The sequence below is a fragment of the Acidovorax sp. M14 genome (assembly GCF_049331375.1).
GTDB lineage: Bacteria > Pseudomonadota > Gammaproteobacteria > Burkholderiales > Burkholderiaceae_C > Acidovorax.
This window is the reverse complement of the sequence record NZ_CP186263.1, coordinates 4,715,740-4,944,771: the sequence shown is the minus strand read 5'-3', so window position 1 is coordinate 4,944,771 and position 229,032 is coordinate 4,715,740. Positions and strand designations below refer to the sequence as shown.

The following is a 229,032-nucleotide window of genomic DNA, read 5'->3' as shown; positions in this document are numbered from 1 at the left end:
AGTGCAATATGCCTGACTGGCTATCAATAGCGTAGCAGATGGGATACCGTCACCGAAGGCACCCGGGCAGGTCGTGATGTGCGTCAAGCCCGTTGTCGCCTGCGTTGTGACGTGTGCTGGCGCTGTTTTCACAATGGCCGCATGGACTTCGCACTCTCCCCCCTGGCCCTTGAACTGCGTGATCGCCTGTTGGCTTTCATGGACCGCTATCTGCTGCCCTACAACGCCGCCTGGCACGCGGCCGTGGCGGCGGGCGACTACCCGCCGCCGTTTGTCGAAGACCTCAAGGCGCTGGCGCGTGAGGAGGGTTTGTGGAACCTGTTCCTGCCCACGCTGCGGGATGATGAGCCTGGCACGCGCCTGTCCAACCTGGACTACGCGCCGCTGGCCGAGGCCATGGGCCGCCTGCCCTGGGCGGCCGAGGTGTTCAACTGCCATGCGCCAGACACCGGCAACATCGAGCTGCTGCATCGCTTTGCCACGCCCGCCCAGCGCACCCGCTGGGTGGTGCCGTTGCTGAACGGCCAGATGCGATCGGCCTTTGCGATGAGCGAGCCCGATGTGGCCTCGTCCGACCCCACCAACCTGCAAACCACGGTGCGGCGCGAGGGCGATGACCTGGTGCTCAGCGGCCGCAAGTGGTTCATCACCGGCGCGGCGCATCCGCACTGCCAACTGCTCATCGTGCTGTGCCGCAATGCGGATGCCGATGGTGCAGACAGCCACCACCGCCACAGCATGGTGCTGGTGCCCGTGGATACGCCGGGTGTGCAGATCGTGCGCAACATCCCCGTGCTGCACCACCATGCGCCCGAGGGCCATTGCGAGATCCTGCTGCAGGGCGTGCGTGTGCCTGCGGACCACCTGCTGGGCGACTGGGGCGCCGGCTTTGCGATGGCGCAGGCGCGCCTGGGGCCCGGCCGCGTGCACCACTGCATGCGCACCATCGGCCAGTGCGAGCTGGCGCTTTCCCTGGCCACCGAACGCGCGCTGGAGCGCACGGCGTTCGGCAAGCCGCTGGCCGAGCAGGCCAATGTGCAGGAATGGCTGGCCGAGTCGCGCATCGAGATCGACCAGGCGCGCCTGCTGGTGCTGCACGCTGCGTGGCTGCTGGACCAAGGCGATGCGGCGGACGCGCGCGCCGTGCGTGCCCAGGTCGCCGCCATCAAGGTGGTGGCCGCGCGCCTGCAGCAGCGCGTGGTGGACCGCGCCATGCAGGTCTTTGGCGCCATGGGCATGTCGCCCGACACGCCGCTGGCCGCTTTCTGGACTTGGGGCCGCGCGCTGCGGCTGATGGACGGACCCGACGAGGTGCACCTGCGCACCGTGGCGCGGCATGAGCTGGCGCAGGCGCGCGCGGGGCTGGGGGCATCGGCAGCCTACTTCACCACCCCCGAGCAGCTGCGCGCGCCGCCGCACCTGAGCGCCTGAGGACGGAGACCCACGGAGACCGCGTGCCCGTGCGCGCGGGCCGCAGCCGCTACCTCCCACAGTCCGCCTTCCACGGGGTACTTGGCAGCAACGGCCGGTGTGTCGATACTGTCGGCTCCGCCGCTGGCACCGAGGCCTGACCACCATGCACACCCCCATCCCCCGCGCTCTCGCCGTTGTCCTCTCCGCCACCGTGCTTGGCCCCGGGCTCTGGGCCACGGCCTATGCCCAGACGCAGAAGCTGCGGCCCGGCCTGTGGGAGAACAGCGTGACCATGAAGAGCCAGAGCGGCCAGCTGGAGGCCGCGATGGCGCAGATGCAGAAGTCCATGGCCAGCCTGACGCCTGCGCAGCGCAAGCAGATGGAGCAGGCCATGGCCCAACAGGGCGTGAGCATGGGCCCCAGCGGCAATACCGTGAAGGTCTGCATCAGCCCCGAGCAGGCCGACCTGGACCGCATTCCGGCGCAGGAAGGCTGCACACAGAACGTGCAACGCACGGGCCCCAATGCGGTGGCCATGACGTTCAGCTGCAAGGGCACCCAAGGCCAGCCGCCCACCACGGGCGAGGGCACGATGACCTTCCAGGGGCCCACGGCCTACACGGGCAATTTCAAGGTCAAGACCACGTCCAACGGCAAGCCCGAGCAGATCGACATGGTGCAGAACGGCAAGTGGCTGGCCGCGGACTGCGGCGCGATCAAGCCCGTGCGCTAGTCCCAGAGGCCACGGGGCGGTGGGTGGCTGGCGCCACCACCACGCGGTTGCGGCCCAGGGCCTTGGCGTGGTACAGCGCCTGGTCGGCGCGTTCCAGCGTGTGCTCCACCGTGTCGCCCGGCAGGTGCTGGGCCAGGCCGATGGACACGGTGAGCTGCAGCGAGCCTGCACTGTGGGCAATCTCCAGCGCCTGCACGGCCTGGCGGATGCGTTCGAGCAGCTCGCGCGCGTGGTCTGTCGAGGTGTCGGTGAGCATCAGCACAAACTCCTCGCCTCCCCAGCGGGCCAGCACGTCGGTGTCGCGCACGCTGGCGCGCACCGTGCCCGCAAAGGCCTGCAGCGCGCGGTCTCCGGCAGCGTGGCCGTGCTGGTCGTTGATGGGCTTGAAGTGGTCGATGTCCAACTGCGCCAGCAGCATCGGGCGGCCACTGCGCAGGCTGCGGCGGTGCTCCAGCGCCATCAGGTCGAGCATGGCGCGGCGGTTGATGAGGCCCGTCAGCTCGTCGCGGGTGGCCAGTTCGCGGTTGACTTCAAGCGCCTGGGCCAGTGCCTCGCGCTGCTGCTGCAGCTTGGCGCGGATGCGCTGGATGCGCAGGTTCAGCGCAATGCAGCCGCTGAGCACGATGAGCACCATCAGCGCGTAGGCTGTGTCCAGGTAGCCCGAGGCATTGGCATTGAAGCGGGAGCTGACGCCGATGGCGCTGGCAAAGGCCAGCAGCGCATACACGCCGATGCCGATCACCTCAGCCACCGTGAGGCCGAAGGTGCCGAAGAACAGGATCATCGCCAGCACGCTGGGCACCAGCCCGCGCGCATCGCCCGCCAGCACATAGGCCACCGCACCGCTGGTGATGGTCCAGACCATTTGGGGGATGGTGAGCGAGGGATCGCGCAGGCGGGCGGTTTCGCCCGAGCGGATAAAGGCCGTCATGACCACCAGGCCGCCCACTGACAGGGCGGCCCACCATTGCACGGCGGTCTGGTCCACGGAGGTGCTGGAATGCGCCACCAGCAGCATCACGCCGGCGCTGCCTGCCATCAGCGTGAGCGCCAGCAAGGCCATGCCCACCAGCGTGCGCCGCCGGGGGTCGGTGGAGAGGATCACATCCTTGAGGCGCTGCCAGCGGACGGGTGGGCGCAAGGTGGGGGGCTCCGGCCAGGAGGGAGGGCCGCGCGGTGCGCGGGCGGGGTGGCCAGTACCCGTGGGATGCGGTGTTACCGGCCAGTCGGCGATTTTACGGTGAGGTAATGCCGGGCGTATAGCCCCAGGGCTCCTCTGCACGAGTCGAGCGGTAAGTGGGCACTGCGGATCGGGATGGGCTGCAAGGCGCAAAACGCAGCAATAGCCGTAGCTATTGCGAGTATTTGCAACGCCGCAGACCGCCCGAGGCCGCAGATGCACACGGCGCGGTGATTCGTGCAGAGGAGCCCTAGGCCTTCGCCATGCCTTGACCGGGCCTTGTCCGGATGTGCAGCTTGCGTGGTGAGTCTGCTCTGCGGCGCGGGGTGCCGCGCTACAGCGTGAGCGCTGCCAGGGCGGCCAGCGGGGCTGTTTCGGCACGCAGCACGCGGGGGCCCAGCGTGACCGGAGCAAAGCCGTGTTGCACCGCCAGGTCTTCTTCCGCAGGGCTCAGGCCACCCTCGGGGCCGGAGAGGAACAGCACGGGGCGTTGCCCAGCCTCGCTGCCCGTGGCGTCGCTCAGCGGCACGGTACCGGGTCGCAGCGACAGCAGCAGGCGCTGGGGACGGTCCTGGTTCTCCGGAGAGGACGACCCCTGCCCTGGTGAACGCAGCCAGCCCGCCAGGTCGATGGCGGGGTGCACCACGGGCACACGGTTGCGGCCGCATTGTTCGCAGGCGGCCACGGCCACGGCCTGCCAGTGGGCGATCTTCTTGTCGGCGCGCTCACCCTTGAGCTTGAGCACGCTGCGCTCGGCCACCAGCGGTGTGATGCTGGCCACGCCCAGTTCGGTGGCTTTTTCGACCAGCCAGTCCATGCGCTCGTTGGCGGTGATGCCGGCCAGCAGGTGCACGGCGCGGGGCGCCTCGCGCTCGATGGCATGGTGTGCCCCCACGAGCACGCGCACATCGCTGCGGCCCATCTTGACGACGGTGGCATCGAACTCGCCGCCGGGGTCGCCCGCGCCCTGGCCGCCGTGGAACAGGGTGATGCCGTCACCGGGCTGCAGGCGCAGCACCTGCACATGGCGTGCGGCGCCCGGGGGGAGGTCCAGCTCGGCGCCGGTGGCCAGGGGAGCCGGGCAATGGAAACGGGGCATTTGCTATCTTTGTAATAGCTGCTAGCGCATGATTTGTCTGCGCTTGAGCCGGTTTTTGCTTGATTCTTTGGGGCGTGCCGTGGATGCAGAGGGCTGTGGCTACATGCGGCCGTACGCAAACCCCACCACGGGCTCGGTGCCTTCGATCTGGTCCAGCATCTTGAGCAGCGGCCCCAGCTGGCGGTAGCGGTTGGCGGTGGCGCGGATGTAGGCGATGAAGCGGGGCGCATCGGCCAGGTACTTGGGCTTGCCGTCGCGCAGCGTCAGGCGCGCAAAAATGCCCGCGACCTTGAGGTGCCGCTGCAGGCCCATCCACTCCACCGCGCGGTAGAACTCGCCAAAGTCATCGCCCCAGCCGCTGGCGCTGTTGGCGCCCAGCAATCCGGCCTTGCGCGCCTTCTCCCAGTAACGCACGGTAATGTCGATGACGAATTCTTCTTCCCAGCTGATGAACGCGTCGCGCAGCAGGCTGGCGATGTCGTAAGTGATGGGGCCGTAGACCGCGTCCTGGAAGTCCAGCACGCCCAGGGGTGCACCTGCTTCCACCGGCGCCATCAGATTGCGGGTCATGAAGTCGCGGTGCACATAGACCTGCGGGGCTGCCAGGTTGTGCGCCACGATGGCATCAAAGGCGCTGCCCAAGGTCGCCTGCTGTTTGTCGTCCAGGGCGATGGCGCGGTGCTTGGCCAGGTACCAGTCGGGGAACAGCGCCAGCTCGCGGCGCAGCAGCGGCTCGTCGTAGGCGGGCAGCACGCCGGGGGTGGAAGCTTTTTGCCACTGCAGCAGCACATCGGTGGCCTGCTGGTACCAGGCGTAGGCGTCCAGGGGTTTTTCGGGGTTCAGCCGCTCGATCACGGTCTGGTGGCCCAGGTCGGACAGCAGCATGAAACCTGTGGGCTCATCAAAAGCCAGGATCTGCGGCACGTTCAGCCCGGCGGCGGCCATCAGGCCCTGCACTTGCACAAAGGGCTTGCAGTTCTCCTTGTCGGGCGGTGCATCCATCACGATGCGGCTGGCGCCTGTGGCCGTGTCAATGCGCAGATAGCGGCGGAAGCTGGCATCGGCCGACGCGGGGCGCAGCGTGGCGGGCAGCAACTGGTGCGGTCCCACCAAGGGGGCCAGCCAGGCGTCAAAGGCCGCACGGCGGGCGGCATCAGGCCAGCTGACGGGGGTGGAGGCGGCGGGCGCAGCAGGTGCGGCCACGGTGGCGCCCAGGGGCTGGCCAGCGGGCGATGGGGGGATGGGGTGGCTCATGGATAATCCGATTTTACAAACCGGTCGTGGCTGGCGCCGTGCGCGCTGGCCAGGGCCGGTCCCTTTGTCCGCTACCGCTCCATCACCCCACGTGCCACGCTGCCAGCCACCCACCGTGCAGAACTTCACCTCCCTTCGCGCCCGGCCCGCCACGGCGAAGTCTGCACGGCTGCGGCCCCCCGTGCCTCGTGTACTGGCTGTGGGCGTTGCGCTGGCCTGGTGTGGCCTGCCGCTGGCGGCCCTGGCCCAGGACGCCGCCGCGCCCAGCGCCTGGGATGCGCCTCCGGCGCTGCGGTCCTCCCCGCTGCTGCAGGAAAAGATTCCCGACGCCGTACGCTCGCAATTGCCCGTGTTTGTGAAGGGCGATCACATCAGCGGCCAGACCGACCTGAATGCACTGATTGAAGGCAATGCAGAACTGCGCCGGGGCGACACGGTCATCCGTGCGGACCGGCTGGACTACAACGTGCCCGAAGACCTGGCCAAAGCCAACGGCAAGGTGCGCATCAACCGCGCCGGCAACGTCTACGAAGGCACGGCGCTGGAACTGCGGGTGGAGGCCTTCGAGGGCTTCTTCAGCGATGCACGCTACCGCTTCCTGGCCACGCAGGCGCACGGAGACGCGACGCGGGTGGACTTTGTGGACCGCTACCGCGCCGTAGTGCACAACGGCACCTACACCACTTGCGAGCGTGGCAACGAAGAGAGCTGGCAGCCCGACTGGGTGCTGCGCGCCGCCACCATCCGCATCGACAACGAGGAAGAGGTGGGCACGGCCGAAGATGCGGTGCTGGAGTTCAAGGGCATCTCGGTGCTGCCCATTCCGTACATCACCTTCCCATTGTCGGAAAAGCGCAAGTCCGGCCTGCTGCCACCCACCATCGGGCTCGACAGCCGCGATGGCGTGACCTACATGCAGCCGTACTACTGGAACATCGCCCCCAACCGCGATGCGACCTTGCGAGCCGCGCTCATGACCAAGCGGGGTGCCAATGTGGGTGGCGAGTTCCGGTATCTGGAGCCGACCTACAAGGGCCAGATCAGCGCCGATGTGATGCCCACCGACCGCCTGCGCGACCGGGTGCGCTGGAGCTTCAGCGGCAAGCACGAGGGCGCGTTCGATACGGCCATTGGCGGGCTGGGGCTGAACCTCAACCTCAACCGCGTGAGTGACGATAACTACTGGCGCGACTTCAGCCGCGCCACCGAGCAGCTGCGCCAGCGCTTGCTGCCCAACGATGCCATCCTGTCCTGGGGGCGCAACGACATGTCGGCCACGGTGCGCACCCTCAAATGGCAGACGCTGCAGGACGTCACCTCACCCATCGTGCCGCCGTATGACCGCATGCCGCAGGTGCAATGGCGCTACAACCCATCGCAGCTGGGCGGTGGATTCGATGCCAGCGTCGAGCTGGACACCACGCGCTTCGAAGCGGCCCGCGCGCTCACCGGTCAGCCCAACGCCGACCGCAGCTACGCCATGGCGCAGATCAGCCGCCCCTTCCTGTCGCCGGGCGGCTTCATCACCCCGCGCCTGCAGCTCCATGCCACGCAGTACCAGTTTGATTCGGCCCTCTCCAACGGCCAGCGCTCGGCCAGCCGCACACTGCCCACCTTCAGCCTGGACAGCGGCCTGGTGTTCGAGCGCGACACCGCCTACTTCGGCCGGGCCTTCCTGCAGACGCTGGAGCCCCGGGCGTTCTACACCTACACGCCCTACCGCGACCAGAGCATGCTGCCGGTGTACGACACTGCGGCCAATGACTTCAACTTTGCGACCATCTACACCGAGAACGCGTTTGGCGGCAACGACCGGCTGGCCGACAACAACCTGCTGACCCTGGGCGTGACCACACGCCTGCTGGACCCCGATACCGGTGCCCAGGCAGCGCGCTTCGGCATTGCGCAGCGGGTGCGGTTCTCGGACCAGAAGGTGACCTTGCCAGGCGGCACGCCGGTGAGCGAGCGCTTGTCGGACCTGCTGCTGGGCGCGGGCATCAACTGGACACCGCAGTGGGGCTTTGACTCCACCGTGCAGTACAACCCCAAGACTGGGCAGTCCATCCGCTCCACCATCGGCGCGCGCTACAGCCCCAGCAACTACCGCACTGTGAGCGCGGCCTACCGGCTGCAGCGTGGCACCAGCGAGCAGATCGACATCGGCTGGCAGTGGCCGCTGAACGACCTGTGGGGCGACAAGGGCAAGGACCTGGGCCCCGGCCGTGGCCAGGGCGGCGGGCGCTGGTACAGCGTGGGCCGCCTGAACTACAGCATGAAGGACCGCAAGCTGGTGGACACCGTGGTGGGCTTCGAGTACGACAGCTGCTGCTGGATCGGCCGCGTGGTGCTGGAGCGCCTGCAAAGCAGCGTGACCAGCTCCAACACGCGCCTGCTGTTCCAGATCGAATTCGTGGGCTTCTCCCGCCTGAGCCTGGGTTCCAGCCCGCTCGACTCCTTCAAGCAAAATGTGCCGCGTTACCAGAACCTGCGCGAGCAGGTCTCCACGCCCAGCCGCTTCAGCAACTACGACTAGACCATGAATCACCGTGTACTCGCACTGGCCTTGACGGCCGCGTTGGCATCCCTCGTGGCGCAAGGCGCTGCGGCCCAGGGCCTGCGTCCTTCGGGGGCCTCGTCTTCGGGCAAGACCGGGTTGTCCTCTTCGCCGTCGTCGCTGACCGCGCGCCCTGCGGCCGTGCCCTCCATCACCTTGCCTGCGCCCTCCGCCAGCACCGCTCCGCGCGCGGCCGATTTCATCGTGGCGGTGGTCAACTCCGAGCCCGTGACCAATTACGAAGTGCGCTCGCGCCTAGCCCGTGCCGAGGCGCAGATCGCCAAGCAGGGCGGCGCCATGCCGCCACGCGATGCGCTGGCGCGTGAAGTTCTCGAACGCATCATTCTGGAAAAGGTGCAGTTGCAGCAGGCGCGCGAATCGGGCATCAAGGTCGATGACTACGCCGTGTCGCAGGCCGAGCAGGGCGTGGCCCGCCAGAACGACATGACGGTGGACGAGCTGTATGCGCGCCTGGCCCGCGACGGCATGAGCAAGGACCGTTTTCGCGAAGAGCTGCGCAACCAGCTGCTGCAGCAGCGCCTGCGCGAACGCGAAGTCGAAGCACGCGTGAAGGTGAGCGACCTGGACGCGGATCAGTTCCTGCGCGAAGAGCAAAAGGGCACGGACGTCGCCGCCATGGAGATCAACCTCGGCCATGTGCTGGTGGTGGTGCCAGAAAACGCCACCCCCGCGCAGGTGGCCGAACGGCAGGCACGCGCACAGCGTGCGGCCGACAAGGTGCGCGCGGGCGAAGACTTTGCGGCGGTGGCCCGCGAGTTCTCCGATGCGCCTGAAGGCCAGCGGGCTGGCGGTTTGCTGGGCCTGCGGCCTGCCGACCGTTATCCGGAACTGTTCGTGAACTCCACCCTGGGCCTGCCGGTGGGCTCCATCGTGGGCCCGGTGCGCTCGCCGGCGGGCTTTCACGTGCTCAAGGTAGTGGAACGTGTGACGGCCGGCATGCCAACCACGGTGGTGCAAAACCACGCGCGCCATATCCTTCTGCGCACGGGCCCCCAGTTGTCCGAGGCCGCCGCCGCCGCTCGACTGGCCGACTACCGCCGTCGCGTGCTGGCCGGGCAGGCCGACTTTGCAGCTTTGGCACGCGAGCATTCGCAGGATGGCAGCTCCAAGGAGGGCGGAGATTTGGGCTGGGCCAACCCCGGCCGGTATGTGCCCGAGTTCGAGCAGGCGCTGGACACTCTCAAGCCTGGTGACATCAGCGAACCCGTGGTCTCGCGTTTTGGCGTGCACCTGATCCAGCTGCTGGAGCGCCGCGAAGCCAAGCTCACCCAGCGCGAGCAGCGCGACATGGCACGCAACGTGGTGCGCGAGAAGAAACTCGACGAGGCCTATGCCACCTGGGCGCAAGAGCTGCGCGGGCGCGCGTATGTCGAATACCGCGAGCCCCCCCAATGAGTGCAGGCCCTAGCTCCCAGCACTCTCAGACACCACAACAGATAAGGTCGCGTTGAAACACATTCCCCGCAAGCGCTTCGGACAACATTTCCTGTCCGACCAGGGCATCATCGACGGCATCGTGCAGGCCATTGCGCCGCTGCCCGGCCAGCCCATGGTCGAGATCGGGCCTGGCCTGGCCGCGCTGACGCAGCCCCTGGTGGAGCGACTGGGGCGCCTTACCGTCATCGAACTGGACCGCGACCTGGCCCTGCGCCTGCGCCTGCATGGGCAGCTCGATGTGATCGAGTCCGACGTGCTGAAGGTGGACTTCACGGCGCTCGCGCAGACTCTGCGCGACAAGGCCGGGCAGCCGGGATTGCGGCTGCGCGTGGTGGGCAACTTGCCCTACAACATCTCCACCCCCATCCTTTTCCACCTGCTGGACCATGTGCAGGTCATCGAAGACCAGCACTTCATGTTGCAAAAGGAAGTGATCGACCGCATGGTGGCCAGCCCCGCCACTGGCGACTACGGGCGCCTGTCGGTCATGCTGCAGTGGCGCTACGCCATGGAAAACGTGCTGTTCGTGCCGCCCGAGAGCTTCGACCCCCCGCCCCGCGTGGACAGCGCCGTCGTGCGCATGGTGCCGTATGCCGAGCCGGCACCGCTATCGATTCCGGTGCTGGAAGAATTGGTCCAGGTGGCTTTCAGCCAGCGCCGCAAGCTCCTGCGCCACACGCTGGGCCGCTGGCTCGAAGCTCGCCAGTTTGGTGGTGAATTCGACACCCAGCGCCGAGCTGAGGAAGTGCCCGTGGCCGAGTACGTGGCACTGGCGCAGAAATGCTCTTGAATTGATAGCTGACAGCGCTTGTTCGATGGGCGCTAGACAGCTTTTTACTCAGTGAAGGTGCGTTGGATGGCGCTGAGCTAGCAGGCGCACTGCAACCAATGCCGTGCCTGCAGCTGCAACGCTGGACCTCGTAACAGCCATGGCAACTGTCGCTGCCCAGACCAAAGACACCGCGCAAGGGCCGCCCCGCCGCGCGGGTGTCGTCCCCCTTCCCGGCGAAGCCGAGAGAAGGGGGAAGCGGCGTAGCCGCTCAGGGGGATGTACCGAATTCAGGCGGCGCTGAGCCAATACCCGGCGTTGAAAGGGCTGCTCATGCGCAGCGCCATGGGCGATACGTCCACAAGTTTGTCCGTGGGCATTTTTTCAGCGGGTTCGCCGTTGATCTCGATGCCTTCGACGGCCTGGGTGTCGCTAGCCTCGTTCGCCCGTTCTGCTTGGCTGGTGGATGCAGAACGGGCTACAGAAAAGAATAGAAACACCGGAAGGGTATCTTGCGATCGCCCCAGTAGTCGGCCGCGTCACGGAAGATATCGAGCAGCTGCTCGCGCGCTTCCTTATCGAACTTGCCCGTGGCTGGGATCTGCTCCAGCACCACAATGAAACCAGGCTGCGGGCCCGATTTGTGCAAAGGGTCTGTCATGCAGTCGTACAACGCATCGAAGTTCTTGCCGAAGTGCGATGGGAACGTGAATTGGGCGGCAATCAGGTCCAGCACATCCTGCTTGGACTGCGCGTGGGCCAGATTGGCGTACAAGAAATGGTGACCCATGGAGGTGGCTGCATCCTGCAGGTCCTGCACGCGGAAGGCGCGAATGGACTGCACGATGTTGGTGCGCACGCCACGCAGTGGCGTTTCCAGGTCTTTACGAAGTGGCGTCTGCATCTCCGCTACTCTTTCTTTATAAAGTCCACAAACTTCTGGCATCTCACAGGCTGCAGGATGCGGCCTGTGAATGGGGAATTCAATGGGGCGCGGCGTACGCTTTCAGGGATGGGCTGGCTGGCGCACACCGCATTGGGGGTTACTCGACGATCTCGCGAAAACTGGCGTAGTGGTCGCTGGTGTAGTAGCAGGCATCCGGCGTCCGGGGCTTGCCGCCACACACGATGCGCCGGGCTCCCCGGTCGCGCGATCCTGGTGTTCTGACGGTGTATTCACGGTAGTAGCCACGCTTTTGGGCGGGCAACAGCCGCTCGCGATTGCCAAAAACCGATCCGTCCTTGTCGTACGGAAAGGGCCCGCCCTCACGGATCAGCGCGTACGTTGTCCGCCCTTGGGGCGGCAACTCGGCCAGTGCGATGGGGGTGGTGGACCCGCTTTCGGACGGGGATTTCCGGGCATGTCCCGCGACCGGAGACAGCACGAAAGCAACACCCAAAACACACAATAACCCTGCCTTGCGCGCCCGGGCGGCTACAGCCTTCAGCATCAACGAACCTTTCAGAAACTACGGGTTAACCCGAAATTTCGAGCCGCTAGTGTCGCTCAACGGTCCCCAAAAAGCAAGCGTCTGCACAAAGATTGGGCAGACGCTGAAGGGCTTTGCAAGGGTTTTAAGTTAGCGCTTGCTACCGGATATTGGCTTATCTCGCCACGTTGGCATCGGCCACGGTGAGGGCTGTCATGTTCACGATACGGCGCACGGTGGCGCTGGGTGTCAGGATATGAACTGGCTTGGCCGCACCCAGCAGCACGGGGCCGATGGCAATGCCGCCACCCGCCGCCGTCTTGAGCAGGTTGTAGGCAATGTTGGCGGCGTCGATGTTGGGGAACACCAGCAGGTTGGCGTCGCCAGTCAGTTCGCTGCTGGGCATGAGTGCCGAACGGGCCTTGCCGTCCAGCGCCACGTCGCCATGCATTTCGCCGTCCACTTCCAGCCAGGGCGCCTGCTGGCGCAGCAGCTCCAGGGTCTGGCGCATCTTCACCGCGCTGGGGCTGTTGCTGGTGCCAAAGTTGGAGTGCGACAGCAGCGCGGCCTTGGGCTTGATGCCAAAGCGCATCATTTCTTCGGCGGCCAGAGCAGTGATCTCTGCCAGCTCCTGCGGCGTGGGGTCGTAGTTGACGTGCGTGTCCACCAGGAACACCTGGCGGCCGGGCAGCATCAGGCCGTTCATGCAAGCGTACACCGGAACGTCCTGTGCGGTGCTGTCGGCGCCGCCCGCGTGCTTGCCGATCACCTGGTCGATGTACATCAGGTGGTTGGCCGTGGTACCCCAGGTGCCGCAGATCAGGCCGTCCACTTCGCCTTTGTGCAGCATCATCGATCCGATAAGTGTGAGGCGGCGGCGCATCTCGATCTTCGCAACCTGTTGGGTGATGCCCTTGCGCTCGGTCATGCGGTGGTAGGTCTGCCAGAAGTCGCGGTAGCGGTGGTCGAAGTCGGTGTTGACCACGTCGTAGTCCACGCCTTCCTTCAGGCGCAGGCCAAACTTTTCGATGCGCTGGGCGATGATGGCGGGGCGCCCGATCAGCGTGGGGCGGGCGACCCGTTCGTCCACCACGATCTGTGCAGCGCGCAGCACACGCTCTTCTTCACCCTCGGCATAGGCCACGCGCTTCTTGGCAGCGTTGCGGGCCGCGTCGAAGATGGGCTTCATTGTCGTGCCCGAGGCATACACAAAGGTCTGCAGACGGTCGCGGTAAGCGTCCATGTCAGCGATGGGGCGCTGCGCCACGCCGCTGTCCATGGCGGCCTGGGCCACGGCCGGCGCGATCTTCATCATCAGCCGGGGGTCGAATGGCTTGGGGATCAGGTATTCGGGGCCGAAGGTCAGCTTCTCGCCCACGTAGGCGGCTGCCACCACCTCGCTCTGCTCGGCCTGGGCCAGCTCGGCAATCGCGTGCACGGCCGCAATTTCCATCTCATCGGTGATGGTGGTGGCGCCGCAGTCCAATGCGCCCCGGAAGATGTAGGGGAAGCACAAGACGTTGTTCACCTGGTTCGGATAGTCCGACCGGCCCGTGGCCATGATGATGTCGTTGCGCACGCTGTGCGCCAGCTCGGGCGTGATCTCGGGGTTGGGGTTCGCCAGGGCGAAGATCACCGGGCGCTCGGCCATGGTGGCCACCATCTCGGGCTTGAGCACGTTGCCGGCCGACAGGCCCAGGAACACGTCGGCGCCGACCATCACCTCGGCCAGCTTGCGCGCATCGGTCTTCTGCATGAACTGGCGCTTGTCGTCGTCCATCAGCTCTTCGCGGCCCTCATAGACCACACCGGCCAGGTCGGTGACGAACACGTTCTTGCGCTGCACGCCCACCTTGAGCAGCAGGTTCAGGCAGGCCAGGGCCGCCGCGCCCGCGCCGCTGGTGACCAGCTTGACGTCTTCAATCTTCTTGCCTGCCACCTTCAGCGCATTCACGATGGCAGCCGCCACCGTGATGGCTGTGCCGTGCTGGTCGTCGTGGAAGACCGGGATCTTCATGCGCTTGCGCAGCTCGCGTTCCACGTAGAAGCAATCGGGGGCCTTGATGTCTTCGAGGTTGACGGCGCCAAAGGTCGGCTCCAGCGCTGCGATCACCTCGACCAGCTTGGCCGGATCCTTTTCGTCGATCTCGATGTCGAACACATCGACACCTGCGAACTTCTTGAACAGGACGGCCTTGCCTTCCATCACCGGCTTGGAGGCCAGCGCGCCAATGTCGCCCAAGCCCAGCACGGCGGTGCCGTTGGAAATCACGGCGACCAGGTTGCCACGCGAGGTGTAGCGGAAGGCGTTGGCAGGGTCCTTGACGATCTCTTCGCAAGGGGCAGCCACGCCGGGCGAGTAGGCCAGCGCGAGATCGTGCTGGTTGATCATCTGTTTGGTCGCGGCAATGGCCAACTTACCCGGCTTGGGAAACTCGTGGTACTCGAGAGCGGCACGGCGCAACTGGGCACGCTTGTCGGAATCGTTGTTGTTGTTCTGGGCCGTGGTGTTCTCGGGCATTCAGTGTCTCCAACTCAGGGGGTGAGGGGCCAAAACCGTACTCCAGCGGGTCTGCAGCAGGCTGTCAGCTTTGTAAGGGTCTGCGATTGTAGGGGGATGTGCGTAAAAACCCTAGTAAGCGAATCTGCTTACCCAGGGGCTGTTTGCCCATTCATTGTGTCGTGTGGACGGGGTTTTGAGACCCCCATATCCATGCACAAAAGCTATGAGGTGTTTTGCTTTTTGAGGGGGAACACCGTGCTTGCCCGAAACGGGTCGCTTCATGGACCCTTCTGGCGTCAAAAGGGTGCATGCCGCGCCAGCCGTGATCATTGGGGTGCCTTGTCTTCAAACGCTATGTCGAGGCATGGAACGAAAAAAGGCCCCGCGTGGGGCCTTTGTCGTTGAAAATTGAACGCTGACGGATGCTTCAGCGGCTGCTCGGAAAGCTGAACACCGCCCCCTCCCGCACGCCCGCCGAGGGCCAGCGCTGCGTGATGGTCTTGCGCTTGGTATAGAAGCGCACGGCATCGGGGCCGTAGGCGTGCAGGTCGCCGAACAGGCTGCGCTTCCAGCCGCCGAACGAGTGGTAGGCCACGGGCACGGGCAGGGGCACGTTCACGCCCACCATGCCGACCTGAATGTGGTCGGTGAAGTAGCGGGCAGCCTCGCCGTCGCGGGTGAAGATGCAGGTGCCGTTGCCGTATTCGTGGTCATTGATGAGCTGCATGGCTTCCTGCAGCGTCTTCACGCGCACCACGCCCAGCACGGGGCCGAAGATCTCTTCCTGGTAGATCTTCATGCCGGGCTTGACGTTGTCGAACAGGCAGGCGCCCAGGAAGTAGCCTTCCTCATGGCCCGCCACCTTCACGCTGCGGCCGTCGACCACCAGCGTGGCGCCCTCGGCCACGCCGCTGTCCACATAGGCCTTCACCTTCTCGAAGTGGGGCTTGGACACCAGTGGGCCCATGTCGTTGCTGTTGTCGGTGCCGGGGCCGACCTTCATCTTGGCGATCTCGGTCTTCAGGCCCGCAATCACGGCGTCACCCACAGCGTCGCCCACGGCGACCAGCAGCGGGATGGCCATGCAGCGCTCGCCGCACGAGCCGTAGGCCGCTCCCATCAGGGCGCTCACGGCGTTGTCCACATCGGCGTCGGGCATGAGCACCGCGTGGTTCTTGGCGCCGCCCAGGGCCTGCACGCGCTTGCCGTGTTTGCAGCCTTCGGCGTAGATGTATTCGGCAATGGGGGTGGAGCCCACAAAGCTCACGGCCTTGACGCGGGGGTCGCGCAGCAGCGTGTCCACGGCCAGCTTGTCGCCGTTGACCACGTTCAGCACGCCGGGCGGCAGGCCCGCTTCCAACGCGAGCTGGGCGATGAACAGCGTGGAGGAGGGATCGCGCTCCGAAGGCTTGAGCACAAAGGTGTTGCCGCAGGCCACGGCCATGGGCCACATCCACAGCGGCACCATGGCCGGGAAGTTGAACGGCGTGATGCCGGCGGTGACGCCCAGCGCCTGGAACTCGCTCCACGAGTCAATCGATGGGCCGACGTTGCGGCTGTGCTCGCCCTTGAGCAGCTCGGGTGCGTAGCTGGCGTACTCCACGTTCTCGATACCGCGCTGCAGCTCGCCGTGCGCGTCGGCCAGCACCTTGCCGTGCTCGGCGGTGATCAGGGCAGCGATCTTGTCGGCGTTTTCTTCGAGCAGCACTTTCAGCTTGCTCATCACGCGGGCGCGCTTCAAAGGCGGCGTGTTGCGCCAGGCGGGGAAGGCGGCTTCGGCGGAGGCAATGGCCGCTTCGACCGTCGCTTTGCTCGCCAGCGCCACGCTGGTGGTCGATTGGCCAGTGGCGGGGTTGAACACCGGCTGCGTACGCTCGGTGTCGGCAACGAGCTTGCCGTCGATCAGGTGGCCGATGGTGGTGGTGACGTTCTTGTCGTGGTTCATGGTGATTTCAGGTCAAAAGTGCCGGTAGCGTTAGTGCAACATGCGCCACAAGCTATCAAATTAATAGTAACTAGGCCGTGACGGCCTGGGACTCCAAGACCGGCAGCACATGCGCCAGCGCGCGGTCGATGTATTCCTGCTTCTCACCCACCGGGGCAAAGTAGTGCAGCACCTCGCGCGCGGCGTCCAGCCCCTTGAGGCGTGCCAGCAGCCACGCCACCAGGTACTGCGACGCCAGGCACCCACCCGCCGTGGCCACGTTGCCACGGGCAGTGAACGCGCGCGGCACCACGTCCACGCCCGACTCCACCACCCAGGGTTTGCTGGTCAGGTCCGTGCAGGCGGGCGTGCCGCTGAGCAGGCCCAGGCGGCTGAGCAAAAAGGTGCCCGAGCACTGCGCGGCCAGCAATTGGCGGTCAGGGTTCAGCGCACGCAGTTGCTCCATCAGCGCCGGGGTGTTGGCCACCTCGCGCGTCTTCATGCCGCTGCCCACCAGCACCGCATCGGCCTGGGCCAACTGGCTCAGGTCCTCGTGCGCGTCGATGGTCAGGCCGTTCATGGACGTGACGCGCGGCGTGGGGCTCGCAATGCGCACCTGCCAGTCCGTGTCGCCCAGCAGCGCGATGCGGCTGAGCATGCCAAACGCCACGAGCGAGTCGAGGTCGTTGAAGGCGTCGAAGGTGAGGATGGAAATGCGCATGGGCCGGTCGGGCTTGTGCCTTAAGCCGTTTCTTGCAGGGCGTCGCCCAGGGCGCTGATCAGGCGGTCGATTTCGGCCTGGGTGCTGATGAAGGGCGGCGCCAGCTGGATGGTGTCGCCACCGTAGCGCACGTAAAAGCCCTTCTTCCAGCAGTTCATCGCAATCTCGTACGGACGACGGGCAGGCTCGCCGGGCAGCGCTGCAATGGTGAAGCCGGCAGCCAGGCCAAAGTTGCGAATGTCGGCCACATGCTTGGCGCCCTTGAGGCTGTGCACCGCCTGCTCAAAGTACGGGGCCAGCGCCTTCACGCGGCCGATCATGTCTTCCTTTTGCAGGATATCGAGCGCCGCAATGCCCGCTGCGCAGGCCACCGGGTGGGCCGAGTAGGTGTAGCCGTGCGGGAATTCGAGCATGTACTCAGGGCCGCCTGCGGCCATGAAGGTGTCGTAGATCTCCTTGGTGGCCACCACGCCGCCCAGCGGCTGCGCGCCGTTGGTAACTTGCTTGGCAAAGTTCAGGATGTCGGGCGTCACGCCGAAGGCTTCGGCACCCGTCCAGGCGCCGCTGCGGCCAAAACCGCTGATCACTTCGTCAAAAATCAGCAAGATGTTGTTTTGTGTGCAGATCTCGCGCAGGCGTTGCAGGTAGCCCACGGGCGGGATCACCACACCGGCCGAGCCCGAGAAGGGCTCGACGATCACGGCGGCGATGTTCGATGCATCGTGCAGCGCAATCACTTCCAGCAAACGGTCGGCCAGCTCCTTGCCTGTGGGCGGCATGCCCTTGTGGAACGAGCCCGCGGGCGGCTGGGTGTGGGGCAGGTGGTCGGCCTCCACGCCTTGGCCAAACAGCTTGCGGTTGGCCACTATGCCGCCCACCGAGATGCCGCCGAAGTTCACGCCGTGGTAGCCCTTTTCGCGACCGATCAGGCGCGTCTTGGTGCCCTGGCCCTTGGCGCGCCAGTAGGCGCGGGCCATCTTGAGGGACGTGTCGGCCGACTCGGAGCCTGAGCCGGTGAAGAACACATAGTCGAGACCCGCAGGCGTCAGCTCTTTGACGCGGTTGGCCAGCTCGAACGACAGCGGGTGGCCAAACTGGAAGGCGGGCGCGTAATCGAGCTTCATCGCCTGCTTGCCAATGGCCTCGGCAATCTCGCGGCGGCCATGGCCCAGGCCCGCGCACCACAGGCCCGAGAGGCCGTCAAAAATCTTGCGGCCTTCGGAGTCGGTGTAGTACGCGCCGCTGCCCTCCACGATCATGCGCGGGTTGGCCTTGAACTGGCGGTTGCCGGTGTAGGGCATCCAGTGCGCGTCCAGCCATTCGGCGTCCATGCGGGGGCCTTCGGCACCGGCGGCGGGTTTTTCGATGTTGACGAAGCTCATGGGGTTCTCCAGTGCAAGGCGGCAAAAAAATGCAGGCAACCCCAGCGGGCTGGGGCTTGACGTAGGGCATTGTTGCGCCGCCTGTTAATCTCTCAAATAATCCAATATCAATGTTTACTTGACGATTTATGCAAGTAAAGAACCCCGCTCCACCCCCACCCATCTCCGCGCCTGCCGGACCTGGAAAACACCGCGCCGTGCTGGGCCAGCTCAGCGACATGGACCTGCGTCTGTTGCAGGTCTTCAAGAGCGTGGTGGAGTGCGGCGGCATGTCGGCCGCCGAGCTGGAGCTGAACATCGGCACCAGCACCGTCAGCCGCCACATCAAGGACCTGGAAGCCCGGCTGGGCCTCACGCTGTGCCGGCGGGGGCGGGCCGGGTTTGCGCTGACGGCCGAGGGGCAGCGGGTGTATGACGAAACCCTGCGCCTGCTGGCCTCGGTGCGCAGCTTTCGCGACAGCGTGGACGACATCCATTCGCGCATGGGCGGGCAGCTGGCCGTGGCGGTGTTCGACAAAACCGCCAGCAACCCGGCCGCCCGCATCGGTGAGGCGATTGCCGCCTTCACCGCCCAGGCGCCCGATGTGCAGCTGCAGCTGCATGTGGGTTCCATCAACGCCATCGAGCGTGGCGTGATCGACGGCAGCTACCAGGTGGGCATCATCCCCGCGCACCGCAGCTCGCAAAGCCTGGCTTACGCCGACCTGTTTGGCGAGACCATGCTGCTGTATTGCGGCGCGGGCCATCCGCTGTTTGGGGCGTCATCGCCCCCAGCCGACTGGCACGCGGTGCGGGGCTACCAGTTCGCGGGGCTGGGTTATCACTCTCCCAACATGGAGTTGAGCCACCAGGCCCGGCTGCAGCGCGCAGCCACGGGGTTTGATCAGGAGTCCATTGCCACGCTCATCTTGTCGGGCCGCTTTCTGGGGTTCTTGCCCGACCACTATGCCGAGGCCTTCGAGCGCCAGGGCCGCATGCAGGCGGTAAACCCTGCGCTGTTCCACTACCACTGCCAGTTTGTGAGCCTGATGCGCCGCTCGCCTGCGCCCGCCCGCGCGGCCCAGGCGTTTGCGCAATGCCTGGAAGACGCGCACCGCCCCGGTCGCTGACAGGGGCATTGCGGGGCTGTGGCTTGCCAGCGAATGCGGCGAGGCGGACAATTCGCCTTCTTTGCAACATTGTGTGACATCGGGAGCAGCGCCCATGGCCAGTATTTCCTCCATCGGCAGTTCAGGCCTTCAGGCCGCCCAGTTGCGACTGGACGCGTCGGCCAACAACGTGGCCAACATGAACACCCCCGGCTACCGCCGCGAGGTGGTTGCACAAGAAGAAGTGGCTGAAAGCGCCGGCGTGCGCGCCACCGTGCAACGCGAGCAGGACGCCAAGGGCGTGGCGCTGGAGCAGGAAGCGGTGGAGCAGATGTCGGCCACCTACGCGTTCAAGGCGAATCTGCAGACCATCAAGACGCAGGACGAAATGATGGGCTCGCTGCTGGATGTGAAGGCCTGAGCGCAGTCCGTTCAGCGTTCATTGGTATTCCCACCCCCATGCCCCGCTGGCCGGGGCATGTTCGTTTCTGGCGCAGGCACAGAGGACTGCCCGTTGTCACGCTTATCAATTGGTACGCGCCAGCCCCGCGAGGCGCTGGACCAACCAGCGCTGAAAGGCCAGGCCCGTGGCGGTGCGGCTGCGCAGTGGAATGGCGTACACAGCGGTGCTCCTTGTCGTGAGTTTGTTCAGACGCCCTGGATGGCTGGACTGCCACTGGGCGATACCGTAGCGCTTTGGCGTGCAGCGCGCCGGCCCGCCCGGTCCCACGCCTTTTCATGGAAGAAGAAGGCCACCGCCTGCACCGTGGGCTCCAGCAGGCTCAGAGTGAGCGAGGCCCACAGGTTGCCGGTGACGGCATAGGCCACCAGGGCGGCCACGCAGATGTGGATCAGGTAGTAGCTGCCCGTTTTCATCAGCATGGTTTGGTTCTGGCGGGCAACGTGGCGGATGAGGGACATGGCGGACTCCTACTTCTTCGGTTCAACAGAGACTGCGGCAGTGCAGCAGGGATGGTTGAATGGTAGTGATTCGCAATATCAAAAGCCAATTGATCATCACTAAAGTGCAGATAGCCGCTATCCCATGGCGCTGTGCGAAGAGCCGCAGCGCCTATCCCAAACAGACTGGTTTTGCGCGTGAACTAGTTCACGTTCCGCCGCTAAAAAAAGCCGATGCGACCAAAGCCCCCGTTGCTATGATGGCCGCTCTTTTCAACCCCCTCTTTTGCTTTGGGAGCACACATGGCCCTCATGGACTTCATCAAGAAACAGTTCATTGACATCATTCAGTGGACCGAAGAGGGGGACGGCACGCTGGCCTGGCGCTTCCCCATGCGCGACATGGAAATCCAGAACGGCGGCACGCTGGTGGTGCGCGAGTCGCAGATGGCCATCTTTGTGAACGAGGGCCAGGTGGCCGACGTGTTCGGCCCCGGCACCTACAAGCTCACCACGCAGACGCTGCCGGTGCTCACGTACCTCAAGAACTGGGACAAGCTCTTTGAGTCCCCCTTCAAGAGCGATGTGTACTTCTTCAGCACGCGCCAGCAGATCGACCAGAAGTGGGGCACGCCCCAGCCCATCACGATCCGCGACAAGGACTTTGGCGCCGTGCGCCTGCGCGCCTTCGGCAACTACGCCTTCCGCATTGCCGACCCCAAGCTGTTCCACACCGAGATCTCGGGTACGCGTGAGTCCTATCCCGTGGCCGACCTCGAAGGCCAGTTGCGCGGCCTGGTGCTGCAGAACATCAGCAACGCCATCGCGGGCAGCGGCCTGCCGTTCCTGGACCTGGCGGCCAACCAGGTCATGTTTGCCGATGCGCTGACCAAGGAGCTGGCGCCCATCTTCGCCAAGCTGGGCATCTTGATCGAGTCCCTCACGGTGCAGAACGTCTCGCTGCCCGAAGAGCTGCAGAAGATCCTCGACCAGAAGATCGGCATGGGCATGGTGGGCAACGACATGGCCAAATTCATGCAGTACCAGACGGCGCAGGCCATCCCCAAATTTGCCGAGGGCGCGGGCAACGGTGGCGGCGTGGCGGGAGACGCCATGGGTCTGGGCGCGGGTGTGGCGCTGGGCCAGGTGCTCGCGCAGAACCTGCAGCAGGGCCTGCAAGGCGGCGGCGCAGCAGCCCAGGCAGCGCCCGCAGCGGCGGCCGCTGCAGTGGGCGTCAAGCCCGAAGACGTGATGGCCACGCTGGAGAAGCTGGGCGAGCTCAAGTCCAAGGGCATCCTCACGCAGGAAGAGTTCGACGCCAAGAAGGCCGAACTGCTCAAGAAACTCGTCTGATCGATCGGATCGATTGCTATCATAAAAATAGCTGTTTGCGCTGGAGGGATAAGCGCTAGAGGCCAATAGGGCTTCAAATCCGTTTAGCGCGGCGCGGGCAGAACACTCCACACGATGGCCACCGACCCCACCCAGCGCTATTACCGCGCGCCCTGCCCCGGCTGTGGCGCGCCGGTGGAGTTCAAGAGCGCGCAGTCCACCCATGCCGTCTGCGGCTACTGCCAGAGCACCGTCGTGCGCAGTGGCGACGTGCTCACGCGCCTGGGCAAGATGGCCGAGCTGTTCGACGACCACAGCCCGCTGCAGCTCATGGCCAGCGGGCGCATTCAGCTCGACGGTAAGGACGTTCCCTTCACCCTCATTGGCCGCCTGCAATACAAGGGCGACGCGGGCGTGTGGACCGAATGGGCGGCCTTCCTGAATGACGGCACGCTGGCCACGCTGGGCGAAGACAACGGTGCCTATGTCTTCACCCGGCCCATCGACCCCGGCCGCGAGATGCCTGCGCCCGAGCGCTTTCGCATCGGCACCACCACGGCCATCAACGGCAAACCCTACAGCGTGGCCTACACCGGCCAGGCACAGCTGATCTCGGCCCAGGGCGAGCTGCCCAAACTACCGCCGCTGGGCCAGCCCTTTGGCATGGTCGAGCTGCGCAGCGCCGACGGCGAGGTGATCAGCATCGACTACGGCCACACCCCGCCCAATGTGGAGCGTGGCAAGGCCGTGCTGCTCGAAGACCTGCAGCTGCAGGGGCTGAAGGACGAATCGGCCAAGGACGAAAAAGGTCGCCAGTTCAACTGCCCGCACTGCGGTGCGCCCGTGCAGGTGCAGCTGTCCACCTCCAAGAGCATCACCTGCGGCTCGTGCGCCAGCATCATCAGCCTGGACAGCGGCGTGGGCGGCGAGCTGCGCTCGGCCGAGCAGGACGAACCCGTGCAGCCCCTCATCCCGCTGGGCAGCAAGGGGCAGCTACAGGGCGTGCACTGGCAGGTGGTGGGCTTTCAGCACCGCATGGGCGTGGAGCCCGGCCATGGCGAGGACAGCGAGCACTTTGGCTGGAGCGAATACCTGCTCTACAACCAGAAGCGCGGTTTTGCGTTCCTGGTCGATTCCGAAGAAGGCTGGAGCATGGTGCGCCCCACCACCGGCGCGCCGCAGATGGCAGCCACGGGTCGCTCCGCCACGTACATGGGCACCAAGTACGACCTCAAGTACACCTACGAGGCCGAGACCACCTATGTGCTGGGCGAGTTCTACTGGCAGGTCACACGCGGACAGAAAACCACCAACCGCGACTTTGCTAGCGCCAAGGGCCTGCTGTCGATGGAGCAGAGTCCGAACGAGATCACCTGGTCTGCAGGGGACAAGCTCTCCAGCGACACGGTGGCCAAGGCGTTCAAGCTGGATGACAAGAAGGATGTCCTGAAGCGCGACGACCCTGGCCCGTTCGTGGCCAAATCTGGCCTGGGTTGCGGCACCATCATCATCATCGCGGTGGTGATCCTGATCCTGCTCATCCTGCTGAGCCGCTGCTCCAGCTGCGATCCCCGGGTCGAAAACTGTTCCTCGTCCTCCAGCTACCGCAGCTCGGGGGGCTCGTACGGCGGATATTCGTCGGGCGGCAGCCACAAGTAGTGCAGCGTCTGCGCTTGCCCACCGTCTACCCGCCACTGTCACTGACCACACGTTTCAAGGAGATCACACCATGATGGGATTCGAATGGCTCAAACCCGCGGCATTTCTCGGGTCCATCCTCTACGCCATCATTGGCGTCATCATCTTCTGGCTGGCCTTTGTCATCGTCGACAAGATCACGCCCTATGACCTGTGGCGCGAGATCGTTGAAAAGCAGAACCAGGCCTTGGGTCTGGTGGTGGCTGCGATGTGCCTGGGCATCAGCATCATCGTGGCGGCTGCCATCCATTGACGCATCGACGCATTGATTGGTTTTCGAGCCCCTACTGCCTGAATGAACGAAGCGGCGCACCCGGCAGGGTGCGCTGACCGCCGCCTTGTCGTCTCCCACCCCGCCTTCCGTCGCGCCCGCGCCTGCGGTGCCGAACCCAACCTCCGGCCCCCGCCCCATCGACATCGCGCTGCTCATCAGCGTGTTCGTTGTGGCGGCCTGCGGCTTGCTGTACGAGCTGGCCGCCGGTGCGCTGGCCTCCTACGTGCTGGGCGACTCGGTGCTGCAGTTCAGCACCATCATTGGCACCTACCTGTTTGCCATGGGCCTGGGCTCGTGGTTGTCGCGCTATTTCGAGCGGCAGTTGCCCGCGCACTTCCTGCGCATCGAGCTGCTGGTGGCGCTGATCGGCGGCGCGCTGCCCGCCACGCTGTTCCTGGCCAATGCGTACGCGCCGGGCGCGTTCCGGTTTCTGCTGTACGGCATGGTGCTGGTGGTGGGCACGCTGGTGGGGTTGGAGATTCCGCTGGTCATGCGCATCCTCAAGCGCAACGTGGTGCTCAAGGACCTGGTCTCGCAGGTGCTCACGTTCGACTACCTGGGTGCGCTGGCGGTGTCGCTGGCGTTTCCGCTGCTGCTGGTGCCGCACTTGGGGCTCATCCGCACCGGGCTGCTGTTCGGGCTGATGAACGCCGCCGTGGCGTTGTGGGCTGTATGGCTGTTCCGGCATGAGCTGCGGCGCCTTCAAGCCCACTTGTTCGCCTGCCTGATGGTGGTGGGACTGTTGCTGGCCGGGCTGGCGGGGGCCGAGCAGATCACGAGTCTGGCCGAGGACAAGTTCTACCAGGACCGCATCATCTTCACCACGGCCACGCCCTACCAGCGCATCGTGGTCACGCAGGGCCGCTATGGCCACCGGCTGTACCTCAACGGCAACCTGCAGTTTTCCGAGTCCGACGAATACCGCTACCACGAGGCCCTGGTGCACCCTGCCATGGCCGCCCACGGGGCGCCCAAACGGGTGGCGGTGCTGGGCGGCGGCGACGGCATGGCCGTGCGCGAAATCCTCAAGTACCCCTCGGTCGAGTCCGTCACCCTGGTCGAGCTGGACCCGGCCATGACGCGCATCTTCAGCGAGAACCCCACGCTGGCAAAGCTCAACGGCAACGCGCTGCAAAACCCCAAGGTGACCATCGTCAACACCGATGCCTTTGGGTGGTTGCAGCAGGGGACGGACCTTTTTGACGTGATCGTGGTGGACTTTCCCGACCCCACCAACTTCTCCATCGGCAAGCTGTACACCAACAGCTTTTATGCCTTGCTGGACAAGCGGCTGGCGGCCAGTGGCTACGCGGTGGTGCAGACCACCTCGCCGCTGGTGGCGCGCCAGAGCTTCTGGACGGTGGTGCAGACCATCGAATCCGTGGGCCTCTCGACAGCGCCGTACCACGCCCACGTGCCCAGCTTTGGCGAATGGGGCTATGTCATCGCCAGCCGCAGGCCCTGGCGCCTGCCCGATGCCTTGCCGCCCGGGCTGCGGTTTTTGAGCCCCCCGTCGCTGCCGCTGCTGTTCGACTTTCCGCTCGATATGGCGCGGGTGCCGGCCGATGTGAACCGCCTGTCCAACCAGGCCCTGGTGCACAGCTACGAGCGCGAATGGGGCAAGGTGGTGGCGCATTGAGCCATCCGTGGTCCGTGCCCCACCAGCATTCGCCGAGCGATTTGCAGGGGTTCTGCCCGCTGCCACCCACTTCACAATCGGCTACAAAGCTGTCAAGACTTGATCGCCGTGGGCTCCCGATGCCGGATTTCTTTTTCCTCTCTAACGCACAGCCCTATCCGCTGCTCTGGGCCCAGCATGATCCTTGGCTGGTGGCGCTGTCTGTAGCGATGGCGGTGCTGGCGTCTGTGCTGGCGCTACAAATGGCGGGCCTGGCCCGGCGTGCAGACACTCGGTTCATGCGCCAGATGGCGCGAGGGTCCGGTGCGATGGCGTTGGGTGGGGGCATCTGGTCGATGCACTTCATCGGCATGCTCGCATTCACAGTGTGTGGGCGCGGGCGTTTTGATCCCTGGATGACAGCGCTGTCTATGCTTCCGAGCGTGGCTGCGTCGTGGGTTGCGCTGGGGCTGCTGATGCGCCGCGAGATCAGCCGTGCAGCCCTGGTCGTCGGCGGCGTGCTCGTCGGCGCTGGCATTGGCGCCATGCATTACATCGGTATGGAGGCGTCCCAGTGGGCTCCATTCATGCGCTTTGATCCTTGGGGCTTTGCGGCCTCCGTCTTGGTGGCCGTGCTGCTGGCCATTGTGGCCCTGTGGGTGCGATTTGGACTGGAGCGGGTGGTTCGCTGGCGGGCCCGCTGGCTGAACCTGGCAGCGGGCGTGGTCATGGGGCTGGCCATTGCGGGCATGCACTACACCGGGATGGCGGCGTTGCGCTTTATCGAGGTGCCAAACGAGTTGGAGCTGTTGGCTGCTGCAGAGGGCACTCCCATGGCCCTGGCGGTGGCTGCCGTGGCCCTGGTTATTGGTGTACTGGTCATCGCCATCAACGCTGGCCTGCGCTACCGGCAAATGTTCCTGCAGATGCGCCAGAGCGAGTCCCGCCTGCGCGCGATTGCCGACACGGCCGTGGATGGCATGGTGATGATTGATGCGCAGGGCCGGGTGCAGTCCTTCAATGCGGCGGCCGAACGCATCCTGGGATGGCGCCCTGAGGATGTGGTGGGCCAGAACGTGTCCATGCTCATGCCCGAGCCTGATCGCTCTCGCCATGACACCTACCTGCAGCGCTACCTGCAGGGCCAGGGCGGTGGCGTGGTCGGCGCCAACAGCCGCGAGGTGCTGGCCTTGCGCCCCGACGGCAATACCGTGCCCATTCGCATTGCCGTTGGACGCGTACCGCTGGATGGCGAACCGGTGTTTGTGGGGTTCATCAGCGACCTGACCCAGCGCCGCGCGATGGAGCAGGAGCTCAAGGCGAGCGAGCAGCGTTTGCGCTCGCTGATAGGGAACATTCCTGGTGTGACTTTTCGCTGCCGCTATGACGCCGACTGGACCATGCTGTTCATCAGTGATGCCGTGACAGCGCTGACGGGGTGGCTGCCGCAAGACTTCCTGCAAGGGCGTGTCAACTTCACACAGTTAACGCTGCCTGAAGAGGTGGACCGTCTTTGGAACGAGGTGTCGGCAGCCATTGAGGAGCACAGGCCTTATCACGTGGAGTTTGGCCTGCGTGACCGCGAGGGCCGCTTGCGTTGGGTGTCCGAAAGCGGGCGCCCCGTGGTGGGGGACGATGGCCAAGTGCAATGGATTGACGGGGTCATCATGGACATGACCGCCTTCAAGGAACGCAACGCAGAGTTCGAAAGCACCGTGCGCGCCATCAACCGCGCGTTGGCGGTAGTGGAGTTCGACATGCAGGGCCGTGTGCTCCATGCCAATGACAACTTCCTCAGTCTGATGGGCTATGGCCTCCAGGAGATCGTGGGCCAGCACCACCGCATGTTCTGCGAGCCCGCCTACGCGCAGACCGAGGCGTATGCGCAGTTCTGGCAGCAGCTCCGATCCGGTCAGCTGGATGGCGGTGAGTACCAGCGACTGGGCAAGGACGGCCGGCGCATCTGGATCCAGGCCACCTACAACCCCATTTTTGACGCGCAGGGCCAGCCCTTCAAGGTCGTCAAGTTTGCGACCGACCTCACCCAGCGCCGCACCATGGAGCAAGAGCTGCGCGCTGCCAAGGAGCGTGCCGAGCAGGCCGCTGCCGCGCGCAGCACCTTCCTGGCCAACATGAGCCACGAGATCCGCACGCCCATGAACGCCATCATCGGCTTCACCGAGGCCCTGCTCGACACCCCCATGGACGCGCAGCAGCGCCGCCACCTGGGCACGGTGCAGCATGCGGCGCGGTCCATGCTGCGCTTGCTCAACGACATCCTGGACACCGCCAAGCTGGAAAAAGGCGCGGTGGAGCTGGAGATTGCCGACTTCTCGCTGCAGGAGGTGTGCGACCAGATCCTCGCCTCGCTGCGCATCCATGCGGGCAAGAAGGGGCTCGCGCTGCAGTGCGTGACGGACGACCGGGTACCGCCCTACCTGCGGGGCGATGCGCTGCGCCTGCAACAGGTGCTGCTCAACCTGCTGGGCAACGCGCTCAAGTTCACCGAGCGCGGCCATGTGCTGCTGCGGCTGGACTACCACGACGGCACGCTGGTGATGGAGGTGGAGGACACCGGCATCGGCATCGCCGCGCAGCACCTGGAGCGCATCTTCGACCCCTTTGCACAGGCCGATGCGTCCACCACGCGGCAGTTCGGCGGCACGGGCCTGGGCACCACCATCTCGCGCCAGCTGGTCGAGCTGATGGGCGGCAGCATCAGTGTGCGCAGCACGTTGGGCGTGGGCACCACGTTCACCGTGTGTGTGCCGCTGCCCGTGGGCCAGGCCACGGCGGCCGTGGCCACCGTGAGACAGGCCGTGCAGCTGCCGCCGCTGCGCATGCTGGTGGTAGACGATGTGCCGGCCAACATCGAGCTGCTGCAGATCCATCTGGACCGGGGGCGCCACCAGGTCACCGTGGCGCGGGACGGCGAAAGCGCGGTCGCCGCCTACGAGGCCGGGCGCTTTGACGTGGTGCTGATGGACCTGCAGATGCCCGGCATGGACGGCCTGGAGGCCACGCGCCGCATCCGCGCGTTCGAGCAGGCGCAACGGCGCAAGCCGGTGCCGGTGATCGCCCTGTCCGCCAGCGTGCTGGAGCAGGACCGGCGCAACGCCCGCGCTGCCGGCATGGACGGCTTTGCCAGCAAGCCGCTGGAGCCCGCCCGCCTGTTCCGCGAGATCGCCCGCGTGCTGCACCTACAGCCCGATGCCTCCTCGTCGGGCTGGAGCAGCCTGCAGACCCTGTCGCGCGGCCCCGACACGCCCCCCGCCCCCCAGGCTGCCGTGCCCGCCGTGGACTGGGAACGCGGCACCCGCCTGTGGGGCCAGCGTGCTTTGCTGCGCGACGCCGTGGCCCGCCTGCTGGCCGACCACGCTGCCACCCCCGCCACCTTGCAGGCCATGGTGGCGCAGCCCGACATGGACGCGGCCCGCGCGCTGGCCCACCGCCTGCGTGGTGCGTCCAGCAACCTGGCACTGGGCCCGCTGCAAACGCTGGCGCAGCGCATCGAGGAGGCCGCCCACAGCCTGGACCGCACAGCGCTGCAGCCGCTCGTGGCCGCCCTGCCCGCCGCGTTGCAGGCCGTGCAGCAGGCCCTCGCCCACGAGGCTGAGGCCGCCGCAGCACCCGCCCCCGGCGTGGGCCAGCACGCACCGCTGACCGCCGACCAGCGCCAGCAGGCCCGGGCTGCCGCTCACGCGCTGCAGCAGGCCCTGGCGCAGTCCGAGCTGGCCCAGCCGCCGCTGGACGTGCTGGTGCAGCTATTGCCTGCGGCCGCCACAGAGCGCCTGCAGGAGGCCATCGACACCTTTGACTTTGACCAGGCCGTGGTGCAGTTGCAGCAGCTGCGCACACACTGGCTGGACGAACCCCTGGAGAACCCCGCATGACCCCGGCCCCTGACCAGCGGCCCCGCCTGTTGCTGGTGGACGATGAGCCCACCAACCTGCAGGTGCTGCGCCACATCCTGCAGGCCGACTACCGCCTGCTGTTTGCCACCGACGGCGAACGCGCGCTGCAGGTGGCGCGCGAGCAGCGGCCCGACCTGGTGCTGCTCGACATCATGATGCCGAACCTGGATGGCTATGCCGTGTGCCGCGCGCTCAAGGCCGATGCCGCCACGGCCTCCATCCCGGTGATCTTCATCACCGCCCTCACCGACAGCCAGGACGAAACCGCCGGGTTTGACGCGGGCGCGGTGGACTACATCACCAAGCCCGTCAGCCCGCCCGTGGTGCGCGCGCGGGTGCGCACCCACCTGTCGCTGGTGCGCATGGACGAGCTGCGTGAAACCCGCCTGCAGATCGTGCAGCGCCTGGGCCGCGCGGCCGAGTACAAGGACAACGAAACCGGCATGCATGTGATCCGCATGAGCCACTTTGCCCAGCTGCTGGCGCTGGCTGCCGGCCACAGCCCGGCCTGGGCCGAAGACCTGCTCAATGCCGCGCCCATGCACGATGTGGGAAAGATCGGCATCCCCGACGCCGTGCTGCGCAAGCCCGGCCCGCTGAACGCCGACGAGTGGGACACCATGCGCCGCCACCCAGAGATTGGCGCCGAGATCATTGGCGAGCACCCGTCCGGCGTGCTGCAGCTGGCCCGCGAGATTGCGCTGGCCCACCACGAAAAGTGGGACGGCAGCGGCTACCCGCGCGGCCTGGCGGGCGAGGCCATTCCGGTGTCGGCGCGCATTGTGGCCGTGGCCGATGTGTTCGATGCGCTTACCACCCGCCGCCCCTACAAAGAACCCTGGCCCGTGCAGGATGCGCTGGACCACATTGCAGCGCAGGCCGGCAAACACTTCGACCCCGCCCTGGTGGCGCTGTTTGCCCCGCTGGTGCCGCAGCTGCTTGAGATTCGCGCCCGCTGGGCCGATTGAGGCGTGACCGCATGACCCCCTGGACCCTGCAGCGCCGCCAGTTCGTGGCGGGCGCCGCCGCCCTGGCCACGGCTGCGCTGGGCGGGTGCGACCACGCCGTGCCGCCGCTGGAAGGCGGCTTCACCGGCATCGACATGGCGCGCGGCCACCAGCTGCGTGAGTGGCTGGCGCGCGGCACCTGGCCCGAGCCCGCCGTGGTGCGCCGCGCGCAGGTCATCATTGCCGGTGGTGGCGTGGCGGGGCTGGCCGCAGCGCGTGCGCTGCGCCTGGCAGGCGTGCAGGACTTTGCGCTGCTGGAGCTGGAAGACACCGCAGGCGGCAACAGCCGGGGCACCGCCGTCAATGGCCTGGCCTGCCCGCAGGGCGCGCACTACCTGCCCGTGCCTGGCGACGACGCGCGCGAGGTGCAAGACCTGCTGGAGGAGCTGGGCCTGCGCCAGCGCGTGGCCGGGCGCTGGCAGTACGACGAACGCCACCTGTGCCACAGCCCGCAGGAGCGCCTGTACTTCGAGGGCGAGTGGCAGGAGGGCCTGCTGCCCGTGCAGGGCGTGGGCGAGGCCACGTTGGCGCAGTACCGCCGCTTTGCGCAGGCGGTGGAGCGTGAGTCGAAGGCCGCGCGGTTTGCCATGCCCGCACTCAAGCTGTGGACCGCCAAGCGCCCGCTGGCGCCCAGCCAGCAGGCGCTGGACGCCATGACGTTTGCCGCCTGGCTGGCGCAGGAAGGGCTGGACGATGCCCACCTGCGCTGGTACCTGGACTACTGCTGCCGCGACGACTACGGCGCCGGGGCCGACCGCGTATCGGCCTGGGCGGGCATCCACTACTTTGCCAGCCGCCACGGTTTTCATGCGCCTGGCGAGGCTGTGGACGAAGCCCGCGAAAGCGTGCTCACCTGGCCCGAGGGCAATGGCTGGATCACCCGGCGCCTGGCCGAGCCGCTGGCCAACACCGCCAACGGCGGCGGCCAGCTGCGCACCGGCACCAGCGTGCTGCGCATCACCGAAGGCCGCCACGGCGTGGAGGTGGATGCGTTCAACCACGCCACCGACAGCGTGGAGCGCTGGCAGGCGCCACGCTGCATCGTGGCGCTGCCCGTCTTCGTGGCGGCGCGCGTGGTGCAGAACCCGCCCGCCTTCCTCACCGGGGCGGCCCAGCGCCTGTTGTGGGCGCCCTGGCTGGTGGCCAACATCCATATCCACAGCCCGCTCACCGACCGCCCGGGCGCCGCGCCGGCCTGGGACAACGTCCTGTACGCCGACCCCACGGCGGGGGGCCTGGGCTATGTCAACGCCGGCCACCAGCGCCTGGACACCCGCGCCACGCTAGCCGGCCCCACCGTGCTCACCTACTACCAGGCGCTGGGCGACCGGGCGGACGGCCGTCAGCAGCTGGCCACCCTGCCCTGGCAGCACTGGGCCGACGCCGCCCTGGCCGCCCTGGCCGTGCCCCACCCCGACCTGCGCCAGCGCGCCACGCGCGTAGACATCACCCGCTACGGGCACGCCATGTCCATCCCCACACCGGGCTTGCTGCAGTTTTTGAGTCAAATCGGCCTGGAGCGCAGGTCTTTCGTGCCCAAGGTGCTATCAAATGGTGAGCGTGCCACCTGGCTGCCCACACCCACCACCGCACGGCTGGCGTTTGCGCATGCCGACTGGTCGGGGTATTCGGTGTTTGAAGAGGCCTTTACGCGCGGGCATGGCGCGGGGCTGGTGGCTGCCGCCGGTTGAGGTCTGCGGCGATTCGTCCAGACCGTTCCTAGCCGCGCTGCCCGTCCCACCACATCCCCAGGCACAACGCAACGCCCACGGCGTACAGCAGCCAGGTGGCCGAGACGACATAGGGATAGAACATCAAGGCCACGCCCCACCAGCGGGTGCGCGGCTGCTGCGCACGCTTGCCGTGCCAGTAGGCCGCCATGCCGATCAGGCCAAACAGGATGGCCCCCACGATGTAGGCCGGGCTGGGCAGCTCCAGGCCGAGGGATTGCAGTGCAGAGAGGGTTTCCATGGCGGGGGCGCAGGCTGTGCGGGTGGGGTGAGGCCGGTGTGATTCCTGCCAGCGGAAAAAGGTCCCTGGCCAGGTCCCTGGTGTGTGCCCGATCCGGCGTTGCCTGGTGGGGGGCGTTGGAGAACGGCCTTTCATGACGGTGTCACAGGGCGGCGGCATCGTCCACGGTTTTGGCTCTTTTCACCTTGACCACCATGTCTCGACTGTCCCTGATTGCCGCCTGCGCAGCGCTGCTGTGCGCCACCCCCGCCATCGCCCAGCAGGCCTTCCCGGTCACCCTGGCCGGCCACGCCGTGCTGCCCGCCCTCACCGTGATTGCCGCGCCCAAAGACGCGCCGCAAGACCTGCAGGTGGCGGGCAAGTTCACCACGCCCCGCCGTGTGGACGCCGTGGGCAGCGTGATGGGCCAGTCGGGCGGCCGCGACACGGGTGTGTCGTTGCCGTTTCAGGGCCAGCCCCTCCAGGGCCACTCGGGCATCAAGCGCATGGCCGACGGATCGTTCTGGATCCTCACCGACAACGGCGCGGGCTCCAAGGCCAACTCGCCCGACTTCATGCTGCACCTGAGCCACTACACCGTGGACTTCAAGTCGGGCCAGTTCAACCGCCTCAAGACCATCTTCCTGCACGACCCCGACAAGAAGATCCCCTTCCGCATCACCCACGAAGGCACCGACAAGCGCTACCTGACCGGCGCCGACTTCGACCCCGAGAGCTTCCAGTTCGCCGGTGGCGCACTGTGGATCGGCGAAGAATTCGGCCCCTTCCTCATCAAGGCCGACCTGAACGGCAAGGTGCTGGCCGTGTTCGAGACGCAGGTGGACGGCAAGGTCGTGCGCTCGCCCGATGCGCCCGGCGTGCTCATGCCCGGCGCACCCGACGCCAAGCCCACGCCGTTCGAGGTCAAGCGCTCCAAGGGCTACGAAGGCATGGCCTCCAGCAAGGACGGCAGCAAGCTCTATGCGCTGCTCGAAGGCGCGCTGTGGAACGACGGCGCCAAGGCGTACGAAAACGTGGGCGGCAAGCAGTACCTGCGGGTGCTCGAATTTGATGTGAAGACCGAGCAATGGACCGGCCGCCACTGGAAGTACGTGCTGGAGGCCAACCACCACGCCATTGGCGACTTCAACATGATCGATGCCACCACGGGCCTCATCATCGAGCGCGACAACGGCGAAGGCACGGCCGACAAGGCCTGCCCTGAAAGCCAGAAGCGCACGGACTGCTTCCATGACCTCGCCAAATTCAAGCGTGTGTACAAGGTGGAGATGAGCGACGCCAACGTGGGCGGCGAGATCCGCAAGGTAGGCTACATCGACCTCATGAACATCCAGGACCCGCAGCGCCTGGCCAGGAAGCCGCTGAACAACGGCGTGTTGACCTTCCCGTTCTTCACCATTGAAAACGTGGACATCGTGGACGGCACGCACATCGTGGTGGGCAACGACAACAACCTGCCTTTCAGCAGCAGCCGCGACCCGAACAAGGCGGATGACAACGAGTTGGTGCTGCTGGACGTGGGCGAGCTCTTGCGGGCGAAGTAACTGCCGAGGTGTCGATTCGATCCCGGTTTGTCTCCCCGCTCAGGGAAGTTTGTAAGTCGGGAGCAGCCCTGCAATATCGGCATTCGTATTTGGGCCTGCTATAACTTCCCCTTTTGAGATTTGAGGGAGTGAGCGGATGTCCAACGAACAACTGCAGCCGTTGCAGGGCGCTACTGCTGCGCCTGAATTCGGCAATCCAACCGCTGTGGGCTGGGTACTGCAGCCACACCATGAGGTGAGCGATGGCAACACGTAAAAGTGGAAAGGCCGCTCAGCACAATCGTCTGAGTCTCCAGCAGGTAGGACCTATCAAGTCTGCTGATGTGGCATTTGGCGACCTCACGGTCATTGTGGGGCCGCAGGCAACAGGGAAGAGCATCTTCCTGCAAACGCTCAAGTTGGCACTTGATCGAGACCATATTCACGATACATTCCGCCGCCATAACGTAGTGTTCAACGGGGACAGTAGCGCTTTTCTAGGTGGGTATTACGGCAAAGGTATGGCTGCAGCGTGGAAGAGCGATTCTTCAAAGCTGAGATGGAACGACAAGCCAGTGACGCTGCCTGAGTTAGCTAAAGTCAGTACAAGCAAACAGCGCAAAGAAAAGCTGTTTTTCATACCGGCCCAACGGGTCATGAGTTTGACGCGCGGTATGACGCAGAATTTTGGACAATTTGACTACGGTGATCCTTACACCCTGCGGTATTTCAGCGATACGGTGCATGATCTTCTGCAGAACGAATTTGGTGCTAAAGGTGAATTGTTTCCGCAGTCCAATCGTCTCAATGACACTTTGCGAAAGCCCATTACCCAGCACTTGTACGGTACGGCGCGGCTGGCGGTGGATTCCAAGGAGTTCACTAAGCGATTGGTTCTGAATGTGCCAGGCCATACAGAGGGGTTGCCGTATACCGCTTGGTCGGCTGGGCAACGCGAATTCACGCCACTTTTACTTGGCTTGTATTGGTTGTGCCCTGGCGGCGCAATTACCCGACGTGATGCGATTGAGTGGGTCGTGGTTGAGGAGCCCGAAATGGGTTTGCATCCCCAAGGCATCGAGGCCGTGCTGCTACTGGTATTGGAGCTGATGAAGCGGGGCTACAAAGTTGTTTTGTCTACTCATTCCCCGGTCGTATTGGATCTGGTCTGGGCCTTGCAGGAGTTCAAACAGTTGGGAGGAACCGCGACAGATGTCCGCAAGTTGCTGAATTTGAGTGCGAGCGGATACGCTAACGAGCTTGGAAGAGCCGTGCTTAAGAAAGACCTGCGGGTGTATTTCTTTAATCGAGATAGCGAAGTAGAAGATATTTCGAGGTTGAGCCCTTTGTCTGAACAGGCTGCAGAGGCCGAATGGGGTGGGTTGGTTGGATTCGCAAGTCGTACAGGTAAAGCGATTGCGGACTTAGTGAATCGGGTGGAGAGTCAAACTCAGCGCAAACGTAGAGCGCAGTCCATCAAGGCTAAGGCGCTATGAGCACGAGGAAATCTGACACTAAGCGGAAAGCTCTTGCTACGCCACCAGCATCAGTGTTCGATAAGGCGGTGACTGCCGCTGGACTGACTGCAGCGCCGGGGAAAACTGCTGTGGACAACCGATATAGGGGACAAATCGACGGCAAGTTGGCGAACACCCGCTTCACTGGCAGTGTGGATATGGATCTTGCATTCAAGCAAGTCGAAGCCCGTTCCAACCGTTGGGATTTTGGTTTGGGTGTGCTTCCAGCGGGAAAGAAGGAGTTTGCGGTTTGGGTAGAGCCGCACTCTGCATCCAGCCTGGGTGAAGTCAAAACCGTTTTGGCAAAACTCGACTGGCTTCAAGCCAAACTCAACCAACCAGCTTTCGTCCAACTCAAGGCGCTAACCGATGCCTGCCGCGAGCAAGGTCATCAGCCTTTTCGCTGGATGGCAACTGCCCACGTAGGTATCCGTCCTGGTAGTAGGGAGGCAAATATGCTTGCAGCACGCGGTATGAGTCCACCCACAGCCCGAGTAGTTATCTGATGGAGATACGTCGGAAACCATTGGCGTTGCGTATTCGAGGTGGTGCGATTGAGCCTCCGACCTGCAAGGGGCTCAAGCGTTGGTGTTGCACAGACGATGCACTGTTCGTTGGGTTCAAGGCAAGGAGGCTGGCAAAATTCAAGCTCTTCCTCCAAGCGCGAAGTCGTCTCTAACCGATCTCCGCGCGACCTGTCACCAAAACTGCGCTTATGTTCACAGGCATCGTCCAAGCCACGGCAGGCATTGCCGCCATCCACGACCGCGCAGGGCTGCGCACCTTCACGCTCGATTTCCCCGAGGGCTTCTGCCAGGACCTGGCCATTGGCGCCAGCGTGGCCACCGATGGCGTGTGCCTCACGGTCACCGAGATCCTGTCGCCCACGCAGGCCAACTTCGACGTGATGCTGCAGAGCCTGAACATCACCACGCTGGGCAGCTACGGCCAGGGCGACCGCGTGAACGTGGAGCGCGCGGCCAAGGACGGTGCCGAGATCGGCGGCCATCCGCTGTCGGGCCATGTGGACTTCACCGGCACGCTCATCGAGCGCCGCGAGTTCGACAACAACCTGGTGTGGCGCGTGGCCGTGCCCGAGGCGTTTCGCCGCTACATCTTTGCCAAGGGCTACATCGCCATCCACGGCGCCAGCCTCACGGTGGCCGAGGTGAACCGGCAAGAGGGCTGGTTCGAGATCTGGATGATCCCCGAGACCCGCCGTGCCACCGTGTTTGAGCACAAGAAGGTGGGCGACCGCCTGAACATCGAGATCGAGCGCAGCACCCAGGTGGTGGTGGACACCGTGCGCGAGGCGGTGCAGGAGAGCCTGGGCCGCCTGCAGCCCGTGCTGGAGGCGCTGCTGAAAGAAAAGGGCTTGTCGCTCGACGACTTTGTGCAGGCGCCCGTGCTGCCGCACTGACCCAGCGAAGCTCTCCCATGTCCGTGGTGGTGCGCCCGCTGGCGCTGAGCGATCTGGCCGACCTGCTGGCCGTGCAACTGGCCTGTTATGGCGAGGGGTTTGTGGAGAGCGGCGAGGTGTTTGCCCGCCGCCTCGCCAGCCCCGCCAATTGCTCGCTGGTGCTGGAGCAAGGCGGCGCGGTGTGTGCCTACCTGGCGGCTTACCGCAGCGTGCGTGGCAAGGTCACACCGCTGCACGGCGACTTTGAAGCCGCCGCCGAGCCCGACACGCTGTACCTGCACGACATGGCCGTGCTGCCCGCCCATGCAGGGCAAGGCCTGGCCCCTGCGTTGCTGCAGCCCCTGTGGGCGCAGGCCCGCGCAGAAGGGCTGCGGCACAGCGCGCTGGTCTCGGTGCAGGGCTCGCAGGCCTACTGGCAGCGGCAGGGCTATGCACTGCACCCCTTGCAGGACGCCACCCAGCAGGTCCGCCTGGCCAGCTACGGCGAAGGCGCCGTGTACATGGCGCGAGCGCTGTAGACCTTGTAGGCGCGCTGTCACCGGCCCTCGTCATAATGCCCGCCATGCCCCACCGCTGGAAACCCAACGTCACCGTGGCCGCCCTCATCGAGCGCGATGGCCGCTTTCTGCTGGTCGAGGAAGAAACCACCGACGGCCTCAAGCTCAACAACCCCGCCGGCCACCTGGACCCGGGCGAGTCGCCCATTCAGGCCTGCGCGCGCGAGGTGCTGGAAGAAACCGCCCACGACTTCGAGCCCACGGCGCTGATCGGCGTGTACCTCAACCGCTTCACCAAGACGCGCACGGGCGACGACACCACCTACCTGCGTTTTGCCTTTGCAGGCACGCTGGGCACCCACCACGACTGGCGCACGCTCGACACCGGCATCGTGCGCACGCTGTGGCTCACGCCCGACGAGATCCGCGCCTGCCCCGAGCGCCACCGCAGCCCGCTGCTGCTGCGCTGCCTGGAGGACTACCTGGCGGGCCAGCGTTTTCCGCTGACGCTGGTGCACACCGATATTTCGGTCACCGAGCCCGCTGCGCAATAGCTCTGCGCGGGCTGGGTGACGCGAGGTCTTGTGACCTCAGTCCGCGGTCAGCTTGCGTTCCTTGATGATGGTGGCCCACTGCGTAGATTCCTTCTTCATGAAGGCTGTCAGCTCGGCGCGTGTGGTGGGCTGCGGCGTGAGGCCGTGCTTGTTCAGTGCCTCCTTCACGCTTGGGTCGTTCAGCACCTTCACGATCTCCTGGTGCCAGCGGTCCAGCAGCGGCGCAGGCGTCTTGCCGGGGGCCACAAAAGCGTACCAGTTGAGCGCTTCAAACCCCGGGTAGCCCGCCTCGGCCACGGTGGGGATGTTGGGCATGTAGGACGGCCGCGTGAGCCCGGTGGTGGCCAGGGGGATGAGCTTGCCGGCCTCGATGTGCGGCAGCGCGGTGGGCGGTGCGGCGAAGTACGATGTCACGCGCTCGCCCAGCAGGTCCTGCAGCGCGGGAGCGCCGCCTTTATAGGGCACGTGGGTCATGTCGATGCCCGCGCGCTGGTTGAACAGTTCACCCGCCAAGTGCGATGCCGAGCCCGCGCCGGTGGAGGCAAAGTCCACGCTGCCGGGCTTCTTTTTGGACAGCTGCACAAACTCGGCCAGCGTCTTCACGCCCGCGCCCTTGTGCACCACCAGCACGTTCGGAAAGTTCACGCCGCCCGACACGGCGGCCAGGTCCTTGAACGGGTCGTAGGTCAGCTTCATCAGGTGCGGCGCAATGGTCAGCGGGCCCACTGACCCGAGCAGCAGCACCGAGCCATCGGCGGCTGCATTGGCCACAAACTGGTGCGCGATGTTGCCGCCCGCGCCGCCCTTGTTGTCCACCACCACCGACTGGCCGATGTTCTCACCCAGCTTCTTGGCAATGAGGCGCGCCGCCGCATCGGCCGCGCCGCCTGCGGCAAAGCCCACGACGAGCGTGACGGGCTTCTTGGGTGGGAAATCCTGCGCGTGGGCTGCGCCAGACAGCATCGCGGCAGCGGTGGCGAGTGCCAGCGCGCTCATCAAGAGGGTGCGTTTTTTCATGGAGGTCTCCTTCATTGTGGATGGTGGGTGCGGGGATCAGTCGGCGCTGAGGCCGATGGGGTTGGGCTGGCGCTTTTCCACGGCATGGCGCAGCAGCGATGCGGTGCGGAAGATGCCGTGCGCAAACTTGCCGTAGGGCATGGTGGCAAACAGTGCCATCACCGCGCCCAGGTGCAGGCACAGCAGCAGCGGCAAGGCGGCGGTGCCGCGTGCGGCCCACAAGGCCAGGCCGCTGGTGGCGGTGAGGAACAGCAGGGCGATGAAGGCGCGGTCCATGGGCTTTTGCGCGGCGTCGCCGTGTTGCGGGTGGCGGCGTTGGTTCAGCCGCCACAGGCCTGCGGTGCCAATCGCCAGACTGATGCCGCCCACGCCGCCCAGCAGCTTTGGCAGGCTGGGCAGGTCGTACGGTGCGGGCGCGCCCAGCAGGTAGTGGTACAGCGTCGCCACGCTGGTGGCCGCAAAACACAGCATGAAGCCGTAGAACGTGAGGTGGTGCATGCGCCTGCGTGACAGGGTGTAGGCATCGTCCTCGTTGTGGCAACCGTCGCCGTGGCCGCCGTCCAGGTACTTCAGGCGCAGCACCGCATCGGTGGCCTCCGCCGTGGCGGGGGCAGTCAGCGGTGCGCCGCTGGTGGCGGGCGTCACGTCGCGCCAGAAGCGGCGCACGCCCAGGGCCAGCGCGAGCACGGCGAACAGGAACACCGGCGCGAACAGGCCCACCAGCAGGTTGTGCGGGAAGATGCCGTAGAAGCCGCCCACGGGCGCGTGCCACAGCGCCGCCAGCCCTTGCCCGTGCAGCACCACGGCCAGCAGCAGGAACAGCGTGAGCCCGCCCACCAGCGCCAGCGCGAGGGTCAAGCCGTTGCGCTGGTACAGCTGGCCCAGCGCGGGCGGCCAGGCGTAGTCGGCATAGGTCTGGCCGCGCACCTGGGCCATGGCCTGCGGAATGTTCACCGCAAATTCGTGCGGCGGTGCGTACTGGCAGGCGTGCAGGCAGGCGCCGCAGTTGTGGCACAGGTTGGCGATGAAGTGGATGTCGGCCTTGCCGAACTCCAGCCGCCGCGTCATGGCCGGGAACACGGCGCAAAAGCCTTCGCAGTAGCGGCAGGCGTTGCAGATCTGCAGCTGGCGCGCCACCTCGGTCTCGGGGGCGGACAGCACGATGTCGCCATTCGCCAGCGCGCGGGCGTCGCGCGTCAGGGCTTCAAGCGCTTGCATGGTTTACTCCTGTTGTGCCGCCGGGCCGCCCCAAGGCACAACGCGCCCCCTCGCGGGGCAGCGCAGTACACGGAGTGACAAGCGTGGGTGCTACATTTTTCATAGCTTTTGGCGCTTGATGGATAAGCGCTGGAGCCTGTTTTGATGCCAAAGCCGCCTGCGTGCCCGCAATGCGGCCAAACGCAGTGCCAATGCTCATGCCCACGCCGGCCGTGTAGCCCTTGCCCAGCACGTTGCCGGCCATCATTTCGCCGGCCACAAACAGGTTGGGGCTGGGCTGGTTGTTGAAGCGCACCGCAGCCGTGTCGTCGGTGTGCAGGCCCAGGTAGGTGAAGGTGACGCCGGGCTTGAGCGCGTAGCCATAGAACGGCCCGGTGTCGATGGGCCGCGCCCAGTGCGTCTTGGCGGGTGCCACGCCTTCTGTGTGGCAGTCGTCCAGCGTGGTGTGGTCGAACGTGCCCACGCGGCAGGCGGCGTTGTAGTCAGCCAGCGTGCGCATGAAGGTGTCCTCGGGCAGGCCGAGCTTTTGCGCCAGCTCGGGCAGGGTGTCGGCCTTCACGCCCGGGAACACGGGCGGCATGAAGCGGCCGATGGCCTTGCTGTCGATGATGGAGTAGCCGATCTGCCCCGGCTGCTGCGCCACCAGGCGGCCCCAGATGGCGTAGCGCTTGGGCCAGAAGTCCTCGCCCTCGTCATAGAAGCGCTCGCCGTTGCGGTTGACCACCACGCCCAGCGACACGCAGTCGATGCGCGTGCAGATGCCGCCGTCGTACAGCGGCGCGCGCGCGTCGATGGCCACCATGTGCGCCTGCGTGGGGTCGCCGATGCGGTCGGCGCCGTGGTCTTCAAGCAAGTGCTTGAGCAACACGCCCTTGTTGTAGGCCGTGCCGCGGATCAGGAAGTTGTCGGCCGGCCACTCGCCTCGCTCGTTCTGGCCCCAGGCTTCGCGCAGCCATTCGCGGTTCGATTCGAAGCCGCCAGCGGCCAGCACGCAGCTTCTGGCGGCAATACGCTCGCCATTCGCCAGGTGGGCAGCGATGAAGCGGCGGCCGTCCATCTCGATGCGCTCCACGGGTACTTCGTAGCGGATCTGCACGCCCAGCTGCTCCGCGCTGCGGTAGTAGGCATTAACTAGCGCCTTGCCGCCACCCATGAAGAACGCGTTGGTGCGCGCCACATGCAGCGTGCCCGCCAGCGCAGGCTGAAAGTGCACGCCGTGGCGGCGCATCCAGGGCCGGCAGGTGCTCGACTCGCGGATCACCAGGCGTGCCAGGTGTTCGTTGGTGAGGCCGCCCGTCACCTTGAGCAAGTCCTGCCAGAATTCTTCCTCGGGGTAGGCATCGACCAGCACGTCCTGCGGCGCGTCGTGCATGCAGCGCAGGTTGCGGGTGTGGGCCGAATTGCCGCCGCGCCAAGCGCGTGGGGCCGATTCGAGCAGCAGCACGCTGGCGCCCGCCTCGCGCGCCATCAGGGCGGCGCACAGGGCGGCATTGCCGCCGCCGATCACCAGCACATCGACCACAGCATCGCTGCTCATGGCTGGTGGCTCCCGGTCATGCGCGGTGCGCGGGGGAATGAAGAAGGGGGTGTGGGGCCCATAGGGTGTCTCCTGGCGCGGTCGCCGTGTCGTTCATCGGGGTGATGGCGACTGTAGGGAGACACGGGCCCGCCGTGCAGCGGGTTCAGGTCATGGGGGTATCACGGATCGTGATGGCTGCGGGGTGGGCTCTCAGGCGCTGGTGTCTTGTCCGCCGATCCATGTCGTGCCAAACCACTGGCCGGTCGTCACCAATTCGCGCACGCAATCCGTCAGCACCACGCGTGCGGCCAGCGCGGCGGGCGAGAGTTCTTCGTCGGGCAGGCTACACAGCAGGTTGACGCGGCGCGCGGGCGCGTCGGTGAGGCGCGCGCACTGAAAGCGCTCGGCCGCATCGGGGTAGCGGCCCATGGCAGCCCAGGGCTGCACGGTGGAGCCCAGGCCTGCGTCCACAGCGGCCATCACCATGGCGAGCGAGTCCACCTCCAGCACCACGCGCGGCGCCACGCGGTCGCGGGCAAAGGCCGTGTCCAGGGTGCTGCGCAGGCCGTGTGGGCCGGTGGGCAGGATCAGCGGTTCTTGCACCAGCTCGGCGACGGTGATGGTATCCGGCAGCTGCCGGCCACGGGGGTTGCCGGGGCCCTCCCCTCGGTCACGGGCGCAGATGAGGAACAGGTCCTCCTCCAGCAGCGGCGCCATGTCCCAGCGGCGCGCGCCCGTGGCCTGTTGCGCCTGGTGCAGTCGGGTGTCGAACAGCACGGCCAGGTCCAGCTCGCGCGCATGCAGCATGGCCGTGAGGTGTCCCGACATGCTCTCCACCATGTGCAGCCGCACGTCGGGGTAGCGTGTGCGCATGGCCTGCATCAGCGGCAGGCCCAGCACACCCGAGGTGGTGGGCGCCAGCCCCACGGTGACGGTGCCCGACAGCCGCGCCTGCTGCGCCGCGCGCACGGCCTGGTCGGCATGGCGCAGGGTGAGCTGCGCCTCGCGAAAGAACGCCAGCCCTGCCTCTGTGGGCGTGACGCCGCGCGGCGTGCGCTGCAGCAGGCGCGTGGCCAACTCGCTCTCCAGCCGGGTGATTTGCTGGCTCAGCGCGGACTGCACCACGTCCAGGTCCAGCGCAGCGCGGCTCATGGAGCCTTGCTCCACCACACGCACGAAATAGCGCAGTTGTCTCAGTTCCATGGCGCCCTTTTTGTCATGCGGCACTGTACTCCGGCGTGTCCGTTGCCCCCGGGAGCACAAATACACCGGTGCCGCCACTCGCACCTGACTCGTTGGCGACTGCGTGCGGCGCGCGCAACGCAGCACTTTCAGCAGGCTGACGCCGTTGCTCCGGGTAAACACGCAGTCCGCGCATCCGGGGCGCGTCAATTCCCTGTGGAAGCTGGGGACTTGAAATTATTTGCACCGCCGGTGGACTGCATTTCAAGAGCGCCACCAGCGCTTTCCCGAAGAATCCGCCGGCGAGCTGGCACAGGCGAATGCTGCGCCCGCATCTTTTCACTTCAACCCTTTCCGAACGGAGACAGGCCATGATCTGGCAACAAATCTACAACCCGGCGGGCAATATGGTTGTGTCCACCGCACTGGCTGCGATCCCGGTGATCATTATGCTGGCCGCCCTGGGGTTCTTTCACATCAAGGCCCACATTGCTGCGGGCATGGGGCTCGTCGCAGCACTGGTGGTGGCCATATTTGCCTATGGCATGCCTGCCGACATGGCTGGTCGCGCCGCTTTGTATGGCGGCTTCACGGGGCTGCTGCCGATCGGCTGGATCGTGCTGAACATCATTTTTCTGCACCAGCTCACGGAGCAGAACGGCAGCTTCAAGGTGCTGCAGGACTCGCTGTCCAACATCACGGAAGACCGCCGCATCCAGCTGTTGCTGATTGCGTTTTGCTTTGGCGCGTTCTTTGAAGGTGCCGCCGGTTTCGGCACGCCCGTGGCGGTCACTGCCGCGATCCTGATCGGGCTGGGCTTCTCGCCGCTGGCCGCCTCGGGTCTGTCGTTGATTGCCAATACGGCCCCCGTGGCGTTCGGTGCCCTGGGCACGCCAGTGATCACGCTGGCCAAGGTGCATGACTACGATCTGATGGAAGTGACGGCCATGATCGGCCGCCAGTTGCCCTTCTTCTCGGTGCTGGTGCCGTTCTGGCTGATCTGGGCATTTGCCGGGCGCAAGGCCATGTGGGAGATCTGGCCTGCCATTCTGGTGGCCGGTGTGTCGTTTGCCATTCCGCAGTTCCTGGTTTCCAACTACATCGGCCCCGAGCTGGTGGACATCATTGCGGCCATCATCTCCATGGCGAGTCTGATCGCGTTCCTGCGCGTGTGGCAGCCCAAGAAGATCTGGAGCTCGCCTTCGATGCGGGGCCACGACCCAAGCGCTGCCGAAGCCAAGCCTGCACAGCCGGTCGTTCGCTACTCACGCGCCCAGCTGATCAACGCCTGGATGCCTTGGCTGATTCTGTCGGTGTGTGTGTTTGTCTGGGGGCTGCCATCGGTGAAGGCAGCGCTCAACGGCATCTTCGCCCCGGCTTTCCCGATGGACGGGCTGCACAACCTCATTGAGAAGATGCCTCCGGTGGTGCCCAAGCCCACCAAGGAAGGCGCGGTCTACACGTTGAACCTGCTGTCGGCCACCGGCACGGGCATCTTGCTGTCCGCACTGATCAGTGCCCTGCTGATGCGCTACAGCCCGGTCGCCATCGTCGGCACGTTCTTCCGCACCATCTGGCTGGTGCGCTATTCGCTGCTGACCATCGTGCTCATGCTGGCGCTGGGCACGCTCACCCGCTACTCGGGCACGGACACCACCCTGGGTCTGGCATTCGCGAACACCGGCGTGTTGTACCCCTTCTTTGGCACCCTCATGGGCTGGCTGGGGGTGGCGCTGACGGGGTCGGACACGGCCTCCAACGTGCTGTTCGGTGGCATGCAAAAGGTGGCGGCCGAGCAGCTGGGCCTTTCGCCCAACCTCATGGGCGCCGCCAACAGCTCGGGCGGCGTGATGGGCAAGATGATCGATGCGCAGTCGATCGTCGTGGCCTCCACCGCCACCCGCTGGTTCAATCATGAAGGGGACATCCTGCGCTTCGTCTTCTTCCACTCGATTGCGCTGGCCTGCCTGGTCGGGCTGCTGGTGAGCCTGCAGGCCTACGTGTGGCCCTTCACCTCGATGGTGGTGCGGTAGCGGGTAGGTTGCCCCACCCGCCACCCTTCGGCGGGTGTTTTTCGTGCCGCAGGCTGGCTTTGGGGCGCAAGCCTCTGCCAACCCTGTGCCCAGCACCCGCTGCGTTGTGGTGCCGCACTCAGAACGTATGCACCACACCGGCGGAGATGCCGGTGGCCGTGGCCTTGTTGGCCGCACCCTGGAAGCCGTTGCGCCAGCGGGTGTTGTCCAACTCGGCATAGACCTTGGTGCGGCGCGAGAGCTTGTATTCGGCAAACGCCACCAGGCGGCCGTAGCCGTCGTCGGCCGCACCGGTGCGCGAGCGGTCCACCTTGTAGTAGGCCGCCGTCAGGTCCACCCACGGTGTGGCCGCCCAGGTGCCGCCAGCGGACAACACGCGCTGCACAGTGAAGCGGCCTGCCGCCGTTTCGGCCTTGTTGCGGCCGGCATTGGCGGCCAGGCGCACGCTGCCCCACCGGTACGCGGCGCCCAGCGTGGTGGCGTCCAGTGCGCGTTTGTTGGTGTCGTTGAAGCTCTGGTAGGCGCCGGATACCACGAAGCCATCCGCAGCCCAGGCCAGGCCCACGCCGCGTGACGACAGGGCCGAGGCCTGCGATGCAACTTCGCCCAGGCCCCACATGGCACGCGCCGTGAAGCCGCCGAAGCGGCCCGTGTACTTCAGTGAATTGTCCAGCCGGTACGAGCCCGAATTGGCGCCTGTGCTGCCGTACTCGATACCCAGGCCATGCTGGCTCAGCGCCGTCACGCCGATGTTGGGGTTGAAGCTGGCAAAGCGCATGGCCAGCGGGTCCACGGGCGAGATGGCGTCGGCCAGCGTGGTGGTCTGGCGGCCCAGGGCCAGGGTGCCCCAGCCGCCTTGCAGGCCGACCCAGGAGGCGCGGTCGAAGTATTTGGTGGCATTGGCCGGTGCGCCGGTATCGGCGTTGAGCCCACTCTCCAGGTTGAACAGCGCCTTGGCGCCGCCGCCCAGATCCTCGCTGCCCCGCAGGCCCCAGCGGCTGGTGGTGTGGATGCCGCTGCCCAGGCTGTGGCTGGAGCCGGCCGTGGGCGCATTGGAAGCGGTGAGGCCGCTGCCGTTGCGCAGGCCCAGGTCCACCACGCCGTACAGCGTCACGTCGGTGCCTTGTGCCATTGCGCAGTGGCCGATCAGTGCAGCGCAGGCCGCTGCCATCTTGGTTCTCATCTGTGTCTCCTCTTGTTGAAATGTGGGCACGCGTGCCGCGCAGGGGCGGTGGCGCCCGTCTGCCTCCCAGAGCCGTCTTCGCCGGGGCTCAATCGGGGGTGAGCTGGGCCTTGACCACCACGCCCTTCCACTTGGCAAGTTCCTGCTTCACCGTCAGGGCCAGCTGCTCGGGCGTGCTGGTGTCCACCACCGCGCCTTGTTCCTCAATGCGGCGCACCACGTCCTTGTCGGCCAGTGCGGTGTTCAAGGTCTTGTTGAGCAGGTCGATCACCGGGCGGGGTGTCTTGCCGGGTGCGAACAGGGCATACCACTGGGTGATCTCCACCCCCTTGATGCCGGCCTCCTCCAGCGTGGGCACGTCGGGCAGCAGGGATGAGCGCTTGGGCCCGGCCAGCGCCAGGGCGCGCAGCTTGCCGCCCTTCACGTGCGGGTAGGCGGAGAACAGGCTGGGAAACATCACCTGCGTCTGCCCGGCCATGGTGTCGTTCATCGCGGGCGCCGCACCCCGGTAGGGCACATGGGCCATCTGGGCGCCGCTTTCCAGTTTGAAGATCTCGGCTGAGAAATGTGGGGCCGTGCCGTTGCCGGCCGATGCGTAGTTGAAGTCATGGGGCTTGGCCTTGGTCAGCGCCACCAGCTCGCTCACGGTCTTGGCGGGCACCTTGGGGTTCACCACCATCAGCGTGGGCGAGTAGCTCACCATGCCGATGGGCTCGAACTGCGTGATGGGGTCGTAGCGCAGCTTCTGCAGCGCGGGGCTCATGCCGTGGGTGCCGATGTAGCCGAACAAGATGGTGTGCCCATCGGGTGCGGCGCGCGCCACGTATTCGGCTGCAATCGCGCCATTGGCCCCGGCCTTGTTCTCCACGATGACCTGCTGGCCCAGCAGGGTGGAGAGCTTGATGGCCACGACGCGCGCCATGCCGTCGTTGCCGCCCCCTGCGGCGGTAGGCACGACGAGCGTGATGGGCTTGTCGGGGTAGGCCGCGTGGGCGGCACCGGCGGCCCAGAAGGCGCTGGACGCAAGGGCCAGCGCAGCCGTGGCCAGCGCCGTGCGACGCGTGGTGGAGTGAATGGAACGGGTCATGGTGTGTCTCCTGTCGTAATGGTTGGAATCGTCGAACTCGTTGGAAGGACGCTGCGCAAGCGGCGCCCTGAAGAGCAGTTAGTGCGCCGTAGCGCTTTCAGGAACGAACAGCGTGCCTTCCAGAATCTTTCGGGCGGTGCGTACCAGCGCGGCCTGCACCAGCTTGAACTGGCCGTCCACCTCGCTGAGCTCCACCTCCACCTGGATGCGGCCTGCCGGGTGTTGCACCTCTACGCGGCGCAGTCCGGCGGCGGGTGCATGCCGTTCGTCGGTGGCCACCGTGCCCGGCAGTACCGAGGCCGCCGCCACGCCAATCGCGCCCGTGACGGCATGCGAGCGGTGGCACTGGTGGGGGGTGAAGTAGCGCGACACCACGCTGCCTAGTGATGTGCCTGGCGACAAGATCACCGGCTTGGGCAGCACGCTGTGGGTCACATCGCCCATGCCCATGCGCTGACCAGCTTCGAGGCGCACGGCCTCCAGGCGGGCGAGCAAAGCGGTGTTGGCGTCCAGCTCGGCGGGTGTTTCATTGCCCCGCAGGCCCAGGTCGGCGGCGCGCACCAGCACCATCACCTGCGCGGCGTCGATGCAGGTGACCTGCAGACCCTGGATGGTGTCGATGCGCTGACCGGTGGGAAAGATCTGCCCGGTGACCGCGCCCCAGGCGTCCAGAAAGTTCATCAGCACCGGTGCGGCCGTGCCCTGCACGCCGTCGATGCGCACATCGCCGTCGTAGTGCACCTGGCCTCCCGCTGTGCACACCTGCACATCGATGCGGGAGCGGGTGTTCACGTTGTAGACGCGCACGGTGGTGGTCTGGCCTTCGGGGTCTGCAGGGACCAGCCCCTGCTCGATGGCGAAGGGCCCCACACCGGCCAGCATGTTGCCGCAGTTGGGGCGGGTGTCCACGCGGGTCTCCTGCACGCTGACCTGGGCAAACAGGTAGTCCACATCGCAGTCGGGCTGCGTGGAGCGCGAGACGATGGCGACCTTGCTGGTCAGCGAGTTGCCGCCGCCCAGGCCATCGATCTGCAGCTCATGGGGCGATCCCAGGGCTGCAATCAGCGTGCGGTCGCGGGCTTCGGGGTCGCGCGGCAGCCAGTCGGCCAGGAAGAACGGCCCCCGGGAAGTGCCGCCACGCATCAGAACGCAAGGAATGTTGGTGCTCATGGGTCGGCATGGTGCTGCGCCTTCGCTGATCTGTGAATTGCATTGTTGGCAACGATTGATGCATGCTGTGCAATAGGCTGTAGCGGCTTGTACATGCTCCAATCACGGGCGTGAATTGCAATGTTCTGATCGTTTGATGCACGACTTGCAACGCTGAAAACACCTTGAAGCGCACACGAAAGACACCCGATGAACAACAAATTCGACCTTGCCGACATCCAGGCCTTTGCGGCTGTGGCCGAGCTGCAGAGCTTTCGTGCGGCCGCTGAGGCCATCCATCTGTCGCAGCCCGCATTCAGCCGCCGCATCGACAAGCTCGAAGAGGCGCTGGGCGTGCGTCTGCTTGACCGCACCACACGCCGCGTCACGCTCACGGCCGTGGGGCGCGACTTTGCGCGCAAGACCCGCGTGTGGCTGGACGACCTGGACGGCATGCTCATGGGCCTAGGCGATGTGGCCGCGCGGCGCATGGGCGAGGTGACGATTGCCTGCGTGCCCTCGGCCGTGTATTACTTTCTGCCGCAGGTGGTCAAGCGTTATCACGAGCGGTTTCCGAAGATCCGCGTGAAGGTGCACGACGCCAGCGCCAACGAGGTGCTGGTGGCCGTGGCGCAGGGCGATGCGGACTTTGGCCTGAACTTCATCGGCAGCCAGGAGGCCGAGATCGAGTTCAAGCCCGTGCTGGCCGAGCGATTTGTGGCTGCCTGCCGGCGCGACCATGTGCTGGCGCGCCGCAAGAAGGTGAGCTGGGCCGAGCTGGGCCAGCACGACTTCATGTCGGTGGGCAAGACCTCGGGCAACCGCCTGCTGATGGACCTGGCGCTGGCCAACGTGCCCGACCGGCCCCAGTGCCTGTACGAGGCCAAGCACGTGACCACGCTGCTGGGCCTGGTGGAGGCGGGCCTGGGCGTGGCGGCCGTGCCCAGCCTGGCCATGCCGGGCAAGGACCATCCCACGCTGGTCAGCATCCCGCTCGTGGAGCCTATCGTCACGCGGCAGATGGGGCTGATCAAGCGCCGGGGCAAAACCCTGTCGCCTGCCGCGCAGCAGCTGTATGACCTGCTCGTGGCTACGCGTTCTGCGCGCCCGCGCAGTGCCCCGGCGGCATCAAAAATACAATCAGGGCAATGACTTCCCCTACCAAACAGCGCGTTGTCGTCGGCCTTTCCGGCGGCGTGGACTCGGCCGTGACCGCCTACCTGCTCAAAAAGCAGGGCCATGAGGTGGTCGGCATCTTCATGAAAAACTGGGAAGACGATGACGACAGCGAGTACTGCTCGTCCAACATCGACTTTGTGGACGCAGCCGCTGTGGCCGATGTGATCGGCATCGAGATTGAGCACGTCAACTTCGCGGCCGACTACAAGGACCGCGTGTTTGCCGAGTTCCTGCGCGAGTACCAGGCCGGCCGCACGCCCAACCCCGACGTGCTGTGCAACGCCGAGATCAAGTTCAAGGCATTTCTCGACCATGCCATGCGCCTGGGGGCGGAGAAGATCGCCACGGGTCACTACGCCCGCGTGCGGCACAACCCGGCCACGGGCCTGCACGAGCTGCTCAAGGGGCTGGACCCGAGCAAGGACCAGAGCTACTTTCTGCACCGTCTGAATCAGGCGCAGCTGTCCAAGACGCTATTTCCTGTGGGCGAGCTGCACAAGACCGAAGTACGCCGCATCGCCGAAGAAATCGGCTTGCCCAATGCCAAGAAGAAGGACTCCACCGGCATCTGCTTCATTGGTGAGCGGCCGTTCCGCGAGTTTCTGAACCGCTACATCAGCCATGCGCCCGGCCCGATCCTGGACGACCGGGGGCGCAAGCTGGGCCAGCACGTGGGCCTGAGTTTCTACACCTTGGGCCAGCGCCAGGGCCTGGGTATCGGCGGTGTGAAGGAAAAAGGCGCGCAGCGCGGTGGCGGCGCGCACGAGCCCTGGTTCGTGGCCCGCAAGGACCTGGAGAAGAACACGCTGCGCGTGGTGCAGGGGCATGACCACCCCTGGCTCCTATCGCACCGCCTGGTGGCGCAGGACGTGAGCTGGTGTGCCGGCCAGGCCCCGGCGCCCGGCGCCTATGCCGCCAAGACGCGCTACCGCCAGCAGGACGCCGCGTGCGTGCTGGAGGCTGTGCCCGACGGCTTTGCGCTGCAGTTCCCGGACGCACAGTGGGCCGTGACGCCGGGGCAGAGCGCGGTGCTGTACGACGGCGATGTCTGCCTGGGCGGTGGCGTGATTGCGGCCGTGGAAGGGCTGCCGCAGCCCACCGGCAATGCGCCTGCTGTGCAGCCGATCATGGCCCGTTGATACTTCAAAATTGATAGCTGGTAGCGCAATAAAGACAAGCGCTTGCGCCTGATTTCTCTCGAAATCCATTCTCCGAAAGAAAAAAAGCCGGGGCGGTGACCGCTCCGGCTTTCTTGTTGGGCAGTGCCCCGGCGTGTCAGTCGTCGTTCATGGCCAGGCTGATCAGGATGCGCAGCACGTACCAGAGCATGAGCGCGATCGATGCGAACAGGTGCAGCGCTGCACCGGCGGGGCGGTCTACAGGGTAGTCATGGATGATGCGCGAGGTGTCGTACAGCACGCAGGCGCCCGCAAACAGCACCATGAGCCCGGAGAACCAGATGCCCAGTTTGAAGCCGAAGATGGCGCCCGCAATGATGGTGCCCAGTGCCACCAGGCCCGCCACCTTCAGGATGCCGCCCAGGAACGAAAAATCGGTCTTGCTGCTGAACGCCGTCCAGGTGAGCGCCGCTACCAGCAGCAGCGTGATGAAGGCGGCAGCGCCAATGGCACCGGGTACCAGCAGCTGCGCAATGCCGAACATCGGGGCAAAGATGAGCCCTTCTGCCAGCACGTAGAGGCCCAGGCCCATCAACTGCGTCTGGGGGTTGTCAGAGTTGTCGGCCAGGTGGGATGCCAGCCAGCCCACGAGCATGAAGGCGCCCATGACACCCAGCCACAAGAATTTGCTGCCGCTGGCCATGAGCATCTTGGCGGCAGCGGTGGAAAGGCCACTCACCATCAGCACCGCCGACAGCACGACAAAGGCCAGAATGGCCACGCCCAGGTGCTTGTAGGTGGAGACGATGAAATCGCGCCGCTCCATCGGAGCGCCCGCTGGGGTTTGTGGTGACAGTGCGTTGGGGTTCATAGTGTGGTCCTCCGTAGTGAGCGCAGGTCTGCGCAAACGATGGGAGGAGCGCGCCCCGGGCGCTGCCCCTCCCTCCCTCTCTCTTTTTTATGGGGTATGGCCGTCAGGCTGCGGCCAGCTGCTGTGCGTTATCGGCGGCGCGCAGCTTGCGGTTGGACCACACGCCGGCAGCCCCTACCAGGGTCAGCAGGATGGCGAAGATCCAGGTGCCTGCACCGCTGAAGGATTGCGCGGAGGAGGTGGCTTCGGCCTGCAGGCGCTGTTTGGTGGTGTCGTAGCTGATGACGGTTGCGCCACCGGTCGAGACTTCATAGACCAGTTCATGGTCGCTGCCGTCCACCAAGGCGGTTACTTTTTCATCGATCAGGTTGCCCACCAGCTGCTGTGGCGTGCTGTAGTCGATGCGCAGCTTGCGTGCCTCGGCGCCTGCGGTGTCGGGCTGGACCGTGATTTCGTAGTATTTCTTGGTCGCGCGGCGCTTGCGCTTGACGGTGACTTCAGAGGCCTGCGTCACCGTGCCGGACACGGTTTGCAGGCTTTCGCGTGCCACATAGGCGTGGCCGTCTTCCGCCTTCCACCCGCTGTACACCGACAGTGCGATCAGCCCGGGGCCAGCCAGTAGCAGCAGCCACGCATAGCCAGTGACAAATATCAAAATCTTGCGCACGAACCCAGGCATCACGACCCTCTCTCTCTCTTTGGAATATTGGTTTTTGGTAATTGCTGGCCGCCGGGCTTTGGACCTCGTTGGCGCGCCAGGCAGCGATGATCTTTGATATTTCCGTATCGGATGTAAGGAATTGTTGGTGTGTGGCGCCTGCGCCGAACTGGACAAAACGGAGAAGCGGCGCGCACCAGCGCCGTTGTAAAAGTCATCACCTCCAGGCGCTGGTTAGCCTTGGTAAGTTGGGTTGACTCCAGCACCTCTTGTTGCGAGTTGCTACGTTTTGACGCCCACAGGCGACGGTTTCTAGGGGTTGCCGGTGCGTGGCGCTCAGGCAAAAAAAAGCCCGCACCTTGCGGATGCGGGCTTTGGATTGAATCCGGTGCCGGAGGCTGTCAGAACGGGATGTCGTCGTCCATGTCGTCGAAGCCGGAGGCCGCGCGCGGTGCCTGTGCCACAGGGGCGGGCGCCGGGCGCTGTGCGGGGGCGGCCATGGGGCGCGGCGCGGGTGCAGCACGGCGCGGTGCCTGGTCGTAGCCGCCCTGGTCACCACCGTAACCGTCGTCGTATCCGCCACCTTGTTGTCCGCCGCCCTGGCCGCCACCGCCCATGCCCTGGCGGCTGCCCAGCATCTGCATCTGGTCGGCGCGGATTTCGGTGCTGTACTTTTCGACGCCGCTCTGGTCGGTCCACTTGCGGGTGCGCAGGCTGCCTTCCACATACACCTGCGAGCCCTTGCGCAGGTACTGGCCGGCGATTTCTGCCAAGCGGCCGTTGAAGACCACGCGGTGCCACTCGGTGGCTTCCTTCATTTCGCCGGTCTGCTTGTCTTTCCACTTGTCGGTGGTGGCAATCGTCACGTTGGCCACCTGGTCGCCACTGGGGAACGTGCGCATTTCAGGGTCGCGGCCCAGGTTGCCGACGATGATGACTTTGTTTACGGATGCCATGGTGCTGTCTATGCCTTTAAGGGAGGAAAGCGCCGGATTTGGAGAGAGATTCCAGGCGCCAAACGCGTCATTGTGCCGCAACCCCGGGGGCAATGGCAGTCCGTGCGGGACGGCAGGGTCTGCCGTTCAGTGCCCGCCGCGCCCCACAGGTCGCAGCGGCCAGGTCAGCACCAGCCACAGGGCTGTGAGCGCCGTGGTCACCGCAAACAGGCCCGGAGCACCTGCCCACTTGACCAGCGCACCACCCAACGCACCGCCCGCAAACAGGCCCAGCGACTGCAGGGTGTTGTAACTGCCCAGCGCGGCGCCACGCAGGTGGGGCGGCGCCATGCGCGATACCAGGCTGGGCTGGCTGGCCTCCAGCGCATTGAATCCGCAGAAAAATACAAACAGCAGCGGCCCCAGCACCCACAGCGTGGCCGGCATGCCGCTGGCTGCCAACAGGCCCAGCCCGGCCTGTACCACCAGCACCAGGGCGATGGCACCGAGCAGGGCAGCGCGCAGGCGGCCCGCGCGTTCCAGCGCAAACAGCCCCCCCATGGCGGCAAATGACAGCACCACGGCGGGCAGGTACACCTGCCAGTGGTGGTCCTTCGTGAGTCCCGCCTGCACCAGCATGGCCGGCACAGCCACCCACATGGACAGCTGCACGGTGTGCAGCACAAACACGCCCAGGTTCAGGCGCAGCAGATCGGGGTGGCCCCACACATCGGCCAGGCGGCCCCGGGGGGCGTTTTGGTGCTGCAGCGGCTCGGGCGGCACCCACCAAGCCACCACCGCCACACCGGCCAGGGCCAGCGCACAGGTCAGGCCAAACAGCCCCGACAGGCCGATATGGGCGGCCAACACCGGGGCAGCCACCAACGCCACAGCAAACATCAGCCCGATGCTGCCGCCCACCAGCGCCATGGCCTTGGTGCGCACGCTGTCGCGGGTGTGGTCGGCCAGCAGCGCCGTGACTGCCGCCGAGACGGCGCCGGCCCCCTGCAGCGCCCGGCCCACCAGCAGCCCGGTCAACGAGTCTGCCAGCGCGGCCAGCAGGCTGCCGCCCGCAAAAACGAGCAGACCGAGCACGATCACCCGCTTGCGCCCGAAGCGGTCAGACGCGATACCCAGCGGCAGCTGCAGGACCGCCTGCGTGAGTCCATAGATGCCCATGGCCAGGCCCACCAGTGCAGGGTCGTCGCCACCGGGGTATTTACGGGCCTCCAGAGCAAACACGGGTAGCACAAGGAACAGGCCCAGCATGCGCAACGCAAAAATGAGCGCCAGGCTCACGCTGGAGCGGCGTTCCAGCGGGGTCATCTGGCTACTGGGGGTGGGTGGCCGGGAGGCGGCGGTGGCTGACAGGGAAGAAGAATCCGGCACGGTGGTGCGCTAAGGCCCGAAGAAGCAAAACCGGGATTTTCGCCGATTGGCTGGGTGGCTGCTTAATGGTGGCCGCGGCGGCCTCGGCACGTTGATTCTGGACGGGGCTCAGACCCTGTCGCGACGTTGACTCCAATCCATCCACAGCATCACAACCGCTAGCGCGGCCAGCAGGCCCAGCGCCCAGGGGTTGTCGACGGGTGTGGGAATCGTCGAAGGATTTCTGTCCTCGGTCGGGGCGGCTGCGGTGGTACCGGGTGGGGCCTTTGCTGGGTTCTGAACAGCCGCCGGTGCTCCGATAGATGCGCCCCCGTGGCGTTTCTGGAGAATGGCGCGCCAGCAGTGGCGACGAGCGTTGCAGGGGGCTCCCATCGCGTACCCTGCATGGTCACGGCTTGTGCCGGATACGGCCGTGCTTCGGCATGCGCCACCCAGACCGCGCCCATGGCAGCTGCCAGTATCCAGGTGTTCCGAAAGGGGCGCGTCCTTCGGAGTGGAGCGTTTGGGAGGATCAAGCCCCCTTGACAGCAGGCGTTGGGACGCAAAGAAAGGAGCGCGTGCAACATGGCGGCGAATATCAAGGCATCGGCAATCGGCGGCAGGCCATGCCTCAGCGGAGGCAGAGGTCTGATGAGCCATGCTATGAGATGTCGACCGCTGCGGTTTGCCTGTGCGTCTGCGTTCTTTTGCCTGCCTGTCTCCCCAGACGCTATTTCCGGGCCGGTTCATGGCAAGAGGGCCAGCCTCGCATTCGAGCGCTCAGTCCGATGATTCGGCCCGTGGGCGATGGACACCGCCCAGCAGCCAGATTTTTAACGACGAGGGCGTTGATGCCGCAGACCCAGCCAGCCCATGAGCGCGACCATAAAACCCAGAACCCAAGGGTTGTTCACGGGAATGGATGCGACGCTCGCGCTGATAAAAAATGCGGGAGCAAAGGGGTCCCGGATGGTGCCCACAGTGCTGTCCGAGTCCCCCACGCCATTGTCTGTGACGGTATAGACCACGGTGCGGCGATCGGCGCTGAGGCTCGCGCCTGACCAGGCAAACCATGTTGAAGTGGAAGATCCTGCAGTGGCGGGTCCAAACTTCCAGAACTGAATCGCAGCAGGCAGAGGATCCGGATAGACCAGCGTGAGGGTCACCGTGCCAGAGCAGCCTGCAGCCAGGAACTCGAAGCCGCCATGGGGCAGTCGGAGGGTTCCTGGCACGCTGCCGGGTGCCATGAAGCCGGTGCCGCTGGGGTTGAGCGTGCAGTTCGCTCCTCCTCCCGACAGTGTGGCCGTGGCGGTGCCTGTCATGCCCGGCACGGTTCCGGACACCACCAATTGCGCGTTCACGGCAAAAGTGCGGGTGACTTGTGTCGCCGCCAAATAGCTGCTGTTGCCCGCCTGATCCGCGTTGATCGTGCAGTTACCCGCCGTCACAAACGTGAGCGCTCCTGTGGACGTGATGGTGCACACCGTCGGCGTGGACGAGGTAAACGTCGGGATGAGTCCTGAGTCCGAAGTGGCGGTGAGCGTTGGCGCAGTGCCGAAGTTCTGCGCGCCCGGATTGTTGAAGGTGATGGTCTGGATTGCCTTGGGCGTGACGGCGTTGGAGGACAGCGATGCCGGGCCGGTTCCTGCGCTGTTGTCTGCTGTCACGGTAAAGGTGTACGCCTGGCCGTTGGTGAGTCCCGAGACCACGATGGGAGAGTTCGCTTGATTGACCGGTGCCACATCGGCTGGGCTCACAGTCACCGTGTAGCTGGTGATGTTGGTTCCGCCCGTGTTCGTTGGCGCCGTGAACGCGACCGATGCCTGGGTGTTGCCGGCGGTGGCGACCACGTTGGTGGGCGCGCCGGGAACGATCGCGTTCACGAAGAATGTGTGTGAAACCGGCGCTGCCGGGAGGTAGCTGGCGTTGCCTGCTTGATCGGCCTGGATGGTGCATGTGCCTGCTGTCACGAAGGTCAGAACCCCTACGGACGTGACAGTGCACACACCGGTAGTGGATGACGTGAAGGTCACCGCAAGGCCAGAGCTGGCCGTTGCCCCCCCATTCAAGGTCCTCAAATCCGGATTCGTACCGAAGGTTTGTGAACCGGGATTGGTGAACGTGATGGTCTGTGTGCTTTTGGGGGTGACCGTGTTGGAACTGGCAGAAGCGGCCCCTGTACCCGCACTGTTGGTGGCAGTGACGGTGAAGGTGTGGTCCGTTCCATTGGTCAGTGAGGAGACCGTGATCGTGCAGGCTGACGGTCCTGCGCAGCTGCCGGTCTTGCCACCGGGGCTGGAGGTCGCTGTGTAGGTGTCGATAGGTGCCCCACCATTGCTGGAAGGCGCTGTGAACGTGATGAAAGCCTGCGTGTTCCCCCCCGTTGCCGTGCCAATCGTGGGTGCACCGGGAGCTATCGCATTGATGGCAAACGTTTGGGAGACAGTGGTCGCAGCATTCCAAGCGCTGTCGCCGCTTTGCGCTGCCACGATCGTGCAGTTGCCTGCAGAAACCAGGGTCATGGCCCCGACACCGGTGATGGTGCAGATGCCTGGAGTGGTGGAGCTGAAGCTCACGGCCAGTCCCGAGCTCGCCGATGCAGAGAGGGTTGGGGTGGTACCGAAGTTCTGGGGGCCGGGATTTGCGAAGGTGATGGTTTGATCGCCTTTGGGTGTGACAGCTGCAGACGGTAAGGAGGCTCCACTGGAGCCCACGGCATTCGTCGCGATCACCGTGAAGGTGTAGGAGGTGCCGTTGGTCAAGCCGGGCACGACAATGGGCGAATGGGTGCCTGTTCCTGTGAGCCCCTCAGGAGTAGACGTGACGGTATACCCATCGATCGGTGCGCCACCATTGCTGGACGGCGCACTGAAAGCCACGCTGGCCTGTCGATCCCCCGGTGTGGCCACCGCGCCAGTGGGAGCTCCGGGTGCAACAGCCTGCACTGTCACCGTGATGGTACGTACGGCGCTGTCAGACCCGTCGCTCACCCGTACTGCAAAGCTGTCGGTGCCGCTGTAGTTGGTTGCGGGGGTGTAGGTGATGGTGCCAGAGGGTGCAATATCGGTTCCCCCAGACGGCGCAGCTGTCCCACTGATCGTGAGCAGCCCGTGGGCCGGGGCGGTCTGTGTGGACCAGGTCTCTGTCTGACCTGTGTCGGTATCGCTCACGTGCAGAAGTGATCTGACGTCGGTGGCGCCTGCATTTGCGTTCACGGTCAGTGATGTCGCTGCACCGACAAAGTTGGGCGCGACGTTGGTCATGGTTGTGGTCACCTTGGTGGCACTGTTGGCAGTGCCTGAATCGATGCCATCGTTCGGTACCAGAGTGAAGGTGGTGGTCACGGTGCTTCCCGTGGGGCCCTGCTGGTAGGTGGGCGTGAACACCAGACCCCGCAGGTTGCTCGTGACGGTGGCTGGCGCCTGGGCGGTCAGCACATAGCTGCCAGCGCTACCCGTCAGCCCTGTGCCCGACAGCGTGCCATTGGCTGCTGCGTAACTGATCTGGACAGAGACCGCATCGGCGTTCGCATCTGAAACGGTAATGCCTGTGAAGGGGGCAATCGTCGCGTTGTCGTTGACCGCTCCTGCGGTCATGAAGCTACCCGTGAGTGTGGGGCGAGAGTTCGTGGTCACGCTCGCGCTTCCAGAATACGTGCTGTATCCGTTGACGTTTCCCGCAGATACGCGGTAGTAGTAGGTCGTACCCTGAGAAAGGCCCGCAACCAAGGCGGGCGAGTCGCTGACATCAGCTGGGTTGTAGCTTGCGAGGCACGCGGTGAGCCCGGCATCCGTACACACCTGCAAGCGGTAGCTGTCAGCACCCGTGGCGGTGTTCCAGTTGGCTGTGAAACGGTCTGCGCGCACGTTGCTGGCGGTCTGCAAGGAGGGCGAAGCAGGCACCGTGGTGGTGCTGACTGTTGCGGATGGAACACTGTCTCCGCCGCCGTTGTAGGAGCGCACACGGAAGTAATAGGTAGTTCCCGCGTTGTTCAATCCAGTGACTGTGGCGCTGGTCGGCGGAGTGGGCGATGCGGTTATCACCAGTCCGTTGTAGCCGGGGTGAAAGGTCGTGAACCCCGCGTCCGTTGCGACGTCCAGCTTGTAGCCCACCACGCCGGGTACGCCAGACCAATACACCGTGGTGCTGCCGCCAGAGATGTATGGCTGCACTCCGGAATTCAGGGGGCCGATTGTGGGTGCATCAGGTGCGGGCACCGTCACACCCTGTTGTACGTTGATCTTCCCGCAGGCCGAGTTGGTGCTGTTGTACGCCGTGCCTGTGACGGGTGTGCCCGAAGAAGAGGGCGCGTAGAACGCAATGGTGCTGTTGTTGAGGTCTGTGCTGCCTAGTGAATTACTGACGACCCAGTTGTCCTGGCCAAAGATGGAGGCACGGTAAAGGTACCAACCGCCACCGTCATAGCGGGGAACACCATTGAGCGTACCGTTTTCGTTGTAGTTGCCTACGATCGAAGGAGGCCAGGCATTCTGGCAACCGCTGCCAGCGCCGCCATCCTGTATAGCGTAATTGACGGCGTACGATGGCGCGGCCAACAGCAGGCCCAGGGCTGCGCCCAGAATCCATTTCATTGCATTTCTCCCTGAGACCCGCTTTCGGCATCGCCGAGGTCATTGCTCCGGGCGAAATGTATCCAAGGCGTGACGGTATTTTTGTGAAGGCGCGATGTTAACAACGGGCTGCAAGGCTCTGGAAGGGGTGTAACAAAGCGATACGACCCCGTCGCCCCTCGTCATCATGAGCAGTGCGCTGCTCCGAGGCTCTCGCCTATCATGGTGGGTTTTCCTGCACCGAGCCCGCCCGTGACCCCTCCCCCCGTTGCCGACGACCGATCCACAGATGGTGTGTACCTCGCCCGCGCCCTGCGCGAGCAGCGCATCAGCATCCGGGGGGCGCGCACGCACAACCTCAAGAACATTGATCTCGACATTCCCCGCAACCAGCTGGTGGTGATCACCGGGCTGTCGGGCTCGGGCAAGTCCAGTTTGGCGTTTGACACGCTGTATGCCGAAGGCCAGCGACGGTATGTGGAAAGCCTGTCGGCCTATGCGCGGCAGTTTCTGGGGCGGCTCGATAAGCCGGATGTGGACCTGATCGAGGGCCTGTCGCCCGCCATCAGCATCGAGCAGAAGGCCACCAGCCACAACCCGCGCTCCACCGTGGGCACGGTGACCGAGATTCACGACTACCTGCGCCTGCTGTACGCCCGCGCGGGCACGCCGTTTTGCCCCGACCACGGCCTGCCGCTGGCCGCGCAGACGGTGAGCCAGATGGTGGACGCCGTGCTGGCGCTGCCCGAAGACACCAAGCTGATGATCCTCGCCCCCGTGGCACGTGAGAAGAAGGGCGAGTTCACCGAACTGTTTGCGCAGATGCAGGCGCTGGGCTACATCCGCTTTCGCGTGGACGGGCAGATTTACGAACACGAGAACCTGCCGCAGCTCAAGAAGACCGAAAAGCACGACATTGACGTGGTGATTGACCGCGTGAAGGTGCGCGCCGACCTTCAGCAGCGCTTGGCCGAGAGCATTGAAGCCGCGCTGCGCGTAGGTGGCCACGAAGGCAATGGCCGCGTGCTGGCGCTGGAGATGGACACGGGGCAGGAGCACCTGTTCAGCAGCAAGTTCGCCTGCCCGGTGTGCAGCTACTCATTGGCCGAGCTGGAGCCGCGCCTGTTCTCGTTCAACTCGCCCATGGGCGCATGCCCTGCGTGCGACGGCATTGGCCAGCGCGAGGTGTTCGACCCCGTGCGTGTGGTGGCCTTCCCATCGCTCAGCCTGGCCAGTGGTGCCATCAAGGGCTGGGACCGACGCAATGGCTATTACTTTGCGATGCTGGAGAGCCTGGCCAAGCACTACGCATTCGACATTGAAGCGCCTTTTGAATCGCTGCCTGCGCCGGTGCAGCACGCCATCCTGCACGGCTCGGGCGATGAAGAGATTGCCTTCAGCTACATCCTCGACAGCGGTGCGCAAAAGGGCAAGACGGTGACCAAGAAGCACCCCTTCGAGGGCATCATCCCCAACATGGCCCGCCGCTACCGCGAGACCGATTCGGTGGTGGTGCGCGAGGACCTGGCGCGCTTTCGCAGCACCCAACCCTGCCCCGAATGCCACGGCGTGCGCCTGCGCCGTGAGGCCCGCCATGTGAAGGTGGGCGAAGGCGATCAGGCCCGCGCCATCTACGAAGTGAGCCACGCCACGCTGAGCGATGCCCATGCGTGGTTCCACGCGCTGAAGCTCACCGGCGCCAAGGCCGAGATTGCCGACAAGGTGGTGCGCGAGATCGCCACGCGCCTGCAGTTCCTGAACGATGTGGGCCTGAGCTACCTGAGCCTGGACCGCAGTGCCGAGACGCTCTCTGGCGGCGAGGCGCAGCGCATTCGCCTCGCGTCGCAAATCGGCTCGGGCCTGACGGGTGTGATGTACGTGCTGGACGAGCCCAGCATCGGCCTGCACCAGCGCGACAACGACCGGCTGATTGCCACGCTGCAGCACCTGCGCGACATCGGCAACAGTGTGATCGTGGTGGAGCACGACGAAGACATGATGCGCGCCGCCGACCATGTGATCGACATGGGCCCCGGTGCGGGCGTGCATGGCGGGCGGGTGATGGCGCAGGGCACGTACGACGAAGTGCGCGCCAATCCTCAGTCGCTCACCGGCCAATACCTGTCTGGCACGCGCACCATTGCCGTGCCTAAGCGCCGCACACCCTGGCTGCCGGTGCTGGACCAGCCTGCGCCGGTTGTCGAGACAAAAGCAAAGTCGCGCTTTCCGCAGACTGAGGCCAGCAAGCGCCGTGCCGAACGCATGGCCGAGCACCACGCGCGCCAGGGCGCCGTGCAGGCGCTGCGCGTGGTGGGCGCCACGGGAAACAACCTCAAGGGCGTGACGGTGGACTTCCCGGTGGGGCTGCTCACCTGCGTCACAGGCGTGTCGGGCTCGGGCAAGAGCACGCTCGTCAACGACACGCTGTACGCAGCCGTGGCGCGGCAGATTCATCGTGCGCACGAAGAACCGGCCGAGCACGAAGAGATCGTGGGCATCGAATACTTCGACAAGGTCATCAACGTGGACCAAAGCCCCATTGGCCGCACACCGCGCAGCAACCCTGCGACTTACACGGGCCTGTTCACCCCCATCCGCGAACTGATGGCCGAGACCAACACCGCCAAGGAACGCGGCTACGGCCCCGGACGCTTCAGCTTCAACGTGTCGCAGTCTTCGGGCGGTGGCCGTTGCGAGGCTTGCCAGGGCGACGGCGTGGTGAAGGTGGAGATGCACTTCTTGCCCGACGTGTACGTGCCCTGCGATATCTGCCACGGCCAGCGCTACAACCGCGAAACGCTTGAGGTGCAGTGGAAGGGCAAGAACATTGCCCAAATTTTGGAGCTGACGGTGGAAGACGCTGCGGCCTTCTTCAAGGACGTACCCACCATCGCCCGCAAGCTGCAGACGCTGCTGGATGTGGGCCTGTCGTACATCCGCCTGGGCCAGGCGGCGACCACGCTCTCGGGCGGCGAGGCGCAGCGCGTGAAGCTGGCGCAGGAGCTGAGCAAGCGCGACACGGGCCGCACGCTCTACATCCTGGACGAACCCACCACCGGCCTGCACTTTGCCGACATCGACCTGCTGCTCAAGGTGCTGCACCAGCTGCGTGACGCAGGCAACACCATCGTCATCATCGAGCACAACCTCGACGTGATCAAAACTGCCGACTGGCTCATTGACATGGGCCCCGAGGGCGGCGCGGGTGGTGGCACCGTGGTGGGGGTGGGAACGCCCGAAGAGCTGGCCGCCAACCCGGCCAGCCACACGGGGCGGTATCTGGCGCCGTATCTGGTAGCGCAAAAAATCTGAGTCAAATTTGGCTCCAGCGCTTATTCTGAAAGCGCTGGTAGCTATCAAAATAACGCTGTCAGGGCAGCGCCACAGATAGATGCAGAAGACTGATTTTTTAACCAGTTCTGGATAATGAAGATCGACCTAACCTATTGAAAGCAAAGAAAATTTGCTGTTTTTTGGCTTCATTATTTTGGGCTAAAAATAATGAAACGCTGGACAAACAGACCGCAAGTCATCAGACCTGCGCCAATCCTTGTAGTGGGTGCTCCGCTGGGCTGACATCTTGCAACCACAATGTCCTGCTTGGTCGCTTGCCGTTGAGCCACAGCGCTACCACTGGGGCTACTGGCCGCCAGCCGCGACTGTGCTCAGCAGTCAGTCACCCATGGGGAGGTCTCTTACGCCTAACTGGATAATGGTTTCATCTGCAAGTCATTGATTTTTATAGATTTTTCTCAATTTTGAACTTCATTATCTAAGTCGAAAGATAATGAGCCTGTCAGTTCCACCATCCCCATCAGCTCAGGTTTGGTGTAGCTTGCCTGCTGGCGTGACGGGGCAGGCAAAGCTACCAGCACCCCCTGGCCCACCCACTGCTTGAGTTGTTTAGACGCAGCCAGTGTGTCCAACCCCGATATCTCGCGCAGGCGGCTGTTCGTGATCGGGCCATTGCGGTCAATCCAGTCGCTCACCTGTACCCATAGCGGTGGGCGCTCTTCGTTGAGCAGCGTCACCACCAACACAGGCACTGCGGTCTCCAACTGCTCCCGGTAAAGTGGTTCGTACAGCTTGGCTTGAGACATCTGCGCGAACATCATGGGAACGCCCTCGCCTGCATCCACATTGGGCGGGTTAGGAAACTCGCGCAAATGCCGCGCCAGCAGACTGTTGCGTGGCACCGAGCCCGTCTTCTCGATGTTGGCTGGCGTCAGGTTGCCGGGTAGCCTCCCTGGACTCTCCACCTCCACCCGGTCATCAAAGATGCGGATCTGGATATCCCGATTGAGCCGGTAGTCGCGGTGCAGCACCGCGTTGGTGATGGCCTCCTTGATCACCCGCTCTGGGAAGCGGTAGCGCGTCTTGAAGCCAGAGCCTTCCATCGTCAACCCAACGGCCAAGCGCTCCAGCACATAGGCCTGGGCTTTGGCAATCTGCTCCACCACGGGGCCGGTGATCGTCTTGGGCGGTAACAACAGGTTAGGAACTTCCCCGCGCAAGACCGCCTTACCTTTGTAGTGAAACACACGAATGTCCGCACGCATGCCCTGCCCCGCCAGCAGAGCGCCAGGCTCATCAGCAAAGAGAAGTAAGGCTGCCAGCAGTGGCTGCAACTCGCCATCATTCGACATGGCCAAGCCCAAACGGGGCAGGCGCACAGACAAATCCGCATCCGCCAAACCGCGCGTTGCGCAGTAACTGCGCCACGCATCCGTGTGCAGCAGGTCCAGCGCCACTGGCATGGGCAGCGTTTCGGCACTCTTCACACCGCGCTGGTAGGTCAGGTCTGCGATCTCAGCGGCGCTCAGTTCGCGGTTGCTGGCGTCCATGCGCGTCCAAGTGCCATTGCCCACCACGCTGTGCACTTGGTTGCTCTTTTCCACTCGCAGCAACACGACATGACCGGGCTTACCGTCGCGCAAAGTGCAAGGCATGCGCAGCCAATGCAGCCGAGGAAGGGCTGGGGTGAAGCGCTGCAGCAGCAAACGCCTCAAGTCGTCGAATCCTTCGGGGTTTTCCTCCACGCCCCACAACCGGCTTTGGGGCTTGTCCCCGGCTCTCAGGTCTTTAGCGTCACCCACACCCAGGGCGAGTAACCCGCCCTCTGAGTTGGCAAACGCACACACAGTCTCAATGATCTTCTTGTGCTTGTCGCTGATGCGCTTGAAGTCGAGCGTGCGGCTTTCGGGCGTGACCAGCAGCTTGGCGATGCGGTCGGAGGCTTGGGCGAGAGAGAGGTCAATCATCGCTAACCCCTTGCCCCAGTCGGTACTTGAGGTCATAGCTTGCAACGTAGTCGGCCTCGGCAGGAGAAAGCCTAAAGGCTTCCGCGATCAGCTGATCTATTCGCTGTATCGCCGCCCATGACTTCTTCGGCAATATGCACTGAACCGTTAATTGGTCATGGCGAAATTTCATCACCCGAGTTTCAGATTGACTCTGTAAGTCAAGCATCAACGCGCTAACTGCCGCATTCACTAAAGTGGCCTGAGGCGGTTCAAGAAAATCGGTTGCAATCGGAAATCGCTCAACCTCTCGCTTATTCAGATGGCGACAATCTGAAAGCAGCGTGATAAACCAATAAAAAAGGGAGCAATTTAACGATGCCAAGCTGGCTTTCGATTCGGCATCTGAGTCAAAAAAAATCGTCTTGAATTCACTCGGCGGTCGCCGAGTTCCGTCACCACTAAGAACTACTGGCTCAAAATCTAAGACCTGAAGGAAGTACCCCACCTTGCGCGAATAATTCAATGAATTTTGGCTTCCTCGGACAAGGTGCGAAGCGATTGGTCTCCCAGACGTCATCACTTTCTGAAGAATTTCACTTTCAATCAAAGCTCCCATTTTCGGAATCGAGTAAGCGATGGGAGATGTTGCTGCGGTGAAGTAGGAGATTCTGTCGAAAAGGCTCGGACGCTCCTCAGCAGTCCACTTGTAGTAGCGACTAGTTCGCCATTCTGAGGATGTGGAGCGCTCGGCCAAGAGGATCACAAGTCGTATATGTTCCAGCCCATCAAACAATCGCGAAGGACGGTCATCGAAACAGCTCGCATGAACACGGAACGGGGCGTAAACAGTCTGAAGGGATTTATACCCATCTGTCGAGATCGCAGATATAGGAACAATGTAGCCACTTATGCCAGAATTTTGCAGCAACGAGACGCAGCGCTCCAGCACAACGGCGTACAGATTTCCACAGTCCGCACATGAATATCGACTCACGCCATAGTCCGATATCTCCGAAATTTGAACATACGGCGGGTTTCCAATAACAACATCAAACCCTCCACCGGCCATTAGCGGATAGAAATCCACATACCAATGAAATGGCTGATGGTTTACTTTCCAAGTGTCAAATGCTTTTACCTTGGTCGTGTTAACGCCGTACTCCCGTGCCAAGTGATAGTTCAGCATTTCTTCCAGCTCTGACAACGCGGCACCCAGTGCCTGCTTATCCGCCGCCGACACATGCCCGCCCTGCTGGACCTGTTGAATCTGGAAGTTGTTGTACTGCTGCTCCACCTCCACCAAGCGTATGCGGATGTCTTCCCACGCGTCACTGAACAAATTGCCCTGAGTAGCGCCTTTCACGGCCTTCTCGGTATCGTCCGCCGTGGCGTAGCCCACCAAGGTATTGCCATGGCGGATGTTGAAGTCGATGTCGGGCAGGGGTTCAATCTCGTCCCCAGGCTCAAGCAATGCCACCAGCTTGAGGAACAGACGCAGCTTGGCGATTTCAGTGGCCTGTTTCTCGATGTCCACGCCGTAGAGGTTGTGGACGATGATGTGTTTGATAACGGCGTAGTCTTGCGCGCGGTCTGAACCAGCGGCAGCAAAACGATTGAGCAGTTCGTCTACCTCGGCCCAACTCTCTGGGGTGCTGATGTCACCAGCCATCAACGCATCGGCCCGAACAGCCTGCAGGGTGCGCAGCGTGGCGTCGTACAGCGGTTTCAGGATGTTGAGCGCAGCGAACAGGAAGGCGCCAGAGCCACAGGTCGGGTCCAGCACGCTCAGGCCGTGGCGGAATTTCTCGAGGCTGTGGCGCGGCAAGCGTCCGGCCAGGTTGAACCAGAAGCTCTTGAGCAAGGCCACGTCAGTGCAGCCTTCGATCAGGTCTTGGGCAAACTGGCGGATATTGAGGTTCCAGGTGATGAGGTCACCCACCTCGCGCAGTTCCCCTGCCGCCAGCTTGGCCCGCACTTCGCGCGTGCGCTGGTGGCGGGCAATGGTTTCACGCCAGATTTCGGTAGGCAGGCTCACCGCATCGTCGGCGCGCTTGTTCCAGGGTTTGCGACGTGCCAGCAGGTCGGGCACTTCGGTGTCCAGGCCGTTGGCAATCTCGGGCGGGTACGGAATGTCCACGCCCTTAAGCATGGCGGGGTAGATGTAGGCGTCGCCACTGCTCTGCAGCAAGGGCCAAGCCAGGGCATCGAACGCGGCGGGGTGTTCGGCGCGCACCTTGCCCAGCAGCGCCGGAATGATGGTGTTCTTGCCGATGTATTCGGTGATGTCTTCTTTGGTGTAGTACGCCCCCATCTGCTTCTGGTTGACGAACTTTTCGAAGATGTAGCCCAACACGTCGGGGTTGATCTCTTTACCACTCTTGAGCGGCCGCTCGTCCAGATGCCATTCCCATTCGTCAAAGAAGGCAAACAGCTTCTGGAAAGCGTTGTCGGCAATGTCCAGCGCTTCGCCATAGCGCTGTTCTAGCTCGTGCTGGGCGAACAGACCACCGTTCAGGTACGGCACGTTACCGAACGCGGCCTGGATAGCGGTAGCAGTTTCAGGCGTGCGCTCTTGCGCAAAGCCTTGGAAGAACAAGGGCGAGAGGAAGCGTTTGTAAAAGCTTTGAGCGTGGTCACCGTCTAGGTGTGCTTGCAACCGTTGTTGCAGGTATTTGCGCTGGTTATCCAGAAACCCTTTTTCCTGCAAGAACCACAAGAACATGAGGCGGTCGATGACGACAGCGGTGTACCAGCGCTGGTCTTCGCTGTCGGCGGGTATGCCCTCAATGAACGCAGCAAAGGCTTTGCGCTGCTTTTCAAACTCGCTGTAGAACTTTTTCGTGACCTTGTCGCGCGGCGCAGAATCATCAAGCCGCTCGGTGACCTTGATGACGTTGAGGCCATCCTCCTCATCCAGCAGAAAGTGAAGTCGACTGAGCTTCTGCGCGAGCAGTTCAGCCGCTTCGCCGTGGCGGAAGAACACCTCGCGGTACTGAGCGGGTTTGCCGGCTTGACGTGTCACCCATTGCCAGACCTGGACGGTCTTGGCTTCATTGGTGAACACGATTAGGTGTTCGCGCACGTCTGGCGTGATCTTGCGTTCGATCTTCTGGCGGGTGGCGTAATCGGGCAATTGGCCTTGGGCACCAGGTCGACAGTGCAGCACCTGCACACTTCTTTTGTGAGCGACTATATCCAATAGCCAAGTGTCTTCACCCACAGTCACATTGAAAGGGAGCTGCTGTTCGGGGATATCCCAGCCGAGATCTTCAATAAAGAGTTTCTTGAAACGGTAGTGCTTGAGGTGTTCTTGATTGAAAACCGACATGTTTATTCTTCCCTGATCAATCCCATGGAGCACACCACGCGGGGCTCCCTCAATGCGGCGTCGTCTTCGGCATAGGTCAGCCGCCCTTCTTCGCGCAGTGACTTGACGGCTTCAGCCAACTCAGCGTCGTTCACACCGCTGCGCATCAGGCGGTTGAGCAGGTCAGCTGCTGTCTCCAGCAGAGGGCGCTGGTACATGTCGTCCAGAGCACGTTCCAGCTCGTCGTCGCGGAACAAGGTTTGCATTTGCTCTGTAGCGTAGGCTTTGAGGCGCTCGTAAGTACGGCGGCGTGGGCTGCTGGGGCGACCCAGGCCGCCGCCCACGGCCTTGTCTTGGCTAACGGCCAGTTGCAGGCCGGTAGCCACCAGGTCGTGGTGCTGGGGCAGGCGCTGCACGGCGGGGGTCGTAGGCTCGCACTCTGCAGCGCGCAGCACGGTAAATTGCGACTCTGTCACCGTCTTGCCGTTGGCACCCACCCAGGCCAGGTGGTCGTTGCCTTCGGGAGATTTCACATACACCAGCGCGCCGCCTTTGGCCGCGTCCGCACCCAGCAGCGGAAAGCGGCTTTCATCCAACGCGAAGCCTTTGGCCGAATACACCACGGGCGGCAAGGCCTCCACGGTGCGGGCCAGGTCGGCGTTGTCTTGGGTGGCCTGCTTCCAGATTTGCCAGGCGTATGAGGCCAGATCCACTTCGTCGTCGCTGTCGTCCAGCACGCCTTGCTTTTCGGTGTACAGGTCCCGAATGGTGGCGGCATCGTCGTCCTCAAAAAAGGCTTCGTCAGTGCCTACCACTTCGGCGTTTTCTTTCAGGCGCTGGCGGATGCGAGACCGCAGCTGAATGAGCTGTTCCACACCATCAGCGGGCAGGAATGAATAGCAATGGATTTCTTCGGCCTGCTGGCCGATACGGTCTACGCGGCCTGCACGTTGTATGAGGCGGATGATGGCCCAGGGTAGGTCGAAGTTGACCACCACATTGCTGTCTTGCAAGTTCTGCCCTTCCGAGAGCACATCGGTACAGATGAGCACGCGCACCTCATCGGCCTTGCTCACGCTCTTGTTGTTGGACTTGGGGCTGAACCGGCAGGCTATGTCGTAAGGGTCTGCGCTGGCGCCCGTGGCCAGTGCTATATGGCTGATACCTGCTTTGCGGGCCTCGCGGGCGAGGTAGCGCGCGGTGTCAGCGAACTGGGTAAAGATGAGCACCTTGTCTTTGCCATGCGTTTGCGTGAGCAGCTTATGCAGGGCCTGCCATTTGTGGTCTTTGTCTGCATCCCAAGGGCCTTGGCTGTTGAGTAGCTCGGTCAATCGCTGGGTGTCGTGCGCCAGGTCTTCCGCCAGCTTGGCTTTGAACAATGTGGGGCGGATCCATTTGAAGCGCTTTTTGTAGTCGCGCACGTACTGCTCGTACACCGCCTTGGCGCGGGCCATATCGCTGGGCACGCCGTCTTCATCGGTTACGGCGTCAAACAGGCCGTCCAGCAGGTCTTCGGTATCCCCTTCCAGGCCTTCGGCGTCTTCGTCTACCCGTTCGATGTCGAGCAGACCAGCGTCCAGCACGCCCAGGGGTAGGTCCAGGCCATTTTCAATGGCGTACAGATAGACCTGGTTGCGCAGAACGTGCCGGTCAATGGATTGCAAGAAGGAGAACCCGTTGGACTCCAGGCGCTTGAACAGATTGGTGCGGCAAAAGCCCATAAGTCGCTTGCCTGCACGGCCCAGGTTGTCAAGAATTTTGCGCTCGGACGGTGTGGCCTGCTTTTCCTCCTGTGGGTTGAGGTACAGGCCCAGTCCGTAGCGTGGCACGTGCAGAGCGTTGATCTGGTCTACCACCTCACGTGAGTACAGGCGTGCATAGCGGTCCGCCGTGTCACTTTCATCCACCGCAAAAGTGACGGAAAGCGGCTTGCGCACGGGGAAGTAGCGTCTTTCTCCGTCTTTGCCGCTGATGAAGCGGCGGCCATGCTTGTCGGCCTCGGTGTAGTGCTGAAGGATAAAGCTGCGCGTGCGGCGCACCATGTACAGGCGAATCAGTTCGCGCCAGTCGTCGAACTCGTCGCTTTTTTCAATGGCAAGGATGGAGTGCACCCGGCATTGGTTCTTGCGCTCAAACTCGGCTTCACTGATTCCGTATTTGCGCATGTGCCGCTCGGGGCGGATACCGATGTTTGCCTTCTCATCAATGAACAGGCGCAATTGGGCAGAAAGGTCGTGCTTGGTCTTGTTGTATGGCGTCGCGGTCAGCAGGATGACTTTGGCATCGCAGCTCTTGATGTATTCCGCAATGGCTTTGTAGCGCCGACCTTCGCGGTTGCGCAGGTTATGGCTTTCGTCAATGAGTACCAAGCGGTAGCGCTTGAGGTTGGGCAGCTTTTTGGTGACCTGCGACACTGGCAACACCATGCCGCGCAAGCCGTATTCTGTGCGGTAGTGCTCCCACATCGGCTCCAAGTTTTTGGGGCAAATGATGAGTGTTTCGTAGCCCAGGTCGTCCTCAAACATGCGGGCCAGGGCGGTGGCCATCATGGTTTTCCCAAGGCCCACCACGTCGCCGATCATCACGCCGCCACGGCGATGCAAGTGCCGGGCGGCAATCTTGACAGCGCTTTTTTGAAACTCAAACAGATCTTGCTCAAAGCGGGCGGGTAAGCGGAACTGGCTCAAGCCTGCGCGCGCTTCGGTGCTGAGGTGGTACGCAATGTTCAGATAGATGTGGTACGGAGAAATGGTCTCTTCCCGTGCCCAACTGTTCTCGATGATGGTTGCCAGGTCAGTAGATACATCCAGCGCCCATCGGTCTGCCCAACGCTTATCGAACCACTGGGAAAGATGCTGGGTACCCAAGTGATCCAGCACATCGACATTCAGCTCACCATGCTTTGAGAGCCCAGCTAGGGTGAGGTTACTGCTACCTACAAAACCGGTGATGGGGTTGTTGACATCGTCACGAAACAGTAGGTAGAGCTTGGCATGCAGTGGATAGGGAAGGAAAAGCTTCACCACCACTTGACCGCTGCGCAGTTGTCGCGCCAGGCGGCGCAGGCCAGCCTCGTCTTGCCCCGTTGGAATCCCTAAGGTGATTTGCTCGCGCAAGTGCGCAGCAAACTGCATCTTCAGCCGACTGGCGGTAGCGTTGTCTATCAGCCCTTCGTCGGCGGCGTGGTTATACAGCGCCCGAATCTCATCATGGGGTGGACGCTGCATGCCCACCAAAACACGGCAGACCTGTCCATCCTGCGGATTCCAAGGCTGCACTAAATCATCGACGGCTTGCCACCCACGTAAGTTGAGGTAGCCCACACAAAAATCTGCACGTTTGGAGACGCTCAACGAAGACCGCAGCGCGCCTAAAAGATCTTGTTGGATATTGTCAAAAATGCGAGACATGCAGGCGTAATGAGCGAACAAATGGAGTGGAGCATTGTGCCTTTATGGCTGACTCAGCTGCCATCCATTTTTGCGAAACAACGCGGAAGTGCTTGAATGTCGAGGTCTCCGTTTGTTAATGGGACCATCTATTCATCGAAATGAGCTCTGAGGGTGGTGACACGGTGGTGGGTGTGGGCACGCCCGAAGAACTGGCGGCCAACCCGGCCAGCCACACAGGGCGGTATCTGGCGCCGTATCTGAACAAATCCAAATCGCCCGGCTGAGCGCGCGGGCGCCCATGGCAGGCTCTCAGGGCGCCTTGCTCACAAATGCCACGGTCAGCCCTTTGGTCGTCACGGTGATGGGCCCAGGCTGCAAGCCCAGACCGTCAAAAACCGCCGTCTCTTGCGGGCGCAGCTGGTGCAGCGTGACCTCGCGCAGCGACTGCTCGGCCAGCTGTGGGCCGTAGGCGTTGAGCAACTCGTTCACTGCCGGGCGCAGTCCGGGAAACTCCATGCGCCCCAGCTGGATCTGGTGGGCGCGCAGCGTGCGGTCGCTGGCCTCGTAGCGCAGCGCAAACTCCACATCCAGACTGCCGGGGTAGCTGCGCCGCAAAGCCGGGCCGGCCACGTCGAGCGCCATGGCCGCGCCAAGGCGGTTCACCTCGGGCAGCAGGCGCAGGTGGGGCGTCTGCACGGTCAGGTTGAACAGGCCTTGTACGGGCACGCTGCGGGGAAATTTGGGGTCCACCATGGACTGCAGCTGCGCCAGGGGCACGGTGTAGCTGGGCTGGGCCTGTGCGCCCCGCGCCACCAGCAGTGCCGCGCCGCCCAGGGCGAGGCCACGAGTGGCGGCGGTCAGAAATCGTCGGCGATGCAGCATGGGCGTTCTCCGGCAAAAAAACCGGTGTGACTTCGAGGCCGCGAAAAGGTGCCCCGGCGCAGATTGCGCTCAGCGCCCCACCACCGACCAGCCCGCCCGCTGGTTGTTCTTGTCGTTCTCGTACTCCCACGCGGTGCCGCAGCGGTCGCACACGTAGCGGGTGATGGTGACGGTGCCGTCGTCGCGGTCTTCCTTGCGGTTGCCGCGCTGCACCAGCTCGGCGTGGCCGGGCGCCTTGCGCCAGTTGCGCTGGATGCCCTGGCAGGGCTCGCACAGGGCCATGGGTTGCAGTTCGCGTTGGCGGGCCAGGTCTTTGGTCATGGTGGGGGCGGCCGGGCTGGCCGTTTTGAAGGGTAGGCGGGAGGGTGCGGTGGGGCGGCTACTGTAAGGCAATGGCGGCCCGTGGGGATGTGTTTCGGGAGCGATGAGTGACCAAAACGCTTCCAAGCGCTAGAAAAATATGCACAAAATGCTATCAAAAATGAAGCGTCTATTGACGGGCCAGCACCTTGCCCATGCGCGCGTTGTGCAGCACGATGCCTGCGCGTTCCACCGCCTGGCGTTCTTCCACGGCAAAGCCCTGGGTGGCAAAGAAGGGTTCGGCCGCCAAGCTCACACAGGCCTTCAGGTGCCGCAGCCCCTGCTGTGCCGCCTGGGCATGCAGGCGGGCCATCAGCGCGCTGGCGACCCCCTGGCGTGCAAACGCCGGTGCTACAAAAAACATGTCGATGGTGCCATCCGGCTGCAGGTCTGCAAAGCCTGCGATGACGCCGTTGGCGGCCTCGGCGATCCATGGCCGGTTGGCGCGCATGCGCTCGGCCCAGGCCTGGGTGTCGTGGTCGGCAGGTGCCCAGGCCTGCAGCTGTGCGGGCGTGTAGTAGGGGTGTGCCAACCCGTGCACCGAGGCGTGGAACACCGTGCGCAGGGCCGTTTCGTCACCCACACGAAAAGGGCGGATCTGCCAGGCCTGCGTCATGCCGCATCCCCCTGCAGCACGGCGTGCAGCCGCAGGTGCGTGGCATCGTCCGCCGCCACCGGCAACTGGTGCTTGGCTTGCAGGTAGTGGTGCGTGAACACGTCCAGGTACGCCTCCAGCGCCTGCGCGGCGCGCAGCTCGCCCGCCAGCTCCAGGCACAGCGCGCCGACCTCGGAGGTGCAGAAGTGGTCCATGCGCGTGGACCGGCGCAGGTTGTAGCGCGAGATTTGCTCAGGCTGCAGGCTCAGCACGGGCAGGTGGTTGAGGTAGGGGCTCTTGCGGAACATCTTGCGCGCCTCGGGCCAGGTGGCGTCGAGCAGCACGAACAGCGGGCGCGTGCCCTCGGCCTGGGCCACCTGCGTGACCACGCGCTCGGGCGCCACGAATTCGCCGGGGAACACCACATACGGCTGCCATTGCGGGTCGGCCAGCAGCGCCAGCAGCCCGGGGTGCACCTCGGTGCGCGCCCAGCCAAACGCATGGGTGTCGGCCACCACGTCGGCGATCAGCCAGCCGGTGTTGCTGGGCTTGAGGGGCTCGATGTCCGCCATCAGCAGGCACATGCCTGCGCGCGTGGGCAGCGCGGGCCGCAGCGCGCAGATGCAGTGGCTGGGCACCAGGCGGCAACCCGCGCAGCGCTCGCCCTTGGGGCCGCCACGGGCCAGAAAGGGCTTGGCACTGCGGGCCAGGCGCTCGGCGCGCAGGCGGGCTACCGCATGGGGGGCGGGGGGCGTGGAGTCGTTCACTGGCCGCCTGCCTGCTCCAGCGCAAACAGCGGCACCTCCGCCTTGCGGCTGAGCCACACGCCGCCGCCCAGCTCGATGGCGCCCTCTTGCAGCCCGCGCCGGTAGAGATCGGCCCGGTGGCGGAACACGCGGTTGTCAGTGATGTCTTCGTCGATGATGTCGCGCTCGTAGTCCTCGCGCGAGACGGCTTCGATGTACAGCGCACCCCGGCTCAGGCGGCCCAGGTTGTGCAGGGCGGCCTTCAGGTCGGGCGGGCTCAGGTAGGGCAGCACCCCCTGGCAGATAACAAAGTCGAACGGCTCGCTTGCCGCATAGTCCACCACCGAGCCCTGCTGCCAGCCAAAGCGCTCGCACAGGTAGGGACTGAACTCCACGCCCTGGTAACTGGCGGCGGGAAAGTGCTGCGCCATGATGTCCCTCCACAGCCCGATGCCGCAGCCCACGTCGAGCACGCGGCGCACCGGTACACGCAGGTATTTGAGGTAGCTGCACACAAAGGTGCCCAGGCGCTCCATGTGCTGCGGGTCCACCACGCTGGTTTTCTTGTCGAAATAGAAGCGCTGGTAGTAGGCCTCGTCGAAGGTGGTGGCACTGGCGGATTTCAATGGACGGTCCTTGTGGCGGAGAAAGCAGCAAAGCGCCAGAGTATCCCGCACCCGGCCGGGTGCCTGGCGAGCGCGTGGCGGCGGCTGGGGCGGGCGTGTAGTCTGTGGCCCATGGATTCGCTGATCTCCGCATCCGCCCGCGCCCTGGCTGCCGGGGACCCGCTGGGCGCCCTCAAGCGCGTGGCCCTGCGCGACGACCCGCCCGCCCTGGCCTTGCGCGGCATTGCCATGGCGCAGCTGGGCGAGTACCCCCATGCGCGCGACTTGCTGCGGCAGGCGGCGCGTGCCTTCGGCGCCCACGAAGCCCAGGCGCGCGCCCGCTGCGTGGTGGCCGAGGCCGAGGTGGCGTTGGCCATGCGCGACCTCGGCGGGTCACCCCACCCGCTGCTGGAGGCCGCCGACACGCTACAAGCCCATGGGGACACCGCCAACGCCGCCCAGGCGCGACTGATTGCGGCGCGGCGGCTGCTGCGCATCGGCCGCCTGGACGAAGCTGCAGCGGCCATGGATGCCCTGGCGGCCGCCCCCCCGGCGGGCAACCTGCCCCCCGCCCTGCGGGCCATGGCCGAACTGACCTGCGCAGAACTGGCGCTGCGCTCGTTGCATATGGCCGCCGCCCGCGCGGCGCTGGACCGTGCGCAAGAGGCCGCTTTGCAAGCCCGCGTACCGGCCCTGCAGGCCGAGGTGGCGCAGGCACGCGCCCTGCTGGACCAGCCCGCAGCGCGCCGCGTGGGGGCCGGGGTGGACCAGCCGCTGCGCCTGTCAGAGGTGGCCGACCTGCTCGCGTCTGGCGCGCTGGTGGTGGATGCGTGCCGGCGCTGTGTGGGGGTGGGCGCGGCCCCATCTGCCCCAGACGCCGCTGCCGTGTGGCAACCCCTGGCACGCCGACCCATCCTGTTTGCCCTCGCCCGCGCGCTGGCGCAGGCCTGGCCCGGCGATGCAGAGCGTGAGGTATTGATTGCCCAGGCCTTCCGTACCCGCCACCCGGACGACACCCACCGCGCGCGACTGCGGGTGGAGGTGGGGCGCCTGCGCGCGCTCCTGCGGCCGCTGGCGCGCATCGAGGCCACGGCGCGCGGCTTTGCGCTGCAGCCCCTGGATGCGCGGCCGGTGGTGGTGCTGGCGCCGCCCATCGATGGCGAGCAGGCGGCGTTGCTCGCCTTGCTATCGGACGGGGCAGCCTGGTCCACATCGGCGCTGGCGCTGGCTGTGGACGCGAGCCAGCGCACCGTGCAGCGCGCGCTGGCCGAGCTGGAAGAACAAGGCCGGGTGCGCTCCATCGGCCGCGCGCGTGCGCAGCGCTGGCTGGCACCGCCGCTGTCCGGATTCACGACGATCTTGTTACTCCCTGCTGCGCTGCCAATTGCCTAAAGTGGACGCCAAGCCCCCACCGGGCCACCCTACAGGAGCCAACGATGACCGCACGCACCCACGACGAACCGACACTCGCCACCGGCCGCAGTCACCCCTCACAACCCGCCGAAATCGTGCGCGAATACGGCCCCTTTGCGGGTGCAGACAGCGTGCATGGCGTCACGCACGACGGCCAGCATGTCTGGGCGGCCACGGGGGCGCACCTGGTGGCCTTTGATGCCGCTACGGGCGAGACCCGGCGCACGCTGCCCGTGGCCAGCGATGCCGGCACCGCGTTTGACGGCAAACACCTGTACCAGATCACCGAGGCGCGCATCGACAAGATCGACCCCGCCACCGGCCAGGTGGTGGCCTCCATCCCCGCCCCGGGCAACGGCAACGACTCGGGCCTCACCTGGGCGGAAGGCAGCCTGTGGGTGGGCCAGTACCGCGACCGCAAGATCCACCAGATCGACCCCGCCACCGGCGCCATCCGGCGCACCATCGAGTCCGACCGCTTCGTGACCGGCGTGACCTGGGTGGACGGCGAGATGTGGCATGGCACCTGGGAGGGTGACGAGAGCACGCTGCGCCACATCGACCCCGCCACCGGCGCCGTGCTGCAGCAGCTCGACATGCCGCAAGGCGTGGGCGTGAGCGGCCTCGAATCCGACGGCGCCGACCTCTTCTACTGCGGGGGCGGCGGCAGCGGCAAGGTCCGCGCCGTGCGCCGGCCCAAAGCGGCCCGCCCCTGAGGCCTTGACCTCCTGACTTCTTGACCTCTTGAATGGGGCGGCGCCCCGCCGCAACCTCCACCACCCTGGCAACCACAGGCCCTGTGCGCATCACGCGATACCGCAGGCCGAGGATGGGTGCGCGCCTGCCTGCGCTGCATCCCAAAGCCCTTTTCCATCCCGCTACGCCGTCCACCTCTTACATAAGGAGCACCCCCATGAACGCACCCACCCCCCACCCCGTGGTTTCTGCCGACCAATGGCTGGCCCAGCGCCATGCACTGCTGGCCCGCGAGAAGGCGCTGACCCGTCTACATGACGAGGTCGCCGCGCAGCGCCGCGCACTGCCTTGGACCCGCGTGGACAAGCACTACACGCTGGATACGCTGCAGGGCCCGCGCGCCCTGGCCGACTTGTTCGATGGCCGCAGCCAGTTGCTGGTGCAGCACTTCATGTTCGGCCCGGGGTGGGAGCAGGGCTGCCCTAGCTGTTCCTTCATGGCCGACCACATGGGCGGCATGGAGCTGCACCTGCAGCACCGCGATGTATCGGTGCTCGCCGTGTCGCGCGCGCCGCTGGCCGAGATCGAGCGCTTTCGCCAGCGCATGGGCTGGCAGTTCCGCTGGGCGTCATCGCACGGCAGCGACTTCAACCACGACTTTGCCGTGAGCTTCACGTCCGAGCAGCGCGCATACGGCAATGGCGAGGTGCTCTACAACTACGGCATGCGGCCCTTTCCTGCCGATGAGGCGCCGGGTATCAGCGTGTTTGTGCGCAACGATGCGGGCGAAGTGTTCCATGCCTATTCCACCTTCGGGCGCGGCGTGGAGGCCATGATGGGCACCTACCAGCTGCTGGACCTCACGCCCCGAGGCCGCCAGGAGACCAACTCCGCCTACCCCATGGACTGGGTGCGCCACCACAACCGGTATGCGCCTTCCCAGCCACTGACTGGCTCCGCAGCGACGCCAGCCGCACAGGCGCCCCAGCCTTCACCGGCCCACACGGCGCCGGGTGGTTGCTGCGCCGCACGGGGCTGACCACACACCGCGCGGAGTGCGGCCATGGACGCCGCCCTCTGGCCCTGGCTGGCCATCGCTGCCATGGGCGCACTGCACGGGCTCAACCCCCTCACGGGCTGGGGGCTGGCCACCGCCTGCAGCCTGCACGCCAACGACCGCAGCATGCCGCTGCGCGCACTCCTGCCCATGGCCTGCGGGCACCTGGCCGCCGTGGCATTGGCGGCGGCTGCGGCGGTGTGGGGGCTATCGTTGTCTCCATCCGCGCTGCTGGCGGTAGCGGGCGGCCTGGGTGGGGTGGTAGTGCTCACTCGCGCGCATTGGCCGGCGGCGGTGTGGCATCGCCTGCGCAAGCAGGCCGGGCCCGTGGGCATGGCAGTCTGGTCCTTTGGGGCAGCCACGGTGCACGGTGCCGGGCTGGCACTGGTGCCTGCGCTGGCCCCGCTGTGCGGGAGCGATGGCGCAGCAGGTGGGGCGGCTCCAGCGGGTGGCGGGCTCTCCACCCCCTTGCTGCTGGCGCAGGCCGCGCTGGGTGTTCACATCCTGGCCATGCTGGCCGTCACCGGGGCCACGGCCGCTGCGGCCTGCCAAGCTGTGCAGGCCGCCCAGCGCTGGCTGCAGCGCCACCGGCGTTGCAGCGGCGGCCCTGCCCGCTGATCAGGCCTTGGCCGGGCGGTGCAGAGCGCAGATCTTGTTGCCGTCCGGGTCGCGCAGGTACGCCAGGTACAGCTTGCCGCCGGGGCCTTCGCGCCAGCCGGGTGGGTCTTCGCAGGTAACGCCGCCGTTGGCTACGCCGGCAGCATGAAAGGCGTCAGCCTGCTCGGGCGACTGCATGGCAAAACCGATGGTGCCGCCGTTGGCAAAGGTGGCGGGCTCGCCGTTGATGGGGGTGGTGATGCCAAAGGTACCGGTGGGGCCGCGATAGAAGTAGCGGTTCTTGTTGGCCACCCCGGGCGGCACACCCAGCGTGCCCAGCAGCGCGTCATAAAACTTCTTGGACCGCTCCAGGTCGTTCACACCGACCATCACATGACTGAACATTCATCGTCTCCTGTAAGCCCCTCAAGGGGCGGGTTGTGGCCAACGGTTGGCGGTGGCATGTTAGCGGGTGGCTATCGCCATCACAGGGGCGTGCCACAAGCCCCTGTGCGGCACTCTGGCTGGGGCGCCTTTTGGCGGTAGCCTCTGCGGCCCCCGGGCGTCCACACAGGCTGCATGGAAGCCGGTTTGAGGCAAAAATGCGCCATAGCGCTAGTACAACATGCCCGAATAGCTATCTAATTTATAGCAAGCATCCGCAGCGCCAATAGCTTCCGCGCGCCACCCCATCCCCTCGTATTGCCCGTTGAACAAACTATCACACCCCATGCTGCCCACTGCTTCCCCGCCCCACTTCACCCCGGTGCCCCTCGACAAGGCCTACCGGCTGCTCAACCACGGCCCCGTCGTGCTGGCGTCGGCCACCCATGCAGGCCAGCACAACGTCATGGCCGCATCGTGGGCCTGCGCACTGGACTTTGCGCCACCCAAGGTCACCGTGGTGCTCGACAAGGCGACGCGCACGCGCGAGCTGGTGGAGGCCAGCGGCTTCTTTGCACTGCAGCTGCCCACCGTGCCCCTGGCAGCGCTCACCGTTGCCCTGGGCACCGACACCGCCAAGACCATGCCCGACAAGCTGCAGCGCCATGGCGTGGCGTTATTTGAAGCACCGGGTCAGTCCGCGCAGACCACGCCCCCGCTGGTGCAAGGCTGCGCCGCCTGGCTGCTGTGCCGCGTGGTCCCCGAGCCGCACAACCAGCAGGCCTACGACCTCTTCATCGGCGAAGTTGTGGCCGCCTGGGCCGACGATCGTGTGTTCCGCAACGGGCACTGGGAGTTCGACGCCGCGCCGGATGACCTGCGCACGCTGCACTACGTGGCGGGTGGGCAGTTTTATGCGACGGGGGCTTCCGTCAGGGTGTGAGCCCGAGTGCAGGGGGCGCGTCGCCGCTGCGGCAGGCAGTGCGGGCTCCTGATCACCGTCTGCAGTGATGGGGGTGCAACGCCCGGCCGCGCACCGTCCACCGCGCCGCCCTGTCTCACTCCCCGTCCAACATTCCCACCTGCTTCAACTCCGCAAACTTGGCCGCCATCGTCGGGTTGCCGCGTGTGAGCTTCTTGATCGTCAGGTCCTCGGCCTTGTCGTTGGCCAGGCGCAAATTGTTCGCTGACTTGTGCAGAGCTTCCTTGGTCTTCTCAAGGTCCTTGATGGCCTCGTCAATGCGCTTGACGGCCTCCTCGAACCCGTCTGACGCCAGGCGCCAGTTGCGGCCAAACGCGGTTTTGAACTCATCCAGCTGCGTCTCAAACTTGGTGATGTCCAGGTTCTGCGAACGCACCATCGCCAGCTCGGACTTGTACTTCAGCGAGTTGAGCGCCGCATTGCGCAGCAGCGTGATCAGCGGCACAAAGAACTGCGGCCGCACCACATACATCTTGGGGTAGCGGTGCGACACATCCACGATGCCGCTGTTGTACAGCTCGCTCTCCGGCTCCAGCAGCGACACCAGCACTGCGTATTCGCACGCCTTCTCGGTGCGGTCCTTGTCCAGCTCTTTCAAGAAATCTTCGTTCCGCTTCTTGGTGGCCGTCTCATCGCTCTCGTTCTTCATCTCAAACATGATGGAAACGATCTCGGTGCCTTGCTCATCCGCCTCGCGGAAGATGTAGTCGCCCTTGCTGCCGGTGCGAGCGTCGTTGTCCTTGTCAAAGTGCGCGCGCTGAAACGCCGCCGCACGGATGCGGTTGAACTCAATCTCGCAGTGCTGCTCCAGCGTCTCGCCCACCATCTTGGTCGATAGCCGCGCCTTCATGTCGCGCAGGCGCTCAATCTCGCCTTCGCGGTCGCGCAACTGCAGGGCAAATTGCTCCTTGATGGCTTTCTCTTCCAACTGGTTCTTGACGGTGATGAGGCTCAGCTCGCCCTTCAAGGCATCGCGCTCCTGAGCCACCACGCCCACGGCCTGGTTCACCGCCTCCGTCACCGCCAACTGGCGCGCCACATCGCTGGCCGCCAGCTTGGCTTGCAGCGCCTGAATCTCGGCGTCCTTCTTGGCGGCTTCGGCCTGCAGCGCATGGGCCAGCTTGGCCTCGGCCAACTGGGCTGCAGCCTGCTGCGCGCTGCGTGCCTGGGCCAGCTCGTTGGCCAGCGCATCGCGCTCCTTACTCACCGCGCCCAAGGCTTCTGTGACGGCCAGCTTGCGCTCCACCTCGCCCGCGTCCAGCTGGGCTTTCAGTGCCTGAATCTCGGTGTCTTTGGCCGCCGCAGCCTTTTGCAGCGCATTGGTCACCTCCGCCTTGGCCAAGGCAATCGCGTCGCGCTTTTCGCGCTCGGCCAGCTCCAGCCGCTCGTGCAAAGCTTGCTCAAACTCGCCATCACGCACCTGCTCGAGGATGTCGGCATACCCCGCCTCCTCGATCTTGAAGGCTTTGCTGCAATGGGGGCAGATGATTTCGTGCATGGGAGATGGGGATTTTTTATAGGGGCTGATTGCCACCTAAGCATATCGGCGTTTGTGGGCGAAGACTGGAAATGCTCAGTGGATACGGCGCTGAGGGAGATCAATGACAAGCTGGTGTTTGGGGGCCTGGCGAGGCTGGGCGGTGAGGCTCAGTAAAGCGTACTTACTGGTCAAGTAGTGTGAGAATCAAGGGATGAGCAAAAGCCACGAACTATCCAACTTCATTTGGACCATTGCAGACCTTTTGCGCGGCCCTTATCGCGCACCGCAGTACGAACGGGTTATGTTGCCCCTGGTGGTCTTGCGCCGTTTCGACTGCGTTTTGGAAAGCACAAAAGAAGCGGTGCTGGCCAAATATGTACAGGTAAAAGACAAACATGAAGGCGCTGCGCTGGATCGGGTTTTGAATAAGGTGTCTGGCCAACGGTTTCATAACCACTCGCCCCTCAGCTTTGAAAAATTGCGTGGCGACCCAGATAACGCCCACCTGCATCTGGTTTCATACATCAACGGATTTTCTGAAAACGTCCGTAAGATTTTTGATCGCTTTGAGTTCAGCCACGAAATTGAGCGGATGAAGGAACACAACATTCTGTTCCTGGTCATTAAGAAGTTTTGCGAAGTTGATCTACACCCTAGCGTGGTGGACAACATCGAGATGGGCCTGTTGTTCGAAGACCTGATTCGGCGATTCAACGAACAAGCCAATGAAACGGCAGGTGATCACTTCACACCTCGTGAGGTCATCAAGCTCATGGTGCATTTATTGTTTATGCACGATGACGATTTGCTAACCAAGCCAAACACCGTTCGGAAAATGCTCGACCCTACATGCGGTACGGGTGGCATGCTCTCAGAGGCGAGGAAGTATCTTCATGAACACGGCTTGGGTGCCAAGCTCTATGTGTATGGTCAGGACTTCAATCCCCGATCCTATGCGGTTGCTGCATCTGATCTACTGATGCGTACAGATCCGAATGGCGCTGAAACCTCTACGATCAAATTTGGTGACACGCTAGTCGATGATCAATTCCCTGAGGAGCGTTTCGACTACTTCCTTGCCAATCCTCCTTTTGGTGTGGACTGGAAACGTCAGCAAAAGGAGGTGGTGCGCGAGCATGAGAAGTCGGGATTCGCTGGTCGCTTTGGCGCGGGCACCCCGCGTGTGAACGACGGCGCGCTGCTGTTTTTGCAGCACATGGTCAGCAAGTTTGAAAAGGTAGATTCCGCCAAAAGTCTGGATGGTTCTAGGCTGGCCATTGTGTTCAACGGCTCACCATTGTTTACCGGTGGCGCAGGCTCTGGTGAAAGCGAAATTCGCAAATGGATCATTGAAAACGACTGGCTGGAAGCCATCGTCGCCATGCCAGAACAAATGTTTTACAACACCGGCATTGGCACCTATGTCTGGATCGTCACCAACCGCAAAGAACTACGCCGCAGAGGAAAGATCCAGCTCATTGACGCCCGTGAGCGCTGGCAGCCACTGCGCCGCAGTCTGGGAGACAAGCGTCGCGAATTTTCAGAAGCGCACATTGCCGACATCGTTCGTGAGTACGGCAACATGCAGGCCAGCGACACCAACAAGGTTTTTGACAACGAAGACTTTGGCTACAACCGCCTGACCATTGAACGGCCCTTGCGACTGAGCTTCCAGATTTCGCTGGAACGGAAAGAGCGTTTCCTGGACGCCTGCCCCGACCTGCTGGACGACTTGCAAGCCATCGACAAAGCCCTGGGTCGTGACGCCAGTCAAGACTGGAATGCCGTCTGGAAGCAGGTGCAGTCACTGCTCAAGGCACGAGACAGCAAATGGCGTGCCCCACAAGCCAAGGCGTTTCGCGATGCCTTTACTGAAGTTGACCCCAAGGCTCAAGCTGTCATCGTCAAAAAATCCGGTGCGCATATCCAATACGAAGCAGACCCCAAGTTGCGCGACTTTGAAAACGTACCCCTCAAGGAAGACGTGCAGACCTATTTCGCACGTGAAGTGCTTCCCCATGTGCCCGACGCCTGGATAGAGTACGAGAAGACCAAGGTCGGCTACGAGATCAACTTCAACCGGCACTTTTACCGCTTCACCCCTCCGCGCCCCTTGGCCGAGATCGATGCGGACCTGAAGAAGGCCGAAGAAGAAATTTTGCAACTGCTGCGCGAGGTCACCACGTGACGGCACTTGAGCTATTGGAAAGCCTCAACCTGCTCGACGAGAACGAGCGCATTGAGGCCAAGCGTGCCTCTGAACTGGGTAAGTCGGTCTTGGAAACCATCTGCGCGTTTGCCAACGAGCCTGGCTTGGGCGGTGGATGGCTGCTGCTGGGCGTAGTGCGTGAAGAAATGGCGTTGTTCCCCTCGTATGAGGCAGAAGGCATAGAGCAGCCCGAAAAGCTGGGCGCAGAGATTGCCACCCAATGCCGCAACACCTTTAACCAACCTGTGCGGGTTGAGATCAGCACCGAAACCGTCAATGGCAAAGCCCTTCTGGTGGTGCATGTGCCAGAGGCACAGCCGCAAGACAAACCCATCTTCTTTAAAGCCCAGGGCTTGCCCAAAGGGGCGTTGCGCCGCATCAGCAGCACAGACCAGCATTGCACCGATGACGACTTGGCCGTCTTTTACCAAGGCCGCCAACAAGAAAGCTTTGACGGCACCCTGGTGGCAGACACCACGCTAGACGACTTGCAACCCGAAGCCATTGCCGACTATCGCCAGTCCCGCGCCCAAGCCAACCCCGATGCCGAAGAACTGCGCTGGAGCGATGAAGACCTGCTGCAATCGCTGGGCTGCATCCGGCGCAATCCACACGGTGCCTGGCAGCCCACCGTGGCCGGTGTCATGCTGTTTGGCAAACCTGTGACGCTGCGCCGCTGCTTCCCCATGATGCGGGTGGACTACATCCGCGTGCCTGGCCGCGAATGGGTGCCCGACCCTGACCGCCGCTTTGACACCATAGACCTGCGTGACCCGCTGCTGCGCCTGGTGCGCCGCGCCCAGGCCGCCATTCTGGACGACCTGCCCAAAGGCTTTGCTTTGCATGAAGGCGACCTGCAACGGCGCGACACACCCGCCATCCCCCTGCGCGTGATCCGTGAGGCACTGGTCAACGCGCTGATGCACCGCAGCTACCGCAGCCACAGCCCGGTGCAAATCATTCGCTACGCCAACCGGCTGGAGATACGCAACCCCGGTTTCTCCCTCAAGTCGCAAGACCACCTGGGCGAGCCCGGCTCGCAACTGCGCAACCCCAAAATTGCCGCTGCGCTATACGACACGCGACTGGCCGAAACCAAAGGCAGCGGCATACGCGTGATGCGCGAGAGCATGGAGCAAGCGGGCCTGACCCCGCCCTTGTTTGAATCCGACCGGGGCAACGACCAGTTTGTAGCCCGTTACTTCTTCCACCACTTCTTGGGCGCGGAAGACATCGCCTGGCTGGCGCAGTTCAAAGACCTGCAGCTCAATGAAGATGAGGCCAAGGCTCTGATCGTGGTGCGCGAGGCCGGTGCCATCAACAACGGCACCTACCGCGAGCTGACCAAGGTGGATACCCTGACCGCCAGCCAAGCCCTGCGCCGGCTGCGTGATGCTGGGCTGCTGGCCCAGAAAGGGCGCGGCTCAGCCACTTACTACGTGCCCACCGACAGGTTGCTAGACAAGGGCCTAACCAGTAACCCCGAGGCCTTATCTAGTGAGTCAGACGGCTTATCTAGTAACCCCCCAGCCTTGCCTAGTAACCCAGAGCCCTTATCCAGCAACCCCGCTGACAAATATGACGAAGCCCTGCGCAGCCAGTTGCTGGACGGCATTCCCGGCGCGCTGGCCGCCAAAGTGGGAGCTGTAGGCAAGCGTCACCCTCCTCAGGAGCTGCAGGATGTGGTTGTGGCCCTTTGCCAAGTGCGCGCCTGGAGCGCAGATGAGTTGTCTACTGTGCTGCGCCGCAACCCGGAAGTGGTGCGGCAGAGTTATTTGCGTCCGCTGATGCGTGAAGGGCGCCTGACCATGACCAACCCGCAGGAGCCGAATGATCCGCAGCAAGCGTATCGGGCGGTGGAGGTTGGGGAATGAACGCTGCAAAACGCATAAAACTGAAATACGTTGCTGACTACATTCAGCGTGGTGACGCACCAACATATGTCGATTCAAATGGTGTAACGGTCATCAACCAAGCATGTGTGCAACCCTCGGGTATTGATCTATCGAAGAGGAAGCTGCACGACCCAGAAGACATTGGGCGCATTACCTCATGGCTTCAACAAAATGATGTTCTGATTAATTCCACCGGTACCGGAACGCTCGGTCGTGTTGCCCATGTTCGTGAAGAGCCAACTTCACCAATGTTTGCCGACGGGCACGTGACGATTATTCGTGATGCCACAGGGCGTTTCGAGCCACGCTATCTGTTCTACGTACTCAGCATTCAGCAGGAGGAAATCACTGTTGAATGCTCTGATGGGGCAACCAACCAGATTGAGCTTAGCCGTCACAAGCTAGGAAACAAGTACATCGATTGGCCCCCAATACCGACTCAAAAGCGAGTGGTGGCGTTCCTTGATCGGCACACGAACGCACTTGACAGACTTATCGAGGGTAAAAATCATCTGTTGGATCTGCTTGCAGAGAAGAAGCGAACACTCATCACCCATGCAGTATCAAGAGGGCCAGACTCTGAAGTCCCAATTAAAGACACCGGCATTCCGTGGCTTGGGAACATCCCAGCACACTGGAATACAGAACGTGCCAAGTGGTTGTTTAAAGAACGTGATGTCCGTTCTGAAAGTGGCGATGAGGAACTGCTTTCAGTGTCCCACCTGACCGGCGTTACCAGTCGCTCAGAAAAGAACGTCAACATGTTCATGGCAGAAAGTCTGGAAGGCTATAAGCGCTGCGAGACTGGCGATTTAGTCATCAACACCCTTTGGGCTTGGATGGGTGCGATGGGCGTGACCCGTCAGCCTGGGATCGTGAGTCCCGCCTACAACGTGTACCAGCCAGTGCCTGAGTTGGACCCGGAATACATCGACTTGCTGGTACGCACGCCCCGCTTCGCAGAGGAAATTACTCGCTACTCCAAAGGTGTTTGGTCATCCCGCATGCGGTTGTACCCCGAGGGCTTGTATGAAGCTTGGTTGCCCGTGCCCCCGAAGGAAGAGCAACAAGCCATCGTTGCACACATCAAACAAGAAACGCAGAAGATTGATGCGTTTGCTTTGGCAACGGAAAAGACCATCAACCTCTTACAAGAGAGACGCTCTGCGCTGATTTCGGCAGCAGTCACTGGGCAACTCGATCTGGGCACATGACATGCAAATCAACTATCTATCGCTGAGCCAGTTTCGTGGCATCCAAGATGCAAGTATCAATTTCAAGCCTGGGTTCAACTTAATCGTTGGCGTCAATGGCGCTGGAAAGTCATCGGTGCTGGATGCCCTTTGCATTGTGCTTGCCCGTGCACTGCCCGCGCTGACGCCATCTGGCGCGCACAGTGGCGTAGCAACGAGGGTGGCCGACATTACGGTCAACAAAAGTGCGCTTGCGATAGTTGCAAAGTTCACCTGCCACGCGACGGACTTTGCGTTGACATTGACCGAGCAAGCCAGCGGCGTTCAAAGTGCGATTGATCAAGACCGGGGACTGAAAGATATTCGAGACGTAGATGAATTACCCACTTTGCGTCGGCACGAGCGCCCGGAGCCCGGTGATCCAAGACTCGCGGGAACGTTACGCGGACAAACTAGCATCAATCCCGAGGCGCAAGAGCTAACGCCTACCCCGGACCCCAAATTGAAGAAGGCGGCTAATCAACCGCTTGTACTGTTTCTCTCTGTCCGTCGATCTATCCCCAGCGAGAGGGCGACAAGCTCAAAGAAAGGTTCTGCATATCAAGCCGTGTTCAATGTTGAGCGAGGGCTTGAAATTCGCACTTTGGCGCAGTGGTGGAAGGCCCGTGAATCCTTGGCTGCAGAAGACCCAAGCTCCAAATCTGCGACGCAATTGGCGGCTGCCAGAGCAGCTTTGAAAGAGATGTTGCCAAGCATGGCCGATTGGCGAGTTGAGGGCGAGCAAGTCCTCGTAGACAAAATCGTTGAGGTCAGCGGTATCGCAGCAAGTGGCGAGCCAGAGGTTCGTGAAGAGCGGCGCACATTGCCCATATCTTCACTTTCAGACGGTGAAAAGAGTTTGATTGCCATCACCACCGATATTGCGCAGCGCTTGGCCGTTTTGAATCCTAATGAAGCCAATCCAGTCAAGACAGGTAACGGTGTTGTCTTGCTCGATGAAATCGATTTACATCTTCACCCTTCTTGGCAACGGCATATTGCTATTCATTTGCCCAAAGTATTCCCGGGCTTGCAGTTCATTGCTACGACACATTCACCACAGGTTATCGGCGAGACCGAACCTGGCAGGGCAATCCTCTTGCATGCAGGCGGAAAAGTTGAATACCTCGACGAATCACTGGGCCGCGATAGTGGTTGGATATTGCGGCATGTAATGGATACACCGGAACGGAATGCAGAACTCCAAGCTGGGCTGGATGAAGTCGATCAACTTATTGATAGTGAAGAATTTGATGCTGCAAAAGAAAAAGTCCACTCGTTACGGAGCCGCTTTGGCAACGACAAGGAGCTTATCGGAGCAGCAGCCGCAATAGCGCGATGGGAGCCAACTGACGATGAAGAAGATAGTTAAGGGTGCGCAAGCGCCGGCACTCACTAACTGGTATGCAGTTAACGCGGCCTTACCCCAAAACTTATCGTATGGCGCTGCAGGGTTTCCAATTGCTGCAGTCCTAAAGGGGCTGCTTATTGAGCAGGGTTATGTTTGCGCGTACACATTGCTACGCATCGGCGACACAACTGCGCATGTCGAGCACTTAAAACCACAAACTCGATGTAGAAGTGAAGATGCAGCCCGAACTGCGGCAAATTTACCGGTGCAAAGAGAAGATATTGCTTGGAGCAATATGGTTGCCTGCGCACCTGAGCCAAACATAAAAGTCAAGCCCCCATATGGGGCTACAAAGAAAGACAAGTGGTGGCATGCAACCGATTTTTTGTCACCTTTAGATCCGAGCTGCGAACAACGTTTTGTTTACTCAAGTGATGGAAAAATTGCGCCGAGCACGGCCACAGATGTTGCAGCAAGGGAAACCATAAGTCGAATTGGATTGGACAACGAAAAACTCGAAGAGTTGAGGAAGGCTGCCTTTCTTAAGGCGGGCATACATAAGCGCTCCGATCGACCAATTGAGTCTCCCAGGAAAGTTGACCAACTCATCGCGAAATGGTCTAAGAAAAACCAAACTACTTTGCAGTGCGAGGAATTTTGTGTTCCGTTGGTTCAGGTTGCAAAAGCCTATGCCCAATTTCTACGAACCAAGGGATATCGGTAATGAATACCCGCCATAACGAAACCAGCTTCGAATCCGTCATCGAAGCCCACTTACTGGCCAACGGTTATGAGTCCGTCGCACCATCGACCTATCACGCCGGCCACACATTCTTCACCTCGATAGCTCTGGCCTTCATTCGCACCAGCCAGCCCAAAGAGTGGGCCAAGCTGGAAGCCTTGCATGGCATTAACACCGAAGCCACCGTCCTCAAAGACCTGACGCACTGGTTAGACACCTACGGCACGTTGGCTGTGCTGCGCAACGGGTTCAAATGCTATGGCCGCACATTGCGGGTGGCATTCTTCAAACCTGCGCATGGCATGAACCCGGAGCTGGCTGCGCAGTACGCGGCCAACCGCGTGGGCGTGACCCGGCAGCTGCGCTACAGCGCCAAGAACACCAATGAGTTGGATTTGGTGCTCTCCATTAACGGCATTCCGGTGGTGACTGCAGAGCTGAAGAACCCCATGACGGGGCAAACCGTGCAGGACGCAATAGCCCAATACCAACAAGACCGCGATCACCGTGAGCCGCTGTTTGAGTTCAAGCGCCGCGCGCTGGTGCACTTTGCGGTGGATACCGAGCTGGTGTTTATGACCACGCGCCTGGCGGGCAGTGCCACGCACTTCCTGCCCTTCAACAAAGGACTGGATGGAGGCGCGGGTAATCCGCCAGACCCCACAGGGCAGGCCTACCGCACGGCCTATCTGTGGCAAGAGGTGTGGCAGCGCGATAGTTTGCTGGACATCATTGCGCGCTTTATGCATCTGCAGGTGGAAGATAAGCGCACCGAAGATGGCCGCCTCATCAAAAAAGAGACCATGGTCTTCCCGCGCTACCACCAGTTGCAGGCGGTGCGCGACCTGGAGGCCGCTGCGCGGCAAGAGGGGCCGGGCCACAACTACCTGGTGGAGCACTCTGCCGGCAGCGGCAAGAGCAACACCATTGGCTGGTTGGCGCACCGGCTGGCTTCGCTACACAACGATGCGGACCAAAAGGTGTTTGACTCAGTCATCGTCATCACCGACCGCCGGGTGCTAGACAGGCAGTTGCAGGACACCATTTACCAGTTTGAGCACCGCCAGGGCGTAGTGCTGAAGATTGATGAAGATTCGCGCCAACTGGCCGAGGCGCTAACTAACTGCGTGCCCATCATCATCTCTACGCTGCAAAAGTTTCCGTTTGTAGCGCGGCAGCTGGCCAAGATGGCAGAAGAGCGCGGCGATGCCTCTGCCGATGCCGTGCTGCCAACACGCCGCTGCGCGGTGATCATTGACGAGGCACACAGTTCTCAGTCTGGCGAAACCGCCACCGACTTGAAAGAGGTGTTGGGTGGCAACGTGCTGCGCGAAGCGGCGGCCCGCTATGCGGTGGACGAGGGCATAGACAACCTGGACGAGCTTTACCGCAGCATGGCCAAGCGTGGGCGGCAAGCCAACCTGAGTTTTTTTGCATTCACCGCCACGCCTAAGCACAAGACCTTGGCCGTGTTTGGCCGGGAAGATGCGGGCAAAGCGGGGCAGCCTTTTCACCGTTACACCATGCGGCAAGCCATTGAAGAGGGCTTCATCATGGATGTGCTGAAGAACTACACCACCTACGCCACGTACTACAAGCTGGTCAAAGCCAGCGAAGACGATCCGAACGTAGAGCGCAAGCAAGCAGCCAAGGTGCTGGCGCGCTTCATGCGGCTGCACCCGTACAACATTGCGCAAAAGACCGAGGTGATGGTGGAGCACTTCAACGCCGTCACCAGCCACCGCATTGGCAAGAAAGCCAAGGCCATGGTGGTTACGGGCTCGCGCTTGGAGGCCGTGCGCTACAAGCTGGCGTTTGACAGCTACATCCGCGAAAAGGGGTACAACTGGATCAAGACGTTGGTGGCTTTCTCGGGCGAGGTGCTGGACGAAGAGCTGCCTGACCAGACTTGGACAGAAGTCCGAATGAACGGCGGCATCAAGGAAAGCGAGCTCCCAGAAAAGTTTGATTCGCCGGAATACCAGGTGCTGCTGGTGGCGGAAAAGTACCAAACGGGCTATGACCAGCCCCTGCTGCACACCATGTATGTGGACAAGCGCTTGGCGGGCATTCAGGCGGTGCAAACCCTTTCACGACTAAACCGCATGCACCCGCTCAAGGAAGACACCTTTGTGCTGGACTTCGTGAATTCGCCAGAAGACATTCGCGAGGCCTTCAAACAGTATTTCGAAGGTGCGGAGATGGGCGAAGAAGCAGAGCCCAATCGCATGTATGCGATCAAGGCGGAGCTGGACGCTTCTTGCATTTATCTGGCCGAAGAGGTTGAACGTTTCATCGCGGTGTACTTCAAGCCAAAGCAACGTCAGAGCGCAGCAGACCACCAAGCCATGAACGCAACGCTGGACCCTGCTGTGGATCGCTTCGCAGCGCTGCAGGAGGTCAACGAGGAAGAAGCGGAGTTGTGGCGTGGCAAGCTCAATGCGTTCCGCAATCTCTATGCGTTCTTGTCGCAGGTGATTCCTTACCAGGACTCTGACTTGGAGCGGCTCTATACCTTCCTCCGATTCTTGTCCCCCAAGCTACCCAAGCGAGCCACAGGGGAGCGCTACAGCTTTGACGATGAGATTCGGCTGGAGTATTACCGCCTGCAAAAAATCAGCGAAGGCTCAATCAGCTTGCGCGAGGGCAAGACTGCCCCATTGGATGGCCCACGCGAGGTGGGCTCTGGCGCGGGCCACGATGAAGAGGTGCCACTGTCGCGATTGATAGATGTGGTCAACGAACGGTTTGGCACGGATTTCACCGATGCCGACCAGTTGTTCTTTGATCAGATCATTGAGGCGGCAATTGCGGATGACTCATTGCAGGAAGCTGCAGCAGTCAACCCGGAAGGTAAGTTTGACCTTCTGTTTTCTGGCTTGCTGGAGACCTTGTTCATTGAACGCATGGAGCAGAACGAAGATATCTTTGCCCGGTTCATGAACGAGCAAGATTTTCAAGGGCTGGTGTCTGAATGGATTTCGCGGCAGGTTTACGAACGGCTTAGAGACGCACGGCAGAAGCGTTGAACTGACGCGCAAAGCCTCCGCTGCCACCTACCCCTATCACCAGGCTCTGCGTCGCCCGTGTCGCCGCCACATAAAACACCCACGCTGCTTCCTTCTCATCCTCTCCCGCCCCCAGCATGTGCCCCACGCCGGTTAGCGCCACCACGGGGAATTCCAGGCCTTTGCTGACCTTCATAGTCATCACCTTGTTCTCGTTGCTGGTGGAGTCAAAGTCCCCTGGGCCCAGCCGCTTCCTTACCGGCAGCTTGCGTTGCGCCAAGGTGCGGGTGCTCAGGTCGCGGGTCATAGTGTCTGCACACAGCACGAGCATGTCGCCGTACGTATTGCCCGCCACAGAAAGGTCACGTAACAGATGGCTCCGGCTCATATTGTCGACAGTGTTGACACAATCTCTGCGCTGGGGAAAGCCTGCGCAAACTTGACCATGCGGCGCAGGTTGCGCGCTTCAAAACCCCGGCCAAACTCTTGCGAGAGCTGTTAGCCCAGTTGCTCCAGCGTTTGGCTGTCGCACTGGGCACGTTTGCCGCCCAACACTTCGGTGGCCAAGCGCTGGCCCACCACCCAGTACAGGCGGGTGAGTTCGGCATTCACTGCATCGGCCAGGCGATGGCGGCTGTTGGCGATGAGGGTGCGCAGTTCTGCGTGCAGGGACGTGGGCAGGCCGTCTGCCGCTGTAGAAGCCAGTGGATTCATGGTTGGAGCTCGTGAGCCGTGATGTCGGGGGCTTCGCCCAGACCTTCGCAGCAGTGGCAGTCAAAGCGGTCTACATCGCAGGCGAGGTGGCTTAGAGCGGGGATGGATTTTTCGGTACATCACGTCCTGAGTGATTCGAGACTTCCAGTTCTCATCAGGCCTGATTGAGATCGGAAGCCTTCCAGAGCCACTCCCCTTGGATTTGAAGCGTTGATGGCCAAGCATTTACCAAAATGACAAGGGAAGTAATGACAGCAGCCATCGAAGCAAACAAACCAAAATTAATACCAAACAACCAAAACAACATAGAAATTAAAATAATAAAAATAGATCTTTTTTTTGATTTTTCCCAATATTTATTAAGCAAAATAAGCCTATTGTTATAATCAACCAAACACTGCTCCTTATATACCCCGCATGTTTGATTGATGTCCGGAAAATCTTTAGCAGATTTTTTGCCAAGATTACTTCTTCTTGCAAATACAACTGGCCTTATGGTGATGACATGAACAGTGAACTCATAATTTCCCTCATACCCTTTATCCCGTCTGTAAGTTGAGTAAATTGCACCATTTGCACCAATTTGGCTGGCCAATCTGTTGGCTCGCTGCCTAACTTCAGCAGGATCCCCTCGATCGCTAGCCGTGACAACCCAATCACATACCTGCAGGATCTCCCACCCCTTTATTTCAGAAGACTTACTAACCAAGAACTCGCGAGGAACTTCATATAGATTACCTTCGGCAACAGAGCTGAATTGCACTTTATATGCTCGGTAGCCCTTGGGCGTAACGCCTGCCTCAAAATTAACCGGCATTCCATCAGAAATACGGGCACTATCAGCCCCACCAGCAACATCCCTGCCATGAAAGAAATAATTTCTTCCATCTTCCCCTGAGATAAAACCATATCCCTTGCTAGGTAGAAAGCTTTTTACAAAACCTGATGTAAACATAAATTAATTCACTGCAACTTATCAAACGCCCCCAGCCAGCACCAACCTCTGCGTAGCCCTGGTCGCCGCCACATACAACACCCGCGCCGCCTCCCTACGGGCCAGCACCTCGGCCTCTAACAGCGCCTGCACACCCTCTCCCGGATCGGTGGCCTCGGCCCGCATTCGCTCCAGCCGCTCCACCCCCGGTATCGCCACCACCGGAAATTCCAGCCCCTTGCTGACCTTCATTGTCATCACCTTCACGCTGTTGGCCAGCGGGTCATAGTCGCCCGGCCCCAGGCGGTTTTGCACAGGAATGCCACGCTTGGCCAACGTGCGCGCGCACAGGTCACGAGTGTCTTTGTCGCGGCACAGCACGGCCATGTCGCCCCAGGCAAAACCATCGGCATGCGCGCCTTGCAGCAGCTCGGCAATCTTGGCGGCCTGTTCGGGCAGGGTGGGCAAATTGATGACGATGGGCTCGGGGCCGTCGCGGCCGCAGCTCACGGGTTTGACGAGGGGGATGCCGTCGTCGTCGCGGTCTTCGGCGGTGAGCAGGTCGCCCGCGATGGCGTTGGCGGTTTGCAAAATCTGCCGCGTGTTGCGGTAGTTGATCTTGAGGATGGTGGTGCGGCCCTGTGCCTGGATACCCACGCTTTTGAAGCTGAAGTTCTTTTTGCGGCCGCGCTCGTAAATGCTTTGCGCGTCGTCGTACAGCACCAGCAGGCTGTTGGTGGTGGGGTCCACCATTTGGGTGACGAGCTTGAGCCATTCGGGCGCAAAGTCGTGGCCTTCGTCGATGAGCACGGCCAGGTATTGGCCGGTTGGGATGTGGCCCCGGTCCACGCCGATGATGACGCGCTGGACCATGTCGGCCATCTTGGCGTCCACGCTCTGGTTGTCTGCGGGCAAGGCTTGCCCATAGGCCACCAGTTGGGCGCGTGCCCATTTGTGGAAGTGGACGCAGTGCACGCGCTCGCTCAGCCCCTTGGCGGCCATGGTGGCGGCGAGCTTGACGGCCAGCGGCTCGTTGTAGCAAAGCACCAGCACGGGCTTGCCTGCGGCGTGGGCACGGGCCAGGTACTCGGCGCGGTAGCCCAGCACCATGGTTTTGCCGGAGCCCGCCACGCCGTGGATGACGCGGTGGCCGTCGCCCAGGCTGCGGGCCAGTTGCTCTTGCTGCAGGTCCATCACGCGCAGCATGTCGGGCACTTCGGCCTGCATGTCGGCCTCGTCGAACAGGCTGGCTTGTTCGGGGATGCGCACCTGCGGAAAGAGGATCCAGCGCACGCGGTCGATCTGCGGCAGGGTGAGCGTGTGGTAGCGCTCGTAGGGAAACATCTCCCACAGGCGGCTCTGAAAGCTCTCGGGCTCCACGCTGTCGGTCATCTCGTCGCTGCAGATGACGCGGTGGGGCGCAATGGCCTGGCCCAGCTGCGCTTCGATGAACTGCTTGCGCGTGATGTTGGGCAGCACCACGCCGTAGCTCCACGCAAACACTACTTCGCCCTGGCGGCGGCCTTCGGGGTGCACAAGGCGCTTGTCGGCGCGCAGTGCATCCAGCACGGCATGGGCGTAGTGGCGAGCCTGGGCGAAGGGGGATTTGATGGCTTTGGGCTCGCCGCTGGCGGCGTCCAGAATCGTCCAGTCTTCCTTGTCGGCCTGCACGATGGTGCCCAGGCGAAAGTCTTTGACTTCCAGAATCAGCAAGCCCCGGCTGGGGTGCAGCACGATGAAATCAGGGTGCAGTTGCTGGGGGCCGACGGGTACGTCGTACCAGAGCAGGTAGTCGTCGTCGAGTTTGTCTTCCAGCCTCTCGGCCAAGCGCTTTTCTCCAAGGGTCATGCGCCGCAAGCACGCACCCAGTGCCGGTATCAATGTCGCCATGCCGCCAGTTGCCCCCCTATGTTGTGCACTGCATATCTTTGTATGCAGTTGTTAAGGCACTTTAGGTGGTGTGGCAGTGGGGCGCAACTTTTGGATGCCAAGTGTGTTGGCGGGCGCTGGTTGAGTGGCCGCTGCAGAAGGACTTGCGCGGCCAAGACCATTCAAACCATACTGGCCTGTAGCGCTTATCCAATAAGCGCTGGCAGCTATCAATTTCATATCAATCAACTAACGCCCCTCCGGCACAGGGCGTGCACTGGCGCCGCCTTGCAAGTCCCTGCAGTGTCGTCAGGTAAATTGCCCCGCATGCCGAACACTTCTTCACCCCCCTCAGCCGCCGCCCCGGCCTCCCTCATCGACTCCCGCCAGGCCGCTTGGCGCCTGCTGACCACGCTGGGTTTGGTGGTGCTGGGCAACAGCAGCATGTATGTGGTGTCGGTGGTGCTGCCCGCCGTACAGGCCGAGTTTGGCGTGGGCCGTGCGGATGCGTCGCTGCCCTACACGCTGATGATGGTGTGCCTGGGGCTGGGCGGCATCTGGACCGGGCGCATGGCCGACCGGCATGGGCTGATGCCGGTGCTGTGCGTGGGCGCGGTGGCCGTGTGTGGCGGGTTTGTGTGGGCGGGGCTGTCGGGCAGCATCTGGGGGTTTGGGCTGGCGCACGGACTGATGGGGCTGATTGGCAGCTCGGCCACGTTTGCGCCGCTGATGGCTGACACCGCGCTGTGGTGGAACAAGCGGCGCGGCATTGCGGTGGCGATCTGTGCCAGCGGCAACTACATTGCGGGCGCGTTGTGGCCGCCCATCGTTCAGCACGGCATCGAGCTGATCGGCTGGCGCCACACCTATGTGCTGCTGGGCCTCGTGTGCGGCGTGGGCATGCTGCTGCTGGCACTGCGCATGCGCCAGCGCGCGCCCATGGTGCAGATGGATGCAGCCCCTGCACCGGCCGCAGCGGCGCAAGGTGCGGCAGCCGGTGTGGTGCCCACTGCGCTACTGCTCGACCGCAGCCGCCCGTTTGGCCTGCGCCCGTTGCATGCGCAGCTGCTGCTGTGTGTGGCGGGTGTGGCCTGCTGCGTGGCCATGGCGATGCCACAGGTGCACATCGTGGCCTATTGCACCGACCTGGGTTTTGGCGCGGCGCGCGGGGCCGAGATGCTGTCGCTGATGCTGGCGTGCGGCATCGTCAGCCGCTTGGTGTCGGGCGTGATCTGCGACCGCATTGGCGGCGTGCGCACGCTGCTGCTGGGCTCGGCATTGCAGGGCGTGGGGCTGGCGCTGTTTCTGCCGTTTGACGGGCTGGTGCCGCTGTATGTGATCTCAGCGATGTTCGGGCTGTTTCAAGGCGGCATCGTGCCCGCCTACGCCATCATCATCCGCGAGTATTTCGCGCCCCAGGAGGCTGGGGCCCGGGTAGGCGCCGTAATCATGGCCACGTTGATCGGCATGGCGCTGGGGGGCTGGATGTCGGGCTGGATCTTCGACCTGACGGGCAGCTACCGCGCGGCGTTTTTGAACGGCATGGCGTGGAATCTGCTGAACCTGTCGATCGTGGGTTGGCTGTTTTGGCGCGTGCGGCGCCAGTCTGTGGTGGGGCGAGTGCAACCCACTGCAAGGTGAGTACGGCGTGCGGCACGTCTGCCCGCAGCGCTCGCCAGTACTAAAAAATCATGGGTGAGATGGCTAACGGCCTTAGCACTCGCCAACGCGCGGGCCGGTAGTTCAATGTGTGGGCCAGACGCTGGAACACAGTGAGCCGTTTCCGCTGTGGTAGCCACATGCCAGCGCAATGTGGCCCAAGCGGCGGCGCGGGTAGCGTGTAGGCACCGATGAAGCAGCCTTCTTGCGACAAACGGGTGAGCTGTATATCCGTGTCGTTATGGGCTCCGGCCTTAAGCTGGCAGATCCGCACCTCGTTATTCAGCGCGGCCGTAGGGGCCACTCGAGTTCCTGATCAACGGTGTTCCAGTCGTACGCACTGAATACCGTATGTCTATTTGAAGGGCGCTCGTCTAGTTATTACTTGACCCGCGTTTGTTCAATATATTCTTCGCAGCGGTGAGGATCGTGAATCCCATATCGAATAGCGCAATATTCCAAAAATTGATTTTTTCGGGTGCTGTCAAGTGAATCAAATAGATCGCGGTCGAGTGTATATTGCGCCGGGTTCCTGAAAAGAACTTGAAACGTTGGGGCTGTCTTTATAAAGGGATTCCATGCACTCCCCACTTCATGGTCTCCAACGTATCGATCAAACCCAACAAAAAGCCACGCAGTCAGAAACAAAAAAAGTATGCCGACAAAAAAAGCGATTTTTTTTGTCATATCAAGGTTTTGAAAGATCAAATTTTTTACGCAATTGCTCCGCAATGATCATTCCGTAAATTCCTGGGCATGCCCTGCTACTGCCCGCAGCTTGTGCAAATTCCCGATGCCCTCCAAGCCGTTTGATAGGAAAAAATTCGATCAAAGTTTGGACTAATTTTTCCGCTTTTGACATTTGCAGCTCGGATGGCTCATCGTGATTAACTGCAAGTTGATCCTTTTGCACGCCCAAGAACTCAGAAACCCCGGCTCGCACTCCCCTGCTGCGCGTAACGTTTGCGACGCCCGGACCGTAACGCGATGCCTCACCTCGAACACTCAAGTCAGCCAGGAAAACCACTCCGATGACGCCAGTGTTCCCTTTTTCAATGTGAGCTCCCTTATGGCGAATATCAAGCGTTTCATAAACCACCCCTCGACAATCGATAGCATAGTGATAGCTAATTTGTCCGAAGCTATTCATATCGATTTTCTCGGCGTTCTTTAGGGCATCAACACCGCTCGCCGCACATGAAAACGAATTGCCCGCATGATGAATGGCGATGGACTGGTAGCTCCAGTCATTCTGGGGAATCTTGGCAGGGTTCAAAGCCTGCCACGTTTTTCGTTCAACAATATTCACCCGGTCAATGATTACTTGCCGGATTTTTTCTTGATCGGCAACTAGGCATGCTGCGGTGGGATTGAGAATTCTTATGATATCTTGATTCAGGGCTCTGTGAGTCGAGCCATGGGGGAGAATGATGGAGTCTGCGGGTGTAACGCCAATCATTTTTTGAAATACATGGATGGCTTGGAGTGTTTCGGGAGAAATTCTGCCATCTTCTTTGATAGGTTGATAGCCGATCTTGCAATTCATATGGCGGTTGAGAGCTCGCTGAACCGCTTGTACCTCATGAGGATTATTTCCGACAGTTTTCCCAATTGGCGAAGTGATTTTAATTTCGGCCATTATTAATATTTTATTGAATGGTGCTCTTTCTCAGAGAGTCTTGGTACGGAGCACTCATCCCTACCAAACGGCTGAAATACTGATTAGCATTTTCCAATCACAAAAGCACGACTCCATCAAACGGCCTGTCGGGGATTTTCTGAGACCCCAAGGGCGCAAGTGACCATTGGGAACGTCGCTCTCGGTGTTGCCAGGAGGCATTTGAGCAGTCTGCTAGCCCGCGGGCCCTCAGCGACAGCTCCATCGTTTGAGCACCGGTGGCGAGCTGTTCATGTCGTGCTCGGCAACGCAAGACGCAATGTTTTTGTCGAGCGGCTTGGTAGCGGTGGCCGATGTCCCGGCGTATTCACAAGCTACCCAGTAAACGCGGTCGGTCGGAGCGAACAGCCACCGCGAGGTGAGCGTCTTGCCTTTGCGCTGCGCGCTGCTGGGCGCTAGTTGGGCCATCTCCTCCGGTGGCCCCGCGTAGAAGGAAATATTGGCAAGAGGATGCGTGTCGTTGCTGCTGCGGGTTTGCCAATCTGAAGCAAGAGCGGGCGAGGGCGTTTGTTGGACCTGAATCGATGGTGGGCAAGCGATTGCCTCGGGGGACGCTGCGTTGCCTGGGGCCTCTTGCGCGATGGCGGGCCCGCTAGCGCCCAAAACAATCAGTACAAGACTTAGGCCAAATTTAGTCGTCATACCGATTACTCCACCACCGAAAAGGCGTCGCCATTGTTGCTGGGGTCAACATACTTCCCGGTCTTGTCTTTTCCGAGAAACATCAACCGACGCAAGCGGATCGTGCCGCTGCCGGACCATTGATCGACGACCGTGATTCCCGATGCATCCTGGGACACATACAACGCCGCATGGTTGCCAGTACCTTGGTTTGGGTACTTTCCGTTGACGAAGGTTGCGATGGCAGTGCCCTTTTTGAGCAGCATATTGCCTTTCACAGAGGCCCCTTCTCTCCAGAGCGATGAGGCTGGCGCGTTGGCGTAGTGCTTAACAAGTGCAACGCAGTGGTGCGTGCCCACGAGCGGCTGCTTGGCCAAGGACTCTGGGTTGTCGTAGATGTATGACATTCGTTTGCTGGCAAAGCCGCACAAACACGCCTGTCGGGGCTCGTTCAGGCGCTTGGGGCGGCCGAATTCTAGGAGTGCCGCACAGCCGCAAAACGTGACATTGGAAACCGCTTGTGTGCAGACATTGGCGTCCCTTGCATGTCTGCGACCTGCCCGAGCGCTACTCACCCTGCAGATACCGCCCCGCTAGTTCCTTCTGCGCGGCAGCGTCCACGCCCAGCACGTCCACCAGATACGCCTGCAGCCCGCCAAAGTCGTTGTCCACCATGTGCAGGGCGGCATCCAGAAACTCCTCTTGCACACGCCACAGCACGCGCAGCACTTCCTCTGGCGCGTGGCTGCCCATGCCGGCTGGGCGCTGGTACAGCGCGTTGGTGAGCAGGTAGTCGTGCATCACCACATCGCGCGGCACGCCCAGCGTCAGCAGGATGAGGGCGGCGGCAAAGCCGGTGCGGTCTTTGCCTGCGGTGCAGTGAAACACCATGGGCGCATCGCTGGCCAGCAGCAGGCGGAACAGCTCGGCAAAACGCGGAGCGTTATCGTGCACAAAGCCCCGGTAGGTGTCCTGCATCAGGCCCACTGCGTCTTGGGCGGTGAGCTGGCGGCCGGTGCGCTGCAGTTCCAGCGCGCGCTGTACCACCGTGGGTTCGATGTGCAGCGGGTGGTAGGCCACGCCGGGCAGTTCGTAGGCATACGCAGCGCTTTCGGCCTGGCCCCGAAAGTCCACCGCGCGGGCCACTCCCAGGTCGGCCAGCAGGGCCTGGTCTTCGGGCGTCAGGCCCGCCAGGTGGTCGGAGCGGAAGATGCGGCGCCACTTCACGGGGCGGCCGCCGTGGCCGGTGTAGCCGCCGAGGTCGCGGAAGTTGGTGGCGCCCCGCATGGGCAGGGATCGGGTGGGGGCAGAAGAGGACATGGTCGAAAGGCTCAAGCACAGGGCGTTGCCGCAAGACTAGCCCAGATGCGCCTGCCCGGTTGTCGCATGGGGGCTATCCACCGCACCGGCATGCCGTGTGCGGGGATCGCCCCCCCTTCGCTGCGGCGGGGTTACTTGCCCTGCACGTAGGCGTTGCGGGCGGTCACCGCCAGGTCGGGGTAGTTGGCAAACATGCCGTCCATGCCCATGTCCAGGTACTTGCGGAACTCTGCGGCGGCAGGAGCGGCATCGGCTTGCGCAAAGGTCCAGCCGTGCACCTTCAGGCCTGCGGCATGGGCCTGGTCGATGAAGGACTTCGTGACGGGGTAGGTGGTGTTGTTGATGAGCACGCCCACCCCCTCGGTGAAGGCAGCCACATCTTTCAGCGTGAGCGCCTGCACGCCGGTGGCGCTCGTGACCCCCATGCGCGCGGTGCCGTCCGCCGCAGTGGTGGCCACCCCCAGCAGGATCTGAGGCATCTTGTTGTTCTGCGCGACTTGCTTGGTGCGCAGGCTGCGCAGCGTGGCATCGCTGAACGACTGGATGAAGACCTTGCTGTTGGCGTTGTAGCCGTTGGCGGTCAAGGTCTTCAAGATGCCATCTTCCATGGCGGGGTCGGCCTGCTTGGCCTCGGGGTAGATGCCTACTTCGCGGCCTGCGGTGCTGCTTTGTTTTTTGGCCAGGTCCACCACTTCCTGGAAGGTGGGCACGGCGAACGCGTTGGCCGAGCTGGGCGTGAAGCCTGGGTAGCTTGCCTTGCCCGTGCCGGTGGCCACCACGGTCAGTGTCTTGATTTCGGCGAGAGTGAAGTCCGACACCTTGTAGCCGCCGTTGCGCTGCGCGAACAGTGTGGCCACGTTGGTGGTGCGGTTCAGGGTGTCGTCGTGGATGGCGACCAGCGCGCCGTCCTTGGTGATCTGCAGATCGGGCTCGATGAAGTCCGCCCCCATGCGGATGGCCAGCTCGTAGCCGCCCAGCGTGTGCTCGGGCAGATAACCGCTGGCGCCACGGTGCGCGATGACCTGGGGTTGTGCAGGCGCATCGTCACTACCGCCACACCCGGCAAGCACCAGGGCAGACAGGCAGACGGCGGCGAAGGAGGACAAGACTTTCATGGCAACGGTTCCGTTTCTGAAAAGAGGCCGACTCTAGGGCGGCGCCATTGCAGCGGCGTGACATGGTGGCGCGGATATGCGCAGGACAGAAACGCAGGAGACACCGGGGCGACAGTGAACCCTGCGATACAAGAACCCATGCCGCATGCAAGTGCGGGTTCAGGTGCCTGGTGACGCCTTTGTCCGATGGGCTGCGAACCGTCAGGGCGGGAGCGAGGTCACCGCGCCATCCACCGGCAGCTCTTGCGTGCCCTTGGGACAGGGCTGGTCGGTGTAGGTCGTGCGGCCGTCTTTCACACACTTGCGCGGTTGCGGCGCAGCGGGGGTTGAGGCTCCGTTGCGCGCGGGCTGCGCCTGGGCGGGCCGCTTGTCAGGCGGCAGGGTGTCGGGGCCCGGGCGGGTGATCTTTTTCCACATCTGTGCGGACCACGGCCCTGCCTGCGGCAGCCAGGCATCGCGCGTCCACCACGCAGCGGCGGCGGCAGCCACCACCACGATCGCAATGGCGGTGAGGACGGTGCGTTCCGTGCGGCTACGCATGCTGATGCGGTGAGAGTGCCTGCTAAGGTCCGTCAGCGCGTGCGCTCGCGTGTCACGTTCACGTCGATGTCGCCAAACACGGTCACGCCGCTCGCGCCTTGGGGCTGCTGCTGGCTGGCCGGGTCGCTGGAGCGCGCAGAGCCCGTGGTGGTGCACCCACCCAGCACAGCGGCAACCGCGAGGGCCATCAGCGCGGTGCGGCAGACGCTGCCCGCCATCGACGCGATAGGCACCATGTTCAGCGGCTTCATCATTCGCCGCCCAGGTGGTTGCCCAGAATGCCCGCCAGCTCAAACATGCCCGCGCTGTCCTTGCCGAACACGGCGCGCAGCTTGTCATCGGCCACGATGGTGCGCTTGTCCTTGGGGTCTTGCAGGTTGTGGGCCTTGATGTATTCCCACATCTTCTTGACGGCCTCGGGGCGGGCCACGGGCTCGTTGCCAATCACGGCGGCCAGGGCGGCGCTGGGAGCCTTGCCTGCTGCGGCCTTGCGCGGCGCTTTGGCGGCAGCGGTTTTGGTTGCGGCCTTCTTTGCAGGGGCTTTTTTGGCGGTAGCGCTAGTGGATTTTGCCTTGGCTGCTATTGTTTTTGCAGCGGCTCCTGGGCGGGGTGGGAACTTGCTGGGCGCAAATTCAAAGTTGACCTTGCCCGCCTCCTTGTCCCACGCCAGGTGGGCCTTGAAGTTGCGGCGCGTGCGCATGCTCACGAACTTGTCGAGCAGGTCGGTCTTGCCGGTCTCCAGCAGTTTGTGCATCTGCTCGCGCTCCACGGGCTGCTGCAGGATGATCTTGCCGCTCTTGAAGGTGCAGCTGGGCGTGGGCTGTGCGGCCGTGGGCACGGCCTTGCTGCACACGTAGTTGCTGCCGTGCTCGTGCACTTCCGATCCGCAGATGGGGCAGGCACCCAGCGATGCGTCTTCAAACTCCACCAGCTCGCCCGATTCCTCGGCGTTCTTGTCGTCGCCAAAGTCGAATTCGAGCTTGTAGTTGTGCGCCTCGTCGTCGTACTTGATGACGATCTCAGAGGTGAACGGCCACCCCGCCTTGGAGCGGAAGCCCTCCAGTGGGCCGATCTTTTTGTCGCGTAGCAGCTGCTCGGCCTCGGCCGTTTCAAACGTGCGGCCAGCGGGCGACTTGCCAAAGCTGAAGCCGCAGCCCTCGGCGCCCGGCTTGCCCACGCAGGCATACCTGCGGTAGTTTTCCTTCACCACGCCACCGCAGTTGGGGCAAGGGGATTCGAGTGTGGCGTAGTCGCCGGGAATGGTGTCGCGGTCGTATTCCTTGGCCTTCTTCACCATGCGCTCGGTCATGGCGGCAATCTCTTGCATAAAGGCTTCGCGGCTGAGCTGGCCCTTTTCCATCTGCGAGAGCTTGTACTCCCACTCGCCCGTGAGTTCGGCACGGCAGAGTTCTTCCACCTCCAGCCCGCGCAGCAGCGTCATGAGCTGGAAGGCCTTGGCCGTGGGGATGATCTCGCGGCCTTCGCGCAGCATGTACTTTTCAGTCAGCAGGCCTTCGATGATGGCGGCGCGCGTGGCAGGCGTGCCCAGGCCCTTTTCCTGCATGGCTTCGCGCAGCTCGTCGTCGTCGATCTGCTTGCCGGCGCTCTCCATGGCGCCGAGCAGCGTGGCTTCAGAGTAGCGGGCGGGCGGCTTGGTCTTGAGGCCCTTGGGGTCCACCGCCAGGGTGTTGACGCTTTCGCCGGGCTTCACTGGCACCAGGTTCTGGCCCTTGTCGCCTTCCTTGCCGCCTTCCACTTCGTCGGCCGCTTCCTTGCCGTAGATGGCCAGCCAGCCGGGCTTGACCAGCACCTTGCCTTCGGTCTTGAAGCTGTGGGGCGCCACGGTGCTGATGCGGGTGGTCACCGTGTATTCGGCACTCGGGAAGAACACGGCCATGAAGCGGCGCACGACCAGGTCGTACAGCTTTTGCTCGGCCTCGCTCAGGCCCGAGGGCGCTTGCGTGGTGGGGATGATCGCAAAGTGGTCACTCACCTTGCTGTTGTCAAAGATGCGCTTGGACGGGCGGATGTAGTTGTTGTTCAGCGCAGTGAGCGCGTGAGGTGCCAGGTGGCGCATGCCGCTGTCGGCCAGCATCTCAAACGTTTGCTTGGCCACGGGCAAATAGTCTTCGGGCAGCGCGCGCGAGTCGGTACGGGGGTAGGTCAGGGCTTTGTGGCGTTCGTACAGGCTTTGCGCCAGGGCCAGCGTGGTCTTGGCACTGAAGCCGAACTTGCCGTTGGCCTCGCGCTGCAGGCTGGTCAGGTCGAACAGCAGGGGCGATGCCTGGGTGGTGGGCTTGCTCTCTTCGGTGACGGTGGCCTGCTTGCCGCGCACGGCGTTGGCAATGGCTTGCGCTTCAGCGGCGGACCATACGCGGTCGGCGCGGGCTTCCACGTCCTCGCCTTTTTTCCACTTGGGATCGAACCACTTGGCGGGGTACTCGCCCGCCTGGGCGCCGAAGGTGGCGTGGATTTCCCAGTAGTCGCGGCTGATGAACTTGCGGATCTTTTCCTCGCGCTCCACCACCAGCGACAGCGTGGGCGTCTGCACCCGGCCCACGGTGGTCAAGAAGAAGCCACCATCGCGAGAGTTGAACGCCGTCATGGCGCGCGTGCCGTTGATGCCCACCAGCCAGTCGGCTTCAGAACGGCTGCGGGCCGCACTGGCGAGGCCCGCCATCTGCTGCTCAGAGCGCAGCGCATCAAAGCCGTCGCGGATGGCCTGGGGCGTCATGGACTGCAGCCACAGGCGCTTGACCGGTTTGCCCAGGGGCTTGGCGCCGCCAGCGTATTGCTCGATCAGGCGGAAGATCAGTTCACCCTCGCGGCCCGCGTCACAGGCGTTGATGAGTTCGGTCACGTCCTTGCGCTTGGCCTGCTTGACCACCGCGTTCAGGCGGCTCTTGGTCTTGTCCACGGGCTTCAGGTCAAAGTACGGCGGGATCACGGGCAGGTGCGCAAAGCTCCACTTGCCGCGTTTCACATCGAATTGCTCGGGGGCCTGGATCTCCACCAGGTGGCCCACGGCGCTGGTGACGACATAGCGGTCGTTCTCGAAGTGGTCTTCGTGCTTGTCGAACTTGCCCGCCACGGGGGTCAGTGCGCGCACGATGTCTTGCGCCACCGAGGGTTTTTCTGCAATTACCAGGGTCTTGGTCATTTTTTGGTTTCTCGCCAGTCTGGCTGTCCGGCATCCGGCCGGTCGCTTCTACAATCCGTTGCCTCACGCGTACACGCGCACGCGCATGTGTGCATATTCAAGTTAACAGAGTTTTTGCCATGCCCCGCACCGCACCGCCTGCAACCCCGACCCCTGCGCAGGGGCGTCGCATCCAGACCCGGCGTTCGGGCGTGCACGGCAAGGGCGTTTTTGCCGTGCAGGATATTGCAGAGGGCGAAGTCCTTGTCGAATACACGGGTGAAGTGATCGGCTGGCAGGAAGCACAGGACCGGCACCCGCACGACCCCTTGCAGCCCAACCACACGTTCTACTTCCATGTGGATGAAGACCATGTGATCGATGCAAAGTTCGGCGGTAATTCGTCGCGCTGGATCAACCACAGCTGCAACCCCAACTGCTACGCCGACGAGCGGGACGGCCGCATTTTCATCACCGCGCTGCGCAACATCAAGGCGGGCGAAGAGCTGAACTACGACTACGGCCTGATCATCGAAGAGCGCTACACCCCCAAGCTCAAGGCCGAGTACCCCTGCTGGTGCGGTAGCCCCAACTGCCGGGGCACGCTGCTCGCGCCCAAGCGCGGCTGGGCACCGCCGGTGCCGCTGCCACCGTCCAAGCCGTCTTCTGCCAAGGCCCCCCAGAAGGCCCAGCCGCGGGGCCGCAGCCAGTGAGCGCCACGCCCTCGATCCGCTGGCCTGCCGAGGCCATCTGGGAGGCGGTGTCACCGCTGTTACCGGGCTTTACTGTGGAGGTGCTGCCCACCATCGACTCCACCAACACCGAGCTGATGCGCCGTGCGCGCAACGGCCAGTGCGAGCCCACCCTGCTGGTGGCCGAGCAGCAGACCGCCGGGCGTGGGCGGCTTGGGCGGGTATGGCAAAGCGATGTGGGGGCTTCGCTGATGATGTCCTTGGGCTTGCCGCTGGCGCCCCAGGATTGGTCCGGCCTGTCGCTCGCCGTGGGGGTGAGCGTGGCCGAGAGCCTGCAGCCCGTGCTGCCGCCGCTGGGCGCGAACCAGCCGGCCCGCGTGGGACTCAAGTGGCCCAACGACCTCTGGCTGGGCGGTGCGGCGGGCGACCGCAAGCTGGGCGGCATTCTGGTGGAGACCGCGAGTTTTGTGGCGCCCCAGGCCGTTGCCCCGCAGACGAACACCAGCACCGCGCGCTATGTGGTGGTGGGCATCGGCATCAACGTGCTGCCCCGCAGCCCCGAGGGCATGAGCATGCCCCCCGGTAGCCTGCAGGAGGTGGAGCCGGGCCTGGACGCGCCCACCGCGCTGCAACGCATCGTGCCGCCGCTGGTGGCCATGCTGCAGTCGTTTGCGGGCTATGGCTTTGCGCCCATGCAGCCCCGCTTTGCGGCGCGCGATGTGCTGCAGGGCCGCGCCGTGACGCTGAGCGACGGCCACACGGGCACCGCGCATGGCGTGGGTGATGACGGGGCGCTGCTGGTGCACACGGCGGGTGGCATGCAGGCCATCACCAGTTCCGAAATCAGCGTGCGACCGACAGCGGTGCCACCGGTGTGAGCCCGCTTTTCCTTCCGATGCGAGTGTTCTTGAAAGGCCGCGCCCCATGCTCCGTCTTGCCGTGATCGTGCTGCTCCTGGCCAACGCGGGCTATTACGCGTGGTCACAGGGCCTGCTGCGCCCGTTGGGCTACGCGCCGCAGGAGCAGTCGGAACCCCAGCGCATGAACCAGCAGATCCGGCCCGAGACGCTGCAGATCCTAAAGGTCAACCCCAGCAAGACCTCCTCCGCTGCGCCTCCCGGCACCACGTCCACCCCCACCTCCCCCTCCCAGGCTACCGCCGCCAACGACTCCCCCGCCCCCCCCACCACACCGGCCGCCTCGGCCCCCGCAGACTCTGCGGAGTGCCTGCAGGCCGGCGTGTTTGACGACCGCCAGGCCGAGGCGCTGCGCACAGCGGCTGCCGGGTTGCCCGCCGGCAGCTGGACGCTGGAGCCCACGCCCATCCCAGGCCGCTGGATGGTCTACATGGGGCGGTTTGACGACATCGAAACCCTGGACCGCAAACGCGCCGAGCTGCGCGCCCGCAAGGTGGACCATGACCGCGCCGGGGGCACGCTCGAACTGGGCCTGTCGCTGGGCCGCTTTGCCTCCAAGGAGGCGGCCGAGCGCGAGCTGACCAACCTGGGCAACAAAGGCGTGCGCACGGCGCGCGTGATCCAGGAGCGCGCCGAATCCCCCGGCTTCACGCTGCGCCTGTCCGCCGTGAACGACGCGCTGCGGGCACAGCTGGATGTGCTGCGCACGGCCATGGCGGGCAAGACGCTGCGCACCTGCGGCTGAGCACCTTCATCATGAACGAAGAGCCGACATCCATCCAGTGCGGCGAGCACGGAGAGGCCGCACCCACCTACGTGTGCGGCCACCTGTGCCGCCACCCGGTGCAGCGCTGGTTTTGCGATGCACCCTCGCCAGACACCCCCTACCCGGACGCATGGTGCGCCAGCTGCAACGCCGAGCTGATGCGGCAGGGGGGCGAGTGGACCGAGCACAACACGCAATGCCTGGACCTTCAGATCCTGTGCCACCACTGCTACCAGGACGCCATGGCACGCAGCGTGGAGGCCCTGGACGGTGATGCCGAAGCCGCCTGGATCGATGCGGTGACACAGGGGCACCATGCGCTGCGGGACAAGCAGCGTGCGCTGGAGCAGGACTACGGCATCGCCAGCTTTGAGCGCTGGGATTACGACCAGTCCGCCGGCACTTTGACCTTTTCGGCCGGTGGGGTGCCCCGGGTGGTGGCCGACATCGAGTTCATCGGATCGGTGTCGGAAGCCAGCGGCACCTGGCTGTGGGCCTGGGCCAATTTCCACAACGAAGCCCCGGTGGTGTCGCGCATCGCGGCCGTGCGGGAGTGGGGCGAAGCCCAGGGCTTTCTGCACCTCACAGTGCCGCTGTGGAAGGGCGATGCCATCGATGGCTGGGAGCTGTCGGGCGTGGCCGCGCAGGTGCTGGGCGCCCAGGGGGTGTACCGCGTGCCGATGGAGCGGGGCTTTTTGTACATGGCCCTGATGTCGGTGCAGCGCGTGGCGTGAGCACGGTTGCTGTGCCCACCCGGGTGCAGCGCTATGACAACGGTATGGCGCGCGTCTCGCCCTGCCGCAGGAGCCAGACGCGGTCCAGCGGCAGGCCCCGCTGTGCCAGTGCGGCGGCCAAGTCGCGCGGCGGGTGGTCGAAGGCTTCCTGCGTCAGCATGAACGTGCCCCAGTGCACGCCCATGGCCTGCCTGGCCTCCACATCCAGCATCAGCTGCACGGCGTCTTCCGGGTTCACATGCATGGGTTTCATGAAGTCGCGGGGCAGGTAGGCGCCGATGGGCAGGGCCAGAAAATCCACCGGCCCCAGGCGCTGGCGGATGGCCTTGAAGTCTTCGCTGTAGCCCGTGTCGCCCGGGAACAGAAAGCGCCAGGGCGCAGCCGCCTGCGGGCGCGCCCATTCCAGCAGGTACCCGCCCCACAGCGAGGCATTGGTGTCCCACGGGGTGCGGCGGCTCCAGTGCTGCGACGGCGTGAACACCACGCGCACGCCGGGGGCGATGTCGGCGTGCTCCCACCAGTTCAGCGCGGTGACGGGGCCCATGCCCCGCTGGGTGAACCAGTCGGCCAGCCCCAACGGCACCACAAAGCGGGGCGACTGACCCGCGTTGCGCAGGCGGCGCAAGGTGCCGTAGCACAGGTGGTCGTAGTGGTTGTGCGAGATCAGCACCACATCGATGGGCGGCAGGTCCTCGGGTGCCAGGGGCGCGGGCACCCGGCGCGGGGCGCCGAAGCGGCCCAGGGGGCCCGCAAAATTGCACAGCGTGGGGTCGATCAGCACGTTGAGGCCCGCCACCTGCAGCAGCATGGAGACATGGCCCAGCCAGGTGATCACGGGTGCCTGCTGGCGCTGCGCCAGGCGGGCTGGGTCCACGGGCTGCGTCCACTGACGGGCAAAAGCCTCGTAGCCACCCGCCGGTTCGCTGCGCGGCTTGAAGTCGCCGCGCAGAGAGCGCCAGACCATTTCGTACCAGGGGAAGTTGCCGATCACCACGTCAGGGTGCGTGTTGGCAAAGCGGCGGGGCGGTGAGGTCATGGGGGCTGCGTCCGTGCAAAAAAGATCGGGCCAAGCGACGAGGCCGCATGATGCCGGATGCCCGGTGCGGCGGCGGATTGCCGGCGCATCAACCCTGCGGCGTGCCGGCCTTGTCTTCTGCCACAGGGTCAGCTGCCCGCCACCACGTCCCGCGCCGCAAACCGCACGCTGAAGCGCGCGCCGGGCGGGGTCTGCCCAGGGCGCGCGTCTTCGAGCGTGACCTCGGCATCGTGCTTGCTGGCAATCTCCAGCACGATGGGCAGGCCCAGCCCGGAGCCGTCGGCCTCGCTGCCCAGGGCGCGGTAGAACGGCTGGAACACCAGCTCGCGCTCGGCCTCGGGCACGCCGGGGCCGGAGTCCTCGACCTGCAGCAGCAGCACATGGCCGAAGGTGTCGGCCAGCACGCGGGCGGTGACCACGCCGGGCTTGTCGGGCGTGGAGGGGGTGTAGTTGATGGCGTTGTCCACCAGGTTGCGCACCAGCTCCTTGAGCAGCGTGGGGTTGCCGTCGATCAGCACGCCCGGCGATCCGGGCTCGGCGCCGTCGTAGCCCAGGTCGATGTGCTTGTCGAGCGCGCGGGGCACCGAGTCGCGCACCACCTCGATCACCAGGCGCGCCAGGTCACACGGCTGGCGGGCAATGCCCACGCCGCTGCCCTCGGCCCGCGCCAAGGCCAGCAGCTGGTTGACGGTGTGTGTGGCGCGGATGCTGGAGCGGCCGATCTGCTGCAGCGAGCGCTTGAGTTCTTCGGTGCTGGTGCCTTCGCGCTGGGCCAGGTCGGCCTGCATGCGCAGGCCCGCCAGCGGGGTCTTGAGCTGGTGGGCGGCGTCGGCCAGAAAGCGCTTTTGGGTGGCGAGCGAATCGTTCAGGCGCGTGAGCAAGTCGTTCACGGACGACACCAGCGGCGCCACTTCGAGCGGCACGGTGCGGTCGTCCAGGGGCGAGAGGTCGTCGGGGTTGCGCGCGCGGATGCGCTGCTCCAGCTGGTTGAGCGGCTGGATGCCCCGCGCCAGCGCCAGCCACACCAGCAGCACCGCCAGCGGCAGGATGACGAACTGCGGCAGCATCACGCCCTTGATGATTTCTGTGGCCAGCACGCTGCGCTTTTCGCGCGTCTCGGCCACCTGGACCAGCGCCAACGGCGTGTCTTTCAGCGGCAGGCGCACCCAGATGTAGGCCACGCGGATGTCAATGCCGCGCATCTCGGCATCGCGCAGGCGCACCTCGCCGGACAGGGGCACCTCGTCGCTCGGGGGCTCGGGCAGTTCGCGCTCGCCCGAGAGGAATTCGCCGCCCGGGCCGATGACCTGGTAGTACACGATGTCGGAGTCGTCGGCCCGCAGGATCTCGCTGGCGGGCTGGGGCAGGTTGAACTGGGCCTTGTCGCCCACCACGCTCACCAGTTGGGCGAGGGCGTGGGCGTTGTACTCCAGCGCGCGGTCAAACGGCTTGTTGGCCAGGCCCTGCGCCACCAGCCAGGTCAGCGCCAGGCTCACCGGCCACAGCAGCAGCAGCGGCGTGAGCATCCAGTCGAGGATTTCGCCGAACAGGGAGCGCTGCTCGCGCTGGAAGATCTTCACAGCGCCCGCCGTGGCATTTTTGAAGCCAAAACACCCGATAGCGCTAGATTCATATGCACGAGCAGCTATCGTTTTGATAGTTAACTGGGGATCTTCTCAAGGCAGTAGCCCAGGCCGCGAACGGTGGCAATGCGGATGGGCCCGCCCTCGATCTTCTTGCGCAGGCGGTGGATGTAGACCTCGATGGCGTTGTTGCTCACCTCTTCGCCCCACTCGCACAGGCGCTCCACCAGCTGCTCCTTGCTCACCAGGCGGCCGGCGCGCTGCAGCAGCACCTCCAGCAGGCCCAGCTCGCGGGCGGACAGTTCGATCATCTTGCCGTCGATGGTGGCCACGCGGCCGGCCTGGTCGTACACCAGCGGGCCGTGCTTGATGGCGCTGCTGGTGCCGCCCATGCCCCGGCGCGTGAGGGCGCGCACGCGGGCTTCCAGCTCCTGCAGGCTGAAGGGCTTGGCCATGTAGTCGTCGGCACCAAAGTCCAGGCCCTTCACGCGCTCTTCCACGCTGTCGGCGGCGGTGAGGATCAGCACCGGCAGGGCGGAACCCCGGCCGCGCAGCTTTTTGAGCACTTCCAGCCCATGCATCTTGGGCAGGCCCAGGTCCAGAATGAGCAGGTCGAACTCGTTGTTGGTCATGAGCGCCGCGTCGGCCTCGCTGCCGCTGGCGACATGGTCCACCACGGCGCCCGAGGCACGCAGCGTGCGCAGCAGGCCATCGGCCAGCACCTGGTCGTCTTCGGCAATGAGGATGCGCATGCGGACTGTCTCCTTGGGTGGTGCGGCCCGTGGGCGGGCCTGTGTCGTCATTGTCTGCCTGTGCGAGGATTTTAGGGTGCCCAAAGACGCCGGCTCCTGTTCCGGCGCCTTTGGCTGGCTGCAAGCTGGGGCACGGAAAATGGCGGCCATGCACATCCTGCTCATCGAAGACGACCTGGACCTGGGCCAGGCCCTGCTGCAAGCCCTGCAGCAGGGCGGCTTCACGGTGCAATGGCTGCGCAGCGTGGCCGCCACGCCGCCCCTGCCCGACGCCAACGAGGTCGCCGCCGTGCTGCTGGACCTGACCCTGCCCGACGGCCAGGGCATGGCGCTGCTGCGCCGCTGGCGCCGCGCGGGCCTCAGCCTGCCGGTGATCGTGATCACGGCCCGCACCGCCTTGCAGGACCGGCTTGACGGCCTGGATGGCGGTGCCGACGACTACGTGCTCAAGCCCTTCGACGTGCCCGAGCTGCTGTCGCGCTTGCACGCCGTGTTGCGGCGCAGTGCGCGCCAGGCCAGCGAGGAGTGGACGCTGGGCGCGCTGCGCCTGGCGCCCCAGCGGCACGAGGCCTGGGTGGGCGACGAGCCCCTGGCGCTGTCGCCGCGCGAGTTCCGGCTGCTGGTGGAGCTGGCGCGCGAACCCGGCAAGGTGGTGGCCAAGAACGTGCTTGCCCAGCGTCTCGAACCCCTGGGCGACGCGCTGGACGCCGCCACGCTGGAGGTGCATGTCTCCAACCTGCGCAAGAAGATCGGCGCAGAGCGCGTGGTCACGGTGCGTGGCGTGGGCTACCGGCTGCAGCCATGACACCACCGACCGAAACCCCCGCGCGCCCACGCGGCTGGTGGGGCCCGAGCCTCATGCGCCGCACCCTGCTGGCGCTGCTCGCAGCCATGGCGCTGGTATGGCTGGTGCTGCTGGGCCAGGCGGCCATCACCCACTACCGCGCCATGGACACCAACCCCGGCGTGCGCCAGCTCGCGCAGGGGCTGGCAGGGGCGCTGGCCACGCTGGACCAGCCCGCCGAGGCCCGCGCGCTGGTGCACGGCATGGCCCACACCCTCAACGCCATGCGCGCCGATGTGGATCTGCTGCAGGGCACCTTGGTGCTGCTGCAGCTGCAGGACCGCACAGGCCAGCTGCTGCACAGCAGCACGGCCGGTGTGCACGCGGTGGTGCTGGCGGGCGACGCAGGCCATGCCGCGATGGACGTGGCTGGCACACCCCATTGGGTGGCGTGGGAAAGCACGGGCCCCTGGCGCGTGGTGGTGGCCGAGCCCCGCCTGGCCGATGCGCGGCTGCTGGGCTTCATGGGCGAAGATCTGGCGGCCTCGGTGCTGCTGGCGCTGCCGCTGGTGGGCTTGCCGCTGTGGTTGGCCGTGCGCACGGGGCTGCGCCCGCTGGCGCGGCTGGATGCCCAGATCGCCGCCCGCTCGGCCCACGACCTGCGGCCGCTGCAGCACCTGCCGCCCCAGCGCGAGCTGCACGGCCTGGCCCAGTCGTTCGACCAGCTGCTGGCCCGCCTGCGCGCCCACCTGGCGCGCGAAAAGGCGCTGGTGCATGACGCTGCCCACGAGCTGCGCACGCCCATGGCCGTCATCGCCACCCAGGCCCATGTGCTGGCGCAAGCCCCCGAAGGCCCCGCACGCGCGCAGGCCAGCGAGGCGCTGATGCGCGCCGTGCAGCGCGCCGCGCACCTGAGCGAACAGCTGCTCACGCTGGCGGCACTGGAAGAAGCCCCCGCGCAGCGCCCCACCGCGCCCCAGGACCTGATGGCGCTGCTGCAGGACTGCCTGGCCGAGCGCGCGGACTGGGCCGAGGGCCTGGGCGTGGAGCTGTCGCTCGATGGCCCGGACACGCTGGACCTGCCGTTGGACCGCCAGCTGCTCTGGTCCGCCCTGGGCAATGTGCTGGACAACGCGCTCAAGCACGGCTGTGGCCCGGGCGCGGGGCGCGAGGTGCAGTTGCGGGTGCGGCAGGAGGGCGGCGACGTGGTGGTCTGGATTGCCGATGACGGCCCGGGCATAGCGGCGGGCGAGCAGGACCGGGTGTTCGAGCGCTTCTGGCGCTCGCCCCGCGCGCGCAGCAGCGGATCGGGCCTGGGGCTCACCATTGCGCAGCAGGCCATGGGCCACCTGGGCGGGCAGGTCTGCCTGGGGCCGGGGCTGCACGGACGGGGCGTGGGCTTCACGCTGCGCTGGCCGGTGGCTGGCTGACAACCTGCATCCGCAAGCCTCCATTCCCCACACAGATCTTTGGGTTCGCCCAAGGTTGGCGTTTCAACAATCCCGGCATCTTCTTCACTTCACGAGATGCCATGAACCCTACCCGCCTTGTTACCCCGTCCACGGTGCCCAGCGCCCCCATTCTCTCGCGCCGCCACTGGCTGGCCGCTGCAGGCCTGTCCACGCTGGGCAGTGTGCTCACCGCCTGCGGTGGGGGCGACGACGACGGTCCCCGCGAAGCCCACAAGCGGGTGCAGACTCTGGCCCAAGGGCTGGTGAAGCAAGGCGTGGTGGGCGCAGCAGCCGGGTGGGCAGACCCGCGCCAGGTCCGCACAGCCGTCGCGGGGATGCGCCGCCTGGGGGGCAATGCGCCCCTGGCCACGGGCGACCTGATGGCCATCGGCTCCAACACCAAGGCCATGACGGCCTGCGCGGCCGCGAGCGTGGTGGACCAGGGCCTGCTGCGCTGGGACAGCACGCTGGCCCAGACCTTGCCCGAGCTGGCGCAAAGCGCCCTGCCCGCCTACCAGCAGATCACGCTGCGCGACCTGCTGGACCACCGCGCCGGGGTGATGGGTTTTTCAGCCATAGAAGACGTGGACCTGTTCGTGAATGCAGTGGGCCCCGAGGTGCTGGCGCGCTGGCAGCAACCTGCGCAGGCGGAGGCGTTCTTCCTGCAGTGGCTGCTGCGCCAGCCGCCCGTTCGCGGCACGGGCGCAGACCCTGGCTTTGCCTACTCCAACGCAGGCTATGCGCTGGCGGCCCGCATGCTGCGCGCGGCCACGGGCCTGGGGTGGGCGGATCTGCTGCGCCAGCGCGTGGCCCAGCCCCTGGGCCTGTCGCTCTTTGTGGGAGAGCCGATGCGTGCGGGCAGCCAGCAGTCCGCCGGGCATGAAATCCTGGACGGGCGGCTGCAGCCCCTGCCGCTGGCCGAAGCGCCGGAACGTGTGTGGCTGGAGGTCTTGGACCCGGCAGGCGCCGTGAGCCTGACGGTGGAGGAGGACGCACGGTGGCTGCAGTGGCATCTGCGGGCACTGCGCGGCGACGCCACCCCCTTGCCGCGAAGCTACGTGAAGGGTCTGCAGGACCTGGGGCACGCCCCCGCAGGCCGCTATGGCCTGGGTTGGCTGGTGCATGCGGCGCACGGCACAGGCTGGTTGCTGCACAACGGCCAGGACGCGGGCTTTCAGGCCATGTCGGTGGTCGCACTCGATGGCTCGCGCGCGGGCCTGGCCCACAGCAACATCGCCACGGCAGAGAGCATGGGCCAGCTCTACGACGGTGTCTCCACGCTGGTGGCCTGAGCCCGCCGGGCCCGCGCCGGGTGCTCAGCGCGGGTCGTGCGCCAGCAGCTTGTGTACCAGGGCTTGCAGGTCGGCCTGCAGGCGGGCCATGCCCTCGGGGTGCTGGGCGAGCGTCTGCTCGTCCATGTAGAGCTTGCGGTTGATCTCGACCTGGATGCTGTGGCGGTGCTGCGCGGGGTTGCTGTAGCGGCGCACCAGTTCCACGCCCTTGTAGGGGTGGTTGTATTCGACGCTGTAGCCGCACGCGCGCAGGTGCTCGCAGATCAGCGCCGACAGCGCCGGGCTGGCGGTGGTGCCGTCCCGGTCGCCCACTACGAAGTCGGCATGCTCCAGCCCCGGAAACTCGGTGGCAAAGCGCCCGGCCACAGCGGGCATGGAGTGGCAGTTGAGGTGGATGCTGTAGCCATGGCGCGCGTGGGCGGCATCGATGGCCTGTGCCACGGCGGCGTGGTACGGGCGCCAGCAGCGGTCAATGCGCGCGCGCACCTCGGCCACGGTGAGCTGGCGCTGGTAGATGGGCTCGCCCTGGTCGGTGAACTTCCAGATCAGCCCCTTGCCCAAGCGCACCTTGCTGAGCACCTTGGGGTCGGTGGAAATGGGGTCGGGCCAGTCGCCGTCGAGCAGGCTGGTGTCCAGCTCGGTGGTGTCGCGGTTGGCGTCCAGGTAGATGCGGGGGAAATGGGCCTCGACCCAGGCCACGCCGAGCGCGGGGGCAAAGGCGTAGATCTTCTCGACGTGCGTGTCTTCGGCCCGGCGCAGCGTGGCCAGGTCGAGGGCGGAGCCAAAGTCGTCGGGGTATTGGGTGCCGCTGTGGGGAGAGTCGAGTACCAGCGGGGTGCTGCCGGGCACCGCAGTGACGGTGGCGGTGGAGGGTTGGGTGGCAAGCCCCGGGGAGCCGGTGACGCCGGGCTGGGCTTGCTGGAAGCGGTGGTGGATCAGTTTCAAAGCTGCATGCATAGGCAGAGTGTGCGCAAAGGAGGGCGGCCGGCCTAGCCGCCCAGACCGGGATGTGACTATGGTTATCCCTGAGACCTTGAGCAGGCCCGGGAAGCAGGCTTGCCTGCGTCGTCTCACCATCCCAGCTGTGGCCGTCCCCGGGGCTCAGGGCCCGGGGGAAGTCAGGTCAGTCGAGCACCACCTTGGCGTAGGCGGCAACCCCCTTCATTTTCTCGATCTCGTGGGCGATCTGCGCGGTGAACTCTTTGGACGTTGTGCCCGATGGGTACAGGCCCTGCCCCGCCAGACGCTCCCGCACAGTGGGTTCCTTCAGGGCCTGGGCCACAGCCTGCTGAATGCGGTCCACCACGGCGGTGGGTGTGCCCGTGGGGGCGACCAGGCCAAACCACGAGGGTTCGTTGGCCTGCTTGTAGCCCAGCGCGGCGTAGGTGGGCACGTCGGGCAGCACGTCCAGCCGCACGGGCCAGGACACGGCCAGCGCCCTGAGCTTGCCCGCCTTGATGTACGGCAGCGATGAGGCCACCTGGTCAAAGTAAACCCCTACCTGGCCCGCCAGCACATCGTTGATGGCGGGGCCCGCGCCCCGGTAGGCGATGTGGACCATGGAGGTGCCCGATGCGCGCTTGAACAGCTCGCCCCACATGTGGCCGATGGTGCCATTGCCGGGGGTGGCGTACGACACCTTGCCGGGGTTGGCCTTGAGGTATTTCACCAGCTCGGCGAGGTCCTTGACGGGCAGTACCGTCGGATTCACCACGATCACGCCAGGCGCCTTGACGATCTCGGTCACGCCCACAAAGTCCTTGGTGGGGTCGTACGGCAGCTTGCTGTAGACGGCGGGGTTCACGCCATGGGTGGACAGCGTGGCCACCCCCAGGGTGAGGCCGTCCGCCGGAGCCCGCGCCACTTCGGCCATGCCGATGGAGCCACCTGCGCCGCCCCGGTTTTCCAGCACCACGGGCTGTTTGAGGATGCGCGCCAGCGGCTCTTGCAGGCTACGGGCCGTGATGTCGGTCGCTCCGCCCGGGGGGAAGGGCACGATGATGCGCAGGGGCTTGCCCTCTTGCGCCAAGGATATTCCAGGAAAGAAAGATACAGCGGCCAGCGCTGAGAGCATATGACGGCGTTGCATGGAGGATTCTCCTGTTGGGGAGCCTTAAGGTTACGAAGGCTGCTCCCAATCAACAAGCAATGGTTGGGCCTGATAACATTCCATATTGGAATGTTCAAGCGCTGAGCCCATGTCCTCCCTCCGCCGGTTGTCGCCCCCTTTGCACCTGTTGCGCGCGTTCTCTATGGTCACGCGATTTGGCAGCGTCTCCCGCGCGGCCGACGCCCTGCACCTCACCCAAAGCGCGGTCAGCAAGCAGGTCAAGGAGCTGGAGGGCTGGGTGGGCGTGCCGCTGTTCGAGCGCAGCCGCAAGCGCCTGGCGCTGACCCCCGCCGGCGAGCGCTACGAAAAAGCCGTGCGCGGCGTGCTGGCGCAGCTGGAGGCGGCCACGCTGGAGCTGATCACCAGCGACGACGGCGGCGGCGCGCTGCACCTGTCCAGCCTGCCCACGTTCGCGGCCAAGTGGCTCATTCCGCGCCTGCCCCAGTTCCAGCAGCAGCACCCGCAAATCACGCTGCACTTTGTGCCCTATGTGCACAGCTACGACTTCACCCGCCCCGAGCTGGACTGCGCCATCCTGTTCGGCGACGGCCACTGGCCCGGCGCGCACGCCCACCACATCACAGGCAACGAGGTGGCGCTGATCGCGCCCCGCACCAAGGTGGCCGACTGGCCCATCCACACCCCACGCGATCTGGCCCGCTACACCCTGCTGCGCCATGTGACCGTGCCTGAGGCGTGGTTGCGCTGGAGCGAGACGCACGGGGTGGAGGGCCTCATCGACCCGCTGGCCGGGCCGCAGTTTGACCAGTTCCAGACCATGATCCGCGCCGTGATGGCAGGCATGGGTCTCGCGCTGGTGCCGCGCTGCCTGGTGCAGGACGAAATCACGGCGGGCCTGGTGCGCGAGCCCATGCCCGGCGCCGACCTGCGCGGCGGCTACCGCAGCGATGTGGGCTACTGGTTCTGCTACCCCGAAGGCCGCACGCAGCTGCACGCGCTGCAGTGCTTCAAGGAATGGTTGCTGGCGTGCGCTGAGCCTGTGGGGGCATAGAACCAGTTCTTAGACGCCCGTATCGCCGCCCGCATAGGCCTCCAGCCCGATCGCCACCACGGTGGCCACATCTTGGCCCACCTCGGCGCGGAACTCCGCCTCGGCCTGCGCCACTGCATCCCGGAACGCTTGCAGCCACGCCAGGCCGGTGGGCGTGAAGCACACGCGGCGCGCCCGCGCATCCAGCGGGTCTGCCTGCCGTGTGACCAGCCCCCAGGCCTCGCACTGGTCCACCAGGTTGGCCATGGCCTGCTTGGTCATGCCCGCGCGCTGGGCCAGGTCGGTCAGCCGGTCGCCCTGCAAGGCAAGGTGGCGCGTGATGTGCACATGGGCGGCCGTCACCTGGTCGCGCGCCGCGAGGTTGGACAGCGCCAGCGGCACCTCCACGTTGTGCGCCATGAGCTGCAGCACCCGCGCGTCGAAGCGGCGCAATGCACTGCCCATCAGGCGGCCCAGGTGGGTTTGGCGCCAGCGGTCATCAGCTCCCGGGGCGGATGGGGTGGAGACGGCGGCAGGAGAAAAATCGGCCATGCGATATTGTCAGGCAAACTGACTAAAAATCGCTTTATCTGGATTTCATTGCTCGCATAAACTACTGTTCAAGCATCCAGCCTGTGATTAACTGCAGAGCGATGCAAGCATCCAACCTATTGTTTTTCAAGGAGTTTCTCATGGACGTCGCAGTCAAAGGCACCAACCCCGCATTGCCCGTGAACACCGAAAAGGCCAAGGCCCTGGCCGCCGCGCTCGCCCAGATCGAGAAGCAATTTGGCAAGGGCACGATCATGCGCCTGGGTGAAGGCGAGGTGATCGAGGACATCCAGGTGGTCTCCACCGGCTCCCTGGGCCTGGACATTGCCCTGGGCGTGGGCGGCCTGCCGCGCGGCCGTGTGGTCGAGATCTACGGACCGGAATCGTCGGGCAAGACCACGCTCACGCTGCAGGTGGTGGCCGAGATGCAAAAGCAGGGCGGCACCTGCGCGTTTGTCGATGCCGAGCACGCCCTCGACGTGCAATATGCCCAGAAGCTGGGCGTGCAGCTGTCCGACCTGCTCATCAGCCAGCCCGACACGGGTGAACAAGCCCTGGAAATCGTGGACAGCCTGGTGCGTTCCGGTGCCGTGGACCTGATCATCGTGGACTCGGTGGCAGCCCTCACACCCAAGGCCGAAATCGAAGGCGAGATGGGCGATGCCCTGCCAGGCCTGCAGGCCCGCCTGATGAGCCAGGCGCTGCGCAAGCTGACCGCCACGATCAAGAAGACCAACTGCATGGTCATCTTCATCAACCAGATCCGCATGAAGATCGGCGTGATGTTCGGCTCGCCCGAAACGACGACCGGCGGTAACGCGCTCAAGTTCTATGCCTCCGTGCGCCTCGATATCCGTCGCACCGGCACCATCAAGAAGGGCGACGAAGCCATCGGCAACGAGACCAAGGTGAAGGTGGTGAAGAACAAGGTAAGCCCGCCCTTCAAGACGGCCGAGTTCGACATCCTGTTTGGCGAAGGCATCAGCCGCGAAGGCGAGATCATCGACATGGGCGTGAACGCCAAGGTCATCGAAAAGAGCGGCGCCTGGTACGCCTACAACGGCGAGAAGATCGGTCAGGGCCGTGACAACGCCCGCGAGTTTTTGCGTGAAAACCCCGACCTGGCCCGCGAGATCGAGAACAAGGTGCGCGAAGGGCTGGGCATTGCGCTGCTGCCTGGCGCACTGCAGGCTCCAGCAGCGGCTGCCGACGAGTGATTGACGGTTTTTGAAGCCAAATGGCCTGCAGGCGCACATTCCATATGCGCCTGCAGCTATTGAAAATATAGCGTTTGGTCAGCCATGGGATTCATTGCGCTCTCGCTCAAAGGCCGTGCACTGCGGCTGCTGAGCCAGCGCGAACATTCGCGGGCCGAGCTGCAGCGCAAGCTCAGCCCCCATGTGCAAGAGGGCGAAGACCTGGAGGCCGTGCTGGACGACCTGCAGGCCCGGGACTTCATCAGCGAGGCGCGGGTCGTGGAGTCGGTGCTGAACCGGCGCGCCGGTCGCCTGGGTGCATCGCGCATCCGGCAAGAGCTGCAATCCAAAGGGCTGGGCGCAGAGGCCGTGCAGCAGGCCGTGGCCCAGCTGCAGGGCAGCGAACTGGAGCGTGCCCGCGAGGTGTGGCGCCGCAAGTTTGGCGAGCCCGCCGCAGACCCGCAAACCCGTGCCAAGCACGTGCGCTTCTTGCTGGCGCGGGGATTTTCAGGCGATGTGGTGCGGCGCGCCGTGCAGGGCGCCGACGATTCCGACGAGGGGTGAGCGCACTGCTGACCCGTGGGGCCTTTTCCTCATCTTCTCAAGGACTCGGGTGCGCTTACACACCCAGCATCAATTGCAGGTTCTGCACGGCGGCACCGCTGGCGCCCTTGCCCAGGTTGTCCAGGCGCGCAATGACCACGGCTTGCCGGTATTGTTCGTTGGCAAACACGCGCAACTCCAGCTTGTTGGTGTCGGTCAGCGTGTCGGCCGCCAGCTTCAAATCATCGGTGGGCGGCAGCACGCTCACCCATTGTTCGGGCGTGTTGGTGCGGCTGTAGTGGGCAGCCAGCGCGTCGTGCAGGTCGCTGGCCTTGGGGGCTTGGGGCAGCAGGTCCAGGTGCAGCGGCAACTGCACCAACATGCCCTGGCGGAAGTTGCCCACGGCGGGGATGAACACCGGGCGGCGTGTGAGCCCGGTGTAGCGCAGGATCTCGGGGATGTGCTTGTGCGACAGGCCCAGCGCATACGCTTCATAAGGCGCTGCCGTACCTGCCTCGTACGCTTCGATCATCGTGCGGCCACCGCCGGAGTAGCCCGACACCGAGGGCAGGCTCAAGGGGTAGTCCGCAGGGATCAGGCCCGCATCGACCAGCGGGCGCAAGATGGCAATGGCCCCCGTGGCGTAGCAGCCGGGGTTGGAGACGCGGCTGGCTTCGCGCACTGCTTGCGCCTGCGATGCGGCGAGTTCTGGAAACCCGTACACCCAGCCATCGGCCGTGCGGTGCGCGGTGCTGGCATCAATCACCTTGACTTGTCGGCCCGAGCTGCGTTCGATCTCGTCCACCATGGCCACGGTGTCACGCGCGGCGTCGTCGTGCAGGCACAGCACCACCAGATCCACCCCCGCGATCAGGTCGCGCTTGGCGGCAGGATCTTTGCGCAGCTCGGGCGCAATGCTGACCAGCTCGATCTGCGGCATGGCCTGCAGACGCTCGCGGATCTGCAGGCCTGTGGTGCCGGCTTCGCCATCAATAAAGACTTTGGACATGGAGGTGCTCCTGCAAAAAGGGGACGGCAGCGTCTGCCGACAAAAGGGATGGGAAAGGCTGCGACGCCAACCCTGGATGTAAGCCAGGCACAAGGATGGTGCGTTGCAGCATGATACAGTCGCGGGTTGCCATGTCCCAAGCCCGCGGCCAGACAACTGTTCATGGTAAACGGGTAACTACCACCCTTCCCTGAGAGAGACCTCATGAAGATTCACGAATACCAAGGCAAGGAAATCTTGCGCAATTTTGGTGTGCCCGTTCCGCGTGGCATTCCCGCATTCACGGTGCAAGAAGCCGTGGAAGCAGCCCAGAAGCTCGGCGGCCCCGTGTGGGTGGTCAAGGCCCAGATCCACGCCGGTGGCCGTGGCAAGGGCGGCGGCGTGAAGGTTGCCAAGACCATTGACGACGTGAAGGCTCGCGCCAGCGAAATCCTGGGCATGCAACTGGTCACGCACCAGACCGGCCCTGAAGGCCAGAAGGTCCGCCGCCTGTACATCGAAGACGGCGCCGACATCAAGAACGAACTGTACGTTTCGCTGGTCACCGACCGCGCCACGCAGAAGGTCGCCCTGATCGCTTCGAGCGAAGGCGGCATGGACATCGAAGAGGTGGCCCACTCCACGCCCGAGAAGATCGTCACCGAGATGATCGACCCGCTGGTCGGCATCACCGAAGCGCAAAGCCGCAAGGTCGCTGCTGCCATCGGCCTGACCGGCGCTTCCATCGACCAGGCTGTGGACATCTTCGCCAAGATCTACAAGTGCTACATGGACACCGATGCGTCGCTGGTGGAAATCAACCCGCTGAACTGCGACTCCAAGGGCAACCTGATGGCCCTGGACGCGAAGTTCAACTTTGACGCCAACGCCCTGTTCCGCCACCCCGAAATCGTGGCCTTCCGCGATCTGGACGAAGAAGACCCTGCCGAGGTCGAAGCCTCCAAGTTCGACCTGGCATACATCAGCCTGGACGGCAACATCGGCTGCCTGGTGAACGGTGCGGGCCTGGCCATGGCCACCATGGACACCATCAAGCTGTTCGGCGGCGAGCCAGCCAACTTCCTGGACGTGGGCGGCGGTGCTACCCCCGAGAAGGTCACCGAAGCCTTCAAGATCATGCTCAAGAACCCCAAGGTCAAGGGCATTCTGGTCAACATCTTCGGCGGCATCATGAAGTGCGACACGATCGCCACCGGCGTGATCACCGCTTGCAAGGCTGTGAACCTGAACGTGCCGCTGGTCGTGCGCATGAAGGGCACGAACGAAGAGCTGGGCAAGAAGATGCTGGCCGAGTCCGGCCTGCCCATCATCGCTGCAGACACCATGGCCGAAGCTGCGACCAAGATCGTTGCTGCCGTCAAGTAAGCCCGGAGAACACACATGTCGATCTACATCAACAAAGACACCAAGGTCATCACCCAGGGCATCACGGGCAAGACTGGCCAGTTCCACACCGAAAAGTGCCAGGAATACGCGAACGGCAAGAACGCTTTCGTGGCGGGCGTGAACCCCAAGAAGGCGGGCGAGTCAATCTTCAACATCCCAATCTACGCCTCCGTCAAGGAAGCTGCCCAGCAGACCGGCGCCACCGTGTCGGTGATCTACGTGCCTCCAGCAGGCGCCGCTGATGCCATCTGGGAAGCCGTCGAAGCCGACCTGGACCTGGCCATCTGCATCACCGAAGGCATTCCGGTCAAGGACATGCTGATGGTGCGCAACAAGATGAAGGCCAAGGAAGCTGCCGGCGGCAAGAAGACGCTGCTGCTGGGCCCCAACTGCCCTGGCCTGATCACGCCTGACGAAATCAAGATCGGCATCATGCCCGGTCACATCCACCGCAAGGGCCGTATCGGCGTGGTGTCCCGCTCGGGCACGCTGACGTACGAAGCCGTGGCCATGTTGACCGAAGTCGGCCTGGGCCAATCGAGCGCCGTGGGCATCGGTGGCGACCCCATCAACGGCCTGAAGCACATCGACGTGATGAAGGCTTTCAACGACGATCCAGACACCGACGCCGTGATCATGATCGGCGAAATCGGCGGTCCTGACGAAGCCGAAGCCGCCCAATGGTGCAAGGCCAACATGAAGAAGCCCGTGGTCGGTTTCATCGCCGGCGTGACGGCCCCTCCCGGCAAGCGCATGGGCCACGCTGGCGCGCTGATCTCCGGCGGTGCGGACACGGCCGACGCCAAGCTCGCCATCATGGAAGAGTCGGGCTTCGTCATCACGCGCAACCCGTCTGAACTGGGCAAGCTGCTCAAGGCCCAGCTGAAGTAAGTTGCCTGGCCCCGTCGCGACCGTAAGCACAATTACGGACGCGGCGCTCGGCACAGACCGCTAGACTGGCGGCTCCAACAAAAAGAGAAGCGCTCGGAACCCCGGTTCCGGGCGCTTCTTGCATTCATAACAGTGGAGTCAGTCATGGAGTTTCTGCAAAGCGCCGATTTCTGGATCGGCCTGGTGAAGATCGTCTGGATCAACATCATTCTTTCGGGCGATAACGCGGTGGTCATCGCGCTGGCCGCCCGGTCCCTTCCCCCCCATCAGCAAAAGAAAGCCGTGTTCTGGGGCTCTGGCGCTGCCGTGGTACTGCGGATTTTGCTGACCGTTGTCGCTGCCAAGCTGCTGGAGCTGTCGTTTCTGCAGATCGTGGGCGGCTGCCTGTTGCTGTGGATTGGCTTTCAGCTGCTCAGCGATGACGAGGAGGAAGAGGGCGAGTCCAAGACCTATGGCAGCCTGATGGCCGCCGTTCGCACCATTCTCATTGCCGACCTTGTAATGAGCCTCGACAACGTGATCGCCGTGGCCGCTGCGGCACAGGGCAATGTGGTGCTGCTGGTGCTGGGCTTGGCCATCAGCATTCCGCTGGTCATCTTTGGTAGCACCCTCATGATCAAGCTCATGGAGCGTTTCCCCATCATCGTGGTGCTGGGGGCTGCCCTGATTGGTTGGGTGGGTGGTGAAACCATCGCCAGCGATGCCATCTTGCACGACTATGCGGTGGCGCATCCCGCACTGCACTATGTGGCGGCCGCACTCGGCGCAGCGCTGGTCGTGGGCGTCGGCAAGTTCTGGCGCAAGGGGTCGAACAGCGCCTCCGCCACTTGACGGCTGGAGCTGCGGCCGGGGCTTGCGCGCAGGCCTCGGCCGTTGCGTCAGATACAAAGTGTGACAAAAATGGCACGGCAGTCACTTCCTATGGAAAGGCTGCGTGACAAGAACGGCACCTGGCGCTGCCCCGGGGAGCGATTCGCCGCCCATCCCCTTGTCTCTGCTGTCCCGACTGCCTGTGTTTGCCTGGGCGCGGTTATTGCTTGAAATCCACCCAATACTGAGTGGAAAAGCAGCAAGTGGGACGAAAAACCTCGGCGCGGCGGATGGGTGGATGGCGTACCGATGGCTTGTGGGGCGGATTGGTGGCATTGGCTGTTGCAGGCCTGTGCGCAGTGACGGGCGCATCGCTCACGCTTGAACACAAGCTCTACGACGCGGCCATCCGCACTTCGTCACCCGCCCCGCTGGCCGACGTGGTGATTGTGGGCATTGACGATGCCAGCTTGGCAGCACTGGGCCCGTGGCCCTGGTCGCGCGATATCCATGCCCGCTTGATTGATCGCCTGTCCGCAGCCGGTGCCCAAACCGTTGTTTACACCCCCGCGTTCATGCAGCCCCAGAGTGACAGGGGGTTGGCCTATCTGCGCAAAATCCGCGACACCCTGTCAGCTTCGACAGAAACAATCTCGCTGACAGCCGAACTGGGCCGCGTGGTGGGAGAGGCAGAAGCCGCGCTGGACGGAGATGCGCTTTTGGCGGCGTCTATCCAGCGGGCGGGCAATGTGTTTCTGGCCTCGCGGTATGAAAATGTGGGTGCTGCTGCCCCTCTGCCCGCGTACGTGCGCCGCAGCACGGCACCCGACCCGGGTGCGGTTGCAATCACACTGCAATCCGCGCAGCACCCCATCCCGTCGCTGGGAACGGTGGCTGCGGGAGTGGGGCATGTGTACGCAGAGCCCGACAACGACGGCCGCGTGCGCCAGATTCCCCTGCTGCTTCGCTACGACAGCGTCGGGGTGCCGTCCTTGGCGTTGCTGGCGGTACAACACAGCCTGCACCTGGGCCTGGATGACCTTCGTGCGCTGGATGCGTCGGAGGGCTTGCGCCTGGGCGGGTTGAATATTCCCACCAATGCAGGAGTCATGCTGCGCCCTCGCTGGCAGGTGTCTGGTGACGGTGCAGGTACATTCCCAACGCTCTCAGCTGCAAATGTGCTCGACGGAACGGCTCCCGCCGGCAGCCTCAAGGGCAAGATCGTGCTGGTGGGCGAAATGACAGATGCGCCGGGCGCTGCCGCAGTCAGGGTGGGAGCGCGTCTCGGCCATCCCGTGGAGGTGCTTGCGCAAGCCGTGTCGTCCATGCGCCTCGGATTGGGGGTAGTCGAACCAGGCTGGGCCATGCCGGTCACTGGGCTTGCGTTAGCGCTGGCGCTGTTCTATGTGGTGCTGGTAGCGCCCCGTTTGGCGCGCCCCTTGTTGGTGGCGGGTGGGGGCGGGCTCGTGCTTGCGGGTGTTGTCACAGAGTGGACGCTTCTGCGTTACGGAGGCTTGTGGCTTTCGTTGCTGTTGCCCGTTCTGGCCGTACTGACCGGTACCACCGTCGTGGCACTTTTGCACCGGGGGCAGCGCAGCGTAACTTCCGCGCGCTCTGCCGAAGCCGCCGAAGCCGACCGCATGATGGGCTTGGCTCTACAAGGCCAAGGGCAGCTGGACATGGCCTTTGAGCGCTTGCGCAAGGTGCCTGCCAGCGGCGCGCTTCTGGACAATCTCTACCATCTGGCGGAGGACTTCGAGCGCAAGCGCCACTTCGGCAAGGCGCAGGCGGTATACGAACATATCCTGCGCCACGACCGGCACTACAAGGACGCTCGCAGCCGCTACAAGCGTGCCAAGGTACAGGCCCAAGGGGGGGCGCAAGCTTCTTTAGGCGCTGCAGACGCTTCTTTGCCAGGCGCCTCCGCCGGAACACCCCGCCTGCCCGGTGACGCGAGCGTGGGCGTGCCCATGCTGGGGCGCTACCAGATTGACCGCGAAATTGGCAAAGGTGCCATGGGGGTGGTGTATCTGGGGCGTGATCCCAAGATCGGCCGCGTCGTGGCCATCAAGACGCTGGCCTTGGGACAGGAGTTTGAAGGCGATGCCTTGATTGATGCGCGCGCGCGGTTTTTCCGCGAAGCCGAAACTGCGGGGCGATTGCAGCATCCGAACATCGTCACCATTTTTGATGCCGGCGAGGAGCATGACTTGGCCTACATCGCCATGGAGTTCCTCAAAGGCCAGGACCTGACCCATGCTTGCGGCCAGGACCGGTTGCTGCCAGTCCCCATCGTGCTCTCCATTGCGGCCAGGGTGGCCGATGCGCTGGACTATGCCCATGCCCACAACGTGGTGCACCGCGATATCAAGCCGGCCAACATCATGTTTGACAGCGGCACCGACGCGGTGAAGGTGACGGACTTCGGCATTGCGCGCATCACGGATTCGAGCAAGACCCGCACGGGGCTCGTTCTAGGGACCCCCAGCTTCATGTCCCCGGAGCAATTGGCCGGAAAGAAGGTCGACGGGCGTTCGGATCTTTATTCGCTGGGTATCACCCTCTTCCAGTTGCTGACGGGAACGCTGCCGCTGCGGGGTGCGTCCATGACCGAGCTGATGCACAAGATTGCGAGCGTGGAGGCTCCCGATGTGCGGCAGCTGCGCCCTGAACTTTCAGCGGCTGTGGCCAAGGTGGTGGCGCTGTCCTTGCAAAAGCGCCCGGAGGCACGCTATCAGACCGGGCGGCAGTTTGCGGCGGACCTGCGGCAGGCCTTGGCGGGCGACGCGCAATCCAGCCCTGAGGCAGTCGTCTATGATGCGGACCGCGATGCAACAGGGCAAGAAATGGCGGATTTTCAGGAAACCGTGATGGAGCCCCCCGCCGTGCGGGGTGCGGCAGCCCCGCCGATTTCGGGCGCCCCATGACGCACGCCTCCACATCCATGACCTACGAATTCACTGCGCGGACCGATAAGGGCCGCGTGCGTTCCAACAACGAAGACGCGGTCGCCGTTGACCGCGATGCGCAGGTCGCGATACTGGCCGATGGCATGGGCGGTTATAACGCGGGTGAGGTGGCCAGCGGCATGGCCACCACCTTCATTCGTACTGAGATGGCCCGCTGGCTGGCCCAAGCGGGCGCAAGTCCCCAGTCCACGGACGTGCGCCGGGCGCTGGAAATCTGTGTCGAGAATGCCAACCACGCCATTTTGGGGGCGTCGCTCTCCAATCCGCAGTACGCGGGTATGGGTACGACGCTGGTGGTGGCGGTGTTCCATGGCAGCCGCCTGATCCTGGGGCATATTGGCGATTCGCGCTGCTACCGCCTGCGCGATGGTGCTTTGCAGCAAATCACGCGCGACCATTCCTGGTTGCAGGAGCAGGTCGATGCAGGTCTGCTGACGGCACAGCAGGCGGCCCTGTCTTCCAATCGCAATCTGGTGACGCGGGCCTTGGGTGTGGAGCCCAATGTGCTGATGGAAGTCAACGAGTTCCAGGTGGCGCCGAATGACCTGTTCCTGCTGTGCTCCGACGGGCTCACCGACATGGTGTCCGATTCGGATCTGGCGGAGCTGGTACGGGCGCCCATGCCTTTGGAAGAAAAAGCGACACTGCTCATTGACACCGCCAATGCCAACGGTGGTCGTGATAACGTGAGCGTGCTGCTGGTGCAGGCTGCCGCAGGAGGCAAGAAGCGCGGCCTTATGTCCCGATTGCTAGGGGCCTCTTGAACGGCCCGAACTACAACAATTCATCACATCAGGAGTGGATCATGCCGAGAATGATCGTTTCAATCGACGGCGTTGTTATCAAGGAAGTGCTGCTGACCAAAGAGCGGACTACGTTGGGTCGGCGCCCATACAACGACATCGTGATCGACAACCTTGCGGTGAGCGGCGAACATGCGGTGCTCCACATGGTGGGACACGATGTGGAGATTGAGGATCTGGGCAGCACGAACGGTACCTACGTGAATGCCAAGGCCGTCAAGCGCCAGGAGCTGCGCAATGGCGACACGGTCGAGGTGGGCAAGTACAAGATTCGCTTTTTGCAGGATGCCGAAGGTCAGAATTTCGAAAAGACCATGATCTTCAAGCCCGGCATGGTGCCGCCGGCAGTGGCCGCCGCCAGGCCCGCGCCAGCCGCCTCTGCGCCTGCTCCGATTTCAGCGGTGATTCGTGTCATGTCCGGTGCTGCAGCGGGGCGCGAGGTGTCCTTGCAAAAGGTCGTGACTACTATTGGCAAGCCTGGCGTGGCTGTGGCATCCATCACCAAGCGGCACCAGGGTTTTGTCTTGGCTCACGTGGAGGGGCCTGAAATGCCCCTGCTCAACGGTGCGGCCATTGGTGCTTCGCCTGTTCCTCTCAAGCACGGCGATCGCCTGGAACTGGCCGGCACCGAAATGCAGTTCGAACAGACCTGATGCCTAGCAAGGGCCCGCGCCATGGCCTTGGGCCTCTGCTGACCTGAATCTTCTCTCCTTGCGCGCGGACCCATGCTGCAGTCCCTGTCGCACCTGTTCCGCCGACGCTGGCGGCGCATTGCAGTCACGCTGATACCGCTGGTTTTTGCACTGCTGCATGTGGCCGACGTGCTCCACCTGCAGGTGTTGGAGAGACTGGACAACATCATCTACGACACCCGCCTGCGGGTGACCATGCCTCGAACGCTGGACGAGCGCATCGTCATTGTCGATATCGACGAGAAAAGTCTGGGGCGTGTGGGCCAATGGCCCTGGCGCAGGGACAAAATGGCCGCGCTGGTGCGCGAACTGTTTGAGCGCCAGCAAGTGTCGGTCATCGGGTTTGACGTTCTGTTTGCCGAGGACGACGAGAGTTCAGGTCTCTCTACGTTGCAAGAGTTGGCCCAAGGCCCTTTGCGCAGCCAGCCGGCCTTCCAGGAGCAACTGAAAAGACTGGCACCGTCGCTGGACTATGACGCGCTTTTTGCGCAGTCCTTGCGTGGGCAGCCCGTGGTGCTGGGTTACTACCTGTCGGGCGAAGACCGCGATGGCATCACGAAAGGCATGCTGCCGGACCCTGCGCTCCCGTTGGAGCGCTTACGGGGCCTGCCGCTGGGAGCAACCACCTGGCGCGGCTATAGCAGCAACATCGAGGCGCTGACCCGCGCAGCGCCTGCTGCTGGGTTCTTCAACTCCATCACGGACGAGGACGGGGTCGTTCGCTCCTTGCCGTTGTTGGCCGAGTACCAAGGGCAGTATTACGAGTCGCTGGCGCTGGCCATGTTCCGCACAGCCATCGGGCTGCCAGAAATCCATCCGGGCTTTGTGAACCCCACACCGGTTGGGACGCATGATTTGCTGCAAAGCATCGTGTTGCGACAGGACGGTCGCACGCTGGCGCTCCCTGTAGACCAGCAACTGGCCACCCTCATTCCTTATCGGGGACCGGGAGATGCTAAAGGGGGCTCCTTTCGGTACATCTCAGCGTCGGACGTTCTGGATGGCGTGCTCCCACCGGGCCAGCTCAAGGATCAATTGGTGCTGGTCGGGTCCACCGCGCCTGGTTTGCTCGATTTGCGTGTGACGCCGGTGGGCAGAACCTACCCTGGCGTAGAAACCCATGCCAACGTGTTGTCGGCATTCCTAGATGGGAAAAGCATCGTCCGGCCCGACTATGCCGCCGGGTTCGATGTGCTGCAGCTCCTCTGCGCAGGGCTACTTTTGGCGGTAGCGTTGCCGCTCTTGTCTGCATCGTCGGCGGTCTTGCTGAGCGCTTGCGTGGTTTCTGCGCTCGTGGGGCTGAACCTGTGGATGTACATCGCGCAGGGTTTGGCGTTGCCGCTGGCTACGGCGGTGGTGATGTCCATGCTGGCCTTTGCGCTCAACATGGCCTACGGTTATTTTGTGGAGAGCCGGTCCAAGCGCGAACTCGCGGCGCTGTTCAGCGCCTACGTGCCTCCAGAGCTGGTGGCCGAAATGGTCAAGCAGCCGGAGCACTACAGCATGCAGGCCACCAACCGGGAGCTGACGGTGATGTTCTGCGACATGCGCGGCTTCACCGCCATGTCTGAGAGGATGGAGCCTTTGCAACTGCAAGCGTTGCTGAATGAAGTGTTCAGCAAGCTCACCCATATCATCCGCAGCCACCGTGGCACCATCGATAAATACATGGGCGACTGCGTCATGGCGTTTTGGGGTGCGCCCGTGGCGACGCCAGACCACGCGCAGCTGGCGGTGACTGCGGCCCTGGAAATGTCGCAGGCCATTGGGCAAATCAACGCCGATCATCGCCAGCGCGGCCTGCCCGAGATCGGAGTGGGCATTGGGCTCAATACGGGTGTCATGTGCGTGGGCGATATGGGCTCGGACATCCGGCGCAGCTACACGGTCATCGGGGATGCGGTCAACCTGGGCTCGCGCCTGGAGGGGCTGTCCAAACACTACGGCACGTCGATTGTGGTGAGTGAATCTGCCATGCAGCTCGCCCCTCAGTTTGTTTGGCAGGCCATGGATAGCGTTCGCGTCAAAGGCAAGGCGCAGGCCGTACCGATATACCAGCCTCTGGCGCCCCGGGATCAGCTACCCGCCGAACTCGCCGAAGAACTGGCGGTATGGGAGGGTTTTCTGCGAGCCTATGCGGCACAGGAATGGGCACAATGCGACAAGCTGATGGCGCAGTTGCGAGGCCTCAGACCTCGTTGCACTCTCTACGAGTTGTATGCTGCACGGGTCGAAGGCCTGCGTGGGTTGCCTTTCAATCCTGACTGGGACAGCGCCACCAATTTCGATACCAAGTAGAGGGTCCTACATGAAGGTTCGCGTGCTGGGGTGTTCCGGCGCTATCGCCAAGGACTGTCGCACGACATCGTTCTTGATTGGTGACAGCATCTTGCTTGATGCCGGCACCGGCGTGGGCGACCTGACGCTGGAGGAGATGGGCAAGATTGACCATGTGCTCCTGACACATTCCCACCTGGACCACATCGCCGCGCTGCCCCTGATGCTCGACGCGGTGTCGTCACAGCGCCGTCACCCGGTGCAAGTGCATGCCCTGGCTCCCACAATCTCGGCGCTGCAGACGCATGTATTCAACAACGTCATCTGGCCGGATTTCAGCGCGATACCGTCTGCTGCATCTCCGTTTCTGCAATATCAAGCTTTTGTATGCGGTGACGTACTGAGCATCGCAGGGGTTCGGATCGAAGTGCTGCCAGCCCACCATACTGTCCCCGCCGTGGGGTTTGCTGTGCTTGGTGATACCGGCTGGTGGGTTTTCAGCGGGGATACCGGGCGTAATCCAACGTTTTGGGCTCGAATCAACACATTGAAGGTGGCTTGTTTGGTGATAGAGACCGCGTTCAGCAATCGCGAACGAGAGTTGGCGCGCCGCAGCCTACATCTTTCCCCTGAGACCCTAGCCCAGGAATTGGCGAATATTCCTTTAGCCGAGCGCTATCCGGTATACATCACGCACACGAAGCCTTCCGAGACAGCGCTAATCATGGACGAGATTCGGCGACTCGACTGTACTTCCGTCTCCCACCACAATCCTCATGATGTGCGCTGGCTGCTTGCGGGCCAAACGATTGAGCTATGAGGGTTGCGGGGGTGACAATACTGGGTGACAAAAATGTAAATTCACAGTGAACCTCAGGCTTATCGGTGGGCAAGACTGCGTTCCAGCCTGAAGCTTGCAGAGATTGGGGGGAGGATCAACCGTTGAATTTCGGCTAATTTCGCTCACTTGGTGAAAGATTTCTAGATTTCTGGCAGGGCATTGGAGTTTGAGCGTCTGCAACTGATTGCTCGCAAGGTGCGCTGCAGCTTCGGTCCAAGTGCTCACTGTCATCGCTCTTGAGCAGGCATGGCGATTGCATAACTAATGCGCATTTGCAACTTTCCTAGGAGTTTTACATGAAGCGTTCTATTCAAAAGGGTTTCACCCTGATCGAACTGATGATCGTTGTTGCGATCATCGGCATCTTGGCTGCTGTGGCGCTGCCCGCGTACCAAGACTACACCAAGCGCGCCCGAGTGGCCGAAGGTCTCAGCCTGGCCTCTGGGGCCAAAACTTCCGTTACTGAATTTTGGTCAAACAATGGTAAATTTCCTGCCAGCAACGCATCGGCAGGGATTGCTTCAGGCGCATCTATCACAGGTAAAGCGGTCAATTCCGTGAGCGTTGGGACCGGTGGCGTAATTACAGTAGCTATGAATTCCACGGTCGTAGCTTCTGGTAACTTGCTTCTCACTCCGTCGACGGCAAGTGCTGGGAGTGTTACTTGGAAGTGCACCACTACGCTCAATCCAAAATACGTGCCGTCTGAGTGCCGCTGATTCGTATTTATAGAAAAAAAGGGTGCCTTGTGCACCCTTTTTTATTTGAACCAGAAGAACTTGATTGTGCCTGATAGGTTTTTGAAAAATATGCTTGTGGCATGGCAAAAGTACAAGACTACGTGTGCTTGGGTCCTGCTACTAGTGCTAATTGCTCTCTGTTATTGGCCAGGCCTGTATGGTGGATTTGTTTTTGACGATGATGCGAATATTCTTCAGAACGCCAGTTTGAAGATAGGTGATGGCAGCTGGCAACAGTTCTGGTCCGCAGCCGTATCAGGGCATGCCGGCCCCTTGGGACGACCCATTGCACTATTTACTTTTGCGTTGAATTATTATTGGGCGGGAACATTCGATCCATTTCATTTCAAATTGGTTAATCTTTTCATTCATCTGCTGAATGCCATTCTTATAGGCCATTTTTCACAGCAGATTTTTCAAATATTTGTTCGAAATGAAAAAAATACGGCTCACCAAGGGATATTCTTGGTGGGCTGGGTGGTCGCGGCGCTGTGGGCCTTGCATCCTATAAACCTAACAGCCGTCCTTTACGTTGTGCAGCGAATGACAAGTTTGTGCACGCTTTTTGGCATGGCTGGTTTGGTAGCATTCGTAAAATACCGCAGTGCGACACATGCAGATGTGAAACTCAAGCATCCGATGCTTTTGGGTGCACTGTGTTGCATATTTGTTATTTGCTGCCTGCTTCTTTCTGTGCTCACAAAAGAGTCTGGCGTATTGTTCGCCCTCTTGCTTATTTGGACGGAGTGGTGTGTTTTTCAATTCCGGTATGGTGATAGCGATATCGTCGTCGGCAAGTGGCGCTTGCGCACCATAGTTGCTTGGTCCATGGCGCTAGTGATTGCATATATGAGCATATTCAAGGTGCCTGCAATGGTAAGTTCAGCGGCATACGCAAACCGAGAGTTCACACTAATCGAAAGAGGATTGACAGAGGCTCGAGTCTTGGTTTTCTACTTGCGCATGCTGGTATTGCCAGTAAACTCTCAGTTGTCGTTGTACCACGATGATTTCGAAATATCGAAATCACTTCTATCCCCTGCATCCACTCTGGCTGCATTTGCATTTCTTTTTATTATCACCGCTGTAGCATGGGTACTCCGCAAAAGGTTTAGTGTACTATTGTTCGGCTGGGGGTGGTTTATCATATCTCACTCGCTTGAGTCGACGATTTTCCCCTTGGAGCTGGTTTATGAGCACAGAAACTACTTTGCAACTGTTGGTTTGCTGATTCTGGTGCCTGCATTAGTGCGATACGTTGGCCTGAAAAATTATAATAACCTCGCTGTCCTACTTTTGATGGTATATCTGGCACTGCTTGGTTTCATCACTCATGTGCGTTCGCTGCAATGGTCAAGCAATACTGAGTGGGCGATCCTAGAGGCAGATAACAAACCTGCTTCGATGCGTGCTAATTATGAACTGGGGCGAATTTACATCTTACTCATGAACGCCTCCGGCGACGTAAAATTCGGTCAATTGGCTGATGAAGCTTTGATTCGTGCCGCCCAAAACGATCCCTCATCTATGCTTCCTTTGGTTGCCAGGGTTCAGTTGGCATACCTATTAAATAAAACGCCAAGCCGAGATTTGATTGCTCAAATTAAATCAGGTTTCAGGAGCGAAAAATACAAAAACGTTAACACTAGCGTTCTGTCGTCTTTGGTTGTTTGTCAGATCAACGGCTTCTGTCATCTTTCGAATGGAGATATCCTTGATATTTTGCAATCAGCTTTCGAAAATCCATTCAACCCCCGAGGTGAGCAGGCCGAAGTATTGAAGCTTATGGCGCAATATCACATAAATCGCATGAATGACGTTTTGCGTGGAATTGATTTAATTAGGCAGTCGATTGAAATTCGTGACCAAGTTGCTAGTCGAATAATGTACTCTCAAGCATTAGCGTTGAGTGGAAGATTCGACGAGGCAATGTCGGAATTGCAAACCGCTGAATTGACGGATAGACGTCGAGAATATAGTCAAATGATCATTAAAGAGCGAAAAAATATCAAGGAAGCGCGTGAAAAACCATGAAAGATGTTTCCATTGTGCTCCCCGCCAAGAATGAAGGCGGAGCAATAGGACAGGTTGTCAGGCAATTGGTGCATCTGTTGCCACATGCAGAGGTGATTGTCGTAAATGATGGATCCTTGGATGACACGCAGGCTGCTGCGGAGGGCGCAGGCGCTAGGGTGGTCTGTCACCCATACAGCAAAGGAAACGGCGCCGCCATCAAAACTGGAGCCCGCATTGCTATGGGCCAAGTCATCATTTTCATGGATGCCGATGGTCAGCACGATCCGATGGATATCCCCCGGCTGCTGGAAAAAATTGCACAAGGGCACGACATGGTGGTCGGTGCGAGGCAAAAAGGCTCGCAAGCCAGCCTGGGGCGTGGCTTCGCAAATAGCCTCTACAACCGGCTTGCCAGTTGGATGACTGGGCACAAGATTGAAGATCTGACCAGCGGCTTCCGCGCGGTGAGGGCCAGCAAATTCCGGGAGTTCCTTTACCTGCTGCCCAATGGTTTCTCCTACCCTACCACCAGCACCATGGCGTTTTTTCGTGCTGGATATTCAGTCTCCTATGTCCCCATCCATGCTGCGAAGCGCATTGGACAAAGCCACATACGCCTGCTGCACGATGGCGCACGCTTTTTGCTTATAATCTTCAAAATTGGCACGTTATTTTCACCACTAAAAATTTTTGCGCCGGTTGCTACAGCCATGTTTTTATTTGCTAGTGGCTGGTACGCTTGGACGTGGGCGCATGAAGGACGGTTTACCAATATGAGTGCGCTGCTTTATACCGGAAGTGTGATCACTTTCCTGATGGGGCTGATCTCTGAGCAGATTACAGCTTTGATGTACAAGGATGAGCGCTAAATATGGAAAAACTGATCCGTCCTGACGCTAGTGATATATATAAACTGTACCTTGAGTATGGGGCAAAAGCTCAAAAACAGCTTTACGCGGGTATTTGAAGAAAATCCCGAATTTTGAAGGGACTGCGACATGGAGACCAAGCTTTCAATTTTGGTAGCTCCCTGCGATTACCTTGGTGACCGTTGAGCTGGACCTATGGCAGCCTTGCGCAGGAACATATTGGCCAATTACCTGGGGCAGATTTGGATGGCAGTGATGGCCGTCATTTTTCTGCCACATTACTTGCGCATCTTGGGGGGTGAGGCGTTTGGCTTGGTCGGGTTAATGTTGAGTTTTCAGGCTATTCTGCAGTTGTTTGATTTCGGGATTGGCGGAGCTACCAATCGTCACCTAGCACGCAGTGCGCACAACCCAAACCTGAGTGACAGCAGCCGGGATTTAGTGCGCACCTCAGAAGTTGTGATCTGGTTGCTGGCTGCTGCAATAGCGTTGTTGATGTGGTTGACCAGCGGCTTGCTGGCAAAACATTGGCTGCATCTACGCGGCATCACGCCCGGAGAAGCGGGCGCGGCTATTGCTACCATGGGAGTGGCTATTGCGCTACTGTGGCCCAGCACCTTTTACGCTAACTGCCTGTCGGGCTTGGAACTGCAGCCCCAACTGAATGCGATTCTTGCGGTGTTTGCCACGCTGCGTTATGCAGGCGTTCTGCCAGTATTGTGGGTGCTGCCGAGCTTAGAGGCGTTTTTGTCCTGGCATGCGCTGGTGGGTGCAGTACAGTCCCTGGTCAGCGCCTGGACGGTCTGGCGCTATCTACCTCCAGGACGTCGCCCCGTGCGTTTGACGCGCGAGAACTGGCGCGGGAGCAGTCGCTTTGCCGGGGGATTATTTGTCATTGGGGTGTTGGCGCTGGGCGTCAGCCAAGTGGATCGGCTAGTGTTGACCAGTCTGCGACCGCTTGAGGAGATGGGTTATTACACCTTAGCGCTGAGCATGGCCGCTGGGCTGGGGCGCATGGTACAACCCATGTTCAATGCGCTGTACCCGCGCTTTAGCCGCTTAGTGGCGCAGCAAGATACCGTTGGCTTGCTGGCGCTGTACCATCTGAGCAGCCAGTATCTAGCGGTAGTGATTGCCGCTGTGGCAGCAGTGCTGACGGTGTTTGCGCACGAGGTACTGTTTTTGTGGACCGGCGATGGGGCGCTGTCTGCCAAATTAGCACCCGTGCTCCAGCTGTTGGTGCTGGGGTCGGCACTCAATGGCTTGATGAACATACCGTACGCACTTCAACTGGCTCATGGCTGGACTCGGTTGGCAGCTTGGCTCAATGCTGCATCGTTAGCAATGGCTGTGCCTGTGTGCCTTTTGGCGGTAGATCGCTATGGGATGTCAGCGGCTGCGCTGCCCTGGCTACTGGCTAACCTAGTTTCGGTGATGATTGGTATTCCATTAATGCACCGGCGTTTGCTGCCCGGCCAAGCTTTGCGCTGGTATTTGCAAGACAACTTACCGCCGCTGCTGGTGGGTGTGGGAGTTGCACTGGCATTGCATGCTCTGTTGCCCCCACCTGCACACAACTGGGCAGGACTGGTGTCGTTGGGGTTGGCGGGTGGCGCGACGCTGCTGGTTTGTGCTCTGTCAGCACCCGCTGTTCGAACGTCGGCACACAAATGGCTCACACAGCATTGCCTAGTATGAATATGCACTCAATCGGTCAAATGGGTTGCAGCAAATGACCATACGCCGTCTGCAAGTCTTGACGGGAGTCGACTATACGCCGCTCCGCCCAACGGTAGGCCAAGGTGTATATCCGTTGAAAATCGGAACTCCGTGAACAGCCTACAGCGAGCGAGCGCAACAAAAATGCCCTTGCTGCCTCGTCGCAATCGCCCGCTAGAGCATTGGCCGCATCACGCACGAAATCTAAACGTCCTGCCGCAACTGCATTGGCCCCACGCCGGAACAACATCTTGCGGCCATCGCGCCGCAATGCAGCCAGCGCCGCATGCTTGAAAGCTGCGGACAAGTCCGGGTCGGAGGATATTTTTTCAAACATGTATTTCCATCCAGGCCAAAAAGCCGTCATCGGCTGGGTTGCGCTGTACGATTGACTGTTCAGTGTTAGAACAGCCGCTGGGTATTTTTCTAGGATATAGGGGTAACGCGCTGCCAACCGTAGGCAATACTCCAGATCGGACGGCCCCAGAATTTTTGGATCAATTAATCCAACTTTTTTTAAAACATCCTTGCGAAACAGAATCCCTGTCCATAGTGGCGCCATGCCTCCAGTCATTGCCATAAAACCCTCCGGGGGTTCAAAAACTCCTTCACGTGGCCACTGACGTACACGGGCGTCCCAAATTAAATTATCTTCATCTACATTCAAAGTCATTCCGGCCCAGCACATAGCTTCGGGATAATTATCCAGAGCAGCGATGGCATGCTGGTAAAAGCCGGGCAAGAGATAGTCATCGTCTGAAAGAAATGAAAAAAATTCTGTTTCTACCTCAGACATTCCGTATAAAAAATTTGCCAGACCACCAATATTTTTTGAGTGACAGTAATAAAAAATACGCTCATCCTCTTTCGCCAAATCACGAACTACTTTTTCGGTTTCATCTTCAGAGCAATTGTCGTATACGCAAACTTGAAGCGTTACGTTTTTCTGTTCTAATGCACTCTTAATGGCTCGGCGAAGAAAAATAGGTCGTCGATAAGTTGGAATAATGGTTGTAATTTGTTGCACTATTAATCCCATTAATATTCGCTGATATTTGGATGAATTTAGATTTGCGCTATCGATTGAAACTGATTTGTCGATGAAATCGGAATGGCTTTACTTAGTCATGGTGATGTACTGGTACAGGCGCAGATAAGCATCAATCATGGTCGTTTCTGAAAAATGCACCACCGCTCGCAACCGCGCAGCTTGCGCTAAGCTGAGGTACCGCGTGGTGTCAGCTGCCAGGCCTCGGATAGCAGCAACAAACGCCGCGACATCATTTTTTGGACATAGCAGGCCGGTGTGGCCATCAGTAACTGCTTCGGAAATGGACGATCCGTGCATTCCAATAATGGGCAAACCACAGGCCATGGCTTCTACCGCCACTAAGGGATGGCCTTCACTTCGCGATGGAAACAGCAGCGCATCTGCATCCTGCATAGCAGATATCACAGCAGCGTCTCCCTGTAGGCGGCCCATGTCGATCATGTTTGGCGGCATGTTGGATTTGTCTTTTTCTGCCGCTGTGCCGCCTGTGTAGTGCAGCACAAAACCCTCGCCCAACTGTCGCAGGATGGGTGCCAGCAACTCCACGCCTTTGCGCGCCATCCAGCTGCCCACAAACAGCAGCTTGAAGGGCTCTCCGGGTTGGCGGCGGCGTGTACCAGGGCAAAAGCGCTCGGTGTCCACTCCGTTGTGAATGACATTCATGGGCACGTCCAGCAGACTTTGCCGGGTACTGTCAGCCACAAACTGGCTCACCGCCACAACAATTCGGGCTTGGCGTAGCACGCGGCGCTCATTGGGCGCTATCCACCAGCGGTGATAGGCAGCACGCACTGGGTCTTTGTAGGCGGTGGCATTTGGGTGGTGCACGGCGTGGTGGACGGTGGCGAGTACGGGCAGGCTCTGCGGGCTAAAGCGTGTGTGTAGCCAGCTGTTGACGTGTGCCACTGTGGCCCAGGAGGGGGCGCTGGGTATGAGGACAGTCCAGGGGGCGTATTCGGCGCGCAACGGTAGCCATGTTATCTCCGCTCGCACCCCGCGTTTGCATAGATCTGCAACCAGGCGCTGGGTGAATACGTCGGTCCCCGTACCTGTGCGTACAGTAGGGAACCAGATCCCGGGTGTCGCAGTATTCATGGGGGAGTGAATGACAACTGGCACATCAGTGCTGGGAGCATGTGGACTTTCAGCGCATCAAAGAGGCGGAGTGCATTTTTTTTCCCATAGCCAGGCATGTTGCACTATGTCATGCAGATTGGGGTATCGCGGCTGCCAACCCAGCGCAGCGCGGGCGTAGCTGCTGCCGGCCACCAGCACGGCAGGATCGCCGACGCGACGGGGCAAGTTTTGCACCACCACACGCTGGCCGGTCACTGCTTCCGCCACTCGGATCACTTCGCGGATAGAAAAGCCGCTCTCGTTACCCAAGTTAAAAGCGGCTGAAGGCTTGCCCTGCATCAGCCATTGGAGCGCCCGCAGGTGTGCATCGACCAAATCTTGCACATGGATGTAATCGCGGACGCAGGTGCCGTCCGGGGTATCGTAGTCGGTGCCAAAAATGCCAATATGCGTACGTCGTCCGGCTGCTGCCTGGAGCACCAGTGGGATCAGATGTGTCTCGGGGTCATGGCGCTCACCCAGCAGGCCATCGGGGTGTGCTCCCGCAGCGTTGAAATAGCGCAGCGCCACATAGCGCAAACCGTGCGCACGGTCACAGTCAGCCAGTATCTGCTCTACCATCGATTTGCTCCAGCCGTAGGGGTTAACCGGCTGGAGCGGGTGCGTCTCATCGATAGGAATGCGGATCGGATCACCAAAAATGGCGGCAGTCGAAGAAAAAATCAGGCGCTGTACACCATGTTCGATCATGGCCTCAATCAAGTGGACGGTGTTGCCCACGTTATTGGCGTAGTAGCGTGCTGGCTGTTGCATAGATTCTCCTACTTGTATAGAAGAAGCGAAGTGCATAACTGCATCGAAGCGATGGACTGCGAACAGATTTGCCAGCGCGACTCGGTCTGCCAGATCGCCAACGACCAGCTCTCCGGCCAACACTGCATCCCGATGACCATTGCTCAGGTTGTCGAACACCACAACGTCGTACTCTGCATGGGCTAGTTGCAGCACCGTATGGGAGCCGATATAGCCGGCGCCTCCAACGATCAGGATTCTGGGTTTCATGCCGTTGATTTAACAGCAAATGCTTGGAGTATCTTCTCACCCAACTTGGGCCATGCAAATTGGGCCGCAAACGTACTGGCGCGGGTCTGCCATGCGCTGGAGCTATCGGCCAGCACATGCAGCGCGGCCCGGGCCAGTGCGGGATAGTCGCCAGGGGGCGTTAGGTGGCCAGATTGGTCTTCGGCTACAGCATCCACAATTCCCCCAGTGGCAAAGGCCACCGTAGGTAGTCCGTGGGCGGCGGCTTCAATGGCGACCATGCCAAAGCCTTCTGGGTCGCCAGGCAGATGGCGCACCGGGAAAATGTGCACGGTGGCACTTTCGTAGGCGCAGGCCAGTTCTTGCGGGTCGGTGATCACGCCCAGAAAGCGCAGGTGCTGACCAATGCCTGCAGCATCAGCCACGGCCTGGATGCTGGCAGGAGTTTGCCCGCTCGCGTGCAGCGAGTCGGTAGGGGCCTGGCCCACGATCACCAGCAGCGTGTCGGGTGCCGCTTGGACAATGGTGGGCAGTGCATGCTGTACAAATTCGCGTAGGCCTTTACGGGTGGTCAGACGACCCACCGACAGAAGCAAGCGACTGTCGCCAAGCTCATAGCGTTGCCGAAAATTTTGTAGCGCAGCTGAGCTTTGGGGGCTTTTAGGCAACGTCACGCCAGGGTGAACGATGTGAATATTTTGTGCCGCCACGCCCAAGCTGCGCGCCAGCGCAGCGGTGGAATGGCTGTTGGCAATCACTCCATCCATGCACCGGATGGCCGGGTGCCACACGGCGCGGTACACGGGATGCTGCACGGCGGCATCCAGCCCATGAAGGTATACATATGCACGGGCGCCACTGGTACGCGCAGCCAACCAGGCGGCAGGCGCCGTCAAGCCGCTACCCGCCAGAACGATAGGCGGCTTGAAGCGCCGCGCCACCGCTACAGCCTGCCATGCAGATGCCAGCAAGAATAGAGGTAGTGGGCGAAGCGGCACTTCGGTCATTTGCACAGCAGCAGGGCGCATCGCAGCGCTGCCCTGAGGGGCAATCAGCTGTATTTGGGCATGTTGCGATAGTTCATCAGCAATGTGCCAGTTCAGTCGTTCCATGCCACCTATCAGGGGGGGCAGATTGCGAGTGATGTGGAGTATTCGGGAGAATTCTTGGAAGGGCATGTTCATTACCACCGCACCAATGGTCTACGCAGCCACCACATTCCCTATGCCAACACCCAGCCGCCCACGCGTGTCCACGATCAGGGAAGCGTGCTGTACCAGCTGCGGGTAGTTAAAATCGTCGTGGTCGGTAGCCAGCACTAGGCAGTCGTAGTTGGCGATGCTTTCGGGGGTTAGTGCCACAGACTGCAGGTCAAAGTGGTAGTCGCGCTTGCGCGGGAATGTGGGCACATGTGGATCGCTGTAGTCTATGTGGGCTCCCTTGGCTTGCAGCAGGTCCATGATTTCCACGGCGGGTGATTCGCGGGTGTCGTCAATATTTTTCTTGTAGGCCAAACCTAGCACCAAAATGCGACTCCCTTTGACAGATCGGGTGCGCGCGTTTAGTGCATCGGTGATTTTTTCCACCACCCAGTGCGGCATGTAGTGGTTGACTTCCCCGGCCAGTTCAATAAAGCGGGTGTTGACGCCATATTCGCGCGCTTTCCAAGTCAGGTAAAACGGGTCGATGGGGATGCAGTGCCCACCCAGGCCGGGGCCGGGTTTGTAAGGGACGAAGCCGAAAGGCTTGGTGGCGGCTGCGTTGATGACTTCATGGATATTGATATCCATTTTGTCGGCTACGATTTTCATCTCGTTGACCAAGCCGATGTTGACGCTCCGGTGGATATTCTCTAGCAACTTGGTCATCTCGGCGGCTCGTGTGCTGCTGACGGGGACCATAGTCTGGATGGCGTGCTGATACAAGGCCGTACCTAACGCTAGGCAGCGCGGTGTGGTGCCTCCGATTACTTTGGGAATGTCTTTGGTTCCGTAATGCGGGTTGCCAGGATCTTCACGCTCGGGCGAAAATACAAGTGCACAGTTTTCACCTGGCTTTAGACCGCGTGCTCGTAGACGCGGAGCCAGCACTTCATCGGTGGTCCCGGGCCAGGTAGTACTCTCTAAACTCACCAGTTGGCCGGCACGCATGTGAGGCAAAGCAGCTTCTATGGTGTTGATGATGAAGCTTAGGTCTGGTTCTCGATAGGCATTGAGTGGCGTCGGCACACAGATGATGAGCGCGTCCACCTCGGTGGTGCGCGCAAAATCAGTTGTAGCCTCGAAGCCCTGTCCTTGCGCGCGCTGGATGACGGCAGGGGTCAGGCGTTCGATGTAGCTATCGCCTTCCCTCAACTGCCTCACCTTGGCAACATCAATGTCGAACCCGATGACTTTCAGCCCCACCTCGGCAAAACGCAGTGCCAACGGGAGCCCGACATACCCAAGGCCATAGATTCCAACGCAAACTGTGCGTCGTGCAATCAGGTCTTCCAAGCTCACGAGCATATGGCTTTCAATAGGAATAGATGGCATTTTGAGAAGTGTGGGTTGAGAAGGTAGGATCAGATTGCTCGTGTGCCATCAAGGCCCTGCAGACCGATCCGTGGGTTCATCATGCACTTCATGACTTAATGTTTCAGTCGCTGCGACAAACCGTCCAGACTTTCCGCCCTGCTTCTCCAATACCTTCACGCGCATGATTACCATCTCTCGGTCCACAGCCTTGCACATGTCGTAGATGGTGAGGAGTGCCACCTGCACGGCAGTAAGGGCTTCCATTTCTACCCCAGTGGGCCCGATGGTCTCCACGGTTGCAGTGCAGCGAATGCCTGTAGGGCTATGTTGGTTTGCGCTCGCAGCTTCAAAATTAATAGCAACGCGGGTCAGTGCAAGCGGGTGGCACAGGGGAATCAGCTCGCTCGTTTTTTTTGCGGCCATGATTCCTGCGATGCGGGCGATGCCCAACACATCACCTTTTTTGGCAGTGCCGGCCTCGATGAGGGCTAAAGTGGCGGGCAGCATGTCGATGCGGCCGCTGGCGATGGCGATGCGGTGCGTGGCGGCTTTGGCTGCGACGTCAACCATGTGAGCCTCGCCCTGGGCGTCAAAGTGGGTGAGTGCGGACATATCGTGGTAAATAGGTGAGTCGATAGGAAACATTCGGGCGATTGGGCATCATACGTGCATGTGGAATCGCAAAAGCACCCTTGAAGCGCTTGGAGTTGAGGTCTCCTTGGGTATTCAGAAAATCCAGTGCAAAGTGCATCTAGTGCTTTCTAGCATTGGAGTGACAGCTTTTCTATTAGTAGCGATTGGTGTTGGTGTAGCAGCGCCTGCCCGAGCCCAATCCCCCCTCCCCACCCTCGGCGACGCCAGCGACCTCACTACCAGCGCCGAGCGCCGCTTGGGTGATCGCATCATCCGCGAGTTGTACCGGGATCCCGACTACGTCGATGACCCTGTCTTGGTCGACTATGTGCAGGGGATCTGGCAGCCCCTCCTGTCTGCGGCCAAGTCACGTGGTGAACTCAGTGCCGAGCTGGACGAACGCTTTGCCTGGGAGATCCTGTTGGGACGCGACCGCACTGTGAATGCGTTTGCCCTGCCCGGCGGGTATCTAGGGGTGCATCTGGGGCTGATCGGTGTGGTGGCGACACGTGATGAACTGGCTTCCGTGTTAGCACACGAACTGAGCCATGTGACTCAGCGCCATATCTCGCGGCTGATCACGCAGCAGAGCAAGCAGACGCCGTTGCTGCTGGGGGCGATGGTGTTGGGGGCGCTTGCAGCCAGCAAAAACCCGGGCGCCACGCAGGCCCTGGTTGTAGGTGGTCATGCCTTGGCCATTCAGAACCAGCTCAATTTCTCGCGGGACATGGAGCGCGAGGCGGACCGTATTGGCTATGGGCTGATGGCCCCGGCAGGCTTCGCGCCCCAGGGCTTTGTGAGCATGTTTGAAAAGCTGCAGCAGGCCAACCGGCTCAACGACAACGGATCGTGGCCCTATTTGCGCAGCCATCCGCTGACCACAGAGCGCATGGCAGACATGCAGTCGCGCATCCCTCCGGGAGCAGCGTCTGCGCCTGGGGGCCCAACGCAGACTTCCAGCGAACATGCCATGGTGGCCGCGCGGGCGCGCGTGTTGTCCAATCCTGGGGTGGACACTTTGCGTCAGTGGATTGCGGAGCCCAAGGGCTCAGGGTTTCAGTCACAGCCGCTGCCGCGACGGGCCGCCGCGCTGTATGCGGCGGCGCTGGCAAGCAGCCAGCTGCGTGATGCAGCCAATGCGCGTCTGGTTGCCCGCCAGCTGGATGACCTGGTGCGGCAGGACCCCGCCGCTCACCGCCTGTCACGCCTGTTGGCGGCGGAGATCGAACTGGCAGCGGGCGATGCCTCTGCAGCCCTTGCGTCCATGCCAGAGGGCAACAACGCACGCAGGCCAGAGTTGGTGCTGCAAACACAAGCCCTGTTGCGCGCCAACCGGCCCGCGGACGCCACGCAGGCGTTGCAAACCTGGGTGGCCACCCACCCCAAGGATGCGACCGTGTGGCAGCTGCTGGCGTCAACCTGGCAAGCGCAAGGCCAAGCGTTAAGGGCGATTCGTGCAGAGGCCGAAGCGCAGGCCGCGCGGTACGACTATGCTGCTGCGGTAGACCGGTTCAAGGCCGGCCAAGAGATGGCCCGCCGAGGTGGACCTGCGGTGGACCACATTGAGGCTTCCATCATCGACACCCGTTTGCGCGCGATGGAGTCACTTCTTCGCGAACAGGCCGCCGAGCGCTGATTCGATGATCACGCCGAGCACCGAATAGATCAGCGAACCCAGCATCGCAGCGCCAAACCCTGCGACATGGAAGCCATCCAGCACGCTGGCCGCTGCCCAGAACATGAGCGCGTTGATGACGAAAAGAAAGAGCCCGACTGTGACGATGGTGACGGGCAAGGTGAGCACGACCAGCACCGGCCGCAACACCACATTGAACAGGCCGATCACGAAGGCCGCGATCAGCGCCGAGGTGAAGCTCTTCACCTCCACACCGCTGTAGATGTAAGCCACAAACAGCAGCGATGCAGCGCTGAGCAGCCATTTCAGAAGAAGTCGCATGGCCGGAGAATAGCACTGGCCTGCACCTGTGCCATCGCTGGATGTGGCGAGCTTGCCCTCCTCAGCGGATCATTCGAGCGCTAGCACCCACAACACGCCAAAGCCGGTGAGCACACTGCCCAGCGTGCCTGACAGTGACGACCAGCGCCCGTCCAAACGGCCAGCGGGCTGCACGGGCTCGGACTTGGGGCGACGTGCATCCACCACGGGTGCGGCCACTACGCCACCGGCCTCTGCCTGAATTTGGGCCGTGAGTTCGGCCAGCGGGCCCTTGGCCACCACCGTAGTCACCGCACCCGAAGGTGCATGCAACGTCGGGACAATTTGTGCGAACAGCTTGTCCGCCCACTTGGTCCGCCAGTTCTCACGGGTGCTGTGGCTCACCCATTTGCTGACGCGGTGGGTCATCCGGGGTGCACACGCTACCAGCACCCAATGGGTGTTGGCACTGGCGGGGCGCCCACACAGGGGGGCCAGCACTTGCTGTGCGTACGCTGCGTCGTCCACATACACGATGACTTTGTCCATACCCACCTCCAGGTGTGCGGCAGGCCACAGGGGTGCGGTATGGCCCCCTGTGCTGCCTCAGATGCAATGCAATCCGCGTGAAACGGTCGGGTCAGTGCCCAGCCGGTGCAGAGCCGGCACTGGCGCGGCGAGCCAGGATAAACTTGCCCGTCAGCAAGACCAGCAGCGCGCCGGCCACACTCGCTCCGTACTTCACGACATTGGTCACTTCGCCGGTCACGCTATCGACGGGCATCTTGAGCATCCACTGCCACTTGTCAGGGTTGGCGAGGGCTGGGTCGGTGACCAGCATGCCGCCCGCAATCCAGCCCAGTAGCATGCCGCCCAGCGTGATGATGAGGGGAAAGCGCTCCATGAGCTTGATGACCAGCTGACTCCCCCAGACGATGATCGGGATAGAGATCAGCAGACCCAGCACTACCAGCAGGAACGAATGGTCGCCCGCATTCTGGGCCGCACCGGCAATGGCGATCACGTTGTCCACGCTCATGACCAAGTCGGCCACGATGATGGTCTTGATGGCGGCCAGCAGCTTGTCGCTGCCTTGCACGTCACCATGGCCGTCTTCATCGGGGGCCAGCAGCTTCACGCCAATCCACACCAGCAGAAGCGCGCCCACGAACTTGAGGAAGGGCAGTGCCAGCAAGGTCATCGCGAAGGCGATCAGGATCACGCGCAGCACGATGGCACCGGCCGTGCCCCAGATGATGCCCTTGGTACGCTGTGCGGGAGGCAGCTTGCGGCAGGCCAAGGCAATGACCACGGCGTTGTCGCCCCCCAGCAGGATGTCGATGATGATGATCTGGCCCAGTGCGAGCCAGAATTCGGGCGAAGCCAAAAAGTCCATAAATTCCTCAATGTCAGTGGCGAAACGAGGATACTGGCGCCACTGTAGCGCCGAGTCCCCCGCAGGGATAGAGGGCGGTGGGTGACCTGATCAAGAAAGGCTTGCACCTGTAGGGGTGCGGTGGCAAGCGAAGGGGCGGCCTTGATCAGCCCACGGTGGGCCCATCAAAGGTCTTGCTCAGTTCCACACGGGCTGGCTGTGTGTGAACCCGGACTGCCGGAAGCATGGCTTCGTATTGACGACAAATCCGATGCCTTGCGCGGGGCCAGCCCGTGTGACGGCGGGTCGGATGGCAGGGCGGGAGCTACTCCCCTTCGAGACAGCGATTGGAACATCCCCAGCGCGGCAGCGCAAGGGCCTGAGCGTTGTGGTTACTGCGTACGTCCGTGGGGGCTGGCGAGGGAGGCTGGGCGGGCAGACGGTGGATACCACCACTGCCAGCGTCCCTTGTGGCGGACCGCTATGATCCAGCCCCCTTCTCCTGCTGTACCGCTGCGCTTCTTCTCCATCGCCCCATTCCCATGGCTGCCATCCACATCACCGACATCGAAGCCGCCATCAATTACTGGCGCCAACGTGCGCCTGCGTCGGCCGAGGGGCTGGGCCTGGCGCCTGAGGTCCAAGCCCTGGGGGAGGTCTACGCGCTCATGGTCTACGGTCACACCACGGAGATCGACGAAGACAGCCTGCCTCCCGCTGCCATCGCGGCATGGCAGACCTGGTACGACACGACACCCGACACCCCCTGTATTGCCATTTGTTCCACCAGCCAGGGCGATGACCTGTGCAAAGGCTGCGGACGCACGTTCGACGAGGTGCAATTCTGGCTTTCGTTCACACCAGCAGAAAAGCGGGGGGTGTGGCGTCGCATCACGCTGGAGCACTCAGCCTGGCGGTTCAACCGGTATGCCGAGCGGGCGGCAGAAGGCGTGAGCACGCCGGCCGCTGCCAGCGGCAAGGTGGATTAGCGGATGATGGGCTATGCGCCGGTCCGGCAAACCGCTAAGGTGGCGCCATGCAGCGTCTGACCCAAGCCCCGAATATCGCGATCGCCACCTTGTGGGCGGACCTGCTGTGCGAGGCGGGCATGACCGCCTCTGTTCAGCGCCAGTACCTGGGCGCCGCTGCGGGCCACCTGCCGCCCGACCAGTGCCTGCCCGAGATCTGGCTGGACCATGAGGAGCATGTCGCCCGCGCACGGGCCTTGCTGCAGGAGTTGCAAGACCTGCCACAGCGCCACTGGGCATGTCGCTGCGGCGAGATGGTGGAAGGCGGGTTCGAGCAATGCTGGCGCTGCGGCGCTCTCATGCCACGTGAGTGACGGAATTGTTGAACTCGATTGCTATATATTTGATAGCTGTTTGGTTATATCTCACTGGCACTAGCGGGCATCTAGGCTCAGAATTCCCTTACTTCCAGCGCACCGGCTCAATATGGACGCTGCCCTGCGTGCTGCTCAGAGTGATGGCACCTTCCTGCACTGTGACCTGCAACTGCATGCTGCGCTCGGCCAGTTGTGCGAGCGCTTGCGAGGCCTCGGTCGGAATGCGCCACACCTGCAGCTTGTCCAGGCGCGAGAGCTTGCTCTCGATGCCTTTCCACCAGATTTCTGCGGCGTGGTTGAAGCAGTAGACGATCACGGAGTCGGCCTTGCTGCAGGCCTTGGTGAGCGGCTTGTCCTCAGGCTGGCCCACTTCGATCCACAGGCGCTTGCGGCCCGTGAAGTCGGTGAGGGATGCATCCGGATCATCCGGGTCGGACAGGCCCGCACCAAACGCCAATGTGGCGTCGCCATTGCACAGGTCATTGAGCTGGTGCGCCTGCATGGCCAGGGCCGCTAGCCGCACCATCATGCGCTCGTCGGTCTCACTGGGGTGGCGGGCCAGGGTGAGGGCATGGTCGGCGTAGTAGCCGTGGTCGATGTCGGCGATCTGGATATTCGCCTTGAAGATGGTGGATTTGATGGCCATGGGGTGTATCAAAAATAAGAGCTGCCAGCGCAAGCTCTTGCTTGCTTTGGCAGCTCCAGAGGTTTCAAAGGCCCACGCGATAAGCGCGGGTAGCTATCATTTTTATACGCGGCGTGCCAGCTCAGCCGCTTTGCCCACATAGCTGCCGGGCGTCATGGCCAGCAGGCGGTCCTTTTCGGCCTGGGGGATGTCCAGGGACTGGATCAGGCCGTGCAGGGCTTCGGCGGTCACGGTCTTGCCGCGTGTGACTTCCTTGAGCTTTTCGTAGGCGCCCTGCACACCAAAACGGCGCATCACGGTCTGGATGGGCTCGGCCAGCACTTCCCAGGCGGCGTCCAGGTCTTCGGCCAGGGCTTCTTCGTTGATTTCGAGCTTGTTCAGGCCCGTTAGCAGCGAAGCGTAGGCCAACGTGGCGTAGCCCAGGGCGACGCCCATGTTGCGCAGCACGGTGCTGTCGGTGAGGTCGCGCTGCCAGCGGCTGATGGGCAGCTTTTCGGACAGGTGCTTGAGCAGTGCGTTAGCCAGTCCAAGGTTGCCTTCGGCGTTCTCGAAGTCGATGGGGTTGACCTTGTGCGGCATGGTGGACGAGCCAATTTCGCCTGCCTTCAGGCGCTGCTTGAAGTAGCCCAGGCTCACATAACCCCAGATGTCGCGCGAGAGGTCGATCAGGATGGTGTTGGCACGCGCCACGGCGTCGAACAGTTCGGCCATGTAGTCGTGCGGCTCGATCTGGATCGAGTAGGGCTGGAAGGTCAGGCCCAGGCCCAGGGGTTCAGGCGTTTCGATGACCTTCTTGCTGAAGGCTTCCCAGTCAAACTCGGGCCAGGCGGACAGGTGGGCGTTGTAGTTGCCCACGGCGCCGTTCATCTTGCCCATGATCTTGACGGTGGCGATCTTCTCGCAGGCCGTTTGCAGGCGCATCAGCACGTTGGCCATTTCCTTGCCCACGGTGGTGGGGCTGGCCGTCTGGCCGTGCGTGCGGCTGAGCATGGGCACGTCGGCAAACGCGTGGGCCATTTCGCGCAGCTTGAGCATGATGCGGTCCAGGCCCGGCAGGATGACCTGGTCGCGGCCCGAGCGCAGCTGCAGTGCGTGGCTGGTGTTGTTGATGTCTTCGCTGGTGCAGGCAAAGTGTACGAATTCGGAGGCCTTTTCCAGCTCAGGACGGGCTTCGAACTTGCTCTTGATCCAGTATTCCACGGCCTTCACGTCGTGGTTCGTGGTCTTCTCGATCTCCTTGATGGCGGCGGCGTCAGCCTCGGAGAAGTTCTTGACCAGGCCCAGCAAGTAAGCACGCGCTCCGGTGGTGAGGGGCTTGAATTCAGCAAAACCTGCGTCCGACAGCGCAATGAACCAAGCCACTTCCACCTGCACGCGGCGGTGCATGTAGCCGTGTTCGCTCATGATCGGGCGCAGGGCGGCAAGTTTGGGGGCGTAACGGCCGTCAAGCGGCGACAGGGCGGTGATGGTGGACAGGCTCATGGCGCGCCATTGTAGGCGGGGCGGGTTGGCGGGGTTTGTGGGGGCGGCGCATCAGTCAGCCTCACGCCGGGTCGCTGTCGATAGAATCAAACCCGAATTGTTCAGCATCCCCGCGCACTGGAAGACACACCATGAAATTGATCGGAGCCACCACCAGCCCCTACGTGCGCAAAGTACGTATCGTGATGGCTGAGAAAAAGCTCGACTACCAGTTCGTGCAAGAAAACGTCTGGGCAGACGACACCCACATCTCCGCATCCAACCCGCTGGGCAAGGTGCCCTGCCTGGTGATGGAGGGCGGCGAGGCCGTGTTTGACTCGCGCGTCATCGTGGAATACCTCGACACCCTGTCGCCCGTGGGCAAGCTCATCCCCTCCCAGGGCCGCGAGCGCGCAGAGGTCAAGACCTGGGAGGCCCTGGCCGACGGCGTGATGGATGCCGGTATCCTGGCCCGCCTGGAGGCAACCTGGGTTCACCGCAAGGACAGCGAACGCAGCCAGGCCTGGATCGACCGCCAGTTGCTCAAGGTGAACGATGGTCTCAAGTCCATGAGCCAGGGCCTGGGCGACAAGCCCTATTGCAGCGGCATCCACCTGAGCCTGTCCGACATTGCGGTCGGCTGTGCTTTGGGCTGGCTGGAGTTCCGTTTTCCCGAGATCGCTTGGCGCAACGAATACCCCAACCTGGGCAAGCTGCTCGACAAGCTGATGCAGCGCCCCAGCTTCGCGGACACCAAGCCTGCCTGACCTGTCGCGGGGCCACTGAGAGGCTCCGGCGAGCCCGTCCTGCCGCAGAGTGCGGCGGGTCTTTGTGCCGTTCGACCCTCCGCTTGCCGTATGCTCCCGGGCGTATGAACGAGATGGTTCAAAACCCACCCCCAGGCGCTGGTACCAGGGCGACCCGCCAGCGCGCCGCACGCGAGGCCGCAGCCACCCCGGGCGCCGACCGGGTGCGCGTGAACGACCCGGACCGCACCATGGCCAACATCCTGCAGGTGGCCACGGCAGAGTTTGCGGACAAGGGCCTGGCAGGGGCGCGCATCGACGAGATTGCGGCACTGACCAGCACCAGCAAGCGCATGATCTATTACTACTTCGGTAGCAAGGAAGGTCTGTACGTGGCGGTGCTGGAGGATGCCTACCGGCGCATCCGCCGCATCGAGTCCGAACTGCACCTCGAAGACCTGGCGCCCGAGCAGGCGCTGCGCACCCTGGTCGGCTTCACGGTGGACTACCAGCTCGCCAACCCCGACTTCATCCGCCTGGTGATGAACGAGAACATGCACCGGGGCGAGTACATCACCCAATCGGCCACGATCCAGGAACTGAACATCCCGGTCATCCATGCCGTGCGCGATGTGTACCAGCGCGGCGTGGCGGCGGGGGTTTTTCGTCCGGATGTGGACCCGGTCGATCTGCACATGTCGATCTCCGCCCTGTGCTTTTTCAACGTGGCCAACCGCCACACCTTTGGCGCGATCTTCAAGCGCTCGCTGGACACGCCTGCCGCCACGGCGCAACGCCGTGAATCGATCATTGAAATGATCGTGCGCTTTCTGCGGCCCTGATTCGCATTTCTCCGACGCATTGCGCGCCTTGACCGTGCGGTGCTCCCGGACATCGGAGCCGGGGGCGCTCTGCGTCTGGCGCCGTGCGTCCCTGCATTGCAGCCTTTCCCGCATGGCCTGACCGCCGCCAACGAGCAGGGTTTGCACCTAGATCAAATACTAACCAGTTCGTACAAAATTTAAAAACAGCAACCGATAACGACTGGAGACACCATGCTTGCACTGGCCGATCGCTGGCTCGGGCGATACACCCGCGCACTCGACATGCTTTCCGGCCTGTGCCTGGCCATCATGGTGGTGCTGGTGTTTGGCAATGTGGTGTTGCGTTACACCGCGAACTCGGGCATCACGGTGTCCGAAGAGCTGTCGCGCTGGCTGTTCGTGTGGCTGACGTTCATGGGAGCCGTGGTGGCTTTGCGGGAGCACGGACACCTGGGTACCGACGTGCTGGTGTCTCGCCTGCCTGCGGCGGGCAAAAAGGTTTGTCTGGTTCTGGCGCAGGTCGCCATGCTGTATGTCTCCTGGCTGCTGCTCAAGGGCAGTTGGGCGCAGATGGTGATCAATGCCGACACCGAAGCACCGGTCACGGGGGCATCGGTGGGCATCTTCTACGCGAGCGGTGTGCTCATGGGCGGGTCGGCCATTGCCATCCTGCTGCGTGATCTGCTGCGCACGCTGTTGGTGCCGCTGAGCGAAAACGAACTGGTCATGGTGCAGGAGAGCGAAGAACTCGCGGCGCTGCAACACCGCGCGGAAGACGCCAGTGCCACCCCTCCCTCGGTAGGCCCGCGCCGCTGATCCCCCTTTTGCACTGGAACGCGCACCATGACCGTCACCATCTTCCTGGGCTCCCTGCTGCTTGCCATGGCGATCGGCATCCCCATCGCTTACGCGCTGCTGATCTGCGGCGTGGCGCTGATGTGGCATCTGGACCTGTTCGACGCGCAGATCCTGGCGCAAAACGTGATCAATGGCGCGGACAGCTTTCCGCTTCTGGCCGTGCCTTTCTTCATGCTGGCGGGCGAGATCATGAATGTGGGCGGGTTGTCCAAGCGCATCGTGAAGCTGGCGCTCACCGTGGTGGGCCATGTCCCCGGCGGCCTGGGCTATGTAGCCATCATGGCGGCCGTGATCCTGGCGGCAGTGTCGGGCTCAGCCGTGGCGGATGCGGCGGCACTCGCGTCGCTGCTGCTGCCCATGATGGTGGCGGCTGGACACAACAAGGAGCGCTCGGCGGGCCTGATTGCCTCTGCCGGGATCATCGCGCCGGTGATCCCGCCCTCCATCGGTTTTGTGATCTTTGGCGTGGCCGCAAACGTATCCATCAGCAAGCTGTTCCTGGCGGGCATTGTTCCTGGCGTGCTGCTCGGGCTCTCGCTGGCCGTGACGTGGTGGTGGCTGGTGCGGCGCGAGAACGTGGCGCCGCCCAAGCGCGCCACGCGCGCCGAGCTGCTGCTGGCGCTGCGCGAAGCCGTCTGGGCCCTGGGCCTGCCCATCATCATCCTGGTGGGCCTGCGCATGGGCGTATTCACGCCGACAGAAGCCGCTGTGGTGGCCGCCGTCTACTCGCTGTTTGTCGCGATGGTGGTGTACCGCGAGTTGACCCTGCGCCAGCTGGTGGAGATCTTCCAGACCTCTGCACGCACCAGCGCCGTGGTGATGTTCCTGGTCGCTGCCGCCATGGTGTCTGCCTGGCTCATCACCGTGGCCGATCTCCCGTCTGCGGTCATCGGCATGCTGGAGCCTTTCATGGGCAACCAGACGCTTTTGCTGATCGCGATCATGGTGCTGGTCATGGTGGTGGGCACCGCGATGGATATGACGCCCACCATCCTCATCCTCACGCCCGTGCTGATGCCGGTGGTCAAGGCAGCCGGCATTGACCCGGTGTACTTCGGCGTGCTGTTCATCATCAACAACGCCATTGGCCTCATCACGCCACCCGTGGGCACCGTGCTCAACGTGGTAGCCGGGGTAGGCCGCATTTCCATGTCGCAGGTCACCCGGGGCGTCATGCCGTTCATGGTGGCGCAGTTCATCGTCATGTTCCTGCTGGTGCTGTTCCCGTCCATCGTTCTCGTGCCCTTGCGCCTGCTGGGGGGCTGACCCGCCCCTACTCGCCTACCGTTTCTGCCTGCCCAAAAACCCAAGGAGACCATTCCATGAAGCTGCTCAAAACCCTGCTCGCCACGGCCCTCATCGCCGCATCGCTGCTGCCCGCTGCGCACGCGCAGGAGCGCACCATCAAGTTCGCCTTCCAGAACCAGAAGGACCACCCGCAGGCCCAGGGCGCGCAAAAGTTTGCCGACCTGGTGGCGGCCAAGACCAACGGTCGCATTGCGGTCAAGCTCTTCCCCGGCGGCACGCTCGGCGGCGACCTGCAGACGGTGTCGGCGCTGCAAGGTGGCACGGTGGAGATGACGGTGCTCAACGCAGGCATTCTCTCGGCCCAGGCCAAGGAATTCGGCATCTACGACTTCCCGTTCCTGTTCGCTACGCCCCAAGAGGCTGATGCCGTGACCGACGGCCCCTTCGGCAAGAAGCTGCTCGACAAACTGCAGACCAAGAACCTGGTGGGCCTAGGCTACTGGGAGCTGGGCTTTCGCAACCTCACCAACAGCAAGCGTCCCATCACCAAGGCGGAAGACATTGCGGGCCTCAAGATCCGCGTGATCCAGTCGCCGATCTATATCGACATGTTCAACGCGCTGGGCGCCAACGCCGTTCCCATGCCGTTCCCCGAGCTGTACACCGCCATGGAGCAAAAGGCCGTGGACGGCCAGGAGAACCCGTTCTCCACCATCCTGTCGTCCAAGTTTGCGGAGGTGCAGAAGTACCTGACCGTCACGCGCCACATGTACAACCCCCAGGCCGTGATCGTGAGCAAGAAGTTCTGGGATAGCCTGAACCCTGCCGACCAGAAGGCGCTGACCGACGCCATGGCCGAGGCCACCACCTTCCAGCGCGGTGTGTCGCGCGTGCAGGCCAACGTGGCGCTGGAAGACCTCAAGAAGGCCGGCATGCAGGTGTCCGAGTTCTCGCCCGCCGAGCTGGACAAGCTGCGCGCCAAGGTCAAGCCCGTGGTCGAAAAGCACAGCGAAAAAGTGGGCGCCGAGACGGTGAAAGAGGTCTACGCCACGCTGGCCAAGCTGCGCGGCGGCAAGTAAGCCCCACGCTGCCCTCCTCGCACGGCCGCCCATGGCCTGGCCACGCCCGGCCGTGCATTCACCCCGTATTCCGCCCGCCCCATGAGCACCCAGTTGCTTGATCCCCCGGTCACCACACCCACGTCCGCCATGCCATCCACAAGCCCCCGCAAGGTGCTGATCGGACTGATCGGTGCCGGCATCCAGAAGTCGCTGTCGCCAGCGCTGCACGAAGAAGAAGCGCGCCACCACGGCATGCGCCTGCACTACCAGCTCATCGACCTGGACCGCTCTGCTTCGTCGGTGGAGCATCTGCCCACGCTGCTGTCGGCGGCACGCATCATGGGCTACGCCGGCTGCAACGTGACCTACCCCTGCAAGCAGGCCGTGATCCCGCACCTCGACAGCCTGTCCGAAGAAGCGCGCGTTATGGGCGCCGTGAATACCGTGGTTATCCGTGACGGACAACTGGTGGGGCACAACACCGATGGATCGGGCTGGGCCTGGGGCTTTACCCGCGCGCTGCCCGGCGCCGACCTGCGCCGCGTGGTGCTGCTGGGCGCAGGCGGTGCGGGCGCTGCGATTGCCCATGCCGTGTTGCGCCTGGGCGCCGAGCACCTGAGCATCGTCGATGCACAGCCCGAGCGCGCAGCGCAACTGGCGGCCGACGTGAATGCGCTCTACGGCGTCCGGGCCGAAGCGGCTGACATCCAAGCGGCCATGGCACAAGCCACCGGCCTGATCCACGCCACGCCCACGGGCATGGACAAACTGCCCGGCCTGCCGCTGGACGTGGCGCTGCTGCGACCTGCAATGTGGGTGTCTGAGGTGGTGTATTTCCCGCTCGACACCGCGCTGGTGCAGGCCGCGCGCGCACTGGGCTGCCGCGTGTCGGACGGCGGCGGCATGGCCGTGGGCCAGGCTGTGGGCGCGTTCGAGCTGTTCACTGGCGAGGCGCCCGATGCCGCACGCATGGACGCGCATTTCCGCCGCCTGGTCAGCACGCACTGATGCCACTGCCCGCTGCAACCCCCAAGGAGCCGACACCATGAGCACCCCGATGATGGCCGCCCGCGAAGCGCTGGGCGAACTGCCCAACCCCCTGGGCCTGCAGGGCGTGGAGTTCATCGAATACGCCACCAGCCGTCCGCAGGCCCTGGGCCAGGCGCTGGAGCGTATGGGTTTTCAGCCCGTGGCGCGCCACCGCTCGCGCGAGGTGCTGCTGTACCGCCAGGGCGACATGAACATCATCGTCAACGCACACCAGGATGCCGAGCGCACGGGCCTGCATGCGCCGCCCGCGCACACCGAAGCCCCCGTGCTGGCGGCCGTCGCATTCCGCGTGGGCAACGCCGCCGCAGCGTTCCGTCGCGTGCTGGAGCTGGGCGCCTGGGCTGTGCACACCGAGGTCGAGGTGATGGAGCTGAACATCCCCGCCATCCACGGCGTGGGCGCGAGCCGCATCTACTTTGTGGACCGCTGGAAAGAGTTTTCCATCTACGACGTGGACTTTGTGCCCATCCCCACCGTCACCCCCCGCCCGCCCGCGCTGCAGGGCCTGCACCTCTTCGGTGTGGTGCAGTACATCGGTCTGGGTCGCGCGGCGGACTGGATCCACTTCTACAGCGAGCTGTTCGGCTTTGCCGAGCTGGCGCCCAACCAGTCGTTTGGCGTGCTCACCCATGGCCGCATCCTGTCCAGCCCGTGCGGCACATTGCACTGGCAACTGATTGAGCCGCAGGTCGATGCACTGGATGCCGACCCCGAGGAGCTGCTGCAGCGCGTGGCCTTTGGCACGCCCGACGTGCTGGCCACCGTGAATGCACTGCGTGCGCGCGGCGTGGAGTTTGTGGAGTCGCCCACCGGCGTGCACACCGGCACGCGTGGCGCCCTCACGCGTGCCGATGCGGCATCGCCCAGCTTCGAGCTGGTGCTCGACGCCCGCTGAGCCTGGAGACTGCCCATGCGCCGATCCACCATGCAACGCAACGTCGCCGACTTCGGCATGGACACCATCAGCCTGGCCGGGCCGCTGGAGGCCAAGCTCGCTGCCGTCCAGGCCGCAGGCTTCGGTCAGATCATGCTGGCCGCGCGCGACATCGTGGGCCACCCTGCGGGCATCGAGGCCGCTGTGCACGCCGTGCGCAACAGCGGCCTGCGCGTGACGGGCTTTCAGGTGCTGCGCGATTTTGAAGGCCTCTCAGGCCACCTGCACAGCTACAAGGTGGACATTGCCAAGCAGATGATCCTGATGGCGCGCGACCTGGGTGCGCCCGTGCTGCTGGCCTGCAGCTCCACATCGTCACACGCCACGGCCGACGCCGATGCCATTGCACGGGACCTGCGCAAGCTGGCCCTGCTGGCGTTGCCGCACGGCATTCGCGTGGCGTTTGAAGGCCTCTCGTGGGGCCGCCACATCAACGAGGTGCACCAGGCCTGGGCGGCCGTGGAGCAGGCCGATTGCCCCAACCTCGGGCTGGCCATCGACTCGTACCACCAGTTCGCCACCAGCACGCCGCTCTCGGCCCTGGAGAATGTGGACCCGGCCAAGATCTACCTCGTGCAGTTGTCGGACTTCATGTGGCAGGAGACGCGCACCGTGCAGGAGCGCATCGAGACCGCGCGGCACTTTCGCGTGTTCCCTGGCGAGGGCGTGCACAGCCAGGCGCTGGCTGAGCTGGTGCGCACGCTAGACGGCATGGGCTACCAGGGCGACTACAGCTTTGAAGTCTTCAACGACGACTACCAGCAGCTGCCGCTGCCCTATGTGGCGCAACGCGCATGGAACAGCGCGCTGTGGCTGGCCGAAGGCGTGCTTCAGCGCGCCGTGCCGCTGCCGGGGCACCCGCGCATCCGTGCAGCCGCATGAGGGCTTGCACTGTTAGCTATTGGCGCGCTTCTTGAGCCAGCGCATCAGCGCGCCCACTACGGGCAGCTTCTCGTACAGCTCTTCGGCGGCATCCCAGTAGTCGCGGTGCAAGGTCACCTGGCCCTGGGCGTCCAGCACCAGGTGCGAGGCGCCGCGCACCGTCTGCGTCACGCCCTTGTGGAAGTCCTTGAAGGCGAACAAGAAGTCCCAGGTCAGAAAACACTGCTGCCCCTGCACCACGCGGCCCGTGACCGCAAAACGCGGCTGCTCCAGGGCCTCGAACATGTGGGCAAAGATGCCCTGGATGGCAGGCACGCCCACCACCTCGTTGAACGGGTCCTTGAAGCGCGCCTGGGGCGCGTAGAACTGGCCGATCGTCGCCACATCGGCGGGCGACAGGTTTTCAAAAAACGCAATGACGCGCGTGACGGCTTCTTCGGTAGCGGGGGCGGTGTAAGGGGGTTGCATGGAAACTCAGAGTCCCGTGAACTTGCGGACGGCTGGAAAGTACCACCGGTACGGCAGCAGCCGCAGCAGCTTCATCACGCGCGTAAAGCGCTTGGGGAAGTGAATATCGAACTGCCCGCGCGCCCAGCCCTGCAGGATGGCGTCGGCTGCCGCTTCGGGGGAGATGAGCGCAGGCATGGTGAAGTCGTTGCCCGCCGTGAGCGGCGTGGCCACAAAGCCGGGGTTGATCACGCTCACGCCCAGGCCCAGGTCGTGCAGGTCCAGGTACAGCGCCTCGGCCAGGTTGATGAGCGCGGCCTTGGTGGGCCCGTAGGCCAGGCTCTTGGGCAGGCCCCGAAACCCCGCCACGCTGCTGATCAGGCTCACATGCCCAGGGTGCCCCGTCTGGGCCGCAGTGAGCATGGCGGGCAGCACGGCGGCCAGGACATGCAGTGCGCCGTTGTAGTTGATCTGCTCGTGGCGCAGCATCACGGTCAGGTCGAAGTCGGTCGCGCGCATGTCGCGGTAGTAGCCCGCGCAGTAGCACACCAGATCGGGCGCGCCGTCCGCCAGCACCTGCGCGGCGGCGGCTTGTACCTGGGCAGGTTCAGCCGTGTCAAAGGCCAGCGCCGTGCTGCCGGGGTGCTGAACCACAAAGGCGTTCAGCGCATCGCTGCTCCGGGCCGAGACGATGACTTGCGCGCCGCGCGCATGCAGCGCTGCCGCCGTGGCCCGGCCAATGCCGCTGCTGGCCCCGATGAGCCAGGCCCGGCGGCCTTTCCAGTCGCGCAAGGGAGGGTTGAGTTTCATGGTGCGCGCTTGGTGAAGGACAAGGTGATCTCGCCCAGCCGCACGCCGAACTTGCTCATGGTGGCGCGGTTGAGCATCACGCGGTCGTCGATGAGGTACATCCAGTCGTCCAGGTCCACGTTGTAGACCTTGCCGTCCACGGGCAGGGCCAGCGTGTAGTTCCAGCGGAAGGCGTTGCCGCGCGTCTGGCCATTGGCCGTGCCCACCACATCGTCGGCGGTGCCGGTGTAGCGGCCGTCGGCATGCTTCGTCAGGCGCCAGATGCGGCGCTGCGTGGTGCCGTCGGAATAGGTGAAGGCTTCGTCCAGCACGCCCTCGTTGCCCTTCCAGCTGCAGTCCATCACCACGGTGAAGCGTTTGACGATCTGGCTGCTGCGGTCCTGGAAGATGCCGTATGCGTCGATCTTGCCGTTGAAGTACTGGGCCAGGTCCAGCACCGGTTTTTCGCTGGCGTAGCCATCGAGGTTCTGGCTGGCGCAGCCGGACAAAACCACAGGTGCGGCCACGGCGGCGGAGAGGAGAAGGCGTCTTTGCATGTTGGGCATCCCTTGAAAAATCAGGCACTGGCCGCGCCGCGCGCAGGCCGAAGCACCAGCCAATACAGCGCCGCCGCTGCCAGCAGCTTGAGCGCGCAGGGCAGCACGGCGTAGGCCAGCCCCAGGGTGTGCAGACCGTCGTCGCTGCGTGTGCCTGGCGTGTAGCCCCACCAGCCCAGCAGCGGCAGCGCCAGGCCTGCGGCCAGCGCCAGGTTGAGCTTGGTGGCAAAGTTCCACCAGCCGAAGTACGCGCCCTCGTGCTGGCCGCTGTCGCCCTCGGCGGCAATCACGCCAGCCAGCAAGGCGCTGGGTAGTGCCAGGTCGGTGCCAAGGGCCAAGCCCGACAGCGCGCAGACGATGAGGAATGGCACCACATCGCCCGCACCCAGGAACGTAGTCCACACGAACACGCCAATCGCCAGCAGCATGCCGGCCAGCCAGGTGCGCGCCAGGCCCCAGCGCGCCACGGCACGCAGCCACAGCGGGATGGACAGCGCCGCGCAGACGAAATAAGCGGCCAGGAACATCGGCTCCTGCGCGGGCGGGGCCTGCAGGCGGTCCTGAATGAAGAACAGCACCAGCGTGGCGGGGATGGCGCTGGCAATGCCGTTGAGCATGAACACCGCCAGCAAGCGGCGGAAGGCGGGCCGCCCCCAGGGCCGCCACAGGCTGGCACGTTGGGGCGGGCGGTACACGCCGGCCACGGCGCCTGTGTGGCCTGTGGGGCGCGGGGCGCGCGTCCATGCCCACCAGCCCAGCAGCAAGGTGAACGCAAACACGCTGAGCATGACCGGCAGGCCCAGCAGTGAGGGCAGCACCGAGGCCGTCACCACGCCCACCAGCGCTGCGCCCTCGCGCCAGGCCACGATGCGGCCGCGCTGCAGCTCGTCGCCGCCCAGACGCGCACCCCAGGACTGGTGCGCAATGCCCAGCTGGCTGTAGGCGGTGTAGGTGATGAGCAGCGCCACCAGCGCCCAGGCGATGAGCGCGTCGGCCCCGCGCACCTGCGGGAAGAACAGGCTGGTCAGCCCCAGTGCCAGCACCACGGCAGACACCGCGCCCACAGCCAGCACGGCGCGCACCGAGCGGCCAAAAAGGTAGTCCGACAGGCGGCCCAGCAGCGGGTCGGACACCGCATCAAACAGCCGCGCCGCCAGCAGCACCGACCCCAGCGTGGCCAGTGGCATGCCGAACTCGCGCGCGTAGTGGTTGGGCAGCAGCACATACAGCGGAAGTGCGACGAACGCCAGCGGCAGGCCCAGCAGCCCATAGGCCAGGCCTTGGCCGGCGCGAATGGGCGTGTGGGTAGTCATTGCTGCCCTTGGCCCGCCGTGCGGGTGGCGGCGATCAGTTCTTGCCGCAGTCCAGGCTCGGAGGTCTGTGGCGACAGCCAGATGCCGAAGAACAGGCGCGAGAACTCGGCGTCGGGCACCTCGCCCACCACACGCCCGCCCATCTTGAACACGGCGCCCGCGCCGGGCTGGTACAGGCCGAGCAGCCGGTCGCCCGCCTTCACATCTGGCAAGGCGGCGGCCAGCGCCTGCTGCCAGCGCGTGGCCTGCTGGGGCGTGAAGCTGCCCACGCGGCGCATCTCCTCGATGGAGCGCTTGGCGATGGCGTCCGCCGAAAAGTCACGGTGGTAGGTCAGCTCCAGCGCCAAGGGGTGGGCCGCGTAGTTGTCGGCATCAAAGCCGGGCTGCACCCACAGCCGCGCGCGGTAGATCTCAAACCCCAGAAAGCGCAGCACGCCCTGCCCCACCAACCGCGCACCCGACAGCGGGGCTGCAGCGGCGGCGCTGGCCTCTGCCACCTGCGCCAGCGCGGTTTGAGGTCCAAAAGCCATCAAAGCGCTAGTGAATATTGCGGTAATAGCTATGTTTTTCATAGCAATTCTCGGTTTTTGATCAGTCCTTGACCAGCGTGTACTGCACCAGGTCGATGTTGCTCATCGCAAACGCCGCTTCGCAGTACGCGAGGTAGAACTCCCAGATGTGCATGAAGCGCTGGTCAAAGCCCAGCTGCAGGATCTGCGTGCGCTGCGCCAGAAAACGCTCGCGCCAGCGCTTGAGGGTTTCGGCGTAGTCCTGGCCGAACGCGAACTCGTCCACCACGCGCAGGCCTGCGGCCTCGGCCTCGCGGCGGAACTCGCGCGGGCAGGGCAGGCAGCCGCCGGGGAAAATGTATTGCTGGATGAAGTCGGTGGAACTGATGTAGCGGTCGAACAGGCTGTCGTCGATGACGATGCTCTGAATGCAGGCCTTGCCGCCGGGCTTGAGCAGGCGGTTCACCGACTGGAAGTAGGTGGGCCAGTATTCGCGGCCCACGGCCTCGACCATCTCGATGGAGCAGATGGCGTCGTACGGGCCGTCCTGGATGTCGCGGTAGTCCTGCAGGCGCAGGTCGGCACGTTCGGCCACCCCCTGCTGCGCCATGCGCTTTTGCGCAAACGCGAGCTGCTCGGTGGACAGCGTCACCCCCGTCAGGCGGGCGCCGAATTCGACGGTTGCCATCTCGGCCAGCGCGCCCCAGCCGCAGCCGATCTCCAGCACCCGGGAGCCGGGCTCCACCCCCGCCATGCGCAAGGCGCGGCGCACCTTGGCGTGCTGCGCGGTGCGCATGTCGCCGCCTGCGTCGCCCTCGAACCAGGCGGACGAATAGTTCATCGTGTCGTCCAGCCAGAGTTCGTAGAACGCATTGCCCAGGTCGTAGTGGGCGTGGATGTTCTTCTGGCTGTTGGCGCGGGTGTTGCGGTTGAGCAAATGCTTGATGCGGTACAGCAGGCGGCCCGCCCAGGTGCCGTAGATCACGCCTTCGACCTGCTGGCGGTTGGCGATGAAGAGCTTGAGCAGGTCGGTCAGGTGCGGCGTGGTCCAGTCGCCCGCGATGTAGCTCTCGGCAAAGCCGATGTCGCCCGACTTGAGCGCGGCGCTGCACACGTTCCAGTTCTTGAGCGTGATCGCGGCCGAGGGGCCGTTGCCGTGGCCGAAGTGCTGCAGGGTGCCGTCGGGCAGCTGCACCGTGAGGTGACCGTGCTGCAGCTTTTGCAGCAGCTTGAGCGCCGTGCGGGCAGCAGCAGGGGTGCCGGCGGGCAGGGCTTGGGCAGAGCGGGGGGCGGTGGTGGAGTTCATGGCGGTCTCGTTCGTCATGGAAATCAACGGGTCACAGCGGCGGCGGGCGCCTCGGGCTTGCGGTGGAAACGCACGCGCTTGAGCCACAGCTGCAGCGCGTGCCAGTGGATGCGGGCGATGATGGCCAGCGTCATGGCCGGGTAGCCCCAGAGCGCCTGGCGCAGGGTCTGTGGGGTGATGGCCTGCAGGGTGCCGCTCACGCTGGTCTGGATGAGGGGGCCGGTGTCGTCGTCGTGGTCGATGCGCACCACGGTGCGGCCTGCGTCCTGTGCACCGGCCTTGGTACTGGCCTCGGTGCGCATGAAGCGGAAGCGGTAGCCGCCGCTCACCTCGCAAAAGGGAGACACATGGAACACCTTGCGCGCCCGCTGTTCCACGCCGTACTGCGGCGCGTCCAGCAGGTAGCAGTGGCGCTCGCCAAAGGTGTTATTCACCTCGACCACGATGGCGCGCAGGTGGCCGTCCGCCCGGTGGCAATACCAGAAGCTCACGGGCTTGAAGGTGTAGCCCAGCACGCGCGGGTAGCAGTGCAGCCAGACCTCGCCCGTGGCGTCGGTGATGCCTTCGGTGCGCAGCAGCTCGTCCAGCCACGCCAGCGCCCCGCCCTGCGCGGCACTGCGGCCGTCGCCGTGGTCCACATCATGGAAGCTGATGGCGCCGCTGCGGTTCACCGCCAGCGGCGTGTGCGTGCCAGTGCGCGTGCTGGTGTGTGTGCCGCTCAGGCTGCGCATCGGCAGCATCAGGAAAAACGTGGGGTAGGCAAACGCGTGCCGCCGGGGCCGCAGCCGCGTGTGGCGCACCAGGCCGAAGCCGATGAGGGGCGCTGCGGATGGGGCTGGGGCGTGGCTCACGCGGCCTCCGCCAAGGGGGCTGGCAGGGCCGCCCGCAATTGTTCGGCCACGGCCAGGCCAGATTTGAGCCCGTCCTCGTGGAAGCCGTAGCCCGTCCAGGCGCCGCAGAACCAGGTGTGCTGCTGCCCTTGCAGCTTGCCCACCTGCTGCTGCGCGCGGATGGCGGCCATATCGAACACCGGGTGGGCGTATTCGTAGCTGCCGATCACGTGCTCGGGCGCAATGTCACGCACCGGGTTGAGCGACACCACCACGGGCTGCGCGAACGGCACGGGCTGCAGCTGGTTGATGAGGTAGTGCAGGCACACGCGGGCCGACTCTCGGCTGCGCTGTTGGGCGCGCTCATAGTTCCACGCGGCCCAGGCGGCGCGGCGCTGGGGCAGCACCGACGTATCGGTGTGCAGCACGGCGCGGTTGGCCTGGTAGCGGATGGCGCCGAGCACGGCGCGCTCCTGGGTCGTCGGCTGGGCCAGCAGCGCGAGCGACTGGTCAGAGTGTGTGGCCAGCACCACCTTGTCAAAGTGTTCGGTGCGGTCTGCAGTCACCACGCGCACACCGGCGGCGTCGCGCTCAATGCGGCGCACGGGGGTGTTCAGGCGCTTGTCGGCAATGCTCGCCACGATCTTGTCCACATAGTGGCGCGCGCCGCCGGACACCGTCCACCACTGCGGCCGGTTGCTCACCTGGATCAGGCCATGGTTGTGGCAGAACCGGATCATGGTGGCCACGGGGAACTTCAGCATCTGGTCCGTGGGGCAGCTCCAGATGCAGCCCAGCATGGGCAAGAAGTACCAGTCGCGGAACGCGTCGCCAAAGCGGTGCTCGCGCAGGAAGTCTCCCAGGGGCTGCATCAGCGCGGCCTCGGCCTGCTTTTCGGCAATGCGCGTGCACAGCTTGTTGAAGCGCAGCAGGTCGCGCAGCATGCCCAGAAAGCGCGGGTTGACCAGGTTGGAGCGCTGGGCAAACACGGTGCTGAGGTTGGTGCCGCTCCATTCCAGCGCGCGGCCACCGCCCAATGCCGCGGGCACCTGCACCGAAAACGACATGTCGGATTTAGCCGTCTCCACGCCCAGCTCAGTCAGCAGGCGGATCAGGTGGGGGTAAGTGCGCTCGTTGAACACCAGAAACCCGGTGTCCACGCCGTGGGTGACGGGGGTTCCCGACGCATCGGGCAAGGTGACATCGACGGTGTGGGTGTGCCCACCGAAGTAGTCGCCCGCCTCAAACAGCGTGATGTTCGCCTGGCCGCGCAGCTGGTGCGCGACGGAGAGCCCGGAGATGCCGGAGCCGATGATGGCGATTTTCATGGCCGGCCCCCTCTGGCCGGCGACTGGAATAAAAAGGTTGCGAAGCGTCCCGAAACGAATAAGAGAGGGAGGGAGGAGAAGCGCTCCAGGAGGTCAGTCGGAACCCAGGGGCCCGAAAGGCTTCGCAACGTTAAAACTGTACGCCGCGCAATCGTCTTGCGCAATGGATAGAGTGGGGCCGCTGCGGCGAAGTTCCAGAGGGCGCCTGTATTTTTTTTCAAGAAATGTAAAGAAGTCATGGCGCTTACCGGGGAGTAGGCAGGGCGAGCTGCTGTTCGATGGCACGCACAAGGCCCTTGTTGTCCGGCCCGGTCAGGCTGGAGTAGTTGTCCACCAGCTTGCCGTCGCGGCCCAGCAGGTACTTGTGGAAGTTCCAGCGGGGCGCCGTGCCCGACAGCTGGGCCAGCTGCTGGTACAGCGGCGAGGCCTCGGGGCCTTTCACGCTGCTCTTGGCAAACATCGGAAATTTCACGCCGAAGGTGTTTTCGCAGAAGTCGGCGATTTCCTTGTTGCTGCCTTTTTCCTGGGCAAAGTCGTTGGACGGGAAGCCCAGCACCACCAGCCCCTTGTCCTTGTAGCGGGCATACAGCTCTTCCAGCCCCTTGTACTGACCGGTAAAACCACAGAAGCTGGCCGTGTTGACCACCAGAACCACCTTGCCGCTGTATTGGCACAGCGACTGGGGCTTTTCGTCCTGCAGGCGCGGGAAGGTGTGCTGCAGCGTGGCCGGGCATCCGGCAGGCGCGTCGGCCGCCTGGGCGGCGGGCGCCAGCGACAGCCAGGCCCCCAGGGCGGCGGCGGTCGAGAGAAGTCTTGTCAGGCGTTTCATAGGACTTTGGGCAGTGAGTGCAGCCAATTTAACCATTTCATCATTTTTTGTCCACATGAGTTTTTATTTGTACTGAATGGTTTACGTGGCGCACACGCGTTTGGATTCAGATTTCGAGAGGAAACGGGACGCGCGGGGGCAAAAGGCGGCCGCGCAGTGCCACCGGCACCAGCCCATGGCCCGGTAGGGAAGGAGGGGATACGGCGTCAGCCCCTGTGACGGACGGCAGGAGCCACGCATGGGGCGACGCTCCATGCACGTATCAGAGGGGAGGCGTAGCGCTCTGCAGACAGCGGCGGCGCGCGGAAACTGGGAGGGATTTCAGCGCCCTCCCAGGCGTCAGACCATCTGCAGCAGGCGGTCCAGCGACAGGTTGACGCGCACGTCCTTGAACGCCACCACGCCGGTGACCTTCCAGGGCGGCATGCCCGTGTCGCGGGGGATGGGCTCGCCCGTGGCCATGCCGTCGCGGTTGGTCACCACAGCCACACGGGGGGTGGTGGCTGTGGTGCCCCGGCGGATGACCACGCCCACCTCACGGCTGGCCAGGCGCACAAAGGCACCCGGGGGGTAGACGCCCAGCGTTTTGACGAGGGCGGCCCCGGCCTCGTCCACTTGGTGTTCTTCGTCGTAGTAGCTGGCCTGCATGGCGGCGGTGACGGGCATGGGCAGCCGCGCCGCCCGGGGGGCCAGGCGGGCGCCAAAAATGTCGGCACGCTGCAGCAGGCGCGCCATCTGCTGGGCTTCGGTCTTCTTGGACAGCGGCCCGGGCGTGCGGTGGTGGTGGCAGCGCACGGCCTCCAGCCACACCGGGTCGGCCACGCCCAGGTGGCGCAGCAGCGCCTCGGACCGCGCCGCATGGTCTTCCACGGCCGCGATCTGGGTCGCGGTGAGGGGCTGGGCCTGCAGCACCAGCTGGTCCTGCAGCTCGGTCATGGCGATGTTCATGCTCAGCGCCGCGTGCCCCAGTTGCTGCACGCGGCTGCTGGGCCAGCGCAGCATCTCGCGGGCGACCACCATGCACACGCAGCTGACCAGCATGGAATGCGTGGCGCTGTACATGCGCGTTTCCTGGGCCGACAGGTAAATCAGGCCCAGCAACGTGGCGTCGGGGGTTTGTTCGCAATGGCGCGCCAGCTCGTCGTGCAGCGCCTGGAAGCGCCCGCCAAAGTCGCTGGGCGACGGAGCGCGCAGCAGCTGCGTGGCGCGCAACTGCAGTTCGGGCCAGTCGGGCAGGGTCTTGCCCGCACGCGCGGCGGCCGCAGCGGCGGCCTGCTCGCCCGCCGTCATCTTCATGGCGGCGATCTCGCCCAGGTTGGTGTCGGCGATCAGCATGCGCTGCAGCTGCGCCAGGTAGGCGCGGTGGCTGCCGCCGGATTCGTCGGTGTCCACGCACAGCTCGCGGCCCCGTTCGACCAGCTTGGCCAGCTCGTCGCGGGTGCGGATCACATAGCCCTTTTGCGCCAGCAACACGCCATCGGCCCCCCGCAGCACAAAAGGCAAGGGGTGGCCCAGCTGGATGGATTCGATGTTCAGGCTGACGAGGTTCATGGTGCGCGTTGCATTATCCGACGGCTACCCCCCGCCAAAGCCCGCGCAACCCCCGTGATTGCCCTGCTTTTTGGGCTCACGCCGGGGGGGCGCGCCAAGTGCTGGCGTCAGGGGGCGGAATGCGGCGCTGATGGCGCCGTTGCCGTGGCTGCGGGGGCCGCCGGCGCTCCCGGGGCATGGCGCCCCCCGCGCAGGCGGCGGGCCAGCCGCCCGAACCCCTGTCCCAAGTCGTCCACCCCGGTGAACACTGCCGGAATCACCAAGAGGCTCAGCAGCGTGGAGGTGATGAGCCCGCCAATCACCGCCACCGCCATCGGCGAGCGAAAGCTCGCGTCGGCCGCGCCCAGTCCAATGGCGATGGGCAGCATGCCCGCGCCCATGGCCAGCGTGGTCATGATGATGGGCCGTGCGCGCTTGTGGCAGGCATCGATCAGCGCCTCAAAACGCGTCATGCCGTGTTCGCGCCGCGCCAGGATGGCGTATTCCACCAGCAGGATGGAGTTCTTGGTGGCAATGCCCATGAGCATGATCAGCCCGATGAGCGAGGGCATCGAGAAGCTCTTTTGTGCAATCAGCAGCCCCACAAACGCACCGCCCAGCGACAGCGGCAGCGCCGCCAGGATGGTCACCGGGTGCAGGAAGTCCTTGAACAACAGCACCAGCACGATGTAGATGCACAGCACGCCAGTGAGCATGGCCAGGCCGAAGCTGGCAAACAGCTCGCCCATCATTTCGGCGTCACCAATCGTGATCTGGCGCACGCCCGGCGGCAGGTTCTGTATGGAGGGCAGCGCCTCCACCGCCTTGGTCACGTCGCCCAGCGGCTGGCCCGACAGCTCGATCTCGAAGTTCACATTGCGTGCGCGGTCATAGCGGTCCACCACGGCCGGGCCGCCGCTGAACTCCAGCGTGGCCACCTGGCCCAGCATCACCGGGCCCTTGGCGCCGGGCACCGGCAGCCGCTCCAGCAGCGACAGGTCCTTGCGTGCATCGTCCTGCAGCTTGACGACGATGGGCACCTGGCGCGCAGCCAGGTTGAGCTTGGGCAGCGATACGTCGTAGTCACCCACCGTGGCAATGCGCAGGGTTTCGGCGATGGCGCTGCTGGTCACGCCCAGGTCGGCGGCGCGGGCAAAGTCGGGGCGCACGGCGATCTCCGACCGCACGAGGCTGGCGGTGGACGAGATGCTGCCCAGGCCGGGGATGGTGCGCAGGTCCTTCTCAACCGCCAAGGCGGCCGTGGTCAGCGCCTGCGGGTCGTCGCCGGTGAGCACCAGCACGTACTTCTCGCCCGAGCCGCCCAGGCCCACCTTGCTGCGCACGCCGGGCAGCGTCTCCAGCGCGGCGCGGATCTTGTTCTCGATGCCCTGCTTGCGCGGCCGGTCGCCGCGCGGGGACAGCAGGATGGTGAGCGTGGCCTTGCGCGTTTCGGTGCTGGCGCCGCCCATGAAGGGGTCGGTGCCGGCCGAGCCGCCGCCGATGGTGGTGTACACGCTTTGCACATGTTCCACCTGGGCGATGCGCTGGCGCGCGTCTTCGGCCACGGCACGGGTCTGCGCCAGCGTGGCGCCGGGCGGTAGCTCCAGGTACACCTGCGTCTGCGAGTTGTCGTCCGGCGGGATAAAGCCCGTGGGCAGCAGCGGGATCAGCGCCAGTGAGCCGATGAAGAACGCCGCCGTGGCTATGAAGGTCATCCACCGGTGCTTGATGCACCACGCGGCCCAGCGCAGGTACACCGTCATCCAGCGCGGCTCCTTGTGGTCACCCACGATGGGCTTGAGGATGTAGGCCGCCATCATGGGCGTGAGCAGGCGCGCCACCACCAGGCTGGCAAACACCGCGAGCGACGCCGTCCAGCCAAACTGCTTGAAGAACTTGCCCGCAATGCCGCTCATGAACGCCGTGGGCAAAAACACCGCGATCAGCGTGAAGGTGGTGGCGATCACGGCCAGGCCAATCTCGTCGGCCGCCTCCATGGCCGCCTGGTAGGGCGTCTTGCCCATGCGCAGGTGGCGCACGATGTTCTCGACTTCCACGATGGCGTCGTCCACCAAAATGCCCACCACCAGCGACAGCGCCAGCAGCGTGATCACGTTGATCGAGAAGCCCAGCCAGTACATGCCGATGAACGCCGGGATCACCGACAGCGGCAGCGCCACAGCCGATACAAACGTCGCGCGCCAGTCGCGCAGGAACAGCCACACCACCAGCACGGCCAGCAGCGCGCCCTCGTACAGCAGGTGCATGGAGCCGTCGTATTCCTCCTGCACCGGCTGCACGAAGTTGAAGGCCTCGGTGATCTCCAGGTCGGGGTGCTGCGCGCGCATCTCCTGCAGGGCTGCCTGTACGGCAGCGCCCACCTCGACTTCGCTCGCGCCCTTGCTGCGCGCCACCTCAAAACCCACCACCGGCTTGCCGTTGAGCAGGGCCAGCGCGCGGGGCTCGGCGATGGTGTCCGTCACCGTGGCCACCTGGTCCAGCCGCACATGGCGGCCGTCCGACAGGGCCAGCGTCAGGCCCGCCAGCTCCTGCGCCGACTGCACCGTGGCCAGCGTGCGCACCGGCTGCTCGCTGCCGCCCAGGTCGGTGCGGCCGCCGGCGCTCTCGGTCTGCACCAGCCGCAGCTGGCGCGACACATCGGCCGCCGTGGCGCCCAGGGACTGCAGCTTGACCGGGTCGAGTGCCACATGCACCTCGCGCTGCACACCCCCCACGCGGTTGACGGCGCCCACGCCGCGCACGGTGAGCAGCTTCTTGGCCACGGCGTCGTCCACAAACCAGGACAGCGCCTCGTCGTCCATGCGGGCCGACGCGATGGTGAAGGCCAGCACGGGCTGCGCGGCCAGGTCCATCTTGGTCACGATGGGGTCGCGCACGTCGCCCGGCAGGTCGCCGCGCACACGGGCCACGGCGGAGCGCACGTCGTCCAGCGCCTCCTGCGTAGGCTTCTCCAGCCGGAACTCGGCGGTGATGGTGGCGCCGCCGTCCTGCACCTTGGTGTAGATGTGCTTGAGGCCCTGCAGCGTGGCGATGCTGTTCTCGATCTTGCGCGCCACGTCGTTCTCCAGCTGCGCGGGCGAGGCGCCCGGCAGCGCCACGGTCACGGAGATCGTGGGCAGGTCGATGTCGGGAAAGTTCTGCACCTTCATGGCGTTGAAGGACAGCAGGCCGCCGAAGGTCAGCAGCACAAACAGCATCAGCGCCGGTATGGGGTTCTTGATGGACCAGGTGGACACATTCATGTGGAATGCTCCTTAATTGATAGCTGTTTGCGCATGATTCACTAGCGCTACAGGCACTTTTTGCATGAAATGCTCGCTGGAGGACTGCTTGCCCGCCGCTGGCGCCGCCGCAGGGGCTGCCGCAGGGGCCGCCACGCGCACGAGGTCACCATCGTTCAAAAAGCCCGCACCGCGCACGGCCACGGAGGCCCCGGCGTCCAGGCCCGACAGCACCTCGACCCGGTCGGCCACGCGGCGGCCGGTCTGGACTTTGCGCATCTGCACGCGCTGGTCGCCGCCCACCACAAACACGTACGAGAACCCGTCGCGCACCACCAGCGCCTCTTGCGGCACCGTGAGTGCGTCGCTGCTGCCCAGCGCGAATTCGCCCCGCGCAAACATCCCGGCACGGAAGTCGGTGTTGGAGGGCAGGTCCACGTAGACCAATGCATTGCGCGTCTGTGGGTCCACCGTGGGCGCGACCATGCGCACGGTGCCCTCGGCCACCGTGCCGCTGGCGGCGGTAACGCTGACCTTGGCGCCGGGCTGGATGCGCCGCAGCTCGGTGGACGTGACCTCGGCGCGCCACTCCAGGCGGCCCTTGCGCACCATGCGGAACAGCTCTGTGCCGGCACCTACCACTGCGCCCACGGTGGCGGTGCGGGCCGAGATCACGCCACTGTCAGGTGCCACCACCTGCGTGTATTTGAGGCGCAGCTGCTGCGCGTTCAGCGCGGCCTTGGACGCCTCCACGCGGGCCTTGGCGGTTTGCTCGGCAGTGGTGAACTGCTGGATCTGCTGCTGGCTAAGTGCGCCCGTGGCCTGTAGCGAGCGGGCGCGATCGGCATTGGCGGCGGCCTCGGCCGCATTGGCCTGGGCTTCGAGCAGGCTGGCGCGGCTCTGGGCCACATCGGCCAACACCGTGTCGGCCGAGAAGGTGGCCAGCACCTGCCCGGCCTTGACCACATCGCCCACGTTCACACGCACGTCGGTCAGGCGCAGGCCGTTGCTCTCGGCCCCAATGCTCGCCTCTTGCCAGGCCGCGATGTTGCCATTGGCGGCCAGGCGCAGCGGCACCTGCATGCGCTGCGGTTGCGCCGTGCTGACGGTGAGCGCAGGCCGGGGCTGGCCCGCCTTGGGTTCATCGGCGGCACGCGATGCACCCGAGAAAACCAGCGCACCGCCCGTGGCCAGCACGCAGGCGGTGATCACGGCGAAGGCGGTGGGGGAAAACTTGAAGGAGAAGGAGGAGTGTTGCATGTGCATCTGTCCTGAAAAATTCATATCCGCTGTGCATGGTGTTGGGCGCAGCCCACTGCGCTTGAAACCGGCGATGCGCAGACGAGGCGCAAAGCGCCTCAGGGGGTGTCTCATAGCTTCCATCCGCCGCCAGCGGCGCGGTACAGCGCAATCCAGGCGGTCTGGCGCTCGTGCTGCAGCGCGATCAGCGCGTTGTCGGCGGCCAGCGCTGTGCGCCGGGCGTCTTCCAGCTCCACCAGGCTGGCCAGGTCGCCGCGCCAGCGCGCCTCGGTCGCCTCGAACGATGCGCGGTAGCCGTCGGCGGCAGTGCGCGCACTGGCACTGCGCTCGGCCGTGCTTTGCAGGCGCACCAGGGCTTGCTCGACCTCGCTCACGGCCTGGCGCACCTTGGCCCGGTACTGCGAGGCGGCCTCGTCATAGCGGGCCTGCGCCGCATCGGTCTGCGCAGCGCGGCGACCACCGTCAAAGAGGGGCACACTGAGCGCCAGCGGGCCGATGGTCCAGGTGTTCAGGTCGGTGCTCACGCCCCCCGTGCGCACCTGGGCTGCGCCCACGCTGCCGCTGAGGGTCAGACGTGGATAGCGCTGGGCCTGGGCGCTGGCGACGTCGGCGCTGGCAGCCGCTACTTCGCGCTCAGCGTTGTACACGTCGGGGCGCTGGGCCAGCACCTGCGCGGGCAGTGCGTCCACGGTAAACAGCGTGTCCGGGGCAGCAGCCACCGGCTCGGCCAGCCGGGTGCGCAGCGTGGGTTCTTCCCAGCCGGTGAGCGCCACCAGGGCCTTGACTTCCACATCGCATTGCATGCGCTGCTGCGAGGCGCGGGCCTGGGCTTCGGCGGCGCTGGCACGGGCCAGTGCGGCCGTGGCGGGCGCGGTGAAGCCCGCGCGCTCACTCAACTGAGACAGGCGAGACGTTTCACCACGGGACTGCGCGTCGCGCTCGGCCACCTGCTGCTGGGCCAGGCAGGTGCGGATGCTGCTGGTCTGCTGTGCTACTTCGGCCGCCACGCTCACACGCGCCTCGTGCCACAGGGCCTGTGCGCCCGCCAGCCGCTCATCGGCCGCAGTTTTGGCGGCGCGGTTGGCGCCAAACAGGTCCAGCTCCCAGCTGGCCTGCAGTCCGGCCTGCGATGTGGTGGCCACGCGGGCCAGTTGGTCATTGAAGCCCCGGCTGGCGCTGGCCTGAGCGTCAAGCGCGGGCAACAACGCCGCCCGGCTACCGACTTGCGTGGCGCGGGCCTGCGCAATGCGCGACTGGGCCTGCGCGATGCCGGGGCTCACGGCCTGGGCGGCGTCGATCAGCTCGACCAGCAGCGGATCTTGCAGCTGGGTCCACCAGCGGGCCATGTCCGTGAGGGAGCCCTGGTGCGGCAAGGGGGCCTGCCAGCCCATGGGCACGGGTGTTTCGACCTGGGCTGGGGGTGCGGTGGTGGAGCAGGCCACCAGTGGCAGGACCAGCGCCAGCCACAGGGGTTTGTGTGAGATCAGTCGCATGTGCAAGTCACTCTGGGGTACGGGAAGAGGAGGTTTTTTTGGCGGACGCAGCAGCGCGGGCCGTAGCGCGGCGCTGGCGCTCCCCGTCCACCATGAACTGGGCAAAGTCCACCAGCCGTGATGTGGTGGCGGCCAGCCCCCGTGGCGTGGCGGTGAGTCCGGGGCGCACCGCCTGCACCACGTCGCGGCCCACGTAGTACTGCAGCGCCAGGGCGGTGATGGCCATGGCAAGACGGTGTACGTCGTCATCGGCGGTTTTCAGGCCGAACTCCTTGCACAGCAGACCCACGAGCGCGGCGTGCGCGGGCTTGATCTCGCACTCCAGCTCCTGCTGCCACAGCCCGGTCGGGTCCAGCATTTCGCGAAAGTGCAAGCGCATGCACAGCTCGACCAGATCGCCTTCGTGCAGGGGCTGCATGAAACTCTGGATCAGCAGTTCGATGAACGCAGGCAAGGTGTCCGGCCAGGCATCCACGGCGATGGGGCTGCCCATGGGTTCGGTGAACGCCGCGCGGTACAGCCCGTTCTTGTCGCCAAAGTAGTAGCTGATGGAGGCCGGGTTGACCCCCGCCGCCTGGGCAATGTCGCGGATGGATGCCTTGGCAAAGCCGTTTTCGGCAAAGAGGCGCAACGCTGCGTGCAGCAGCCGTGCGCGGGCCTGCGCGCCTTCCGTAGGCGGTGGAGGGGGCATGGAAGGCCGGGGCGACCTGGAGGCTGAATCTGACATGGAGCCGGATTACAGCACTATTTAATCAAACGATTGATTAAATTTTTGTTTCAGAAAATGTCGAAGGTGTTTCGGCGGTGTCTCTGCCCGTGCGGAGCGGCTGTTTGGAGCGGGGGCTGGGCAGATCGGATGGAGGTTTTGCACCATCCGAATATAGGGTGTGGAAGGGGAAGGCGACCCCTCCAGAAGTCGGCCGTCCCCTGCGCTGTGCGCCCGTCGATCAGACCGATGCGGCGGCAGAGCCGAAGACCGCTGCCCACAGCGCCAGCACGGCATCGCGCTCTGTCTGCAGTGCGGGGGGCGTGACCTGGGTGGGCGCCTCGTCCAGGCGCGCCACGTGCTGCACCCGGCGCAGTTCGCGGTAAGCGTCGGCGGCTGCGTGGCCCACACCGGCAGGCAGCAGGCCCACTTGCTCGGCGCGCTGCAGCAGCGCAATGTTGCCCAGGTTGCCGCGCAACTCGGGGTGGGCCGCAGACTGCGACAGCACCAGGTACTGCACGGCAAACTCGGCGTCCACCATGCCGCCCGGGCTGTGCTTCACATCGAAGCGGCCGGCGGGCGTGGGGTGGGCCGAGCGCACCCGCTCGCGCATGGTCACGATCTCGTCCTTCAACGCCAGCGGGTCGCGGGCGGAGGTGATCACGGCCTCACGCACGGCGTCGAAGCGCTCGCGCAAGGCCTCGCTGCCCATCACAAAGCGCGCACGGGTCATGGCCTGGTGTTCCCAGGTCCAGGCGGTGTTGCTGCCGCGTTGCTGCTGGTAGTTGGCATAGGCTTCAAAGCTCGTGACCAGAAGGCCCGAGTTGCCGTTGGGCCGCAGGGCCGTGTCGATCTCGTACAGGTCGCCCTCGCCCGTCTTGACGGTCAGCCAGTTGATGAGCTTGCGCACAAAGGCCGCGTACACCTCGGGGGCGCGCTCATCGTCGTCGTCGAACACAAAGACGATGTCCAGGTCGCTGCCGTAGCCCAGCTCCTTGCCGCCCAGCTTGCCGTAGCCAATGATGGCGAACTGGGGCTCGTCGCGGTGGCGGCTCTTGAGGCGGCTCCAGCACCACTGGCTGGTGATGCGCAGCACGCTGTCGGCCAGCGCGCTGAGGTCGTCGGCCACCTGCTCGACCGTGATGCGGCGCTCCACGTCGCGCGCCAGGGTGCGGAAGGTTTCGGCATGCTGCGCACGGCGCAGCAGGTTGAGCAGGGTTTCGTCGTCGTCCTCACCGGTGGAGCGCAGCGACGCCAGGCGCATGCCCAACTCGCGTTCAAAGTCGGCCACCACAAAACGCTCGGACAGCAGTGCGTCGCCCACCAGCTCGTCGATCACGCCGGGGTGCTGCAGAAGGTACCGTGCGGGCCATTTGGCCGCGCCCAGCAGGTGCAGCAGCTGTTCGTGCACCGAAGGCCGCTCCAGCAACAGCGCCAGATAGCTCTCGCGCCGCAGCAGCGGCTCCAGCCAGTTGGCCAGGCGCACGGTCGCCTCTTCGGTGACGCGTCCTTCCTTGAGCCACTGGGCCGTGCGCTGCACCAGGCGGAACAGGCGCGCGCGCGCTTCGTCACGCAGACCGGCCACGCGCGGGTGGTTGCGCCACTCGGCCACACGCTCGCGAAAGCCCGGTGGCAGCTGCTCCAGCAGGCCTTCCAGTTCCGGGGGCGGCGGTGCCGCTGCCCGGGGGCCGCCACAGCCGCCGCCGCTGCATTGCTTTTTGCCGTTGCCTCCCAGCAGGGTGTCGAACTCCTGGGCCACCAGCTCACGGTGTGCGTCCAGCTCGTGCAGGAAGGCGCAGCAGTCCTTGTAGCCCAGGGTGCTGGCGATCCAGGCCAGGTCGTCATCGCGCGTGGGCAGCACGTGGGTCTGCTGGTCGTCCAGGTACTGGATGCGGTGCTCCACCCGGCGCAAAAACACATAGGCCCGGGCCAGCGCGTCGGCGGTCTCCTGGGGCATCAGGCCCGCGTGGGCCAGGCGCTGCAGCGCATCCAGCGTAGGGCGGCGGCGCAGCTCGGGGAACTGCCCGCCGCGCACCACCTGCAGCAGCTGCACGGTGAATTCGATCTCGCGGATGCCGCCGCGCGAGAGCTTGACGTCGTTGGCGCGCTCGGGGTGCCCGGCGCTGCGTTTGGACGCATGGTCCCGGATCTGGCTGTGCAGCGAACGCAGCGCGTCGAACACGCTGTAGTCCAGGTAGCGGCGGAACACAAACGGCAGGACCACGCCGCGCAGTGCTTGCACCTCGGGGCGGCCAATGCAGTCGCGCGGGGCCACTACACGGCTCTTGAGCCAGGCAAAACGTTCCCATTCGCGGCCCTGCACCTGCAGGTATTCCTCCAGCGCGGCCAGGGATACCGACGCGGGGCCCGAGTTGCCGTTGGGCCGCAGGGCAAGGTCCACCCGGAAGACAAAGCCATGCTCGGTGGTGTCGCCCACCAGGCTGTAGATGGCCTTGACGGCGCGCGCAAAGTATTCGTGGTTGGAGATGCGGCCCCGGCCATCGGGCATGCCGGCGGTTTCGCCATCGTGCTCATACACATAGATGAGGTCGATGTCGCTGGAAACGTTGAGCTCGCGGGCGCCCAGCTTGCCCATGCCGATGATCCACAGCTGCACGGGCTGGCCCTGCGGGCCGCGCGGTGCGCCATGGCGTTCGTCCAGCTCGCGGCGCGCCTGCTGGCAGGCGCGGTCCAGGGCCAGCTCGGCCAGTTCGGTCACGGCCCGGGTGATGTCGGCCAGGGGTGTCTGCGCTTCGCAGTCCAGCTGGATCAGCCGTTCCATGACCAGCTGGCGCAGCACGCGCAGCGCGGTTCCGGTATCGCAGCCACGTGCGCACAGGGCGTCGTAGGCCTGTTCCATGGTCGCGAGCACCGGGACGCCCGGGGGCAGCAGCGGAAGGTCGTTGGCGTAGCGGCGGTGCAGGCGCTGGTAGAAGCGGGAATGTTCGGCCAGGGGGCCCTCGGGCAGGGGCTGGTGGCAGCGGGGGTCAGACAGAGAGGGATGCATGGCAGCCACAGCCGGATGTTGGACGGGGAGCGGGGTGCTGGTGTGCGGGCCCGACGGCATACAAAAGCTCACTGGGCACTCGGGTCACGAGTGAACCCACGCCAGGGCTGCGGGTCATAATTCCTGCCACTTTCCATCTCACCATGATCGATCCCACCTCGCACCCCTCACGCCTGCTGAAAATAGTTGCAGGTTTTGCGCGGTGGTCGCTGGGCTTGTTGCTCGCGTTCTGGCTGCTGCTGACCATCGCATGGGGGGCTCTTCATGGCTGGATTGTGCCGCGAATCGGTGATTTCCGCCCACAGTTGCAGGCGCAGGCCGCACGGGTATTGGGGGTTCCCGTGCAGATCGGCGCCATCGTGGCCCGCACCGAGGGGTTGATCCCGTCCATCGAGCTGTCTGACGTCGCGCTGCTGGATGCCTCGGGCCGCAGTGCGTTGCACCTGCCTCGGGTGGTCGTGGCGCTGTCACCCCGTTCGTTGTTGCAGTGGGGGTTTGAGCAGCTTTACATCGAAGGCCCGGACCTGGATGTGCGGCGCGCGAGCGACGGGCGCATCTATGTGGCGGGGCTGGAGTTTGCCGAGAACCAGGGCGATAGCAGCGCGGCGGCCGACTGGTTGTTCTCGCAGGGCGAGGTCTATATCAAGAGTGGCACGGTGCGCTGGACCGACGAGCAGCGCGGCGCCCCCGAGCTGGCGCTGGAAAAGGTGGACCTGGTTTTGCGCAACGGCAACTGGCACCACAACCTTCGGGTGGATGCCACACCGCCGCCGGAATGGGGCGACCGTTTCAGTCTGGTCGGTCTGTTTCGCGCGCCGCTGCTGCGCGCCCGCGATGGCAACTGGAAGCACTGGAGCGGCCAGGTGTTTGCCCATTTCACGCGGGTCGATGTGTCGCACCTGCGGCACCACGCCGATGTGGGCATCGAGGTGGCGCAAGGCCGGGGCGCGCTGCGGGCCTGGGCAGATGTGCGCAGCGGCCAGGTGGTGGGGGGCACGGCCGACCTGGCGCTGGCCGATGTGAACACCACGCTGGCCGCCGATCTGCGCCCGCTGGTTCTTCCTTCCATCCAGGGCCGGCTGGGGGGGCGGAGGCTCACCGGCGGCTTTGAATTCTCGACGCAGGCGCTGCAGTTCCAGACCGATGATGGCCTGACCTGGCCCGGTGGCAACTTGCGGCTGGTGCACACCGATGCCAACGGCAAGGCCCCGGCGCAAGGCGAGTTGCGGGCCGACCGGCTGGACCTGGCGGCCCTGGCGCAGGTGGCCAGCCGCCTGCCGCTGGGGACGGCCGCCCACGACGCCTTGCGCACCTACACGCCCCAAGGACTGGTGGACGAGATCCAGGCCACCTGGAAGGGGCCGCTGGATGCGCTGCAGCAGTACCAGGTCAAGGGGCGCATCCAGGGGCTGGCGCTGGCCGGTGCCACTGATGGCGCAACCCCCGCCCACCTGGGCCTGCGGGGCGCCAACGTGGACATCGACATGACCCAGGCAGGGGGCAAGGCGGCGCTGACCATGGCGTCGGGGGCGCTGGTGCTGCCGGGGGTTTTTGAGGAGCCAGTTCTGCCGCTCGACCGGCTCAGTGCCGACGTGCGCTGGCAGGTGGACGGTGGCCGCATCGCCGTGCAGGCCAACGATGTGCAGTTTGCCAATGCCGACGCTCAGGGAGATGCCCGTGCCACCTGGCACACCAGCGACCCCTCCAAGGCGCCCCACCGGTCGCGTTTTCCGGGGGTGCTGGACCTCACCGGCACGCTGCACCGCGCCGACGGCACACGCGTGCACCGCTACCTGCCCTTGTCGATCCCCGTCGAATCCCGCCACTACGTGCGCGATGCGGTGGTCGCCGGCAGCGCCAGCAATGTGCAGTTCCGCGTCAAGGGCGATCTGCACGACCTGCCTTTCAATGACCCCAAGCAGGGCGAGTTCCGCATTGCGGCGCGCGTCAAGGACGTCACCTACGCCTACGTACCCACCGCGCTGCAACCCGCAGGCACCCTGCCCTGGCCTGCGCTGACCGATCTGGGGGGCGAGCTGATTTTTGAACGCTCGTCCATGCAGGTGCGCGGCGCCAGCGGCGGCTTTGCGGGTAGCAAGGGCTTGCGGCTGTCCAAGGTCGAGGCGCGCATTCCAGACCTGGCGCATACCGTGGTCGGCGTGAGTGCCGATGCGCGCGGCCCGCTGGCCGAGCTGCTCACGCTCATGACCACCTCGCCGCTGGGCCGTATGACGGGCAATGCGCTGGAGCAGGCCAGCGGCACGGGCAACGCCGACTTCCAGCTGCGGTTGAGCCTGCCCATCAGCGACATCAACAAATCCAAGGTGCAGGGCAGCGTCACGCTGGCGGGCAACGAACTGCGCATCACCCCCGACACCCCTGCACTCACCCGCGTGCGTGGCGCCGTGCAGTTCAGCGAGACCGGGTTTTCGCTGTCCAATGTGCAGGCCCAGGCGCTGGGCGGCCCCGTGCGGCTGGAAGGCGGCATGCGCGCGCTGGCGGCCAATGCCCCGGCCACCGAGTCGGCGGTGCAGATCCGTGCCCAGGGGACAGCCACGGCCGAGGGGCTGCAGCAAACCCCGCAGCTGGGTATGTTGTCGCAACTGGCGCGGCGGGCCACCGGCAGCGCACCGTACACACTGGCCCTGTCTTTTCGACGCGGGGTGCCTGAGCTGCAGGTGAACACCAGCCTGCAGGGCCTGGCCCTGGCCTTGCCGCCCCCGCTGGGCAAGGCTGCGGACAGCAGCCTGCCCCTGCGCTTCGACAACCAGGTGGCGCGCGAATCGTTGGCGGGCTTGGCGAACAACAACGGCAACGGGAGCAATGCCCCACCGCTGCGAGACCAGATCACGCTCGACCTGGGGCCGCTCGGATCGGCCACCTATGTGCGCGACCTGAGCGGCCCCCAGCCCCGCGTGCTGCGCGGCGCCATCGGTGTGGGCCTGAGCAATGGCGAGTTCGCCCCCATGCCTTCACAAGGTGTGGCCGCCAACATCAACCAGGGCAAGCTGGACGTGGATGCGTGGGACGATGTGCTCACCCGGGCCACTGCCGCCGAGTCCACCGCGCGCAGCGCTGGAGCGACCGCCGCACCGGTGGGGCAGGCCATGGCGCAGGACTATCTGCCCACCACGCTGGCGCTGCGTGCGCGGGAACTCACTCTGCAAGGCCGCACCTTGCACAACGTGGTGGCAGGCGCGCTGCGGGAGGGCACCACCTGGCGTGCCAACCTCGATGCCACCGAACTCAATGGCTATCTGGAATATCGCCAGCCTGGGTCGCCCGAGTTCAGCAACGGCCGCTTGTTTGCCCGCCTGTCGCGGGTGAACATGCCGCAAAGTGATGTGACCCAGGTCGAAGAGCTGCTCAACGAGCAACCGGGCAACTTGCCCGCGCTGGACATTGTGGTGGACGACTTTGAGCTGCGGGGCAAGCGGCTGGGGCGGGTGGAGATGGAGGCCCAGAACCGGGGCGGTGAGGGCGTGTTGCGTGAGTGGCGCCTGTCCAAGTTCAACATCACCGCGCCCGAGGCCGCGTTCACCGCCAGTGGCAACTGGGCAGTGCTCAACGCCGCTGCGGCCGGCCCCCGCTCTGCCGAGCGGCGCACGGTGCTGAGCTTCAAGCTCGATATTCGCGATTCGGGCGACCTGCTGGCTCGCCTGGGCATGGCCAACGTGGTGCGGCGTGGCAAGGGCCGCATGGAGGGTCAGGTGGGCTGGATTGGCGCGCCGTTCAGCCCCGACTACCGCAGCATGACCGGGCAGATCAACCTGAATGTCGAGTCCGGCCAGTTTCTCAAGGCCGATCCCGGGCTGGCCAAGCTGCTGGGCGTGCTCAGTTTGCAGTCGCTGCCGCGCCGGCTGACTCTCGATTTTCGGGATGTGTTCAGCGAAGGCTTCGCGTTCGATTTTGTGCGGGGCGATGTGCGCATCGAGCGCGGCGTGGCCACCACCAACAACCTGCAGATGAAGGGCGTCAACGCAGCCGTGCTGATGGAAGGCAGCGCCAACATCGACCAGGAAACGCAGGACCTGCGTGTGGTCGTGGTGCCTGAGATCAATGCCATGACCGCCTCGCTCGTGGCCACGGCCATCAACCCGGTGATTGGCCTGGGCAGCTTTTTGGCCCAGGTGTTTTTGCGTGGCCCGCTCATTGAGGCGGCCACGCAGGAGTTCCGCATCGACGGTACCTGGACCGATCCCCGGGTGGTGCGCGTGGCGCGCCGCGCACGCGAAGCGAGCCCTGCCACCGAAGCGGCGCCCCGCGCCAGCCCACCCCCCAAGACCGGAGAACCTTCATGAAAGTCGCTGCCATCCAGATGGTGTCCAGCACCGCGCTGGACGACAACCTGCGGGTTGCGCGTGAGCTGCTGGAGCAGGCTGCGCTGGGCGGCGCCGAGCTGGCGGTGTTGCCAGAGTATTTTTGTCTGATGGGATACAAGGACACCGACAAGCTCGCCTTGCGCGAGACCGCAGGCTCCGGAGTGATCCAGCAGTTTCTGGCTGACACCGCACGCGCGCTGCAGATATGGATTGTGGGGGGCACCCTGCCTATGGCCACCGATGCGCCGGACCGGGTGCGGAATACCACGCTGGTCTTTGACCCGACGGGTGCCTGCGTTGCGCGCTACGACAAGATCCACCTCTTTCGCTTCAGCAACGGCGCTGAACAGTACGACGAAGGCCGGGTCATCGACGCTGGCGATACCCCGGTGCAGTTTGACTTGCAAGCGCGCAGTGGTCAGCGCTGGCGCGTGGGGTTGTCCGTGTGTTACGACCTGCGCTTTCCGGAGCTGTACCGCGCGCATGCCCGAGCGGGGGCCGACCTGCTGCTGGTGCCCAGCGCCTTCACGCACACCACGGGCCAGGCGCACTGGGAGGTGTTGCTGCGTGCCCGCGCGGTAGAAAACCTGGCCTATGTGCTGGCCCCCGCCCAAGGCGGGGTGCACGCCAACGGTCGCCACACCTGGGGCCACAGCATGCTGGTGGACCCCTGGGGCAGCATCCTCGCGCAGCGCGATCAGGGTGCTGGCGTGGTGGCCGGCGAGCTGGATGTGCAGCGCCTGAGTGCCGTGCGCGCCCAGCTGCCCGCATTGACCCACCGCGTGCTGTGAAACCCACCCCCGTCAAACGCACCCTGCTGCAGCGCTGGCGCGGCGCCTGGCGGCGCTGGTCGTTGTGGACTGCGCTGGTGCTGCTCGTGGTCTCCATGCTGGCCACCATGGTGTGGCTGGCCGGACGCTATGAAGCCAGCCAGGTGCAGACGCGCCTGGAGCGCGACACGGCCGATGCAGTCTCGGACATCCGCACCGCGCTGACGCACAACCTGCAAAGCCTGCAGGCCCTGCCCAGTGACAACCCGAGCCACCTCGCCTGGGAGGTCGAGGCGTCCGACCTGCTGCGCAACCGGCGCGAGCTGGTGCGCATTGAGTTGCGCGATGCCAACCTGCGCATGCGCACCCACGTGCAGTCGCCCTACCGCCCGGTGGCCTGGGACATGCGGCTGCGCGACAGCGGCCAGTCGGATCTCACCATCGCCTGCGCCAACGCGCGTCGCCTGGGGGGGCCGGCGTATTCCAGCAGCTACTTCCAACCCCATGGCGACGGCCTGGGCTCGGAGATGATGGAGCTGTGTGTTCCGCTATCGGCCAGCGGCCGCCCCCTGGGGTATCTCGTCGCGACCTATGCGCTGCAGGACATCCTGGCGAATCTGGTGGGGCACAACCTCACGCGCAGCCAGGAAGCCTCCTTCACCGAGGCCGACGGCACCCGGCTGGCGGTGCTGGGCGCGGCGCGCCGGGGGTCGCGCATGTTTTCGGCGCAGCACCTGCTGGACTTGCCGGGCAGCACGCTGGTGCTGCGCATGGACAGCTGGCACAGCGCTCCCAGCCTGTTTCCCAATGTGCTGACGGCCCTGGTGACGGCCATGTCGATTGCGCTGGTGACGGTGATGGTGGTGCTGGTGCGCGACAACCGCCGCCGCCTGCGCGCGGAGCGCGACCTGGCCGATGCGCTGGCTTTTCGCAAGGCGATGGAGGACTCGCTGGTGACCGGGCTGCGCGCGCGCGACCTGGAGGGGCGCATCACCTACGTCAACCCGGCCTTTTGCGAGATGGTGGGTTTCAGCCCGCAGGAGCTGCTGGGTCTGAGCATGTCTGCACCCTACTGGCCACCCGAGCGTGTGGAGGAATACCGCCACCGCCAGGCCATCCGCTTTGCAGGCACCATGCCTCCGCGCGAGGGCTTCGAGTCCGAGTTCATGCGCAAGGACGGCACGCGGTTTCCCGTGCTGATCATCGAGGCGCCGCTCATCAATGCCCAAGGCCAGCACACGGGCTGGATGAGCGCGTTCCTGGACATCAGCGAGCAGCGCCGGGTCGAGGAGCTGTCCCGTGCCTCGCAGGAGCGTCTGCAGGCCACGGCACGGCTGGCCACGGTCGGCGAGATGGCCTCGTTGCTCAGCCACGAACTCAACCAGCCGCTGGCCGCCATCTCCAGCTACGCCAACGGCTCTATCAACCTGCTGGAACATGCCACGCCCGCCAGCGTCGGAGCCAGTGCCGGTGCGTCCACCCCCGAACACGATGCCCTGGAGGATGTGCGCATGGCCATGCGCCAGATCGCCCGACAGGCCGAGCGGGCGGGCCGCGTGATCAAGAGCGTGCACGACTTTGTGCGGCGCCGCGACCAGGCCCGCGAGGCCGTGCATGCGCAGCAATTGCTCGATGCCATCCTGCCGCTGGTGAGCCTGCAGGCCCGCAAGCTGGGGGTGCGCGTGAACACCTCCATCGAGCCCGGCCTGGCGCCCGCGCTGTGCGACCGCACCATGGTGGAGCAGGTGCTGCTGAACCTGGCGCGCAACGCCATGCAGGCCATGGATGACCCTGGTGTGCGCAATCGTGTGCTGGATATCCGGGTGCGGCGTGCGGCCTCCAACCCGCACAATGGCTGGATTGAATTTGCCGTGACCGACGTGGGAACCGGGATTCCTCCCGAAGTCGCAGAAAAGCTGTTCACCCCGTTCTTCACCACCCGCCCCGAGGGCATGGGCCTGGGGCTGAGCATGTGCCGCACCGTCATCGAACAACACGGCGGTTTCCTCGGATTTGCGCCGAATGAACCCCGTGGTACGGTATTTACATTCACGCTGCCCGTGAGCAATGGCGCCACATCCTGAGGCTTATGGCACGGGCCTGCGACTAGCCCTGGCGGTCTCATCGTGTGCGCGTGACAGATATTGCAATGGACCACAGAACTGATTTATGGAGCCCATCACCAACGCCACCGTGTACATCGTGGACGATGACGCCAGCGTGCGCGAGGCGCTGGCCTGGCTGCTGCGCTCGCGCAGGCTGCCCAGCGAGTCTTTTGATTCGGCCGAGGCCTTCGATGCCATGCTGCAAAAGCGGCCGCCCCAGCGCCAGCCCTGTTGCCTGCTGCTGGATGTGCGCATGCCCGGCATGAGCGGGCTGGCACTGTTTGACGTGCTGGCCGCGCGCGGTGACCTGGCCACCATGCCGGTGATCTTTCTCACCGGCCATGCGGACGTGCCCACCGCCGTGGACACCGTCAAGCGGGGGGCGTTCGATTTTTGCGAGAAGCCGTTCTCCGACAACGCCCTGGTGGACCGCATTGAACAGGCGCTATCCCAATCGTCCGAGCGGCTGGCCCAGTTGCGCGAGCGCAGCGACCTGCAAGTGCGGCTGAGCGAGCTGACCGAGCGGGAGCGGGACGTGATGGACCTGGTGGTCGCGGGTCTTCCCAATAAGCTCATCGCTGACCAGCTGGATATCAGCGTGCGCACGGTCGAGGTACACCGCTCACGGGTGTTCGACAAGATGCAGGTCAAGTCCGCCGTGGAACTGGCGAACCTGCTGCGTGCGGGGCAGTGAGCCCGTCCCTTGGGCGAGGTCTGGTACCGGGCTGATCAACCCCGGGGTCGTTCGCCCACAAAAATCTCGACCCGCCGGTTGCGCGCACGGCCTTCGGCAGTGTCGTTGGTGGCAATGGGGTAGCGCTCGCCCATGCCTTCGATCACGATGCGGCGGCCGTCCACGCCGCGTGCCGTGAGGTAGTTGCGGGTGCTCGCAGCGCGGTCCATCGACAGCGGGTTGTTGATGGCGTCGCTGCCGGTGCTGTCCGTGTGCCCCACGATGCGCACGTCGGTGTTGGGGTTGTTGCGCAGGCTGGCAGCAAACTGGTCCAGCACCGGCGCGAAGTTGGGCTGGATGTCCGAACGGCCCACAGCAAAAGAAATATCGCTGGGGATATTGAGCTTGAGCTGGTTGTCCGCCGTCTGGGTCACGGCGATGCCGGTGCCTTGGGTGGCCTGTTCCATTTCACGCTTCTGGCGCTCCATGTTCTGAGACCAGATGTAGGTGCCCAGTGCCCCGACCCCGGCACCCACCACGGCGCCCGTCCCGGCACTGCCGCCAGTGGCCGAGCCGATCACCGCGCCCGCCAGGGCGCCGATGCCGGCGCCTGTGGCTGTGCGGCGTTGTGTGTCGTCCATGTTGGCGCATCCGGTGACCAGAACGATGGCGGCGGTCGCGCCGAGAAGTTGAATGTGTGTGCGCATGTGTGTGCTCCTTGAAGGTCGGTGGCGCCGGGTGGGCGGGCTTCGCGCCCGCAGCCTTGTCGGGGTTTCGCCCTGTTCCGCGCATCGGCGCGGTGTCATCACCCGGCTCACGCCATCGTCGGGCCCAGGGTGCGCTTGCACCATCAGCCCGCTGGCCCATCGCTTGTAGGACGGGGCCGTACCCGCTGGGGGCTTAGCGGCGGCTCAAGGCGATGGGGGAGGCTGCTTGTCGTCGTCCGGGGGCTGCGGAGCCTGGAGTTCGCCCCCCTTGCGGCCCGAGAACATGGTCCACCACACGATGGCCACCAGGACCACCAGCGCCAGCAGCGCTTCAAGCAAAATCAGCCCCATGAAATTGACACTCCTGCGCGTTGCATTGACCGCGCTGATTGTAGGAACGCTGGCTGCCTGCTCCACGCCCCCTGCCCCCGCCCCCGCACGACCTGGGGGCACTCCCGCGCCGCTGCCGCCCAGTGCAGTGGTGCTGCCGGGGGACACCGGCCCCCTGCCACCGCCCATGGCGCAACCCAAAAGCCGATGGATTCCGGTGCGCTGGGCCGAGCTGCCGGGCTTTACCGAAGATGCGCTGCACGAAGCCTGGAACGCGTGGATCAAGAGCTGCGAGCGGCCGCAGCCGCCTTTCACGGCGCTGTGCAGCGAGGTGCGGCAACTTAGCATTGCCACGGCCGATGAGCAGCGCGCCTGGCTCATTGCGCGCCTGCAGCCCTACCGCGTCGAGGCCACCGATGGCAACCCCGATGGTCTGCTGACGGCGTATTACGAGCCCATGATGGACGCGGCCCGCCAGCCCGGCAACGGCTTCACGGTGCCGATCTACCGGGTGCCCGCGAGCCTTGGGGCGCGCAAGCCCTGGTACACGCGCCAGCAGATCGATACCCTGCCCGAGGCCCAGGCTGCGCTGGCGGGCCGGGCCATTGCGTGGCTGCGTGATCCCATCGAGTCCATGGTGCTGCACATCCAGGGCTCGGGCCGTCTGCGCATCACCGAGCCCGATGGCTCGGTCTCGCTGGTGCGGGTGGCCTACGCAGGCACCAATGACCAGCCTTACCAGAGCGTGGGCCGCTGGTTGCTGGACCAGGGCCTGACGCGCGATGCGACCTGGCCCGGCATCCGCGCCTGGGTGGCTGCCAACCCCCAGCGCACTAATGAGCTGCTGTGGAGCAATCCCCGCTACGTGTTCTTCCGCGAAGAACCCCTGAACCCGCTGGACGCGGGTTTTGGCCCGCGTGGTGCGCAGGGCGTGCCCTTGACGCCGGGCCGATCGATTGCGGTGGACCGGCAGAGCATCCCCTACGGCACCCCCGTATGGCTGGCCTCGTCCGGCCCGCAGGTGCAGCTCAACCGCCTGGTGCTGGCGCAGGACACGGGCAGCGCCATCCTCGGTGCGGTGCGTGCGGACTATTTCACCGGCTGGGGGCCCGAGGCGGGCGACATCGCAGGCCGGCTCAAACAGAACCTGCGCCTGTGGGCGTTGTGGCCGCGTTGACTGCGAGGCGGTTTCGGCGCGGCACCGCCGCTGCCATGGGCGTGTGCTGAGCGCGCCAGGTGATCCGGCGCGCAGGCCGCTCAGCGGGGGCGGCTCAGGTGCGTCAGCGGTAGCGCCCCGCTGGCTTTCACCTCGCCCAGCGAGAAGCTGGTGTGCATGTCTTTCACATTGGGCAGGTTCAGCAGCACGTCGCGCGCAAATTGCGAAAAGCTGTCCAGGTCTCGTGCCACCACCTGCAGCTCGAAGGTACCGGTGCCGCTGATGTAGTGGCACGACACAACCTCGGGGATCTGGCGGATGGCTTCCTCCATCTTGCGCGTGAGGTTGCCGGTGCTGCGGTCCGCATCCAGCCGCACAAAGGCCAGCACCCCGAGGCCGATCTTGTGCCGGTCGATCTCGGCGCGGTAACCCTTGATGAAGCCCTGCTCCTCCAGCGCCCGCACGCGGCGCCAGCAGGGCGCGGCCGACAGGCCCACCCGCTGGGCCAGCTCGGCATTCGTCAGTCGGGCGTCAGCCTGCAGCTCGTTGAGGATGGCGATATCGAATTTGTCGAGAGTGTTCACAAAGCGGCTGAAAAGAGAAAGATTCTTTCTCAGAATAGCCTAAACACGGCACAGAACGCAAAGACATATCAGCGGCGCAGACATACACTTACCCGCAGATTAGTGCCGCAGCCCTAAACGGGCTGCATGGTGCTCCCCCAGCGTGCCCACAAGGCGCGGACCCCAAAAAAGCCATTGGAGACATAGCCATGAACGCCCCCCTGCCCGAGTCCATCCGCAAAGCGCTAGAGACGGTCACTCTGGACGACAAATACACCCTGGGCGAAGGCCGCGCCTTCATGAGCGGTGTGCAAGCCCTGGTGCGCCTGCCCATGCTGCAGCGCCAGCGCGATGCGGCGGCGGGGCTCAACACGGCGGGTTTCATCAGCGGCTACCGGGGCTCGCCCCTGGGCACATATGACCAGGCACTGTGGGCGGCCAAGAAGCACCTGGCAGCCAACAACATCGTCTTCCAGCCCGGTGTGAACGAAGAACTGGGCGCCACCGCGGTGTGGGGCACGCAGCAGCTCGATCTGTACCCGCAAAGCAAGAAGTTCGACGGCGTCTTCGGCATCTGGTACGGCAAGGGCCCCGGCGTGGACCGCTGCTCCGACGTGTTCAAGCATGCCAACATGGCCGGCACCGCCAAGCACGGCGGCGTGATCGCCATTGCCGGCGACGACCACATCAGCAAGAGCAGCACGGCCGCGCACCAGAGCGACCACATCTTCAAGGCCTGCGGCACGCCGGTGTTCTTCCCGAGCAGCGTACAGGAGATCCTGGACATGGGCCTGCACGCCTTCGCCATGAGCCGTTTTTCGGGCGTGTGGTCGGGCATGAAGACCATCCAGGAGGTGGTGGAGTCGTCCAGCAGCATCAATATCGACCCCGACCGCGTGAAGATCATCCTGCCGGAGGACTTCGTGATGCCGCCCGGCGGCCTGCACATCCGCTGGCCCGACGCGCCGCTGGAGCAGGAAGCGCGCCTGATGGACTACAAGTGGTACGCGGCCCTGGCGTACATCCGCGCCAACAAGCTCAACTACAACGTCATCGAAGGCAAGCAAGACCGCTTCGGCATCATCGCCAGCGGCAAGGCCTACAACGACACGCGCCAGGCACTGGTGGACCTGGGCTTGGATGACGACACCTGCCGCCAGCTGGGTATTCGCGTGCACAAGGTCAACGTGGTGTGGCCGCTGGAAGCCACCATCACCCGCGACTTTGCGCAAGGCCTGCAAGAGATTTTGGTGGTGGAGGAAAAACGCCAGGTCATCGAATACCAGCTCAAGGAAGAGCTGTACAACTGGCGCCCCGATGTGCGCCCCAACGTGCTGGGCAAATTCGACGAGCCCGAAGGCGACGCCACGGGCGGCGAATGGAGCATGCCCAACCCCAGCCAGAACTGGCTGCTGCGCGCCAAAGCCGACCTCACTCCTGCCATCATCGCCAAGGCCATTGCCAAGCGCTTGAAGAAGCTGGGTGTGCCCTCTGACATCGTGGCCCGCATGGAAGCGCGCCTGGCCATCATCGAGGCCAGCGAGCGCGCGATGACGGAGCTGAAGGTGGACACGGGCGAACGCGCTCCCTGGTTCTGCAGCGGCTGTCCCCACAACACCAGCACCCGTGTGCCCGAGGGCTCGCGCGCTGTGGCGGGCATTGGCTGTCATTACATGGTCAACTGGATGCCTGACCGCCGCACCAGCACCTTCACGCAGATGGGTGGCGAGGGCGTGACCTGGGTCGGTCAGCAGCCCTTTACCACCGACGCGCACATCTTTGCCAACCTGGGCGATGGCACGTACTTCCACAGCGGCCTGCTGGCCATCCGCCAGAGCATTGCGGCGGGTGTGAATATCACTTACAAGGTGCTCTACAACGACGCCGTGGCCATGACCGGTGGCCAGCAGGTGGGCGAGCGGCCCGAGGGCCACAGCGTGCTGCAGATCATGAACAGCCTGAAGGCCGAAGGCGTGGCCAAGCTGGTGATCGTGACGGACGAGCCGCACAAGTACGACGGCGTCGCGCTGGCCGACGGCGTGACGGTGCACCACCGCGACGAGCTGGACACCATCCAGCGCCAGTTCCGCGAGATCAAGGGCTGCACGGCCATCATTTACGACCAGACCTGCGCGACGGAAAAGCGCCGCCGCCGCAAGCGCGGCAAGCTGGCCACGCCCGACAAGACCGTGGTGATCAACGAGCTGGTGTGCGAGGGCTGTGGCGACTGCTCGACCAAGTCGAACTGCCTGAGCGTGGAGCCGGTGGAGACCGAATTCGGCCGCAAGCGCCGCATCAACCAGAGCACCTGCAACAAGGACTACTCGTGCGTCAACGGCTTCTGCCCCAGCTTTGTGACGGTGGAAGGCGGCCAGCTGAAAAAGCCCAAGAAGGAAAAGAAGGGCGACCTGTCGGCGCTGCCGTCCATTCCTGAGCCTGTGCTGCCCGTGGCCGAAACCGCCTGGGGCATCGTGGTGGGGGGCGTGGGTGGCACGGGCGTGATCACCATTGGCTCGCTCTTGGGCATGGCCGCGCACCTGGACGGCAAGGGCGTGATCACGCAGGACGCCGGCGGTTTGGCCCAAAAGGGCGGCGCCACCTGGAGCCATATCCAGATCGCCAACCGGCCCGACGCTATCTACACCACCAAGGTCGATACCGCCAAGGCCGACTTGGTGATCGGTTGCGATTCCATCGTGGCTGCGCACAAGTACACATTGGCCGTCATGCAGCCCGGCCGCACTTTTGTAGCGCTGAACACCCACGGAACGCCCACGGCGGCGTTTGTGAACAACCCGGACTGGCAGTTCCCCGGCGGCAACTGCGATGCGGCCATCAGCGCGGCCGTGGGCGCAGGCGGTGTGGGCAGCTTTGATGCCGAGCAGGTGGCCACCCAGTTGCTGGGCGACAGCATCTACACCAACCCGCTGATGCTGGGCTACGCCTGGCAAAAGGGCCGCGTGCCGCTCACCTACGCATCGCTGATGCGCGCCATGGAATTGAACGGCGTGCAGGTCGAGAACAACAAGGCCGCCTTTGAATGGGGCCGCCGCTGCGCGCACGACCTCGCGGCCGTGCAGGCGCTGTTCCAGGCGGCGCAGGTGATCCAGTTCGTCAAGAAGCCGTCGCTGGCCGAGATGGTGGCCAAGCGTGTCGAGTTCCTGGCCGGCTACCAGAACGCGGCCTACGCCTCTGAGTACCAGGTCTTCGTCGAGAAGGTGAAGGCAGCGGAAGCGAAGCTGGGCACCAGCACGAAGTTGTCCGAGGCCGTGGCCCGCTACCTGTTCAAGCTCATGGCCTACAAGGACGAGTACGAGGTGGCGCGCCTGCACACCGACAAGGCCTTCACGGACAAGATCGCCAACATGTTTGAAGGCGACTACAAGCTGGTGCACCACCTGGCACCACCCTTGACCGCCAAGAAGAACGCCAAGGGCGAGCTGGTCAAGCAGCCGTTCGGCCCCTGGATACGCAGCGCCTTCGGCGTGCTGGCCAAGATGAAGGGCCTGCGCGGCACGGCGCTGGACATTTTCGGCAAGACCGAGGAGCGCCGCATGGAGCGCGCACTGATCGCCGAATACCGCGCCTGCATCGACGAACTGCTGGCCCGCCTGAGCGCCGACAACCTGGCCCTGGCGGTGGAAATTGCCCGCATCCCCGAAGAGATCCGGGGTTATGGCCACGTGAAGGAGCGGCACCTGAAGGCAGCGCGTCCCAAGTGGGACGGCCTGATGGCCCAGTGGCGCGCAGGCGCTCCGGTCCAGCGTCAGGTCGCTTGATCGGTCCTCTTGCCGTCAGTGCCTCCCGCAAAAGCCCGCACTTGTGCGGGTTTTTGCTATTAATAGTGTAGCTATTGAGGCATGAATCTCTAGCGCATCTGCCGTTTTTGGCTTGTATTTCAGTGGGCGAGCCCTTGCGGGCCCTGCTGGCGGCAAACACCCGCTGCATGCTTGGGTCTTCCCCCTTGGGCGGCGCCCGAAGCGCCGCATACAATGCCCTGTTCTGCCCTCGGTGGGCGCTTTGGCGCTTGGTGTGGGCGGGTTGTGTGAATTTTGACCATCCGTTGTGGAGTCCAGTCCGTGTTTATTTCTTCCGCTTTCGCCCAAACCGCACCTGCCGCAGCCGCTGGCGGCGGTGACATCATGTCCTCCCTGACCGGCATGCTGCCCCTGGTGCTCATGTTTGTGGTGCTGTACTTCGTCATGATCCGCCCCCAGATGAAGCGCCAGAAAGAACACCGCGCCATGATCGACGCCATTGCCAAGGGTGATGAAGTGGCGACCGCTGGCGGCATCGTCGGCAAGGTCACTCGCCTGTCCGAAGGTTTCCTGCACATCGAGATCGCCAGCGGCGTGGAAGTGCAAATGCAGCGCAGCGCTGTGGTGCAGGTGCTGCCCAAGGGCTCCGTCAAGTAATCCGTGAACATCCCCCTGAGGCGCTGCGCGCCCCGGCTGGGCCGGGCGCGGGGGCAGGGGGCGCTGGCGCGTAGGGCGTCAGCACAACCGAGGTGAGAGCGCGATCATGAACCGTTATCCGGTCTGGAAGTACGCGATCCTGGTGATCGTGCTGCTGGTAGGGGCCTTGTACACCCTGCCCAATTTCTTTGGCGAGGCGCCTGCGGTGCAGGTGTCGTCGGCCAAGGCCACCATCAAGGTGGACACCGCCGTGCAGCAGCGGGTGGAAGAAGCTCTCAAGGCCGCTGGCGTGACGCCCGACTTTGTGGCGCTGGAGGGCAACTCGGTGCGCGCGCGTTTCGACACGCCCGACACCCAGCTCAAGGCGAAGGACGCCATCCAGAAGGCGCTGGTGCCTGACGCCAACGACCCGTCCTACATCGTGGCCCTCAACCTGGTGTCGCGCTCGCCGCTGTGGCTCAAGGCCCTGCACGCCAATCCGATGTACCTGGGGCTGGACCTGCGCGGCGGCGTGCACTTCATGCTGCAGGTGGACATGCAGGCGGCGCTGACCAAGAAGGCTGAGTCCTATGCGGGTGACATTCGCACCGCACTGCGCGACAAGAACATCCGCCATGGCGGCATCAGCCGCGACGGCCAGTCCATCGACATCAAGGTGCGCGATGAAGCTACGGCCACGGCTGCGCGCAACCTGATCGCCGACCAGTTCGCCGATCTGCAGGTCACCACCACGCCCGAAGGCACCGAATTCAAGCTGCGTGCATCGATCAAGCCCGAGGCCACGCGCCGCGTGCAGGAGCAGGCGCTCAAGCAGAACATGGTCACGCTGCACAACCGGATCAACGAGCTGGGCGTGGCCGAGCCCGTGATCCAACAGCAGGGCCTGGACCGCATCGTGGTGCAGCTGCCCGGTGTGCAGGACACCGCCAAGGCCAAGGACATCCTGGGCCGCACCGCCACGCTGGAAGTGCGCATGGTGGACGAGGGCACGGAAGCCCGTTCGGCAGAGACAGGCCGTGGCCCCGTGCCCTTCGGCTCCGAGCGCTACCTGGAACGCAACGGCCAGCCCGTCATCGTCAAGAAGCAGGTCATCCTGACCGGCGAAAACCTGACCGATGCGCAGCCGGGCTTTGACGGCCAGACCCAAGAGCCCACCGTCAATCTGACGCTGGACGCCAAGGGCTCCCGCATCTTCAAGGACATCACGCGCGAAAACGTGGGCAAGCGCATGGCCATCGTGCTGTTCGAAAAGGGCAAGGGCGAGGTGGTTACGGCACCTGTGATCCGCTCCGAAATCGGTGGCGGCCGCGTGCAGATCTCGGGCCGCATGACCACGGCCGAGGCCAATGACACCGCCCTGCTGCTGCGCGCTGGCTCGCTGGCCGCGCCCATGGAAATCATCGAGGAATACACCATCGGCCCGAGCCTGGGCGCCGACAACATCGAGCGCGGCATCCACAGCGTGGTCTGGGGCATGGTGGCCATTGCAGTGTTCATGTGCATCTACTACGCACTGTTCGGTATTTTCTCCACCGTCTCGCTGGCGGTGAACGTGCTGCTGCTGCTGGCCATCCTGTCCATGCTGCAGGCCACGCTGACCTTGCCCGGCATTGCGGCCATGGCGCTGGCGCTGGGTGTGGCGATTGACTCCAACGTGCTGATCAACGAGCGCATCCGCGAGGAATTGCGCGCCGGGGTGTCGCCCCAGGCGGCGATCCACGCGGGGTACGAGCGTGCCTGGGCCACCATCCTGGACTCGAACGTGACCACCCTGATTGCGGGCCTGGCGCTGCTGGCCTTCGGCTCCGGCCCGGTGCGCGGCTTTGCGGTGGTGCACTGCATCGGCATCCTGACCAGCATGTTCTCGGCCGTGTTTTTCTCACGGGGCCTCGTGAACCTGTGGTACGGCCGCAAGAAAAAGCTCAAGAGCGTGGCCATCGGTCAGGTGTGGAAGCCTGAGTCCGACAGCGCTGTGGCCAAGACGAACTGAAGGAGGAAGACCATGGAATTCGTAGTTCCAGCATCACGTGCGCGGTGCGCACATGAGCTTTCTCTGAAAACTCCAACGAAGGAATAGGAATCATGGAGTTTTTCCGTATCCGCAAAGACATCCCTTTCATGAAGCACGCGTTGGTCTTCAACGCGATCTCCTTCATCACCTTTGCCCTGGCGGTGTTCTTCCTGCTCACGCGTGGCCTGCACCTGTCGGTGGAGTTCACGGGCGGCACCGTGATGGAAGTGGCCTACAGCCAGCCCGCCGAACTGGCCAAGGTCCGCGACACCGTGTCTGCTCTGGGTTACCCCGACGTGCAGGTGCAGAACTTTGGCACCTCGCGCGACGTGATGATCCGCCTGCCCGTGCAAAAGGGCGTGACGTCCGCGCAGCAAAGCGAGCAGGTGCTGGGCGCCCTGAAAGCGGCAGACCATGAAGTCACTCTGCGCCGTACCGAGTTTGTGGGCCCGCAGGTGGGCGAGGAACTGGTGCACGGCGGCCTGATGGCCCTGGCCATGGTGGTCGTGGGCATCGTGATTTACCTGGCCTTCCGCTTCGAGTGGAAGTTCGGCGTGGCGGCCATCATCGCCAACCTGCACGACGTGGTGATCATCCTGGGCTTCTTTGCGTTCTTCCAGTGGGAGTTCTCGCTGTCGGTGCTCGCGGGCGTGCTCGCGGTGCTGGGCTACTCGGTGAACGAATCGGTCGTGATCTTCGACCGGATCCGCGAGGCCTTCCGCAAGTACCGCAAGATGACCACCCACGAAGTCATCGACCACGCCATCACCAGCACGATGAGCCGCACGATCATCACCCACGCCTCCACCGAGGCCATGGTGCTGTCGATGTTCTTCTTCGGTGGCCCGAGCTTGCACTACTTTGCATTGGCGCTGACGATCGGTATCCTGTTCGGTATCTATTCCTCGGTGTTCGTGGCGGCGGCCATTGCCATGTGGCTGGGGGTCAAGCGCGAAGACCTTGTCAAGCCCGCCAAAAAGGAAGGGGATCCCAACGATCCCCAAGCCGGAGCTACCGTTTGACCCGCTAATATCTGTTCATGCACACCACGCCCCCTTCTGTTCCGCAACGTCGCCTGGCCCGCCAGGCGCGCCAGCGGTTCGTAGAGGGGATCTGTGGTGGGCTGGCGGACCTCGACAAGACGGTCCAGGACTTCCTTACCGCATTGATGAACCAGACGGGCACCGCCCGTGAAATGCAGTCTCGCCGGGATGCGTGGCTGCAGTACCAGCAAAAACATGCCGCGTGGACAGAGCGCACCGGCAAGGCCTGGCAAGAGGCCCTGGCTCCCCATGTGAGTTCTACACGCGGCCAGCTGGCAGCCGGCGGCGGCGGGGGGCTCAGCCAGTTTGAGCTGCTCAGCGACGATGTGGTGGAGAACAAGATCCTCGCCTCGCGCATGGCGCTCACTGTGAACGAGCAGGTCAGCCATCAGTTTGATACCTTGCGCCAGCGCACCCAGTCGCTGGAAGGGCAGGAGCTGGACAGCAGCGATATTCTCCGACCCGATACGGTATGCCTGCTGCTGGTGGAGCAATGGGTGGAGGCGGGCCTGCCCCGCACGGACCTGCAGACCGTGGTGGACCCCCTGCAGCGCGAACTGGCGAACCTGCTGCAAAAGCACTACCAGGCGGTCAACGTGTTCTACGTGGAGCAGGGCATCACGCCGCAGACCGATCTCAAATCCAAGGTGCGTCGCACCCAGGGCGGCACTGCCACGGGCAGTGGCGGTGGCGATTCGGGCTCAGGAGGACTTGCTTCGCAGGCCCTGGCGCAGACCCGCCAGGCCATGATGGCCGCGCGGGGAGGGATGCAACCGCCTGGCATGCCCGCCGCAGGCCGGCCGATGGGCCCTCCGGGCGCACAGATGCCGCCCCCCGGATATGGCGGTTACCCCCGGCCACAGCACGGAATGCCCACGGCCTTTGCCACGGGCATGACGCCCCTGGCCCGGGCACGCCAGCGTGCGCAGGGTGTGATGGGGCAGCTGCGGCGGCTGCTCACGCAGCCCGCCACCGGTTTTGACATGGTGAATGCGCCCCCTGCGTCGGCGGCGCTGGCCCATGCACTCACCGCGCACCGCGTGAATGCGGACACCTACTACAGCGGCGTTGCCACCCTGATGGAGGACTACAGCCCTGCCGCCGTGGTCCAGTTGGTGGGCGCCGTGCGGGAGCGTTCCACCGAACTCAAGAAGAAAGCGACCACCTCGGGAGAAAAGGCCATCATCGAGGTGGTGGCCCTGATGTTCCAGAGCATCCTCGCCGAAGACCGGATACCGCCCGCCGTGCGTGTGTGGTTTGCCCGGCTGCAGGTGCCGGTGTTGCGCGTGGCCTTGGCCGAGCCTGAATTCTTCAGCAACCTCGACCATCCTGCGCGCAAGCTGATCGACCGCATGGGAGCCTGTGTGCTCGGTTTTGATGCGACCAGCATCAATGGCAGTGCGCTGGAAGCCGAGATTCGCCGCGTGGTGCAGGTGATCGAACAGTACCCCGAGACGGGACGCCGCGTCTTCCAGCTGGTCTATGACGAGTTCGAAAAATTCCTGGCCAAGTTCCTGACCGAAAAGCAGGTCACTTCGCGCCTGGTCAGCGTCGCCCAACAAGTCGAGCAGCGGGAAACGCTGGCGATCCAGTACACCATCGAACTGCGCACCATGTTGCGCGACATGCCGGTGCGCGACGAGATCCGCGAGTTCCTGTTCAAGACCTGGGCCGAGGTGCTCGCGCTGTCGGCCGTGCGCGATGGCCCCCAACATGCCGACACGGTGGCCTTCAAGCGTACGGCAGCAGACCTCGTCTGGGCTGCCAGCGCCAAGCCCAACCGCAGCGACCGGGCCCTGGTCATCCAGAACCTTCCCGCGCTGCTGCAGCGCCTGCGGCAGGGCCTGTCCCTTCTGGGTGTGAATGGCGAGGCGCAGGATGCGCAGGTCAAGGTGTTGACGGACACCCTGGCCGACGCCTTCCTATCCAAGACCGCTGCCATCCCGCAGGCCCACATCGACGCCATGGCCAAGCGCTTGGCCAACCTGGAAGACTTCATCAGTGACGCCACGCTGGGCGACATGCCGCTCAACGCGGACAACATCGAGATGATGCTGGGCATCGACGCCTCGTCCATCCACGTGATTGCCGACAACGGCGCTCCGGTGGACGATGCGATGGTGGCCTGGGCGCAGGACCTGCAACCGGGCACCTGGTACACCCTGGACCACAACGGTGCATCGGCCCAGGTGCAATACGCCTGGCAAAGCCAGCGCAAGCAATTGCACCTTTTTGCAGCGGTGGATGGCAGCAGCTACCTGATTCAGTTGCGCCGCCTGGCCGCGTACCTGCAGGCCGGTCTGCTGGTGGCGCAGGATGAGGAAGGCCTCACCTTGCGCGCCACGCGCGATGCCTTGGCTAAGCTGGATGCCAACCCGGAACGATTGCTGGACTGATGAGCCCTACAGGCAGGTGCTTGTAGCCTGCTGACGATCTCGCTGGGGATCGCGTGGGAGCGCAACTGGGATGTGCGCTGGCATCGTTTGCGCCGGTTTGGATGCAGGTGATCCCGGGCCCGATCGGTTAGCCCCGGCCGACCCGCTGGAACAAGCCGCCGGGCAACCGTGCAATGCGGCCGTCGAGCTCCAGTTCCAGCAGGGCCACCTGCAACGTCGATGCGTCCAGGCCTGTGCGCGCAATCAGAGCATCCAGTCCCATGAGGTCATAGCCCAGGGCGGCCAGCACGGGGTCTTCTGTCTCATCCGATGCGGCCGCTCCTGGGGCGTTTACGCCTTCGTGGGGTAGGCCGGGCACGGTGGTGGCGGGGATTTTGAGCTCTTCCAGCACATCCTGGGCCGACTCCACCAGCTTGGCGCCTTGACGGATCAGCGCATGGCAGCCGCGCGACTGTGGCGCGTGGATGGAGCCTGGGATGGCAAACACTTCGCGACCCTGTTCGGCGGCCATGCGGGCAGTGATCAGGGAGCCCGATGCCAGGGCGGCTTCCACGACCAGCGTGCCCTGCGAGAGGCCCGAAATGATGCGGTTGCGTTTGGGGAAATTGCCAGGCAGCGGTGGCGTGCCCAGGGGGTACTCGCTGACGATGAGTCCGTGCGCGGCAATGCGATGGGCCAAGTCCAGGTTCTTTCGCGGATACACGCGGTCAAGCCCGGTGCCCACCACCGCGATGGTGGCCGCCATGGTGCCAGCGCTGGTCGCCGCTTCCAGTGCCCCTTCATGCGCCGCTGCGTCCACACCCAGCGCCAGCCCCGACACGATGGTCAGGCCGGCGCCACACAACGCGCGGGCGAAAAGGCGGGCGTTTTCTGCGCCCTGGGCCGTGGGGTTGCGGCTGCCAACTACGGCGAGGCAGCGGTCGCTGGGAAAGGGCTGGTGCTCCAGCAGCAACGCCGGGCCCATGAGGTACAGCAGCAGCGGTGGGTCTTCCGTGTCCAGCAAGGCTTGGGGATAGCGCAGGTCGCCCAGACTCACGATGGCGCGTGCCGGCCCTTGTGGCGCAGCGTTGGCAAGCCATTGGGCCGTGGTCTGCCACAGGGCTTCCCAACCCTGCGGAATCTTGCGCAACGCCTTGGCCTGCGCGGCGGGCACGCAGAGTTGCAGCGCGGCTTCAGTCTGCTGAAAGATGGATTGCGGTAATCCAAACTGTGCCAAGAGGCGCCGTGCAGCACCGTTGCCGATGCCCGGCGTCAAGGTCAGCCGCAGCCAGGCGCCGAGCTCGTCGTGGTCCATGGATGCCAGTACGGCGCGGCAACGTGATTACCGCAGCGCAGGAATCCCGCGCAGCGATACGTGCTGTCGGCCCTCCGCGTTACTTGGGGTTGACCAAGCGGTCGCCGACGCGCACGCCGTTGCGGATTTCCAGCAGCAGCACATAGGAAACGCGCTCGAAGGTGCGGAACACCATGGCGGTGCCGTTGACTTCACTGGGCAGCTTGACCATCGCCTTGTTGCTGTCGGTCATGTCCTTGATGCGGTCGCCCTTGGTGAGGAGGCTGAGCACATGGCCGGGCTCCAGTCCGTCTTGCGAACCCATGTTGATGGCCACTACCTGATTCTGGGCCGCGTAGGCCACCGCTGAGCTGCCATAGATGGACACCACTCGGGCGTCCACTTCCATCTCGGGGGCGCGGGGGGTGTAGCTCAGGAACGGACGAGCGGGTGCGGGCAGCAGGCGGTCGCCCGCGCGGACTTCCTCCTTGGTGGCCGACAGATCCACAGTGGCGGGGATGTACTCCGCCGTGTATCCACCCTTGCCGTTTGGAATTTCTTCGAACGACTCGCCACGCACCAGCTCCGCCTTGCCCAGGTACTGGGCTTCGTATCCCAGCACTTCGGCCGTGACGGGGTCCTTGAGCGCCACGGCATTGCGGAACACACGGTAGTACCGGGGTTCGCCCGCCTCTGCCAGCATGGGCGACGCGGCGTCTCCGCGCACATAAACACGGTCACCTGCCGCCATCAGCACGCGCTCTTCCGTGGTCGCGATCACGCGTGGGGCGCTCAGCAGCACTTGTTCGTCCACCACGAGCGGCTCGACCAGGAACGGCTCAATGAGGTGCTGCTTGAGTGTGGGCAGCGCGGAATCGGCCAGACTGTCGCTGCGCGTGCGGGGCGAGATACGCACGGTTTCGGGTTCGTTCGAGCGGCTGGTGCTCAGGCGGGCGTAGCCACCTTCCTTGATGAGGTACAGCGTCTGGCCAGGGAAGATCAGGTGCGGGTTGGGGATGGCCTTGAGGTTCATGCCCCAGAGCTCGGGCCAGCGCCAGGGGCGCTTGAGGTACATGCCCGAAATGCCCCACAGCGTGTCGCCCCGCTTGACGGTGTAGGTGTCGGGGGCGTTGGGGGCCAGCTCTTCCAGGGGCACTCCCCGCTCGGACACTTGCTGGGCCGTGGCGCGCTGGCCGCTGGAGATGGGGTAGTTCTGCGCCTGGGCCGGCATGACCAGCAGGGCGCCAGCAATGATGGTGAGCGCGCCCAGGGCGGTCCGCCGCACGCTGGTGAATGCCGTCATGTTGTTCCTTTTCTCATGCATTGGGAAACGCCCCCTCGCTGGCACCTCGGCGCACAAAGCAGGCGTGCGGCCGGGCAAATACGTTACAAAGCTTCTTAGATTCTCTGCTCAAGCCCTTGATTCGGCAACGATTATTGGCTCGCAGGGCGGCAGTAGGCCGCAAAAGTGGCGAAAATAGCGACATCTCTTACCTGCAGCCATGGCAATCCTTCCCATTCTCTGTTACCCGGACCCCCGGCTTCACAAGGTCGCCCGCCCCGTCCAGGCGGTGGACGACCGCATCCGCACGCTGGTGGCCGACATGCTGGCCACGATGTACGACGCGCACGGCATTGGCCTGGCGGCCACCCAGGTGGATGTGCATGAGCGGCTGGTGGTCATCGACGTGTCGGAGGAGCGCGACCAGCCCCTGGTGCTGATCAACCCCGAGCTGGTCTGGACCAGCGCCGAAAAGCACCTGAACGAAGAAGGCTGCCTGTCGGTGCCTGGCATTTATGACGGGGTGGAGCGGTTTGATGCCGTGCATGTGCGGGCTCTGGACGCCCAGGGCCAGTCCCGTGTGATCGAGGCCGACGGACTGCTGGCGGTCTGTATCCAGCACGAGATGGACCACCTCATGGGCAAGGTGTTTGTGGAATACCTATCCCCCCTCAAGCGCAACCGCATCAAGACCAAGATGGTCAAGCAACAGCGGGAGGCTCGCGGGTGATGCGCGCAGCGCTCTGCGTCCGCCGGGGCGTCAGAGTGCTGGCGCTGGCTGCGCTGGTTGGTCAGCTGGTGGCCTGCGCATTGCCGGCCCGTGAACAGCCGGGCGCATTGCGGGCCGAAGTGGTCGCCCGCTTGGGCCCGCCCACGGCCGCGATTGCGCTGCCCTCTGGCGAGCGCTTGCTGTATTCGGAACTGCCCGCCGGGTTTGCTGCCTACAACCTCGACTTTGACGCCAGCGGTCGGCTGGTGCGCAACGAGCAGGTGCTCACGCAGCAGCGGTTCGAGAACCTGCCTATTGGCACCTGGACCCGCGCCGACCTGCAAAACACCTTCGGAATGCCCTTGCGGGTCGAGCAGGTGGCGCGCTTTGATGGTGATATCTGGACCTACCGCTTCCGGCAGAACTCGGACCTGCGTCAGGCCCATGTGCACCTGGACCGCCAAGGGGTGGTGCGCCAGGTGCTGTTCACCGACGAGCTGCCGAATTTTGACAACGCGCGCGATTGATGGGATGGGCGGCCCCGCCGGGCCACCGCGTCCCGCGCCCACCTGAGCCAACATCCGTTTCCATGAGAGTCATTTTTGCCGGAACCCCCGAATTCGCCCGCGTGGCCCTGGAGCGGCTGCTGTCCGCAGGCTTCACCGTTCCCTTGGTGCTGACGCAACCGGACCGCCCTGCAGGCCGTGGCATGAAGCTGCAGGCATCGCCCGTCAAGCAATGCGCGCTGGAGCATGGCATTGCCGTCGCCCAGCCCCGCAGCCTGCGCCTGGATGGCAAGTACCCCGACGATGCCGCCGCTGCGCGCGAAGCCCTGCTGGCCGCGCAGGCCGATGTGATGGTCGTGGCCGCCTACGGACTGATCCTGCCGCAGTGGACCCTGGATCTGCCCCGTCTGGGCTGCCTGAACATCCACGCGAGCCTGCTGCCGCGCTGGCGCGGCGCCGCTCCCATCCACCGTGCCATCGAGGCAGGTGATGCGGAAACGGGCGTCACCATCATGCAGATGGACGCCGGGCTGGACACGGGCGACATGCTGCTCACCGAGCGCCTGCCCATCGCCCCGAGCGACACCACGGCCACCTTGCACGACCGCCTGGCCACGCTGGGCGGACGCATGATCGTCGAGGCCCTGGAGCTGGCCGCCTGTGGGGGCCTCACTGCCGTGCCGCAACCGGCAGATGGCATCACCTACGCCCACAAGATCGAAAAGGCCGAGAGCACCATCGACTGGACACTGCCCGCCGCAGTCATTGGCCAGCGCATTCGCGCGTTCGATCCCTTCCCCGGCGCCAGTACCGAATGCAAGGGCGAAACGATCAAAATCTGGAGCTATGCAATTGATAGCATTCAAGGCATATCCGACCAGCGCCCCGGGCAGATTTTGGCTGCAGATGGCGCCGGAGTGACTGTCGCATGCGGTAGCGGCACCGCTTTGCGCCTGACCACGTTGCAGCGGGCGGGTGGCAAGCGGCTGGCGGCCGCTGATTTCTTGCGCGGCTTTGACCTGCAGCCGGGCATGGTGCTGGGCGCCAACCCTGCATGAGCGTGTCTGCTGCCCTGGGCCGGACACTGCGCCACCCCTCCTTCCGCATGGCTGCCATCGACATGGCGGGCACGTCGCTGGGCATCGCCGCCTGGGGGTTGGTCACCGGGGTGGCCATGGTCAAGAGTGGCATGTCGGTCGGCATGGCGGTGTTCATGTCGCTGCTGGTGTATGCCGGCAGTGCTCAGCTTGCCGTGATTCCGCTGCTCTCCGTGGGCGCGCCGCTGTGGGTGGTGTGGCTCACGGCCGCCTGCGTCAACCTGCGGTTTGTGATCTTCAGCAGCATGTGGCGCAGCTACTTTGCGCACCTGCCGCTGCGCCAGCGCCTGGCCGTGGGGTATTTCAGCGGGGACGTGATCTATGTGGCGTTCATGAAGCGCTTTCCGGAACCCCGGCCGGCGCCAGAGCAGGTGCCGTACTTCTGGGGAGCTGCCTCCACCAACTGGCTGGCATGGCAGGTGCCGTCCATCGCCGGCATCCTGCTGGCCAACGCCGTGCCTTTGTCCTGGGGGCTGGGTTTTGCGGGGGTGCTGGCATTGCTGGGCGTGCTGCTGTCCCTGCTGTTCGACCGGGCCACTTGGCTCGCCACGGGCGTTGCGGCCACTGCCGCGATTGCCGCGTTTGCCTTGCCGCTCAAGCTCAACATCCTGGTGGCGCTGGCGGCTGCCGTGGCGGCGGGACTGCTGATGGAGGCGGTGGACCGCCGCCGTCGCCAGCCTGAGCTGTTGCTGGTGCCCGCCGACAGCGTCATGCCGCCGGAAGAGCGCGAGCATGTCGAGGCGGGCGACGTGGTGCCGCTGCGCGAGGAGCGCCATCCATGAGCTGGTCCTGGATCTATCCCGTGCTGGCCACTGTGGGTCTGGCAGTGATCACGGTGGTGTCGCGCTCTTTCTTCATGATCCCGGAGCGTGAGCTGCCCCTGCCCGACTGGCTCAAGCGGGGCCTTAAATATGCCCCGCTGGCCGCGCTCACCGCCGTCATCGCGCCCGAGATCCTCATGGTGCAGGGTGAGTTGATCGACACCTTCATGGACGCCCGCCTGCCAGCCGTGCTGTTCGCCAGCGCGTATTACTTCTGGCGCCGGGGCATTCTGGGCACCATTCTGGTGGGCATGGCGGTGTACCTGCCGCTGCACATCGGCTGGGGCTGGTAGGTGCTGGCGGCGCCGGGCCGCGTCAGCACGGCCGCCTAAAATGGCGCCCCTGATCCACCGGCCCCTCCAGGAAACCTCCCTCCATGAACATCCTCCGCTTCTCCGATCTGTGCGCCCAGGGCAAGGCCCGTAACCAGCGCGTTTTCATCCGCGCTGACCTGAACGTGCCGCAAGACGATGCCGGCAACATCACCGAAGACACCCGCATCCGCGCCTCCATCCCCGCCATCCGCATGGCCCTGGACGCCGGTGCCGCCGTCATGGTGACCAGCCACCTGGGCCGCCCGACCGAAGGCGAGTTCAAGCCTGAAGATTCGTTGGCTCCCGTGGCAAAGCGCATGGCCGAGCTGCTGGGCCGTGATGTGCCGTTGGTTGCCAACTGGGTGGACGGCGTACAAGTGGCCCCCGGCCAGATCGTGCTGCTGGAAAACTGCCGCCTGAACGTGGGCGAGAAGAAGAACAAGGAAGAGCTGGCCCGCAAGATGGCCGCGCTGTGCGACATCTTCGTGAACGACGCATTTGGCACCGCCCACCGCGCCGAGGGCACGACCTACGGTATCGCCCAGTTCGCACCCATCGCCTGCGCCGGCCCGCTGCTGTCGGCCGAGATTGACGCCCTGACCAAGGCCCTGGCCCAGCCCCAGAGACCTCTGGCCGCCATCGTGGCGGGTTCCAAGGTGTCCACCAAGCTCACCATCCTGCAAAGCCTGGCCGACAAGGTGGACCAGCTCATCGTGGGGGGCGGCATTGCCAACACCTTCATGCTGGCGGCGGGGCTGCCCATCGGCAAGAGCCTGGCCGAGCCCGACCTGCTGGACGCCGCCAAGGCCGTGATGGCTGCCATGAAGGCGCGGGGCGCCGAGGTGCCGATTCCTACCGACGTGGTCGTGGCCAAGACCTTTGCCGCCGATGCGCCCGCCACCGTGAAGGCGGCCACCGATGTGGCGGCTGACGACATGATCCTGGACATCGGCCCCGAGACGGCAGCCCGCCTCGCCGCCCAGCTCAAGTCTGCAGGCACCATTGTCTGGAATGGCCCCGTGGGCGTGTTCGAGTTTGCCGCCTTTGAAAACGGGACCAAGCAACTCGCCAAGGCGATTGCTGAATCCTCGGCCTTCAGCATCGCGGGTGGCGGCGACACGCTGGCCGCCATTGCCAAGTACGGCATCGACAAACAGGTGGGTTACATCTCCACCGGTGGCGGCGCCTTCCTGGAAGTGCTGGAAGGCAAAAAGCTGCCCGCTTTCGACATCCTGGAGCAGCGCGCAGCCGCTTCCGTGTAAGCAAATGCAAGGCGGGCCGCTGCAAAGGTGGGTCCGCCTGCTTACACGCCTTGCATCGGCACACAACTGTGACCAAAAACAACGAACTGTGTACGCCGGAGCGTAGTTAGCGTAATTTTTTCTTGTTTTTGTTGAGGATACCGCCCAGAATTATTTTTCAATCGTGCGGGTCGCATCTGTTCGGATCCTCGCAAATTCAGTCCGTAGGAGGGAATCATGTCGTTTTCAAAGGCAATCAGCTTGGCCGTGCTGGCTGGCGCTGTGGCAACTTTGGTGGGGTGCGCACAGAGGGCGCCTATTCCCGTCGCGGAAAATTTCGAGTACACCTCGCAGCCCAAAGTCCGCTCCGCTGGCCACTGGGATCTGGTGTCGCGCGATGTGGTCAACCAGACGCTGAGCACCCTGGACAAGGCCGGCGTGGCCCCCAACACCCCTCTGCACGTTTCCCTGCCTGCCAACGCTACGCAGTTTGAAACCGCCTTCCGCGAGTTCCTGATCACCAAGCTGGTACAGAACGGCGCCGTGGTGCAGCAGAACCTGGGCCAGGCGCTGGAAGTCTCCTACGGTATCCAGGTCGTGCGCCACAACAGCGACCGCCCGCACTTCATTCCTGGCCAGTTCACCATGCTGGCTGCAGGCCTGTTTGCCGCCTACGGCCTGCGCCATGAGCACATCGACGCCCAGCTGGCCGCAGGCCTCGGTCTGTCGATCGCCGCTGATTACGCCAACAGCATCAACTCCGGCGGCCCGACCAACACCGAGCTGATCCTGACCACCACCGTCACGCGCGGCGGCCAGTACCTGGCCCGCAAGACCGACGTGTACTACCTGGAAAACGCTGACACCCCGCTGTTCACGCGCCCCTCGTACAAGAACGTCAACATGAAGGTTGTCTCGCAATGAAAACCCCTGCACTTCTTCTGACGGTGCTGGCCGGTGCCGTGCTGGCCGGTTGCGCCAACAACGCCGCGCCTGTGCGCGTCGAGCCCACCTACCAGGAAGCCGCCAGCAGCCAGTTCATCCAGACCAGCCGCGATGCGGTGGCCAAGCTGACCACCGGCTTTGACATGAACGCGCTGGGCGCAGGCCCTGTGCTCGTGGCCACCGTGGTCAACGTCAATGACCTGAGCCGCGCCGCCCCCCTGGGCCGCACGCTGTCCGAGCAGTACGCCACCAGCATGGCGGCCAGCGGTTTCAACGTGAAGGAAATCAAGCTGCGCGGCGACGTGTTTGTGCGCGAAGGCCAGGGCGAACTGCTGCTGTCGCGCGAGATCAAGGACATTGCCCGCAACCACAACGCCTCGCTGGTGCTGGTGGGTACCTACTCGGCGGCTGCCAACTACACGTACGTGAGCCTGAAGCTGGTGCGCACGGAAGACAGCCGCATCGTGCGCGGCTACGACTACGCGCTGCCCAACGACCGCGACGTGCAACGCCTGCTGGCTGTGCCCCGCTAATCGCTCGTTGTCGCCAGAGGCTTGCAGAAGCCTCCAAGCCAACCCAAAAAGGCCGTCTCGACGGCCTTTTTTATTGCCCGCTGCAACCTGTCAGGCCACCCGCAGCCTGCGCCTCATACCGCCTCCGCCAGATGATTGCGGCCATGGGCAGAGGCCTTCCGCGCCCACCCACCTAAAATCACGCCCCATGAACTTCACCGACATGCTGCGCGACGCCACGGCGCAGAACAATTCCCTGCTGTGCGTGGGCTTGGACCCCGAACCCACCCGCTTCCCTGCGGGCATGCAGGGCGACCCGCGCAAGATCTATGACTTTTGCGCCGCCATCGTGGACGCCACCGCCGACCTGGTGTGTGCCTTCAAGCCGCAGATCGCCTACTTTGCCGCGCACGGTGCCGAGGACCAGCTCGAACGCCTGATGCAGCACATGCGTGCCAACGCACCGCAGGTGCCGGTGATCCTGGACGCCAAGCGCGGCGACATCGGCTCCACCGCCGAGCAGTACGCCAAGGAGGCCTTCGAGCGCTACGGCGCCGATGCCGTCACGCTGTCGCCCTTCATGGGGTTTGATTCCATCGAGCCCTATCTGGCGTACCACGGCAAGGGCGCGTTTTTGCTCTGCCGCACGTCCAACCCCGGCGGTGACGACCTGCAGACCCAGCGCCTGGCCAGCGTCGAAGGCCAGCCGCTCCTGTACGAACATGTGGCGCGCCTGGCGCAAGGCCCCTGGAACAAGAACGGCCAGCTCGGCCTGGTGGTGGGCGCCACCTACCCACAGGAGATCGAGCGCGTGCGCGCCATCGCGCCCACGCTGCCCTTGCTGATCCCTGGTGTGGGCGCCCAGGGCGGTGACGCTGCCGCCACCGTGCGCGCCGGGCTGCGCAACGACGGGCCGATCATCGTGAACTCGTCGCGGGCCATTCTTTACGCGTCCAAAGGCGAGGACTTTGCTGCGGCTGCGCGTGCCGAAGCCACACGCACCCGGGGCGTGCTGGAAGCCGCCCGGGGCTGAGTTCCCCACCACCCTGAACGTCGCGCACAGCCCCCTGACGGCGCTGGCGCGACCCCGGCACCCTAGATTGCCACCCGCCTGACAGCCGCCCCTCCAGGAGCCGACGATGCAGTTGAAATGGCTGGAAGACTTCATCGTACTGGCGCAGGAGCGCAGCTTCACCCGTGCCGCCGAGCTGCGGCATGTCACCCACCCCGCGTTTGGCCGCCGCATCCGCGCGCTGGAGGCATGGGCGGGCACGCCGCTGGTGGAGCGGGGCGGAGGCCCTGTCACCCTCACACCCGCCGGGCAAAGTTTTCTGGACACCGCCGGGCAAATGGTGCGCAACCTCACCCAGTCGCACGAAGAGCTGCAAAGCCTGGCCGGGCGCCAGGCCCGCACCGTGACCCTGGCCACGGGCCGCACCTTGGCGCGCACCGTGGTGGCCGACTGGCTGGTGCGCCTGCAGCCCATTTTGCAGGGCGGCGAGCTGTGTATTCGCACCCGGGCGCTGGCCGACACGGTGGGCATGCTGGAGCGCAACGAGGCCGACTTCTCGCTCGTGTACCACCACCCGGCGCTGGCCATCCGGCTCGATGCGCGGCAGTTCACGCACCTGACGGTGGCCTCCGACCGGCTGGTGCCTGTGTCGCGCGCCACGGCGCAGGGGCAGGCGCTGCACCGGTTCGGGCCCGACGCTACGCGGGTGCCCTACCTGGCCTACGCCCCCCAGCTGGCCCTGGGGCGGCTGGTGGAAGACCACCTGGCGCACAACCCCCATGCGCCCCGGCTGCAGCGCGTGGTGGAGTGCGACTCGGCCGACGCCCACTACGAATACGTGCAAAAAGGTCTGGGCGTTGCGTGGCTGCCCTGGTCCATGGTGTTTGCCGACTGCAAGGCCCAGCGGCTGGCACTCGCGGGAGACGCCCGCATGGAGGTGCGGTTTGACGTGCGCCTGTACCGTCCCAAGCGCCGCCTGGGGCCGCTGGCCGAGGCGCTGTGGAAGGCGCTGGCGCAGCGCTGATACGCCTGCGCCCGCTGTGGCTGGCCTGCGGGTTTCCCCGTGTCGGATATTGTGAATCGGCACGACATGGTGCCGTTTTGGCACCAACGCCCAGCGGCGGACTTTTCACAATCCAGTCCATACCTCACCCGCACCATCCACCCCGCCTTTGCCCAGGAGTTCCGCCATGACCACCGTCCATCCCCTGCGCCGTGTTGCACTGCTGTGCGGCCTGGCCGTTCTTGCTGCCCCTGCCATCGCGCAAGACGCCTACCCCAGCAAGCCCATCACCATCGTGGTCGGCTACCCGCCCGGCGGCAGTACCGACCTGACCGCACGCACAGTGGCTACCGAGCTGGGTAACAAGCTTGGCGTGCCAGTCGTGATCGAGAACCTGGGCGGTGCCGGTGGCGCGATCGGCGCGCAGAAGGTCGCCAACGCGGCGCCCGACGGCTACACCCTGCTGGTGGGTGCCAACAACGAGATTGCGATCAACAAGCTCGTGACCAAGAAGGTCAAGTACGACATCAAGGACTTCACCGCCATCGGCCTCATTGCCTCGCAGCCGCTGGTGCTGGTGGCTTCCACCGGCGCGGGCGTCAAGAACATGGCGGAGTTCACGCAGAAGGTGTCCAAGAACCCCGGCAAGTTCAGCTACGGCAGCTCGGGCGTGGGCACGGCGCTGCACCTGGCGGGCGAGGCCGTGAAGGAGCAGGGCAAGCTGTTCATGACGCACATCCCCTACCGGGGCGTGGCACCGCTCACCAGCGACCTCATGGGCAACAACCTGGAGTACGGCGTGTTCGTGCTCTCCAGCGGCCTGCCGCACATCAAGAGCGGCAAGGTGATTGCACTGGGCACTACCGAGGCCAAGCGCTCGGCCACCACACCCGACATACCGGCGCTGGCCGAGTCGCCGCAGTACAAGAACGTGGACATCAGCGTGTGGTTTGCGCTCATGGGGCCTGCCAATTTGCCCAAGCCCGTGACTGACAAGCTCAAGAAGGCGCTGGCCGATAGCCTGCAATCGCCGGACTTCCGCAAGAAGATGGAAGCCAGTGGCTCCACCGTGGCCTCGCCCACCGTCAACATCGACCAGTTCCTGGTCACGGAAGTGGCCAAGTACAAGAAGATTGTTGAATTCGCCAAGATCGAAGAATGAGCAGCAGCCCCCTCTCTCCCACGTCCGTGCAACCCCTGGTGTTTGCGCTGCCTGCCCCCGACATCAGCGCCTGGCGTGCCGGCAACACCGGCACCGAAGGCGTATGGCACTTCGACTCGGGCCGACCCGGCCGCCGCGTGATGGTCAGCGCCCTGGTGCACGGCAACGAGCTGTGCGGCGCCTGGGCGCTCAAAGGCCTGCTCGACGCCGGTGTGCGCCCGCAGCAGGGCACGCTGACGCTCGCGTTCTGCAACCTCGACGCCTTCGACCGCTTTGACCCGGGCAACCACGACGCCTCGCGCTTCACCGACGAAGACCTCAACCGCCAGTGGCTGGACGAGCGCATCGACGCGGCCGACACCAACGAGCGCCGCCGCGCCGCCGCGCTGCGCCCGTGGGTGGCGCAGGCCGACTGGCTGCTCGACATCCATTCCATGCACGAGCCCTCGGCGCCGCTGCTGCTCACCGGCATCCAGCCGCGCAACCTGGCGCTGGCGCGCGCCATGCGCTCGCCCGAGCACATCGTGGTGGACGCCGGCCACAAGGACGGCGTGCGCATGCGCGACTACGGCCGGTTTGGCGACCTGGACGACAACGGCACCCACTCGCTACTCATCGAATGTGGCTTCCATGGCGACCCGGCCAGCCGCGCCGTGGCGCAGGACCAGTGCGTGCGCTTCATCGAACAATCTGGCGATCTGAGCGCCGACGCGCTGGCGCAGCAGCTGCCTGGCTGGCGCCTGCCCGACGCACCGCACCAGTGGGCGCTGGAGGTGACCGGCCCCGTGGTCGCCACCAGCAGCGCCTTCCGGTTTGTGGCGCCGTACACGGGCCTGGAGGTGTTCGAGAAGGCGGGCACGGTGATTGGTGACAACGACGGCGTGCCGGTGGTCACTCCGTACGACGACTGTGTGCTGGTGATGCCCTCGGTGCGCCAGGCGCGTGCCGGGGTGACCGTGGTACGCTTTGCGCGGCGCCGGTTGGTGTAGGCAGTGCTGTCGTTGTTTGCTATCTAGTTGATAGCTGCTAAGGCATATTCAACTAGCGCTACCGGCCATTTTGGCTTGTAGTCGGGGCCCCAGCACCACGCAGGCCAGCGCGGCCACCACCAGCGCAATGCCTGCCCACTGCCAGGGCGCCACGCCCTCGTCCAGCAGCAGCCAGCCTGCGGTGAGGCCCACCACCGGCACCGCCAGGCTGAACGGCGCCACGCGGTTGGCGGGGTAGCGCTGCAGCAGGTTGGTCCACAGCGCGTAGCCCACGATGGTGGCCGCCCAGCCCAGGTAGGCCACCGCCGCCCATGACAGCAGCGGCACGTTGGCCAGCGTCTGCCACTGCAGCCAGCGCGCGGCGTCGGGGTCGAACAGGGCGGACAGCGCCATGAACGGCAGCACCGGCACCAGACTGCTCCAGATCACAAAGGCCAAGGGGTCAAACCCCGGGCTGTGCTGCTGCGCCAGCCGTGCCACGATGTTGGACGACGCCCACATCGCCGCGCCACACAGCGTGAGCAGCAGGCCCGCCAGCGTGGTGGCCGCCGCCACCCCCACCCCGGAGCCCGGGCCCACATAGTTCATCGCAAAACACACCAGCCCCAGTGCAGCCAGTCCCATGCCCACGCGCAGCGGCAGCCCCGGCCGCTCGCGCAACAGCGCAAAGCCGAGCAGCGCCGTGAAGAACACCTGGGTTTGCAGCAGCACGCTGGCCAGCCCGGCCGTCATGCCCACCTTGAGCCCCATGAACAAAAAGCCGAACTGCCCCACGCCCTGGAACAGCCCGAACAGCAGCACCCAGCGCCAGTGCATGCGCGGTGGGCGCACCAGCAGCACCAGCGGCAGCGCTGCACACAGGTAGCGCGCGGCGCCCAGCTGGAAGGGGCTGAAGCTGCGTAGCCCCCACTTCATCGCCACAAAGTTCACGCCCCAGAGGATCACCACCACCAGCGCTGCGAGCAGGTCGCGCGCACGCAGCGGGCTGGTGGCGGATGCGGCCTGTGCAGCGCCGCTCATTGCGCCGCGCGCGCTGCGTCGATGTGCGCCTTCACGCGCTGGGCCAGCGCAATGTCACCGGGGGTCTCGGGGCTCCACTTGTCCACCGTGCGCGGCTGGTCGCTGGCATCCACGGCGGTGTACACGGCCACGCAGTGCACCACGTCCTCCAGCGGTGCGCCGTGCACGGCGCCGCTGCGCACTTCCACGGCCAGGCACATGCTGGTGTCGGTGGTGTAGGCCAGGCGCGCGTGCACCTCCACCAGGTCCCCCGGGCGGATGGCGCGCACAAAGTGGGCGCCGCCCACAAACTCGGTGATGCAGGCGCCCTTGGCCCAGGCGCTGGCACAGGCAAACCCGGCTTCGTCCACCCAGCGCAGCACCGTGCCGCCGGGGATGCGGCCTGCCTGGGGCAGCGTGGTCTGGGACGCCAGGAAGCGCAGGGTGGTTGAGTGCATGCCGGGGCTCCAAAGGATGGGGAGGCGTTCATTATTCTCCAGCGCCCCGGTGGCCGCAGCCTCCACCCGTCCCCGAACGCAGCCCAGCGCTCGCGATGCGGCCGCGTGGGCGAAGCTCTGCGTCACTTGACCTGAGTCAAAACCCTACTGCAAACGCGTCCCTACATTGAGAACCATTCCGTTTGGCCCTCGGTGCCGGTGGACGATTTCCCCATGCGATCGTCCTCAGGTTCACAGGGGCCGCCTTCCAGTCGGCGGTGCCGACACCCGCCCCTGGGGCCTACTCTAAAGCGCACGCCGTGTGGCCTGCGTCCATTGCCATGTCATTGCTTCACCGGTTGAATCTGCTCGAAAAATTCCTCATCCTGGGGACCATCGGGCTCATGATGAGTGCCTTGCCCACGTATCTGGTGGTGCGCGACTCCCTGCACGCCATCGACCACGCGCGCCTGGAGGCGCAGGGCGTGGCCCCTGCCCAGGCGCTCACGCTGCTGGTGCAGCGCATGCAGGTGCACCGGGGCCTGTCGGTGGGCATGCTGGGGGGCGACGAGTCGCTGGCCGCGCGCCGCCCCGCCGCGCGTGATGCGGTCAACACCGCGCTGGACGACGTGAGCGCCCGCTTTGCCGCCGCCAAGGTGCCCGCCGCGCAGATGGCGGCCTGGACCCAGGCGCAGCAGACCTGGCGCACCCTGGAGCAGGCCGTGGCCGCGCGCAGCATCGAACAGGCGCAAAGCACCGCGCAGCACACCCAGCTCATCGCAACGCTGCTGCAGCTCAATGAGTCGCTGGTGCATGCCTATGGCCTGCAGATCGACCCCGAGGCCGACACCCACGCGCTGGTGCAGGCCTCGCTGGCGCAGGCCCCCATGCTGGGGGAAAAGCTGGGCATGCTGCGCGCCCAGGGCGCCAGCGCCTTGGGCAAGCGCGAGTTGACGCCCCAGGGCAAGGGCCAGCTGCTGGTGCTGCAGCAGCGCGTGGCCGAGCTGCAGGGCGACACCTTCCGCGGGCTGGACCGCGCCTTGCAGGGCAATGCCGAGCTGCAGCGTGCGCTGGGCAGCAGCGCGCAGGCCGTGCAAGGGCAGATCCAGCAGTCGCTGCAGCTGGTGGAGCGCGACATCCTCAACGCCACGGAGCTGCAGCTGCCGTCCAAGGATTACTTCGACGCGTTCACCCGCACCATCGAGGCGCTGAACGCGCTCAACAACCTGTCGATGGCGAGCCTGGACCAGGCGCTGCAGGCGCGCGTGGCAGGGCTGCAGCGCAACCTGCTGTGGGTGGCGCTGGCCCTGGTGCTCACGCTGTCGGCCACCAGTGCGATGGCGCTGGTGTTCGTGCGCTCCATGACCGGGCCGCTGTCGCAGGCCGTGGCGCTGTCACGCGCCGTGGCGCAGGGCGACCTGAGCGGCGCTCCCATTGCCCATGGCACCAACGAGGTGGGCCAGTTGCTGGAGGCCTTGCAGCAGATGCGCGCACAGCTCACGCAGGTGGTGCGCAACGTGCGCAGTGGCTCCGAGAGTGTGGCCACGGCCAGCGTGCAGATTGCCCAGGGCAACACCGACCTGTCGGCCCGCACCGAAAGCCAGGCCAGCGCGCTGGAGGAAACCGCCGCGTCCATGGAGCAGCTCAACGCCACCGTGCGCCAGAACGCCGACAGTGCCCAGCAGGCCAGCCAGCTGGCCGCCAATGCCAGCACCGTGGCCGTGCAGGGCGGTGAAGTGGTGGCGCAGGTGGTGGACACCATGCATGGCATCAACGCCTCGTCGCAGAAGATCTCCGACATCATCGGCGTGATCGACTCCATCGCGTTCCAGACCAACATCCTCGCGCTCAACGCGGCCGTGGAAGCCGCCCGCGCGGGCGAGCAAGGCCGGGGCTTTGCGGTGGTGGCCAGCGAGGTGCGCAGCCTGGCCGGGCGCAGCGCCGAGGCCGCGCGCGAGATCAAGACGCTCATCAGCGCCAGCGTGGAGCGCGTGGCCCAGGGCAGCGCCCTGGTGGACCGCGCAGGCGCCACGATGAGCGAGGTGGTGGGCGCCATCCGCCGCGTGACCGACATCGTGGGCGAGATCAGCGCCGCGAGCCACGAACAATCGCTGGGCGTGGCCCAGGTGGGCGAGGCCGTCACGCAGATGGACCAGGTGACCCAGCAGAACGCTGCACTGGTCGAGGAGATGGCCGCCGCTGCGAGCAGCCTCAAGAACCAGGCCGAAGACCTGGTGCAGGTGGTGTCGGTGTTCCGCCTGGGCGACGATGGCGGCGGGCGCACGGCCGCAGGCGTGCTGCGAATTCAATAGCTGCAGCGGCATATTGCACTAGCGCTACCGGCTTGAATGACCCGATATGCGCTGGAGCGGGCATGAAGGGGCGTCATGGAGGGCTGTATAGCCCCCGGCGTTCACGCCGCAGGCCCGGGTGCAATGCCCAGTTCGGCCAGCTCCGCGTCGGTGAACACCCGCGAGCGCGTGTGAAAGGCCTTGCCCTCCGGTCCCTCCAGCGAGAAGGTGCCGCCCGTACCCTCGATCACATCGATGATGAGCTGCGTGTGCTTCCAGGTCTCGTACTGCGCGCGCCCGATGTAGAACGGGCAGCCACCGATGTCGCCCAGGTACACGTCGCCCGCGCCCATCGTGATCTCGCCGGGCAGGTAGCAGTTGGCCGCGCTGTTGTCGCAGCAGCCGCCACTCTGGTGAAACATGAGCGCAGGGCCGTGCTTCTCTTGCAGAAAGGCCACCAGCTCCAGCGCGGCGGGGGTGGCGGTGACTTTTTCGACCATGGTTGTCTCCAGCGTGCAATGCAAAAACGCGGCCAGTTGGAACAACGAGCCGCATCCGTAGAAACGTTTCCAGCGGTCCACAAACCGTCCCTGGCCAGGCGTCTCCGTCGCAGACAGTGGCAGCGCCACGGCAGAACGGAGCAACGACGCCAGGGGCGGTTTTGGGACCGCCACCCCATCAGAAGAAGCCGAGCTTGTTTTCGCTGTAGCTAACCAGCAGGTTCTTGGTCTGTTGATAGTGGTCCAACATCATCTTGTGCGTCTCACGCCCAATGCCCGATTCCTTGTAGCCGCCAAACGCCGCATGCGCCGGGTACGCGTGGTAGCAGTTGGTCCACACCCGCCCGGCCTTGATGGCGCGGCCCATGCGGTAAGCCACATTGCCGTTGCGGCTCCACACACCGGCGCCCAGGCCGTACAGCGTGTCGTTGGCAATGGCCAGGGCTTCGGCCTCGTCCTTGAAGGTGGTCACGGCCAGCACGGGGCCGAAGATTTCTTCCTGGAAGATGCGCATCTTGTTGTGGCCCTTGAACAGCGTGGGCTGCACGTAGTAGCCGCCTTCCAGGTCGCCGCCCAGGTGGGCCTGGCCGCCACCGGCCAGCACTTCGGCGCCTTCCTGCTTGCCCAGGTCCAGGTAGCTCAAAATCTTGGTGAGCTGTTCCTTCGATGCCTGTGCGCCCATCATGCTGTCGGTGTCCAGCGGGTTCTGGTGCTTGATGGCGGCGACACGCTTGAGCACACGTTCCATGAACTTGTCGTAGATGCTTTCCTGAATGAGTGCGCGGCTGGGGCAGGTGCAGACCTCGCCCTGGTTGAACGCGAACAGCACCAGACCTTCAATCGCCTTGTCCAGGAAGGCATCGTCCTTGTCCATCACATCGGCAAAGAAGATGTTGGGGCTCTTGCCGCCCAGCTCCAGTGTGGCGGGGATGAGGTTGTTGGCTGCGGCCTGCGCAATCACGCGGCCGGTGCTGGTGGAGCCGGTGAAGGCAATCTTGGCAATGCGCTTGCTCTGCGCCAGCGGCATGCCGGCCTCGCGGCCGTAACCATTGACGATGTTCAGCACGCCGGGCGGCAGCAGGTCGGCAATCAGCTCGACCAGGATCAGGATAGAAATCGGCGTGGACTCTGCAGGCTTGAGCACCACGCAGTTGCCCGCGCCCAGCGCGGGTGCCAGCTTCCACGCAGCCATCAGGATGGGGAAGTTCCACGGAATGATCTGGCCCACCACGCCCAGCGGTTCCTGGATGTGGTACGCCACCGTGTTCTCGTCGATGTTGCTCAAGGCGCCTTCTTGCGCACGCACGCAGCCCGCAAAGTAGCGGAAGTGGTCCACGGTGAGCGGGATGTCGGCGTTCAGCGTCTCGCGGATGGCTTTGCCGTTGTCCACGGTTTCGGCGTAGGCCAAGCGCTCCAGGTTTTCTTCGATGCGGTTGGCGATCTTGAGCAGGATGTTGGCGCGCGTGGCCGCATCCGTCTTGCCCCAGGCGTCGGCCGCAGCGTGGGCGGCGTCCAGGGCCAGCTCGATGTCTTCGGCCGTGGAGCGCGCGGCCTGGGTGTAGACCTTGCCGCTCACGGGCGTGATGACATCAAAGTACTGGCCCTTGACGGGCGGCACGAATTTGCCGCCGATGAAGTTGTCGTAGCGGGGCTTGTAGGTGATCTTCGCGCCAGCGGCGCCGGGGGCTGCGTAAACGGTCATGGTGTTGTCTCCTGCGATGGTTGTGTGCATCGGGCGGGCTCTGTAGCGCCTGTCCGATGCCAACCCCTTACTCAAAACACATGCCAGCGGGCCTGGGCGCGCGAAGTGTTGATTTCATTGGATTTTTTCGGCCACCCAGTGCGGAAACCTGTCGCAACCGCCCGCACCCGGGTGTCCCGGGCCGCGACACCTGTCACGAAATGGAACAGTTGGCGCCCCGCTTGCGCCCACACCCTTGCCCCGCGCCGTCGAGCCCGCCATACTGGCCCACACACCACAAGCGGGCCGCCCTGAGCCCGCACGGAGACAAAGCGTGCGCCCCAACACCTCCCCCGTCGCCCTGCGACAGGCCCGCCAGCACCTGCTGGACTCTGGCCAGTGCCCCAGCGGCCTGGTGGACGAGCGCCTGGCGCGCTCCTGGTCGCGCAGCATGGCGGCCGGCCTGCTGCCCACCGGGCGGCCCCCCGCCATTGACCACCCCAGCAGCGGCACGCTGCGCCAGGTGCTGGCCAGCAACCCCGAACTGCTGGCGCATTCGCGGCCGGTGATGGAATACCTGTTCGAGCAAGTGCGCCACAGCCAGAGCGTGGTGGTGCTGGCCGACCGGCGCGGCATGCTGATGCACACGCTGGGCGACCCGCACTTTGTGGACAAGGCCGAGCGCGTGGCGCTGACCAGTGGCGCTTCCTGGCACGAGGCGCACCGGGGCACCAACGCCATCGGCACCGCCCTGGCCGAGGCCTGCGCGGTGGAGGTGCACGGCGGCGAGCATTTTCTGGAGCGCAACAACTTTCTCACCTGCGCGGCCTCGCCCATCCTGTCGGCCACCGGCGAGCTGCTGGGCATCCTCGACATCTCGGGCGACTACCGCAACGGCCACGCCCATGCGCTGGGCCTGGTCAGCACGGCCGCCCGCATGATTGAAAACCGCCTGCTGGCTGCCACCTGCAAACGCAACATCCGCCTGCACCTGCACAGCGCGCCCGAGGGCATTGGCAGTGTGGCCGAGGGCATCGTGGCCGTGTCGGCCGACGGCTGGATCGTGGGCGCCAACCGCGTGGCCCTGGCCCAGCTGGGCCTGCACGCGGGCGATGTGGGCGCCACCTTGCTGGAGCGGGTGCTGGACGTGCGGCTGGATGACCTGCTCTCGCACCACAAGCGCCGCCCCCAGCAGCCGCAGGCGTTGCGCACACTGCAGGGCGCCTTGCTATTTGCCCAGGTGCAGATGGACGCCGCCTGGGTGGCCATCCCCACACGGCCCTCCGCTGCGGCGGCCGCAGTGCCCCAGCAAGACGCACTGGCGTTGCTGGACACTGGCGACGCCCGCTGGCGCGCCGCTGCCGACAAGGCCCGCCGCGTGGTGGGCAAACCGATTGCGGTGCTGGTGCAGGGCGAGTCGGGCGTGGGCAAGGAGGTGTTTGCGCGTGCGCTGCATGCCAGCGGCCCGCGCCGCGATGCGCCGTTTGTGGCCATCAATTGCGCGGCCATCCCCGAGCACCTGATCGAATCCGAACTCTTCGGCCATGTGGCCGGTGCCTTCACCGGCGCGCGCAAGGAGGGCCACCTGGGCCGCCTGCGCGAGGCCCATGGCGGCACGCTGTTCCTTGACGAAATCGGCGACATGCCACTGGCCCTGCAGACCCGCCTGCTGCGCGTGCTGCAGGAGCGCAGCGTGACGCCCGTGGGTGCCAGCAAGGCCGTGCCGGTGGACTTTGCACTCGTCTGCGCCACGCACAACCAGCTCATGCAGGCGGCGGAACAGGGGCGCTTTCGGCAAGACCTGTATTACCGCATCAACGGCCTCACGGTGCAGCTGCCCGCACTGCGCGAGCGCAGCGACTTTGTGGCGCTGCTGCAGCGCCTGCTGGCCGACCTGGCGACGGAACAGGGCCTGGGTTTTGAGGTGCAGGTGGCGCCCGACCTGCTGGCCCGTCTGGCCGCCTACCCCTGGCCCGGCAACCTGCGCCAGCTGGCCAATGTGCTGCGCACCGCCTGCGCCATGCTGGCCGAGGGCGAAGACACCCTGGGCTGGGAGCACATGCCGGACGACCTGGTGCAGGCGCTGACGGCGGTGCCCGCCAGCCCGCGCAGCGATGCCGCAGCGGGCGCCAGTCTGGACGGCCTGCCCGCCAGCCTGAGCCTGCAGCAGCTGTCCCAGGCCGCCATCGACCAGGCGCTGCAGGCTGCGCGCGGCAACATGTCGCAGGCCGCGCGCCAGCTGGGCATCAGCCGCCAGACGCTGTACCGCAAGCTGAAGATGCCGGTGGCCTGAGGGTCTGCCGAACTCACTGGATTGCTACTAATTTGAGAGCTGCCGCCGCATATTGCACTAGCGCTTGCGGCACTTTTGGCTGAATTTTGAGGGTGCAGCGTGCCCTGGGCGTGCGCAGCGGCATCAGCCCCGCTCGCCCCGTGGCAACACCAGCCGCGCGCGCAGCCCCGCGCCCGGCGCACTGTGCAGCTCTAGCCGCCCGCCGTGGCTGCGCACCACACGCTCCACAATGGCCAGGCCCAGCCCCGCGCCCGGTGCGCCCGAACGTGCCGCGCCATCGCCGCGCGCAAAGGGCTGGCGGATGCGGTCCAGCTCTGCCGGGGCGATGCCGGGGCCCTGGTCCTGCACCTCCAGCCACACGCCGTCGGCATCGGCCCCCGTGCGCAGCAGCACCGGCGGTGTGCCGTGGCGCCAGGCGTTTTCCACCAGGTTGTCCAGCGCGCGGCGCAGGGCCTGCGGGCGCACCGGCACGTCGGGCAGGGTGCCCAGCGCAAGCCGCACGGTGCGCCCATGGTCGGCCTGCGCCTCGGCCACGGCCTGGGCCAGGTCGTTGAGCGACGCCGGGGTGGGCACCTCTGCCTCACCGCTGCGCGCAAACTGCAGAAACTGGCCCACGATGCCGTCCATCTCGTCGATGCTGCGGGCCATGCTCGCGGCCAGGGGGGCATCCACCTTCGCACCGGCAATCTCCACGCCCAGGCGCAGCTTGGTCAGCGGGGTGCGCAGGTCGTGCGACACACCGGCCAGCATCAGCGCCCGCTCCTGCTCGGCCGCGGCCAGGCTTTGCGCCATGTGGTTGAAGCTGCGGCCTACGGTGGCGATTTCTTCGGGCCCGTCCTCGGGCAGCGGCGCAGGGGTCTGGCCCTGCGCCAGCTGCCGGGCCGCCGCCACCACCTGGGCCAGCGGGCGGTTGATGTGCCGCTGCAGCCACCAGGCCCCCAGCAGCGCCAGCAGCATGCTGGCCAGCGTAGCGGCCAGCCAGGCGCCGGTGAATTCGCGCGTGGGGAACACGCTGGGTAGGTTCAGCCAATAGGTCTCCGCCCCCTCCGGCCCCTGGTGCACCACACGCAGGGCCAGCACGCCCGTGCTGTCGCGGCGCCACACGGGTTGTGATGGCTGTGATGCTGGTGTTGCCACGTCGTCCGCCCCCAGGCGGCGCGACACCGCCTGCACAAACTGCCGCTCCATGGGCGACAGCAGCGCACGCCGAACGGTGCTCTCCGCCGCTACGGGTGGGAGCGACCGCACCGCCTGCTGGTTGAAGGCCTCGACGAATGCGGCCCGCTCTGCCGGGGGCAGCGCCTGCAGCCCCGCGCGCAGCGCCCCCACGTTGCGCGCCACGCCATCGGCCACCTGCGCCACGCGGGGCTGAAAGATCATCTGCCGCACCAGCATGGCCGCCACCAGCTGGCCCAGCACGATCAGCACCGCCATCAGCAGCAGGTTGCGGCCCAGCAGGCTGCGCGGCCACCAGCCTCGGGTGGCCTGGGGTGTGGCGGAGGGCGTCATGGCTTGCCCCCGCCGCCCGGCGCTGCGCCATCGGGCACAAATAGATAGCCCACGCCCCACACGGTGCGGATGTGGCGCGGCTGTGCGGGGTCGGCCTCGATGAGCTTGCGCAGGCGCATCACCTGCACATCGATGCTGCGGTCGGTGGCGGTGTGGTCGGGGCCATAGGCCAGTGCGATGAGCCGGTCGCGGCCCAGGGGCCGGTGCGGTTGCTGTGCCAGCGCCTGCAGCAGCGCGAATTCGCCCGTGGTCAGGGGCACGTCCTGGGCGCCGTCGCCGTCGGCGCCCCCGTGGCGTTCCAGCCGGCGCTCATCCAGCCACAGCGTGAACGCGCCAAAATCGATACGCCCGCCCGTCTGGCGCGGCCCGGTGTGCGCCCCCAGCAGACGCTGGCGGCGCACCATGGCCTGGATGCGGGCCAGCAGCTCGCGCGGGTTGAAGGGCTTGGGCAGGTAGTCGTCGGCGCCCATCTCCAGGCCCACGATGCGGTCCACGGGGTCGCCCCTGGCCGTGAGCATCAGGATGGGGATGGTCTCGCCCTGCGCGCGCAGGCGGCGGCAGATGGCCAGGCCATCCTCGCCCGGCATCATCACGTCGAGCACCAGCACGTCAAAGCGCTCGCGCTGCAACAGCACATCGAGCGGGCCCGCACCATCGACCGTGCGCACGCTGTAGCCCTGGTCGCTCAGGTAGCGCTGCAGCAGCGCACGCAGGTCGGGTTCGTCATCGGCGACCAGGATCTTGGCCAGGGCTTCCGTCATGGGGCGGTGTAGGTGGATGGCAGTGGGTGGGTGCAGCCAAGGCTGCGTGCCAATGGTAGGGCCGAAAACACCGGGTGCCAGCGCGGGCAGGTGCCCCGGTGCATGACAACGCATGACAGGCCCCGGAGGTTTGTCATGCTTTGTCATACATCGTGCAGCGGGCGCCACAACTGGCTCATACCTGGCGGCCATAGTTCAGCTCATCGCAGCACCCTGCTGCTCCGTACCCCCTGTTCTGTTGCAAGGAGCCGGCCGCCATGTACCCTTCCGTCCCGACACCTCCCGCCCCCGTTGCCACCTGCCGCGCCATGCTGCTGGCCGCCTTGGCCGTGGCGGCACTGTTGCTTCTGGCAGCCAGCGATGCCAGCGCACGCAGCCGCCACACGGTGGAGCACAACGCCGATGGCAGCACCACCGCCCGCACCGCCGTGGTCCGCGCCGCGCCGGGCGGTGGGGGCGTGCTGCGCGGCCGCAGCGTGACCACCGACGGCCAGGGCCACGGCAGCGTGCGCAGCGGCGCCGCCGTGGCGGGCCCGAACGGCGCCACCGCTGTGCGCCAGGGCCAGAGCGCAAGGAATGCCGATGGCTCAGCCAGCCACAGCAGCGCCATGGCCGCCCAGGGCGACCGGGGAACGCTGCAGAGCACGGGCGCCGCCACGCGCAGCGCCGACGGCAGCGTGACCCAGGGCCGCACAACAACGGCCACCAGCGCCACCACCGGCAACAGCGTGCAGACCAGCAGCTCGTACAACGCGGACACCGGCCGCACCCGCAGCGCCAGCTGCTTTGACGCCAGCGGCGCCCCCATGGCCTGCCCAGCGCGGCCCTGATTCGTCACCTTCCATTCATTGAGCCAGGAGATCCCGCATGTCCCGTCCTTCCACTCCAATCTCCGCGTTCGCCTCCCTGCGCACAGGCCTGGGCGCAGCGCTGTGTGCGCTGGCCGCTGTGCTGATGACCCCACCCGCCCACGCCCAGCTGCGGGGGCTGGGGCCTTTCGCGCAGTTGCGGGACACCGCTGCGGCCTTGCCCGCCGGTGTGCAGCGCTTGGCCGATGTGCCCTATGGTGCGGACCCGCTGCAGCGCATGGATGTCTACCTGCCCGCCGCTGGCGGTGCCGCCAGCAGCGCTGCGGAGGCCAGCGGCACACGCGCTCCGGTGATCTTCATGGTGCATGGCGGCGCCTGGCGCACGGGCGACAAGGCCATGTCCAGCGTGGTGCAGGAGAAGGTGGCGCGCTGGGTGCCCAAGGGCTTTGTGTTCATCTCGGTGAACTACCGCCTGTACCCCGCCGTGAACGTGCTGCAGGAGGCGCAGGACGTGGCCATGGCACTGGCCGCCGCGCAAAGCCGTGCCGCCAGCTGGGGCGCCGATGCATCGCGGTTCATCCTGATGGGGCACTCGGCGGGCGCGCACTTGGTGTCGCTCATCAATGCATCGCCCACCCTGGCACAGCGCGAAGGGGCCTGGCCCTGGCTGGGCGCCGTGTCGCTGGACAGTGCGGCAATCAATGTGCCCGTGGTGATGACCGCGCCGCACTACCCGTTTTACGACGAGGTGATGGGCGCCAACCCGTTGTTCTGGGCCGCGGTGTCGCCGTACCACGCGCTGTCGGGCCCGGTGCCGCCGTTCCAGTTTGTCTGCTCCACCGAGCGCCCCGACCACCCATGCCTGCAGGCGCAGGGCATGGCCCGCCGCGTGCGCGACCTGGGCGGCCGCGCCGAGGTGCTGCCGCAGGAGCTGACCCATGGCGAGATCAACGCGCAGCTGGGCCTGGAAAGCGCCTACACGCGGGCCGTGGAGACCTTCATGGCGTCGCTGGATGCCGTGGTGGCGCAGCGGCTCAAGTAATTGCGTTCAGTCAACCTGCACGGCCCGGCGCAGCGCCGCACGGGCCAGCAGGCGGGTGGAGTCCAGTGTGGGCAGCGGGGAGTTGGCGTCGCTCAGGATCAGCGGGATTTCGGTGCAGCCCAGCACCACGGCATCGCAGCCTTCCTCGCGCTGCATGCGGGCGATGATCTGCTGGAACAGGGCCACGCCCTCAGGGCGAATGATGCCGGGCACCAGCTCGTCCATGATGATGCGGTTGATCTCGCTGCGCTCGGCCTCGGTGGGGCGCACCCATTGCAGGCCCTGGGCCTGCAGCGCATCGGGGTACACGCTGCTGTCCACCAGCCAGCGCGTGCCGGTCAGGGCCAGGCGCCGGTGGCCGCGCGCTGCCGCCTCGGCCGCCGCCACCTCGGCAATGTGCAGCCAGGGCAGCGGCGAGTGGGGCAGCACGCGGTCCATCGCCTGGTGGATGGTGTTGTCGGGGCAGATCAGAAAATCGGCGCCTGCTCGTGCCAGCTTGTGGGCGGAGGCGAGCATCAGATCAGCCACGCCTTGCAGGTCATTCCGGTCCAGGCAGTCCACATAGTCGGCCAGCGACGGTGTGTGCAGCGTCACCTCGGGGTGGGCATGCGGGCGGCCCAGCAGTGCAGCGCCTTCGGCGCACAGGGTGCGGTAACACAGGGCGGCCCCTTCGGCGGAGCAGCCCACGATGCCGATGTGTTGGGGCATGAATATGGTCCAGAGCGGTCGCAAAGGCCCATTATTGCCACCACGCTGCCGTGGCTCGGGCCCCATGCTGTGCCCGTCAGTCTCCGCGCACCCGCTGCGCAAACCCACGGGTGCTGAACTGCTCCACCACAAAGTCCACAAAGACGCGGGTGCGTGCGGGCAGCAGCTTCTTGCTGGGGTAGTACAGCGAGGTCGGCCCTGCATCGGCCCACCAGCCGGGCAGCACCCGCACCAGGTCGCCCCGCGCCAGCCAGGGCTGCGCAAACGGCATGGGTAGCACGGCCAGGCCCAGGCCCATCAGCGCGGCCTGGCACATGGCCTCGGGGTCGTCGAACACGATGCGCGGGCGCAGCTCCACGGGAGCCGCATCGCCGGCCTTGTTGCGCAGCGTGGTGACGTTGATGCGCCCGGTGCGGATGTTGCGCCGTGCAATGCCATCCCACTGCGCCAGGTCCGCAGGGTGGCGCGGCGCCCGCTTGCGGCCCTGCAGCAGCGCAGGCGCGGCCACGACCACCAGGTGGATGGGGCCCAGCGTGCGCGCCACCATGTCGGGGTTCAGGTTCAGGCCGCCGCCGATGCCGGCGTCAAAGCCCTCGCCGATCAAATCCACCTGCCGGTTCTCAAAGCGCCAGTCGGGCTGGATGGCTGGGTAGCGTCGCAGGAACTCGGTGAGCAGCGGCACCAGGTACGCACGGCCGAAGGCCTGGCCCATGCTGACCTTGAGCGTGCCCGCAGGCTGCTGCTCGGCCTCGGCCGCGTGGTCCACCGCATCGGCCAGGGCGGTGAGGGGCGGGCCCACTTGCGCCAGCAGGCGCTGCCCGCCCTCGGTGAGCGTGAGGCTGCGCGTGCTGCGCTGGAACAGCCGCACGCCCAGGCTGGCCTCCAGCCGCGCCACGTTCTTGCTCACGGCGGCGGGCGTCAGGCCCATGAGCCGTGCGGCGGCCGAAAAGCTGCCCGACTGGGCGGACTGCACAAACGATTCGAGGTGGCTGAGGGGCTGCATGGGGCGGTATTTTCAACCAAGGGTTGAAAGATATACAGCCCATTCATGGCTACCGGAGCATGAGTGAATTTCTGACACTGCAGGTCTTCGCGGTTCGGTGGCGAACCATTTTCTGCATGTACCTCGTTGGAGAAACAACACCATGTCTTCTGTGTCTGAAACATCCCCGGTCTCTGCTCCTTCATCCTCGGGCCGTCCACTGGTGGGCAAGGTCGCGCTCGTCACCGGCGGCGCGCGGGGCATTGGCGCGGCCATCGTGCGGCGTCTGGCGCGCGATGGCGCGGCCGTGGCCTTTACCTACAGCAACTCGGCAGCACCTGCGCAGGCGCTGGTGGCGGACATTGCGGCGAGCGGCGGCAAGGCGCTGGCCCTGCAGGCCGACAGCGCCGATGCCGTCGCCCTCACGCAGGCGGTGGACCGCGCCGCACGCGAGCTGGGCCGCCTGGACATCCTCGTCAACAACGCGGGTGTGGCCGTGGCGGGCGTGCTGGACAGCTTTGCGCTGGCCGACTTTGACCACACGCTCAATGTGAACGTGCGCGCCGTGTTTGTGGCCACCCAGGCCGCCGTGCGCCACATGGGCCAGGGCGGCGCCTATGGCCGCGTGATCACCATCGGCAGCACCAACTCCGACCGTGTGCCATGGGCCGGATTCAGCGTGTACGGCATGAGCAAGGCCGCCATCGTGGGCCTGACCAAGGGCCTGGCGCGCGACCTGGGCCCGCGTGGCATCACGGTGAACAACGTGCAGCCCGGCCCGGTCAACACCGACATGAACCCTGCCGACGGCCCCATGGCGGGCGACATGCACAGCCTGATGGCCCTGAACCGCCACGCCCACCCCGACGAGATCGCGGGCATGGTGGCTTATCTGGCGGGGCCGGAGTCGGGCATGGTGACGGGGGCTAGCTTGTTGATCGACGGCGGATTTGCGGCCTGAAGCACCGTGGACATCGCCCGGCGGACCGTCAGACCATGCCCCCATTGGCGCGCAGGGTCTGGCCGTTGATCCAGCCACCGTCTGGCCCCACCAGGAAGGACACTGCGCTGGCGATGTCCTGCGGCGTGCCCAGGCGCTGCAGCGGGCTGGCTTGGGCCAGGCGTTCGATGAGTTCGGGCGTTTTGCCGTCCAGGAACAGCTCCGTGGCGGTAGGTCCGGGCGCAACGGCATTGACGGTGATGTCCCGTCCGCGCAGTTCCTTGGCCAGGATCAGCGTCATGGTCTCCACCGCACTTTTGGTGGCGGCATAAACCGCATAGCCGGGCAACGCAGTGCCCACCACGCTGGTGGAGAAGTTGACGATGCGCCCGCCCGGCTGCAGGCGGCGCGCGGCCTCGCGCAGGGTGTGGAAGCTGCCTTTGAGGTTGATGGCCATCAGCCGGTCGAAGGTGGCGTCGTCCGTGTCCACCAGGTGGGGCGTGGTGGAGGGCATTACACCCGCGTTGTTCACCAGCACGTCGATGCGGCCAAAAGCCTGTTCCGCGCTGTCGAACAGCCGCTGCACGGCCTGGGAGTCGGCCACATCGGCCTGCACGGCCACTGCGTGTCCTCCTGCTTCCGCAATGCCCTGGACCACGGCCTGCGCGTCGGCGGCGCGGCCCGCGTAGTTGACCACCACACGCAGCCCGTCGCGCGCCAGGCGCTGGGCGATGGCGGCCCCAATGCCACGCGACGCGCCGGTGACAATGGCCACGCGTGCGTCGGCGGACATTGCGGCGGTAGTGGGTGTGGAGGGGGATGGCGTGGCGGACATGGCAAATCTCCTGCAGAAAGGGGTGAGAGTCCAGCGCCTGCATTGGATGTGGGCGCTGGCTTGCTGGCTGGCCTTCAGAACAGGTTCTGAGGCCATGACGGCATTGTTCTGTTGTTGTTTGAATGGATAAATACCTAAAATTGGCTTCACTATTCAGTCAATCAAAACAATAACCCCGGCTGCCGTCGTTGCGGCCCGCGCCGGGGAGCGGGCCCGGGAGGGGCCCCGCTATGGACCGCTTCCAATCCATGCAGCTGTTCACCCGCATCGTCGAGCTGGGCAGCTTCACGCGCGCCGCCGAGGACCTGCAGCTGCCGCGTGCCAGCGTCACGCTCGCCGTGCAGGACCTGGAAAAGCGCCTGGGCACGCGGCTTTTGCAACGCACCACGCGTCACGTCAGCACCACCCCGGATGGGCAGGCGTACTACGAGCGTTGCCAGCGCCTGCTGGCCGATCTGGAGGAGGCCGAGTCGGCTTTCGGTAGCGCCCTGCTCAAGCCCCGGGGCAAGCTGCGTGTGGACTTGCAGGGCACGCTGGCCCGCCACTTTGTGCTGCCACGCATTGGCGAATTCTGCGAGCGCTACCCCGATGTGGAACTGGAAATAGGCCTCGGCGATCGCCTGGTGGACCTGGTGCGCGAGGGCGTGGACTGTGTGCTGCGCGGTGGTGAGCTGCGCGACTCCACCATGGTGGCGCGGCGCGTGGCACTGTTGCAGCAGGTGACCTGCGCCAGCCGCGAGTACCTGCGCCGCCACGGAACGCCCACCACCGTGGATGCGCTGCGCGGGCACCAGGCCGTCAACTTCCTGTCGCAGCGCACGGGCAAGCCGCTGCCGTTCGACTTTCTCGTAGACGGCGTGGCGCGCAGCGTGCAGCTCAAGGGCCCGGTGGCCGTGAGCGATGCTGATGCGTACCACGCCTGCTGCGCCGCGCACCTGGGGCTCATCCAGGTGCCGCGCTATCACATCGCGCCTCGGCTGGCCGATGGCAGCCTGTGCGAGGTGCTGGCCGACTGCCGCCCGGCGCCCATGCCCGTGTCAGTGCTGTACCCGCACAGCCGGCAGCTCTCGCCCCGGGTGCGTGTGTTTGTGGACTGGTTGGCCCAGGTGATGCAAGACGCGCATTGACGGCCGCGTGCGCTCACACCGGCCGTGCAAACTCCATCACCCAGTTCACCTCCCAGGTCGCGCCGCCATCGTCCGAAAACGCCTGCTGCCAGCGCGGGGCGCCGGTGTGCATCTGCGACCACTCGAAGCGCACGCGCACCGGGCGGCCCTCGAACAGCTCCTCGCCTTCAAACAGGCCCACACCGCCCTGGAAGCCGCCCACCACGGGCGGCAGCAGCAGGCCGTTGGCCGGGTCCAGGCCGCCCGTGAGGTTGTCCAGCCAGTAGATGCTCCAGCGCTGCGTCACGGGGCTGAACACACGCAGTGCCATGCCCACGTAGCCGGGCTTCCATGCCAGCGGCGTGAAGTCGTCGAAGTTGCCGATGCCACCGGGCAATGGACGTGCGGTGCCCGTGGCGTCAAACACCTCCCAGTCGTGGCAGCCCGCGAGCCGGCGCACCAGCCGCGTGTTGCGAATGCGCCAGGGGCCCATGAGAAAGTCGAAGTCGCGCGCGGCGCTGGGCGCCACGGTGGGCGACGGGATGGGAGTGAGGCGGGCTGAGGTGGACATGGTGGGGCTCCGTGGTGGTTGATGCGTCAGGGGAGAGGTGTGCGGTGCGTCACGCATGCAGCGCCGAGCGCGCGGTGGGCTGCAGGCGGAGCACCTCGGGCTCCGCCGCCAGCCAGGGCGCAAGACCGGGCACCACGTCACGCGCCCAGACCCCGCTGTCGGTAAACGATGTCAGCGCAGCCTCGTCGCCAAACAGGGCCAGGCCCACCAGAACGGGTTCGCCTTCGCGTACCGGCAGGCGGGCAAACGTGTTGGGGCTGGGCTCGGTGCAGAACCAGGCGATCTGGCGCGCGCCACCGCGCTGCAGGGTGGGCGTCATGCGGTGGCGGCAGAAGTCCAGCAGTGGTGGTGTGGCGGGCTCACGCAACGGCAACACGGTGACCTGCAGGACGCCAGCGGTGGCACCCTGCGCGCCGGGCTGCGGCCTTGCATGGTGTGGCAGGGCCGCCGTGGCGCCGGGCCAGGCCGGGCGAAGCAGGTGCACGTTGTCCGAATCGATCATGGTTGCATTGGCGGCGTGGCGGTGCGCTGCCCACACGGGTCCGCCATAAAAGCCCTCCAGCGCGCGGTGGCGCGCCGGCATGTCGGCAAAGCCACGCAGCCAGACGAACTGGTCGGGCCGGTCCAGGTCGCGGAACTGGCCCAGCACGCGCATGCCCTGCGCCTCCTGGGTTTCAACAAACTCCCGGTCAAACAGGTTGATGAGCACTTCGCGCTGCTGGGGATGCAAGGTGTACTGGCGCAGTTCGACGATGGCGTGGGGATCGGTGGTGGGCATGGGGGCTCCTGAAAAGGTGGGGGGCAAGAAGGCGAAGACAGGGTTCCAGTGTGTGCCGCTATACCTGCCAAACCATGGCAGGTATTTGCGATATCTTTGGCCTTCTGTTTTTTTGCACCACCCCTGCCAAAGCCCATGCGCGCCAGCCGTTTGTTGTCACTCCAGATGCTGCTGGAAACGCGCGGCCGCATGAGCGCGCAGGCGCTGGCCGAGGCGCTGGAGGTGTCGGTGCGCACGCTGTACCGCGATGTGGACCAGCTCAGCGCTGCGGGCGTGCCCATCTATGCCGAGCGGGGGCGCCATGGTGGCTTTGCGCTGCTGCCGGGCTGGAAGACCACGCTCACAGGCCTCACGCCGTCGGAGGCGCAGGCCGTTTTCTTGAGCGGCCTGCCCGGCCCTGCGCAGGACCTGGGTCTGGGCGGCGATGTCGCGGGCGCGCGTCTGAAGCTGCTGGCCGCACTGCCCGCCGCCTGGCGCGACGACGCGCAGCGTGTCAGCACCCGCCTGCACCTGGACCCGGTGGACTGGTACCGCGAGAGCGACCCCACACCGCACCTGCCCACCGTGGCGGCCGCCGTGTGGAGCGGCCACCAGAT

194 protein-coding genes and 1 pseudogene (1 of these 195 only partly in view) are annotated in these 229,032 nt (G+C 64.5%); 99 read left to right on the top strand and 96 right to left on the bottom strand.

Annotated elements, in window-relative coordinates; all coding sequences use genetic code 11:
• The first annotated feature begins 141 nt into the window (after positions 1–141).
• On the top strand, positions 142–1,431 hold the full coding sequence (locus ACOYR4_RS23025) for an acyl-CoA dehydrogenase family protein (protein ID WP_422848201.1): 1,290 nt from the start codon (positions 142–144) through the stop codon (positions 1,429–1,431).
• A gap of 145 nt (positions 1,432–1,576) precedes the next feature.
• Positions 1,577–2,146: a DUF3617 domain-containing protein gene (locus ACOYR4_RS23020; RefSeq protein ID WP_422848200.1), complete on the top strand. Its 570-nt coding sequence runs from the start codon at positions 1,577–1,579 to the stop codon at positions 2,144–2,146.
• Here ACOYR4_RS23020 and ACOYR4_RS23015 read toward each other — a convergent pair.
• From ACOYR4_RS23015 to ACOYR4_RS23005, 3 genes are all read right to left on the bottom strand, one after another.
• Positions 2,130–3,287 (bottom strand): GGDEF domain-containing protein, encoded by a 1,158-nt coding sequence (locus ACOYR4_RS23015; RefSeq protein ID WP_422848199.1) that lies wholly within the window; start codon positions 3,285–3,287, stop codon positions 2,130–2,132. The two genes, ACOYR4_RS23020 and ACOYR4_RS23015, sit on opposite strands and share 17 nt — an antisense overlap.
• A 373-nt stretch (positions 3,288–3,660) precedes the next feature.
• Positions 3,661–4,425, bottom strand: a complete 765-nt coding sequence (locus ACOYR4_RS23010; protein ID WP_422848198.1) for a 16S rRNA (uracil(1498)-N(3))-methyltransferase — start codon at positions 4,423–4,425, stop codon at positions 3,661–3,663.
• A 99-nt stretch (positions 4,426–4,524) separates the two neighbouring features.
• The gene (locus ACOYR4_RS23005; RefSeq protein ID WP_422848197.1) at positions 4,525–5,679 is read right to left on the bottom strand and encodes an aminoglycoside phosphotransferase family protein; all 1,155 of its coding nucleotides are present in this window, start codon (positions 5,677–5,679) and stop codon (positions 4,525–4,527) included.
• Between the two features lie 115 nt (positions 5,680–5,794).
• Between ACOYR4_RS23005 and ACOYR4_RS23000 the strand changes: the two genes are divergently transcribed.
• Genes ACOYR4_RS23000 through rsmA form a run of 3 tightly spaced genes read left to right on the top strand, consistent with a single transcriptional unit; the run spans position 5,795 to position 10,481 of the window.
• A complete protein-coding gene (locus ACOYR4_RS23000; protein ID WP_422848196.1) occupies positions 5,795–8,212 on the top strand; it encodes an LPS-assembly protein LptD in 2,418 nt (805 codons plus the stop codon).
• A 3-nt stretch (positions 8,213–8,215) separates the two neighbouring features.
• Entirely contained in the window at positions 8,216–9,649 is a 1,434-nt protein-coding gene (locus ACOYR4_RS22995) for a peptidylprolyl isomerase (protein ID WP_422848195.1), read from the top strand.
• 52 nt (positions 9,650–9,701) lie between these two features.
• Complete coding sequence (gene rsmA / locus ACOYR4_RS22990) at positions 9,702–10,481, top strand: 16S rRNA (adenine(1518)-N(6)/adenine(1519)-N(6))-dimethyltransferase RsmA (RefSeq protein WP_422848194.1); 780 nt, start codon at positions 9,702–9,704, stop codon at positions 10,479–10,481.
• A 269-nt stretch (positions 10,482–10,750) separates the two neighbouring features.
• Here rsmA and ACOYR4_RS22985 read toward each other — a convergent pair whose 3' ends face one another.
• The 7 genes from ACOYR4_RS22985 to ACOYR4_RS22955 form a co-directional block, all read right to left on the bottom strand.
• The gene (locus ACOYR4_RS22985) at positions 10,751–10,960 is read right to left on the bottom strand and encodes a hypothetical protein (RefSeq protein ID WP_015016367.1); all 210 of its coding nucleotides are present in this window, start codon (positions 10,958–10,960) and stop codon (positions 10,751–10,753) included.
• The gene (locus ACOYR4_RS22980; protein WP_015016366.1) at positions 10,939–11,364 is read right to left on the bottom strand and encodes a barstar family protein; all 426 of its coding nucleotides are present in this window, start codon (positions 11,362–11,364) and stop codon (positions 10,939–10,941) included. Before ACOYR4_RS22980 ends, ACOYR4_RS22985 begins: the two co-directional genes overlap by 22 nt.
• 139 nt (positions 11,365–11,503) lie before the next feature.
• A complete protein-coding gene (locus ACOYR4_RS22975; protein ID WP_422848193.1) occupies positions 11,504–11,911 on the bottom strand; it encodes a ribonuclease domain-containing protein in 408 nt (135 codons plus the stop codon).
• A 154-nt stretch (positions 11,912–12,065) separates the two neighbouring features.
• Complete coding sequence (locus ACOYR4_RS22970) at positions 12,066–14,411, bottom strand: NADP-dependent malic enzyme (RefSeq protein WP_209816761.1); 2,346 nt, start codon at positions 14,409–14,411, stop codon at positions 12,066–12,068.
• 409 nt (positions 14,412–14,820) lie between these two features.
• Positions 14,821–16,338 carry a CoA-acylating methylmalonate-semialdehyde dehydrogenase gene (locus ACOYR4_RS22965; protein WP_422848192.1) on the bottom strand — a complete coding sequence of 506 codons (1,518 nt, stop codon included), beginning with the start codon at positions 16,336–16,338 and terminating at the stop codon, positions 14,821–14,823.
• Positions 16,339–16,408: 70 nt separating this feature from the next.
• Positions 16,409–17,038: a DJ-1/PfpI family protein gene (locus ACOYR4_RS22960; RefSeq protein ID WP_422848191.1), complete on the bottom strand. Its 630-nt coding sequence runs from the start codon at positions 17,036–17,038 to the stop codon at positions 16,409–16,411.
• Between the two features lie 20 nt (positions 17,039–17,058).
• The gene (locus ACOYR4_RS22955; RefSeq protein WP_422848190.1) at positions 17,059–18,420 is read right to left on the bottom strand and encodes an aspartate aminotransferase family protein; all 1,362 of its coding nucleotides are present in this window, start codon (positions 18,418–18,420) and stop codon (positions 17,059–17,061) included.
• Positions 18,421–18,548: 128 nt separating this feature from the next.
• Between ACOYR4_RS22955 and ACOYR4_RS22950 the strand changes: the two genes are divergently transcribed.
• Positions 18,549–19,529 (top strand): LysR family transcriptional regulator, encoded by a 981-nt coding sequence (locus ACOYR4_RS22950; RefSeq protein WP_422848189.1) that lies wholly within the window; start codon positions 18,549–18,551, stop codon positions 19,527–19,529.
• Between the two features lie 94 nt (positions 19,530–19,623).
• Positions 19,624–19,929, top strand: coding sequence for a flagellar basal body protein (locus ACOYR4_RS22945; protein WP_015016359.1), 306 nt, complete (start codon positions 19,624–19,626; stop codon positions 19,927–19,929).
• A gap of 227 nt (positions 19,930–20,156) precedes the next feature.
• On the opposite strand, the gene ACOYR4_RS22940 is transcribed toward ACOYR4_RS22945, so the two are convergent.
• Positions 20,157–20,429 (bottom strand): DUF2061 domain-containing protein, encoded by a 273-nt coding sequence (locus tag ACOYR4_RS22940; protein WP_422848188.1) that lies wholly within the window; start codon positions 20,427–20,429, stop codon positions 20,157–20,159.
• A gap of 282 nt (positions 20,430–20,711) precedes the next feature.
• Between ACOYR4_RS22940 and ACOYR4_RS22935 the strand changes: the two genes are divergently transcribed.
• The 7 genes from ACOYR4_RS22935 to ACOYR4_RS22905 all read left to right on the top strand — a co-directional run bounded on the left by ACOYR4_RS22935 (position 20,712) and on the right by ACOYR4_RS22905 (position 31,942).
• Positions 20,712–21,761: an SPFH domain-containing protein gene (locus ACOYR4_RS22935; RefSeq protein WP_056056717.1), complete on the top strand. Its 1,050-nt coding sequence runs from the start codon at positions 20,712–20,714 to the stop codon at positions 21,759–21,761.
• A gap of 114 nt (positions 21,762–21,875) precedes the next feature.
• A complete protein-coding gene (locus ACOYR4_RS22930; protein ID WP_422848187.1) occupies positions 21,876–23,399 on the top strand; it encodes a DUF4178 domain-containing protein in 1,524 nt (507 codons plus the stop codon).
• Positions 23,400–23,472: 73 nt separating this feature from the next.
• The gene (locus ACOYR4_RS22925; RefSeq protein WP_015016355.1) at positions 23,473–23,691 is read left to right on the top strand and encodes a DUF350 domain-containing protein; all 219 of its coding nucleotides are present in this window, start codon (positions 23,473–23,475) and stop codon (positions 23,689–23,691) included.
• Positions 23,692–23,776: 85 nt separating this feature from the next.
• Positions 23,777–25,351, top strand: coding sequence for a polyamine aminopropyltransferase (locus ACOYR4_RS22920; protein ID WP_422848186.1), 1,575 nt, complete (start codon positions 23,777–23,779; stop codon positions 25,349–25,351).
• Between the two features lie 119 nt (positions 25,352–25,470).
• The gene (locus ACOYR4_RS22915) at positions 25,471–29,223 is read left to right on the top strand and encodes a PAS domain S-box protein (RefSeq protein ID WP_422848185.1); all 3,753 of its coding nucleotides are present in this window, start codon (positions 25,471–25,473) and stop codon (positions 29,221–29,223) included.
• Positions 29,220–30,212 (top strand): response regulator, encoded by a 993-nt coding sequence (locus ACOYR4_RS22910; protein WP_422848184.1) that lies wholly within the window; start codon positions 29,220–29,222, stop codon positions 30,210–30,212. The genes ACOYR4_RS22915 and ACOYR4_RS22910 overlap by 4 nt, the downstream gene beginning before the upstream one ends.
• 11 nt (positions 30,213–30,223) lie before the next feature.
• On the top strand, positions 30,224–31,942 hold the full coding sequence (locus tag ACOYR4_RS22905; protein ID WP_422848183.1) for an NAD(P)-binding protein: 1,719 nt from the start codon (positions 30,224–30,226) through the stop codon (positions 31,940–31,942).
• Between the two features lie 28 nt (positions 31,943–31,970).
• Here the strand turns inward: ACOYR4_RS22905 and ACOYR4_RS22900 are convergent, their stop codons facing one another.
• Entirely contained in the window at positions 31,971–32,222 is a 252-nt protein-coding gene (locus ACOYR4_RS22900) for a hypothetical protein (RefSeq protein WP_056056709.1), read from the bottom strand.
• Between the two features lie 194 nt (positions 32,223–32,416).
• On the opposite strand from ACOYR4_RS22900, the gene ACOYR4_RS22895 reads away from it, so the two are divergent.
• From ACOYR4_RS22895 to ACOYR4_RS22870, 6 genes are all read left to right on the top strand, one after another.
• The gene (locus ACOYR4_RS22895) at positions 32,417–33,766 is read left to right on the top strand and encodes an esterase-like activity of phytase family protein (RefSeq protein ID WP_422848182.1); all 1,350 of its coding nucleotides are present in this window, start codon (positions 32,417–32,419) and stop codon (positions 33,764–33,766) included.
• A 242-nt stretch (positions 33,767–34,008) separates the two neighbouring features.
• Positions 34,009–35,241 carry an AAA family ATPase gene (locus ACOYR4_RS22890; protein WP_209816772.1) on the top strand — a complete coding sequence of 411 codons (1,233 nt, stop codon included), beginning with the start codon at positions 34,009–34,011 and terminating at the stop codon, positions 35,239–35,241.
• Complete coding sequence (locus tag ACOYR4_RS22885; protein ID WP_209816773.1) at positions 35,238–35,768, top strand: hypothetical protein; 531 nt, start codon at positions 35,238–35,240, stop codon at positions 35,766–35,768. Before ACOYR4_RS22890 ends, ACOYR4_RS22885 begins: the two co-directional genes overlap by 4 nt.
• A gap of 209 nt (positions 35,769–35,977) precedes the next feature.
• A complete protein-coding gene (locus ACOYR4_RS22880; RefSeq protein WP_422848181.1) occupies positions 35,978–36,682 on the top strand; it encodes a riboflavin synthase subunit alpha in 705 nt (234 codons plus the stop codon).
• Positions 36,683–36,699: 17 nt separating this feature from the next.
• Positions 36,700–37,200, top strand: coding sequence for a GNAT family N-acetyltransferase (locus ACOYR4_RS22875; RefSeq protein WP_209816775.1), 501 nt, complete (start codon positions 36,700–36,702; stop codon positions 37,198–37,200).
• A gap of 44 nt (positions 37,201–37,244) precedes the next feature.
• A complete protein-coding gene (locus ACOYR4_RS22870; protein ID WP_116750205.1) occupies positions 37,245–37,733 on the top strand; it encodes an NUDIX hydrolase in 489 nt (162 codons plus the stop codon).
• 36 nt (positions 37,734–37,769) lie between these two features.
• Here the strand turns inward: ACOYR4_RS22870 and ACOYR4_RS22865 are convergent, their stop codons facing one another.
• The 4 genes from ACOYR4_RS22865 to ACOYR4_RS22850 form a co-directional block, all read right to left on the bottom strand.
• Entirely contained in the window at positions 37,770–38,750 is a 981-nt protein-coding gene (locus tag ACOYR4_RS22865) for a Bug family tripartite tricarboxylate transporter substrate binding protein (protein ID WP_422848180.1), read from the bottom strand.
• Between the two features lie 36 nt (positions 38,751–38,786).
• Complete coding sequence (gene tcuB / locus ACOYR4_RS22860; protein ID WP_422848179.1) at positions 38,787–39,968, bottom strand: tricarballylate utilization 4Fe-4S protein TcuB; 1,182 nt, start codon at positions 39,966–39,968, stop codon at positions 38,787–38,789.
• Positions 39,955–41,505, bottom strand: a complete 1,551-nt coding sequence (gene tcuA, locus ACOYR4_RS22855; RefSeq protein ID WP_422848178.1) for an FAD-dependent tricarballylate dehydrogenase TcuA — start codon at positions 41,503–41,505, stop codon at positions 39,955–39,957. Before tcuA ends, tcuB begins: the two co-directional genes overlap by 14 nt.
• Positions 41,506–41,697: 192 nt before the next feature.
• Entirely contained in the window at positions 41,698–42,690 is a 993-nt protein-coding gene (locus ACOYR4_RS22850) for a LysR family transcriptional regulator (RefSeq protein ID WP_422848177.1), read from the bottom strand.
• 350 nt (positions 42,691–43,040) lie between these two features.
• Between ACOYR4_RS22850 and ACOYR4_RS22845 the strand changes: the two genes are divergently transcribed.
• On the top strand, positions 43,041–44,702 hold the full coding sequence (locus tag ACOYR4_RS22845; RefSeq protein ID WP_422848176.1) for an L-lactate permease: 1,662 nt from the start codon (positions 43,041–43,043) through the stop codon (positions 44,700–44,702).
• Between the two features lie 118 nt (positions 44,703–44,820).
• On the opposite strand, the gene ACOYR4_RS22840 is transcribed toward ACOYR4_RS22845, so the two are convergent.
• The 3 genes from ACOYR4_RS22840 to ACOYR4_RS22830 form a co-directional block, all read right to left on the bottom strand.
• Positions 44,821–45,885, bottom strand: coding sequence for a porin (locus tag ACOYR4_RS22840; protein ID WP_422848175.1), 1,065 nt, complete (start codon positions 45,883–45,885; stop codon positions 44,821–44,823).
• 88 nt (positions 45,886–45,973) lie between these two features.
• On the bottom strand, positions 45,974–46,972 hold the full coding sequence (locus ACOYR4_RS22835; RefSeq protein WP_422848174.1) for a Bug family tripartite tricarboxylate transporter substrate binding protein: 999 nt from the start codon (positions 46,970–46,972) through the stop codon (positions 45,974–45,976).
• A gap of 78 nt (positions 46,973–47,050) precedes the next feature.
• On the bottom strand, positions 47,051–48,142 hold the full coding sequence (locus ACOYR4_RS22830) for a 4-oxalomesaconate tautomerase (RefSeq protein ID WP_422848173.1): 1,092 nt from the start codon (positions 48,140–48,142) through the stop codon (positions 47,051–47,053).
• A gap of 189 nt (positions 48,143–48,331) precedes the next feature.
• Here ACOYR4_RS22830 and ACOYR4_RS22825 point away from each other — a divergent pair, with 189 nt between their 5' ends.
• On the top strand, positions 48,332–49,273 hold the full coding sequence (locus ACOYR4_RS22825; protein ID WP_056056686.1) for a LysR family transcriptional regulator: 942 nt from the start codon (positions 48,332–48,334) through the stop codon (positions 49,271–49,273).
• Positions 49,270–50,439, top strand: coding sequence for a tRNA 2-thiouridine(34) synthase MnmA (gene mnmA / locus ACOYR4_RS22820; protein ID WP_422848172.1), 1,170 nt, complete (start codon positions 49,270–49,272; stop codon positions 50,437–50,439). The genes ACOYR4_RS22825 and mnmA overlap by 4 nt, the downstream gene beginning before the upstream one ends.
• Before the next feature lie 136 nt (positions 50,440–50,575).
• On the opposite strand, the gene ACOYR4_RS22815 is transcribed toward mnmA, so the two are convergent.
• The 5 genes from ACOYR4_RS22815 to ACOYR4_RS22795 all read right to left on the bottom strand — a co-directional run bounded on the left by ACOYR4_RS22815 (position 50,576) and on the right by ACOYR4_RS22795 (position 58,842).
• Complete coding sequence (locus tag ACOYR4_RS22815) at positions 50,576–51,289, bottom strand: Bax inhibitor-1/YccA family protein (protein WP_422848171.1); 714 nt, start codon at positions 51,287–51,289, stop codon at positions 50,576–50,578.
• A 103-nt stretch (positions 51,290–51,392) separates the two neighbouring features.
• A complete protein-coding gene (locus ACOYR4_RS22810; RefSeq protein ID WP_422848170.1) occupies positions 51,393–51,968 on the bottom strand; it encodes a hypothetical protein in 576 nt (191 codons plus the stop codon).
• Between the two features lie 380 nt (positions 51,969–52,348).
• A complete protein-coding gene (gene ssb, locus ACOYR4_RS22805; protein WP_015016327.1) occupies positions 52,349–52,903 on the bottom strand; it encodes a single-stranded DNA-binding protein in 555 nt (184 codons plus the stop codon).
• 126 nt (positions 52,904–53,029) lie between these two features.
• Positions 53,030–54,208, bottom strand: coding sequence for an MFS transporter (locus tag ACOYR4_RS22800; RefSeq protein ID WP_422848169.1), 1,179 nt, complete (start codon positions 54,206–54,208; stop codon positions 53,030–53,032).
• Positions 54,209–55,083: 875 nt separating this feature from the next.
• Positions 55,084–58,842 carry a beta strand repeat-containing protein gene (locus tag ACOYR4_RS22795; protein ID WP_422848168.1) on the bottom strand — a complete coding sequence of 1,253 codons (3,759 nt, stop codon included), beginning with the start codon at positions 58,840–58,842 and terminating at the stop codon, positions 55,084–55,086.
• Between the two features lie 201 nt (positions 58,843–59,043).
• Between ACOYR4_RS22795 and uvrA the strand changes: the two genes are divergently transcribed.
• Entirely contained in the window at positions 59,044–62,133 is a 3,090-nt protein-coding gene (gene uvrA / locus ACOYR4_RS22790; protein ID WP_422848167.1) for an excinuclease ABC subunit UvrA, read from the top strand.
• A 440-nt stretch (positions 62,134–62,573) separates the two neighbouring features.
• Here the strand turns inward: uvrA and ACOYR4_RS22785 are convergent, their stop codons facing one another.
• Genes ACOYR4_RS22785 through ACOYR4_RS22775 form a run of 3 tightly spaced genes read right to left on the bottom strand, consistent with a single transcriptional unit; the run spans position 62,574 to position 70,781 of the window.
• Positions 62,574–64,118, bottom strand: coding sequence for an ATP-binding protein (locus ACOYR4_RS22785; protein WP_422849699.1), 1,545 nt, complete (start codon positions 64,116–64,118; stop codon positions 62,574–62,576).
• On the bottom strand, positions 64,075–67,392 hold the full coding sequence (locus ACOYR4_RS22780; protein WP_422848166.1) for an Eco57I restriction-modification methylase domain-containing protein: 3,318 nt from the start codon (positions 67,390–67,392) through the stop codon (positions 64,075–64,077). Before ACOYR4_RS22780 ends, ACOYR4_RS22785 begins: the two co-directional genes overlap by 44 nt.
• Positions 67,393–67,394: 2 nt before the next feature.
• Positions 67,395–70,781 carry a helicase-related protein gene (locus ACOYR4_RS22775; RefSeq protein ID WP_422848165.1) on the bottom strand — a complete coding sequence of 1,129 codons (3,387 nt, stop codon included), beginning with the start codon at positions 70,779–70,781 and terminating at the stop codon, positions 67,395–67,397.
• Positions 70,782–70,921: 140 nt separating this feature from the next.
• Between ACOYR4_RS22775 and ACOYR4_RS22770 the strand changes: the two genes are divergently transcribed.
• On the top strand, positions 70,922–71,047 hold the full coding sequence (locus ACOYR4_RS22770; RefSeq protein WP_422849706.1) for a hypothetical protein: 126 nt from the start codon (positions 70,922–70,924) through the stop codon (positions 71,045–71,047).
• A gap of 25 nt (positions 71,048–71,072) precedes the next feature.
• Here the strand turns inward: ACOYR4_RS22770 and ACOYR4_RS22765 are convergent, their stop codons facing one another.
• From ACOYR4_RS22765 to ACOYR4_RS22745, 5 genes are all read right to left on the bottom strand, one after another.
• Positions 71,073–71,645: a DUF1439 domain-containing protein gene (locus tag ACOYR4_RS22765; RefSeq protein ID WP_422848164.1), complete on the bottom strand. Its 573-nt coding sequence runs from the start codon at positions 71,643–71,645 to the stop codon at positions 71,073–71,075.
• 69 nt (positions 71,646–71,714) lie between these two features.
• Positions 71,715–71,966, bottom strand: a complete 252-nt coding sequence (locus tag ACOYR4_RS22760; RefSeq protein WP_015016323.1) for a hypothetical protein — start codon at positions 71,964–71,966, stop codon at positions 71,715–71,717.
• Between the two features lie 169 nt (positions 71,967–72,135).
• Positions 72,136–72,621, bottom strand: coding sequence for a GNAT family N-acetyltransferase (locus ACOYR4_RS22755; protein WP_422848163.1), 486 nt, complete (start codon positions 72,619–72,621; stop codon positions 72,136–72,138).
• Positions 72,618–73,367 carry a tRNA-uridine aminocarboxypropyltransferase gene (locus tag ACOYR4_RS22750; RefSeq protein WP_422848162.1) on the bottom strand — a complete coding sequence of 250 codons (750 nt, stop codon included), beginning with the start codon at positions 73,365–73,367 and terminating at the stop codon, positions 72,618–72,620. The genes ACOYR4_RS22755 and ACOYR4_RS22750 overlap by 4 nt, the downstream gene beginning before the upstream one ends.
• Positions 73,364–73,972 (bottom strand): class I SAM-dependent methyltransferase, encoded by a 609-nt coding sequence (locus tag ACOYR4_RS22745; protein WP_291441790.1) that lies wholly within the window; start codon positions 73,970–73,972, stop codon positions 73,364–73,366. The genes ACOYR4_RS22750 and ACOYR4_RS22745 overlap by 4 nt, the downstream gene beginning before the upstream one ends.
• A gap of 111 nt (positions 73,973–74,083) precedes the next feature.
• Between ACOYR4_RS22745 and ACOYR4_RS22740 the strand changes: the two genes are divergently transcribed.
• From ACOYR4_RS22740 to ACOYR4_RS22725, 4 genes are all read left to right on the top strand, one after another.
• Positions 74,084–75,343: a helix-turn-helix domain-containing protein gene (locus tag ACOYR4_RS22740; protein WP_422848161.1), complete on the top strand. Its 1,260-nt coding sequence runs from the start codon at positions 74,084–74,086 to the stop codon at positions 75,341–75,343.
• A 44-nt stretch (positions 75,344–75,387) separates the two neighbouring features.
• Positions 75,388–76,080 carry a DUF5074 domain-containing protein gene (locus ACOYR4_RS22735; protein WP_422848160.1) on the top strand — a complete coding sequence of 231 codons (693 nt, stop codon included), beginning with the start codon at positions 75,388–75,390 and terminating at the stop codon, positions 76,078–76,080.
• A 197-nt stretch (positions 76,081–76,277) separates the two neighbouring features.
• The gene (locus ACOYR4_RS22730) at positions 76,278–77,099 is read left to right on the top strand and encodes a DUF899 domain-containing protein (RefSeq protein WP_422848159.1); all 822 of its coding nucleotides are present in this window, start codon (positions 76,278–76,280) and stop codon (positions 77,097–77,099) included.
• 24 nt (positions 77,100–77,123) lie between these two features.
• Positions 77,124–77,735 (top strand): hypothetical protein, encoded by a 612-nt coding sequence (locus ACOYR4_RS22725; RefSeq protein ID WP_295936602.1) that lies wholly within the window; start codon positions 77,124–77,126, stop codon positions 77,733–77,735.
• Here the strand turns inward: ACOYR4_RS22725 and ACOYR4_RS22720 are convergent, their stop codons facing one another.
• Positions 77,736–78,119, bottom strand: coding sequence for a VOC family protein (locus tag ACOYR4_RS22720; RefSeq protein ID WP_015016318.1), 384 nt, complete (start codon positions 78,117–78,119; stop codon positions 77,736–77,738).
• Between the two features lie 325 nt (positions 78,120–78,444).
• Here ACOYR4_RS22720 and ACOYR4_RS22715 point away from each other — a divergent pair, with 325 nt between their 5' ends.
• Positions 78,445–79,041: a flavin reductase family protein gene (locus ACOYR4_RS22715; protein WP_422848158.1), complete on the top strand. Its 597-nt coding sequence runs from the start codon at positions 78,445–78,447 to the stop codon at positions 79,039–79,041.
• Between the two features lie 115 nt (positions 79,042–79,156).
• On the opposite strand, the gene ACOYR4_RS22710 is transcribed toward ACOYR4_RS22715, so the two are convergent.
• Positions 79,157–80,578: a DUF2130 domain-containing protein gene (locus tag ACOYR4_RS22710; RefSeq protein WP_422848157.1), complete on the bottom strand. Its 1,422-nt coding sequence runs from the start codon at positions 80,576–80,578 to the stop codon at positions 79,157–79,159.
• A 193-nt stretch (positions 80,579–80,771) separates the two neighbouring features.
• Here ACOYR4_RS22710 and ACOYR4_RS22705 point away from each other — a divergent pair, with 193 nt between their 5' ends.
• Genes ACOYR4_RS22705 through ACOYR4_RS22680 form a run of 6 tightly spaced genes read left to right on the top strand, consistent with a single transcriptional unit; the run spans position 80,772 to position 91,018 of the window.
• Positions 80,772–82,748 (top strand): type I restriction-modification system subunit M, encoded by a 1,977-nt coding sequence (locus ACOYR4_RS22705; RefSeq protein ID WP_422848156.1) that lies wholly within the window; start codon positions 80,772–80,774, stop codon positions 82,746–82,748.
• Positions 82,745–84,643: an ATP-binding protein gene (locus tag ACOYR4_RS22700; protein ID WP_422848155.1), complete on the top strand. Its 1,899-nt coding sequence runs from the start codon at positions 82,745–82,747 to the stop codon at positions 84,641–84,643. The genes ACOYR4_RS22705 and ACOYR4_RS22700 overlap by 4 nt, the downstream gene beginning before the upstream one ends.
• Positions 84,640–85,878, top strand: a complete 1,239-nt coding sequence (locus ACOYR4_RS22695; protein ID WP_422848154.1) for a restriction endonuclease subunit S — start codon at positions 84,640–84,642, stop codon at positions 85,876–85,878. Before ACOYR4_RS22700 ends, ACOYR4_RS22695 begins: the two co-directional genes overlap by 4 nt.
• Before the next feature lies 1 nt (position 85,879).
• Positions 85,880–87,268: an AAA family ATPase gene (locus ACOYR4_RS22690; RefSeq protein ID WP_422848153.1), complete on the top strand. Its 1,389-nt coding sequence runs from the start codon at positions 85,880–85,882 to the stop codon at positions 87,266–87,268.
• Positions 87,252–87,971, top strand: a complete 720-nt coding sequence (locus tag ACOYR4_RS22685; RefSeq protein WP_422848152.1) for a hypothetical protein — start codon at positions 87,252–87,254, stop codon at positions 87,969–87,971. Before ACOYR4_RS22690 ends, ACOYR4_RS22685 begins: the two co-directional genes overlap by 17 nt.
• Positions 87,971–91,018, top strand: a complete 3,048-nt coding sequence (locus ACOYR4_RS22680; protein WP_422848151.1) for a type I restriction endonuclease subunit R — start codon at positions 87,971–87,973, stop codon at positions 91,016–91,018. The genes ACOYR4_RS22685 and ACOYR4_RS22680 overlap by 1 nt, the downstream gene beginning before the upstream one ends.
• Here the strand turns inward: ACOYR4_RS22680 and ACOYR4_RS22675 are convergent.
• The 4 genes and pseudogenes from ACOYR4_RS22675 to ACOYR4_RS22660 all read right to left on the bottom strand — a co-directional run bounded on the left by ACOYR4_RS22675 (position 90,993) and on the right by ACOYR4_RS22660 (position 94,493).
• Positions 90,993–91,304: a 3'-5' exonuclease gene (locus ACOYR4_RS22675; protein WP_422848150.1), complete on the bottom strand. Its 312-nt coding sequence runs from the start codon at positions 91,302–91,304 to the stop codon at positions 90,993–90,995. The two genes, ACOYR4_RS22680 and ACOYR4_RS22675, sit on opposite strands and share 26 nt — an antisense overlap.
• Before the next feature lie 77 nt (positions 91,305–91,381).
• Positions 91,382–91,711 (bottom strand): annotated as a pseudogene (locus ACOYR4_RS22670) (DUF1016 N-terminal domain-containing protein).
• A gap of 154 nt (positions 91,712–91,865) precedes the next feature.
• Entirely contained in the window at positions 91,866–92,666 is an 801-nt protein-coding gene (locus tag ACOYR4_RS22665) for a cold-shock protein (RefSeq protein WP_422848149.1), read from the bottom strand.
• Positions 92,667–92,687: 21 nt separating this feature from the next.
• Positions 92,688–94,493: a 3'-5' exonuclease gene (locus ACOYR4_RS22660; protein ID WP_422848148.1), complete on the bottom strand. Its 1,806-nt coding sequence runs from the start codon at positions 94,491–94,493 to the stop codon at positions 92,688–92,690.
• Positions 94,494–94,841: 348 nt separating this feature from the next.
• On the opposite strand from ACOYR4_RS22660, the gene ACOYR4_RS22655 reads away from it, so the two are divergent.
• Positions 94,842–96,155: an MFS transporter gene (locus ACOYR4_RS22655; RefSeq protein WP_422848147.1), complete on the top strand. Its 1,314-nt coding sequence runs from the start codon at positions 94,842–94,844 to the stop codon at positions 96,153–96,155.
• A 399-nt stretch (positions 96,156–96,554) separates the two neighbouring features.
• On the opposite strand, the gene ACOYR4_RS22650 is transcribed toward ACOYR4_RS22655, so the two are convergent.
• The 9 genes from ACOYR4_RS22650 to ACOYR4_RS22610 all read right to left on the bottom strand — a co-directional run bounded on the left by ACOYR4_RS22650 (position 96,555) and on the right by ACOYR4_RS22610 (position 104,607).
• On the bottom strand, positions 96,555–96,860 hold the full coding sequence (locus ACOYR4_RS22650; RefSeq protein ID WP_422848146.1) for a hypothetical protein: 306 nt from the start codon (positions 96,858–96,860) through the stop codon (positions 96,555–96,557).
• A 1-nt stretch (position 96,861) separates the two neighbouring features.
• On the bottom strand, positions 96,862–97,812 hold the full coding sequence (locus tag ACOYR4_RS22645; protein ID WP_422848145.1) for a peptidoglycan recognition protein family protein: 951 nt from the start codon (positions 97,810–97,812) through the stop codon (positions 96,862–96,864).
• 228 nt (positions 97,813–98,040) lie between these two features.
• On the bottom strand, positions 98,041–98,493 hold the full coding sequence (locus ACOYR4_RS22640) for an STY0301 family protein (protein ID WP_422848144.1): 453 nt from the start codon (positions 98,491–98,493) through the stop codon (positions 98,041–98,043).
• Between the two features lie 5 nt (positions 98,494–98,498).
• On the bottom strand, positions 98,499–98,879 hold the full coding sequence (locus tag ACOYR4_RS22635; protein ID WP_295936634.1) for a BPSL0067 family protein: 381 nt from the start codon (positions 98,877–98,879) through the stop codon (positions 98,499–98,501).
• 160 nt (positions 98,880–99,039) lie between these two features.
• Positions 99,040–99,792 (bottom strand): tyrosine-protein phosphatase, encoded by a 753-nt coding sequence (locus ACOYR4_RS22630; protein ID WP_422848143.1) that lies wholly within the window; start codon positions 99,790–99,792, stop codon positions 99,040–99,042.
• Positions 99,793–99,923: 131 nt separating this feature from the next.
• Positions 99,924–100,907, bottom strand: a complete 984-nt coding sequence (locus tag ACOYR4_RS22625) for a glycerophosphodiester phosphodiesterase family protein (RefSeq protein WP_422848142.1) — start codon at positions 100,905–100,907, stop codon at positions 99,924–99,926.
• Positions 100,908–101,108: 201 nt separating this feature from the next.
• Positions 101,109–101,447: a DUF4124 domain-containing protein gene (locus ACOYR4_RS22620; protein ID WP_422848141.1), complete on the bottom strand. Its 339-nt coding sequence runs from the start codon at positions 101,445–101,447 to the stop codon at positions 101,109–101,111.
• A 32-nt stretch (positions 101,448–101,479) separates the two neighbouring features.
• Positions 101,480–101,701, bottom strand: coding sequence for a hypothetical protein (locus ACOYR4_RS22615; RefSeq protein WP_422848140.1), 222 nt, complete (start codon positions 101,699–101,701; stop codon positions 101,480–101,482).
• Positions 101,698–104,607, bottom strand: a complete 2,910-nt coding sequence (locus tag ACOYR4_RS22610; RefSeq protein WP_422848139.1) for a DNA topoisomerase III — start codon at positions 104,605–104,607, stop codon at positions 101,698–101,700. Before ACOYR4_RS22610 ends, ACOYR4_RS22615 begins: the two co-directional genes overlap by 4 nt.
• 119 nt (positions 104,608–104,726) lie before the next feature.
• On the opposite strand from ACOYR4_RS22610, the gene ACOYR4_RS22605 reads away from it, so the two are divergent.
• From ACOYR4_RS22605 to ACOYR4_RS22590, 4 genes are read left to right on the top strand one after another with little or no spacing between them, the layout of a single operon-like run.
• Positions 104,727–105,299: an SET domain-containing protein gene (locus ACOYR4_RS22605; protein ID WP_422848138.1), complete on the top strand. Its 573-nt coding sequence runs from the start codon at positions 104,727–104,729 to the stop codon at positions 105,297–105,299.
• Entirely contained in the window at positions 105,296–106,156 is an 861-nt protein-coding gene (locus ACOYR4_RS22600; RefSeq protein ID WP_422848137.1) for a biotin--[acetyl-CoA-carboxylase] ligase, read from the top strand. Before ACOYR4_RS22605 ends, ACOYR4_RS22600 begins: the two co-directional genes overlap by 4 nt.
• Positions 106,157–106,202: 46 nt before the next feature.
• The gene (locus ACOYR4_RS22595) at positions 106,203–106,940 is read left to right on the top strand and encodes an SPOR domain-containing protein (protein ID WP_422848136.1); all 738 of its coding nucleotides are present in this window, start codon (positions 106,203–106,205) and stop codon (positions 106,938–106,940) included.
• An 11-nt stretch (positions 106,941–106,951) separates the two neighbouring features.
• The gene (locus ACOYR4_RS22590) at positions 106,952–107,695 is read left to right on the top strand and encodes a DUF6882 domain-containing protein (protein ID WP_422848135.1); all 744 of its coding nucleotides are present in this window, start codon (positions 106,952–106,954) and stop codon (positions 107,693–107,695) included.
• 31 nt (positions 107,696–107,726) lie between these two features.
• On the opposite strand, the gene ACOYR4_RS22585 is transcribed toward ACOYR4_RS22590, so the two are convergent.
• From ACOYR4_RS22585 to ACOYR4_RS22575, 3 genes are all read right to left on the bottom strand, one after another.
• Complete coding sequence (locus ACOYR4_RS22585) at positions 107,727–108,731, bottom strand: MBL fold metallo-hydrolase (RefSeq protein ID WP_422848134.1); 1,005 nt, start codon at positions 108,729–108,731, stop codon at positions 107,727–107,729.
• A 128-nt stretch (positions 108,732–108,859) separates the two neighbouring features.
• Positions 108,860–110,311, bottom strand: a complete 1,452-nt coding sequence (locus ACOYR4_RS22580; protein ID WP_422848133.1) for a sensor histidine kinase N-terminal domain-containing protein — start codon at positions 110,309–110,311, stop codon at positions 108,860–108,862.
• An 80-nt stretch (positions 110,312–110,391) separates the two neighbouring features.
• Positions 110,392–111,066 carry a response regulator gene (locus tag ACOYR4_RS22575; protein WP_015016303.1) on the bottom strand — a complete coding sequence of 225 codons (675 nt, stop codon included), beginning with the start codon at positions 111,064–111,066 and terminating at the stop codon, positions 110,392–110,394.
• A 148-nt stretch (positions 111,067–111,214) separates the two neighbouring features.
• On the opposite strand from ACOYR4_RS22575, the gene ACOYR4_RS22570 reads away from it, so the two are divergent.
• The 3 genes from ACOYR4_RS22570 to ACOYR4_RS22560 all read left to right on the top strand — a co-directional run bounded on the left by ACOYR4_RS22570 (position 111,215) and on the right by ACOYR4_RS22560 (position 114,593).
• The gene (locus ACOYR4_RS22570) at positions 111,215–111,871 is read left to right on the top strand and encodes a response regulator (RefSeq protein WP_422848132.1); all 657 of its coding nucleotides are present in this window, start codon (positions 111,215–111,217) and stop codon (positions 111,869–111,871) included.
• Complete coding sequence (locus ACOYR4_RS22565; protein ID WP_422848131.1) at positions 111,868–113,280, top strand: sensor histidine kinase; 1,413 nt, start codon at positions 111,868–111,870, stop codon at positions 113,278–113,280. Before ACOYR4_RS22570 ends, ACOYR4_RS22565 begins: the two co-directional genes overlap by 4 nt.
• Before the next feature lie 101 nt (positions 113,281–113,381).
• Positions 113,382–114,593, top strand: coding sequence for a serine hydrolase domain-containing protein (locus ACOYR4_RS22560; protein ID WP_422848130.1), 1,212 nt, complete (start codon positions 113,382–113,384; stop codon positions 114,591–114,593).
• Positions 114,594–114,617: 24 nt separating this feature from the next.
• Here ACOYR4_RS22560 and ACOYR4_RS22555 read toward each other — a convergent pair whose 3' ends face one another.
• Entirely contained in the window at positions 114,618–115,550 is a 933-nt protein-coding gene (locus ACOYR4_RS22555; RefSeq protein ID WP_422848129.1) for an N-formylglutamate amidohydrolase, read from the bottom strand.
• A gap of 166 nt (positions 115,551–115,716) precedes the next feature.
• A complete protein-coding gene (locus ACOYR4_RS22550) occupies positions 115,717–116,682 on the bottom strand; it encodes a Bug family tripartite tricarboxylate transporter substrate binding protein (RefSeq protein ID WP_422848128.1) in 966 nt (321 codons plus the stop codon).
• 109 nt (positions 116,683–116,791) lie between these two features.
• Between ACOYR4_RS22550 and ACOYR4_RS22545 the strand changes: the two genes are divergently transcribed.
• A complete protein-coding gene (locus ACOYR4_RS22545) occupies positions 116,792–117,715 on the top strand; it encodes a LysR substrate-binding domain-containing protein (RefSeq protein WP_422848127.1) in 924 nt (307 codons plus the stop codon).
• Between the two features lie 9 nt (positions 117,716–117,724).
• Here the strand turns inward: ACOYR4_RS22545 and ACOYR4_RS22540 are convergent, their stop codons facing one another.
• Entirely contained in the window at positions 117,725–118,246 is a 522-nt protein-coding gene (locus ACOYR4_RS22540; protein ID WP_422848126.1) for a MarR family winged helix-turn-helix transcriptional regulator, read from the bottom strand.
• A gap of 140 nt (positions 118,247–118,386) precedes the next feature.
• On the opposite strand from ACOYR4_RS22540, the gene recA reads away from it, so the two are divergent.
• Together recA and recX are read left to right on the top strand one after the other, a co-directional pair.
• Entirely contained in the window at positions 118,387–119,463 is a 1,077-nt protein-coding gene (gene recA / locus ACOYR4_RS22535) for a recombinase RecA (protein WP_015016298.1), read from the top strand.
• Between the two features lie 84 nt (positions 119,464–119,547).
• On the top strand, positions 119,548–120,006 hold the full coding sequence (gene recX, locus ACOYR4_RS22530; RefSeq protein WP_209816809.1) for a recombination regulator RecX: 459 nt from the start codon (positions 119,548–119,550) through the stop codon (positions 120,004–120,006).
• Positions 120,007–120,061: 55 nt separating this feature from the next.
• Here the strand turns inward: recX and argC are convergent, their stop codons facing one another.
• On the bottom strand, positions 120,062–120,994 hold the full coding sequence (gene argC, locus ACOYR4_RS22525) for an N-acetyl-gamma-glutamyl-phosphate reductase (RefSeq protein WP_422848125.1): 933 nt from the start codon (positions 120,992–120,994) through the stop codon (positions 120,062–120,064).
• A gap of 204 nt (positions 120,995–121,198) precedes the next feature.
• On the opposite strand from argC, the gene sucC reads away from it, so the two are divergent.
• From sucC to ACOYR4_RS22465, 12 genes are all read left to right on the top strand, one after another.
• On the top strand, positions 121,199–122,359 hold the full coding sequence (gene sucC / locus ACOYR4_RS22520) for an ADP-forming succinate--CoA ligase subunit beta (RefSeq protein ID WP_209816811.1): 1,161 nt from the start codon (positions 121,199–121,201) through the stop codon (positions 122,357–122,359).
• 15 nt (positions 122,360–122,374) lie between these two features.
• A complete protein-coding gene (gene sucD / locus ACOYR4_RS22515; protein ID WP_015016294.1) occupies positions 122,375–123,271 on the top strand; it encodes a succinate--CoA ligase subunit alpha in 897 nt (298 codons plus the stop codon).
• Between the two features lie 144 nt (positions 123,272–123,415).
• Positions 123,416–124,102: a TerC family protein gene (locus ACOYR4_RS22510; protein WP_015016293.1), complete on the top strand. Its 687-nt coding sequence runs from the start codon at positions 123,416–123,418 to the stop codon at positions 124,100–124,102.
• Positions 124,103–124,371: 269 nt separating this feature from the next.
• On the top strand, positions 124,372–127,008 hold the full coding sequence (locus ACOYR4_RS22505) for a CHASE2 domain-containing serine/threonine-protein kinase (RefSeq protein ID WP_422848124.1): 2,637 nt from the start codon (positions 124,372–124,374) through the stop codon (positions 127,006–127,008).
• Between the two features lie 17 nt (positions 127,009–127,025).
• Positions 127,026–127,814: a Stp1/IreP family PP2C-type Ser/Thr phosphatase gene (locus ACOYR4_RS22500; RefSeq protein ID WP_015016291.1), complete on the top strand. Its 789-nt coding sequence runs from the start codon at positions 127,026–127,028 to the stop codon at positions 127,812–127,814.
• 41 nt (positions 127,815–127,855) lie between these two features.
• A complete protein-coding gene (locus ACOYR4_RS22495; RefSeq protein ID WP_422849698.1) occupies positions 127,856–128,506 on the top strand; it encodes an FHA domain-containing protein in 651 nt (216 codons plus the stop codon).
• A gap of 72 nt (positions 128,507–128,578) precedes the next feature.
• Complete coding sequence (locus tag ACOYR4_RS22490) at positions 128,579–130,843, top strand: CHASE2 domain-containing protein (RefSeq protein ID WP_422848123.1); 2,265 nt, start codon at positions 128,579–128,581, stop codon at positions 130,841–130,843.
• Positions 130,844–130,853: 10 nt separating this feature from the next.
• A complete protein-coding gene (locus ACOYR4_RS22485) occupies positions 130,854–131,642 on the top strand; it encodes an MBL fold metallo-hydrolase (RefSeq protein WP_422848122.1) in 789 nt (262 codons plus the stop codon).
• A 317-nt stretch (positions 131,643–131,959) separates the two neighbouring features.
• Positions 131,960–132,382, top strand: a complete 423-nt coding sequence (locus tag ACOYR4_RS22480; protein WP_422848121.1) for a pilin — start codon at positions 131,960–131,962, stop codon at positions 132,380–132,382.
• 45 nt (positions 132,383–132,427) lie between these two features.
• Positions 132,428–134,437 carry a hypothetical protein gene (locus ACOYR4_RS22475; RefSeq protein WP_422848120.1) on the top strand — a complete coding sequence of 670 codons (2,010 nt, stop codon included), beginning with the start codon at positions 132,428–132,430 and terminating at the stop codon, positions 134,435–134,437.
• Positions 134,434–135,288, top strand: a complete 855-nt coding sequence (locus ACOYR4_RS22470; RefSeq protein ID WP_422848119.1) for a glycosyltransferase family 2 protein — start codon at positions 134,434–134,436, stop codon at positions 135,286–135,288. The genes ACOYR4_RS22475 and ACOYR4_RS22470 overlap by 4 nt, the downstream gene beginning before the upstream one ends.
• Before the next feature lie 195 nt (positions 135,289–135,483).
• Entirely contained in the window at positions 135,484–136,986 is a 1,503-nt protein-coding gene (locus tag ACOYR4_RS22465; protein WP_422848118.1) for an oligosaccharide flippase family protein, read from the top strand.
• A gap of 16 nt (positions 136,987–137,002) precedes the next feature.
• On the opposite strand, the gene ACOYR4_RS22460 is transcribed toward ACOYR4_RS22465, so the two are convergent.
• The 6 genes from ACOYR4_RS22460 to moaC form a co-directional block, all read right to left on the bottom strand.
• Positions 137,003–138,034 carry a glycosyltransferase family 2 protein gene (locus ACOYR4_RS22460; RefSeq protein WP_422848117.1) on the bottom strand — a complete coding sequence of 344 codons (1,032 nt, stop codon included), beginning with the start codon at positions 138,032–138,034 and terminating at the stop codon, positions 137,003–137,005.
• Between the two features lie 90 nt (positions 138,035–138,124).
• A complete protein-coding gene (locus tag ACOYR4_RS22455) occupies positions 138,125–139,153 on the bottom strand; it encodes a glycosyltransferase family 4 protein (RefSeq protein WP_422848116.1) in 1,029 nt (342 codons plus the stop codon).
• Positions 139,154–139,210: 57 nt separating this feature from the next.
• Complete coding sequence (gene galE / locus ACOYR4_RS22450) at positions 139,211–140,197, bottom strand: UDP-glucose 4-epimerase GalE (protein ID WP_422848115.1); 987 nt, start codon at positions 140,195–140,197, stop codon at positions 139,211–139,213.
• Positions 140,194–141,288 (bottom strand): glycosyltransferase family 4 protein, encoded by a 1,095-nt coding sequence (locus tag ACOYR4_RS22445; RefSeq protein WP_422848114.1) that lies wholly within the window; start codon positions 141,286–141,288, stop codon positions 140,194–140,196. The genes galE and ACOYR4_RS22445 overlap by 4 nt, the downstream gene beginning before the upstream one ends.
• A gap of 90 nt (positions 141,289–141,378) precedes the next feature.
• Positions 141,379–142,710, bottom strand: coding sequence for a nucleotide sugar dehydrogenase (locus ACOYR4_RS22440; protein WP_422848113.1), 1,332 nt, complete (start codon positions 142,708–142,710; stop codon positions 141,379–141,381).
• Between the two features lie 48 nt (positions 142,711–142,758).
• Entirely contained in the window at positions 142,759–143,304 is a 546-nt protein-coding gene (moaC, locus tag ACOYR4_RS22435; RefSeq protein WP_422848112.1) for a cyclic pyranopterin monophosphate synthase MoaC, read from the bottom strand.
• Between the two features lie 58 nt (positions 143,305–143,362).
• Here moaC and ACOYR4_RS22430 point away from each other — a divergent pair, with 58 nt between their 5' ends.
• A complete protein-coding gene (locus tag ACOYR4_RS22430) occupies positions 143,363–144,961 on the top strand; it encodes a M48 family metalloprotease (RefSeq protein ID WP_422848111.1) in 1,599 nt (532 codons plus the stop codon).
• Here ACOYR4_RS22430 and ACOYR4_RS22425 read toward each other — a convergent pair.
• The 3 genes from ACOYR4_RS22425 to ACOYR4_RS22415 all read right to left on the bottom strand — a co-directional run bounded on the left by ACOYR4_RS22425 (position 144,929) and on the right by ACOYR4_RS22415 (position 146,657).
• Entirely contained in the window at positions 144,929–145,282 is a 354-nt protein-coding gene (locus ACOYR4_RS22425) for a phage holin family protein (protein WP_422848110.1), read from the bottom strand. The two genes, ACOYR4_RS22430 and ACOYR4_RS22425, sit on opposite strands and share 33 nt — an antisense overlap.
• Before the next feature lie 69 nt (positions 145,283–145,351).
• Positions 145,352–145,810 (bottom strand): hypothetical protein, encoded by a 459-nt coding sequence (locus ACOYR4_RS22420; protein WP_422848109.1) that lies wholly within the window; start codon positions 145,808–145,810, stop codon positions 145,352–145,354.
• 91 nt (positions 145,811–145,901) lie between these two features.
• Positions 145,902–146,657 carry a TerC family protein gene (locus tag ACOYR4_RS22415; protein WP_422848108.1) on the bottom strand — a complete coding sequence of 252 codons (756 nt, stop codon included), beginning with the start codon at positions 146,655–146,657 and terminating at the stop codon, positions 145,902–145,904.
• Positions 146,658–147,178: 521 nt separating this feature from the next.
• Here ACOYR4_RS22415 and ACOYR4_RS22410 point away from each other — a divergent pair.
• Both ACOYR4_RS22410 and ACOYR4_RS22405 read left to right on the top strand, forming a co-directional pair.
• The gene (locus ACOYR4_RS22410; protein WP_422848107.1) at positions 147,179–147,625 is read left to right on the top strand and encodes a DUF3717 domain-containing protein; all 447 of its coding nucleotides are present in this window, start codon (positions 147,179–147,181) and stop codon (positions 147,623–147,625) included.
• Positions 147,626–147,672: 47 nt separating this feature from the next.
• On the top strand, positions 147,673–147,978 hold the full coding sequence (locus tag ACOYR4_RS22405; protein ID WP_422848106.1) for a putative signal transducing protein: 306 nt from the start codon (positions 147,673–147,675) through the stop codon (positions 147,976–147,978).
• A gap of 88 nt (positions 147,979–148,066) precedes the next feature.
• On the opposite strand, the gene ACOYR4_RS22400 is transcribed toward ACOYR4_RS22405, so the two are convergent.
• Positions 148,067–148,627: a YaeQ family protein gene (locus ACOYR4_RS22400; protein ID WP_422848105.1), complete on the bottom strand. Its 561-nt coding sequence runs from the start codon at positions 148,625–148,627 to the stop codon at positions 148,067–148,069.
• A gap of 102 nt (positions 148,628–148,729) precedes the next feature.
• Positions 148,730–150,109 carry an adenylosuccinate lyase gene (gene purB / locus ACOYR4_RS22395; RefSeq protein WP_422848104.1) on the bottom strand — a complete coding sequence of 460 codons (1,380 nt, stop codon included), beginning with the start codon at positions 150,107–150,109 and terminating at the stop codon, positions 148,730–148,732.
• Positions 150,110–150,240: 131 nt separating this feature from the next.
• On the opposite strand from purB, the gene ACOYR4_RS22390 reads away from it, so the two are divergent.
• The 8 genes from ACOYR4_RS22390 (at position 150,241) to ACOYR4_RS22355 (ending at position 157,691) form a co-directional block, all read left to right on the top strand.
• Positions 150,241–150,855, top strand: a complete 615-nt coding sequence (locus tag ACOYR4_RS22390) for a glutathione S-transferase N-terminal domain-containing protein (protein ID WP_422848103.1) — start codon at positions 150,241–150,243, stop codon at positions 150,853–150,855.
• 104 nt (positions 150,856–150,959) lie between these two features.
• A complete protein-coding gene (locus ACOYR4_RS22385; RefSeq protein ID WP_060985481.1) occupies positions 150,960–151,676 on the top strand; it encodes a TetR/AcrR family transcriptional regulator in 717 nt (238 codons plus the stop codon).
• 213 nt (positions 151,677–151,889) lie between these two features.
• Positions 151,890–152,474 carry a TRAP transporter small permease gene (locus ACOYR4_RS22380; RefSeq protein WP_422848102.1) on the top strand — a complete coding sequence of 195 codons (585 nt, stop codon included), beginning with the start codon at positions 151,890–151,892 and terminating at the stop codon, positions 152,472–152,474.
• A gap of 27 nt (positions 152,475–152,501) precedes the next feature.
• Positions 152,502–153,782 carry a TRAP transporter large permease gene (locus ACOYR4_RS22375; RefSeq protein ID WP_295936754.1) on the top strand — a complete coding sequence of 427 codons (1,281 nt, stop codon included), beginning with the start codon at positions 152,502–152,504 and terminating at the stop codon, positions 153,780–153,782.
• Between the two features lie 56 nt (positions 153,783–153,838).
• Positions 153,839–154,843, top strand: a complete 1,005-nt coding sequence (locus tag ACOYR4_RS22370) for a TRAP transporter substrate-binding protein (protein ID WP_422848101.1) — start codon at positions 153,839–153,841, stop codon at positions 154,841–154,843.
• Between the two features lie 81 nt (positions 154,844–154,924).
• Positions 154,925–155,833 (top strand): shikimate dehydrogenase, encoded by a 909-nt coding sequence (locus tag ACOYR4_RS22365; RefSeq protein ID WP_422848100.1) that lies wholly within the window; start codon positions 154,925–154,927, stop codon positions 155,831–155,833.
• A gap of 37 nt (positions 155,834–155,870) precedes the next feature.
• Positions 155,871–156,770 carry a VOC family protein gene (locus tag ACOYR4_RS22360; RefSeq protein WP_422848099.1) on the top strand — a complete coding sequence of 300 codons (900 nt, stop codon included), beginning with the start codon at positions 155,871–155,873 and terminating at the stop codon, positions 156,768–156,770.
• Positions 156,771–156,785: 15 nt separating this feature from the next.
• Positions 156,786–157,691, top strand: coding sequence for a sugar phosphate isomerase/epimerase family protein (locus ACOYR4_RS22355; RefSeq protein WP_422848098.1), 906 nt, complete (start codon positions 156,786–156,788; stop codon positions 157,689–157,691).
• Between the two features lie 12 nt (positions 157,692–157,703).
• Here the strand turns inward: ACOYR4_RS22355 and ACOYR4_RS22350 are convergent, their stop codons facing one another.
• The 15 genes from ACOYR4_RS22350 to glnE all read right to left on the bottom strand — a co-directional run bounded on the left by ACOYR4_RS22350 (position 157,704) and on the right by glnE (position 176,837).
• Positions 157,704–158,159, bottom strand: coding sequence for a nuclear transport factor 2 family protein (locus ACOYR4_RS22350; protein ID WP_422848097.1), 456 nt, complete (start codon positions 158,157–158,159; stop codon positions 157,704–157,706).
• A gap of 6 nt (positions 158,160–158,165) precedes the next feature.
• Entirely contained in the window at positions 158,166–158,948 is a 783-nt protein-coding gene (locus ACOYR4_RS22345) for an SDR family NAD(P)-dependent oxidoreductase (RefSeq protein ID WP_209816833.1), read from the bottom strand.
• Positions 158,945–159,484, bottom strand: coding sequence for a DUF3833 domain-containing protein (locus ACOYR4_RS22340; RefSeq protein ID WP_422848096.1), 540 nt, complete (start codon positions 159,482–159,484; stop codon positions 158,945–158,947). The genes ACOYR4_RS22345 and ACOYR4_RS22340 overlap by 4 nt, the downstream gene beginning before the upstream one ends.
• 20 nt (positions 159,485–159,504) lie before the next feature.
• Positions 159,505–160,797 carry an MFS transporter gene (locus ACOYR4_RS22335; protein ID WP_422848095.1) on the bottom strand — a complete coding sequence of 431 codons (1,293 nt, stop codon included), beginning with the start codon at positions 160,795–160,797 and terminating at the stop codon, positions 159,505–159,507.
• Complete coding sequence (locus ACOYR4_RS22330; RefSeq protein WP_099732304.1) at positions 160,794–161,327, bottom strand: chalcone isomerase family protein; 534 nt, start codon at positions 161,325–161,327, stop codon at positions 160,794–160,796. The genes ACOYR4_RS22335 and ACOYR4_RS22330 overlap by 4 nt, the downstream gene beginning before the upstream one ends.
• Before the next feature lie 61 nt (positions 161,328–161,388).
• Positions 161,389–162,612 (bottom strand): class I SAM-dependent methyltransferase, encoded by a 1,224-nt coding sequence (locus ACOYR4_RS22325; RefSeq protein WP_422849697.1) that lies wholly within the window; start codon positions 162,610–162,612, stop codon positions 161,389–161,391.
• Positions 162,613–162,635: 23 nt separating this feature from the next.
• The gene (locus tag ACOYR4_RS22320) at positions 162,636–163,463 is read right to left on the bottom strand and encodes a DUF1365 domain-containing protein (protein WP_422848094.1); all 828 of its coding nucleotides are present in this window, start codon (positions 163,461–163,463) and stop codon (positions 162,636–162,638) included.
• Positions 163,460–164,770, bottom strand: coding sequence for an NAD(P)/FAD-dependent oxidoreductase (locus ACOYR4_RS22315; protein WP_422848093.1), 1,311 nt, complete (start codon positions 164,768–164,770; stop codon positions 163,460–163,462). Before ACOYR4_RS22315 ends, ACOYR4_RS22320 begins: the two co-directional genes overlap by 4 nt.
• A 244-nt stretch (positions 164,771–165,014) precedes the next feature.
• Positions 165,015–165,599, bottom strand: coding sequence for a glutathione peroxidase (locus ACOYR4_RS22310; RefSeq protein ID WP_422848092.1), 585 nt, complete (start codon positions 165,597–165,599; stop codon positions 165,015–165,017).
• A gap of 339 nt (positions 165,600–165,938) precedes the next feature.
• Positions 165,939–167,150, bottom strand: a complete 1,212-nt coding sequence (locus tag ACOYR4_RS22305) for an HD-GYP domain-containing protein (protein WP_422848091.1) — start codon at positions 167,148–167,150, stop codon at positions 165,939–165,941.
• A 107-nt stretch (positions 167,151–167,257) separates the two neighbouring features.
• Complete coding sequence (locus ACOYR4_RS22300; protein WP_422848090.1) at positions 167,258–170,392, bottom strand: efflux RND transporter permease subunit; 3,135 nt, start codon at positions 170,390–170,392, stop codon at positions 167,258–167,260.
• Between the two features lie 12 nt (positions 170,393–170,404).
• Entirely contained in the window at positions 170,405–171,631 is a 1,227-nt protein-coding gene (locus tag ACOYR4_RS22295) for an efflux RND transporter periplasmic adaptor subunit (protein WP_422848089.1), read from the bottom strand.
• A 110-nt stretch (positions 171,632–171,741) separates the two neighbouring features.
• Positions 171,742–173,124 (bottom strand): efflux transporter outer membrane subunit, encoded by a 1,383-nt coding sequence (locus tag ACOYR4_RS22290; RefSeq protein WP_422848088.1) that lies wholly within the window; start codon positions 173,122–173,124, stop codon positions 171,742–171,744.
• Positions 173,125–173,131: 7 nt separating this feature from the next.
• The gene (locus tag ACOYR4_RS22285; RefSeq protein ID WP_233250406.1) at positions 173,132–173,815 is read right to left on the bottom strand and encodes a CerR family C-terminal domain-containing protein; all 684 of its coding nucleotides are present in this window, start codon (positions 173,813–173,815) and stop codon (positions 173,132–173,134) included.
• Between the two features lie 256 nt (positions 173,816–174,071).
• Positions 174,072–176,837, bottom strand: coding sequence for a bifunctional [glutamate--ammonia ligase]-adenylyl-L-tyrosine phosphorylase/[glutamate--ammonia-ligase] adenylyltransferase (gene glnE, locus ACOYR4_RS22280; RefSeq protein WP_422848087.1), 2,766 nt, complete (start codon positions 176,835–176,837; stop codon positions 174,072–174,074).
• Positions 176,838–176,980: 143 nt separating this feature from the next.
• Between glnE and ACOYR4_RS22275 the strand changes: the two genes are divergently transcribed.
• From ACOYR4_RS22275 to ACOYR4_RS22260, 4 genes are all read left to right on the top strand, one after another.
• On the top strand, positions 176,981–181,138 hold the full coding sequence (locus tag ACOYR4_RS22275) for a YhdP family protein (protein ID WP_422848086.1): 4,158 nt from the start codon (positions 176,981–176,983) through the stop codon (positions 181,136–181,138).
• Positions 181,135–181,950, top strand: coding sequence for a carbon-nitrogen hydrolase family protein (locus ACOYR4_RS22270; RefSeq protein ID WP_110960799.1), 816 nt, complete (start codon positions 181,135–181,137; stop codon positions 181,948–181,950). Before ACOYR4_RS22275 ends, ACOYR4_RS22270 begins: the two co-directional genes overlap by 4 nt.
• Entirely contained in the window at positions 181,929–184,013 is a 2,085-nt protein-coding gene (locus ACOYR4_RS22265) for a two-component system sensor histidine kinase NtrB (RefSeq protein WP_422849696.1), read from the top strand. The genes ACOYR4_RS22270 and ACOYR4_RS22265 overlap by 22 nt, the downstream gene beginning before the upstream one ends.
• Positions 184,014–184,098: 85 nt before the next feature.
• The gene (locus ACOYR4_RS22260) at positions 184,099–184,728 is read left to right on the top strand and encodes a response regulator transcription factor (RefSeq protein WP_422848085.1); all 630 of its coding nucleotides are present in this window, start codon (positions 184,099–184,101) and stop codon (positions 184,726–184,728) included.
• Positions 184,729–184,763: 35 nt separating this feature from the next.
• Here ACOYR4_RS22260 and ACOYR4_RS22255 read toward each other — a convergent pair whose 3' ends face one another.
• Complete coding sequence (locus ACOYR4_RS22255) at positions 184,764–185,414, bottom strand: OmpA family protein (protein WP_422848084.1); 651 nt, start codon at positions 185,412–185,414, stop codon at positions 184,764–184,766.
• A 204-nt stretch (positions 185,415–185,618) separates the two neighbouring features.
• Positions 185,619–185,765: a hypothetical protein gene (locus ACOYR4_RS22250; RefSeq protein ID WP_209816847.1), complete on the bottom strand. Its 147-nt coding sequence runs from the start codon at positions 185,763–185,765 to the stop codon at positions 185,619–185,621.
• Between ACOYR4_RS22250 and ACOYR4_RS22245 the strand changes: the two genes are divergently transcribed.
• Entirely contained in the window at positions 185,698–186,921 is a 1,224-nt protein-coding gene (locus ACOYR4_RS22245; RefSeq protein ID WP_209816848.1) for a murein transglycosylase A, read from the top strand. The two genes, ACOYR4_RS22250 and ACOYR4_RS22245, sit on opposite strands and share 68 nt — an antisense overlap.
• Before the next feature lie 80 nt (positions 186,922–187,001).
• Here the strand turns inward: ACOYR4_RS22245 and ACOYR4_RS22240 are convergent, their stop codons facing one another.
• Positions 187,002–187,484 (bottom strand): Lrp/AsnC family transcriptional regulator, encoded by a 483-nt coding sequence (locus ACOYR4_RS22240; protein WP_015016245.1) that lies wholly within the window; start codon positions 187,482–187,484, stop codon positions 187,002–187,004.
• A gap of 188 nt (positions 187,485–187,672) precedes the next feature.
• Between ACOYR4_RS22240 and ACOYR4_RS22235 the strand changes: the two genes are divergently transcribed.
• From ACOYR4_RS22235 to ACOYR4_RS22215, 5 genes are all read left to right on the top strand, one after another.
• Complete coding sequence (locus tag ACOYR4_RS22235) at positions 187,673–191,242, top strand: indolepyruvate ferredoxin oxidoreductase family protein (RefSeq protein ID WP_422848083.1); 3,570 nt, start codon at positions 187,673–187,675, stop codon at positions 191,240–191,242.
• Positions 191,243–191,542: 300 nt separating this feature from the next.
• Positions 191,543–191,878, top strand: a complete 336-nt coding sequence (yajC, locus tag ACOYR4_RS22230) for a preprotein translocase subunit YajC (RefSeq protein WP_015016243.1) — start codon at positions 191,543–191,545, stop codon at positions 191,876–191,878.
• Positions 191,879–191,984: 106 nt separating this feature from the next.
• Complete coding sequence (secD, locus tag ACOYR4_RS22225; RefSeq protein WP_110960803.1) at positions 191,985–193,868, top strand: protein translocase subunit SecD; 1,884 nt, start codon at positions 191,985–191,987, stop codon at positions 193,866–193,868.
• A gap of 92 nt (positions 193,869–193,960) precedes the next feature.
• Positions 193,961–194,911 carry a protein translocase subunit SecF gene (gene secF, locus ACOYR4_RS22220; RefSeq protein ID WP_422848082.1) on the top strand — a complete coding sequence of 317 codons (951 nt, stop codon included), beginning with the start codon at positions 193,961–193,963 and terminating at the stop codon, positions 194,909–194,911.
• 17 nt (positions 194,912–194,928) lie between these two features.
• The gene (locus ACOYR4_RS22215; RefSeq protein ID WP_422848081.1) at positions 194,929–197,328 is read left to right on the top strand and encodes a DUF1631 domain-containing protein; all 2,400 of its coding nucleotides are present in this window, start codon (positions 194,929–194,931) and stop codon (positions 197,326–197,328) included.
• A 127-nt stretch (positions 197,329–197,455) separates the two neighbouring features.
• Here ACOYR4_RS22215 and dprA read toward each other — a convergent pair whose 3' ends face one another.
• A complete protein-coding gene (gene dprA / locus ACOYR4_RS22210) occupies positions 197,456–198,622 on the bottom strand; it encodes a DNA-processing protein DprA (RefSeq protein ID WP_422848080.1) in 1,167 nt (388 codons plus the stop codon).
• 79 nt (positions 198,623–198,701) lie between these two features.
• The gene (locus ACOYR4_RS22205) at positions 198,702–199,904 is read right to left on the bottom strand and encodes a LysM peptidoglycan-binding domain-containing protein (RefSeq protein ID WP_110960806.1); all 1,203 of its coding nucleotides are present in this window, start codon (positions 199,902–199,904) and stop codon (positions 198,702–198,704) included.
• Positions 199,905–200,103: 199 nt separating this feature from the next.
• On the opposite strand from ACOYR4_RS22205, the gene def reads away from it, so the two are divergent.
• The 12 genes from def (at position 200,104) to ACOYR4_RS22145 (ending at position 210,194) form a co-directional block, all read left to right on the top strand.
• Positions 200,104–200,613 (top strand): peptide deformylase, encoded by a 510-nt coding sequence (gene def / locus ACOYR4_RS22200; RefSeq protein ID WP_056067873.1) that lies wholly within the window; start codon positions 200,104–200,106, stop codon positions 200,611–200,613.
• Complete coding sequence (locus tag ACOYR4_RS22195; protein WP_110960807.1) at positions 200,613–201,119, top strand: hypothetical protein; 507 nt, start codon at positions 200,613–200,615, stop codon at positions 201,117–201,119. The genes def and ACOYR4_RS22195 overlap by 1 nt, the downstream gene beginning before the upstream one ends.
• A 62-nt stretch (positions 201,120–201,181) precedes the next feature.
• Positions 201,182–202,156, top strand: a complete 975-nt coding sequence (gene fmt, locus ACOYR4_RS22190; RefSeq protein WP_110960808.1) for a methionyl-tRNA formyltransferase — start codon at positions 201,182–201,184, stop codon at positions 202,154–202,156.
• 47 nt (positions 202,157–202,203) lie between these two features.
• Complete coding sequence (locus ACOYR4_RS22185) at positions 202,204–202,977, top strand: AzlC family ABC transporter permease (protein ID WP_369817443.1); 774 nt, start codon at positions 202,204–202,206, stop codon at positions 202,975–202,977.
• On the top strand, positions 202,974–203,309 hold the full coding sequence (locus tag ACOYR4_RS22180; RefSeq protein ID WP_015016233.1) for an AzlD domain-containing protein: 336 nt from the start codon (positions 202,974–202,976) through the stop codon (positions 203,307–203,309). The genes ACOYR4_RS22185 and ACOYR4_RS22180 overlap by 4 nt, the downstream gene beginning before the upstream one ends.
• 83 nt (positions 203,310–203,392) lie before the next feature.
• On the top strand, positions 203,393–204,592 hold the full coding sequence (locus tag ACOYR4_RS22175) for a phosphoglycerate kinase (protein WP_343735527.1): 1,200 nt from the start codon (positions 203,393–203,395) through the stop codon (positions 204,590–204,592).
• A 216-nt stretch (positions 204,593–204,808) separates the two neighbouring features.
• On the top strand, positions 204,809–205,495 hold the full coding sequence (locus ACOYR4_RS22170; RefSeq protein WP_056067885.1) for a hypothetical protein: 687 nt from the start codon (positions 204,809–204,811) through the stop codon (positions 205,493–205,495).
• Complete coding sequence (locus tag ACOYR4_RS22165; protein ID WP_209816857.1) at positions 205,492–206,049, top strand: FlgO family outer membrane protein; 558 nt, start codon at positions 205,492–205,494, stop codon at positions 206,047–206,049. The genes ACOYR4_RS22170 and ACOYR4_RS22165 overlap by 4 nt, the downstream gene beginning before the upstream one ends.
• Positions 206,050–206,236: 187 nt before the next feature.
• Entirely contained in the window at positions 206,237–207,061 is an 825-nt protein-coding gene (gene pyrF, locus ACOYR4_RS22160; RefSeq protein ID WP_015016231.1) for an orotidine-5'-phosphate decarboxylase, read from the top strand.
• Positions 207,062–207,167: 106 nt separating this feature from the next.
• On the top strand, positions 207,168–208,064 hold the full coding sequence (locus tag ACOYR4_RS22155) for a LysR family transcriptional regulator (RefSeq protein ID WP_422848079.1): 897 nt from the start codon (positions 207,168–207,170) through the stop codon (positions 208,062–208,064).
• A 166-nt stretch (positions 208,065–208,230) separates the two neighbouring features.
• On the top strand, positions 208,231–209,205 hold the full coding sequence (locus ACOYR4_RS22150; protein WP_422848078.1) for a Bug family tripartite tricarboxylate transporter substrate binding protein: 975 nt from the start codon (positions 208,231–208,233) through the stop codon (positions 209,203–209,205).
• Positions 209,202–210,194: a succinylglutamate desuccinylase gene (locus tag ACOYR4_RS22145; protein ID WP_422848077.1), complete on the top strand. Its 993-nt coding sequence runs from the start codon at positions 209,202–209,204 to the stop codon at positions 210,192–210,194. The genes ACOYR4_RS22150 and ACOYR4_RS22145 overlap by 4 nt, the downstream gene beginning before the upstream one ends.
• Before the next feature lie 48 nt (positions 210,195–210,242).
• Here ACOYR4_RS22145 and ACOYR4_RS22140 read toward each other — a convergent pair whose 3' ends face one another.
• Positions 210,243–211,214: an EamA family transporter gene (locus ACOYR4_RS22140; RefSeq protein WP_015016227.1), complete on the bottom strand. Its 972-nt coding sequence runs from the start codon at positions 211,212–211,214 to the stop codon at positions 210,243–210,245.
• On the bottom strand, positions 211,211–211,651 hold the full coding sequence (locus ACOYR4_RS22135) for an acyl-CoA thioesterase (RefSeq protein WP_110960816.1): 441 nt from the start codon (positions 211,649–211,651) through the stop codon (positions 211,211–211,213). Before ACOYR4_RS22135 ends, ACOYR4_RS22140 begins: the two co-directional genes overlap by 4 nt.
• 320 nt (positions 211,652–211,971) lie before the next feature.
• Between ACOYR4_RS22135 and ACOYR4_RS22130 the strand changes: the two genes are divergently transcribed.
• Complete coding sequence (locus ACOYR4_RS22130) at positions 211,972–213,942, top strand: methyl-accepting chemotaxis protein (protein WP_422848076.1); 1,971 nt, start codon at positions 211,972–211,974, stop codon at positions 213,940–213,942.
• Between the two features lie 101 nt (positions 213,943–214,043).
• Here the strand turns inward: ACOYR4_RS22130 and ACOYR4_RS22125 are convergent, their stop codons facing one another.
• A complete protein-coding gene (locus ACOYR4_RS22125; protein WP_422848075.1) occupies positions 214,044–214,421 on the bottom strand; it encodes a DUF779 domain-containing protein in 378 nt (125 codons plus the stop codon).
• A 178-nt stretch (positions 214,422–214,599) separates the two neighbouring features.
• Complete coding sequence (locus tag ACOYR4_RS22120) at positions 214,600–216,123, bottom strand: aldehyde dehydrogenase family protein (protein ID WP_422848074.1); 1,524 nt, start codon at positions 216,121–216,123, stop codon at positions 214,600–214,602.
• Positions 216,124–216,436: 313 nt separating this feature from the next.
• Between ACOYR4_RS22120 and ACOYR4_RS22115 the strand changes: the two genes are divergently transcribed.
• On the top strand, positions 216,437–218,395 hold the full coding sequence (locus ACOYR4_RS22115; protein WP_422848073.1) for a sigma-54-dependent Fis family transcriptional regulator: 1,959 nt from the start codon (positions 216,437–216,439) through the stop codon (positions 218,393–218,395).
• A 123-nt stretch (positions 218,396–218,518) separates the two neighbouring features.
• On the opposite strand, the gene ACOYR4_RS22110 is transcribed toward ACOYR4_RS22115, so the two are convergent.
• Entirely contained in the window at positions 218,519–219,904 is a 1,386-nt protein-coding gene (locus ACOYR4_RS22110) for an ATP-binding protein (protein WP_422848072.1), read from the bottom strand.
• Positions 219,901–220,665, bottom strand: a complete 765-nt coding sequence (locus ACOYR4_RS22105; protein ID WP_110960821.1) for a response regulator — start codon at positions 220,663–220,665, stop codon at positions 219,901–219,903. Before ACOYR4_RS22105 ends, ACOYR4_RS22110 begins: the two co-directional genes overlap by 4 nt.
• Positions 220,666–220,922: 257 nt before the next feature.
• Between ACOYR4_RS22105 and ACOYR4_RS22100 the strand changes: the two genes are divergently transcribed.
• Entirely contained in the window at positions 220,923–221,495 is a 573-nt protein-coding gene (locus tag ACOYR4_RS22100) for a hypothetical protein (RefSeq protein ID WP_422848071.1), read from the top strand.
• Between the two features lie 37 nt (positions 221,496–221,532).
• Positions 221,533–222,516, top strand: coding sequence for an alpha/beta hydrolase (locus tag ACOYR4_RS22095; protein WP_422848070.1), 984 nt, complete (start codon positions 221,533–221,535; stop codon positions 222,514–222,516).
• A 6-nt stretch (positions 222,517–222,522) separates the two neighbouring features.
• Here the strand turns inward: ACOYR4_RS22095 and ACOYR4_RS22090 are convergent, their stop codons facing one another.
• Both ACOYR4_RS22090 and ACOYR4_RS22085 read right to left on the bottom strand, forming a co-directional pair.
• The gene (locus ACOYR4_RS22090) at positions 222,523–223,224 is read right to left on the bottom strand and encodes an aspartate/glutamate racemase family protein (protein WP_422848069.1); all 702 of its coding nucleotides are present in this window, start codon (positions 223,222–223,224) and stop codon (positions 222,523–222,525) included.
• Between the two features lie 76 nt (positions 223,225–223,300).
• The gene (locus tag ACOYR4_RS22085) at positions 223,301–224,227 is read right to left on the bottom strand and encodes a LysR family transcriptional regulator (protein WP_422848068.1); all 927 of its coding nucleotides are present in this window, start codon (positions 224,225–224,227) and stop codon (positions 223,301–223,303) included.
• Between the two features lie 142 nt (positions 224,228–224,369).
• Between ACOYR4_RS22085 and ACOYR4_RS22080 the strand changes: the two genes are divergently transcribed.
• On the top strand, positions 224,370–225,167 hold the full coding sequence (locus ACOYR4_RS22080; protein ID WP_422848067.1) for an SDR family oxidoreductase: 798 nt from the start codon (positions 224,370–224,372) through the stop codon (positions 225,165–225,167).
• A gap of 28 nt (positions 225,168–225,195) precedes the next feature.
• On the opposite strand, the gene ACOYR4_RS22075 is transcribed toward ACOYR4_RS22080, so the two are convergent.
• Complete coding sequence (locus ACOYR4_RS22075) at positions 225,196–225,981, bottom strand: SDR family oxidoreductase (RefSeq protein ID WP_296337007.1); 786 nt, start codon at positions 225,979–225,981, stop codon at positions 225,196–225,198.
• Positions 225,982–226,211: 230 nt separating this feature from the next.
• Here ACOYR4_RS22075 and ACOYR4_RS22070 point away from each other — a divergent pair, with 230 nt between their 5' ends.
• Entirely contained in the window at positions 226,212–227,108 is an 897-nt protein-coding gene (locus ACOYR4_RS22070; RefSeq protein ID WP_060985223.1) for a LysR family transcriptional regulator, read from the top strand.
• A 13-nt stretch (positions 227,109–227,121) separates the two neighbouring features.
• Here the strand turns inward: ACOYR4_RS22070 and ACOYR4_RS22065 are convergent, their stop codons facing one another.
• A complete protein-coding gene (locus ACOYR4_RS22065; RefSeq protein WP_422848066.1) occupies positions 227,122–227,658 on the bottom strand; it encodes a hypothetical protein in 537 nt (178 codons plus the stop codon).
• A 49-nt stretch (positions 227,659–227,707) separates the two neighbouring features.
• On the bottom strand, positions 227,708–228,436 hold the full coding sequence (locus ACOYR4_RS22060; RefSeq protein WP_422848065.1) for an NIPSNAP family protein: 729 nt from the start codon (positions 228,434–228,436) through the stop codon (positions 227,708–227,710).
• Positions 228,437–228,571: 135 nt separating this feature from the next.
• Between ACOYR4_RS22060 and ACOYR4_RS22055 the strand changes: the two genes are divergently transcribed.
• Positions 228,572–229,032, top strand: partial view of a helix-turn-helix transcriptional regulator gene (locus ACOYR4_RS22055; RefSeq protein ID WP_422848064.1) — the 5' portion only. The gene runs 520 nt beyond the window's last position; the window shows 461 of its 981 coding nt (coding positions 1–461); the start codon lies at positions 228,572–228,574; its stop codon lies off the right edge, out of view.

Excerpts from the sequence above, each read along its gene's own strand:
- ACOYR4_RS22630 (WP_422848143.1), bottom strand. The coding sequence starts at position 99,792 with ATGTCCTCTTCTGCCCCCACCCGATCCCTGCCCATGCGGGGCGCCACC.
- ACOYR4_RS22870 (WP_116750205.1), top strand. The coding sequence starts at position 37,245 with ATGCCCCACCGCTGGAAACCCAACGTCACCGTGGCCGCCCTCATCGAG.
- ACOYR4_RS22715 (WP_422848158.1), top strand. The coding sequence starts at position 78,445 with ATGCTGCCCACTGCTTCCCCGCCCCACTTCACCCCGGTGCCCCTCGAC.
- ACOYR4_RS22540 (WP_422848126.1), bottom strand. The coding sequence starts at position 118,246 with ATGGCCGATTTTTCTCCTGCCGCCGTCTCCACCCCATCCGCCCCGGGA.
- ACOYR4_RS22615 (WP_422848140.1), bottom strand. The coding sequence starts at position 101,701 with ATGATGAAGCCGCTGAACATGGTGCCTATCGCGTCGATGGCGGGCAGC.
- ACOYR4_RS22410 (WP_422848107.1), top strand. The coding sequence starts at position 147,179 with ATGGCTGCCATCCACATCACCGACATCGAAGCCGCCATCAATTACTGG.
- ACOYR4_RS22570 (WP_422848132.1), top strand. The coding sequence starts at position 111,215 with ATGCACATCCTGCTCATCGAAGACGACCTGGACCTGGGCCAGGCCCTG.
- ACOYR4_RS22445 (WP_422848114.1), bottom strand. The coding sequence starts at position 141,288 with ATGGAACGACTGAACTGGCACATTGCTGATGAACTATCGCAACATGCC.
- ACOYR4_RS22275 (WP_422848086.1), top strand. The coding sequence starts at position 176,981 with ATGATCGATCCCACCTCGCACCCCTCACGCCTGCTGAAAATAGTTGCA.
- ACOYR4_RS22675 (WP_422848150.1), bottom strand. The coding sequence starts at position 91,304 with ATGACCCGCGACCTGAGCACCCGCACCTTGGCGCAACGCAAGCTGCCG.
- recA (WP_015016298.1), top strand. The coding sequence starts at position 118,387 with ATGGACGTCGCAGTCAAAGGCACCAACCCCGCATTGCCCGTGAACACC.
- ACOYR4_RS22925 (WP_015016355.1), top strand. The coding sequence starts at position 23,473 with ATGGGATTCGAATGGCTCAAACCCGCGGCATTTCTCGGGTCCATCCTC.
- ACOYR4_RS22810 (WP_422848170.1), bottom strand. The coding sequence starts at position 51,968 with ATGCCTGGGTTCGTGCGCAAGATTTTGATATTTGTCACTGGCTATGCG.
- ACOYR4_RS22360 (WP_422848099.1), top strand. The coding sequence starts at position 155,871 with ATGAGCACCCCGATGATGGCCGCCCGCGAAGCGCTGGGCGAACTGCCC.
- ACOYR4_RS22940 (WP_422848188.1), bottom strand. The coding sequence starts at position 20,429 with ATGTCCCTCATCCGCCACGTTGCCCGCCAGAACCAAACCATGCTGATG.
- ACOYR4_RS22405 (WP_422848106.1), top strand. The coding sequence starts at position 147,673 with ATGCAGCGTCTGACCCAAGCCCCGAATATCGCGATCGCCACCTTGTGG.
- ACOYR4_RS22455 (WP_422848116.1), bottom strand. The coding sequence starts at position 139,153 with ATGAATACTGCGACACCCGGGATCTGGTTCCCTACTGTACGCACAGGT.
- ACOYR4_RS22955 (WP_422848190.1), bottom strand. The coding sequence starts at position 18,420 with ATGAGCTTCGTCAACATCGAAAAACCCGCCGCCGGTGCCGAAGGCCCC.
- ACOYR4_RS22915 (WP_422848185.1), top strand. The coding sequence starts at position 25,471 with ATGCCGGATTTCTTTTTCCTCTCTAACGCACAGCCCTATCCGCTGCTC.
- sucD (WP_015016294.1), top strand. The coding sequence starts at position 122,375 with ATGTCGATCTACATCAACAAAGACACCAAGGTCATCACCCAGGGCATC.
- dprA (WP_422848080.1), bottom strand. The coding sequence starts at position 198,622 with ATGGACCACGACGAGCTCGGCGCCTGGCTGCGGCTGACCTTGACGCCG.
- ACOYR4_RS22545 (WP_422848127.1), top strand. The coding sequence starts at position 116,792 with ATGTCCTCCCTCCGCCGGTTGTCGCCCCCTTTGCACCTGTTGCGCGCG.
- ACOYR4_RS22400 (WP_422848105.1), bottom strand. The coding sequence starts at position 148,627 with ATGGCCATCAAATCCACCATCTTCAAGGCGAATATCCAGATCGCCGAC.
- secF (WP_422848082.1), top strand. The coding sequence starts at position 193,961 with ATGGAGTTTTTCCGTATCCGCAAAGACATCCCTTTCATGAAGCACGCG.
- ACOYR4_RS22095 (WP_422848070.1), top strand. The coding sequence starts at position 221,533 with ATGTCCCGTCCTTCCACTCCAATCTCCGCGTTCGCCTCCCTGCGCACA.
- def (WP_056067873.1), top strand. The coding sequence starts at position 200,104 with ATGGCAATCCTTCCCATTCTCTGTTACCCGGACCCCCGGCTTCACAAG.
- ACOYR4_RS22260 (WP_422848085.1), top strand. The coding sequence starts at position 184,099 with ATGGAGCCCATCACCAACGCCACCGTGTACATCGTGGACGATGACGCC.
- ACOYR4_RS22765 (WP_422848164.1), bottom strand. The coding sequence starts at position 71,645 with ATGCTGCATCGCCGACGATTTCTGACCGCCGCCACTCGTGGCCTCGCC.
- ACOYR4_RS22305 (WP_422848091.1), bottom strand. The coding sequence starts at position 167,150 with ATGAACCTCGTCAGCCTGAACATCGAATCCATCCAGCTGGGCCACCCC.
- ACOYR4_RS22560 (WP_422848130.1), top strand. The coding sequence starts at position 113,382 with ATGAACCCTACCCGCCTTGTTACCCCGTCCACGGTGCCCAGCGCCCCC.
- ACOYR4_RS22425 (WP_422848110.1), bottom strand. The coding sequence starts at position 145,282 with ATGCGACTTCTTCTGAAATGGCTGCTCAGCGCTGCATCGCTGCTGTTT.
- ACOYR4_RS22605 (WP_422848138.1), top strand. The coding sequence starts at position 104,727 with ATGCCCCGCACCGCACCGCCTGCAACCCCGACCCCTGCGCAGGGGCGT.
- ACOYR4_RS22565 (WP_422848131.1), top strand. The coding sequence starts at position 111,868 with ATGACACCACCGACCGAAACCCCCGCGCGCCCACGCGGCTGGTGGGGC.
- ACOYR4_RS22660 (WP_422848148.1), bottom strand. The coding sequence starts at position 94,493 with ATGACCCTTGGAGAAAAGCGCTTGGCCGAGAGGCTGGAAGACAAACTC.
- ACOYR4_RS22975 (WP_422848193.1), bottom strand. The coding sequence starts at position 11,911 with ATGCTGAAGGCTGTAGCCGCCCGGGCGCGCAAGGCAGGGTTATTGTGT.
- ACOYR4_RS22480 (WP_422848121.1), top strand. The coding sequence starts at position 131,960 with ATGAAGCGTTCTATTCAAAAGGGTTTCACCCTGATCGAACTGATGATC.
- recX (WP_209816809.1), top strand. The coding sequence starts at position 119,548 with ATGGGATTCATTGCGCTCTCGCTCAAAGGCCGTGCACTGCGGCTGCTG.
- fmt (WP_110960808.1), top strand. The coding sequence starts at position 201,182 with ATGAGAGTCATTTTTGCCGGAACCCCCGAATTCGCCCGCGTGGCCCTG.
- ACOYR4_RS22180 (WP_015016233.1), top strand. The coding sequence starts at position 202,974 with ATGAGCTGGTCCTGGATCTATCCCGTGCTGGCCACTGTGGGTCTGGCA.
- ACOYR4_RS22125 (WP_422848075.1), bottom strand. The coding sequence starts at position 214,421 with ATGGTCGAAAAAGTCACCGCCACCCCCGCCGCGCTGGAGCTGGTGGCC.
- ACOYR4_RS22440 (WP_422848113.1), bottom strand. The coding sequence starts at position 142,710 with ATGCCATCTATTCCTATTGAAAGCCATATGCTCGTGAGCTTGGAAGAC.
- secD (WP_110960803.1), top strand. The coding sequence starts at position 191,985 with ATGAACCGTTATCCGGTCTGGAAGTACGCGATCCTGGTGATCGTGCTG.
- ACOYR4_RS22730 (WP_422848159.1), top strand. The coding sequence starts at position 76,278 with ATGAACGCACCCACCCCCCACCCCGTGGTTTCTGCCGACCAATGGCTG.
- ACOYR4_RS22635 (WP_295936634.1), bottom strand. The coding sequence starts at position 98,879 with ATGTCATACATCTACGACAACCCAGAGTCCTTGGCCAAGCAGCCGCTC.
- ACOYR4_RS22875 (WP_209816775.1), top strand. The coding sequence starts at position 36,700 with ATGTCCGTGGTGGTGCGCCCGCTGGCGCTGAGCGATCTGGCCGACCTG.
- ACOYR4_RS22165 (WP_209816857.1), top strand. The coding sequence starts at position 205,492 with ATGAAAACCCCTGCACTTCTTCTGACGGTGCTGGCCGGTGCCGTGCTG.
- ACOYR4_RS23025 (WP_422848201.1), top strand. The coding sequence starts at position 142 with ATGGACTTCGCACTCTCCCCCCTGGCCCTTGAACTGCGTGATCGCCTG.
- tcuA (WP_422848178.1), bottom strand. The coding sequence starts at position 41,505 with ATGAGCAGCGATGCTGTGGTCGATGTGCTGGTGATCGGCGGCGGCAAT.
- ACOYR4_RS22245 (WP_209816848.1), top strand. The coding sequence starts at position 185,698 with ATGGTCCACCACACGATGGCCACCAGGACCACCAGCGCCAGCAGCGCT.
- ACOYR4_RS22080 (WP_422848067.1), top strand. The coding sequence starts at position 224,370 with ATGTCTTCTGTGTCTGAAACATCCCCGGTCTCTGCTCCTTCATCCTCG.
- ACOYR4_RS22850 (WP_422848177.1), bottom strand. The coding sequence starts at position 42,690 with ATGGAACTGAGACAACTGCGCTATTTCGTGCGTGTGGTGGAGCAAGGC.
- pyrF (WP_015016231.1), top strand. The coding sequence starts at position 206,237 with ATGAACTTCACCGACATGCTGCGCGACGCCACGGCGCAGAACAATTCC.
- ACOYR4_RS22800 (WP_422848169.1), bottom strand. The coding sequence starts at position 54,208 with ATGACCCCGCTGGAACGCCGCTCCAGCGTGAGCCTGGCGCTCATTTTT.
- ACOYR4_RS22505 (WP_422848124.1), top strand. The coding sequence starts at position 124,372 with ATGGGTGGATGGCGTACCGATGGCTTGTGGGGCGGATTGGTGGCATTG.
- argC (WP_422848125.1), bottom strand. The coding sequence starts at position 120,994 with ATGTCCAAAGTCTTTATTGATGGCGAAGCCGGCACCACAGGCCTGCAG.
- ACOYR4_RS22375 (WP_295936754.1), top strand. The coding sequence starts at position 152,502 with ATGACCGTCACCATCTTCCTGGGCTCCCTGCTGCTTGCCATGGCGATC.
- ACOYR4_RS22465 (WP_422848118.1), top strand. The coding sequence starts at position 135,484 with ATGGCAGCCTTGCGCAGGAACATATTGGCCAATTACCTGGGGCAGATT.
- ACOYR4_RS22610 (WP_422848139.1), bottom strand. The coding sequence starts at position 104,607 with ATGACCAAGACCCTGGTAATTGCAGAAAAACCCTCGGTGGCGCAAGAC.
- ACOYR4_RS22185 (WP_369817443.1), top strand. The coding sequence starts at position 202,204 with ATGGCTGCCATCGACATGGCGGGCACGTCGCTGGGCATCGCCGCCTGG.
- ACOYR4_RS22685 (WP_422848152.1), top strand. The coding sequence starts at position 87,252 with ATGAAGAAGATAGTTAAGGGTGCGCAAGCGCCGGCACTCACTAACTGG.
- ACOYR4_RS22150 (WP_422848078.1), top strand. The coding sequence starts at position 208,231 with ATGACCACCGTCCATCCCCTGCGCCGTGTTGCACTGCTGTGCGGCCTG.
- ACOYR4_RS22195 (WP_110960807.1), top strand. The coding sequence starts at position 200,613 with ATGCGCGCAGCGCTCTGCGTCCGCCGGGGCGTCAGAGTGCTGGCGCTG.
- ACOYR4_RS22065 (WP_422848066.1), bottom strand. The coding sequence starts at position 227,658 with ATGTCCACCTCAGCCCGCCTCACTCCCATCCCGTCGCCCACCGTGGCG.
- ACOYR4_RS22710 (WP_422848157.1), bottom strand. The coding sequence starts at position 80,578 with ATGCACGAAATCATCTGCCCCCATTGCAGCAAAGCCTTCAAGATCGAG.
- ACOYR4_RS22720 (WP_015016318.1), bottom strand. The coding sequence starts at position 78,119 with ATGTTCAGTCATGTGATGGTCGGTGTGAACGACCTGGAGCGGTCCAAG.
- ACOYR4_RS22285 (WP_233250406.1), bottom strand. The coding sequence starts at position 173,815 with ATGCCCCCTCCACCGCCTACGGAAGGCGCGCAGGCCCGCGCACGGCTG.
- ACOYR4_RS22995 (WP_422848195.1), top strand. The coding sequence starts at position 8,216 with ATGAATCACCGTGTACTCGCACTGGCCTTGACGGCCGCGTTGGCATCC.
- ACOYR4_RS22110 (WP_422848072.1), bottom strand. The coding sequence starts at position 219,904 with ATGACGCCCTCCGCCACACCCCAGGCCACCCGAGGCTGGTGGCCGCGC.
- ACOYR4_RS22620 (WP_422848141.1), bottom strand. The coding sequence starts at position 101,447 with ATGCGTAGCCGCACGGAACGCACCGTCCTCACCGCCATTGCGATCGTG.
- ACOYR4_RS22760 (WP_015016323.1), bottom strand. The coding sequence starts at position 71,966 with ATGACCAAAGACCTGGCCCGCCAACGCGAACTGCAACCCATGGCCCTG.
- ACOYR4_RS22170 (WP_056067885.1), top strand. The coding sequence starts at position 204,809 with ATGTCGTTTTCAAAGGCAATCAGCTTGGCCGTGCTGGCTGGCGCTGTG.
- ACOYR4_RS23020 (WP_422848200.1), top strand. The coding sequence starts at position 1,577 with ATGCACACCCCCATCCCCCGCGCTCTCGCCGTTGTCCTCTCCGCCACC.
- ACOYR4_RS22735 (WP_422848160.1), top strand. The coding sequence starts at position 75,388 with ATGACCGCACGCACCCACGACGAACCGACACTCGCCACCGGCCGCAGT.
- ACOYR4_RS22365 (WP_422848100.1), top strand. The coding sequence starts at position 154,925 with ATGAGCACCCAGTTGCTTGATCCCCCGGTCACCACACCCACGTCCGCC.
- ACOYR4_RS22795 (WP_422848168.1), bottom strand. The coding sequence starts at position 58,842 with ATGAAATGGATTCTGGGCGCAGCCCTGGGCCTGCTGTTGGCCGCGCCA.
- ACOYR4_RS22145 (WP_422848077.1), top strand. The coding sequence starts at position 209,202 with ATGAGCAGCAGCCCCCTCTCTCCCACGTCCGTGCAACCCCTGGTGTTT.
- ACOYR4_RS22060 (WP_422848065.1), bottom strand. The coding sequence starts at position 228,436 with ATGCCCACCACCGATCCCCACGCCATCGTCGAACTGCGCCAGTACACC.
- ACOYR4_RS22970 (WP_209816761.1), bottom strand. The coding sequence starts at position 14,411 with ATGCCCGAGAACACCACGGCCCAGAACAACAACAACGATTCCGACAAG.
- ACOYR4_RS22175 (WP_343735527.1), top strand. The coding sequence starts at position 203,393 with ATGAACATCCTCCGCTTCTCCGATCTGTGCGCCCAGGGCAAGGCCCGT.
- ACOYR4_RS22295 (WP_422848089.1), bottom strand. The coding sequence starts at position 171,631 with ATGCAACACTCCTCCTTCTCCTTCAAGTTTTCCCCCACCGCCTTCGCC.
- ACOYR4_RS22270 (WP_110960799.1), top strand. The coding sequence starts at position 181,135 with ATGAAAGTCGCTGCCATCCAGATGGTGTCCAGCACCGCGCTGGACGAC.
- ACOYR4_RS22315 (WP_422848093.1), bottom strand. The coding sequence starts at position 164,770 with ATGAAAATCGCCATCATCGGCTCCGGCATCTCCGGGCTCTCCGTCGCG.
- ACOYR4_RS22770 (WP_422849706.1), top strand. The coding sequence starts at position 70,922 with ATGAGCTCTGAGGGTGGTGACACGGTGGTGGGTGTGGGCACGCCCGAA.
- ACOYR4_RS22415 (WP_422848108.1), bottom strand. The coding sequence starts at position 146,657 with ATGGACTTTTTGGCTTCGCCCGAATTCTGGCTCGCACTGGGCCAGATC.
- moaC (WP_422848112.1), bottom strand. The coding sequence starts at position 143,304 with ATGTCCGCACTCACCCACTTTGACGCCCAGGGCGAGGCTCACATGGTT.
- ACOYR4_RS22895 (WP_422848182.1), top strand. The coding sequence starts at position 32,417 with ATGTCTCGACTGTCCCTGATTGCCGCCTGCGCAGCGCTGCTGTGCGCC.
- ACOYR4_RS22900 (WP_056056709.1), bottom strand. The coding sequence starts at position 32,222 with ATGGAAACCCTCTCTGCACTGCAATCCCTCGGCCTGGAGCTGCCCAGC.
- ACOYR4_RS22350 (WP_422848097.1), bottom strand. The coding sequence starts at position 158,159 with ATGCAACCCCCTTACACCGCCCCCGCTACCGAAGAAGCCGTCACGCGC.
- ACOYR4_RS22690 (WP_422848153.1), top strand. The coding sequence starts at position 85,880 with ATGCAAATCAACTATCTATCGCTGAGCCAGTTTCGTGGCATCCAAGAT.
- ACOYR4_RS22100 (WP_422848071.1), top strand. The coding sequence starts at position 220,923 with ATGTACCCTTCCGTCCCGACACCTCCCGCCCCCGTTGCCACCTGCCGC.
- ACOYR4_RS22780 (WP_422848166.1), bottom strand. The coding sequence starts at position 67,392 with ATGTCGGTTTTCAATCAAGAACACCTCAAGCACTACCGTTTCAAGAAA.
- ACOYR4_RS22650 (WP_422848146.1), bottom strand. The coding sequence starts at position 96,860 with ATGACAAAAAAAATCGCTTTTTTTGTCGGCATACTTTTTTTGTTTCTG.
- ACOYR4_RS22980 (WP_015016366.1), bottom strand. The coding sequence starts at position 11,364 with ATGCAGACGCCACTTCGTAAAGACCTGGAAACGCCACTGCGTGGCGTG.
- ACOYR4_RS22330 (WP_099732304.1), bottom strand. The coding sequence starts at position 161,327 with ATGGCTTTTGGACCTCAAACCGCGCTGGCGCAGGTGGCAGAGGCCAGC.
- ACOYR4_RS22135 (WP_110960816.1), bottom strand. The coding sequence starts at position 211,651 with ATGCACTCAACCACCCTGCGCTTCCTGGCGTCCCAGACCACGCTGCCC.
- ACOYR4_RS22340 (WP_422848096.1), bottom strand. The coding sequence starts at position 159,484 with ATGCAAAGACGCCTTCTCCTCTCCGCCGCCGTGGCCGCACCTGTGGTT.
- tcuB (WP_422848179.1), bottom strand. The coding sequence starts at position 39,968 with ATGCAAGCGCTTGAAGCCCTGACGCGCGACGCCCGCGCGCTGGCGAAT.
- ACOYR4_RS22105 (WP_110960821.1), bottom strand. The coding sequence starts at position 220,665 with ATGACGGAAGCCCTGGCCAAGATCCTGGTCGCCGATGACGAACCCGAC.
- ACOYR4_RS22695 (WP_422848154.1), top strand. The coding sequence starts at position 84,640 with ATGAACGCTGCAAAACGCATAAAACTGAAATACGTTGCTGACTACATT.
- ACOYR4_RS22075 (WP_296337007.1), bottom strand. The coding sequence starts at position 225,981 with ATGTCCGCCACGCCATCCCCCTCCACACCCACTACCGCCGCAATGTCC.
- ACOYR4_RS22500 (WP_015016291.1), top strand. The coding sequence starts at position 127,026 with ATGACCTACGAATTCACTGCGCGGACCGATAAGGGCCGCGTGCGTTCC.
- ACOYR4_RS22300 (WP_422848090.1), bottom strand. The coding sequence starts at position 170,392 with ATGAATGTGTCCACCTGGTCCATCAAGAACCCCATACCGGCGCTGATG.
- ACOYR4_RS22585 (WP_422848134.1), bottom strand. The coding sequence starts at position 108,731 with ATGACCTCACCGCCCCGCCGCTTTGCCAACACGCACCCTGACGTGGTG.
- ACOYR4_RS22705 (WP_422848156.1), top strand. The coding sequence starts at position 80,772 with ATGAGCAAAAGCCACGAACTATCCAACTTCATTTGGACCATTGCAGAC.
- ACOYR4_RS22905 (WP_422848183.1), top strand. The coding sequence starts at position 30,224 with ATGACCCCCTGGACCCTGCAGCGCCGCCAGTTCGTGGCGGGCGCCGCC.
- ACOYR4_RS22130 (WP_422848076.1), top strand. The coding sequence starts at position 211,972 with ATGTCATTGCTTCACCGGTTGAATCTGCTCGAAAAATTCCTCATCCTG.
- ACOYR4_RS22840 (WP_422848175.1), bottom strand. The coding sequence starts at position 45,885 with ATGAGAACCAAGATGGCAGCGGCCTGCGCTGCACTGATCGGCCACTGC.
- ACOYR4_RS22155 (WP_422848079.1), top strand. The coding sequence starts at position 207,168 with ATGCAGTTGAAATGGCTGGAAGACTTCATCGTACTGGCGCAGGAGCGC.
- ACOYR4_RS22255 (WP_422848084.1), bottom strand. The coding sequence starts at position 185,414 with ATGCGCACACACATTCAACTTCTCGGCGCGACCGCCGCCATCGTTCTG.
- ACOYR4_RS22430 (WP_422848111.1), top strand. The coding sequence starts at position 143,363 with ATGTGGAATCGCAAAAGCACCCTTGAAGCGCTTGGAGTTGAGGTCTCC.
- ACOYR4_RS22335 (WP_422848095.1), bottom strand. The coding sequence starts at position 160,797 with ATGACTACCCACACGCCCATTCGCGCCGGCCAAGGCCTGGCCTATGGG.
- ACOYR4_RS22845 (WP_422848176.1), top strand. The coding sequence starts at position 43,041 with ATGATCTGGCAACAAATCTACAACCCGGCGGGCAATATGGTTGTGTCC.
- ACOYR4_RS22910 (WP_422848184.1), top strand. The coding sequence starts at position 29,220 with ATGACCCCGGCCCCTGACCAGCGGCCCCGCCTGTTGCTGGTGGACGAT.
- ACOYR4_RS22935 (WP_056056717.1), top strand. The coding sequence starts at position 20,712 with ATGGCCCTCATGGACTTCATCAAGAAACAGTTCATTGACATCATTCAG.
- ACOYR4_RS22550 (WP_422848128.1), bottom strand. The coding sequence starts at position 116,682 with ATGCAACGCCGTCATATGCTCTCAGCGCTGGCCGCTGTATCTTTCTTT.
- ACOYR4_RS23005 (WP_422848197.1), bottom strand. The coding sequence starts at position 5,679 with ATGAGCCACCCCATCCCCCCATCGCCCGCTGGCCAGCCCCTGGGCGCC.
- ACOYR4_RS22370 (WP_422848101.1), top strand. The coding sequence starts at position 153,839 with ATGAAGCTGCTCAAAACCCTGCTCGCCACGGCCCTCATCGCCGCATCG.
- ACOYR4_RS22120 (WP_422848074.1), bottom strand. The coding sequence starts at position 216,123 with ATGACCGTTTACGCAGCCCCCGGCGCCGCTGGCGCGAAGATCACCTAC.
- ssb (WP_015016327.1), bottom strand. The coding sequence starts at position 52,903 with ATGGCATCCGTAAACAAAGTCATCATCGTCGGCAACCTGGGCCGCGAC.
- ACOYR4_RS22490 (WP_422848123.1), top strand. The coding sequence starts at position 128,579 with ATGCTGCAGTCCCTGTCGCACCTGTTCCGCCGACGCTGGCGGCGCATT.
- ACOYR4_RS22420 (WP_422848109.1), bottom strand. The coding sequence starts at position 145,810 with ATGGACAAAGTCATCGTGTATGTGGACGACGCAGCGTACGCACAGCAA.
- ACOYR4_RS22665 (WP_422848149.1), bottom strand. The coding sequence starts at position 92,666 with ATGTTTACATCAGGTTTTGTAAAAAGCTTTCTACCTAGCAAGGGATAT.
- ACOYR4_RS22680 (WP_422848151.1), top strand. The coding sequence starts at position 87,971 with ATGAATACCCGCCATAACGAAACCAGCTTCGAATCCGTCATCGAAGCC.
- ACOYR4_RS22835 (WP_422848174.1), bottom strand. The coding sequence starts at position 46,972 with ATGACCCGTTCCATTCACTCCACCACGCGTCGCACGGCGCTGGCCACG.
- ACOYR4_RS22385 (WP_060985481.1), top strand. The coding sequence starts at position 150,960 with ATGAACGAGATGGTTCAAAACCCACCCCCAGGCGCTGGTACCAGGGCG.
- mnmA (WP_422848172.1), top strand. The coding sequence starts at position 49,270 with ATGACTTCCCCTACCAAACAGCGCGTTGTCGTCGGCCTTTCCGGCGGC.
- ACOYR4_RS22215 (WP_422848081.1), top strand. The coding sequence starts at position 194,929 with ATGCACACCACGCCCCCTTCTGTTCCGCAACGTCGCCTGGCCCGCCAG.
- ACOYR4_RS22815 (WP_422848171.1), bottom strand. The coding sequence starts at position 51,289 with ATGAACCCCAACGCACTGTCACCACAAACCCCAGCGGGCGCTCCGATG.
- ACOYR4_RS22755 (WP_422848163.1), bottom strand. The coding sequence starts at position 72,621 with ATGACGCAGGCCTGGCAGATCCGCCCTTTTCGTGTGGGTGACGAAACG.
- ACOYR4_RS22775 (WP_422848165.1), bottom strand. The coding sequence starts at position 70,781 with ATGTCTCGCATTTTTGACAATATCCAACAAGATCTTTTAGGCGCGCTG.
- ACOYR4_RS22885 (WP_209816773.1), top strand. The coding sequence starts at position 35,238 with ATGAGCACGAGGAAATCTGACACTAAGCGGAAAGCTCTTGCTACGCCA.
- ACOYR4_RS22595 (WP_422848136.1), top strand. The coding sequence starts at position 106,203 with ATGCTCCGTCTTGCCGTGATCGTGCTGCTCCTGGCCAACGCGGGCTAT.
- ACOYR4_RS22250 (WP_209816847.1), bottom strand. The coding sequence starts at position 185,765 with ATGGGGCTGATTTTGCTTGAAGCGCTGCTGGCGCTGGTGGTCCTGGTG.
- ACOYR4_RS22470 (WP_422848119.1), top strand. The coding sequence starts at position 134,434 with ATGAAAGATGTTTCCATTGTGCTCCCCGCCAAGAATGAAGGCGGAGCA.
- ACOYR4_RS22485 (WP_422848122.1), top strand. The coding sequence starts at position 130,854 with ATGAAGGTTCGCGTGCTGGGGTGTTCCGGCGCTATCGCCAAGGACTGT.
- ACOYR4_RS22965 (WP_422848192.1), bottom strand. The coding sequence starts at position 16,338 with ATGAACCACGACAAGAACGTCACCACCACCATCGGCCACCTGATCGAC.
- ACOYR4_RS22865 (WP_422848180.1), bottom strand. The coding sequence starts at position 38,750 with ATGAAAAAACGCACCCTCTTGATGAGCGCGCTGGCACTCGCCACCGCT.
- ACOYR4_RS22205 (WP_110960806.1), bottom strand. The coding sequence starts at position 199,904 with ATGACGGCATTCACCAGCGTGCGGCGGACCGCCCTGGGCGCGCTCACC.
- ACOYR4_RS22070 (WP_060985223.1), top strand. The coding sequence starts at position 226,212 with ATGGACCGCTTCCAATCCATGCAGCTGTTCACCCGCATCGTCGAGCTG.
- ACOYR4_RS22345 (WP_209816833.1), bottom strand. The coding sequence starts at position 158,948 with ATGAAACTCAACCCTCCCTTGCGCGACTGGAAAGGCCGCCGGGCCTGG.
- ACOYR4_RS22960 (WP_422848191.1), bottom strand. The coding sequence starts at position 17,038 with ATGCGCATTTCCATCCTCACCTTCGACGCCTTCAACGACCTCGACTCG.
- ACOYR4_RS22890 (WP_209816772.1), top strand. The coding sequence starts at position 34,009 with ATGGCAACACGTAAAAGTGGAAAGGCCGCTCAGCACAATCGTCTGAGT.
- galE (WP_422848115.1), bottom strand. The coding sequence starts at position 140,197 with ATGAAACCCAGAATCCTGATCGTTGGAGGCGCCGGCTATATCGGCTCC.
- ACOYR4_RS22355 (WP_422848098.1), top strand. The coding sequence starts at position 156,786 with ATGCGCCGATCCACCATGCAACGCAACGTCGCCGACTTCGGCATGGAC.
- ACOYR4_RS22380 (WP_422848102.1), top strand. The coding sequence starts at position 151,890 with ATGCTTGCACTGGCCGATCGCTGGCTCGGGCGATACACCCGCGCACTC.
- ACOYR4_RS22290 (WP_422848088.1), bottom strand. The coding sequence starts at position 173,124 with ATGCGACTGATCTCACACAAACCCCTGTGGCTGGCGCTGGTCCTGCCA.
- ACOYR4_RS22645 (WP_422848145.1), bottom strand. The coding sequence starts at position 97,812 with ATGGCCGAAATTAAAATCACTTCGCCAATTGGGAAAACTGTCGGAAAT.
- uvrA (WP_422848167.1), top strand. The coding sequence starts at position 59,044 with ATGGTGGGTTTTCCTGCACCGAGCCCGCCCGTGACCCCTCCCCCCGTT.
- ACOYR4_RS22830 (WP_422848173.1), bottom strand. The coding sequence starts at position 48,142 with ATGAGCACCAACATTCCTTGCGTTCTGATGCGTGGCGGCACTTCCCGG.
- ACOYR4_RS22510 (WP_015016293.1), top strand. The coding sequence starts at position 123,416 with ATGGAGTTTCTGCAAAGCGCCGATTTCTGGATCGGCCTGGTGAAGATC.
- ACOYR4_RS22740 (WP_422848161.1), top strand. The coding sequence starts at position 74,084 with ATGGATTCGCTGATCTCCGCATCCGCCCGCGCCCTGGCTGCCGGGGAC.
- ACOYR4_RS22325 (WP_422849697.1), bottom strand. The coding sequence starts at position 162,612 with ATGAACTCCACCACCGCCCCCCGCTCTGCCCAAGCCCTGCCCGCCGGC.
- purB (WP_422848104.1), bottom strand. The coding sequence starts at position 150,109 with ATGAGCCTGTCCACCATCACCGCCCTGTCGCCGCTTGACGGCCGTTAC.
- ACOYR4_RS22590 (WP_422848135.1), top strand. The coding sequence starts at position 106,952 with ATGAACGAAGAGCCGACATCCATCCAGTGCGGCGAGCACGGAGAGGCC.
- ACOYR4_RS22555 (WP_422848129.1), bottom strand. The coding sequence starts at position 115,550 with ATGCATGCAGCTTTGAAACTGATCCACCACCGCTTCCAGCAAGCCCAG.
- ACOYR4_RS22625 (WP_422848142.1), bottom strand. The coding sequence starts at position 100,907 with ATGAAAGTCTTGTCCTCCTTCGCCGCCGTCTGCCTGTCTGCCCTGGTG.
- ACOYR4_RS22945 (WP_015016359.1), top strand. The coding sequence starts at position 19,624 with ATGGCCAGTATTTCCTCCATCGGCAGTTCAGGCCTTCAGGCCGCCCAG.
- ACOYR4_RS22655 (WP_422848147.1), top strand. The coding sequence starts at position 94,842 with ATGCCGAACACTTCTTCACCCCCCTCAGCCGCCGCCCCGGCCTCCCTC.
- ACOYR4_RS22310 (WP_422848092.1), bottom strand. The coding sequence starts at position 165,599 with ATGAAACGCCTGACAAGACTTCTCTCGACCGCCGCCGCCCTGGGGGCC.
- ACOYR4_RS22140 (WP_015016227.1), bottom strand. The coding sequence starts at position 211,214 with ATGAGCGGCGCTGCACAGGCCGCATCCGCCACCAGCCCGCTGCGTGCG.
- ACOYR4_RS22725 (WP_295936602.1), top strand. The coding sequence starts at position 77,124 with ATGGACGCCGCCCTCTGGCCCTGGCTGGCCATCGCTGCCATGGGCGCA.
- sucC (WP_209816811.1), top strand. The coding sequence starts at position 121,199 with ATGAAGATTCACGAATACCAAGGCAAGGAAATCTTGCGCAATTTTGGT.
- ACOYR4_RS23010 (WP_422848198.1), bottom strand. The coding sequence starts at position 4,425 with ATGCCCCGTTTCCATTGCCCGGCTCCCCTGGCCACCGGCGCCGAGCTG.
- ACOYR4_RS22825 (WP_056056686.1), top strand. The coding sequence starts at position 48,332 with ATGAACAACAAATTCGACCTTGCCGACATCCAGGCCTTTGCGGCTGTG.
- ACOYR4_RS22950 (WP_422848189.1), top strand. The coding sequence starts at position 18,549 with ATGCAAGTAAAGAACCCCGCTCCACCCCCACCCATCTCCGCGCCTGCC.
- ACOYR4_RS22930 (WP_422848187.1), top strand. The coding sequence starts at position 21,876 with ATGGCCACCGACCCCACCCAGCGCTATTACCGCGCGCCCTGCCCCGGC.
- glnE (WP_422848087.1), bottom strand. The coding sequence starts at position 176,837 with ATGCATCCCTCTCTGTCTGACCCCCGCTGCCACCAGCCCCTGCCCGAG.
- ACOYR4_RS22495 (WP_422849698.1), top strand. The coding sequence starts at position 127,856 with ATGCCGAGAATGATCGTTTCAATCGACGGCGTTGTTATCAAGGAAGTG.
- ACOYR4_RS22880 (WP_422848181.1), top strand. The coding sequence starts at position 35,978 with ATGTTCACAGGCATCGTCCAAGCCACGGCAGGCATTGCCGCCATCCAC.
- ACOYR4_RS22785 (WP_422849699.1), bottom strand. The coding sequence starts at position 64,118 with ATGACCTCAAGTACCGACTGGGGCAAGGGGTTAGCGATGATTGACCTC.
- ACOYR4_RS22235 (WP_422848083.1), top strand. The coding sequence starts at position 187,673 with ATGAACGCCCCCCTGCCCGAGTCCATCCGCAAAGCGCTAGAGACGGTC.
- ACOYR4_RS22085 (WP_422848068.1), bottom strand. The coding sequence starts at position 224,227 with ATGCAGCCCCTCAGCCACCTCGAATCGTTTGTGCAGTCCGCCCAGTCG.
- ACOYR4_RS22090 (WP_422848069.1), bottom strand. The coding sequence starts at position 223,224 with ATGCCCCAACACATCGGCATCGTGGGCTGCTCCGCCGAAGGGGCCGCC.
- ACOYR4_RS22640 (WP_422848144.1), bottom strand. The coding sequence starts at position 98,493 with ATGACGACTAAATTTGGCCTAAGTCTTGTACTGATTGTTTTGGGCGCT.
- ACOYR4_RS22390 (WP_422848103.1), top strand. The coding sequence starts at position 150,241 with ATGAAATTGATCGGAGCCACCACCAGCCCCTACGTGCGCAAAGTACGT.
- ACOYR4_RS22575 (WP_015016303.1), bottom strand. The coding sequence starts at position 111,066 with ATGCGCATCCTCATTGCCGAAGACGACCAGGTGCTGGCCGATGGCCTG.